This is a genomic window from Streptomyces sp. NBC_00259 (assembly GCF_036181745.1).
Lineage (GTDB): Bacteria > Actinomycetota > Actinomycetes > Streptomycetales > Streptomycetaceae > Streptomyces > Streptomyces pratisoli.
Genome location: NZ_CP108080.1, coordinates 6817462 through 7048147 on the forward strand (window position 1 = coordinate 6817462; position 230686 = coordinate 7048147).

The window sequence follows — 230686 nt, forward strand, 5'->3', positions numbered from 1 at the left end:
CTGTGCCCATACGGGCATCGGGAAATGACAGAAAGGCTGTAATCGCCATGAGACGCATCCGCCTGTGGGCGGTGATATCGATGTCGGTGGTGATGGCGACGGGTGCGATGACGCCCGTTTCCGCCCAGTCCCCGCAAGGGGCCGAGGCACGCACGCCGGCACCGCAGGACCCCACCAGGACCGTGCGGTTGATCACGGGTGACCTGGTCACCGTCAGCGACGCACCGAACGGGAAGAAGACGGCTTCGGTGCAGCGCGCACCGGGCCGCGAGAACGTCTTCTTCCAGGTCTCGGAAGAGGACGGCGCCCTGACCGTCATGCCGTCCGACGCCGCGCCGCTGGTCCGCACGGAGCGGCTGGACGCGGGGCTGTTCGACGTCGCGGGACTGATCGCCCAGGGGTACGACGCGGCACACACCGACGCCCTGCCTCTGATCGTGTCCGCGCCCAAGGGCTCGGCGCGTGCGGCGGTCGAACGGGTGGACGCGCTCGCCGAGTTCCACGACGACGACTCCGCAGGGCCGCGGCGACTGCCGAGCATCGACGCCCAGGCGCTGCGCGTCGCCGACGAGGACCTGGCCGCCTTCTGGAAGCGGCTCGCACCCGCGGCGAAGGCGTCCATGGCGAGCGCGGTGGCGGCGACCCCGAAGATCTGGCTGGACCACAAGGTGCGTCCCACGCTGGACCGCAGCACCGCGCAGATCAACGCGCCGGCCGCATGGGCGGCCGGTCACCTCGGCGACGGCGTCAAGGTCGCGGTCCTCGACACCGGCGCCGACCAGACGCACCCCGACCTCGCGGGCCGCGTGTCCGAGGCCAAGGACTTCTCCGGCAGCGGCTCGACCCTGGACCGCTTCGGTCACGGCACGCATGTCGCCGCCACCGCCGCCGGCAGCGGCGCCGCCTCGGACGGCCTGCGCAAGGGCGTCGCGCCCGGCGCCGACCTGCTGGTCGGCAAGGTCCTCGGGGACGACGGCTACGGCAGCGAGTCCCAGGTCGTCGCGGGCATGGAGTGGGCCGCGGCCCAGGGCGCCAGGGTCATCAACATGAGCCTGGGCGCGGACATGCAGACCGACGGCACCGACCCCATGAGCCTCGCGGTCAACGAGCTCTCCCGCAGCAGCGGCGCGCTCTTCGTCGTCGCCGCCGGCAACAGCGGCGGGCGGGGCGAGATGACGGTCGGGTCGCCCGGCGCCGCCGATGCCGCCCTCACCGTCGGCGCCGTCGACCGCGACGACTCGCTGGCCGGGTTCTCCAGCCGTGGCCCGCGCTTCGGCGACAAGGCGGCCAAGCCGGACATCACCGCTCCTGGCGTCGGCATCGTCGCCGCGCGCGCCGCCGGTACGACCATGGGCGCCCCGGTCGACGAGCACTACGTCGCGGCGGACGGTACGTCCATGGCCACGCCCCACGTGGCCGGTGCCGCGGCGCTGCTGGCCGGGCAGCACCCCGACTGGAGTGCGCAGCAGCTCAAGGATGCGCTGATCAGCACCTCCCGTACGGTGTCCGGCCAGGTGCCGACCCAGCAGGGCGGCGGCCGCGTCGACGTCAAGGCCGCCATCTCCGCCCCGGTCACGGCCACCGGCACGATCGCCATGGGCCCGTTCGGCAGGGACGCTTCTCCGGTGGAGCGGGCCGGCGTGATCCGCTACACGAACCACACCGACGACGAGGTCTCGCTGAGCCTGCGCGCCGCGCTGGCCACCAACGGCGGCAGGGCGCTCCCCGCGCAGGGACTGACGCTGGGCACGGGCTCGGGCGGTACGCTCCGGGTCGCCCCGGGCGCGACCGCTGAGGTCCCGGTCGGCGTGGACCCGGAGAAGGCGGGCCGCGGCTCCTACTACGGCTACGTCACCGCCACGTCCTCCGACGGGGTTTCGGTCCACACCACCGTCAGCCTGGTCGTCCGGGCCCCGATGCACAAGGTCACCATCGAGTCCCACGGCCCGGACGGTGAGCCCAGCGGCTGGAACATCGTGGATGTCTTCGGAGGAGACACGGACGTCCAGTTCGTCAGCTGGGACCCCCTGGTCTTCGAGGTCGAGGAGGGCACGTACCAGTTCGGCGGCACGCTGCTGCACCAGAGCGGTGGCACCTCGCGGCTCATCCACGTCGTGGAGCCCGAGGTGAAGGTCGCGGGGGACAGGAGCGTGACCCTGGACGCGCGCAAGGCCAAGCAGGTGCGCGTGCGCACGCCCATGCCCGCCGAGCGGCGCAACAACGCGACGTTCCAGGAGTACCGGAAGATCGACGGGGCGGCGACGGCCCGGACCACCTACTACGAGGACGGCGGCGGGTCGGTGGACCTGTACGTCAATCCCACGTCCAAGGTCACCGAGGGCGAGTTCGAGTTCAACACGCGCTGGGAGATGGCGGCTCCCGACATCAGGGCCGAGGTCCGCGGCGCGGACCTCGACCTGGACCCGTACTACGTACCGCGGTCCGCCCCGTTCGACCCGAAGGGTCAGCGGCTCTCCGCCGTGTACGCGGGGACCGTGGAGAACCCGGACCTGCGGCCCGGCACCGTGCGGGGCAAGCTCGCCGTGATCCGCGACGACACCGCCTCGGGCGAGTACGAGCTCGCGGAGAAGGCCGCGCGGGCGGGCGCCAAGGGCGTGATGGTCGTCCTTCCCGAAGGGCTGGTGGCCTGGACCCGCTGGCAGCCGGCGGACACGCGTTCCGCCGTTCCCGTGATCCGGGTGACCGCGGCCGACGGCGCGGAGCTGCTGTCGTACATGAAGAGGCACAAGACCGTCGTCGACATCTCCGGCACGGTCAAGAGCCCGTACCTGTACGACGTCAGGGCGATCTGGACGCACCAGATCCCGCAGGAAGTGACGTACACCGTCTCGGACCGCAACACCGCGCGGGTGAAGGCGTCCTACACGGACAACAGCGCGCTGGACTGGAGCGCCGAGCAGCGCTTCAGCTGGCGCCCCTACGCGAAGGTCACCATGGAGACCTCGCGCGCGGTGCCGACCGGTCTGACGCGCACCGAGTACGTCAGCTCCGGGGACACGGAGTGGATGCACCACGTCGACTTCATCACCAGCCCGTACGCGGACTTCGCCATGCGGTCGGGCCTGCACGACGCCCCCCGAAGCTTCACGGCGGGTGAGAACGTCAAGGAGGAGTGGTACAAGGCCGTGGTGCGGCCGTCCATCCCGCGCGGCTGGAGCAGTCCCTCCGTCCGCAACGGTGACGTCCTCAGCCTCGCGATCCCCGAGTACACCGACTCGATGGCCGGCCACTGGGCCCGCAAGCAGGCCCCCGGACTGTCGGGAGGCATCGGGAGGGCCGGTACGCCCGGGACGATGGACGAGCCGACCTACCCGAGCGGTGACACCGTGACGGCCGTCCTCCACCGCGACGGCAAGGAGGTGAGCAGGTCCAACGCCGCCTGGGGGAACTTCGCGGTCCCCGCAGGCAAGGCCGACTACCGGCTGGACCTGACGACGGAGCGCCTCTCCGACTACTGGCGGGCCGGTACGCGGACCGCCACCTCGTGGACGTTCCGTTCGGACACCACGACCGCGGACACCCTGCTCCCCCTCCTCCAGGTCGACTACGGCGTCCCGGCCGACCTGTGGAACACGGTCGGTGGAGGGAAGCGGCACGACCTCGACCTGACGGTCAGGAACCAGGACGGGCTCGCCGCCCCCGCCGGGGTCACGCTCAAGGTCGAGGCCTCGTTCGACGACGGCAGGACGTGGAAGGCGCGGGTCGGTGTCAAGGACCGCGGCCACAACCGGTTCACCGCCACCGTCGAGCGGCCGGACGGACAGCGGCAGGGCGGGTACGTGACCCTGCGGGTCACGGCCTCCGACAAGGCGGGCAACACGGTCCAGCAGACCGTGGAGCGGGCCTACCTGCTCGGCAAGTGAGCGAGCGCCTCCGCGGGAACCCCGCGGAGGCGCCCGCCGGACCTTCGCGGCGGGTGCCGGGGCTGACCCCCGGCACCCGCCGTTCCGTGTGACGGAGGCTCCGCGGGACCTCGGCCGAAGAGCATCCCTGGCGTTGCGCTCTGTCTGCCGTTGTGCTGTTGCGGGTGGCCGGACACCGGCGCCGGACGGCGACGGCGGCCGGTGGGCGCCGGACCGACGGCTCGGGACCTAGCGCGGCAGGAACGACGGCGTCGCCGGGGCGGGGCCCAGGGTTGTCGTGCCCGGTGCCGCCCGGTGGCCCAGGCCCGTGCGGTAGGCGTCCAGCGCGGCCTCGGTGCGGCCGCCGCGCCGCAGCAGGTCGCCCAGCAGGCGGCACAGATCGGCGAGGTCCCCGCTGGCCCCGCTGCGTTCGAGCAGCCCCAGGGCGAGGACGTAGTGTTCCTCGGCGGCATCGCTGTCGCCGCGTTCCTCGGAGATCAGGCCGAGCAGCCGGTGTGCTCCGCCCGCGTGCACCGCCCCGTGCCGGTCGCCCAGTTCCAGCAGCGCCGTGAGCAGCTCGGAGGCCTCGTCGAGCCGTCCGAGGCGGCGCAGCACGTCCGCCAGCTCGACCTCCACCTGGGCGGCGAAGAGCACGGCGCGCTTGGCGGTCAGCATGTCCCGCGCGGTGCGCAGCTCCTGCTCGGCGAGGGTGAGTTCGCCGTCCTGCGCCTGGACGTAGCCGCGCATCCAGTGGCAGTGCGCCAGATCGGTCCGCAGCCGCAGCTGCCGGTAGATGGCCTGTGCCTTGGCGAGTGAGGTGTCGGCATCGGCCGTGCGGCCCTCCGCGAGGAAGGTACGGGCCACCTGCCGGTGCATGCCCGCGACCAGCGCCGGATCGCTGACCTGCGGGGCCAGGGCCAGCGCGAGTTCGGCGGCGTGGGCCGCGCGGGCATGGGCGCCCATGTCGATGTACGGGCCGATGATGGCCGCGTACAGCAGGACCAGGGCCTCGGGATCGGCCAGGCCGCTCGCGTTCAGTTCGTCGATCGTGGCTTCGAGGAGGTAGCAGGCGTAGCGCAGTTCACCGGCCAGCAGGTGCGCGATGGCGCGGCCGCGGACCGCGCGTGCCCGCCGGGGCAGCGGTTCGTCGCCCAGGAGCCGCTCCGCCGCCTCGAAGTGCCTGCGGGCGTTGTCCAACTGCCCTGTCTCCAGGGAGCATTCGCCGAGTCCGAGCAGCACTTCGGCCTGCTCGGCGGTCAGCTCCAGGTGCTCCGCGTCGGTGAGGAGCCGCCGGTAGCTGACGGCGGCCTCCTCGGCGGAGCCGGTGGCCAGCTCGCGCTGGGCGTCGGTGAGGGCGAGCCGGAGCTCGGTGGCGAGATGGGCGGGGCGGCCGGTGGACAGCTCCTCGAACGAGGTGCCGAGCCGGTCGGCGAGGAAGCGCAACGCCGCCTCGGACGGCCGGACCTTGCCGGCCTCGAGGGTCGAGATGTAGGCGGGAGTGTACGAGGGCTCGGCCAGCTGCCGCTGGGTCAGGCCGAGGTGTGCGCGCAGCTGCTGCACGCGGCGACCGATCTCGGCCGGTTCGTCCATCAGACCCCCTGGGTCGTTCGAAGTCCCCATTATTCAGGGGTAGTAGACCATTGCGCAGCCACCCCGCCACGCCTAGTTTAAGCACTCCGTTAAATACGGTTGTTCAGAGACTTAACTTCCGTCTCAGGGGGAGGCTTACATGCGCTCAGCATGGCGCAGGGGCATGGCGACCGCCGGCGCTGCCGCTGTTCTCACCGCGGTCCTGACCGCGCCCGGCGCCGCCGCCGATCCGGCGGTGTCCACCGGCCCGGGGGTCGAGGTGGAGATCCCGGGCCCGGAGCGCGGCGACGCCGCCGGGTCGGGCCACACGCGGGTCCCGCGGGACGGGCGGGACCGGCCCTCCCCGAGACTCTCGGCGGCCGAACAGTCCGCGGACGGCGCCGTCACCAAACTGCTGGACAACGGCTCCACCGGCGACCGTCTGGACATCGTGGTCGTCGGCGACGGCTACACGGCCGGCGAACTCGACCGGTTCCACATCGACGCGAAGGAGATGTGGGCCGAACTGGCCGGCGTCGAGCCGTACACGACGTACCAGAGCCTCTTCAACGTCTGGACGGTCGACGCCGTGTCGAACCAGACCGGTGTTTCGGGCGATCCGGGACCCGACGCCGTACGGGACACGGCCCTGGGCTCCTACTTCTGGTGCGACGACATCGAACGGCTGCTGTGCGTCGACCAGGCGAAGGTCGACGGCTACGTCGCGAAGGCGCCGGAGGCCGACCTGGTGGTCGTGCTCGCCAACAGCGCCAAGTACGGCGGCGCGGGGTACAACGAGCCGAGCGAGACCCTGGGCTACGAGGGCATCTCGACCGCCTCGGCGGGCAACGAGAAGTCCGGTCAGGTCGCCATCCACGAGACCGGCCACTCGCTGGGCAAACTGGCCGACGAGTACTTCTACCCCGACTACCCGGGATACGAGCAGTACACCGGGCCCGAGCCCGGCGACTCCAACATCTCCGTGCTGACCGCCGGGGACATGGCCGCGCAGCGCGCCAAGTGGCACCGCTGGCTGGGGGAGGCGTCGCCCGACGGCGGGGTGGTGGGCGCGTACGAGGGCGGGGGCTACTACGTCACCGGGCTGCACCGGCCCACCGACAACTCCCTGATGCGCTCCCTGGACAAACCGTTCAACCTGCCCGGCGTCGAGGCGATGATCGCCGGCTTCCACCGCCACGCGCGGCTCGCCACCGCGGTCACGCCCACCGAGCGCCTGCTGCGTCTGCGGGACACGGCGCGGGTGTCCGTGCCGCGGCTCACGGGCTCGGAGCGCCACCGGCTGAAGGTCCGCTGGTACCTGGACGGCAGGGAGCTGAAGCCGCTCGCGGGCCACACCCGGGTGCGGGTCACGGACCTGGTCCTGTTGCTGCTCGACCGGCGCACGCACAAGCTGTCGGTCACCGTCGAGAACCGTACGGCCGCGGTACGCGACCCGGAGATCGCGAAGGCGCTGAAGTCCACGGTCGGCTGGAACGTCCGGCTCTGACACGGAGCGGAGGCCGGCCCCGTGCCGTAGTCGGGGCGGGTGCGGCGGTCGGGCGACGAGCCCGACCGCCGCACCACCGGCTCTGCCGACAGCGGGCTCTGCCGACAGCGGGCTCTGCCGATACCTGGCTCTGCCGACATCGGGTGCGGCCGACGTCAACCGGCGGACAGGGCGTCGCGGCTGCCCGGTGAGTCGTCCCGACGGCCGGACCGGGTCCCGGCAGCCGTGTTCAGGTGCGACTGCGAGTCGCGCTCGGCAGGCAACGGTCCCGAGACGGTGAAGTAGCGCCGGCCGGCGACGAGCAGCTCCTCCGCGGGGAACTTGGTGATCACCTCGCACCCGTCCGCGGTCACCACGAGCTCCTCCTCGATCCTGGCCGCGCCCCAGCCGTCCTGTGACGGCCAGTAGGTCTCCAGCGCGAAGACCATGCCTTCCTCGATCACCTCGGGGTGATCCAGGGACACGAGCCTGGAGAACACCGGCTTCTCCCAGATCGACAACCCGACACCATGGCCGTACTGAAGCGCGAAGGCCGCTTCCTCGTCGGGGAACCCGAACTCCTGCGCCGTCGGCCACACCGACACGATGTCGGCCGTCGTGGCTCCGGGCCGGACCAGGCTGATCGCTTCGTCCATGTACTCACGGCAGCGCGTGTACGCGTCGCGTTGAGCGGAAGAGGCGCTGCCGACGGCGAACGTACGGTAGTAGCAGGTGCGGTAGCCGTTGTAGCTGTGCAGGATGTCGAAGAACGCCGGATCCCCGGGCCGCACGATGCGGTCCGAGAAGACGTGGGGGTGCGGTGCGCACCGCTCCCCGGAGATCGCGTTGACGCCTTCGACGAACTCCGAGCCGAGGTCGTAGAGCGTCTTGGCCACCACACCGACACACTCGTTCTCGCGCACACCCGGCCGGAGGAACTCGTAGAGGTTCTCGTAGGCGGCATCGACCATCGAGCACGCGTGAGTGAGCAGACTGATCTCGTCACGCGTCTTGATGCGCCGGGCCTCCAGGAACACCTGCTGGCCGTCGACCACGGTGATGCCCGCGTTCTGCAGCGCCATCAGGACCGGGAGCTCGATGACGTCGACGCCGAGCGGTTCGCCCAGGAGACCGTGGATCTCGAGCTCGTGCTTGATCTTCCGGGCGACGGAGTCGCCCATGCCGACCAGAGGGTTGATCGCGCCGCGCAGCGTGGATATACCGGCGCGGGCGCCGCTCGGGTTGCGGGCATCGGCCCCGTGGTGGGCCCCGTGCGGATCACCGTCGGAGTGGGCCTTCGAGTAGTCCAGCCACGGGTTGTACAGCTGGTGGTGCTTGGCGGCGGAACCGAAGTCCCAGACGATCGGCTCGCCTCCCCTGACGAGCAGCGAGAACCGGATCATCTTGTCGATCGCCCAGGTGCCGATATGGGTCGACGTCATGTAGCGGATGTTGGAGAAGTCGAAGGCCAGGACGGCGCCGACGTCGGACTGTTCCAACGACGCGCGCAGACGAGCCAGCCGCTCTTCGCGGAGCCTGCTCATGTCGACACGGGTCTCCCAGTCAACCGCGTTCGGCCCAAACGTAGGAATCGCCATCACAAGTCCTTTGCCAAGCGGACAGTTACAGGTGGTGGAACCGCGCGCGCCGCCTTGTACTCGGCAGGGCGCGCGACGAGTGTGAAGTGCTACTGCACATCCGTGAGTGGAGTGGGGAAGCGGAACGCCGGTTCTGCCCAGGAGGCCCGCTTCACGAACGTCACGTCGACTTCGGCGCCGGTCCGCACCGTGCCCAGGACGGCGGCCGTGCCCAGGACGGCGACCGTGCGGTCCCGGCACACGCGAAGCCGGCACGGGTGACCGTCCACGCACCCGAGATAGAAACCGGGTGCGGGGCGCACGAACGGGGCCGGGATCAGTAACCGGCCCTCGTCGCCGACGGCTGCCGGAAGGGTGAGGAAGGCTCCGAGCAGGTCGGCGGCAGCTTCGAGGTCTCCGTCGAGGATCAGCCTGCGGATCCGCGTCGATGAGACCGGCTCATCTTCCGGGCCCCGTGTGACAAGCGGGACGACCCGGGTGCTCAGCTCGGGAAACCGATCGAACGTGCTGGTCGTCCCCACGCCCCGGGCACCGAACCGAAAGCCCTGGCCGACACTGACGAACCCGGCACCGAGCCGGTCGACAACGACACCTTCGACGAAGTCCTCGGCGGAGACGCGCGACCAGGCCCGGTCGAACGGGACGATCGCCACGCGCCGCACCCCCAGGGCGGCGAGCTTGTGCAGCTTTCGCCGGCGATCGCTGAGCAGGCTCGGCACCCGGCGTGGTTCGAGCACCTGCAGCGGGTGCGGGTCGAAGGTGAGCACGGTGTCGCACCCGTGGAGGACCTGACGGTGACCGACGTGAACGCCGTCGAACGTGCCGATCGCCACTCTGGCGCGCGAGCGCGTCCCACCGGTGTGGCGGCGGCCACCGCCGGCCCGTCCCTCAGGGGGAGCCTCGAGACTGAAGACCTCCATCGCCCGTCCCTCCTTCACCCGGTGAGCAGGCTGAGCGAAGGCCAGTGTGCGACGCGCACCGTTAGTCGCCGCGAAAGCGAGAGGTGGCCGGGCGGTCCGCCTGTGAATCCCGCGTCAACCACGCGTGCCCTCGGCGCCGGCAAGGCTCGGCCACCGTGGCGCCCATGGCGCACGGGCTCCTGGTGGCTCGTGCCCTGCACCCGGCCGGGAGAGGCCGGGTGCGGCGCCGCTTCGCGGGATCGCGGCTCTCCTCACAGCAGGATGCGCAGCGGGTGCTCGAGCACCTCCACCAACGCCGTCATCCACTGGGCCGCGGTGGCGCCGTCCACCGACCGGTGATCGACGGCGAGGGTCAGACGCAGAACGGACGCGATGCCGATCGCACCGTCGTCGACGACCGCCTCTTGCCGCACCGCGCCGACGGCCAGGATCGCTGCCTGTGGCGGGTTGATGATCGCCGCGAAGTCCTCGGTGCCGTACATCCCGAGGTTGGTGATCGAGATCGTGCCGCCTTCCAGTTCGTCCTGCCGGAGCCGGCGCTCCTTCGCACGGGCGATCAGGTCCTTCGTCGCCGTGGCGACGGCGCTCATCGACAGCGAGCCCACGTCGCGGACCACCGGGGTGACCAGCCCGCCGTCGGTGGCGACGGCCACGGCGATGTCGACGCCCGAGAAGTGCCGGATCGAGGTGTCGTTCCACTGCACGTTCATCGCGGGAACGCTGACGTGCGCCGAGGCGATCGCCTTGACGAGCAGGTCGTTGATCGACACCTTCACGCCCTGCCCGGCGTTGATCTGCTGACGCAGCTCCAGCAAGGCGTCGACGCGTGCGCCGGCGCGCAGATAGAAGTGCGGTGTGTTCTGCTTGCTCTCCGTCAGCCGGCGGGCGATGGCCCCCCGCATCCGCGAGTTGGGTACGTCCACGAATCGCGCCCCGGCCGCCGGAGCCCCTGCTGACGGGACCCCTGTTGACGGCACCCCTGTTGATGCCACACCTGTTGAGGGGATCGCCGGCGTGGTGCCCTCCGGCAGTGTTTCCCCCGGCCCCGCCGACCTGACGACGGCCGCTTCGACGTCGGACCGCCGGATGCGTCCGTGGGGGCCGGTCCCCACCACAGCACGGAGATCGATTCCCGACGCTCGCGCGAGACGACGTGCCAGCGGGCTCGCGAAGACGCGCTCGCTCCCGTCCCGCGCGGCCTCGGTGGGCGCCGGAGCGTTCGTGCCCGCCGGCGTCGCGCGTTCCTGCGGCGCCGACGCGGAGGCGGTGACGGAGGCGGAGGAGGCCGTGGCCGGCGCCGCTCCCGTACCCAGCGACGCCACCAGGGCGTCCACCTCGGACGCCGGCTCGTCCGCCGCCCCCCAGACGGCGATCGGTGTACCCACCGTCACGGTCGTGCCCGCTTCCACCAGGAGGCGCAGGAGGACGCCGTCCTTCTCGGCCTCCACCTCGACCACGGCTTTCTCGGTCTCCACCGTGACGATCGGATCTCCGGCCGCGTAAGGGGTGTTCAAGCCGACGTTCCAGGACGCCAGGAGCGCCTCCGCGGTGTTGGCGGCGACCTCGGGCATGCGCAGGGTCTCAGCCATTGGTGCGCTCCTCAAAGAGCTCGCGGAGCTTCACGACGACTTCCTCCGTGGAGGCGAACGCGGCGCGCTCCAGCACCTTGCTGATGCTCGGCGACGCCTCGCCACCCGTGACGCGCTCGATCGGGGCGTCGAGCCAGTCGAACAGCCGGCGCTGGATCTCGTCCGCGAGCCAGCCGCCGTAGGAGGTGCCGATGGCGCCCTGTTCGGCGATGAGCACGTTGTTGGTCTTCCTCACCGACCGGGTGATCGTGTCCCAGTCCAGGCTGGCCCGGTCCAGCCAGCGCAGGTCGATGACCTCGACGTCCACTCCCGTCTGCTCCACGGCGGCCAGAACGGCCGGCGTCATCGCCAGATAGGTGAGGATCGTCAGGGCCGATCCCTCACGGCGTACGGCGGCCTTGCCGACGGGAAGGTAGTGGTCGTAGTTCTCCGGCAGCCCGGGGCCGGTCGAGTTGTACAGGTCCACGTGCTCGAGAACCACGACCGGGTCGTCACAGGCCAGGGCCGTGTTCATCAGGCCGACGTAGTCGAACGGCGTCGACGGTGCGACTATTCGCCACCCGGGGGCCGTCGCGAAGATGCCCGCGGGGTCCATCGAGTGTTGTGATCCGTAGCCGGTACCGGTGGCGACCTTGCTGCGCAGGACGAACGGCACTCTGCCCTCACCTCCGAACATGTGGCGGGCCTTTCCGATCTGGTTGAACAACTGGTCTGCCGCCACCCACATGAAGTCGGCGTACATGAACTCGACGATCGGGCGGAAGCGGCCGTCCAGAGCCAGTCCGCCGCCGAGGCCGGCGAACGCGTTCTCCGAGATCGGGGTCCCGATCACACGGTCGGGGAACGCCTCACTCAGGCCGCGGGTGGCGCCATTGGTACCGCCGTTGAGTTTGTGCACGTCCTCGCCCATCACCACGACGCGGGGATCGGACTCCAGACGGCGCCCCATCACGCCGGCGACGGCGCCGATGAACGTCACGTCGGTCAGGGCTTCGGCGAAGTCCCCGGCGTCGGTGAACTCGATCCCGGTCAGCTCCGACAGGTCGCCCCGTACGCCTTCGTCGACGAATGCCGGGTCCGGCCACTCCGAGGGGACGATGCGGCGCTCACCGGGCTTGCCGCCGGGCCGCGGTTCCAGGAGGACGTCGCCGAGCCCGGACACCAGGGCCCCCGCGCGCTTGATCGTCTCCGCGGCCGCCTTCTTGGTGAGGATTCTGCGTCGCACCAGATGTCCCACCATGGTGTCGATCGGGTCGCGGGCGCGCCACTGCGCTTCCTCCTCCTTGGTGCGGTACCGGAACGCCGAGCCGGGAAAGGGGCCGTTCTGGTGGAAGTAGCGGTACACATCGGCTTCGATCACCGTCGGACCGCTGCCGCCGCGCATGTGCGCGAGAGCCTGTTGTGTCACGAGGTGCACGGCCAGTGGATCCATGCCGTCGACCTTCCAGCTCCGGATGCCGAAGCCCGGGCCGCGGCCGGACAGCCGTGGTTCCGCGGTGGCTTCGCTGACGTGGGTGGAGACGGCGTACAGGTTGTTCTCGACGAAGAAACACAAGGGAAGCGACCACGCCGCCGCGAGATTGAGGCTCTCCAGCGTGGATCCGATGTTGATCGCACCGTCGCCGAAGAACGTAAAGGTCACCGCGTCGGTGCCGGCCCCCTTGTGCGCCCATGCGGATCCGGCCGCGAGCGGTACACCGCCACCGACGATCGCGTTGGTTCCGATGGCGCCGGCCTCGTGCCACTGAAGGTGCATGCTGCCGCCCCGGCCGTGGCTGAAGCCCCGGTCCAGTCCGCAGATCTCGCGCAGGCTGCGCAGGAGCACGGCCCGCACGTCCTCGGGGAACGGCTGCGTCGGGTCGATGCCCTTCGGATGCAGATGGGCGAGGACCTTGGCGAGGAACTGGTGATGGCCACGGTGCGATCCGTTCACGGTGTCCTGCGACGTCAGGGCGAAGCACGCACCGACCGCGCCGCCCTCCTGGCCGATGCTGGAATGCGCGGGGCCGTGGATGAGGCCGTCCGCGGCGAGCTCCAGGACGTACTCCTCGAAGGCCCGGATCAGCACCAGTTGGCTGAACATTCCCGTCAGGAGGTCCGGAGCCGCGGCGTCCCAGTCCTCCTGGGTGACGACGAACTCCGACCACGCGGCATGTGCGTGGAGTGGGTTTTCGGCAGGCATCGGGTGCCCCCTTCAGTCGACCGGAGGACACCGACCCTGCCATGCGATTGGATCCAATCACAAGACTCTGCTCGACATCGGGCGCGGGAAGTGCCACGATGGCGCTACTTTGGATCCAAAGGAGGAAGATCGTGACTCTGCCCGGCCTGATGCGCCTCGATCACATCGGATTCACGGTGCCGGACCTGGACCAGGCTCATGCGTGGCTCGTGGACGTCCTGGGCTGTGAGTACCTGTACTCGCTCGGCCCGTTCGGCTCGGCGGGCGACTGGATGCCGGAGCACTTGAACGTGGACGCGCGCACCGTCATGCGTCAACTGCGCTTCTACCGGTGCGGTGAGCAGGCGGTGTTCGAGGTCTTCGAGTACCAGGCGGTTGAGCAGCGGACGGTGGTCCCGCGCAACAGTGACGTCGGCGGTCACCATGTCGCGCTGTATGTCGAGGACCTGGACGAGGCCGTGTCGTTCCTGAGGGCGAGGGGCGTTCCGGTGCTGGGGGAGCCGACCGTCAGTGCCGGGCCGTCGCAGGGGCAGCGGTGGGTCTACTTCCTCTCACCTTGGGGAATGCAGTTCGAGCTGGTGTCCTATCCTGGCGGTAAGGCCTACGACCGCGACCCGTCAGAGTTCAGAGGTGACCGCTCTTGAGTCCTGCGCACGCTCGCGATCCGCGCGGGTCGGACAGTGTCAGGAGTCAGCGCATCGCCGGCATCCTCCGTGACGAGATCCTCGCCGGCGATCTGTCGCCCGGCACCTGGCTGCGCCAGGACGAACTCGCGGCGCGCCTCGGCGCGAGCCGCATTCCGGTCCGTGAAGCGCTGCGGATTCTGGAGTCCGAGGGTCTCACCGAGTCGTTCCCCAACCGAGGGGCGCGGATTCCCGTGCTCAGTCTCGACGACGTGAACACGTACTACCGGATGCGCGAGCGGCTCGAGCCGCTGACGCTGACCGAGAGCCTCTCCCGTCTCACCGATGATCACCTCACCCGTCTGGAGCGCATCCAGGAGGAGATCGAGAGCCAGAGCGACGTCAATCGGTTCCTTCTCCTGGACCGCGACTTCCACATGACGACCTATTCGGGTTGCCCCAGCGGCCACCTGCTGGCCACGACGGAGCGGCTCTGGAACGCCACGCAGCACTATCGCCGTGCGTTCATGGTTCTCGCGGACCCCGACCGGGCGACGATCGTCAACGCCGAACACCGGCTGATCCTCGACGCCGTGCGGCGCCGCGACCCTGAGGACTGCGAGCGGTATCTCGCGGGGCACATCCGCCGCACCAGGGTCGAACTCACGGCCCACCCCGAGCTTTTCGTCGACGGCGATGACGCGGGCGGGAAGCCGGGAACCGTCTGAGCAGTCCGGATCTCGCACGCGTCGCGCACGGTTCTCTGATGGCCTGCAACGCGCGGCATGTATCCAACTCTGTTTCCACGTATGGCAGTTGCCTCACACTTCCCTGGTGTACCCCTCTTGGGAAGCCTACGATGGATCCAATCGTGGTTCATTGAATGTCCGTGTCAGGAGGAGAGCTCCGTGCCCATCGCTACCGTCAACCCCGCCACCGGTGAACTCGTCGAAGAGTTCCCCTCACTCACGAAGGAACAGGTCGACCAGCGCCTGACGCGAGCGGAGGCCGCGGCCGCCTCGCTCCGTGCCACCGACTTCGACACGCGCGCCCGGTGGATGCGGGCGGCGGCGAACCTGGTCGAGGCCGAGGCAGCCTCGACGGCGCGCATGCTCACGACCGAGATGGGCAAGCCGATCGCCCAGGCCCGCACCGAGGTCCTCAAGTGCGCGCACGCGATGCGGTTCTACGCCGACAACGCCGAAACCCTGTTGGCCGACCAGCCGCTCGCCGACCCGAGCGCGGTCAATGCCTCGGCCGCCTACACCTCGTACGAGCCGCTCGGCGTCGTTCTGGCCGTGATGCCGTGGAACTACCCGATGTGGCAGGTGATCCGCTTCGCCGCGCCCGCGCTGATGGCCGGCAACGTCGGCCTGCTCAAGCACGCGTCGAACGTGCCGCAGTCCGCGCTGTACCTCGACACGCTCTTCGAACGGGCGGGCTTCCCCGCCGGGTCGTTCCAGTCGCTCCTCATCGGAGCAACCGACGTCGAAGCAGTCCTGCGGGACCGGCGCGTCGCCGCCGTGACACTGACCGGTTCCGAGCCGGCCGGGCGGTCGATCGCCGCCGTCGCGGGCTCCGAGGTGAAGAAGGTCGTGCTGGAGCTGGGCGGCTCCGACCCGTTCGTCGTGCTGCCTTCCGCCGATGTTCGCGCGGCCGCCCGCACCGCCGTGACCGCTCGTACGATCAACAACGGCCAGTCATGCATCGCGGCCAAGCGGTTCATCGTCCACGCGGAGGTGTACGAGGAGTTCGTCGAGGCCTTTGTCGCGGGCACGAAGGCGCTGACCATCGGCGACCCGCTCGACGAGGCAACCGAGATCGGGCCGATCGCCACGGAGTCCGGTTGGCGCGAGCTGGGCGAACTGGTCGACGACGCCGTCGCGAAAGGTGCCGTCCTGCGGTGCGGTGGCTCCGCGGTCGGTACCGAGGGGTGGTTCTTCGAGCCGGCGGTGCTGGAGGAGGTCACCACCGAGATGCGGGTGTACCGGGAGGAGGCTTTCGGTCCGCTGGCCGTGGTTCACCGGGTCGACGACATCGAGCAGGCCGCGGCGCTCGCCAATGACACGCCCTTCGGCCTCAGCTCGTCGGTGTGGACCACCGACCCGGTCGAGGAGCGGTTCCTGATCACCCGCCTTCAGGCCGGTGCCGTCTTCGTCAACGGCATGAGCGTCTCCTACCCCGAGCTGCCTTTCGGCGGCGTGAAGGACTCCGGTATCGGGCGCGAGCTCGCCGCGGAAGGCATCCGGGAGTTCTGCAACCTCAAGACGATCTGGAAGAGCTGACGCGAACCGTCGGTTTCCTCGGACAGGCGTGACGGGCTCCGCCGTCGCCCGTCGCCCGTCGCCCGTCGCGCACGGTCCCGACGGCGCGGGCACGTTCGTCGGTGTCGTCCGACCAGGCCGCACTCGCCGGGCCGGCCCAGTGCCAGGGTGCTGCGGCAACAGTGTGGCACCGGCCATGGCCAGGGGGTGTCGACGACGGGGCCGGGCGGGTGGCGCTTACGGTGCCCGTCAGCCCCAGCCTCTGGAGACACCGTGAAACTCGTACCGAGCGCCGGCGATGCCTGCGCCGCCCTGGCCCTGGGCCTGGTCATCCTGACCGTCACCCCCGCTCAGGCCGACCCCACCGGACCCGACCGTGCCATCGCCTGCGACACCGAGGCCCTCAAGAACGCCATCCACGCCGCCAACACCGCCGGAGGCGGCACCGTCCAGCTGGCCCGCAGATGCACCTACACACTCACCACAGTGGACAACACCGGGCTCCACGGCGCGAACGGCCTCCCCCTCATCACCGCCCCCATCACCCTCAGGGCCGGCAAGAACACGGTCATCGAACGCTCCGCCGCCGCACCCGCGTTCCGCATCTTCGAGGTCACCGGCCCCGCGGGCGCCCTCACCCTCGACGGCACGAACCAAGGCCGCCGCCCCGGCGACCACCGTGACCCCTGGAACACCGCCGACGCGCTCCTCACCGGCGCCGACCGCGACGACCGTGACCGGGCCTGCCGGAACGGCTCGGGCCTGACCGTCCGGGGCGGCAGCACCGCCGACCGTGGAGGCGCCGTCTTCGTCGACGACGACCGCAGCCTCACCCTGCACTGCGTCAGCCTCACCAACAACACCGCCGCGAACGGCGGCGCCGTCCAGAACCTGGGCACCGCCGACGTCCGCGCCAGCACTCTCAGCGAGAACTCCGCCGCAGCCGGCAGCGGCGGCGCCATCAGCAGCCAGAACGGCGAGCTGAACCTCACCGCATCCAAGCTGAGCCACAACACCGCGGCCGGGGGCGGCGGCCTCTTCGTCGAGGGAGTATCCGCGACGGTCAGCGCGAGCGTGATCGAGCACAACACCGCCACCTCGGACGTCGGCGGCATCTATGTCGCAGGCGGGGTGGTGGACATCGTCAAGAGCACCATCCGGCACAACACCGCCACCAACATCGCCGGCGGCCTGGCCTCTACCGGCGGTTCCGTACATCTTCGGCACAGCTCCGTCAGCGAGAACACCGCCAGGCAGGCAGGCGGGATTCAGGCCCAGAGCCAGGTGGTGGTCGACGACAGCAAGGTCAACAAGAACACCGCCGATCTCGGTGGCGGCATTGTGGTGATCCAGGGCAACATCACCATGAGCCGCAGTCAGGTCAACGAGAACCGGGCACGCATTACCCGCGGCGCCGGCATCATCAACGTCAACACCCTGACGCTCACCGACGTCGAGGTGGCCCGCAACGTCGCCAACGCACCCGCAGGCGGCATCCACAACAGCGGCACCGTCACGGTCAACGGCCAGACCCGCATCACCGACAACACCCCCACCAACTGCACGGGGAGCGCCACTCCCGTACCCGGCTGCGTCGGCTGACGACCACACCGGAAAGCCCACGCCCACATCTGTGGGGCCCTCCCCATGGCGGGGCAGGAGTCCGCCCATGCCCTGGGGGAGGTGCGGCGCATCCGCACCGCCTACAGGGCATGGGCCTCAGGGGCGATGTTCTTGTTGAAGCGGAGCAGGTTGTGAGGGTCCCAGGCGGCCTTGACCGAACGCAGCCGCCGGTGCTTGGCCTCACTGCCGTGCACTCCGCGTCGCCACTCCTCGCCCAGGTCGTCGGTGAGGTTGGCGTAGCCGTTCGTCAGGGCGTGCGGCCGCATCGCCTCGGTGAGGGCCGTCGCCCACTGGTCGTACTGTGCGTCGTACGCGGGCGCGTCCCACTTGCTGATGGCTTCCCACAGCCAGGCGGCTCCCTCACGGGAGAAGGCCATGGCGTCCTCGTCGACATCCTCGGAGATCGCGCCGCCCATGAACGAGAGGTTGATCGTGCAGAAGGCGCCCGGGTTCGAGGGCGCGGCGGCAACGCTCGCCAGCAGCACGTCGACGGCGTCGGCGGACAGGGCCGGCAGATACCCACCCCGCAGGTTCATGCGCATGCCGTAGGGGGCGACGGCGTCGAGCATGCTGTTCGCCCGGACCCACGTGGTCTTCCCCACCAGGTCGGCAAGCGGTCGGCCGAGCGCGGCGAGCGGCTCGACGACCTCATGGGCCGAGGCGGGCTCACCGGTGTGGACCACGACGAGAACGAGCACGGGCCTCCCGTGCACCTCCTCGGGCAGCGTCGGCAGCGGGGGAGCGGGAGCGATCGCGACGAGCAGGCCCAGTTCCCGCGGGGCTGTGGCCAGGTGCGCCGGAAGCCTGCGGAGGATGTCGGCGGCCTGGTCGAACGGGAAGATCAGCTGCCCTGCGACGACGTCGGGGCCGACCCGGTGCGCGCGGTACTCGAACGAGGTGACGACCCCGAAGTTGCCGCCCCCGCCGCGCAGCGCCCAGAACAGCTCGGGGTTCTCGCTCTCGTCGGCGCGGACCTTGCGGCCGTCCACGGTGATCATGTCGCAGGCCAGCAGGTTGTCGACGGTGGCGCCGTGGCGGCGCATCAGAAAGCCGATGCCGCCGCCCAGGGTCAGCCCGGCGACGCCGGTGTTGCTGACCGTACCGGCGGGGACGGCCAGGCCGTGCCGCTGTGCGGCGGCGTCCATCTCGCCCAGCCTGACGCCGGGTTGGGCCCGTACCACCCGGGTCTCCGGGTCGACGGTGACCGCCCGCATCGCCGAGAGATCGACGACCAGCGCGCCACCGGGCATCGCATAGCCGTCGGAACCGTGTCCGCCGCTGCGTACGGCCACCGGGACGGCGTGCGCGGAGGCGTAACGCAGGGCGGTCGCGACGTCCTTCTCGTCGACGCACTGCGCGATCAGCGCGGGGCCCTCGTCGGCGGCACGGCCCTGGTAGAGCGCGCGCGTGGCGTCGTACCGCAGGTCGCCGGGCCGCAACACCGCGCCGCGGAAGCCGGTGGGGAAGCCGGAGTGGGTGCGGGGTTCTGTGGACACGCCCATGGGGGCCTCCAGTGTCAGGAACGGACAAGGCGAACGGGAAACCACGGCCTGTCGGGAAACCACTGCCTGTCGCCGGTGCCTTCGGCACGGCTCGTGTCAGAGGACCCGGAGGATGTCTTCGACGCGGTCCTTGGCGTCGCCGAAGAGCATGGCGGAGTTCTCGCGGTAGAAGAGCGGGTTCTGCACGCCGGCGTATCCGGAGGCCATGGAGCGTTTGAAGACGATGACGTTCTCGGCGTTCCAGACCTGGAGGACGGGCATGCCGGCGATCGGTGAGTCCGGGTCCTCGGTGGCGGCGGGGTTGACGGTGTCGTTGGCGCCGATGACGAGGACGACGGTGGTGCGGTCGAAGTCGTCGTTGATCTCGTCCATCTCCAGCACGATGTCGTAGGGGACCCTGGCCTCGGCGAGCAGGACGTTCATGTGGCCCGGCAGCCGGCCCGCGACCGGGTGGATGCCGAAGCGCACGTCGACGTCCCGGTCCCTGAGCGTGCGGGTCAGCTCGGCGACGCCGTACTGGGCCTGGGCCACGGCCATGCCGTATCCGGGGGTGATGATCACCGAGTCGGCCGACCCGAGGAGCTCGGCGACGCCCTCGGCGGTGATCTCGCGGTGCTCGCCGTAGTCCTTGTCGTCGGCCGGGCCGGCCTCGATGCCGAACCCGCCGGCGATCACGGAGATGAAGGAACGGTTCATCGCCTTGCACATGACGGAGGACAGATAGGCGCCCGAGGAGCCGACCAGGGCGCCGGTGATGATCAGCAGGTCGTTCTCCAGCAGGAATCCCGACGCCGCGGCCGCCCAGCCGGAGTACGAGTTCAGCATCGAGACCACGACCGGCATGTCACCGCCGCCGATCGAGGCGACCAGGTGCGCACCCAGGACCAGCGCCGTGATCGTGACCGCGACCAGCAGCCACAGCGCCGGGGCGATCACGAACCACGTCGTCAGCACCGTGAACGCGGCCAGGGCACCGAGGTTGAGGTGGTTCCTGCCGGGGAGCATCAGCGGCGACGACGAGATCCGTCCCGAGAGCTTGAGGAACGCCACGATCGAACCGGTGAAGGTGACCGCGCCGATGAAGACGCCGATGAACACCTCGGCGGAATGGATCCCGAGCAGTTCCTGGACCTCGAGCACCTTGGCCTCGGCACTGACCGTGCCGTTCAGGGTGGCCTCGACGTGGAGGTAGCCGTTCCAGCCCACGAGCACCGCGGCCAGCCCCACGAAGGAGTGCAGCAACGCGATCAGCTCGGGCATCCCGGTCATCTCCACCACGCGCGCCCGCCACAGCCCGGCCGCGGCTCCGATCGCCATGGCGCCGATCATCAGCGCCAGACCGACTCCGGAGATGTCATGGTGGATCGCCAGCGCACTCGTCGCGGCCAGGGCCACCACCATGCCGCCGATGCCGAAGGACTTGCCGGCCTTGGCGGTCTCGTGACGGGAAAGTCCGGCCAGCGCCAGGATGAAGAGCAGCGCGGCGACGATGTAGGCAGCCGCCGCTGCTGTCTCGACAGTCATCAGTTCAGACATGACCGGGCCCCTCAGCTTCTCGAGAACATGGAGAGCATCCGGCGGGTCACGGCGAAGCCACCGAAGATGTTGACGGAGGCCAGCAGGATCGCGATCGTCGACAGCACCGTGACCACGTCGCCGTTCGGGGTCTCGCCGTGCCCGATCTGCAGCAGGGCGCCGACCACGATGATTCCCGAGATCGCGTTGGTCACGCTCATCAGAGGCGTGTGCAGGGCGTGATGCACCTGACCGATCACGTAGTAGCCGATCACGATCGCCAGCGCGAACACCGTCAAGTGTCCTTGCAGGGCGGACGGGGAGAGGGCCGCGAGCAGGAACAACACCGTGGCGCCGACTCCGGCCATGGCGAACGGCCGCCGGGCCGACACCGGTGGCTCGGCCCGGGAGCCGACCGGCCGCGCCTCGGAGGGTGCGGGGGAGGAAGCGGCCGCCGGGGCGGCGGACACCTGGACCGGCGGCGGCGGCCAGGTCAACTCGCCGTCGTGTACGACGGTCATCGACCGCTGCACGACGTCGTCGAAGTCCAGCACCAGCCGGCCGTCCTTGTCCGGGGTCATCAGCTTCATCAGGTTGACCAGGTTGGTGCCGTACAACTGGGACGCCTGCGTGGGCAAGCGTCCGGGCAGGTCGGTGTAGCCGATGATCGTCACACCGTTGGCCGTGACCACGGCCTCGTCCCTGACCGTGCCCTCGACGTTGCCGCCGTTCGCGGCGGCCAGGTCCACGATCACGCTGCCCGATCTCATCGACGCCACCATCTCGGCGGTGATCAGTGTCGGCGCCGGCCTGCCCGGGATCAGCGCGGTCGTGATCACGATGTCCGTCTCCGGCATCCGGTCCATGTACAACCGGGCCGCGCGGGCGTTGTAGTCCTGCGACATCTCCTTGGCGTAACCCGTCGCCGACACCGCCACCTCGTCGGCATCGCCGGCCTCGACCGAGAGGTACTCGCCGCCCAGCGACCTGACCTGGTCGGCGACTTCCGGCCGCGGATCCGTGGCGTACACGACGGCACCCAGGCTTCCTGCCGCACCGATCGCGGCCAGACCCGCCACCCCCGCACCACAGACCAGCACCTTGGCCGGCGGCACCTTGCCCGCGGCGGTCACCTGACCGGTGAAGAACCGGCCGAAGGCATGAGCGGCCTCCACCACCGCGCGGTAGCCCGCGATGTTCGCCATCGACGACAGCACGTCCAACGACTGCGCCCGCGAGATACGTGGCACCGCGTCCATCGCCAGCGCCGTGATCGGCCGCTTCGCCAGGTCCTCCACCAGCGCGGGGTTCCACGCCGGGCTCATGAGGCCCAGGACCGTCGCACCCGGCTTCAGCCCGTCCAACTGCTCCTGCGAGAGGGCGTTCACCCCGAACACGATGTCCGCCGCAAGCGGGTCACCGGCCCTCGCGCCGGCCCCGACGTACGCCTCGTCCGGGAAGCTCGACAACTCTCCGGCACCCGGCTCCACCACGACGTCGTACCCCAGCTTCACCAGCTGGACCACCGTGGTGGGAGTCGCGGCAACGCGCGTCTCGCCACGGCGGGCTTCGCTCACGATTCCGATCAGCATTCCCCACACTCCAGGGTGTCGATGTTCCCGGGCATTCGGCGGATGCCCACGTGGGCACACCGGGAGCGCCATCCAAGGCGACTGCGGCATTGGATGGCGCCTGCCCGGGAGTCCGCGATCAGGCGACGGGCTTCGACAGCCCGCCGTCGACGCGCAGCACCTGACCGGTCACGTAGGAGGCGTCGTCGGACGCCAGGAACGCCGCGGCGGCGGCGACCTCGGCGGGCTCGGCCCAGCGGCCGAGGCGGATGCCGAGCCCCTGAACCATGCCGGCCCGGACCTCCTCAGCGCTCTTGCCCTGCTGCTTGCCCATGGCCTCGGTCTTGGTGAGCCAGCCCTCGGTCGTCGTCATTCCGGGGGAGATCGCGTTGACCCGGATGTTGCGGGGAGCCGCCTCGGCCGCCAGGTAGCTCGTGAGCGCGACCGCGCCCGCGTTCACGATGGCCGTGGCACCGGTGTTGGGAATCAACGCGTGTGCGGTCGCGCCGACGACGTTGACGATGCTGCCGCTGCCGGTCCGGCTCAGGAGGGGCAGCGCGGCCTGCGAGACGCGAAGGTAGCCGATCAGCTTCGTGTCGAAGGCGGAAGCGATGTTCTTCTCGTCGACGTTCTCGAGCGGGGAGGGCGTGAGCTGCGGCCCCGCGTTGTTCACGAGGATGTCGAGGGCGCCGTGCCAGGCGTGCACCTCTGCCAGAGCGCCGTTGACGGAATCCGCGTCGGTGACGTCCGCGACGACGGGGAGCACGTTCTCCGCCCCGGATCCCTCGGTGAGACGACCGGCCGCGGCCTTGACCGCCGCCTCGTCCCGGGCCGCGATCGCCACCTTGGCACCACGCTCGAGCAGCGCCTGTGCGATGGCGAAACCCATGCCTCGACTACCACCGGTCACGAAGGCCGTGCGGCCCTCCAAGTTCCAACCTGCAGCCATGTTCGGCCCCTCCAGTCAGCGGTCAATTGCTTGCTGCCGAGTGGATCCGACGAGCCGAGGCCCTGCAAGCGCGGTTAACGGAGCGTTCACACCTGGGCAGTCGGGCCACCTCACACCTTCCCGAGGGTTAACGGTGGGAGGCGCACACTGGCCTGCGCTCAGCCTGTTCCGAGGGTGAAGGAGGGGTGGGTGATGGAGGTCTGCTGCCTCGAGGCACCCCACGGGCGACGTGGCACGAACGATGGTGGTGTGAGGCCGGAGCGTTGAGGGACACCAGGAGCCGGCTCGAGCAGGACCCGCGAACGGAGGCTCCTCCCGTCGCCTGGAGCGTGGCGCTGCGCGGTGCCGTACGGGGCAGGTCACTGACGCAGACGATCGTGGCCGCTCTGGCGGTCGGGTCGATTCTGTTCATGGTCAACCTGTACGCGCAGGTCCGGGACGGCCCGTTCACCTGGGCGCTCGCCTCGCGCGTCGCCCTGACCTTCCTGGTGCCGTGGCTCAACGCGACGATGGGGATCGCGATCGGCCTGCGGAGATCCGGTGCTTCACCGCGCCGCCGGACCTCGCCCGCAGACGCGGCCACTCCCTGAGGTCTCCGGCGGACCGTGCCGGGCTCACGCGGCCCCGCGGCCCTCTGAGCGTGCCGTCTCCTCCTCAACCCGAGCTCTGCCGCTTCCAGGCAGGATCCGTCGAAAGGTGATTCTCATGTCGCTGGTGCCGATCCTCACGTCCGATCAGTTCTCATCGGCCGACCAACCCGCTGTCGCGCAGGGGGTGAAGGCCTACGGCGAAGTCCTGAACACCTGGGGGGCCATCGGCAACAGTCCCGGCCTGCTCGCCACGTACCTCCCCTTCCTCGGGCGGCTCAACGGCCCGGGCGCGTTGGACGGGCGCCTGAAGGACCTGGTCGCCGTACGCGTCGCCGTGCTCAACCACTGCCGCTACACCGCGAGTCACCGCTGCACGTCGGCGATGGCCAAGGGGGTGGAGGTCGACGAGCTCGCGGCCGTTGCCACCGGGGCGCTCGCAGGCTTCACCGAGCAGGAGCAGCTGGCACTTCGGCTGGCCGAGGAGATGACGGTCGCCCTTCCGGCCGTCCCCGCGGACAAGGGCCTCACCGGTGTCTCGGCGAGCGTCCGCGACGACGTGCAGCGGGTGTTCGACGCGGCACAGCTGACCGAGCTGGTCATGTGCATCAGCATGTGGAACGCCTTGTCACGCTTCCACCGGGTCATGGCCTTCGAGCTGGACATGCCGGCGCCGCCCGCACCGGTGGATGCCCAGCTCTGAAACCGCGCAGCGCGCCGAGGCCGGCCGGACAGGAGTCCGGCCGGCCTCACGCCGTGCCCGGACGAGAAAAGCCACGATTAACACCCCACTAACATCTCGTGGCTAACGTCGAAGGAACCAACGGCTGAACGAGTCCCCCACTTCTGGGCAGGATGCGCTTTCGAGCATTCCGATCGAGCATTCCGAATGGTCAGTGGATCGCGACGCTGATTTCCCGGCTTCTAACGCCTCGAGAGTAAGTTCATGAACGGATTCGCGGCAGCTTCCCAGCGAGGTTCTATCGATGGGGAATTGACCGACGATCCGGACTGGAAAAGTGCGTGCACGACGGTACCTGGGTGAAGTGGAGAGGTGGCACTTGATGCGAACTGGCGAGCAGTACCTGGAGTCTCTCAGGGACGGGCGCGTTGTCTGGGTCGGAGGTGAACGGATCGACGACGTCACGACCCACCCGCTGACCAGGGCGCAGGCCAAGCGTATGGCGAAGTTCTACGACCTGCACCACGAGCCCGAGTTGCAGGACGTCATGACCTTCGTCGATGACGACGGGGTGCGTCGTTCGATGATGTGGTTCAAGCACGGGGACGCCGAGGGGCTGCGGCGCAAGCGTGTGTACCTGGAGACCGTGGTCAGGGAGCTCGACGGCGGATCGTCCGGCCGGACCCCGTGCGCGAACAACTACGGTCTGGTCACCTACGAAGAGGACCCGCAGCCCTGGAGCGACCAGTCCGTGGGAACGGGCGGGCGTGACCTGACCGTGGGCATCCGGAAGTTCCTGGATCTGGTGAAGGAGGGCGACCTCAACTGCGCCTTCGCCTTCATCGACCCTCAGATCGACCGGTCCAGGCAGCACGCGGCCAAGACCGCGCTGCGTGTCGTGGAGACGCGCGACGACGGCATCGTGGTCAACGGTGTCAAAGCCGTGAGCACCGGAACGCCGTTCGCCGACTACATTCACATCGGCGTCTTCTACCGCCCGGGAATCGAGAGCGAACAGGTCCTCTACGGCGCCTGTCCGGCCAACGATCCGGGCGTCACGATGGTTTCCCGTGAGGCGACGGTGCGTGACGACGTCGATAACCACCCGATCGCTTCGGCCGGTGACGAGCTCGAATGCACCGTCATCTTCGACAACGTGTTCATTCCGTGGGGAGCGCGTATTCCACGTCGGAAGTCCCGAGCACGCTTCGCTGTACCCGCAGCGCATCTTCGACTGGGTGCACTACGAGGCGCTCATCCGGACGATGGTCCGGGCCGAGCTCATGGCCGGCGTCGCGATGCTGATGACCGAGCACCTCGGCACGTACCAGCTTCCGCCGGTCCAGGCGCGCCTTGCGCGTCTCGTCGAGTTCTACCAGACGCTACGAGCCCACGTGATCGCGTCCGAGGCGGAAGGATTCATCTCGCCGTCGGGGCTCTACAAGCCGAACGTCCTGCTCTTCGACTTCGGCCGGTCGTACTACCTGGAGAGGTACGCGGAGATGAGGCACGAGGTGATCGACCTCGCCGGTCGTGCCTCGCTGCTGTTCCCCACCGAGGAGCAGTGGAACAACCCCGAGCTCCACGACTGGCTCGCACCGCTGCAGGCCGGTGCGGTCGGCGAGCCCTACGACCGCCTGCGCATCTCGCGCGTCATCCGTGACCTCTTCCTGTCCGACTTCGGCGACCGGATCAGCACCTTCGAGCAGTTCAACGGGACTCCGATGCTCGCCACCCGGATGCTCACGATGAAGCGCTCGGAGCTGTCACCCACCGGCCCGCTCACCGAACTCGCCCGGAAGATCTGCGGCCTTGAGAAGCCCGAGGCTCCCGAGGTGACGGCCTACACCGAGCAGGCCGAATACGCCCGCCGCCTCGACGGCGTGCGGCTCGAGGGCTCACGGGTCCGCTGAGCCGGCGACCGAGCACGGGCGGTTCGCGGCCGGTGCCGGCCGCGAACCGCCGTCCTCGGCATCCCCTGGGCAGGGGCCCGATGAGGGAAACAGCGACTGGGCGAGGGACGCCGGCCCGGCTCCTTCGCGTATGGACGGAGAGGTTGACATGGCTTACTACATCGCACGTGCGGCGGATCGGAAGTTCTTCGACGTCGAGGGCGTGCCCGGTCTTCGGCAGGCGCTCCTGGTCGGGCACGAGCAGGGTGCCGCGCACCTGGAGGTGAGCTTGTACGAGCTGGCTCCCGGGGCGACGACGGGCTGGGCCCGCTGCCCGTTCGAGGAGTCGTGGTTCATCACGGGCGGAAACGGCGAAGCCTCCCTTGCCGGTCTGCGCTACGAACTGGGTTCCGGCGACTACGGTGTGGCGCCCGTGGGCCTCGCCCATGCGCTGTCTGCGGGCGATGAGGGACTGACGTGGCTCGGCGTGCGCGCACCGAAGCCGCCGACGTTCGACGGTGCCCGTAACAGCATCGCCGCCAAGCCCGCTGCGGGTGAGAACCTCGGCCGTCCGTCGGAGACGGACCCCCGGCACCGCTTCGTCGGGCACTTCGAGGACTCGGACATGGCCCCGTACGCGCAGCTGTCGATGCCCGGTTACCACGGCCCCAACGTCAAGAACATCAGCCTCAGGATGATGGTCGACCAGCTCCTGGGGGCACAGCATCACACGGTCTTCGTGTGCGAGATCGCGCCGAAGTCCGGCCCGGGCCAGGCGGCGAAGGTCCACTACCACCCGTTCGAGGAGATCTACTACTTCACATCCGGCGGGATGCGAGGAACACTCGACGGCAACGACGAGGTCGTCGAGACGGGTGACCTGGTGTGGGCGGGCACCAACGGCACACACGGGTTCGTCAACGAGCGAAACGAGCCCGCGCGCTGGATCGAGGTGCAGTCGCCGATTCCTCCCACTTCGGACGGGTTCTTCTTCCCGGACGACTGGCGTAAGCTCCCCGAGGAGCACTGAGGATCACGGAGGCGTGACGATCGATGGGTGACTCCGAACCCGATCGACCAAGCGGCTCGAAGGCGCCGGGTCGACAGCATCGCGTCATCATCAGGCGGAAGCTGGCCATGCCGGAGCCGGCGAAGGACATCGTCGTTCGCGAGAGGCTCAGTCAACGGTTGAGGGGGTTGCTCGACCGTCACACCGTGGTGAATGTCTTCGCGACAGCCGGGGCCGGCAAGACAACGGCGGTGGCCCTGGCTGTGCGCGACCTCGACAGGCCTGTCGCCTGGCTGTCACTCGACGGTACGGAGCAGGCGGCGGGGCGCCTGCTCGTCTACCTCGAGGCGGCTGTCGAGGGCGTTGTCCCCAGCGCGGCCGACGTGGCGTCCGATGCCCTGAGCAGCAGTCTTCACATCGGTGAGGCGGCCGGACTGCTGGCGGAGAGCCTCCAGGGGAGCCGGCTCGTCCTCGTGTGCGACAACGTGGAACGGATCGCCCCCGACGAGGCCTGCATCTCGGTGCTGTCGTCCTTCGCCCGCTACCTGCCGTCCGGTGTGAACCTGGTGCTCGTCTCACGCGATGACATCCGCCTCGACACGGGCTCGACGAGCGAGCGTGACCGGGTGGGTGAACTGGTCGAGAGCGACCTCTCCTTCGACGCACAGGAAGCCGCCGCCGCGCTGCGAACCGTCGGTCACGTCGACGTGCACCCCGCTCAGGCGGTGGCGGCGACGGGGGGCTGGGTCACCGGAGTCCTGTTCGAGGGCTGGCGCCATACACAGTCTCGCGGGCTGGATCCCGACCTGCTGCGGTCCTATGTCGCGGCGAACGTCTTCAACTCGCTCACCCTGACCGAGAGAACGTTCCTCCTGCACACCAGTCTGCTGGGAGAGGTCTCGGTCGAAGGTGCCCGGGCCCTGGGCCAGGAGAACGCCGCGCAGGTCATGGCGGGCCTGCGTGCGCGGCATCTTCCGGTGACGTGGTCCCCGGGCGGTTCTCGCATGACGCCGCACCCGGTGTTCCGCGACTTTCTGCTCGAGGCCCTGGAACGGGAAGACGTCACGACGCTCGCCGCGCTTCGTCGCAGGCACGCAGAGGTCCTGATCGCCGGCGGCGCGCACGAGGAAGCCGTCGACGAGTTGCTCCGGCTCGGGGACCTGGAGGCGGCAGGGCGGCTGGCTGCCGCGGCCCTCCCCAGCCTCGTCGCGCGGATGGACTTCGCGCCGGCGGCACGGTGGCTCGACGCACTGGGAGCCTCGGTGCGGACTCTGACCCCGGAGATGGGCGCGGTCATCCTGCGCGTCGCCTTCGCACTCGAGCAGTGTGATCGCGGAGTGACACTCGTCGATCGCCATGGACTCGACTGGCTTCCGGCGCCGAGTACCCCCGACTTCGAGGAGGCCCGCGTCCTGGCCTGCTGGTGCCTTTGGCACCACGGGAGGATCGAGGAGGCGCGATCCATCGCCGATCAGCTGCCTCCGGGCCGCAACCGGCTCATCGCACACACGTTGATCGCGCTGGCCACAGGCGAGGAGCCACCACCGATCCCCGAGTTCTCGGCCACGCCGTCCGGCCCGCTCGACGGGTTGCTGATGCGGCTCGCCTTCCTGCGCGGCCGCCTCGACGGACTCGACGACCCGGGGTCGTTCGATCCGTGGCGCACGATACTCGGCGGCCCGTGGGTCGTTGCCGCGCTGCGCGTCACCGGGCGGCTCGACGCCGCGATGTCGATGTTCGAGCCTCGCCGTGGCTCGTCGCAGCCGGTCTGGCTGCATGCCGTCGACGCCGTCGATCTCATGCTCGACCTCGGCCGCGGAGAGGAGGCCCGTGCGTCCATCGAGCGCGGGAGGGAGCTCATCGCGTCGACCGGCTCGAAGGTGTACCGGAACCTGAGCCTGCTCGTCGAGGCCAAACTGTGCCTGCGCCTCGAGTGCGACGCACAACGGGCCGACCGGGTACTGGTGGAGGCGGCCGCCAACGGGGCCTCGGAGTACATGCTGACACGGGAGATGTGGCAGATGTGGTCGGGTCTGTCGATGCTCCTGCAGAACCGGGACGCCGAGGGCCACGAGCATCTCGCGGAATGCCTCCGGAGCATGCAGAAGGGAGACCGCCATCTCGAACTCCCGACGGCTGCCGTGTACCTTTCCGAGGCGCAATGGCGGCTCGGCCTCGAAGAGGAGTCCGACGCCACCGCCGAACTCGCGCTGGCCGCTGCCTCGACCCATGGAACACAGCACCTGCTGCTGACGGCCCTGGCGGACGTGCCCTCGGTCGCCGCCAGAGCCGCGGACACCAAGTCCAGCCGCATGTCACCCTGGCACGAGATCCTCGCCGCCCTCTCGGGCCAGCATCCGATACGCGTGAACGTGAGTACGCCCCGACTCGTGCTCGAGGAGTTCGGCGAGCCGGTCCTCACGGTCGACGGACACGTGACTCAGCCACGGCTGACGAAGAGTCTCGAACTCCTCAGCTACCTGCTGTGGACACCCGACCGCAGAGCCACCCGCGAGGAGCTTCTCGGGGCGCTCTTCGGCGGCCGCAACGACGCCGCCGGCCGCAGCTATCTGCGGCAGGCGCTGTACCGGCTGCGCGAGGCACTTCCCGAGGGACTGGGCCCGGCACAGGACGGCGATGTCTTCCACATGGCCGGCCCCGCGTTGGCCATGGGGTCGGCACAACGGGCGGTCGATCTCGTCGCCCAGGCCGGGAGACAGGACGGAGAGATCCGTCTCCAGACCCTGTCGCGCGCCCTCAGCAGTGCTGAGAGGGGGCCCTATCTCGCGACGATCTCGGGTGAGTGGGTCACCGAGCGCCGCGTCGTCCTGACCGAGACCTTCGTGTCGGCGCGGGTCGACGCGGCCAAGCTCGCCTATCGGATGAACCGCTATCGCGAGGCGAAGGGGCTGGTCGACAGCGTGCTTCGTGAGGATCCGTACCGCGAGCAGGCCTGGCAGCTCGCCATCAGGCTTGCGCATGCCAGCGGCAGCGACGACGGCGTGCTGGCGCTCTACCAGCAGTACGTCGCGCGGATGCGGGACCTCGGGGTGCCGCCGTCCGACGAGGTCCGCCGGCTCGTCATGCAGCTGCGCCGATAAGGCCGGCCGATTTCGCCTCGGTAAACACGCGGTGAGTCACACTCGAGCACCGGGTTGCAGGAAATGCTCAGCCGTCTCGTTACAGGCAACGGAGGGCAAGATGGGTGCGTCGACCGCGCAGGAGATGCGCGCTACTTTTCGCGGAGCTATGGCACGGTTCACGACCGGCGTGACGATCGTGACCACCAGGACTCCGAACGGGCCGGCGGGGATGACGGCCAGCGCTGTCACGTCCGTTTCGCTGGATCCGCTCATGCTGCTGGTGTGCGTCGGAAACACCCTGGCGACCAGGGACGCGATCTCCGGCTCCGGCGTCTTCGCCGTCAGCGTTCTCTCACAGGGCCAGGAACGGCACGCGCTGCGGTTCGCGAGCCGGTGCGACGACAAGTTCGCCGGCATGGGGCTGCGCGCGGACCACGACCTCCCCGTCGTGGAAGGCGCCGTCGCTCACTTCGCCTGCAATGTGAAGGAAGAGTTCGCCGGGGGAGATCACACCATCTTCGTCGGCGAGGTCGTCAGTTGCGGCTACTCCGTCGACTCGAACCCGCTTGTCTACTTCGGTGGGAAGTTCGGCAGCCTCTGCGATCTCGACTCCCATGCGCAGTTGGCGTTCGACTGGCAGTTGGCGGCATCGCTGTAGCGAGACCCGCCGAGGCACCCGGGCCGCTCACGCGCGTCAGCGCGCCTCGGGCCGGGTGCGTTCAACCACCCCTTGCGCATGCCGCGCTCACCCCTTGCGCGCAGGTGGCGCACCTCATTCCCAGGAGATGAACGTGGACGTATCCGTGCTGGGTCTCGGTCAGATGGGATCCGCCATTGCCGAACGACTCGTCGGCGCGGGCCACAAGGTCAGCGTCTGGAACCGCTCGAAGGGCAAGGCGGACGACTTGGTGGCCAGGGGCGCGTTCGAGCTGGACGCGTCCTTTGAGGCGTGGGCCCGGTCGGACGTCTGTATCACGATGGTCGCGGACTCCCAGGCCCTGGCCGATGTCGCGCTCGCACCCCACAGCGGGCTCGCGCACGCTGCGACCGGCAGGGGTAAGACCCTCATCGACATGAGCACCGTCTCGGCGGAGGTCTCCGGTCATGTGGCCGCCGCGGCTTCGGCCGGCGGCGTCCGGTACCTCCGCGCTCCGGTCAGCGGAAACCCGGGCGTCGTACGTGCCGGGAACCTCACGATCCTCGCCTCGGGCGAAGAGGCCGTCTTCACGTCCGTCGAAGGCCTCCTGCGCGACATCGGTCCCCACGTGTTCCACGTCGGCGAGGGGGACGCTGCCCGCATCATCAAGCTGGCACTCAACCTCATGGTCGCCGGGACGGCCGAACTTCTCGCCGAGTGCGTCGCGTTGGCCGAGGCCCACGGCGTACGACGGGACAAGCTCCTGGAGGTGGTCGGAGCCTCGGCGCTCGCGTCACCGTTGGTGAAGTACAAGATCGGGCCGCTCCTGGCGGACGACTACACACCGACGTTCAGCTCGCGCCTCATGCGCAAGGACGTGGACCTGGCCCTCGACGCGGCGGCTGCCGGCGGAGTTCCCCTGCCGGTCACCAGTGTCGTGCAGCAACTGCTTCAGGCCTGCATATCGACCGGCCTGGGCGAGCTGGACTTCATGGCCCTGCTCCTGCGTCTCCAGCGGGAGGCGGGCCAGACCTCCGGCTGACCGGACACCAGCCGGATGCGGGGGGAGGTATCGGCCGAGCCGACTACGTCTTTGGTGCCGGTCCACCCGGGCCTGTGGTCCGATGTACGGGGCGGCGACGACGGCTAGCGTCGCACCCATGCGTATCGGACTACTTGGCACCGGCAATGTCGCCCGCGCACTGGCCCACGGCTGGAGCGCCGCAGGACACGACGTACTCCTCGGTTCCCGTCGACCTGAGGAACGGACGGACGTCGGTCTCCCGGTGGCGGGCCTGAGCGAGACCGCCGCCCACGCAGAGGCCTTGGTCAATGCCACCCCGGGAACCATCTCCGTGGAACTGCTGCACTCCATCGGGGCACAGGCACTGGCCGGAACCCTGCTGATCGATGTCGGGGTCGGCCTCTCGGACGACTTCACCGAGCTCTCGCACCCCAACAGCAGTCTGGGTGAACAGATCCAGGAAGCCTTCCCCCTCACCCGCGTCGTCAAGACGCTGTGCACCATGGATTCCACCGTGATGACCGCCCCGGACGATCTCGACGGCCCGAGCACCGTCTTCCTCTCCGGCGACGACGCCGACGCCAAACGCATCACCGGCCGACTCCTCACCGACCTCGGCTGGCGCCCATCGTCCCAGCTGGACATGGGCGGCATCACCACCGCACGCGGACAGGAGCACTTCGCCCTGCTCTTCATGGGCATCGCGGGCGGTCTCGGTGCCCACACCTTCAACATCAAGGTGGTCACCCGTCCTTCGGCCGGATGACCGTGGACTGTGCGACGCGGAGTCCCACATCGTCGATCCGGAAGGTGGGGTGGCCGCGGCGCCGCACCGACGCTCGGCAGCTCCAGTGCTCGTCGGCCCATCCGCCACCACGGAGCACCCGATAGGTGCCGTACGCCTCGGCGTCATAGACGTCCCAGCACCAGTTCCACACGTTGCCCAGCATGTCGTACAAGCCCCAGGCGTTGGGTTGCTTGCCGCCGACAGCGTGGATCCGCCCATCCGAGTTGCTCCGGTACCAGGCGATCTCGTCGAGCGGGCCGTACCGCGGGCCGGTGGTGCCCGCTCGACAGGCGTGCTCCCATTCGGCTTCGGTCGGCAGCCGGTACCCGTCTGCGGAGGTGTCCCATTCGGCCGTCTCATCGTCGGCATCGACCTGATAGGCGGGCTTCAGCCCTTCACGCTCGGACAACGCGTTGCAGAACCGGACTGCGTCCCACCATGAAACGCCCTCGACGGGAAACAGGTCGCCTTGGGCGCTGCTCGGCCGCTGACCGGTGACCTGTGCGTACCAGGACTGCGTGACCGGGTACGCCGACATCCGGAACGCCGCCACATCCACCGGCCAACTGCTCTGCGTCCGCCGGTCCGACAGTGTCACCCTTCCTGGCGGGACGGTGACCATGCTGTCCGGCTCTCCGATGACGAGCTTGCTCTCGTTGACGCCCTTCATGGTCATTCTCCGAGTCTCTGAGCCTCTGAGTGACACTCAGGGTCCGCCGGCGGCATCCCCGTGCTTCAGTTGCGGCGCGTCGTGGCGCTGAGGACCTGCTCGCGGAGGATGTCGGCGTGGCCGCAGTGCTGGGCCAGTTCGCGCAGTGTGTGGAGGTAGACCCAACGCAGCGGCAGTGGGCCGCGACGGTTGCCCTGTACGAGGTCGTCCAGTGTCAGCTCGGCCGTGGCTCGACGGGATGCCGCGCACGTCTGCTCGTAGGCACCCTGGACCAGGGCGATCGTGTCGCTGTCGTCGAGATCGAAGGATTCGTCGGGAGTGTCGGGAATGTCGATCTCGGTACGGGACCGGCAGGTGATCGCCTCGTCGAACCAGACCTTCTCGACGAACGTGGCGTGCTTGACCAGGCCGAGCAGCGTGGTCTTGGACGTGACCAGCGACCGGCGGGCCTGCTCTTCGGTCAGCCCGTTCAGGCTGTCGTGCAGTAGGGATCGATGCTCGTCGAGGAGCGCCTCGAACTGATCCCGGAGCGGTGCGTGAAAGACGGCGGGTTCCGCCGGCGGCTGGAAGTCCATGACCGCAACCATAGGTTGCTCGGTCCCTCGCCCGAATCCCCGCCCATGTCGGGCGTACCCGGGATGTGTCGCGGTGTGCAGGGAGAGGGCCGTGCAGACGTACAGCGATTTGTATCTACCGATACAGTATCGAATGAGCGGATGGCTGATAATGTGCCCTCATGACCGCCGACCGTGCTCCCCGGAACACCGCCTCCCGTGCGACCGACCGCCCCGGTGACGCCTCGCCGTTCGCTCTCGGCCTGCTGCTGCGTCGGGCGCACTGGCGCGCGGCCGGGGTGATGTCGGAGGCGCTTCGGCCGCTCGGCATCGAGTTGCGGCATTTCGCCGTGCTGATCGTGCTGGTCGACCGCGGACCCACGATGCAGCGGGATCTGGCGGCGGCGACGGGGTCGGACAAGGCGGGAATCATGCGGGTCGTGGACGACCTGGAGCGCAGGGGGCTGGCCGTACGCAAGGCCGTTCCGGGGGACCGGCGGGTGCGGGCGGTGGAGATCACGCCGCAGGGTGTCGAGCTCTTCGACGCGGTTCATGTGGCGGCGGTGCCGCTGGCCGAGCGCCTGGTGGCCGAACTGGAGCCCGGCGAACCCGAGAAGCTGACCGAATTGCTGACCCGGTTCGCCTACGGAGAAGACAGCGAGGCGTAAGCGCGCGGCACACCGTTGCCTACCGCGTGGGCTGTCTACCGCGTGGGCGCGCCCTGTCTCCCGCCCCTGTCGCGGCGAATCCACCGCCGCCGCGGCCGAGGCCGCCGGCACGCGCACCGTGTGACGTCCCGGGCCGAGGCGTCACACGGTGCCCATGACCCGGAGTTACGCGCCGAGGCGCTGCGCGAGCTCCTTGGCCTTGGTGTTCGCCTCCTCGAAGGCGCGCCGGCGGGATGCCTCGTAGAGGGGGATCAGATCCGACATGGCTTCCTTGCGGGGAGCCATGGTGAGTTCCGGAACGATGAAGTCGACGTCCAGGCCGAGGGTGCCCTTGAGGACGGCTTCCAGGTAGTTGAGGACGAACTCGCAGTCCTCGCGCGGAGTCCCCGGCCGGTAGGAGCCGCCGCGGCTCGCGACCACGGTGACCGGAGTGCCCTGCGCGGAGGGCATCTCGCCCGCGGTGCGGCCGGGAAGGATCACGTTGTCCAGCCATGCCTTGAGGGTCGACGGGACCGTGAAGTTGTACATGGGGGCGCCGATCAGGATGGCGTCCGCCTGCTCCAGCTCCTCGATGAGCTCCACGCGCGCCGCGAACGCGGCGGCCTGCTCCGGGGTGCGCTCGGACGGGGTGGTGAACGCGGCGGTGTGGGCGTCGGCGGTGATGTGCGGGACAGGGGCCGTGGCGAAGTCGCGGTAGATCACCGTGCCCTCCGGGTGCTGTTCCTCCCAGGCGCTGCGGAAGGCCCCTGCGACGGAACGGGACGAGGACACCCCGGTGGGGAACACGGACGAGTCGATGTGCAGCAGCGTGGCCATGGAGTTTCTCCCAGGAGCGGCGCCCGAGGCGTGGAGCCGGGGCAGCGGATTCGCAGTCGAAGATAGTTAAGCACGTGATGGTATTGAGTGATACTATCGCGAGTGTGACGAAGGGGGGTGCAGTGAGTGGATGAAGGAGGTCGGTGATCTTGGACGTCTATGAGGCGGTCACGACCCGACGCGCAGTACGGGGATTCACGGACCGGCACGTGCCGAGGGAAGTGCTGGAGCACGTACTGTCCGCAGCGGCTTGGTCACCGTCCGCATCGAATCTCCAGCCGTGGCACGTCTACGTGCTGACCGGCGCACCGCTGGCCGAGCTCAAGAAACGCGCCGGCGAACGCCTGACCATGGGTGACGACTGGGACGAGCCTGAGTACCAGCAGTACCCGCCCACACTGAAGTCCCCGTACCGGGAACGCCGGTCCGCCTTCGGCGAGCAGCGTTACGGCGCACTCGGCATTCCGCGCGACGATCTGGAAGCGCGCCAGAGGGCCGCTGCCGCGAACTGGGAGTGCTTCGGCGCGCCCGCCGCCCTGTTCTGCTACATCGACCGCGTAATGGGCCCGCCCCAATGGTCCGACGTCGGGATGTATCTGCAGACCGTCATGCTGCTGCTCCGTGCCGAAGGACTGCACAGTTGCGCGCAGATGGCCTGGGCGAAGTTTCACCGGACCGTCACGGAGGTCGTGTCGCCCCCGGACGAACTCCTCCTCTTCTGTGGCATGTCGATCGGGTTCGAGGACGTCACGGTGGATGGCACCCGTACAGGGCGGGCGCCGCTCGACGAGACGGTCACGTTCGTCGAGGGGTTAGCCGGGACCGCTCGCCGGAGCCGCCCGCTTCCGTTCGGCAGTGGCGCGCCCCCGCCCTGGACAGCCGTAACCGGAGTTTCGGAGACCGCGGAATCATGCATCTCGAGCCCTGCCCTGTGACAAGTACCCTTGAAGAGGCCGTTTCTGTCTTTGAGCAGCACCGGCCGCGTCTCTTCGGAATCGCCTACCGCGTGCTCGGCAACGCGGCCGACGCCGAAGACGTGGTCCAGGAAGTATGGCTGCGATGGCAGAAGACCGACCGCTCCCCGGTGTTGAGCCCGGTGGCCTATCTTTCGAGTGCGACGGCCCGCTTGGCCATCAACGTCGCGCAATCCGCGCGTGTACGCCGGGAAACCCCCATCGAACCGTGGTTGCCCGATGCCGTCGACACGACCTCGGACCCGGCGGCGGGCGCGCAGCTCACCGAAGATCTGGAACGGGCCCTGCTGCTGGTGCTGGAGAGGCTGAGTCCCACAGAATGCGCCGCGTACGTACTGCGCGAGGCGTTCGACTACGCCTACTCCGAGATCGCCGAGATCCTTCGGCTCAGCCCCGTCAACGTGCGGAAGATCGTGAGCCGTGCCCGCAAGCACCTGTCGGCCGAGCGACGGGAAAGCGTGGACAGGGCCGAGCACCGACGACTCGTCGACACCTTCGTCTCGGCGTCTCGAAGGGGCGATGTGGCTTCGCTGGAAGCCCTTCTCGCTCCGGACGCGTCAAGTCCGCCCGACGGCAACGGAATCCGGGACACCGCTCGGACACCTGTCCCGGACCGTGGGTATGCGGCCGACCTGACGACGGCCTGTTCGTGGTTACGGCGGGGCGCGTACCCCAGGTTTGTACGAGGCCGGCGGCCGTACAGAGTTGACGCTCTGCCGCAACGGCCGACCCTGCGCCCTCTCGGCGGTGGCCGCCTCGACCTCGACGCTTCACGGTCCGGGGACCAGAACCACAGGGCCGGCGAGCCGTCGTGCATCCCGCGGCCGACCGACGCGGCGCGTTGTCACACGTCTGAATGACGCCTTCACCGATGTGCCCGGCCGTTGGTGTCACAGAACAGGTGGCCGCCGGGTCATAGAGGCGAAACCAATCCACTTGGGTGTCGTGGCGAGAAGGGTGGATCATGAGAATCAGAGGTGGCCGGATACCGGTCCCATGGCCACGCCTGGGCCTCGGCGGGTACGACCCGGCACGTGGTCGTGGCCGCGAGAGGCGTCGGACCGTCACCGGCGACAAGGGGACGCACCCCTTGTCGTCGAGCCAGTCGGCCGAGGACGCCACCTCGGAGGGCTTGCGAGCCCTTCCCCGTCCCGTGGCCGTGGTGGTCGGCGCCGGGGGCGTGCTCGGAGCGGCACATGTCGGTGTCGGGTACGCGCTGGACGAGCGTGGCTTCGTCCCGGACATGATCATCGGGACCTCGGTGGGTGCCCTCGTCGGGGCCATCGCGGCCGCCCACCCCGACGGGTCCGCGTCGCCGTTGCTGGACCGTGTGTGGACCCGGCTGCGTCGCCGTGAGGTGTATCCGCTCGGTTACCTGTCCTCCCGGGCCAGTATCTTCACCGATCGCGGCCTGCGGCGGCTGATCGCACGGTCCGGGCTCCCGTCCCGGATCGAGGAGCTGGCCATCCCGTTCACCGCGGTGGCCATGGACCTGGGCACCGGCGCTCCGGTGCTGCTCGACCACGGGGACCTCGAGTCCGCACTGCTGGCCAGCGCGGCCGTGCCCGGGATGCTGCCCCCGGTGGACCGCGAGGGCAGGACGCTCGTCGACGGCGGGGTGATCGCCTACGTCCCGGCGATGGCGGCCCTGCAGGCCGGGGCGGCCAGCGTGGTGGTGCTGTCGACCGGGCCGGAGAGTTCGTCGCCCGGCCAGGCCGTCCCGCGCCGGCGGGCCGGCGCGATCGCCGCCAGGGCCGGGCTGTTGCTGATGCGCCATCAGATCGAGCGTGATCTGCAGGAGGTGGCCCGGCACGTGCCGACCGTCGTGCTGCCGACAGGCATCGACGTCTGGCCCTCCCCGTGGGACTTCGGCCACTCCGAGCGGCTGATCAGCACCGCGTCCCGTACGGCGGGAGGCTTCATCGACGGGCTGCACGTCAGCGGCCCGGGCCTGTACCGGGCCGGCGCCGCTACGACGTCGTCGGCTGGCCAGGACGAGGCATCGACCTTCTCGGCATCGGGGGTCCCCCTGTGAGTACCATCGCGTTCCTCAACATCGCCATGCACGGCCGCGTCAACCCGACGCTGCCGACGGTGGCCGAGCTCGTCCGGCGCGGCCACACCGTCACGTACCACACCTCGCCCGCGTTCCGTCAGGAGATCGAGGCCGCCGGTGCGAAGGTGTACCTCTACCCCGGGGTCGACCGGCCGCTGCCCGACCCACCGACGCCGGTCACGCTGCTGGAGGGACTCGCGAGGGATGCCCTGCGCATGACGCCCGCGGTGCTCAACGAACTGCACCGCATTCGGCCCGACCTGATCGTGCACGACAACGCCTGTCCGTGGGGCGCGATCGCCGCCCGTGAACTCAAGGTGCCGGCGGCGTCGTCGTTCACCACGTTCGCGTTCAACCGGCACGTGCCCAGCCCCACCGGCGGCTCGTGGGACCTGCTGGCCGCGGCGGCGTCTCGGCCGAGCAGCGTCCGGGGCTACCTGCGGTCGCGCTGGGGCCTGCACCGCCGCTTCGACACGCGTGGAGTGCCCCTGGTCGACCTGGGGAACATCCGCCAGCCGCTCAATCTGGTCTATACCTCGCGGGCGTTCCAGCCCGGCGCCGACGATTTCGACCCGTCCTACCGGTTCATCGGCCCCAGCATCGGCCACCGTCCGGCCGACCCGTCGTTCCCGGTCGACCGGCTGCGGGACCCGGTGCTGTACGCGTCGATGGGCACGGTGTTCAACGCGGACCCGAAGCTGCTGCGCACTTTCGCCACCGCGCTCGCCTCACTGGGCGGCACGGTCGTCGTCTCCACAGGGAACACGGATCCCGCCGCGCTGGGGCCGTTGCCGGCCCATGTGATCGCCCGGCGCTTCGTCCCGCAGCCCGAGGTGCTGGCCCGCGCGGCACTGTTCATCACCCACGGCGGGATGAACAGCGCCAACGAGGCCATGGACGCCGGGGTGCCGATGCTGGTGGTGCCGCAGGGCGCCGATCAGCCGTTGGTGGCCCGACGCGTCGTGGAACTCGGCGCCGGCCTGTCGATCCCCACCCAGGACGTGACCGAGGACTCCGTGCGCGCCCTCGCCGGGCGTCTGCTCCACGACCCCCGGTTCCGGACGGCCGTGACCACCCTGCAGGCCGCTCAGCGGGAGGCGGGCGGATACCGGCGCGCCGCCGACGAACTCGAGCGGTACCTGCATACGGCCGACCCGGCCGGTCGCTCCGCTCCCGTCGATCCGTCGCAGCGAGGCTGAACCATGTCACTCGTCATCGTCCTGCTGCTGGTCGCCGGAGTATCGGAGGCCGCCGGGCGCATCCTGCCGCTGGCGGTGCGCCGGCCCGGCATGCCGCGGCGTCTGGTGGCCTGGTTGCTGCTGGCCGGTGGTCTCGTCGAGGCCGCCGTGTTCGCGTTGTGGCCACTGACCGCCTGGACCCTCACCGAGCTGGTGGTGCCCTCGGCACCGCCGGACACCGGCCTGGCGTGGACACCGGACCTGCTCGCCCCGCTCGTGCTTTCCGCCGTCCTCGCGTTCCCCATGCTCGGGCCCTTCCTCCACCTTCTGCTGTTCGTAGGCGTCGGGGCCGGTCTGGCCGGCCCGCTCGCCGCGGCGACCGAGCTGGGCTATTGGGGCGCCGCCGGATGCGTGGCGGTCGCCGGAGTCGGTCTCGGTGTCGCTGTCGAGGTCGTACGGCGTCTGGTCGTGTGGATCAGCGCCACGGAGAGACGGAAGGCGATCGCATGAACGCGTTCCTGCTCTGGGTCTTCGCCATCGGGCCGGCCCTGCTCGCCGAGGCTCTGCTCGCGCGGTACGAGGTGCTGGCCTACGGTGCGGGCTGGCGAGACCCCATCACCGAACTGCCGACGGGCATGCCCTACGCCCGGGGCGCGGCCCCTGACAGTCCTCCGGGCGCGTACCTGGTCTATCTGGACGGCATCGGCAAACGCCGCGTCCGTGACAGCCGGGACGGCGGCCAGCTGGTCAAGGCCCTGATAGACGGAGCGCCGGAGCTGCGGGTGCTGGGGCAGGTGCAGCCGTACTCGCCACTGGCCGACCCGCTTGCCGACCGGCCGGTGTGGGCGAGGCTGCGCCGCCGCATCGGGCTGCTGCTCTTCCTGCACAACGTCATACAGATCTTCGTCGCCGCCGACCACCGGTACCGCCCGCTGTACAACCGGGCCGTGGGCTGCCAGATCGCCACTCAGCTCATGCTCGCCGGCTACCAGCCCGGCAGTGGTATCCCCGTGGTGCTCCTCAGCTACAGCGGAGGCGCCCAGGTCGCCACCGGTGCGGTCGACGAACTGCACAGCCAGCTGCGCTCCCCGCTCCTGCTGATCACACTGGGCGGGTTTCACAACGGCGCCAACAACCTCACCCGTGCCGAGCATCTGCACCGGCTGACCAGCGCGGGCGACCGGATCGAACGGCTCGGGACCTGGATCTTCCCGCAGCGCTGGCCCCTGATCCGCGGGAGCGGATGGAACCGGGCCCGCCGCGCCGGGAAGATCACCGCGCATCGGCTCGACCCGGCCACCCACGTCGGGCCGGGCAGTTACATCAGCCGGACCGCTCAGTTGCCCGACGGCCGCAGCCACCTCGACCGCACCGCCGACACCGTGATCGAACTCATCCGCGCCCGGCGCGGCGCGAGCGTGGCGACGGATGACCTGTCGCCCTGACACGCTCACTGTGCGCCCACCACGTGCCCACCGCGCGCCCGGAAAACCAGGTGCGTGGGGTCGTGGCCGTCACCTAGCGTTGCCGGTCATGCGCGTTGTTTTCACCAAAGGCCCCGGTACGAGCTACGACATCGCCGTGCACCGCGAGACCGGTGCCGCGCTCGCCCCGCGCAACGGCCCGGGCGGGCATCCGTATCTGCCGCACGACCTGGTGCACTTCCTCGTCGAGGCGGAGGCGGGCATCGAGCTCGGGGTCTACGGACGCCTGGCCGCAGGTGACAACGGCCTGTTCTGGCCCGCCGACCCGGCGGAACGCGCCAAGGCCGCCCGGCGGCGCAGGTCGAAGCGAGCGAAGTCGTCCCCTCGGGCGAAGGCCGACATGGCCAGGTCGGAGGAGCTGGCGGGCATCGCCGTACCCGTGTGGGAGGTGCGGCACGGCCACGCGCGGGAGCTGCCGGCGTATGTGACGGCGCGGGAGATCCCCCCGGTGGTCGAGCGGATCGTGACCCGCTTCGACGACTACGCCGACCGCTGGCACGCGACTCCGGTCGGAGGTTCGCTGACCCTGACGTGGTGACGCCCGCTCAGTTCGCGTGATCCAGGTGCCCCTCGACGGAGGGGGAGCCCGTCCGAGCGGGATCGCCCCGTCCCCGAGCGGCAGGCGGGGGATAATGGTGTGCGCACAGTGCAGTGGTCAACGGCCGTCGCGGACCGTCGTCGAGGGAACACCGTGTGAAGTGTGCGGTGCGGGAACGGCCACCACACGAGCGCGGAGGACCGAGATGAGCGGACAGACGCAGAAGGCCGTGCTGGCGGGCGGATGCTTCTGGGGGATGCAGGACCTGATACGCCGCCTCCCGGGAGTGATCTCGACCCGGGTCGGCTACACCGGCGGTGACGTGCCCAACGCCACGTACCGTCACCACGGCACACACGCCGAGGCGATCGAGATCACCTTCGACCCCGACAAGACCGACTTCCGCACGCTCCTGGAGTTCTTCTTCCAGATCCATGATCCGACCACGAAGAACCGTCAGGGCAACGACGTCGGTCTCAGCTACCGCTCGGCGATCTACTACGTGGACGACGAGCAGAAGCGGGTCGCCGAGGACACGATCGCCGATGTCGAGGCCTCCGGACTGTGGCCGGGGAAGGTGGTGACGGAGGTCGAGCCGGTCGGTCCCTTCTGGGAGGCCGAGCCCGAGCACCAGGACTACCTGGAGCGCTATCCCGACGGGTACACCTGCCACTTCGTCCGGCCGGGGTGGCGGCTGCCCACCCGCGCGAAGGGCTGAACAGGGGCGCCCGTGCCGCCGGGCCGCCACCGTCCGGCGGTGTGGGTCAGTGGACGAGTTCGGCGACGGCCGTGGCTTCCAGGCGGGCCTCCTCGCAGGTGGCGCAGTCGTCGAGCGCCGCGAGGTAACGCTCGGCGTCCAGCGCCGCCGCGCAGCCTGTCCCGGCGGCCGTGACGGCCTGCCGGTACTCGTGGTCGACGACGTCGCCGCAGGCGAACACGCCGTCCAGATTGGTGCGCGTGGACCGGCCCTCGACGGCGACGTAACCGGCGTGGTCGAGGGAGAGCTGTCCTTTGACCAGCTCGATCCGCGGATCGAGCCCGATGGCGACGAAGACACCGGTCACCGGCTGGTCGGTCTCCTCTCCGTTGGTCACATCACGCAGGCGGACACCCGTGACCTTCTCCTCCCCCAGAATGTCGACCACCTCGCGGTTCCAGAGAAAGCTGATCCTGTCGTTGCGGCGCGCGCGTTCCTGCATGATCTTCGAGGCGCGCAGGGTGTCACGGCGGTGCACCACGGTGACCGAGCGGGCGAACTTCGTCAGGAACGTGGCCTCTTCCATGGCGGAGTCACCGCCGCCGACGACCATGATGTCCTGGTCGCGGTAGAAGAAGCCGTCGCAGGTGGCGCACCAGCTCACGCCGCGGCCGGACAGCCGCTTCTCGTTGGACAGCCCCAACTCGCGGTAGTGGGAGCCGGTGGAGAGGATGACGGTCTTGGTGCTGTGGGTCTTCCCGGCGCTGTCGACGACTTCCTTCACCCTGCTCGCGAGACGCGCCTCCACGATGTCGTCGGGGATCAACTCCGCCCCGAAATGCTCCGCTTGGGCCCTCATCCTGCCCATCAGGTCCGGGCCCAGCACCGGGTCGGGGAACCCCGGATAGTTCTCCACGTCGGTGGTGTTCATCAACGCACCGCCGGCGGAGACGGACCCCTCGAACACGACCGGGTGCAGCTGTGCGCGAGCGGCGTAGAGCGCGGCGGTGTACCCGGCCGGACCGGAGCCGATGATGATCACTTCCCTGACCGTGTCATTCATGCTGATCACCTACTGACCTCAGGAAAGAAACGAGACTCCACCATGCACACGCGAGGAGCCGCGTCGCATCCCGTCGTCCCGCGGATCGGGCCTGGGTGTGCTTCAAGCCGACCCATGTGCCCGGTCGGCTTGAAGCGCTGCGTCCCACTGTCCGTGAGGTCAGACGGCGGTGGCGTTGATGGTGACGGGGACGTTGCCGCGTATGGCCTTCGAGTAGGGGCACATCTGGTGGGCGGCGTGGGCGAGCTCGGTGGCCCCGTCCTGGTCGACACCGCCGAGCTCGACGTTGAGGACCGCGGCGAGGGAGTAGCCGTCGTCGCCGTGGGCGAGTGTGATCTCGGCGTCGATCTCCGTGCTGGTCAGCCGGACCTTGCGGTCGGCGGCGGCGATACGGACGGCGCCGAGGAAGCACGCGCCCCAGCCGGCTGCGAAGAGCTGCTCGGGGTTGGTGGCATCGCCGGCCCCGCCGAGCTCCTTGGGGTGGGCAAGGCTGATGTCGAGCATGCGGTCGGCGGACCGGACACGGCCGCCGTTGCGGCCCTCTCCGGCGACGTTCACCACGGCGGTGTAGCTGTTCGGCATTGCATGTCCTCTAACGGTTGGGGCGTTACGGGTCTCGTAAGCCAAGAGACCTTCCTGGCGGTGACACCCCTTGTGCGTCACCTGCTCAGGCGGTGACTCGATAGTCACAGGTGGAGCATCACCTGTCAAGGCGGTGACGAAACGAGCGGAGGGTGAGGGCGGAGGGCTCCCGTTTCCGGCGTCCTGTGATCTGCGAGACGCCGCAGCGCGCAGCGTGCCTCGGCGAGCCCCGGCGCGTGTGGCCCGGATCGCTCCGAGGGCGCCACGCCGTCATCCTGGAGCGTAGGAAGGTCTCCCACGAGCGGGTTCTCCCGCGGCCGGAAGGAGCGCCGATGAAGGCCGTACGGACGCACGACCGTGACGCGGCCGCGGACGGCCTGGTCCTGGAGGAGGCTCCGTACCCGTACGCGGCCGAGGGCGACGTGATCGTCAGGGTGCGCGCGGCCTCCTTCACCCCGGACGAGTTGACCTGGCCCGGCAGCTGGGTCGACCGGGGCGGCAGGGACCGAGCGCCCGTCATCCCGGGGCACGAGGTGTCGGGCGAGGTCGCCGAGGTCGCGGTCGGCACCACCGGGCTGTCGGTCGGACAACGTGTCGTCGGCCTGACCGACTGGAGCCGGAACGGCGCTCTCGCGGAGTACGTGGCGGTGGAGGCCCGCAATCTGGCGCCGCTGCCCGCGGGAATCGACCATGTGCAGGCGGCGGCTCTGCCGATGCCGGGCCTCACCGCCTGGCAGGGCCTCTTCGTCCACGCACGGCTGGAGGCCGGGCAGAGCGTTCTGGTGCACGGCGCGGGAGGGGGCGTGGGATCGGCCGCCACGCAGCTCGCCCGCGCAGCCGGGGCACGCGTCATCGGGGCGGGGCGCGGGGCGAGCCGGGACCGGGTGCTGGAACTCGGCGCGGAGGACTTCCTCGACCTGGAGCAGCCGGCGTGGGAGGAGGCGGCGGGCCGCGTCGACATCGTCTTCGACGCCCTCGGCGGGGACGTACTCGACCGCTCGGCCGCCTTGGTCGGCCCCGGCGGCATCCTCGTGAGCATCGCGCGCCCACCGACCGTGCGGCCCGAGGACGGCCGGGCGATGTACTTCATCGTCGAACCCGACCGCGGTCATCTCCTGGAGGTCGTTCGCAGGCACCAGGACGGCGCGCTGCGCCCGTTGGTGGGTGCCGTCCACCCTCTGGAGCGTGCGCCGGAGGCGTTCCGCGCGAAGAAGGGAACGGTCGGCAAGACGGTCATCCACGTTGCGTGAGCGCTGCGCCGCCATGCGATGAGATCGCGTAGCCATGCGATGAGGCCGCGCGGCCATGCGATGAGCGTGCAGGGACGCGCTATTGCCCGGATCCCTCGCTGGTGGGGTTCTCGTGGCGCAGACTCTCGGCGTAGGCCGCCTCGTCCTGTGCGACGCGGTTGGCTTCTTCGAACACCCTGAGGACGTGTGCGGCGGGGATGACGGCAGCGCCGGACGCATCCGCGAACACGTAGTCACCAGGGCGGACGGCCACGCCCGAGACGACGACCGGCCGGTTGGTCTCGAACGGTGTCACCACGTCGCCGCCCCATTTGGACGTCTGCCCCCAGCAGTAGACGGCGAGGTCGTAACGCGCGATCTCGGGGAAGTCCCGGAGACGACCGTCGGCCAGGACGCCCGCGAGACCGCGTGCTGCGACCAGCGAGAGCTTTGTCCCGCCGCCGAGGGAGATGTCTCTGTGCCCGTTGCCGGCCAGCACCAGCACGTGCCCCTGCGCGCCCTCTCCGATGGCCTCATCGAACAGTCGGGTGAAGGTGAACTGCTCGGGTGGGAGTGCTTCCTCGCATGAAGGGAGATACGAGATCGTCACCGCGGGAGCCAGCAGGACGCGACCCGGAGTCGGGCTCACCAGGTCGTCGAGGTGACACCGGTGGCGGTGCATCCGTCCCATGGCGTCGACGACGTCGGGGGTGCGTACCCCGGAGGCCAGATCTTGCAGACGGTCCTTCATGTCCGCCATGGGCACTCCCGGGCCGACGTGCGGCCTTGTCGTAGGCGGGTCATTGCGGTGCCGGGATCCTGAGGTAGTCCAGTCCGCCGGTGTCGAGCCACATCTGGTCGGCGGAGCGGACCAGTCGAAGCAGAACGCTTTCGCACCCGGGGCAGCGCAGCACGATGCCCGGACCACGGAGGTAGGCACGCGTCTGGGCGAGCGACATCCGTTGACCGCAGCCACGGCATCGTCCGGTGGCCACGGTCATGTCCGTCCCGAACACGGACTCGAGGTCCCCGGCGGCGGCGTTGCCGTCAAGGAAGTCGGGTGTCAGGGTCATGGTTTCAGCACCTCCTCATCCGCTGGGTCCGAAGCGCTCGGTGCGGATACGGCCGGGATGGTGGCCGAGGGCCACCAGCAGGCCGGCGGCCTTCTCGACGAAGCCGGTGGATCCGCAGACGTAGCACGTCGGTTCGAAGTCCGGTGGCCACCCGGCGCTCGACAGATCCGAAGCGGTGACGCGTCCGGGAGGCCGCGGCGACTCCGGTGGGGCGGAGCGGGTGTAGACGTACGTCTTGTCGAGGCCCGGGTCGCCCCGTCTCAACTCGGATGCGAAGAGCTGGTACTCGGGGCTGCGTACGGAATACACCAACCGGAAAGGCGTACGGCTGCCGACCGCGCGGCGCGTACGGACCATCGCCATCAAGGGCACCAGGCCGGAGCCGCCGCCCACCAGCAGGACCGGTTCCGTCTGCTCCGGCCGCCACACGAACCAGCCGCCGACCGGTCCGCGCAGTTCCACCAGATCGCCCAGCGCGAGGTCGTCCAGCAGGTACGGGGAGACCTCACCGTCACTGACACGCTGAACGGTCAGCTCGACGTTCTCGTCCTCGGCTGCCGACGCCACCGAGTAGCTGCGCTGTGTGCTGTAGCCGTCCTCCGCCGTGAGACGCACGTCCAGGTGCTGCCCCGCGACATGGCCCGGCCAGCCCGGCACCTCGAAGACGAGGGTGCGCGCCGCCTCGGACTCGATGCGCCGGTCGGTCAGGCGGGCCGCCCTCCAGCGCAGCGGGCCACCGCCTAGTCGCCTCGATACCGCTGTTCGCGCCATGGGTCCCCGTAATCGTGGTAGCCGATGGTCTCCCAGAAGCCCAGTTCCTCCTCGGCGAGCAGTTGGATTCCGTGTACCCACTTGGCGGACTTCCAGAAGTACAGGTGCGGAACCAGCAGCCTGGCGGGGCCGCCGTGCTCCGGCGCGATGTCCTCGCCGTCGTAGCGGTACGCGATCCACGCCTGTCCGTCGAGAAGGTCCTCCAGGGGAACATTGGAGGTGTAATCGCCGTAGGACTGAATGAGCGCGTATTCGGCGCTGGTCTCCACGTCCTCCAGAAGGACGTCCAAGGAGACTCCCTGCCACTCCGTGTCGAACTTCGACCACTTGGTGACGCAGTGCAGGTCAACGGTCGGCGTCTCGCTGGGCAACGCCGTCATCTGTGCCCAGTTCCAGCTGGCCCGTTCACCCGTCTCCGTACGGATGGTGAACTCCCACTCGTCGCGGTCCACGATGGGGGTCGGTCCTGCGGACAGAACGGGGAAGTCCGTGGTCTCATACTGCCCGGGAGGCAGTTTGTGCCGCGTATCCCGCGCTCGTCCGTGGAATCCCCGCGAAACGATGGGCATGTCGTGCCCCCATTCTCCGATGTCCGCGGTTTCCATTCTCCAGGACATCGCGCGGCACAGCATCCGGGTAGGGAGGCGGCCTCCCTCATCACCCCGTGCGGTGCACTCTCCCTGCGGATCTCGGTGAACGGTTCAGCAAGGGCAGCGCCGTCAGGGGAAACACGACCACGGACACGAGGCCCGCAGCCACCAGCGCGGCCGCGTTGGCCGGGCTGATCGCGTCCAGCCTCAACCCGATCGTGGTCGCCGCCACGATCACGGGAAGAGAGGTGGCCTGCAGGAGTCCGCTGGCCACGGTCTCGGCACGCGAGAGGCCCGCCCTGCGGTAGACCAGTGCGGGCAGTCCGCGTACGAGAAGGAGTGCGGCAAGGAACATCGGTACGCGCAGCGCCGTCCCGACGTCCGCGAACAGCGCTCCGAGATCGAACTGGATACCGCTGGTCACGAAGAAGACCGGGACGAGGAATCCATAACCGAGGCCCTCCAGTTTGATGTGGAACTGCGGATGCGTCCGTTCCGCGTCGGGGTCGACCAGCCGCAGCACGGCCCCTGCGATGAAGGCACCCAGAATGGCCTCGAATCCGAGATGCAGGGCGATCGCGGAAAGGCCGACGATCAGAATCATGGTCAAGCGGACCCGGACCTGGGCACTCGTGTCGGCCAGATTCACCACGGCCCGGGACAGCCACATGGAGCGCCCCGCACGTACCGATGTCACCACGATGAGCGCCACCAGGAGAGCGAGGCCGAGCAGCAGGAGCACCCCGGAGGCCGGGCTCGACGCATGCTCGGAGAAGAACAACGACAGCAGCACCACCGCGCTGATCTCACCTGCGGAGGCTCCACCGATGGTCAGTTGGCCGACCGGCCGGTCGACCGCGTCGGCGTCCTTGAGGATCGGGACCAGAAGGCCCAAGGACGTGGCCACCAGCGCGGTGCCGATCAGCAGTGGGCTCTCGACCAGCCCGGCGATGTCCAGCACCCAGCCGACGATCCCGGCCAGCGCGAGCGTCCCCGCCAGACCGATGCCGACGAGCCGTGCCCGTGGCCCGCGCAGTTGCCGGAAGTCGATCTCGAGCCCGGCAAGGAACAGCAGGAAGCTCAGTCCGATGATCGACAACGCTTCGACGGTGGCGTCCGGCTGCACCAGATTCAGCACCGCCGGACCAAGGACGACGCCGGCCACGATCTCGAGGACCGGGCCCGGGAGGGGCACTCGGGGCACCATGGCGAGGACGAAGGGGACGGCCGCGGCCACCGCGAGAACGATGACCAAGTTGTCGTACGACATCGTGACTCCGGTGGCCGGTCGGCGGGGCACTCAGGTCCCACCGACGTTGCCTCATCCCGCGGTGCGATCAGCCGCCAAGCCTTTTAGGCTCATGGGGTAGTGTCCGGGATCTACCCATCCACGGTATATGCCGCTCCCGTCCAGGGCCCGGGTCCCCGGCTCGGTGGAACCGCGCGCTCGGAAGACGCCAGAGGCAGAGTGATCACACCCCACTGCGCAAGGGAGACCGACCGATGGCCGCCGGCAACCTCGTTCTCCTCGGCAACGCCGGGGACGTGGGCCACATGGTCCTGGAGCAACTGCGTGCGCAGAACGTACCTGTACGCGTCATGGTCCGCCGCGACGACGACCGTGCGGCCGGGCTGCGCGGACTCGGCGCGGAGGTCGTCGTCGGCGATCTGACCCGGCCCGAGACCGTCGCGGCCGCGCTGCGGGGCGTCGGCAGGATGTACTTCGCGATGCCCGTGTCCCCGGACCACCTGCTGGCGGCGACGGTGACGGCCACCGTGGCGCGCGAGCACGGGCAACTGGACGCCCTGGTGGGCATGTCCCAGATGACGGTGTCTCAGATGACCGCCACCAGCACCGGGGAGTCGCACCAGCAGCGGCTGCACTGGCTGGCCGAGCAGGTACTGAACTGGTCGGGCCTGCCGGTGGTGCACATCCGCCCGACGTCGTTCCTCGACAACCCGCTGTTCACCACGCTGGCAGCCCGTTCGATCCGGGAGAACGGCACGATCGCGCTGCCGTTCGGCACGGGGCGCACCTCACCCGTCGCCGTGGCCGACGTCGCCCGCGTGGTCGCCACCGTGCTCCGCGACCCGGCCCCGCACATCGGTCATGTCTACGAGCTGACCGGCCCGCGTTCGGTCGGCATGGACGAGGTGGCCGAGGAGTTCGCACGAGCACTGGGGCGTCCGGTGTCCTATACGGACGTGCCGCTGGACCGTTGGCACACCGAGGTGCTCGCCGAGGCGGGCCTGCCTCCGCACACCGAACAGCACATCGTCACGATGGCCCGACTGCACCGCGAGAACCGCTACGACCGCGCGACGGACGACGTCGAGCACGTCACGGGCGAACCTGCCCGATCGGTCGAGGCGTTCGTGTCCGCCCGCAAGGACTTCTACCTGGGCTGAACCGCTTCAGCGCTCGACTCCGGCTCAAGGAGCGTGCGTTGCTCCGGCACGGACTCGGTCAGCGGTGTTCGGGGTTGGGGGAGTCGGAGCGGCAGCCCGCGTCCCACGCGGAGCGCTGGTTGCCGTGGGCGGGGATGCCGCCGGCCTGCTTGAGCATGGCCGCGAGGTGCATGAGATTCCAGGTCATGAACGTGGTGTTGCGGTTGGTGAAGTCGTTCTCCGGGCCGCCGGACCCGGGGTCGAGGTACGAGGGTCCTGGCCCGGCCTCGCCGATCCAGCCCGCGTCGGCCTGGGGTGGGATGGTGTAGCCGAGGTGCTGCAGGCTGTAGAGGACGTTCATGGCGCAGTGCTTCACACCGTCCTCGTTGCCGGTGATCAGACAGCCGCCCACGCGCCCGTAGTACGCGTACTGTCCGCGGTCGTTGAGGAGCGACGAACCCGCGTAGAGCCGCTCGATGACCTGCTTCATGACGGAGCTGTTGTCCCCGAGCCAGATGGGCCCCGCGAGCACCAGGATGTCGGCCGCCATCACGCGCTCGTACAGCGCGGGCCATGCGTCGGTGGACCAGCCGTGCTCCGTCATGTCCGGCCACACGCCGGTCGCGATGTCGTGGTCGACGGCCCGTACGACCTCGGTGGCGACCCCGTTCGACTCCATCACCGAGCGGCTCTTGTCGATCAGCCCTTGGGTGTTGCTGACGTCGGGAGACCGCTTGAGCGTGCAGTTGACGAACATTGCACGGAGACCGTCGTGGGAAAGGGGCGGCTGGGTGTTCACGGAGTGCTCCTGGAGCCTGCCGCTGTGACGTTCACAGCGGTGCGACGCCCTCCATCGTGCGGGCTGAGCCCGTCGCCGTCGCCGTACGGGCGCAGGAGGACGACGACGATCACTCCGACGGCCGACCCGTCACGGCGCCGGGCTGCCCGGGACCCGTCACGGTGCGGGCTGCCCGGCCGTGGCCTGCCGGATCGGCGCAGGGTGAACACGGCTCCCGCGCCGGGTGTGCGGATGGCTCAGCCGCCGGCGACGGTGTACCGGCTGGTGATCGCGACCCGGTTGAAGGCGTTCATCACGGTGCTCAGCCAGGCGACCGCCGAGACCTGCTCCTCGGGGAGCACGGCAGCGGCTGCGGCGTAGTCCGCGTCACTGACGTGCCCGTCGGCCACGAGCGTGATCGACTCCGCCAGGCGCAGGGCCGCACGCTCGGTGTCGGAGAAGTAGCCGGTCTCCCCCCAGCTGGGCAGTACGGCGAGCCGGTCGGGGTTCTCGCCCTTCTTCAGGGCGTCGCGGGTGTGCATGCGCAGGCAGAAGCTGCAGCCGTTGATCTGTGAGATGCGGATCTTCAGCAGTTCCAGCAGGAGCGGGTCGAGGCCCGCCTCGGTGGTGCTCTTCTCGACCGCTGCCGACAGGGCGATGAGGGCCTTGTAGCTGGTCGGGTCCTGCTTGCCGATGTTGACGCGCTGCGTGTCGGTCGTGTCGGTCATGGGGGAATCCTCTTGTCTACCGGCGCCGGCGGTGGGGGAGGCGGTGCCTGTCGTCCTGCATCAACAAGCCTAGGGTCGAGGTGCCCCACTCTCCTGGTGCAATCGCATGTGATTCGAGTGGGCCAATTCGCGAAGCGCCCATCCCGCCCGCAACGGAGTGTGACGCCATGCTTTCGAGCTGAGCGTTGCATGTCATATCGTCACCTGTCAGAATGGTGACATGGAACATGCGTATCCCGCCGGAAGCCCGGCGCTCGACTTCGCGGGAACACTGCGCCTGCGACGCGAAGCCAGCCCCCGGGAGATGCTCCACTCGCCCGAGAGCCTCAGCTCGTGGTTCCGTGGATGCGGAATCACGGACAGTGACCTTCCGTGTGAGAGCGCCGATGTCCGCGAGGCGGTGGCGTTGAGGGAGGCGATCTATCAGGTGATCGTCGCGAGGATCGCCGGCGAAAGCTATGACCAGGAGGCGCTGGGCCTGGTGAATGCCGCGGCACGCCACCCGGCTCCCGTGCCGCAGCTGACCGCCGCCGGACGCAGCGTTGAAGCCACTGTTCAGCAGGCACTTTCCCATGTCGCGCGGGATGCCGTCGCAGTCCTCAGCGGGCCGGAGGTTCCGCTGCTCAAGGAATGCGCGAATCCCGAATGCACCCAGTTCTACATCGATCACTCCCGGGGGGCGCGCCGGGAGTGGTGCAAGATGGATCCGTGCGGCAACAAGATCAAGGCCGCGGCGTACCGGGCGCGCAGGCGCGCGAGTGCGAAGACGACGGCCTCCTCGAGCTCGCGGTCGTAAGGTCGCCGAACGCCGAACGCCGAACGCCGAACGCCGAACGCCGAACGCCGAACGCCGAACGCCGAACGCCGAACGCCGAACGCGGTCATCCTCCGAACACGAACAGGCCCTGCGCATGCCGGCCGGCCGGCGGCCGTGGTGCCCGGGCTCTCAGAGGACGTAGAGATAGGTGAGCGGTGCGCTGTCCGAGCCGCCGGTCGTGGTGACCGTGACCGGAACCGCGCCCAGTGCGTGGGGTGGCGTGACCGCCGTGACCCGGTCGTCTGACAGAGCGGCGAATGACGTGGCCGAGACGCCGCCGAAGGTCACGTCGGTGGTCGTCGCGAGGTCGGTGCCCGTGATGTCGACGAGGGTGCCGCCCAGCGTCGTGCCGGTGATCGGGGTGAAGACGGTGACGGTCGGCGGGTCCACGAAGGTGAAGGCCAGATCGTCGAAGACCCCGCCCTGGGTGTGGACGACCAGGGACACCTCGCCCGCCGCGGTGGCCGGGGTGGCCACGGTGATCTCGGTGTCGCTCACGACCGTCGGCACGACCGGCGTGGCGCCGAAGTCCACGGACGTGGCGGTGGCCAGGTTGCGCCCGGTGATGGTGACGGTGTCCCCGCCCGCCGCGGCTCCCGACGCCGGCGAGACGGTCAGGACGACGGGCGGCTGGACGTAGTAGAACCCCAACGGGCCGCTGGTGCCCCCCCGCCGTGGTCACCCTGGCGCCGACCGCGCCCGTTCCCGCGGGGGAGAGTGCGGACACCGAGGTGGGCGTATTGCCGGTGATCGTGGCGGACTTGCCGTCGAAGTGGACGGCGGTGGCACCCGCGAGGTTGACGCCGGTGATGGTGACGGGGGTGCCTCCGCCGGTGGAGCCCTGGCTGGGACTGATCGGCATGATCGTCCTACATGGCGTGTGTGCATCGGGAACGACTTGGCGACCTGGGCAGTGAACAACACTGCGTCACCGGTGAGTTGATGGGCAAATACCCGAACACGATGCGGTTACATGACAGACGGGGGGCGTGACGGGAGCGCGAGTCGCGATACCTGCCGGCAGCTCGACCTTCGCGGTTGAGAACGTCCTTACGGAGACGTGAACAAACGCACCCGAGCAAGAGCCCGTTCATCGGGCTGCCCTAGGCTGACCCTCCCAGTGGACAAGCGGTAGGGGGAGAGACGAATGGCGGGCGCACGCGAATTGCCGCCGGACGAGGTCCTGGTTCAGCGGCTGCGTGACGGTGACGAGCAGACGTTCACCCAGGTGCTGGACACCTGGTCGAGTGGCATGCTCCGGCTCGCCATGTCGTTCGTGTCGACCAAGGCGTCCGCGGAGGAGGCCGTCCAGGACACATGGCTGGCGGTCATCAAGGGGATCTCCGACTTCGAGGGCCGTTCATCCCTGAAGACATGGGTGTACCGGATCCTGGTCAACACGGCCAAGGCGCGCGGCACCAAGGAGAGCAGGACGGTTCCCTTCGCCAGCCTGCTGCCGGAGGAGGAGGGGCCGACGGTGGACACCTCCCGGTTCCGCGCCTCCGGCGAGCAGTACGCCGGACACTGGGCCGTCGGGCAGGAGCCGCGTCCCTGGCACGTTCCCGAGGACTACGTGCTGCGCGGCGAGGTCCGCGAAGTGATCGCCGAGGCGCTCGACGAACTGCCGCCCCGCCTCCGCACGGTGGTCACACTTCGCGATGTCGCGGGATACGGCTCGGAGGAAGTATGTTCCCTGCTGGAGATCTCACCGGGAAACCAACGTGTCCTCCTCCACCGGGCCAGGGCCTTCTTGCGCCGTAAGCTGGAGGAGTACGTGTCCGGTGCCCATGACGTCGCCGGCGGGAGGGGACGACCGTGAACTGCGTTGACTTCGTCGAGTTGGTGACCGAGTTCCTCGAGGGCGCCTTGCCCGAAGCGGACGAGCGGCGCTTCATCGAGCACCTCGCGGAGTGCTCCGGGTGCGAGAGCTACCTCGATCAGTTCCGTCAGACGATCGCCACGACGGGCGAACTGACCCCGGACAACATCTCACCGGACGCCCGGCAGCAGCTGCTCTCCGCTTTCCGGGGCTGGCACCGGCAGTGATCCCTCGCGCCTCCGGCGCACGCCGGGCGGCCACCGTGACCGGCGCGTAGTGGTCACGACCGCCGCCCGGTCCCCGCGCTCCATGGTGTGAGCCGCGGCATCCGGTCGGCTGCGAGCTGGCGGCAACGCACGGGGTACGGGGCGAGTGGGCCCCGAGCCGTAACCACCAGGCGCCGGCCGACCCTTCGCGAGCTGCGCCGCCCGGCCGGTCGACTCGCCACGCTCGTCCAGGTTCCTGCCGCGCCGGCGGGGCCTGCAGCCCGGCTTCGTCACCTCGGCCATCCAGCGCCGTCCTCTTCTCGCCGAACGTCCCGGGCCTGTCCCGCCGCTGACATGCGGGCGGGACGGGGCGCTCTGCACGCCGTCTCCGGCCGACTCCCGTCCTCGCGCCGCGTTCCCCGCCCGGTGGACTTGTAACGCTCAAGAGGCGCGCCCGCTCTGAACGTGCGAAGCGGGGGCTGGGATCCCCCCACACCTCGCATGGCCTTCGCCCCCGTACCCCCTGGGCGGAGGCCGTGCGACGACCGGAGACATCCATGACTCTGCTCAGAAGAATCTTGTTCGGCATCATCGCCGGACTACCCGGTGGCGCGATCGTGGCCGTCGTGACGAACCCGCCTTGGATGCCATGGGCGGCACACACGGTGGTACTGGGAGCCGTGCTCGGCCTCCTCATCGGCGACCACAGGCAGAGCAACGGCTCGGCCTTCTCCGTCGGCCTGCTCATCGGCCTGCTCGACTGGGTGACCTGGACACTCAGCCTTGCTCCCGCGCTGGAGGGAAGGACGCCGTCATGGACGATCGAGACGGCCGTGTCGCGCTTCCCCGAGCTCGTCGGTGCCGCCCTGTTCGGCGCGATCGCCGGGCTCACCTACCACGCCCTGTCGGCCTGGCTCCCGCCTCGGCCGGCGCCCCAGCGCGCCAAACCTCACGTGGTGATCGTCGGCGGCGGTTTCGGCGGGGTGGGTGCGGTGCGCGAACTGGACCGACGCGTCGGCCGCGGGCTCGATGCCCACGTGACGCTGATCAGCGACTCGAACTCCCTGCTGTTCACGCCCCTGCTGGTCGGCGTCGCCTCGAGCACGGTGGAGGCCAGGCACGTGAGCGCACCGGTGCGGGTCGGGCTCAACCACGCCTCCTTCCTGCACGGCCGGGTGGTCTCGATCGACACGCAGACACGTCACGCGTACGTCTCCGCCGGCAAGGAGGGCATGGTCCGTGTGCCGTACGACGAGCTGGTCCTGGCGGTCGGCGCGGTGCCGCACTTCTTCGACCTGCCGGGAGTGGGCGAGCACGCCTACCCGATGAAGTCCCTCGATGACGCCACCAGGCTGCGCAATCAGGTGCTGAGCGCGCTGGAGCGGGCCGACCTCGAGCCGGACCCGGCCGAGCAGAGGCGGCTGTTGACGTTCGTGGTGGCGGGCGGCGGCTTCGCCGGTACGGAACTGGTGGCCGAGCTGTTCGACCTGGTGCACGACGTGCTCCACTTCTATCCGCGGCTGCACGGACTTCGGCCCAGGTTCGTGATCGTGCACGCGGGGGAGCGGCTGCTGCCGGAGCTGTCGCCGAAGCTCGGCTCCTACGCACAGCGCAAGCTCGCCCATCGCGGCATCGAGCTGCGCCTCGGCCGGCGCGTGGCCAAGGCCACCGCCGAGGACATCACGCTCGACTCCGGCGAGACCATCACCACCCGCACCCTCGCCTGGACGGCGGGCAACCGGCCGAACCCGCTGGTGCAGCAGGTCATGCAGGGGCCGCTGGCCGTGGATCCCACGATGCAGGTCCCGGGTATGCCCGGCCTGTGGGCGCTGGGCGACTGCGCGAGGATTCCCGACCCGGCGGGCGGTGTCTACCCTCCGACCGCGCAGCACGCGATCCGCGAAGGCAAGGCGGCGGCGCGGAACATCGCCGCGGTCCTCGGTGGACGTCGTCCCGTCCCGTTCCGCTTCGGCGGGCTCGGCGTGCTGGTCTCGCTCGGGCACCGCACGGCGGCCGGAGAGATCGGCGGGCGGCAGGTCTCCGGCTTCCTCGCCTGGGTCCTGTGGCGCTCGGTCTACCTGAGCAAACTGCCCAGCGTGGAGAAACGGCTGCGCGTGCTCGCCGACTGGACCCTCGACCTGGTCTTCCCCAGGGACATCGCCCTCTCGACCAAGGATGACCGTCATGCGTAACGCCGGATTCGGAGCCCTCGCCGGCCTCGTGGGAGGTCTGGTCTTCGGCGGGGTGATGGTGCTGATCGGGTTCCTGCCCACCGTCGCGGCGATCGTCAGAACCGACTCGCCCGTCGTGGGCTTCACCGTCCACATGCTGCTCGCGGCGATCATCGGGAGCGTCTTCGGCGTGCTCGTGGCGCGGCAGCGCGAGCTGTTGTTCTGGGGGCTCGCGTACGGCGTGCTGTGGTGGTTCCTCGGGCCGCTGACGCTGCTGCCGATCCTGCTGGGCAGGCCCGTGGCCTGGGACGTGGCAACGGCGCAGGCGCTGATCCCCAGTCTGCTCGGCCATCTGGCCTACGGGGCCGTCACGGCCGCCGTCCTCGCCCTGCTGTCGCCCGGAGAGCGGCGGTTCGAGCCCGGTCTCGTGGTGCGCGCGACGGCCGCCGGGCTGCTCACCGCGCCGGTCCTCGGGCTCGGCTGGCGCGGGCTGATCGTGGGCGCGCTGGTCGGCGCCTCGTACGCGGTGATCTTCGGCGAACGCGGCGAGGGCAGCGGCCCCGCCCTGATCCGCGGCGCCGCCTTCGGCTTCGCGTGGTGGGCGCTCGCGGCGGTGACGATCTCGCCGCTGCTGGACGGCCGCGGCCTGCAGTGGACGCCGGCAGCCGTGCGCGTCGCCGTGGCATCGCTGCCCGGCCATCTGCTGCTCGGCGCCGGCACGGCCCTGCTCACCTGCTGGCTGGGCGGCCTGGCGCGAGCGGTGTTCTCCGACGACGTGCGGCACGCCCTGGAGGGACGCCTCGTCGGTGGGCGGGTCATCTCGATCTGGCACGGCGTCATCGCCGGACTGGCCGGCGGCGTGATCTTCACCGGCGTCATGGTCGCCGTGGGATTCCTGCCGGCCGTCGCCGCCCTGGTCGGCTCGGGGTCCGCCATCGTCGGCCTCGTGATCCACCTGCTGATCTCCCAGGTCGTCGGCGTCACCTACGCGGTCCTCTTCCGCCGTCGCAGCTTCGACCCGGCGTCGGGGATCGGCTGGGGTGTGTCCTACGGCTTCCTCTGGTGGGTCCTGGGGAACCTGACGCTGCTTCCCGTGCTGCTCGGCGCCACACCGCGGTGGAGCGGCGCCGCGCTGGCCCTGGCCTTCCCCTCCCTCATCGGCCACCTCGCCTATGGCGCGGTGGTCGGCCTGGTGTACCAGCGGCTGGAGGAGCGGGTCAGCCCCTGGCACCTGACCCGCAGCGAGGCCGCCACGGCGCGGGCGGCCGCGCGCCACGAGCAAACGCTGAGCGCGGCCCCCGCGTTGTGGAGCCTGGTCACGTGCGTGGCCTTGCTCATCCCCATCCTGGTGTCCTGAGTCCGGTCCGGGCTGGGCATGTCCGGTCGGGTCCGGGCCGGTCGGGACCGGTCATGTCCGGTCTGGTCATGTCCGGCCCGGGCCCGGAAAGCGGTGGAGCGGGTGGCGACGGCCACCCGCTCCACTTCCTCCCGCGCGACGCGGGCCGGTCAGGTGAGCTGCTTCAGCTCGGCAGCGCCGAACGACACGCTGAAGCGTTCGCACCAGATCGTCACCGTGGAGAACGTGTTCAGGTCGGTGCCCTGAGGGATCGCGTAGTTCTGGTTGCCCTCGTTGCCCTTGAGGTCGCCGAGGTCGACGTACTTGCCGTCGTCGAGGTTGCCGCCTCCGTCCTGCTTGACCGGCTGGTCGCTGAGCCACACGTGCAGGGCCGGGCCGTCGGAGGTACGCAGGTTCGTCAGGCGCAGCGTCGCCGTCCCGTCCGCGAGCCGCTGGATCTCCACCGAGCCGCTGGTCTCGTGCTCGTGGGAGATGAAGCTGCCGTTCGCCACCTGCTTGGCCTGCGCGGCCCCCTGCCCGTCGGTGGCCACCGGAGCCGCCTCATCGACGCGTTCCGTGGTGAGCAGCCGCCAGGGCTGGAAGAGATAGAGCCCGATGGCCGCCGCGAGGACGACCACGACGGTGCTGATCCAGAGGACAGGGCTTTTGGTCCGGGACATCAGGTTTCCGTTTCCGTTTCTGTTGGGTGTTCAGGCCCACCCGGTGGCCGGGCGTGGCGCCGAAGCAACCGTCGGCGGTGGCCTCGGCGTTGTGGCCACATCGCCCTCAGAGACGGCAGGACCGGGAAACGTTACACGCAGGGCCGTCGCACGTGGCGTTGCCGCACATATGCCGCTGCACGTGGCGCCGTTGTACGTGGCGCCGTTGCACGTAGTGCCGTTGCACGTAACGCCTGGCGCCCTTCGTCGCACTGAGCCGTATGAACACCAGAGAGGTTTCCTTCCCGGGCTCCTGCGGGGAGCCGCTGTCCGGCCGCCTGGAGTTGCCCACCGGCCCCGTGGTGGCGACGGCCCTGTTCGCCCACTGCTTCACCTGCGGCAAGGACTCGGTCGCCGCCACCAGGATCTCGCGTGAGCTGGCGGCACGCGGCGTAGCCGTCCTGCGCTTCGACTTCACCGGTCTCGGCCGGTCGGGGGGCGACTTCGCCGACACCACCTTCACCTCCAACGTCGACGACCTGGTGCGCGCCGCCGGCCATCTGCGCGACACGATCGGAGCGCCGAGCATCCTCATCGGCCATTCCCTTGGTGGCGCCGCCGTCCTGGCGGCGGCGAACTCGATCGTCGAGGCCAAGGCCGTCGTCACCATCGGCGCACCGGCCGACACCGCTCACGTCGAGCATCTGCTCGGCTCCTCGCGGGCCGAGATCGAGGCGAGCGGGGTGGCCGAGGTGGTGCTGGCCGGCCGGTCCTTCCGGATCGGCAAGCAGTTCCTCACCGACATCGGGCGGCAGAACCAGCGGGAGCGCATCGCCGGACTGCGCCGTGCCCTGCTGGTCATGCACGCGCCGCAGGATGATCTGGTGGGCGTGGAGAACGCCAGGCTCATCCACGACGCGGCACGCCACCCCAAGTCCTTCGTCTCGCTGGACGGCGCCGACCACCTGCTCACCGATCGCACGGACGCCGCCTACGTGGCGGAGGTCCTCGCGGCGTGGGTCGGCCGCTACCTCGACGGTCCGCGGGACGCGGGCGGCGAGCCGGGAGTGGTCACGGTTGCGGAGACCGGCAAGGGGGAGTTCCAGCAGACGGTCACCTCGGGTCGGCACCGCCTGATCGCCGACGAACCCCGCTCCTTCGGCGGCGCCGACACCGGCCCGGGCCCCTTCGACCTGCTGCTGGCCGGCCTCGGCGCCTGCACGTCGATGACGGTCCGTATGTACGCCGACTCCCAGCAGCTCCCGCTCGAACAGGTCGCGGTGTCGCTGCGGATGAAGGACAAGGACACGATCCTCAAGGAACTCGTGCTCAGCGGCGAACTCACCACGGAGCAGCGGGAGAAGCTGCACGAGATCGCCGACAGATGCCCGGTCCACCGGACGTTGACCGGTGACCTCACGATCGAGACGACGATCCCATGAAGCCCCTTTCGAGCGGCTGTCGATGACCGGCGCCTGCTCAGGCACCTGCGGGCGACCGCCCAACGACAGGGCCGACTCGAGGGACCAGCCCCGAGTCGGCCCCGGACTCTCCTCAACGCCGGCTACAGGATCGCGGCGGCCGTTGTGACGTCGACGGGAGTTCTCGACCGGAACCCCAGAACGCCGGAACCCCAGAACGCCGGAACCCCAGAACGCCGGAACCCCAGAACGCCGGAACCCCGGAACCCCGGAACCCCGGAACCCCGGAGCGCCGGAACGGGCGGAATGCCGGAACCAGCCGGGACGTCGACCCTCAGTCGTTCTGAGCGGGGTGCGGCTGCTCGGGTCCGACGGAGAGCCCGGCCCTCGCACGGCGCAGCTCATCGGCCTCGTCGCGGACGCTGTCGAGCCTGACTTCGAGCATGCTGACACGCTCGCGGTAGCGCTCCAGCTCGGCCCGGACGAATTCGGCGTCCGCCACCTGGCGGGCCGTCTCCTCGCGGATCGCGGCGGTCTCCTCGGCGAACTTCCGCTCACCGGCCTCGAGCTGGGCGATGGCCATGTCGCCCGCCTCCTCGGCCAGCGTGGCGCGCTGCTCGGCGGCCAGGATGCGCTGCGCGGCGGCCCGCGTGACGGTCTCGATCCGCGCCTCGGCTGCCGCGGAGTCCGTGATGATCGCCAGCTCCTCGATGTAGCCGGGCAGATCGGTGGAGAGCTGGTTGACGTGGCCGGCGAGCTGGTTGATGAGTGCGACGAGGGCGTCGCGCGACTGGGCGGCCGGGGCGTCGGCGGCGGCCGGCATGTCCATCATCGCCATCATCTCGTCGTCAAGTGCCTCCGGCGACGCCTCCTCGATTCCCTCGGCGGCGGGAGCCTGTACGAGCTCCTGGGGCACCACCTCAGCTCCGGGGACCTGCCCGAACGCCTGGGGCGCCGCGTCCGTGGCGGGCGTCCGCCCGACCGCACCGGGCGCCGCACCAGCGGGGGAGGCCTGCCCGAAGGCGGCGGACGACGACTGCTCGGCGACCGGTGCCTGGGTCCCCTGCGCGCCCTCCTTGGCCGCCTTCTTGGCTTCGGCTGCCGCGCGCCTGTCCTCCTTGCGCTGCAGCCGCTTGGCGCGGAACTTCCTGAACGCGCCGAGCGCGTTGTGGTCGGGGTGCGGGCAGTAGCGGGGCGCCGGACCCTGCGCGCCGGCCGTGGGCGGCTCGGGCGGATTGGTGCAACCCGGGTAGGCGCAGTTGGGGATGGTCTCTATGGTCTCGACGGTCATTTTCCTTCGGCCTTTCGTTGCTGGCTTAGCGATATTCCGGATTCTCGAAGTCGAAACGGCATCCTGCGTCCCACTGCGACCGCTGGTTCCCGTGCGCCGGAACGCCACCGGCGTTCTTGAGCAGCCGGGCCAGATGCAACAGGTTCCACGTCATGAACGTGGTGTTCCTGTTGGTGAAGTCGTTGGCGGGACCGCCGGAGTCGGGATCGAGATAGGAGGGGCCTGGCCCGGCTTCGCCGATCCAGCCCGCGTCCGCCTGCGGCGGGATGGTGTAGCCCAGGTGCTGCAGGCTGTACAGGACGTTCATGGCGCAGTGCTTGGCGCCGTCTTCGTTGCCGGTGATCAGGCAGCCGCCCACGCGCCCGTAATAGGCGTACTGACCGGCATCGTTGAGCAGGCCCGAGCAGGCGTAGAGCCGCTCGATGACCAGCTTGGCGACCGAGCTGTTGTCACCCAGCCAGATCGGCCCGGCGATGACGAGGATGTCGGCGGCCATCACCCGCTGGTAGATCGACGGCCACGCGTCGCGCTCCCAGCCGTGCTCCGTCATGTCCGGCCACACCCCGGTGGCGATGTCATGGTCGATCGCCCGCAGATGCTCGACCTGAACGCCCTGCTTCTCCATGATCCGCGAGCTGAGGTCGATCAGGCCCTGCGTGTGGCTGCGCTCCGGGCTCCTCTTCAGCGTGCAGTTGAGGAACAGCGCACTCAGGTCGTCATGGCTCATACCCCTCAGTGCGGCGGGAGCGTCGAACGTTACAAGGACCACGTACGCGTACTTGGGGCTCGGCGGATACCGGCGGCGAGGGGGTGGGGACAGACCCGACGACCGGAGTGAATCGCGCACATGCCCCGCAGGAGCTCCGCGCGGCGTCCCGCCAAGTGGCGCACGACTTCCGGATGCGCGATATCGCCGAGCGGGCCCACCATCGGTGGTCGGCCCGCCGCCACGACGGCGGCCTGCTTCACGCCGACGGTCACCACTCGGCGTGCAGGTCCCACCGCCGTAAGCGGGTGAGAACCGGGCGTGGCAACACGGTCGACGGCGCGAAAGTGCCTAGCTTTCCGTCAGAAGCACGGAAAGGGGCAAGGGTTGATCAGCACGTCCGAAGCGTCTCCGCCCGGTCGTACGTTCTTCGGTCATCCTTGGGGTCTTTCCACCCTCTTCATGACCGAGATGTGGGAGCGGTTCAGCTATTACGGCATGCGTGCCCTGCTCGCCGTCTATCTCGCCGCACCGGTGAGCGAGGGGGGCCTCGGATTTCCGACCAGCACGGCCATCGCCATCTTCAGTGTGTACCTCTCGATGGTCTATCTGCTGACGCTCCCGGGCGGCTGGGTCTCGGACCGCTTCCTCGGGCCGCGGAAATCGGTGACGGTCGCCTGCGTCATCATCATGATCGGGCACTTCCTTCTCGCGGTGCCCACCGAAGGGTTCTTCTTCGCCGGTCTGTTCTTCGTGGCCGTCGGCTCCGGCCTGGTGAAGGCGAACATCTCGACGATGGTGGGCCATCTCTACCAGGGCGCGCTGGAATGGCGCCGGGACAGTGCGTTCACCATCTTCTACATGGGCATCAATCTCGGTGCCTTCTTCGCCCCGCTGGTGATCGGGACCATCGGGCAGAAGGTGGGATACCACCTGGGGTTCGCGGTGGCCGGCGTGGGGATGGCGCTCGGCCTGGTCCAGTACCTCCTCGGGCGCCGCTCCCTGAGCCCGCACAGCGATCTCGTCCCCGCACCGCTGGACGCCGCACAACGAGCCGCGTTGGTGAAGAAAGGCCTTCTGTGGCTGCTGGTGCCCGTCGTCTTCTACGCCGTCGTCGTGCTCTCCGGGCACTACACCCTCAACTGGGTGGTGGTTCCCCTGACCATCATCGGCCTGGTGTTCCCGGCGTGGACGCTGTTCAGGATCAGGCGGGATCCCGAGCTCACCGTTCCGGAGCGGCAGCGGATGACGGCCTACGTATGGCTGTTCGTCGCCGCAGCGATCTTCTGGATGATCTACGACCAGGGCGGCTCGACCCTCAACATCTTCGCCGCCAAGAACACCGACACCACGTTCGCCGGGATCGACTTCCCCTCGAGTTGGTTCCAGTCGCTGAACCCGTTGTTCATCATGGCCCTCGGCCCGGTGTTCGCATGGCTCTGGCAGTGGCTCGCCGCCCGGCACAAAGAACCGTCCACGCCCGCCAAGTTCGCCGTCGGTCTCATTCTGGTCGGCCTGTCCTTCGTCGTCTTCCTGCCGGCGCTGGCGGCGGCCGCGAACGGCAACCTGGTCTCCCCGCTGTGGCTGTGCGCCATCTACCTCGTGCAGACGGTCGGCGAGTTGTGCCTGTCGCCGGTGGGCCTGTCCGTCACCACCAAGCTCGCGCCGGAGAAGTACGGCAGCCAGATGATGGGCGTGTGGTTCCTGGCCGTGACGGCGGGCGACTGCGTGACCTCGCTCGCCTCCCTCGCCGGAGCCAACCTCGACGGACGCCCGTTCGTCGTCGCGGAGGTGACGGTCGCGGTGGTGGTCGGCCTGGTCATCCTGCTCTTCCGCAAACAGATCAGCAGCCGCTTCGTCGGCCACCACTGAGCCTCCCGGACCCCGTACCGGCTGGGCCGGAACGCCGGCCCGAACGTGGGTGGTGGCCCGCCCGGTGACGTAGCGGCAGTCCGCGTCGTGGTCGACCGGCGGGAGCGCGGATACGGTGACCCGCGTGGACAGGGACGAACGGCTGCTGCACGCCTCGTCGTTCGGCGCAGCGGCGGTCGCCTACGACGAGCACCGTCCGGACTACGCGCAGGCGGCGGTGCGCTGGGCGCTCGAGTCTGCGCCCGGTCCGCGTGTGCTCGACCTCGGCGCCGGAACCGGGAAGCTGACCGCCACGCTGGTCGCGCTGGGTGCCGACGTCATCGCGGTCGAGCCCGACCCGGCGATGCTGACCGAGCTGCGCCGCTCGCTGCCGGCCGTCCGTGCCCTGCCGGGCAGCGCCGAGGTGATCCCGCTGCCGGACGCCTCCGTCGACGCCGTGCTGGCCGGCAACGCCATGCACTGGTTCGACATGGCCGTCGCGGGACCCGAGATCGCCAGGGTCCTCGCACACGGTGGCGTCCTGGCCGGCCTGTGGAACGTCATGGACGACCGCGTCGAGTGGGTGGCCGGGCTCGCACGGATCAGCGGGAGCGCGGCCATCGGCCCGCGTGACACGCCCACCAGTTGGCGCGCCGAGACGGCCGACGCACACCTTCCGAAGACCGGCGAGGCCGCCCGGTTCGGCTCGCCGGAGCAGGTCGAGTTCCCGCACGGGCAGGTGCGCACCGCCGCCTCCCTCGTCGCGACCTTCCCGCCCAAGGGGGCCACCTGGCTTGCCGGGCTTGTCGATTCCCCCGGCGCGGGCACCTGGTACGTGGGCGGCGCCCTCCTGACCGGAGTCGCCTGCCTGACGGCCCTCGGTGCACGAGGGCGCAGGAGGTCCCGCGCGTCGACGTAGGCGGGCGGGTCCAGCCGGTGGCCGCGCCGCCGCAGGGCCGCTGCCGCGCTGCGCCCCCGCCTACGGGCGAAGGCGCTGCGGCCCCCCTGCGGGCGAAGGCGCGTGACCGTCGGGCCGACCGTTCGTCGTGCCCGGGATACCGTTCATCGCATACGGTCGACGCGGAGGCTTCTCAACCGCTTGTGTGCTTCCTACCGTTCGGATCATGAGTCCACCTGTTGCACCCCCGGGATGGAGTCGCTGGCTCGTCCCGCCCGCCGCGCTCTCGGTCCACCTCTCCATCGGCCAGGCCTACGCCTGGAGCGTGTTCAAGCCTTCGCTCGAATCGGCCCTCGGGCTCAGTGGCACGCAAAGCGCGCTGCCCTTCCAGGTCGCCATCGTGATGCTCGGGCTGTCGGCCGCGTTCGGCGGCACCCTCGTGGAGCGCAACGGGCCACGCTGGGCGATGACCGTCGCGCTCGTCTGCTTCTCGTCCGGCTTTCTGATCTCCGCGCTGGGCGCCGCCACGGAGCAGTACTGGCTGATCGTCCTCGGATACGGGTTCGTCGGCGGCATCGGCCTCGGCATCGGCTACATCTCGCCGGTCTCCACGCTCATCAAGTGGTTCCCCGATCGGCCCGGCATGGCCACCGGCATCGCCATCATGGGCTTCGGCGGCGGTGCGTTGATCGCCTCGCCCCTGTCGGCGCAGATGCTGGAGTCGTTCGGGTCCGACAGCTCCGGGATCGCGCTCGCGTTCCTCGTCCACGGGTTGTCCTACGCCGCGTTCATGTCGCTCGGCGTGCTGCTGGTGAGGGTGCCGCGCAGCGAGAAACCCGTGGAGAGCGGGCCGAGCGCCGTCGACGGAGTGCAGGTCTCGGCCCGCGACGCCGTGCGCACGCCGCAGTTCTGGTGTCTGTGGATCGTGCTCTGCATGAACGTGACCGCCGGGATCGGCATCCTGGAGAAGGCCGCCCCGATGATCACGGACTTCTTCGCGGACACGTCCACACCGGTGTCGGTGTCGGCGGCCGCCGGCTTCGTGGCACTGCTGTCCGCGGCCAACATGGCGGGCCGCATCGGCTGGTCGTCGACCTCCGACCTGATCGGCCGCAGGAACATGTACCGCGTGTACCTGGGTGCCGGCGCCGTGATGTACGCGCTCATCGCGCTGTTCGGGGACTCGTCGAAGCCGCTGTTCATCCTGTGCGCACTGGTGATCCTCTCCTTCTACGGAGGCGGCTTCGCGACGATCCCCGCGTATCTGAAGGACCTCTTCGGGACCTACCAGGTCGGCGCGATCCACGGCCGGCTGCTCACCGCGTGGTCCACGGCCGGCGTCCTCGGGCCGCTGATCGTGAACTGGATCGCCGACCGGCAGGAGGAGGCCGGCAAGCACGGCTCGTCCCTGTACGGCCTGTCGTTCGTCATCATGATCGGGCTGCTCGTCGTCGGCTTCGTCGCCAACGAACTCGTCCGTCCCGTACACCCGAGCCGCCACATCCCCGCACCGAGGGAGGAAACCGCCGATGTCGAACGACAGCGCTCAGAGTCCGCCTGACCGGCGCGGGCTGATCGCCTTCGCCTGGTTGTGGGTGGGCGTTCCGCTGGCGTACGGGCTGTACGAACTCGTACGGAAGGCGACGCAGCTGTTCACGGGATGACGTCAAGGGCCGACGAGACGCCGGGAGGCGGCCGTTGACGGACGGCGACGCCGAAGTGTGATGGACCTACCCATAGGGTGATCCCATGTCCGCCAGGTTGAGTTCCACCAGGGTCCGCGCCGCGCTCGGCGTATCGGCCCGCGTGTCCGTCGAGTTGTTGCTGGTCCTCGTGACGGGCGCGGTCGCCCTGTGGCTGCTCGGCCGGATGTGGTCGGTCGTCTGGCCGCTCATCGTCGGCCTGCTCCTCACCACGCTGACCTGGCCCCTGACGCGTTTCCTGCGCAGGCGCGGGTGGCGTCCCGCGCTTGCCGCGTCGGCCGTGACCGTACTGTTCCTGCTGGTCACCGCGGGCGTCGTGGCGCTGATCGCGGTGCCGGTGGCCTCCCAGTCCGGCGAGTTGTCGGACGGCGTGGTCCAGGGCATCCAGCAGCTGCGCGAATGGGCTGCCGGACCGCCGCTGAACATCGGGGACGACCAGATCACCGGCGCCTTCGACGCCGCTGTCGCCCGGATCCAGGACAGCGCCGGCAGCATGGTCACCGCTCTCGTCAGCGGGGTGGGCACCGTGGTCAACGGTGTCGTCACCGCCGTGCTGGCGCTGTTCCTGATGTTCTTCTTCCTCAAGGACGGCCCCCGGTTCCTGCCCTGGCTCACACGTCAGCTGCCCGGTTCGCTCGCCACCCACGTCCCGGTCGTGGTCGCGCGCAGCTGGAACACGCTCGGCGCGTTCGTACGCTCCCAGGCATTCGTCGGCCTGATCGACGCCGTCCTCATCGGCATCGGCCTGTGGGTCCTGGGGGTGCCACTGGTGCTCCCTCTGGCCGTGCTGACCTTCGTCTCCGCGTTCGTACCGATCGTGGGTGCCCTGTTCGCCGGCCTGGTCGCGGTGCTCATCGCGTTGGTGTCGAACGGGCCGACGGACGCGCTGATCGTGCTGGCGATCATCGTCGCGGTGCAGCAGCTCGAGGGCAATGTGCTGCAGCCGATGATCCAGAGCCGCGGCCTCGGCCTGCATGCGGCGGTGGTCCTGCTGGCGGTGACACTGGGCGGCAGTCTGGCCGGCATCGTGGGCAGCCTGCTCGCGGTGCCGGTGGCCGCGATGATCGCGGTGGTCTGGAACTATCTGCGCGAGCAGTTCACGGACCCGCCGCAGGAGCCGGAGACGGACGAGCCCCACACCGCCGGTGCCGCTGTCGTCGCCTAGCGTGCCGCGTCGTGGACCGAGGGACTCGCCTCACCGTTCCCGTCTCGTCCTCCGGCGGTTCGCCAGGGGCCGTATGCCGACCGGGCGGACTCCTGGCGCCCGCGCGCTAGTGGAGGGAGAGGCGGCCGCGGGCCGTACGCCGTGGGCCGTTACGCGAAGGGAGCCGGTCATGTCGTACCCCGTGTATCCCGAGCCGCGGTATCTCGGGGAAGGGGGCGAGATCACCGCGCGGTTCCGGGCAGCGGACACTCCTGCGGACCTGGCCGACGAATCGGGGAACCGGACGAGTCATCTCGCCACGGGCGCCTCGACGGGCGGGGAGTTCGGGCTGTACAGGGTCGAGTTGGCAGCGCGCTCGCCCGGGCCCAGTACGCACTTCCACCGGGCGATCTCGGAGTCGTTCTTCATTCGCGCCGGGGAGGTGAACCTGTTCGACGGCGAGCGGTGGACGACCGCGCGCGCCGGGGACTTCGTCTACGTCCCGGTCGGCGGGCTGCACGCGTTCAAGAACGACTCGGACGCTCTCGCTTCCATGCTGCTGCTGTTCGCGCCGGGTGCGCCGCGCGAGCAGTACTTCGAGCAGGTCGCGGAGATGGCGAGCAAGGGCGGCGAGGAGTTCGCGGAGTTCCTCGTGCGGCGCGACTCGTTCTTCGTCGACACGAAGGGCGGGCCCGGCAGGGCCTGACACGGGTTTCACGCCCGTTGCGGACCGCGTCAGGCTGCCCGGGCAACCACACTTCACCGTCGGGCGCTGCCCGTCAGATCGTGTCGACCAACTCCCCGAGGGCGGCGGCGAGTCGGGCCAGCCCGGGGCCCGCGGGTCCGCCGGGCTCCTCCATGTAGACGTCCCGCCGGATCTCGATCATCAGGGCGCTGACCCGCGGGTCCTTCCCGTAGAACTCCAGCGGTACGTAGGTGCCGGTGAAGGGGCTGTCGAGCCCGGTGCCGCCGAAGCCCGCGAACGCCCGCTCGGCGGCGGTGAGAAGCCCGGGCGGGGTGTGGAAGGCGTCGGTCCCCAGGCAGATCGGCGGCCGGGGTCCGTCGCCGTGCAGCTCGTACGGGAGCGGCCGCGTGGGGTATGAGTGGACGTCGATGACGACGGCCCGTCCCACCGCGTCGAGGCGGCCGGAGACGGCGGCCGTCATCGCGTCCGCGTACGGGTGGAAGTAGCGGTCGATCAGCGGCTGTGGGTCGGTGTCCGCCGGGCGGAGCGCTTCGCGGTGTGTGGTCCGGGTGTACACCGCGCCCATGCCGACGGCCAGCATCTCCTCCCGCTCGTCGGGGAACCGCTCGGGATCGACCACCAGGCGCGAGAGCGAGTTGACGAACCGCCACGGCCTGGCATCGGCCACATCGGCAGCGTCGGCGGCCAGTTCGGCGGTGTGCGCGTCGGTGATGTGGTCGAGCTCGCGCCGCAACTCCTGGTCGTCCAACCGGATGCCGCGGCGCACCGGCTCGGGGATCACCCGCGAGGAGTGCGGGACGTGCAGGATCACGGGGGATTCAACGGCACCGGGGATGAGGTGGAACGAGTGGCTCATGTCGGCCATCCTCCCTCCCTCTCTTCCGCTCGGGAGCGCGGGCCGGTCCCGAGCCGGTCGGCAGTGACCATGGGGACGCTCCTGCTGATCGCGTGGCTGTCCGCGCTCGGCCGGGCCGCGCTCGGCCGGGGCGAGCTCGGGCAACAGCGCGGGTTACGCCCTGGCATGGGCGGCTGCCCGCATGTGGGGCTCGTGGCTGCGGTCATGGTGGCGCGCCGCCCACCCCGGGTCGGGGCAACCCGGAGTGAGCGGCGCGTCGTGACGAGGTCAGGCCCCCGGCGGTGCGTGCACGGGGCGGCCGTTGCCGCGGGTGAGGCGGTAGCCCCAGATACCGGCCAGTGAGGCGAGCACCGCACCGGCCGCCGTCCACAGCACGCGGGACGACCACCACCCGGAGGCCCAGCCGTCCTCGGGCTCGACCTCGCGTCCGGACGCGGGCACCAGTGGTGCGGAGAGCGTGCCGTCCACGGCGGCGGCGCCCCCGGAGTCGGCGGACGCGATCTCCAGTGCGGCGTCGACGGGCTCGCCCAGGTCCTCGGCGGGAGCGTCGACGACCGTCAGACGGACGTAGTACACGCCGGGCAGCGGGTCGTTGGCCCACTCCTCCGACCACGCGCGGACGGTGCGCAGCGCACAGGACAGCTCGACGGACGCCGCCTGCGCCTGGGCGGTCCTCACGTCGCTGCCGTAGCGACAGGCCTGGTGGCGCCGCAGCCCGTCGTACACGTCGAGCCGCCAGGTGTGGGCGCCGTGCCGGGCCTCGGATCCCGGGAGCTTCACCGTGGCCCGTACCGTGGCCCGCTGTCCGGCATCGGCCGGGAACTGCCAGTACAGGTAGTCACCGGTCGAGGCCTGTGCCGTGGCCCGTTGTCCGGGTCGTACGACGGTGGCGGTACGGAACGACGTGCCGGCCTCGGTCGGAGCGGAGGCCTCCTCCGAAGCCGATCCCGAGGCCGATTCCGAAGCCGTTCCCGGGCTGGGAGTGGACGTCTCGGCGGCCGCGACGCCCGGGAACGTGAACAGCGCGGCGGCGGCGAGCAGCGCTCCGGTGAACGTGCGTACGGTACGCATCAGTTGGTCCTCCAGACGGCGACGCGCCAGCGCGAGATCCAGCCCCACAGCAGACCGGCCGCGAAGCCCGCGACCGTGAGCAGACCGATCAGCCACCAGCCCTGGCCGAGGCCGAGGAAGGCCACGTCGCCGGCGTCGCGGGGGCCGTCCACCACGTCGAGGGTGAGCTCGACGGGCAGACCGGGAGCGGTCTTGTCGGCCGCGGATGCCGGGGAGGAGAAGGAGTTGCTCACGCGCAGGCAGACCGTCTCGGCGGCGGGCTCGGCGTCGCCGACGTCATCGGCGTCCGCTTCCTCGATCTCGGGCTTGGAATGGCGCAGCCCTGTGGAGATGACGTCCGTACGCCCGTCTCCCGCCGCCTCGCCGCGTACGATCTCCCGTCCGCTCAGGGTCGAGGCGCGGAGCAGCACACCGTAGTCGCGGTTGACGGCACGGTCGGCGGCGATGCTCACCGAGGCCCGCAGTTCCTGCCCGGGCAGCAGGTCCACCCGGTACCAGCGGTGCTGGCCGATGGCCTCGCGGTCGGCGTAGAGGCCGGGCTTGAGGCGCGGGGCGGCCTCGCAGCGGTCGGTGCCCTGCGTGGCGACCGGAGTGACGACGGGTTCGGCCGCGCGGTCGACCAACTGGCTGACACGGTCCGACAGTTCGTCCTTGTGCTGCACGGAGGTGTACGTACCGCCCGTGGCCTCGGCGATGCACATCAGCTGGGCGCGCATCTTGGCGTTCGGGACCAGGCCGAGCGTGTCGATGGTGATGTTGATGCCCTTGGCCGCGATCTCACGCGCCACTTCGCACGGGTCGAGCGGGGCGCAGGTGTCCTCGCCGTCCGTGATGAGCACGATCCTGCGGGTGGCGCTGCCGCCGCCCTCCAGATCGTCCGCGGCACCCAGCAGCGCCGGTCCGATCGGGGTCCAGCCGGTCGGGGTCAGGGTGGCGACGGCCGTCTTCGCCTCGGTCCGGTCGAGTTCGCCGACCGGGTAGAGCTGCCGGGTGTCCTTGCAGCCCTGCTTGCGGTCCTTGCCGGGGTAGTCGGCGCCGAGCGTGCGGATGCCGAGCCTGACCTCTTCCGGCACCGCGTCCAGCACCTCGTTGAACGCCTGCTTGGCCGCGGACATCCGCGACTGGCCGTCGATGTCGCGGGCCCGCATCGAACCGCTGACGTCCAGGACGAGTTGAACCTTGGGTGGTTGCTTCGCGGCCTGCCCGTCGGCCGGGTCGTCGCCCGAGTCGGCGAAGGCGGCGGCGGGTACGAGACCGCCGGTCAAGGTGACCAGCAGCGCGCCGCAGAGCGCGGCTGCCAGTCGCTTTCTTATGATCATCGCCGGATCATAGTGAGGGTGGGGAGCCCGGCCCAATTCGGCGGCGACGTACGGCCGGACGTACGGCCGGGACGGCGGCGAGGTACGGCCGGACGTACGGCCGCGACGGCGGCGGGGACGTACGGCCGGGGCGGACGGAAGGTGCCGTCTGTCTCGATCCGGACGTTCTGAGCGTGCCGTCTCTCGGCCGGGCTGTGCGGGGCCTCCCGCCTCCTCCGGGGCCTCAGCCGGCGGCGGCCGGATCGACGAGCACGCCCGGGTTGAGGATGCCGGCGGGGTCGAGTGCCTGCTTCACTGCTCGGAGTGCGTGTGCGAACGGCTCCGGACGCTGGCGGTCGTACCCCGGCCGGTGATCGCGCCCGACGGCGTGATGATGGGTGACGGTCGCGCCGTGATCGGTGAGGATCCGCATGGCCTCGGACTTGATCTCGTCCCACATCGCGACCTCGTCGCCGCGCCGCCCCGGGGCGATGACGGTGAAGTACGGCGCGGGCCCGTCCGGATAGACGTGGGTGAAGCGGCAGTTGACGGTGCCCATGGTGCCCGTCACCTCCCGTACGACGTCCCCCAGCCGGCGGCGCACCGTCTCGTACAGATCGGGCGCACGGTCCCAGGTGCAGGCCGTCTCGAAGGTCTCGGTGACCACGCTCATCCGGGCGAGCGCATCGCGGAGGTAGGGCATCCGCAGGAACGCCGAGCGCCAGGTGCCGGCTGCGGCGTCCTCGGTGCCCGGGCCGGTCGGCGTGGGTGAGCCGCCGTGGTCACGGGCGAGGGTGACGAGTTCGGCGAGGCGCTCGCCGACGGGGGAGTGGGCCGACTCCACACCGAGGACGAGCACGCTCTCGCCGTCCCGCGCCACCCCTGCCAGAGCGGCCTCGCCGGGGTCCAGCAGCCGGCAGTTGGCCGGGTGCAGACCCGACTGTGCGATGGCGCGTACGGCGTCCATCGCGGCGTGGATGTCGCCGAACAGCACCGTGGCCGACGCCTTGTGGCGCGGGCGGTCCTGCAGCCGCATCCACGCCTCGGTGATCACGCCGAGCGTGCCCTCGGACCCCAGGAACAGCCGGTCGGGGGACGGGCCCGCGCCCGAACCGGGCAGCCGCAGCGACTCGTTGATCCCGACCGGCGTCACCACGCGCAGCGATTCCACAAGGTCGTCGATGTGCGTGTACAGCGTGGCGTAGTGTCCGCCGGCCCGGGTGGCCAGCCATCCGCCGAGGGTGGAGAACTCGAAGCTCTGGGGGAAGTGGCGCAGGGTGAGTCCGTGCGGGCGCAGTTGTGCTTCGAGCGCGGGGCCCAGGGCGCCGGCCTGGATCCGGGCGGCCCGGCTGACCCGGTCGATCTCCAGCACCCGGTCCAGCCGGGAGAGATCCAGCGACACCACGCCACGGTGCCGGTCCTCGCGGTACTCGACCCCGCCGACGACCGAACTGCCCGCACCGTACGGCACGACGGCGACGTCCTCGTCCGCCGCCCAGCCGAGGATGTCGACCACATCCTGTTCGGTACGAGGATGGGCGACCTGGTCGGGCGCCGCCGAGAGGTCGCCGTTCAGGGCGCGGACCACGTCGCGGTACGCCTTGCCGTAGGTGTGCGCGGCCCGGTCCTCCGGAGCAGCGGACATCAGTGGGGCGAGGGCCGGGGGCGGCTCGACGCGCACCCTGGGCAGTTCGAGGTGGGCGATGTCGGGCACCGGCAGGGGGGTGGACGCCGAGCCCGGTACCAGGGCGCCGAGCGCCGTGCATTCGGCATCGGGCAGTGCCTGCGCCGCGGCGCCCCAGCCCCACCAGGAGCGGGAGGCGAGGGAGGCGGGCGGAGTGCTGGTGCTGTCGGTCACGCGATTCGACCCCTCGGTAATTTACCTCTTGGTAAGTTACCGCAACGTATAGTCTTCTCCATGACCACTGCAAGAGCTTCGGCGGCACCGGATCCGGCCGCCGTGGCACCGGCCGACGGCGACGAGCGGACCGGCGACGAGCGGATCGACGACGAGCGGACCGTCGCCCGGCAGCCCGGCGGCGGGTACGCCGGTGCCCGGCAGACCGTTGCCCCGCAGGCCGGCGCCCCGCAGGGAGCTTCGTCGCGGAGCCGTGGCGCCGGCACCAAGGGCGTCCCGCGTGCCCGCCGCGAGGAGCAGATCGTGGCCGCGGCCCTGGAGGAGTTCGGCCGGCGCGGCCACGCCGCCGCGTCGATGGCCGCGATCGCCCGGCGCGTCGGCGTCACCAAGCCGATGCTGTACACGTACTTCGGCTCCAAGGACGGCCTCTACGCCGCCTGTCTGGAGCACATCGGCCCCCGCCTCCTTGCGGCGATCGAGACGGCCATGGCGACGAGTCCGTCCAGGGACCGGCTTCCCCAGGCCGTCCTCGCCGCGATCTTCGACACGCTGGAGGCCCAGCGGTACGCCTGGTTCGTGCTGTACGACCGGACCCTGCCGCCCGGCTCCGAACCGTGGCGCGCCGCACACCGCCACCGTGAGGCCATCGACGATCTCGCGGCCGCCGGTACCGGCGCGCTGCTGCGCGGTCAGGGCAATGACGACGCACTCGACGCGGACGCGCTCAAGCAGGTGTGGACGGGCACGGTCAGCGCCCTGGTCGGCTGGTGGGTGTCCCAACCGGAACTGTCCGCGCATGACATGAGCGAACGGTGCACCCGGCTGCTTTCGGCGATTCGAGACGGGGCCTGAGGGTCGCGCCGGGGGCATTGACAAGCTGACGCATCGTCAGGAACGTGGGGCGCATGCCGACGATGCGCAAGCGTCTCATGGGTGTCCTGTTCCTCATCACCGTGTCCCTGGCCGTGGCGGGTGTGCCCACGGCCGCCGCTCCCGTGGCGGCCGGAACCGGGCCCGGGCACAGGAGCGGGCCCGCGCCCGGATCGCACTGGTTCGACGAACAGGCGGCCGCCTCCTTCACCGTCCAGGACGGCCGGTTCGTGGACGGACTCGGCCGCGAGGTCGTCCTGCGCGGATACAACGTCTCGGGCGAGACCAAGCTGGAGGAGAACGGCGGCCTGCCCTTCGCCTCCGTCGCCGACGCCGAGAAGTCCGCGCAGGCGCTGCGCACGCTCGGAGGCGGCAATGCCGTGCGCTTTCTGCTGTCATGGGCGCACGCCGAGCCCGTACGCGGCCAGGTCGACCACGCCTACCTGGCTGCCGCCACCGCGCAGATGAGGGCGTTCCTCACGGCCGGGATCCGCGTCTATCCGGACTTCCACCAGGACCTGTTCTCCCGGCACCTGTTCCACGAGGACAGCTGGTACACGGGGGACGGAGCCCCCAAGTGGGTCGTCGACGCCGGGGGTTACCCTCGGGAATCGTGCGGGATCTGCCTCTTCTGGGGACAGAACATCACCCAGAACCAGGCCGTGACGAGAGCGACGTACGACTTCTGGCACAACAAGGGCGGCATCCAGGACGCGTTCCTCACGACCGCGCAGACCACCATGGCCCACCTCGCCGGACATCTCACCGCCGCCGAGTTCGCCGGCGTCGTCGGCTTCGACCCGTACAACGAGCCGCACGCGGGCTCCTACGACCCCGGTCAGACCAGCCGCGCCTGGGAGCGCGACATCCTCTGGCCCTTCTACGAGAGGTTCCGTGCCCGCATGGACGCGGCGGGCTGGCGCGACAAACCCGCCTTCGTGGAGCCGAATCTCTTCTGGAACGCCAACCTGGACTTCCAGAAGCAGGAGGGCGGCCTCCTCGACGCGGGCCGCCTCGGTCCGAGGTACGTCTTCAACACGCACTTCTACGACCAGAAGGCGATCTCGGGCGTCTTCATGTGGGGCAAGGCGAAGGACGGCCAGTACGCGGGCGACTTCGGCACCGTCCGCGACCGGGCGTCCGCGACGGAAACGGCGGCCGTCGTCAGCGAGTTCGGTCATCCCCTCGGCGGAACGGTCGCCGACAAGGCCCCGACCGTCCTCAAGGCGATGTACCAGGCCCTCGACTCCCGTCTCCCCGGCGCCACGTGGTGGTCGCGCCCGGAGGACTCGGGCCCCGTCCTGTCCGGCACCCAGTGGCAGTGGGACATCTACCACGGCCGCCACCACGAACCCATGAACGGCAACCCCGACAAGGTCCTGACCGCCGCCGACGCCTGGAACGACGAGGACCTGTCGTCCGTACGCCTCGACGACACGGGCACACCGGTCCTCCGCCAGGACACCCGCCTCCTGGACCGCCTCTACCCGAGTGCCACGGCCGGCCGCGTCCTGGCCTTCACCTACGAGGACCGCTCCCGCGACGGCTCCACCACTCTCACATGGAACCCGGTTCCGCCGTCCCTGCCGCGGGTCCGTGAACTCGTCGGCAGCGGTCAGTACGGACTGCTGCTGTGGCGCTCGGACGGCACTTTGGCCCCGACCGAACTCCACCTCCCCGCCTCGTTCGACCCGGCGCGGACCACCGTGGTCTCGGACCTCGGCACGGTCCACGCGCCTCCGTCGTACGGCAACGGGACCCCGATCGCCGTGGCCCCCGAGCCCGGAGGAACGGGCAGCCGCCGCCTGCTCCTCACGGCACCGCGGACCGGCGGCCTGCACTACGCCCTGATCACCAACGGGTCGACGGCCCCGTCCGAGGACCTTCTGCGCGGTGCGCGTGACGAACTGTCGGCTTGGGCCGCGACCAGGCGCTGAGCCGCATCGGCCGGGGCTGCGGGCGTCCCGTGTGGGTGGGAGCGCCTTGAGCGCCCGGCCGATGCCGGATGGGGAAGCCGGGGTCAGGACACCAGGGACCACTTCTGGTTCGCGCTGCCCGTGCAGGTCCAGAGCTGGGTCGGGGTGCCGTCCGCCGGGTTGTTGTCGAGGACGTCGAGGCACTTGTTCGCCGGGATGTTGACCAGGTCGTCGGTCGCGGCGTTGTACGACCAGCGCTGGGCGCCCGTGCCGTTGCAGTCCCACAGCTGGACGCGGGTGCCGTCCGCCGTGCCCGCGGAGGCGGCGTCGAGGCACTTGCCGAGGGCGCGGACCGTGCCGTCGGTTCCCACGGTCCAGCGTTGTGCCGCCGAGCCGTTGCAGCCGTAGAGCTGGACGGGTGTGCCGTTGGCGGTGTTGGCGGCCGCGACGTCCAGGCATTTGCCCGAGAGGCCCCGGAGTGTGCCGCCGGAGCCGCCGGTGTCGGAGGTGGTGACGCGGACGTGGTCGACGACGAGCTGTTGCGGGAAGACGGTCGAACCGTCCGGGTCGCCGGGCCAGTAGCCGCCGACCGCGAGGTTGAGGATGAGGAAGAAGGGCTTGTTGAAGACCCACTGGCGGCCGCCGAGGTCCGCGGGTGTGCGGCGCTGGTACACGTTGCCGTCGACGGACCAGGTGATGGAGTCGGGCGACCAGTCGACGGCGAAGGTGTGGAAGGCGTCGGCGAACGCCTGGCCGCCGGGCAGGGAGTACGCGGCGCCGATGCCGCCGCTGCCGGAGTAGCCGGGGCCGTGGAGGGTGCCGTGCACGGTGCTCGGCTCGAAGCCGACGTTCTCCATGACGTCGATCTCGCCGCTGGCCGGCCAGCCGACGTCGCCGATGTCGTTGCCGAGCATCCAGAACGCGGGCCACATGCCCTGGCCGCGCGGCACCTTCATCCGGGCCTCTACGTGCCCGTACGTCTGGGTGAAGCGGCCCGCGGTGTTCAGGCGCGCGGAGGTGTACTCGCACCGGCCGTACCAGCACTGGTAGTTGCCCGGGTTCTCGCGTCGGGCCGTGATGACCAGTTGGCCCTGGCCGTTCAGCGAGGCGTTGGCGTTGCCCGCGGTGTAGTACTGACGCTCGTGGTTGGCAACGTTGTCGCCGGTTTCGATCTGCCACTTGCCGCCGTCGACGGCGGATCCGGCGGGGCCGTCGAAGTTGTCCTCGAAGTTCACTGCCTGAATCGCGGCGGCGGATGCGGCAGGAATGGCGGATGCGGCTGCGGGGCGCGGCGCGGCCGCGGAGCCGGGTGCCCAGCTCAGCGCGGCGGTCAGGGCCGCGACCGCCAGGGCGACGCCGCGGAAGGAGTGTGGGCGTATCCGAAGGGGCATGTGACTCGCCTCGGTCTCTGCGGGAGGGGGTGCCGACCGCACGGTGACGCCGGCCGGGAAAGGGACCGTGGAACGCGGTGGGGCGTGGGGGGTGTTTGGTCCAGACCTGTCTCGGGCAGTGAAGCGCCGTTGATGCGTCCCTGTCAATGCCAAGGCTGAGAGCGCTCTCGCACCCCGTGAAGGGCGTCGCCGCGCCGCCCTTTCGCGGCCGTGTGAGCTCCGGTCGGGTGGGTCGGCTGTCGAGGTGCGTCAAGTCCGCATGGATCCTGCAAGTGGTTTCGCGAAGTCGGGGCCGTGATCTGTGCCACTACTGGGCTGCGGGGTGGTCGATGCCGAGGCGTCGAAGTGTCCGTGTGACGCGCATTGATGATCACTCAACTCGCGGGTAGGGCAGCGCGCGGTAAGCGGTTGTGTGCTCGTGCTTCACATATGGAGCTTCCTCCAAAGTTCTGTGCAGAAGTGGAGTGTTAGCGTCCACGGCCTTGAAGTTGAACCTCGAACGGAGGGACTCGTGGCGCATCTGCACCACTTCAGCGCCGGATGGCTGTCGCCTGTCCTTGCGTACGCCATGGCCTGCACAGGAGCCGCGCTCGGACTGCGCTGCACCGTACGGGCCTTGGCGGCGGAAGGACGGTCCCGGCGCAACTGGCTCGTGACGGCATCGGTCGCGATCGGCTCGGGCATCTGGACGATGCACTTCATCGCCATGCTGGGGTTCGGAGTCGAGGGAACGGCGATCCGCTACGACGTTCCGCTCACCCTGCTCAGCCTGCTGGTGGCCATGGCCGTCGTCGGAGCGGGCGTCTTCACCGTCGGCTACGGACGGCACCGCGGGCGCTCGCTGCTCCTCGGCGGACTCGGTGCGGGCCTCGGTGTCGGGGCCATGCACTACCTCGGGATGGCCGCGTTGCGGCTGCACGGCAGCGTCGGCTACGACCTGCCGATGGTCGCCGCCTCGCTGGGCATCGCCGTCGCCGCGGCGACGGCCGCGCTCTGGGCCGCCCTGGTGGTCCGCGGCGCCGCGGGCGCGGTGGTCGCGGCCCTCGTCATGGGAGCCGCGGTGTGCAGCATGCACTACACCGGCATGGCCGCCGTACGCATCCAACTCGGACCGGGGCAGGGTGTGCTGGACGGAGCGACCGCCATGGAGTTCGTCTTCCCGCTCGCCGTGCTTCTCGGCTCGTTCCTCTTCCTCGCGTCCGCCTACGTGGCCCTGTCTCCCACGGCACGCGAGGACGCAGAGAGCGCCGAGGCCGCCGCGGCCTCACTGCTCGCCGACGCCGACGCCGACGTCGACGCGGACGCGGATGCCCGGGCGGACACCCGGGCCGACACCGACGCCGGTGCCGACCCCCGCGCCGCCGCCGGTGCGCACGCCGGCTGAGCCCCCGCCCACCCGAATCCCCGCACCCCCCGAATCCCCCTGCCCCCGACTGCTCGAGGAAGTGATGAGCACACTCCTGGTGCCACGGTCCATCCGGGCGAAGATCGTCTGCCTGCTGATGGTGCCGGCGGTCTCCCTGATGGCGCTGTGGGCCTTCGCGACCGTCACGACGGCGCGCAGCGTCTCGGAACTCAACCAGTACGAACAAGCCAACTCCACCCTCCTCGAACCCGTGGACTCGCTCGTCGCAGCCGTGCAGTCCGAGCGCTCGGCGGCCCTGCGCCGGATCGCCGCTCCCAGCCGTGAACGGGCCGAGTCCCTCACGGACCGCGAGAGGGCCACCGACGCCGCCGTCGCGGCGCTCGGCCGCGGCATCCGGGCGAGCAGTCTGGACGCCGGTGCCGTGGGGGCGGACTTCACCGGACGCGCCGACCGTCTGGTGGCCGGCCTCGAAGGTCTGCGCGGGCTGCGCACCAAGCTGCGCGGGGACGACGCGGGGTGGCGTGAGGCGTACGACGCCTACAACGGCACCGTCGCCCAGGCCTTCGCCCTGAAGGCGACTCTGGCCGGAATGCGCGGTCCGGACACGCCTTCCGCGGCACGGGTCGTCCTCGAACTGGCCCGCGCCCGCGAGATGATCGCCCGCGAGGACGCCCTGATGGGTGCCGCGCAGGTGGCCGGGCGTATGACCCGCGCACAGTTCCAGGAGTTCATCGGGACCGCCCACACCCAACGGCAGCTCCTCGCCGCCTCCGTGGACGATCTGCGGCCCGCCGACGCGGCCGCGTACCGCAAGGTCCTCGCCGGGCCCGGGCTGCGCGACCTGCGGGCGATCGAGGACGGGATACGCGATGCCGGTGAGGCCGAGGCCGCCGGGCCCGTCGCGACGGCCGCCCGCTGGAGCACTCCCGCCCGGAACGTGCTGCAGGACCTCGCGCAGGCACAGCGCAACGCGACCACCGTGGCCGCCGACGCCGCCGATCCCCTGTCGTTCGCCGTCCTCGGCGGCTCGGGCGTCGCGGTCGTCCTCGGACTCGCCGGTGTGGTGCTGTCGCTCGTGATCTCGGTCAGGATCGGGCGGGGCCTGGTCGTCGAGCTCGTCGGTCTGCGCAACTCCGCCCTCAGGCTGGCCGGCCGTGAACTGCCGGAGACCATCGCGAGACTGCACGCCGGCAAACCCGTCGACATCGACGCGGTGGCACCCATGCGGGCCCACCGCGACGACGAGGTCGGTCAGGTGGGTGCCGCGCTGGTCGCCGTCCACCGCGCCGCGGTCACGGCCGCGGCGGAGCGGGCCGAGGTCCTGCACGGCATCTCCGGTGTCTATGTGAACCTCGCCCGCCGCAGCCAGGCCCTGCTGCACCGTCAGCTGGCCCTGCTGGACACGATGGAACGACGCAACGAGGACCCGGTCGAGCTGGAGGACCTGTTCCGGCTCGACCACCTGACCACCCGCATGCGCCGTCACGCGGAGAGCCTCATCATCCTGTCCGGTGCCGTGCCGGGACGTGCCTGGCGCCGGCCCGTGCCCCTCATGGACGTCGTACGGGCGGCCGTGGCCGAGGTCGAGGACTACGACCGGGTGCAGATCCTGGACCTCCCGACCGTCCTGCTGCCCGGCGCGGCGGTCGCGGACCTGACGCACCTCCTCGCCGAACTCATCGAGAACGCCACGGCGTTCTCACCCCCGCACACCAAGGTGGGGGTGTCGGCGGAACGCGTCGGATCGGGCATCGCCCTGGAGATCGAGGACCGCGGGCTCGGCCTGGACCGGGCCGCGCTCGCCGAGGCCAACCGGCGTATCGAGGACACCGAACGGGTCGACCTGCTCGACAGCGGCCAGCTGGGACTGTTCGTCGTCAACCGGATCGCGCACCGCCTGGACGTACGTGTGGCACTGCGCCGCTCGGTGTACGGAGGTGTCGTCGCCGTGGTCCTGCTGCCGGGCCGGCTGGCCGGCGAACAGATCGAGGAGGCCGTCCCCGGTGAACCGGAACCGGCCGTGGAGACCACCTCGGGTCTGCCCCGCCGTGCCGCCGCACGCCCCCGAGCGGTCCTGCCGCCCGAGGACGCCCCGGCGGCCCGCGCCACCGGCCCGGCCGCTCAGGCTCCCGCCGCCGCTCCGGATCACGGTGCTGCCGCTCCCGCTCCCGCTCCCGCCGCCGCCGCTCCGGTGCACGCGGCTCCCGCCGCTCCGGCGCCGCTCCGCGCGGCGCAGGACCCGGCTCGCACGGGGACCACGCAGGAGACGTCGGCGCCCGGCGCCCTGCCGGCCACGGCTCCCGCCCCGGAGCCGCCGCACCCGGGTGACCACACCCGGGCGGCCGACCGTGCGCCCGTCGGCGAAGACCACCTGGCGTCCGCCGGACGGGCCGAGCTGCCCCGCCGGGTGCGCCAGGCGGGACCGATGCCCGAACACGCCGACGAGGAAGTCCCGTACGACCTGCACGACCCGCACGGCCCGCACGACCCGCACCGCCCGTACGCCGCGTCCGACCGCAGCGCGCCGGTGCGGGAGCGTCGCGCCGGGAGGACCCCCGAGCAGGCCCGCGCCGCCATGGCGTCGTTCCGCTCGGGATGGAGCCGCGGCCAGGCCGCCGGGACGGCGCCGCAGCAGGGGGAGAGCAAGAAAGACACCGCAGGCGAAGGAGAGAGCCGATGAACGGCAACCCGCAGCGTTCCGGTGACCTCAGCTGGCTTCTGGAAGAGCTGGTCACCCAGGTCACCGAGATCAGGCACGCGATCGTGCTGTCCGGCGACGGACTGCCGGTCGGCACGTCGAAGGCGCTGAGCCGGGACGACGGGGAGCGGTTCGCCGCGATCGCCTCCGGCTTCCACAGTCTCGCCAAGGGCACGGGGAGGCACTTCCGCGCGGGCCGGGTCATCCAGACCCTCGTCGAGCTTGAGGAGGGCTTCCTGTTCGTCGTCGCGGCGGGCGACGGTTCCTGTCTCGCCGTGTTCAGCGACGCCGACGCCGATGTCGGCCTGGTCGCCTACGAGATGGCGCGACTGGTCAAGCGGGTCGGAGCCCATCTCGGCACCCCGGCCCGTGATGTGGCCGGAGTGATGTCACGCATCGATGACTGACCCCGACCGCCGCTGGTACGACGAGGAGGCGGGCCCGCTGGTGCGCCTCTACGCGGTGACCACCGGCCGGGCGCGCCCCAGCGGCGAACGCCTCGATCTGATGACCGTCATCCATGCCCTGCCGGGGACCGGCCCCGACCCCGTGCTCCCGCCCGAGCAGACGGCGATCCTCCGGCTGTGCCGCCCCAGGCCGCACCCGGTGGCCGACATCGCGTCCGACTCAGGACTGCCGTTGGCCGTCGTACGGGTACTTCTCGGCGATCTGCTGGAGGCGGGCCTGATCCGGGCCACTCCTCCGGTACCGCCGGCCCAACTCCCCGACGCACGCATCCTCAGGAGAGTGATTGATGGACTCCGAGCCCTCTGACGCGCACGCGCCCTTCCTCGCCCTCAAGATCCTCGTGGCGGGGGGTTTCGGGGTCGGCAAGACGACGTTCGTCGGCGCGGTCAGCGAGATCCGGCCGCTGAACACGGAGGAACTCCTGACGGAGGCGGGCCGGTCGGACGACAGCCTGGACGGGGTCGCCGACAAGCGCACCACGACCGTGGCGCTGGACTTCGGCCGGATCACGATCGGCGACGACCTCGCGCTGTACGTCTTCGGCACTCCGGGCCAGGACCGGTTCTGGTTCCTGTGGGACGAGCTCGCCCGGGGCGCCCTGGGCGCGGTGGTGCTCGCGGACACCCGGCGGCTGCGGGACTGTTTCCCGGCCGTCGACTACTTCGAACGGCGCCGGCTTCCGTTCGTCGTGGCCGTCAACTGCTTCGACGGCGACCGCGAGTACACCGCGCGGGAAGTGGCGTCGGCCCTCGATCTGGACCCGGGAACGCCGGTGGTGCTGTGCGACGCGCGGGAGCGTGAGTCGGGGAAGGAGGTCCTGATCACGCTGATCGAGCTGGCGGGCGGCTTCGCCGTCCCCGACGCTCCGGTGGAACCGGTGTGACGGACCGCAGGTGACCGGGCCGTCCCTGACCGAGCGCAGGGCGGCCCCGGCCTGACCTCGTCCGAGCGCGGGTGACCGGGCCGTCCCCGACCGACCGCCGGGGCCGGCCGGCCCGCCTGTGACCGCGCGTCACAGCATCTGTCGCCGCACCAGTTCGTGCAGTCGCCCGCCCGTGTCCGCCAGCAACTGCGCGGGCGGGCCCTGCTGTACGACACGCCCCTCCGCCATGACGATCACGCGGTCGGCGTCCATCACCGTCGACAGCCGGTGTGCGATGACCACGCGGGTCGCCCTCAGCGCGCGGGTGCTCTCGGTCACGATCCGCTGGGTCGCGTTGTCGAGGGCACTCGTCGCCTCGTCGAAGAACAGCACCCGCGGCCGGCGGACCAGCGCCTGGGCGATCATCAGTCGCTGCCGCTGGCCGCCGGAGATCGCCCCGCCGCCGGAGATCATGGTCTGCATGCCCATGGGCATACGACGGATGTCCTCAGCGAGACCGGCCATCTCGGCGGCCTCCCAGGCCTCTTCCTGGGTGAACGGTTCCGCACCGCAGATGCAGTCCAGGATCGATCCGGTGAACGGCTGGGCGTTCTGCAGGACGACACCGCACTGGCGGCGCACGGCCGCCTGGTCGAGGGCGGCGAGGTCCTGGCCGTCGTACAGGACACTGCCCGAGCCGGGCTTGTCGAAGCCGATGAGCATCCGCAGCAGGGTCGACTTGCCGCAGCCGCTGGGCCCGACGACCGCGACGAACTCGCCGGGCCGCACCGCCAGGGACACGTCGTCGAGGACCAGCGGACCGTCGTCGGTGTACCGGAAGGACACCTTGCGTGCCTCGATCGCCCCCGACAGCTCGCCCGGCTGCGTGCTGGCCCCCCGTACCTCGGGAGCCTCGTCCAGCACCGGCTTGATCTGTTCGAACATCGGCAGGACGGCGGCGGCCGAGACCAGGGCGCCGGTCAGCTGTGTCACCGACGCCAGCATCATCGTCACCGCGGTGTGGAAGGTCAGGAACTCACCCGCCGTCAGACTCCCGCGGGCCGGACCCGCCAGCAGCATGAACATGATGAGCGCGCAGAGCGGCAGATAGACCGCGTCGAGGACCGTCGTCAGATTGCGGATCCGGCCCGCCCGCCGGTGCAGCTCCCGGCTGCGCGCGAACTGCTTCGCCCACGCCGCGTACGCGAAGCTCTCCGCCGCCGCCACCCGTAGCTTCGGCAGGCCCCGAAGGGTCTGGAACGCCTGGTTGTTGAGCTTGTTCCCGAGTTCCACGAGCCGACGCTGCCAGCGCAGCTGCCACAGCCCCATGCCGAGGAAGACGGTACCGATGACGGTGAGCATCCCGATCGCCGCCAGGGCGAGGGGGACGCTGTAGGCGAGCAGCAGGAGCAGGTTCATCGTCCCGACCGTGCTCGCCTGGACGACCACCGGTCCCACGCCGGACAGCAGCCGCCGGATCGAGCTGATGCCCATCGCCGCGCTCGCCAGCTCTCCGGTGGAGCGCTCGGCGAAGAACTTCGTGGGCAGCCTCAGCAGCCGGTCCCACACGGCGGGCTGCAGCGTGCTCTCGATCCGGCCCTCCATCCGCAGGATGGTGAGGTTCTGCAGCAGCATGAAGGCGGCCGAGACGACGCCGGCGACCATCACGGCCACCGACACCTGCACGATCAGGCTGGTCTCGGCGTTCGGTACGAACACGCCGAGCACCTTGCCGGTGGCGATCGGCACCAGCGCGCCGAGGGCGACCGTGACGAGGCCGGCGATCGCGAGACTGCGCAGATCCGGACGGCTGCCGTGGAGGCTGAAGCGCATCAGCCGCCACAGGCTCATCGGCCGTTCCGGCAGCGGCCGGTAGAACATGACGGCCCGCGGTTCGAACTCCTCCGCGTTGTCGTCGTCGACGGCGATCCGGCTGCCGGTGGCGGGATTGACCGCCTGGTAGCCGCCGCGCCGCCACAACAGCGCCACCGGGGCACCGGACTTGGCACGGTGGCCCACCAGCGGGCCGGTGTTCTCCCGCCACCAGGTGCCGTCGAGCCGGACCGCGCGGCTACGGACACGGGAGGCGAGCGTGATGCGCTCGACCGGGCCGACCCGTTCGTCGACCGGTCCGCCCTGCGCGGGTTCCGCGAGCGTGATCCCGGCGGCGGAGGCGACGAGCCGGCACACGGCGTAGGCGGCGTCGTCGGAGACCACACCCGCCGTACGGGCCGCGGGAGCCCGGCGCGAGCGGCCGATGGAGGCCAGCAGCGCCTGGTCGGCGCCCGCGCGCACCGCCTCGCCGGCCTTGATCCCGGCGGCCGCCCGGTCCTCGTGGGCCCGCTCCAGCCGCTCGATCCATCGGTCGAGCCCCGAGAGCAGCCGGTACTGCTGGTTGACCATCTGCTGCCACAGCGCACCGTCGACCAGCAGGTCGGCCGCGGCGTCCGCGCTGAACGCGGCGCCGTACTGGACACTGCCGGGGAAGACGGGCAGCCACAGGATGTCGTCGTCGGTGACCGTCTCCTCGTCGGTCGTCCGGCCGTCCAGCGGCGCCTCGAACAGCACGCGCTGGCCGCGTCCGACGCCGAGCGCGAAGGCGTGCTCCAGCAGGCTGAGGGTGCCGTCCTGGCTGTCGTACTGGCTCTGGTAGGGCGTCTGGTACGACCACGGGTCGCCGTACGCGGCCGGCTGGTGCAGCTCCCGCAGCGGGATGCGGCGCAGCACACAGCCCTGCAACGGCCTGCCGACCAGCGTGTGCTGAGGACCTTCGACCGGGCCGAGCAGCAGGGTGCCCGTCTCCAGCCGGCCGAGGAAGTGCCAGTGACCCTGCTGGACGGCGTCGACCGCGAAGAGGTCGAGCGCGCCGCCCACGACCAGCCACAGCACCTGCGGCCCCTCCAGCGACAGACTGCGCAGCCCGGAGCAGTCGACGTACTGTCCCAGGCCGCCGAGCGCGGCGAGGACCGTGTCGTCGGGGTGCGCGGCCGTCCCCGGACCGGGTCCGCTGTCGCCGGCCTGCTGAGCGGCCTGCTGAGCGGCCTGCTGAGCGGCCTGCTGAGCGGGCTGCTGAGCGGGGTGATGTCCGGGGTGCTGACCGGGCTGGTGGCCCGGGTGGCCGGGCTGCTGACCGGACGGCTGTCCCGGAAGGTGGCCGGGCTGATGACCGGGCTGTACGGGGATCACCTCAGTGCTCCTTGACCAGTTCGGCGTACGCGCCCCCGCGCGCGACCAGTTCCTCGTGCCGCCCACGCTCCACGACCGTGCCGTGGTCGAGGACCACGATCTCGTCGCTGTCGCGCACGGTGCTCAGCCGGTGGGCGATCACCACACAGGCGCAGCCGCGCCGCCGCAGATTGTCGATGATGAGCTGCTCGGTCTCCGCGTCCAGCGCGCTGGTCACCTCGTCGAGCACCAGCACGCTGGGCCGGCGCACCAGCGCCCGAGCGATCTCCAGCCGCTGCCGCTGCCCGCCGGAGAAGTTGCGGCCGTCCTGCTCCACGCGGCCGTGGATGCCCCCGGGACGCCGGGCGATCGCCTCGTACAGCGCCGCGTCCTTGAGCGCGTCGACGACGGCGTCGTCCGGGATCGAGGGGTCCCACAGCGCCACGTTGTCCCGCACGGTGCCCTCGAAGAGGAACAGGTCCTGGTCCACGAAGGAGACCGAGGCGGCGAGCGCGCCGCGCGGGATCTCCTCGAGGCGCTGCCCGTCGATGCGGATCGTGCCCTCCCAGGGGCTGTAGAGGCCCGCGATCAGCCGGGAGACGGTGGACTTGCCGCTGCCCGAGCCGCCGACGAGCGCGACCTGGCGGCCCGGGCCGACCGACAGCGAGAAGCCGGTGAGCAGCGGCTTGTCGAGCGGGCTGTACCCGAAGGTGATGTCCTCCAGGGTGATGTGGCCCATGAGCCTGCGGGTGCTGGCCGGCGGTTCGGTGCGCGTGTACAGCCCGTCCGCGGGGAAGTTCTCGACGTCCTTGAGCCGTGCCACGTCGGCGGCGAAGTCCTGGATACGGGACGCCATGCCGTTGAGCCGGGTGATGGGTGCGGTGAAGCGGGTCACCAGGGCCTGGAAGGCGACGAGCAGACCGATCGAGATATGGCCCTCGACGGCCCGCAGCCCGCCGATCCACAGAATCAGCGCGCTGTTGAGCGTGGCCAGCGTGGGCGCCACGACGGCGAGCGCCGCGCTCGGCACCCCGAGGCGCTGCTGCTCCTCCAGCGTGGTGGCGTGCTGTCCGGCCCAGCGGCGGAAGTAGCCGTTCTCCCCGCCGGTGGCCTTCATCGTCTCGATCAGCTGGATACCGGTGTACGAGGTGTTCGTCAGCCGGGCGTTGTCGGCGCGCAGCTTCTGCGTACGGGTCGCCCGCAGCCGCACCACGACCCGCATCGCGACCACGTTCAGCAGCGCGATCAGCACCCCGATCACGGTGAGCTGGGGATCGTACGTCCACAGCAGCAGCGCGTAGAGGAGGACGACGATCCCGTCCACCCCGAAGGCGGTGAGATCGCGGGCGAGGGTCTCGGCCACGGCGTCGTTCGACTGCAGCCGCTGGACGAGGTCGGCAGGGCTGCGCTGGGCGAAGAAGGTCACCGGCAGTCTGAGCAGGTGCCGGAAGAAGCGGGCGCTGCTCAGCGTGGACGAAATGATCCGGCCGCGCAGCAGGTTCGCCTGTTGCAGCCCGGTCAGCACGGCCGTCAGCGCCACCATCGCGGCCATCGACGCGAAGAGGACCCCGAGCAGGGAGGTCTGACGGCCGACCAGGAACATGTCGATGTACGTACGGCTCAGCGCCGGCAGCGCCGCGCCGACCGCGACGAGCAGCAGGCTCGCGAGCAGCGCGGCGAGCATCGTCCCGGTGGTGCCGCGCAGCCGGGCGGGCACGGAGCGCAGGACGCCGGGCCTGCGGCCGCCGGTGGTGAACCCGTCGCCGGGCTCGAAGACCAGGACCACACCGGTGAAGCTCGTGTCGAAGTCCTCCGCCGACACGAAACGGCGGCCCTTGTCGGGGTCGTTGATGTGCACGCCGCGGCGGCCGAGGCGGCGCCCCATGCCGTCGTAGACGACGTAGTGGTTGAACTCCCAGAACAGGATGGCCGGCGCCTGGACCCCGGCGAGCGCTGCCGGTTCCATCTGCATGCCCTTGGCCTGCAGACCGTAGCTCCGGGCCGCCTTGAGGATGTTGCTGGCCCGGGAGCCGTCACGGGAGACGCCGCAGGCGATGCGCAGCTCTTCGAGGGGCACGTGCCTGCCGTGGTGGGCGAGGACCATGGCGAGCGCGGCGGCGCCGCACTCCACGGCCTCCATCTGGAGCACGGTGGGGGTGCGGACGCTCTTCCGCTTCGCGGGCTTGTGCGGCTTCGGCGCGCGCCTCGGGTTCGACTGGGGCGCGCGGGCGCGGTGCCGGGTGGGGGACGGGGCGCTCACGGCAGCAGCCAATCGATCGGACGCTGGTCGGCGAGATGGACGGCACCGGTGGCCAGGGTCATGGAGCCGACCGCGTACGGCGGCCCCTCCGAAGACGACCACGCGTAACCCGACTTCGTACCCGACGAGCGCTCCAGCTCGACCAGGACCGGCAGCGGCCGGCCCTGCCGGGAGAACTGCTCGGCGAGCTGGCCGTCACCGAGGAAACCGGTGATCTGCTGCCGGGTCTGGGAGGTGCGGCCGACGGCCTTCACACGGCCGCGCAGCACTCCGTACTGCTGCGACGGCACGGACTGCACGGTGAGGTCGACGCGGGCGCCGACGGGGACGGCCGAGCCGTTGTCGGCCGGAAGGTAGAGCATCGCCATCAGCGGTGCGCGGGCGTCGTCGACGCGTTCCAGGACGGCGACGTTCGCTCCGGTGGTGACGACGGCGCCGATGGTGGCGACGAGGGCGGTGACACGGCCCGGGGCGATGGTGCGGACGACGGTGGCGTCCTTGTCGGCGCTGCGGCTCCCGCTCTCCCCCTCGCTGTCGCCGCCGCTGCCGCCGCCTGTGTCCGTACCGGCGTCGGCGTCGGTGTCGGACTCGGTGCCGGAGTCCGCGCCGCTCCCGCCCTGTGCCCCGGCGGTACGCACCTTCAGCAGCGGAGCACCCGCCGGGAGGCGTTTGCCCTCTTCCGCGAGCACTTCGGTCACCTGCCCCGCGACCGGACTCTGCAGGACATAACTGCCCTGTGCGTGCGTAAGAATGCCGGGTGCGCGAACAGTGGACGAAACGGATCCATTGACCGCCCACAAAGTAGCCGCTGCCATCGCGACCACGGTGACCGTGAGGACGAGCCAGCCCTGCGGGCGGGCGAATCGCACCGGCAGATCTATTTCTTCGGGCGATTGCAGCTTGGAAAGGGCCTTCTGGCGGAACTGCACGTAACTCTTCCCTCGACTGCATATGTCCGGGTCAGGGGGTGAAAAGAGCGATGAGCCCCGGAACGGGGAAGGTTCCGGGGCTCACACGGGTGGTGCTCAGAGACCGGCGACGAGACCGGTGACCGCGCCGGTGTTCAGGCCGGTGGCGCCCTCGACGGTGCCGACGGCCGTGCCGACGATGCCGGAGACCGGGACGATGCCGTCAACGGTGGAGGTCAGGCCGGACACCGCACCGGCGGCAATGGCGCTGCTCAGGCCGCCGGAGACGTTGTCGAGGTCGGCGTCGGAGATCTCAGCGGTCTCGACCTGGGGGGTGAAGTTCATGATGAAGCTTCCCTTCATGTGGATATATCTCAAAGGTCACGGCCGGCCCCGCCGGAAAACGATCCGGCCGCGTCGGCGGGAGTGCGGATCCCCAATAAATCGAGGACCCTCGGCGCAACTCCCGCAGTGCGCAGGATCAAAGCACGCCGACGCACCGCTCAGCCAATCCACGGACGCCCGGTCCGCGCCTGCTCCGTCATGTAACTAAGTTCAGGTGCAGGCGCGTCCACGTATAGGTGCCGACTCCTTCACAAACTTCACCTGCTCAGTTCCGTTCGGGTGGAACGGCCCGGCGGAGCGGAATCGGACACTCCGGCCCCAATGGACTGCCAAGCCGCCAACCCCGCGGTGCGCACTGAGTCCCGGTCAGCCGCTGTGCATCGGTTGAGTGTTCGGTGTGCAGGTTTGCGGAAGACTCTGTTCCGGTCAGGGTCACGGTCGCCCCGGCCGGCCCTGCGACCGCGCGCAGGCCGTCACATCGCCGTACCGAACGCCTGCGTCCACCACGGCCCGCCGGAGGCGTCGTGGATGCCCACGCCGAGCTCCTTGAAGGAGCAGTTGAGGATGTTCGCGCGGTGGCCCGGGCTGTTCATCCACGAGTCCATCACCGACGCCGGGCTCTGCTGGCCCCTCGCGATGTTCTCCCCGTACGTGCTCCACCGGTAGCCGGCCGCGGTGATCCGGTCGCCCGGATCGGTCCCGTCAGGGCTGGTGTGGTCGAAGAAGCCGCGGGCCGCCATGTCCGCCGAGTGGCGCTGCGCCGCCGCCGCGAGTTGGTCGTTGCCGCGCAACGGGCCGCATCCCGCCTTGGAACGCTCGGCGTTGACCAGGGCGAGCACCTGCTCGGCGTCGCCGCTCGGCAGCACCGGCTCCGGATCGGGCTGCTCGGGAGTCGGCTTCGGCCTGGGCTTCGCCGTGCTCGGCTTGGGCTTCGGCTTGGCCGTCTTGCTCGCGCTCGGTGTGGGGCTGGGGGAGGGCGAGGGGGAGGCGGAGAGCGACGGGGAAGGGGACGTCGACCCCGAGGGCGACGGGAGCAGCGGGGAGGCCGGGGCCGCGGCGGTGGAGGGCGCCTCCTCGGACTCCGAGGGGCCGATGACGAGATGGGCCGCGCCACCGCCGGTGACGAGCACGGCGACCGCGGCCGCCACGGCCGCGGTTCGGCGGCGCCGGCGCGCCCGGTCCAGCCGGGCCTGGGTACGTGAGCCGGCTCCCGGCGCGTGACCGGCTCCGGGAGCGTGACCGGCTCCCGGCGCGTGGCCCGGCCCCGAGCCGTGACCGGACCGAGGGGCGCCGCCGGATCCCGGGGCGTGGCCGTGGGCCGTGGTGACCATGTCCGGTGCCGTGCCGAACGCGCTGAGCGACGCCGCCAGCGGCACGAGGGCGAGGCCCACGAGAAGACCCTCGGCGGGCACCAGCCCCGACCAGTGCCCCGCGCACACCGTGCAGCCGCGGGCGTGGCGGGCCAGGCGCTTGCGCCACAGGGCCGAGGGCATGCCGTCCCATCCGGCGACGATCGGCTCCAGCAGTACACAGCGAGGGTCGGCGGAGAGGGCACGGACCACCACACGGGCCGTCTCCAGTTGAGCCTTCATCCGCTGCACCCGTACCGCCGTGTGCTGCGGGGACAGTTCCAGCGCGGTGGCGACCTCCGCCCGTGACAGCTGCCCGGCGGCCTCCAGCCACCACAGGGACAGCAGCGCGCGGTCGTCCTCGTCCAGCCAGCGGGTGGCCTCGGCGGTCTCGCGGCGCTGGCCGGAGAGCCCGAGGCGGGTGATGGTGAGGTCCACGAAGTCCGCGCCGGGATCGACGACGTCGTACGCGTCGTCCAGGGCGCCGCCGCCGGGTATCGCGCCCGTGCGGCGCTCTCTCCAGTGGCCGCGTATCTGATTCATCGTGATGGCGACCAGCCAGCTGCGGAAGTTCTCCGGGCTGCGCAGCCCGTCCAGGCCGCCGAGGACGCGCAGCATGGTCTCCTGCACCACGTCGTCCACATCGGCGTGGCCGTTCAGGGCGCGGCCCACGATGTTGTAGACCAGCGGAAGGTACTCGGCGACGAGCCGGTCCTGCGCCTGCTGGTCACCGGCCTGTGCCGCCATGATCACCGCGGCTTCGCGTTCGCTGCTCACGCTGTGTCCACTCTCTTCCTGGGCTGGGGCGTGTCTCCTCCGACAGAGGGGAGACGCCCTTCCTCCGCCCCGATAACAGAAATCGGATAGGAGTACGCACGGACGGCCGGAAGTGTTAGATCGGACCGCCAGGCGCGCAGGACCGCGGCGGACGGCTCGAACAGTTCGGCCGGCACGGTTTCGGGCCGGTGCCACTGCCAGCGCAGGATCTTGTCCGGTTCGGTGACCTCCGGCTCACCTTCCACACCCGTGACCAGACCCGCGGCCGAGATCCGGCTCACGCCGCGCTCGCCGTCGACGACCACGGCGACGATCGTCACGTCCTCCGCCCGGACCCGCAGCGACGTCTCCTCGGCCAGCTCCCTGGCCCCCGCCCGCTCGAAGCTCTCACCCGGGTCGACCTTGCCGCCGGGCAACTCCCAGCGGCCGCCCGGCGCGAGCCCGAGGAGGATCCGGCCACCCGGGTCGACGACGATCATGCCGACGCCGACCACGCCGTTGGGGACGGGGAACGCGCGTGCGGGGCGCTCGGCGGGAGCGGGGTTCGCGGAGGGAGTCACCATGGGTGGGATCGTATGGGGTTTCGAATAGCCGCAGTGAAGTACCCGGCACGGTCTGCCGACGGGGCGCATGCGGCAGGGCCGCGACGTCGCCGCTGCGGAGCTGTTCGGCGAAGAGGGCGACGGTCAACGTGAGCTGGGGTCCGTAGGTGGCGGACCGGGCGATGCGTCACACTCCCGGCACATCGCACCCGACCTGGACGCGTGGGTACGCGGCGTCCTCTCCCGCACACGGCTGCGCATCCGCGTCCGGCCCGGGGCGGCTCTGTCAGGTGGTGTCAGTGCGTCCGTCCCGTGGACCGAAGGCTGCGAGAGCATCGGCATCGGTTGCCTGCGCTCGGAGGAAGTAGTCGGCCCACTGGGTGATTTCGGGATAGGAGGAGTCCTGGGTCACGTGGGTGATCGCGGTCTCGATGTCGAAGTCCGTGGTCCGCAGTTCGACGCCGGGACCCAGGAGCGCCCAGTGGGCTCCGGTGCGCCCGTAGGGCATGCCGACGCTGCCGGGGTTGATGACGAGCCGGCCGTGGACGAGGCGGACGAACGGCATGTGGGTGTGGCCGAGGACCACCGTGCGGACGTCGGCGTCGAGCTCGCTGAGGACTTCTTGCCAGCGGTCGAGGCGGGAGTCGACCAGGACGACTTCCGCGTCGTCCCGAGGGGTGGCGTGGCAGAACAGGACTTCCCCCAGGCCTCGCAGGGGCAGGGAGAGCGATCGTGGCAAGCGGGCGAGGAGTTCGAGATGGTCCGCGCGTAGTCGCTCGGCAGCCCAGGGAGCGATCGGGTCCGGGATGGTGTCGCGCAGGCCGCGGCGGTACTCGAGGAGCTCGCGGTCGGCGTTCCCGCTGACCCAGGCGATACGGTCGCCAAGGGCGGTCAGCAGGTCCAGTACCTGGGCCGGTTGCGGGCCGGCGGTGATGTCGCCGGTGAGCACGATGCGGTCCGCGGCGCGCACCTCCGGTTCGTCGAGCACTGCCTCCAGAGCGGGCAGGACTCCGCGAATGTCGGACAGGACGGCTACTCGCTCGAGCATGGTCACTACTGTGGAACGACGCCCGCCCGGTGGGGAATCATTCCGCTCCCCGCGTAGCCCGAGGTGTCTCGCGGCACCGGACCGTCGTCCCGGAGAGCGGTGGCGGGTGGCCGGACGGAGTCCACGGTCTTCCTTACCGTCCTCGACGAGCCGCCGGCTCAGCGCAGGATCAGCGTCGGCTGTGCGGGCGCACCGCTCCGCGGCTGCCACTCGCGCGGGTAGCCGACGGACACCTCGTGGAACGGGACCCCGTCGTGCCGCGTCGTACGGGGGATGTGCAGGTGCCCGTACACCATCGCCCGGGCCCGGTGGCGGATGTGCCAGTCCGCGGTGTGCTCGGTGCCGCACCACAGGGCGAACTCGGGGTAGCGCAGCACCCGCGTCGGCTCACGCACCAGCGGATAGTGGTTCACGAGAACCGTCTGCAGGTCCTCGGGGACGGCGGCGAGCCGGGACTCGGTGAGTTCCAGACGGGCCCGGCACCAGGCCTCGCGGCTCGGGTACGGGTCCGGGTGCAGCAGATGCTCGTCGGTGCAGACGACGTGCGCGCGGTGGGCCTGGGCGAGCGCCTCCTCCTGGGTGGCGGTGCCCTCCGGGCGGAAGGTGTAGTCGTACAGCAGGAACAGCGGTGCGACCGCGACGGATCGTCCGTCCTCACCGGTCCACACCGGGTACGGGTCCTCCGGCGTGATCACGCCGAGGCTTCGGCACAGCTCCACCAGCAGCTCGTAGCGCCGTACACCCCGTGCCTGGACGGCGTCGGCGGAGACGGTCCACAGCTCGTGGTTCCCGGGCGCCCACACGACCGTGGCGAAGCGTTCACTCAGCAGCGACAGCGTCCACTCGATGTCGGACACCTGGTCCCCGACGTCGCCCGCGACCAGCAGCCAGTCGTCGTCGGAGGCCGGCCGCAGACCGTCCGCGTGCTTGCCGTTCTCCGGATGGTTGACGTGCAGATCACTGATCGCGAGCAGAGACATCACAACCCCCGTGGACGGACCGCCTGCCGAGACATCCGGACGATCCTCCCACCACGGCGGGCGGCTGTCCGCCTCCGCCACCCCGTCTCCGCCGCCCCGTGGCTCAGACCGCCGGTGCGCCCCTGAGTCCGTAGCGTGCCCAGGCGGGTGCGATGCCGGTGATCTGGCAGACCATGAGGTACAGCGGGATCGGCGGGGTGTACGGGCTGGAGTCCTTGGGCCAGTGGACCAGCCGGGGAGCCGACTCCGGTACGTACGCACCACGGGAGTAGTAGGAGGGAAGCGGCCAGGTCAGCTCCTGGTCGGAGCCGGCCGGGACGATCCACCACATCCAGTCCGTGTCCGCGTAGACACAGCCCGTGTGCGGCAGCCTGGACAGCATCCGGAACCCGTGCCGTGCGGGCACGCCGACCGCGTCGTAACCCAGCGTGGCCGTGAGTCCCGGGGGGACGTCGAGACGCAGCTGTGCGGGGGAACGGTCCCGCCCGCGGGAGAGCAGACCGGCCATCGTCCTCAGCATGGCCGCCCCGTGCCCGGGTCTCCACCGGCCGATCGGACGGGGCCGAGCGCCAGCTCGGCCCAGACGACGCGGCCCGGTCCCGGATGGGCGTCATGCGCTCCCCAGGCGCTGCTCACGGCGTCCACCAGCAGCAGTCCCCGCCCGCGCTCCTCCGCGGAGACCTGGCGCAGCCGGGGCTCGCCGGGCGGGCAGCCCTGGTCCTGCACCGCTATGCGCAACTGCCCCGGTACGTCGTGCAGTTCGCACAGGACGCGCTCGCTCGCGGTGTGCACGACGGCGTTGGTGAACAGTTCGGAGGCGACCAGCGCCACCGTGTCGAAAAGGTCCTCCCCGAGGCCCCAGCGCTGCATCCGCTCCCGGATCAGACGCCTGGCCCGCGCCACCGAATCGGTCCGGCCGGGCAGCTCGAACCCGAAGCGCCGTATCGCCGGCACGGACGCCGGCTGGTACTGGCCGACGAGAAGGGGTCTGAGCGCGTTGCCAGGAGCCACGACCAATCCTTAACGGTGGGGGTAGCGGTGCCGAACGTGCCTCTCCCCGGGCAGAGTGCGGCAGCCTCGTGAACTGGTTCACCGAGTCACTCTCCACCCGGAGGCGACACTTGGCAAGAGGCACTCTGAAAAATGCAGAGTGCCGGGTTCTCGGTGGTGGTGGCATGGCACACTCGTCCCGGCACCGAGTCGTGACATCCCGTCGTGACGCCGTGTGTCACCACGTCGTGACACCGAGTCGTCGTGACACCGAGTCGTGAATCCGTGAACAGGGCGCTGGGGAGGTCTGTAGTGAGCGAGCCGCGGTCCGCCCCCACTGTGGGGCAGGTCGTCCTGGGCAAGCGACTGCAGGATCTGCGGGAGCGAGCCGGCCTGAAACGCGAGGAGGCCGCCAAGGTCCTCCACGTGGCGCCCGCCACCATCCGCCGGATGGAAACGGCCGAGGTCGCGCTGAAGATCCCCTACGTGCAGCTGCTGCTGCGGGCGTACGGAGTCGCCGACGACGAGGCCGACGGCTTCGCCCAGCTCGCCGAGGACGCCAACAAGCCCGGCTGGTGGCAGCGCTTCCACGACGTCCTGCCCGGCTGGTTCAGCATGTACGTCAGCCTGGAGGGCGCGGCCGCCCTCATCCGCGCCTACGAGCCCCACTTCGTCCCCGGCCTCCTCCAGACCGAGGACTACGCCCGCGGCGTGATGCGCAGCGGAGCCCTCGGCGCCACCAGCACCGAGGACATCGAGCGCCATGTCGCGTTGCGGATGGAGCGCCAGGGCCTGCTCTCGCGGCCCGACGCGCCGAGATTCTGGGTGATCATGGAGGAGACGGCGCTGCGCCGTCCGGTGGGCGGCCCGAAGGTGATGCGGGCCCAGCTCGACCGCCTGCTCGAAGCGGCCGAGATGCCCGGCATCACGCTCCAGGTCGCCGAGTTCGCGAAAGGACCCCATCCCGGCACCTACGGGCCGTTCGTCATCTTCCGGTTCGCGGTGCCCGAACTCCCCGACATGGTCTACAGCGAGTACCTGACCGGCGCGGTCTACCTCGACGCGCGCCCCGAGGTGGCCTCGCACCTGGAGGTCATGGACCGCATGGCGGCCCAGGCCGCCACCGCACAACGCACGAAGGACCTCCTCCGGGGCGTCCGCAAGGAGCTGTGAATGGATCGCATATACAACGGCATGCCTGCCCGGGAGCTCGGCACCGAGGGCTGGCACAAGCCGTGGAGCGGCGGCAACGGCGGCAACTGCATCGAGGCCATGAAGCTGGCCGACGGCAGGGTCGCGGTGCGCCAGTCCGCCGACCCCGACGGTCCCGCGCTCATCTACACCCACGGCGAGATCGCCGCCTTCATCCAGGGCGCCAAGTCGGGTAAGGCAGACTTTCTCCTGACCTGAACCGGCCCCGAGGCACGGGCAGTTCCGTTCGTCCATCCGTCGTCGCACACCCACAGACCCCTGGAGAGGCCAGATGACCGGGCAAGACTCCGCCGCCGTACGCATCGACACCAGCAAGCCCCACCCGGCCCGCATGTACGACTGGTTCCTCGGCGGCAAGGACAACTACCCGGTCGACGAGGAGATGGCCAAGCAGCTCCTCACCCTCGACGCGCGCGGACGGGACATGGCCCGGGTCAACCGGGCCTACATGCACCGCGCCACCCGCTGGCTCGGCGGCAACGGGATCCGCCAGTACCTCGACATCGGCACCGGCATCCCCACCGAGCCCAATCTCCACCAGATAGCCCAGCAGGTCGCCCCCGAGTCCCGCGTCGTCTACTGCGACAACGACCCGATCGTCCTCGCGCACGCCGAGGCACTGCTGCGCAGCACGCCCGAGGGCGCCACCGAGTACATCCAGGCCGACGCCCGCGACCCCGAGGCGATCCTGGACGCGGCCGGCAAGGTCCTCGACTTCACCCGGCCCATCGCCCTGTCGCTGCTCGCGCTGCTGCACTTCGTGGACGACGAGGACGGCGCGTACGAGCTGGTGGACCGGCTGGTCGGGCAGCTCGCACCCGGCAGCTACCTCGTGCTGTCGCACACCACCGGCGACTTCGACCCGGAGAAGGCCGCGGAGGCCCGCGCCATGTACAAGGCACGCGGGCTCACGCTGCGCCCGCGCTCCCGCGAGGAGTTCACCCGTTTCTTCGACGGCCTCGAACTCGTCGAGCCCGGAGTGTCACTGACCGCCGAGTGGCACCCCGAGCTCGGTGAGGTCATCGACGTGCTCGGCGACCGCCCCATTCCCGGCTACGCGGGCGTCGCCCGCGTCGGCTGACGGCTCAGCTCCCCGGCAGCAGGGTGACGTGGAAGCCCGTCGCCCTGCTGACGTTCCCCGCCGCGTCGATCGTCCGGTGCTCGACGGTGTGGGTGCCGTACTCGGGCGTGGCGTCGTCCCACGGCACGGCGCGCGGTGTGCCGAGCTTGCCGTACACGAGGTCGTCGATGACGGTGCCGCCCGGGGTGAAGCGGAACGGCGCCTCGGCGTCCGTCGGCCAGCCGTAGTACGTGTACCAGCCGTCGCCGTCCACCCGGAACTGGGAGACGACCGTGCCCGGCCGGTCGTCGCGTGCGGTCAGCCGCATGGTGAACGGGCCGTCGTACACGTACTCCGTCGGCCGGCCGGGCCGGCTCACCGTCCGCAGCGGCTCTGACAGCTCGTACGAGCCGGCCGCCGGGGCCGCGTCCACCGTCCAGCGCAGCACCGTGCCCGTACCGGCGATCCGGGCGATGAGCGTGTGCGTCCCCGCACGCAGCCGCAGCGCGCCGAGGTCCAGGTCCCGGTCGTTGCCCGGGTTCGTCAGCGGACGGCCGTCGAGGGACCAGCGGACGGCGTACGTACGGTCCGTGGGATGCGTGGTGTCGGCGTACACGACGGAGTCCGCCCCCACCGGGCCGTCGGTGGTGGTGTGGCCCGTGAAGGCCGGTGCCACGGGCGGGTGGGGCGTCCGTACGGAGGTGTCGACCGTCCAGCCGACCGTACGCGTCAGTGCGGCCGAGGCACGCAGGGCCGGGTCGCGGACGAAGGGCGTCGGGTCGGTGACCGTCGCGGTGAGCGTGTGGGTACCGCGGCCGAGACCCAGCCGGCGCAGATCGAGCGCCCGGGCGCCGTCGGTGTGCCGCAGCGGGCGGCCGTCGAGCCGCCAGGCGACGTCGAGTTCCCCGCCGACCGGATGCAGCGTCTCGACCCACACCGTCCGGTCGTCCCCGATCGGGGCGGCGTTGGGCGTGTGTCCCTGGACGAGGTTCACCTTGGCCGAGATGGCGCCGACCATCACCTCGCGCTCCACCTGGTCGAAGGCGTAACCGAGCGTCTTCATGATCGAGTGCTTGCTGGGCCGCCAGACGCCCTTGGTGCTGTACATCCCGCCCTCGTGGCGGGCGATCGTCCCGCCGGACTCGCTCTTCTCGCCCAGCCAGCGCCACCACTTCGCCCGCTGCTCCCGCATCTCCCGCTCGGTCAGCAGCGTGTGATGCGCGGAGGCCGGCTCGCCCCCGGTGTACGTACCGCCGGGCACTCCGCGCCCGTAGTAGTCGTACTCGTCCTGGAGCTTGCCGAGCGAGTGGCCGATCTCGTGCGGGGTGATGAGGGAGGACAGGGCGTTCTTGCCGGAGGCGGTGGCGTACGTGCCGCCCGCGCCGCCGTAGGTCTCGCTGTTCGCGAGCGCCACGATCTGGCGGTTGGCGCTCGTCGTGCCGCCGACGAGATCGGCGAGCGCCGTCGCCGCCGCGCTGTCGACCGTCAGCAGCCGCTGCACACTGGCCGGATTGCAGCCGCCCCAGAAGCCCATGTTCAGCGGGGTGTCGCGGCGCGGGGCGTCCAGCGAGGGATCGCAGTCGACGCCCGATTCCGGTGACGGCACCTCGACCGCCCACACATTGACGTAGGAGCGGTACGACGCGAACGGCTCGATGCTCCACAGCACATTGAGGTGCTTGTCCACGTCCGCCCGGAACTCGTCCATGCCGGCGGCGGTGTAGCCGTCGCCGAGCACGACGAGATTGAACCGCTTGTCCGCCGGGCCCGTGGTCTGCACGGGCACGACGGTGGCGCTCTCGGTCAGCTGCCGCTGCGACGCCGGAGATCTCGGCGGATCCTGCGCGGGCACGGCCGACGCGGACGACGCCGTGCCGAGGAGACCGGTGAGGAGCAGGGCGCCCGCGGTGGCGAGCGCCAGGGCTGCTCTGGGAAGGCGTATGCCGGAGGTGTCCATGGGGCGGGAGCGTAGGTCCGGGCCCAACGGGCCGTAAAGACAGCAGAGTTGGCCGCGAGACCTGCTGCCCCGGCCGCCGTGCCCCCGTGGCTGTCCCCGTGGCTGTCCCCGGGGCAGTGCATCTAGGGGCGCCGGTCCCTGGTCGCAGCGTCCGCGACCGGATCGGCCGGGCCGCTCGCGTGCGCGGCTGCCCCCTCATGGCCGGGGGAGCGCCGCACTCGCCGCAGGGCACAGCCCGCGAGCACCGCACCCGCCGCGATGGCGTACGCCGTCGCCGTGATGACGTACGGATCGCCACCGGATTGGCCGGTGACGTACTTCGCGGCCCCCGCCATGGCCACCCCCAGCCACTCCCAGCGGCCGTCCAGGGCCACGAGCGCGACGAGCAGCAGCGCGTACCAGGAGTAGCCGGGCGTCAGCAGCAGGAAGGCCGTACCCGTCACCAGCAGCGCGCCGCGCCACGGCCGTCGGGGGTCGCCGCGGAGCAGGACGTACGCGACGGCGCACAGCATCAGGACGGCGACCGCCGGGGCCGCCCACCCGTCGGGAAGCACCAGCCGCAGCAGGGCGTAACGGCTGCGGGCCGAGGCGTCGCCGTACCCCTCCTCCTCCACGTAACCGGTCAGATAGCCGAGCACCGAGCCCTCGGACACCAGCACATACGGTAGGTACGCCAGCACGACGACGGCCACGGCGGGCAGCACCACGGCGGCCGCGTCGCGCCATCTGCGGACCCCCGACAGGGCGCCGGGCAGCAGGACCGCGGGCAGCAGCTTGGTGGCGGTGGCGGCTCCGAGGAGCGCGCCGCCCGCCGCGCGGTGCCGGACGACGAGACCGAGACCGGCCACCCCCAGCAGCACACCGAGGACGTCGGCGTGGGCGTTGTTGACCGCTTCCAGCGGGACGGCAGGACACCAGGCCCAGTACGCGGCCCCGCGCACCCCGTCGCTTCCTTCTCCGGTTCCGTCTCCGCGTACGTCTCCGCCGGTGTCGCAGCTCCCGCCTCCGCGGCGGCGCAGCACCAGCAGCAGCGCGCCCGTCACCCCGACCGACAGCAGCGCACCGCCGGCCTGGAGCGGCTTGTGCCGGGAGCCGTCCGGGGAGAGCGAGTGGACCAGCAGGAAATAGCCCTCCGCGACCGGCGGGTAGATGGTGTGGACCGCGGGCCGGTTGAGCCGGGTGCAGTGGACCACGCCCTCGGGTCCGGGGATCCGTGCGCGCTCCGGACCCCGGCAGCCCGCGCCCGCCGGGAACAGCCAGGGATCGCGCAGCGCCACGAGCGCGGGATCGGCGGGCGCGTGGTCGTACGGAGAGATCCCGGCCGCCTGCACCCGCCCGTCCCAGGCGTAGCGGTACGCGTCGCTGCTCGTACGCGGAGGAGCGAGCAGCCCTGTCGCCGCGACCACGACGCTGCCGCCGAGGACCAGCGCCACGGCGTGACGCACCGGGACCTTCCGCAGACACCACACCGCCGCGGCGAACAGCACCCAGCACGCCCCGTACCACCAGGCCAGGCCGACGGGGTCCGAGTAGTAGCCGTCCTTGCGGACGGTGAGCGCGAGCGCGGTGGTGAGGGCGCAGAGAAGGAGTCCGGTGCTGAGGGTGCGGGGTGCGATCACGCGTTCAGCCTGGCAGCCCCGCCCGCCGTGGACGGCGCACCGCCCGGCGACGTCAGAGATCCGTAAGGTGCCGGAGCCGCGCCTGACGGCACCTCAGGGGGTCTGATGGAGACATGAGGTTCCGATCACCGGCCCCGCGACGGCCCGCCCTGCGACTGTCCGCCCTGCGACGGGCTGCCCCACGGCTGCCGAAGCGGCCGCCCCTGCCGTCCTTCAAGGGCCGGCTGCACGACCCGGTGACCGCCACGGCCATCGGCCGCTGGCTCGGCGTCATGATCGCCGTCTGCTTCCTGACCGGACTGATCAGCCACTTCCTCCAGAAGCCGCCGGGCTGGCTGGTGCCCCTGCTGCCGCCCCGGCCCGTCTGGGGGTACCGGCTGACCCAGGGACTGCACGTGGCGAGCGGAATCGCCGCGATCCCGCTGCTCATGGCGAAGCTGTGGACGGTGTACCCGCGGCTGTTCGTGTGGCCACCGGTCCGGTCCCTGCGACACGCCCTGGAGCGCCTGTCGGTGGCGGTGCTGGTGGCGGCGGCCGTCTTCCAGCTCTTCAGCGGACTGCTCAACATCGTGCAGTGGTACCCGTGGCCGTTCTCCTTCGTACCCGTGCACTACGCCGTGGCCTGGGTGCTGGTGGGCGCGCTGCTGCTGCATCTGGCGGTCAAGGCGCCCGAGATCAGGGCGCACTGGACCCGCCGTTCATCCGGGACGCTGGAGCTCCCGGCCGAGGACGCGGCGGACCGGCGGTCGTTCCTCGCGGGCGTCGCGGCGGCCGTCGGCGCGGTCACACTGGTCACCGTCGGCCAGTCGGCCACCCCGCTCAAACGCCTCGACCTGCTGGCGCCCCGCCACCCCGACCACGGCCTGCAGGGCCTGCCCGTCAACCGCACCGCGGCCGCGGCACGCGTCACCGGGCTGTCCGCGGGCCGCTGGCGGCTGACGGTGGCAGGGCCGCGCCCGTACGAGCTCTCGCTCGCCGAGCTGCGGGCCATGCGCCAGCACACCGTCACCCTGCCGATCGCCTGCGTCGAGGGCTGGAGCAAGTCGGCCGAGTGGACCGGCGTACGGATCCGGGACCTGCTCGACCGGGCGGGCGCCCCGCCCGGCGCGGTCCTGCGGGTGGTGTCACTGGAGCGGCGTGGCGCGTACCGGGTGATGGAGATGGGCCAGGGGTACGCGCGTGACCCGCTGACCCTGCTCGCGCTGCGGCTGAACGGCGAGGTGCTGGCCATCGACCACGGGTTCCCCGCGCGCATCATCGCCCCCAACCGGCCCGGTGTGCTGCAGACCAAATGGGTCAGCCGGCTGGAGGTGCTGTGATGCGGTTCGCGGCAGGTGCGGCCGGCGTCGGCCTGATGGGCTACGGGGCGTGGCTGCTGTTCGGCGACGGCGGGGTACGGGACCCGTGGGACGTCGTGATCTGGCTCGCCGGAGCCGTCCTCCTGCACGACGGCCTCATCGCCCCCGCCGTCCTCGCCGTGGGGCTCCTGCTGGCAGCCCTGCCCGCCCGGGGCGTACTCCGGGCGGCCCTCGTCGTGTGCGGTGCGCTGACCCTGATCGCCCTGCCGCCCCTGCTGCGGCCCGGAGCCCCGACGAACCCGACGGCCCTGCCGCTGGACTATCTGCGCAACTGGCTGCTGACGCTGGCCGTCGTCGTCGCGCTCGCCGCCGCGGCGCTGCTGCTGCCGAGGGCGGGGCGGACACTCTCGGACCGGCGGGCCAGACGCCGGGCGCGTCGCGACGCGAAGGCCCGCGAGGACGCGGACGGGGCGGACACGGATGCGGGGGCGTAGCGCGTGGCCACAGGTCCGCCCGGCACGCAAGTCCCCGGGGCCGCGGGTCCGTTGGGCTGCTCGGCACCCGAGCCCGAGTCGTCACCGGCGGCCGCGGCGGACGGGAGGGTGCGCACTCACTCCCCGACGGTGAGATCCGCCTCCCCGACGGTGAGTTCGGCCTCCGCGGCGGTGAGTTCGGCCTCCGCGGCGGCGAGGGCCGCCGGGTGGCCGAAGAGCCCCGGCAGACCGCCCGTGTGCAGGAAGACCGTCCGCTGCCCCGGAACGATGTCGCCGTCCTCGACGGCCGCGATCAGACCGGCCATGGCGCGGCCGGTGTACACCGGGTCGAGCACGATGCCCTCCGTGCGGGCCGTACGCGTCAGCGCGGCCATGACCGGTTCGGTCAGCGCGCCGTAGCCCTCGCCCACCTGGTCGAGCCGCAGCCTCAGCGACCCGGGCTCGACGGCGGTGTCCGACAGGCCGGAGGCGAGCGCGGACACGGTCCCCGCGGGGTCGGCGACGGCGCCGCAGTGCACGCCGAGGACACGCGCGGGGCCGAGCGTGTCGACGAGGCCCGCCATGGTTCCGCCGGAGCCGGCCGCGACGACGACGGTGGCCAGGCCGGGTGCCTGGGCGAGCAGTTCGCGCCCGCACTGCGCGTAGCCGCGCGCGCCGAGCACGCTGGAACCGCCGAACGGGACCAGTGCCGGGACGGCGCCGCGGTCCCGCAGCCGCCCGGCCACCTGCTCCGCCACGGTGCCGAGCGCCGCGCCGCGGACGTCGCCCGCCCAGACGACGGTGGCGCCGAACAGCCCGTCCAGCGCGAGGTTTCCGGCCGCCGACGATCCGGGTGTGCCCGCGAGGACGAGCACGACGCCGAGCCCCAGGCGGGCGCCCGCGGCCGCGGTCAGCCGGGCGTGGTTGCTCTGTGCGGCGCCGGTCGTCACCAGATGCGTGGCGCCGTCGGCGAGCGCCGTGCCGCAGATCCACTCGAGTTTGCGGATCTTGTTTCCGCCGCCGCCCAGGCCGGTGAGGTCGTCGCGCTTGATCCACAGGTCGTCCGCGCCGAGGCCGAGGGACCGGGCGAGCCGTGGCATGGCTTCGAGCGGGGTCGGCCAGTTGCCGAGGGGCGCGGGCTGCGGGGTGCGGCTGTGTGACGTCATGACCACCATCTTCGTCCTTGTGGCCCGCGCCCCGATCGGTGGCCGCCCGGGAAACGTCCGCGTCCGCCGCCCAGCCCCCCGCGTCCGCCGCCCGACCACCCGCGTCCGCCGCCCGACCACCCGCGTCCGCCGAGGATCAGCGGCGTTCCAGCACGCCCCGGACGAACGCGGCCTGGCCGGCGTGCTGGAGATCGTCGGCGATCACGCTGACCAGCCGGACGCCGAGACTCACCGGCGGGTCCCACGAGTCGTCCACGATCCGGTTCAGCGCCGTGCTCTTCAGACCCCGGACGAAGGACAGCGTCTCCTCGTGGACCGCGTCGTAGTAGCCGAGCAGCACCTCGTCGGAGTCCACCCGGACCTTCGCGACCTGCGCGCGGGACTGGCCGTAGCCGGTCGCGTCCTCGGGGAACGGCAGCCCGAAGCGGCCCGCCCAGTCCTGGGACAGCCACACCTGCTCACGGCCCGCCGCGTCCGCCACATGGTCGTCCTGGATCCGGGTGAGGTGCCACACCAGCCAGGCGATGGAGTTGGCGCCGGGGTCGAGACGGGCGTGGAGATCCTCCACGGAGAGGCCCTCGACCGCCTCGTGCACGACCTCCTGGATGCGCCCGAAGGCATCGGCCAGTACTTCTGCGGAGTTCATACGGCGAGTGAACCCCGCGCCTTCCGCGCGTCGGGGTCCGACACACGCGCCCCGTCGCGGGACAGGCACACGAAGCTCCGCCCGGCGGACGTCCACGCAACCGCATGGCTCCAGCCGGTCGCGCTCGCGTGGGCCAGCAGGGCCCGCACACCCACCCGGGCCCACGGGAACGGCGGGCCCAGCGTGCCGTCGTGGCCGGCCACCCGCACGTCGGTGCGCTCGTCCACGTCCACCGGGGCCGCCTCGGCGATGAGCAGACCGTCCGTGGCGACGAGTTCGGCGACCCGGGCGAGCAGGGCCCGTGGATCGCCCCCTATGCCGATGTTGCCGTCGATCAGCAGCGCCGTGCCCCAACGGCCCTCCCTCGGCAGCCGGTCGAACACGGAACGGCACAGCGCGCTGCCGCCCGAGCCGACCGTGCGGGCGACCGCCACCGGGCTGACGTCGACGCCCAACGTCGGCCGGCCCAGCCGGGCCAGCGCGGCCACCAGCCGGCCGGGGCCGCAGCCGATGTCCAGGACCGGCCCCCGGCAGCGGTCCAGCACGGTCCGATCGGCCACGTCCGGATCCGCGCACCAGCGTTCCACCTCCAGCGGCAGCAGCCAGCCGTCCGGCCGGCGCAGGAACAGCGGGCCGCGCCCGGTGCGCAGGGCGACGGTGTACGGATCGGCCCGCCACGCCGCGGCCGTCGTCATCGGGCCCCGGCGCGCGCCAGCCGCGCCATCGCCGAGGCGAACCGGCTGCCCGGGGCGGCGGCCGCGACCAGCCGTGCGTCCTCGGGCGTGTCGACGTCGCACAGCAGCGGAAGGTCACACACCGTCAGCCCGGCGTCGACCAGCCGCTGCCGCTGCACCGCGCCGGTCTCCGGTACGGACATGGGTACCCCGTAGAGCAGCGCCGGATCGGGCTCCGCGAGCCCCAGCGCCCAGAATCCGCCGTCCTCGGCGGGCCCGAACGACGCCTCGCCCGTGGCGAGTTCCAGGCCCTGGGCGAGGAGCGCGGGGGTCACCTGCGGGGTGTCCATCCCGATCAGCAGCGCAGGTCCGGAGCAGCCCGCGAACGCGGCGGCGAGCCGCTCGTCCAGTCCGCCCCGTGCCTGCGGCACGACCTCGACACCGGGCGGCAGCCAGGCCCCCGGCGTCCCGTCGAGCACGAGGACCCGCCGGTCCGCGGGTGTGTCCCGCACGGCCTGGAGCGTGTCGGCCAGCGCCGCCTCGGCGAGCACGGCCGCCTCCGTGGGGGTGTACCGCGTGGTGAGCCGGGTCTTGACCCTCCCTGGCACGGGTTCCTTCGCGATGACGAGCAGGGTGGTCATGTCGCCCTTCTTCGGCGGGTGTCGTGTGTGGCGTGCTGCTGGTGTCCTGCGGGTGTGCGTGGGGTCCGGGGCCCGCCGCACACGCGGCGGGGACCCGGACCGGCCGGGGCCATTCACGGACCGGTCGGGGTCATTCACGGACCGGCCGGGGTCGTTCACGGAGTACCGCCCGCATGTCCCGTACCGCCTGCCACGTCCCCCGCCAGGTGCCCGTGACCTTGGACCTGCCTGCCCGGGGCAGATACGGCACGTCCAGTTCGGTCACCCGCCAGCCCGCGTCCGACGCGCGGACGACCATCTGGAGGGGATAGCCGCTGCGGCGGTCGGTCAGGGCGAGGCCGAGGAGGTCCTTGCGGCGGGCCGCGCGCAGCGGGCCGAGGTCGTGCAGCGGCAGGCCGGTGCGGCTGCGGATCATCCGGGCGAGGGCGAGATTCCCGGCGCGGGCGTGCAGTGGCCAGGCGTCGCGGGTCCGTGGGCGGCGCCGGCCGAGGACCAGGTCGGCCTCGCCGTCCGCGACGCGGCGCACGAAGTCCGGCAGCAGCCCCGGGTCGAGCGAGGCGTCGCAGTCGCAGAAGCAGACGTAGTCCGCCTCGGCGGCCAGCAGTCCCGCGTGACAGGCCGCGCCGAAGCCGCGTCGTGGCTCGTGGACCACGGTCGCGCCGAGTGAGCGGGCGAGTTCCGGAGAGCCGTCGGTCGAGCCGTTGTCGACGACGACGGCCCGCCAGCCGGCCGGGATCCGCTCCAGGACCCAGGGGAGTGCCTCGGCCTCGTCGAGGCAGGGCAGGACCACGTCCACGGTGGCGTTCACGCGCCGGCACCCCGCAGCCCCGCCGCGGCGAACTCCGCCATGCCCTCGGCGAAGCCGACCTCCGGTTTCCAGCCCAGTTCGGCCTTCAGCCGGCCCGAGTCGGCGGTGACATGGCGGACGTCGCCGAGCCGGAACTCACCGGTCACCACAGGGGCGGGGCCGCCGTGTGCCGCGGCCAGTTCCCCGGCCATCTCGCCGACGGTGTGCGGAGTGCCGCTGCCGGTGTTGTACGGGGTGAGCACGCCCGGCGCCCGGTCCCGTACCGCCTCCAGAGCCAGGGCGTTGGCGTGCGCGACGTCCCGGACGTGCACGAAGTCCCGTCGCTGGCGCCCGTCCTCGAAGACCCGTGGTGCCTCGCCGCGTTCCAGTGCCGAGCGGAAGAAGGAGGCCACTCCCGCGTAAGGGGTGTCGCGCGGCATCCCGGGCCCGTACACGTTGTGGTAGCGCAGCGCCACGGCCCGGCCGCCCGTGGCGCGGGCCCAGGAGGCCGCGAGGTGCTCCTGCGCGAGCTTGGTCGTGGCGTACACGTTGCGCGGGTCGGCGGGCGCGTCCTCGCTCACCAGGCCGGGGGTGAGTTCGCGGCCGCAGCGGGGGCATTCGGGTTCGAAGCGGCCCGCCTCGAGCGCCGCGACCGGCCGGGGCCCGGGCCGGACCCCGCCGTGGACGGGGCAGTCGTAGCGGCCCTCGCCGTACACGACCATCGATCCGGCCAGCACCAGATCGCGGATCCCGGCGTCCGCCATCGCCGCGAGCAGCACGGCCGTGCCGAGGTCGTTGCAGGAGACGTACGCGGGGGCGTCGGCGAAGTCCGTGCCGAGGCCGACCATGGCCGCCTGGTGGCAGACCGCGTCCACGCCGCGCAGGGCCGCGGCGACCGTCTCGCGGTCGCGGACGTCCCCGGCGACCGACTCGCGGGAGGACTCCCGGACGTCGAGGACGACCGTCTCGTGGCCGCGCGCGACGAGCGCGGCCACGACCTCGGACCCGATGAAACCCGCGCCTCCGGTGACAAGTACTCGCATGACGACGACGCTACGGCGCGGATCACGATCCGCCCTCGCCACACGCCATCGCGTCACAGGTCCGTAAGGACTACCCCCGGGTCAGCCGCAGCGTCACGATCTGGAACGGCCGCAGCGACAACGTCACCCCCGTTTCGTCCACGGCGGGCGCCGGCCCCGCCAGCGGTCGCTCCAGCAGATCCGTCAGGACCGCCCCGGCCGGCCGGAAGCCCGTGCGGACCACGGTCGTCGCCCGGCCGCCGAGCGATTCGTAGAGCCGTACGACCACATCGCCCGAGCCGTCGTCGGCGAGCTTCACCGCCTCCACCAGGACGGCCGGACCGTCCGTCGTCACCACCGGCGGCAGGTCCGAGCCGCCGGGGCCGACCCGCAGCGGCAGATTCAGCGCGTAGCCCTCCGCCACCGCGTCCTCGACCGTCGCGCCCGGCAGCAGCGCGTAGGTGAGGCGGTGCATGCCCTGGTCGGCCTCGGGGTCGGGGATGCGGGGCGCGCGGACCAGGCTGAGCCGGACGGTCGTCGTCGTCCCGCCGTCGTCCTCGCGGGTGGTGCGGGACACGTCGTGGCCGTACGTCGAGTCGTTGATCACCGCGACGCCGTAGCCGGGCTCGCCGATGTGCACCCAGCGGTGTCCGTACACCTCGAACCGGGCCGCCTCCCAACTGGTGTTGGTGTGGGTGGGGCGGTGGACGTGACCGAACTGGATCTCGGCGGTGGACCGGTCCGCGTGGACGTCGAGCGGGAAGCCGGCCTTGAGGATCTTCTCCGCCTCGTGCCAGTCGATCTCGGTGTCGACGTCGACGCGGCGGCTCCCGGCCCGCACGCTCACGGTCTGCACGATCCGCGACCCGCGGCCGAAGCTCCGCTCCACGCGCAGGGCGCCCAGCAGGTGCCCGTCCTCGGCGATCCTGATGGTCGCGCCCTCCAGCAGGTCGGTGTAGCGGGCGAGATAGTGCTTGTCGATGTCCCAGGCGTCCCAGTAGTTGGGCAGATCGCTGTGCAGCCGCAGCAGGTTGCCCTTGCCGCCGGGCGCCAGGACCTCGCGGCCGGCGACCAGGTCGCGTACGGACGTGAAGGTGCCGTCGTCGGCGAGTTCGACGCGTACGAGACCGTTGTCGAGGGCGCGGTTGGTGACGGTGACCGGCGGGTGCGCCCGGGCGGGGGACGGTGCGCGGGACGTGACGCGCGCGCTGCCGGACGCCGGGACCTCCACGAACACGGCGGCCGATCCGTCCGAGAGCCTCGGCAGCCCCGGGTCGAGGACGTCGGCGAGGGTCGCCGGGACCCGTACGACCTCCGCCCGGTCCCGAGGCCCCGCGTTGTACACCCACGGCTCGACCGGACCGGCCCCGCTGACCGCCTCCAGGGCCTGCGCGGTCAGCGCTTCCAGTTCCTTCGCGACCCGCGCGTACTCCGCCTCCGCCTCCCGGTGGACCCATGCGATCGACGAGCCCGGCAGGATGTCGTGGAACTGGTGCAGCAGCACCGTCTTCCACAACTGGTCCAGCTCCGCGTACGGATAGGCGTATCCCGGTACGTGCAGTGCCGCTGCCGTCGCCCACAACTCGGTCTCGCGCAGGGCGTGTTCACTGCGCCGGTTGCCCTGCTTGGTGCGGGCCTGCGAGGTGTAGGTGGCCCGGTGCAGCTCCAGGTAGAGCTCGCCGGACCACACCGGGGCGTCCGGGTGCCGCGCGTACTCCGCCCGCGCGGCCGCGAAGAACGCGTCGGGGTGTTCGACGACGACCTTCGCCGATCCCTCCAGGTCGGCCAGCCGCCGCGCCCGCTCCAGCATCTCCCGGTTGGGCCCGCCTCCGCCGTCGCCGTGCCCGAACGGCGCCAGCGACCGCGTGCCGCGCCCCTTGTCCTGGTAGTTGCGCACCGCGTGCGCCATCTCCCGCCCGGAGAAGACGACGTTGTACGTGTCGACGGGCGGGAAGTGGGTGAAGACCCGGGAGCCGTCGATGCCCTCCCACCAGAAGGTGTGGTGGGGCAGCTTGTTGGTCTGGTTCCAGGACAGCTTCTGGGTGAGGAACCACGTCATTCCCGCGAGCTTCGCCAGCTGCGGATAGGCCGCCGTGTACCCGAACGAGTCCGGCAGCCACACCCCTTGTGTCTCGATGCCGAACTCGTCGAGGAAGAAGCGCTTTCCGTGGACGAGCTGGCGGGCCAGCGCCTCACCTCCCGGGAGGTTGCCGTCGGCCTCCACCCACATGCCGCCGACCGGCGCCCACTGCCCGTTCCGGACGGCCTCCTTGATCCCGGCCCACACCTGCGGGTGGTTGTCCCGCACCCACGCGTACTGCTGCGCCTGGGAGCAGGCGAAGACGAACTCGGGGTACTCCTTCGCCAGGGCGGTGACGTTGGAGAACGTGCGGGCCGTCTTGCGCTTGGTCTCACGGATGGGCCACAGCCAGGCGCTGTCGATGTGCGCGTGGCCGACCGCCGACAGGGTGTGGGCGCTGGCGTGCGCGGGCCGCGCGAGGGCGTCGGCGAGGACGGTACGGGCCCGGGCGGCGGTCCCCGGCACGTCGTCGAGGTCGAGCGCGTCCAGCGCCCGGTCCAGGGTGTGGAGGATCTCGTGGCGGCGCGGTTCCTGCTCGCCGAGCTCCAGCATCAGTTCCTTGAGCACCTGCATGTCGAGGGACAGATGCCAGACGTCCTCGTCGAGCACGGCGAGATCGGCCCGGGTGAAGGTGTACAGCGGGGCGCGGCCGGCGGTGCGTTTGTCACCCATCGGGGTGGGGGAGCGGAAGCGGTCCTTGAGGATGTCGGGGTTGGACGCGGCCTCGATGAGGAACGCGACCTGTTCGCCGCCCGCGGCCGGGGAGGCGATGGGCACGTACTGGTTCTGCGGGTTGACCGCCTTGACCGGGGTGCCGTCCGGCAGATGGACGAGCGCCTCGGCCTGGTTGCCCGGCCAGCTGCTGACGAAGCCCAGGTCGAACCAGGCCTCCACGCGCAGGCCCGCCCACCGGGCGGGCACCTCGCCGCGCACCCGGAACCAGGTGGTGCCCCACGGCGGTCCCCACGGGGTGCCCATCGCGAAGGGCCCGTAGTCGGCGGCCTGCGCCTCGGCGAACGGCACGGGCTCGTCCGGCACCTGCCAGGCCTCCACCGTCAGCGGCACGGAATCCGCGTGGATCACCGGCCGGATGCGCTGCTCCAGTACGCGCTCGACGCGCTGCTCGATCCTGTGCCGTTCGTCGTGCATCTCGTTGCACCTACTTCCGGTTGAGATAGGCGAGAGCGGGGTGTACGGCGGTGTACCCGTCGAGGAGCCGGCGGGCGACGGTGACGGAGTCGACCAGGGGATGCAGGGCGAAGGCCTTGACGGCGGCGGCCCGCGAACCGCTGTCCGCCGCGGTCAGGACCTCCCGTTCGACGGCCTTCACCGCGGTGACCAACGCGGTCGCGTGGTACGGCAGCGGGTCGACGGCGTACGGACGGGCGCCGTTGGCGCCGACGAGGCACGGCACCTCGATCACGGCGTCCGCGTCGAGCGAGGAAAGGGTCGTGCGGTTGCGGACGTTGAGGATGAGCGTGGTGCGCTCGTCGCGGGCGACGGCCCGCATCAGGGCGAGCGCGACCTGCTCGTAGCCGCCCGGTTCGAGGTCGTCGGCGGCCCGCTCGCCCGCCCCCGAGGCCTCGCGGTTGTCCGCCATGTACGTGGCCTCCCGCTCGGCGCGGGTCAGCTCCCAGCGCTTCAGCGACGGGTCCGCGTAGAAGCCCGCCTGCTGGTCGAGCAGGAAGGCGCCGCGGGTCCTCGCGGCGCTCCGGTACGCCCGGACGGTCTCACGGTTGAAGTAGTAGTAGTGCAGGTACTCGTTGGGGATCGCGCCGAGCGAGCGCAGCCAGTCGGCGCCGAAGAGCCTGCCCTCCTCCAGGGAGCCGAGCGCGCCGGGGTCCTGGAGCAGCCGCGGCAGTTCGTCCCGGCCCGCCACGTGCAGTCCCCGCAGCCAGCCGAGGTGGTTGAGCCCGACGTAGTCGAGCCACGCCGTGTCCGGGTCGGCGCCGAGGGCCCGGGCGACGCGCCGGCCGAGCCCGACCGGCGAGTCGCAGATCCCGATGACGCGGTCGCCGAGCACCCGGGACATGGCCTCGGTGACCAGCCCGGCCGGATTGGTGAAGTTGATGACCCAGGCGCCGGGCGCGAGCGCGGCGATCCGCCGGGCGATGTCCATGGCGACCGGTACGGTCCGCAGTCCGTAGGCGATGCCGCCCGCGCCGACCGTCTCCTGACCCAGCACGCCCTCGGCGAGGGCGACCCGCTCGTCGGCGGCGCGGCCCTCAAGCCCGCCGACGCGGATCGCGGAGAAGACGAAGTCGGCCCCGCGCAGCGCCTCGTCGAGGTCGGTGGTGACGCCGACCTCCGGCGCGTCCGGGATGCCGGCGGCCTGCTCGGCGAGCACGGTGGCGACGGCGCCGAGGCGGGCCGGGTCCAGGTCGTGGAGGGTGACGCGGGTGACCCGGCCCTCGGCGTGGTCGCCGAGCAGCGCGCCGTACACCAGCGGCACACGGAAGCCTCCGCCGCCGAGAATCGTCAGCCTCATTCCGCCCGTGCCCTCCTCGTGCCGTGGGCCCACCCTGTTTCTCCTGCCCCACGCTGTCACCTTCGTGGCGTTCCCGCGAGAACCCGGGCCCGAGGAGATCGGACCACTCACCCGTTGGAAAGTGTCGGAATCTGTTGAATACTGTCGGCGTCCATGAACGACGCCGGCCCTGGGGGACCCCTGTGAGCTTCCGCAACGCCGTACGACCCTGGGAATCGCCCGAACTCACCAGCTGGCGACGGCTGCCGATGAGCGCCGTGGACCGCCGCGAAGGCAGCGTCGTCCTCGACGGCACCTGGCGCTTCCAACTGCTGCCCGCGCCCGGCGCACCCCTCGGCGAGCAGTGGGGCGAGGCACCCGTGCCCGGCTGCTGGACCATGCACGACCCGCGCGACCTGCCTCACTACACCAATGTGCAGATGCCGTTCCCGCACCACCCGCCGTTCGTCCCCGACGACAATCCGACCGGTGTGTACGAGCGGGACATCGAGATCCCCGCCGAGTGGGCCGGGCGTCGCACCGTCCTCCTCGTCGGCGCCGCGGAGAGCGTCCTCATCGCCGAGATCGACGGAGAGCAGATCGGCATCGGCAAGGACTCCCACCTGGCGAGCGAGTTCGACATCACGGGCGCCGTCACCCCGGGGCGGCGCCACACCCTGCGCCTCACGGTCGTCAAATGGTCCGACGCCTCGCACATCGAGGACCAGGACCAGTGGTGGCACGGCGGCATCACCCGTTCCGTACGGCTCCACTCGACCGATCCGCTGCACCTCGACGACGTCGCCGTCCGCGCGGAGCAGGACGGGACGCTGCGCGTCGACTGCCGGGTGCGCGGACCGCTCACCGACGGCTGGACCGTCAGCGCGGAGCTGGAAGGGTACGGAAGGCTCGCCCAGGACACCGCCCACGACGCCGCGAACCGCGCGCTCGGCCGGGTCTCGGACTTCCTCGGCGAGGCCCGGCTGTCCACCACGGTGGCCGACGTACGGCCCTGGTCGGCCGAGTCGCCCGTGCTGTACGCACTGACCGTGCGGCTGCACCGGGCGGACGGCTCCGTCGCCGACACCTCGCACCACCGCATCGGCTTCCGCACGGTCGAGATCCGAGGCCGGGACCTGCTGATCAACGGCGACCGCGTGTTCATCCGCGGCGTCAACCGGCACGACTTCCACCCGCTCACCGGCCGGGTCGTCACCGAGGACGACCTGCGCGCCGACCTGGTGACCGTGAAGCGCTTCGGCTTCAACGCCGTACGCACCTCGCACTATCCGAACGACCCGGCGCTGCTCGACCTCGCCGACGAACTCGGCCTGTACGTCGTCGACGAGGCCGACATCGAGAGCCACGACCACGCCCACGAGATCGCCGACGACCCCCGCTATCTGCCCGCCTTCGTCGAGCGCGTCTCCCGCATGGTGCTGCGCGACAAGAACCATCCGTCCGTCATCGTCTGGTCGCTCGGCAACGAGAGCGACTACGGCGCCCACCACGACGCCGCAGCCGCCTGGGTGCGCCGCCACGACCCGACCCGGCCCGTCCAGTACGAGGGCGCCGCCAAGACCGACTGGTCCTCCACCGACATCGCGAGCGACATCGTCTGCCCCATGTACGCCTCGCTGGAGGAGATCACCGCGCACGCCCGCTCCGGTGAACAGACCAAGCCGCTGATCCTGTGCGAGTACTCGCACGCCATGGGCAACAGCAACGGCACCCTCGCCGACCACTGGGCCGAGATCGAGACGACGCCCGGCCTCCAGGGCGGCTTCATCTGGGAGTTCTGGGACCACGGCATCCTCCAGCGCACCGCCGACGGCCTCCCGGCCGGCCCCGGCGCCACCGGCGGGTACACGAACGGCACCACCGCGCCCGGCTACCGCTGGGCCTACGGCGGCGACTTCGGCGACACCCCGAACGACGGCGCCTTCTGCGCGGACGGCATGGTCTTCCCCGACCGCACCCCGAAGCCCGCGATGTACGAGCACCGCGAACTCGCCGCACCCCTACGGCTGTCGTACGACGGCACCGGCGTCACCGTGCACAACCGGCAGCACGTGACCGGCCTGGCCCGGCTGCGCGCCGCATGGCTGATCGGCGCCGAGGAGTCCGGGACCCGCGTCGTGCCCGTGCCCCTGCCCGACGTACCCCCGGGCGCCTGTGCGCCGCTCGCGCTGCCGCCGGAACTGCCCCAGGGCACGGACGAACTGTGGCTGACCCTGCGCGTGACCACGGCGGACGACCTGCCCTGGGCCCCCGCGGACACCGAGATCTGCACCCCGCGGATCCGGCTGCGCGAACGCCCCGCCGTGTTCACCGGTGCCCCGGCCGGCGGAGCTGTCGAGACCGACTCCGAAGGCCTGCTCGTCCACCCGCTGCTCACCGCCCCGCCGGTGCTGAGCCTGTGGCGCGCCCCCACCGACAACGACCTGCTCGGCGGCGCGGCCGGACGCTGGCGCGACTGGGGACTGGACGCCCTCGTACGCAAGCCCGTGTCCGTGACCCGTGACGGGAACGGCCGGGTCACCGCCGTCGCCGAATACCCCACCGCCGCCGGCACCGTGGTCCATGAGCAGATCCTCACCGCGCTCGCCGACGGCTCGGTGCTCGTCGAGGAGAGCGCCACCCTCCCGGCCGGGCTCCACGACGTCGCCCGTGTCGGCTCCGTACTGGAGACCGCCGCCGGACCGGACACGTTCGAGTGGTACGGGCTCGGCCCCTGGGAGAGCTACCCGGACCGCTGCGCCGGCGGCGCCGTGGCCCACCACAGGGCAAGGGTGGACGACCTGTTCACGCCCTATCTGCGGCCGCAGGAGAGCGGCGGGCGCAACGGCGTACGGGCCTTCTCCCTCACCCGCCCCGACGGGACCGGACTCGCCGTACGGCTGGACGTGCCCCGCCAGGTCTCCGTCACCCGCCATCGGGCCGCCGATCTCGCCGCCGCCGCCCACCATGACGAACTCACCCCGCGCGCCGGGTGCGTGGTCCACATCGACGCGGCCCACCGGGGCCTCGGCACCGCCTCCTGCGGGCCGGACACCCTGCCGCCGTACCTGATCGCCCCGGGGACGCACCGCTGGACGTGGAGCATCCGGACCCTGTAGCGCCTCGGGGGCCGGCCTCCCGGGCCACTCGGCCGGGAGAGTCGGAAGTTCGTCGCCCCTCGGCCGTGTCCCGGTCCCGGTCCGGGACGCCGTCAACCGAGGTCGAACACGTTCCGCAGCCCCAGCCGGTAGCGCGTGCGGTCGTGTCGCTTGAGGTGGTCCAGCTCCGGCGCCCGGAACAGCGGCTCGATCGTGCAGCGCGTCGCCGGCGAACCGATGCGGTCCAGCAGGGCGTTGACCGCGGCACGCGCGGACGCGTTGGCGCCCTCCATCGTCGCCAGGTCGATGTCGACGGCGACGTAATCACCGGAGAGGAAGAGGTTCGGGACCCTGGACGCCGCGGACGGGCGGTTGTGGAAGGTACCCACCGGGTGGATGAGCAGTTCGTCCTCGTTCGTGGGGTGCGGGGTGCCGAGGCCGTCCACGCCCGGGTCCAGGAACCAGGAGTGCAGGGCGCTGTCCTTGAGGACCGGGCGCCCCGTGTCGTTGAGCGCGGCCTTGAGCTGCGCCCACACCTCGCGGGCGACCTGTTCGCGCGTGCACTGCTTGGCCGTCCTCCCGTAGAGGATTCCCGGCCTGTCCCACTCGGAGATGTCCACCGAAAGGCAGTCGACCGCGATCCCGTCGCCGTAGTCCCGCGGGAAGTCGCGGTGCGGCCAGTGCCCGGCCTGCTGGATCGCCGTCAGGGACCAAGGTGAGTCGATGCAGTTGAGGTGTCCGTGCAGCAGCGGCGCCTTCTCCGTGAGATAGAACTGGATGCCCGTCATCCAGTCCGTCTCCAGCCGGTCGCAGCGAGCGAGCTGGGGGTCGGCCGCCCGCAGTGCCGCGCTCCAGGTGCGCCGGGCGTGCTCCACCGGAACGGCCGAGACGTAGTGGTCGGCGGTGACGGTGCGGCGGGCGCCGTCCGGGTCCTCCATGAGCGCCCCGGTGATGCGGCCGGAACCGTACACCAGCTCCCGCAGCGTCCAGCCGATTCTGAACTCCACGCCCAGCGAGCGCAGATGAGCCGCCCAGGGATCGATCCAGGCCTCGTTGGTGGGGGCGTTGAGGATGCGGTCGAGGGGACCGTCTGCGCCACGGCCCAGCGCGTTGAAGACGAACGCCTCCAGCAGGGTGGCGACCGTCCTGGTGCTGGCCTCCTCGGCCTTGGTCGCCACGATGTTGCGGGTCAGGCCGACGGCGAGGATGCGCTGGTAGTCGTAGCTCATCTCCTCGGCCCGGATGAAGTCCCACCAGGGGGTGCGCTCCCAGGCCTCGTCGCGCCGTTCGTCGCAGCTGGTGAGGAAGACCAGTCCGCGGTTCACGAAGTACGCGCTCTCGTGCAGCGGGATGCCGAGGGCCGTGTCGATGAACGCGGTCAGCGCCCGGCGGATCTCGTCGAGCGTGAGCTCGGGCGGCCGGTGACCGGGCCAGGGGAGCGGGATGCGCAGATCCTCCGCCCCGGTGCGGGCGAAGGACATCTCCGGCGGGGCGACGAGGTTGTCCCAGACGCCGTTGGGGTTGCCGGGGAAGGGGATGCGCCGCATCGTGTCCGGCAGATTGTGGTAGATGCCCGGGATGAAGCGGAAGCCGTGCTCGGCGGGCAGCGGTCTGCGGCCGCCCTTCCCGCTGTCGGGTACGTCCATGCTGCGGGCCTTGCCGCCGAGCGCTCTGCGTTCGTAGACGGTCACGCGTAAGCCGCGCTCGGCGAGTTCATGAGCGGCGGTGAGGCCGGCGACGCCCCCGCCCAGGACCGCGACCGAAGGCCCGGCGGCTTCATGTGCCGCGGCCGAGGCCGGTCCGCTCGCCGTGGTGGTGAGTGCCGCGGCGGAGCCGGCCGCCGCGGCTCCCGCGAGGAAAGTGCGCCGTGTCGCTCCCTGCCGGTCCGTGTCCAGGCGATCCATGCCCAACCCCTACTCGACGGTAACTGTCAGGTCCGGCGCAGGAGCCTAACGACGGCTCCCCCGACCCGGAAGGCGTGCGCGGGCCCAGTCACCCAGCGCGACGCCGCGGGCGACACAATGGCCCCATGGCCCGACGTACCACCCGCCCCCCACAGCCCGCCGTCACCGACGGATCCCCCTGTCCCTGTGGACTCCCCGCCGCCTACGGCGCCTGCTGCGGCAGGTTCCACACCGGACAGGCCGCCGCCCCGACCGCGGAGTTGCTGATGCGCTCCCGCTACAGCGCCTTCGTGGTCCGCGACGAGACCTATCTCCTGCGCACCTGGCATCCGGACAACCGGCCGAGCTCCGTCGACTTCGACCCCGGGATGCGCTGGACCGGTCTGGAGATCGCCGGAACGACCGAGGGCAGCATGTTCCACTCCACCGGCACGGTCACCTTCGTCGCCCGCTACACCCGGGCGGGGGAGCCCGGACGGCTCCACGAGCGCAGCCATTTCGAGCGGCACGACGGTGCCTGGGTGTACGTGAGCGGCACGTTCATGGAGTGAGCGGGAGGCTGCGGGAACGGACCGGGCCGACGGGGTCGGCAACGGGCCGGTTCAGACGCTCGTCGTCGATCCCGGGCGCACGATCATCAGTACGGTGACTATCGCCCACAGCAGGTTGAAGATCCCCGTGTACATCGCGAGCCGCTTGGTGTCCGCGATCTCGGCGGGGCCTTCCAGGACCGCGCTCTGGCGAGGCAGCACCAGCGCGGCGAGGACGGCGGCCGCGATCGCGGTGAGGACCATCGAGACGATGAGCCAGGTGTCGCCGAGGGCATGGAGGCTGTTGGCGGTCGCGATGCCGAAGACGGGGACGGTGACGCCGACGAGCGCGTACACCCGGCAGACGCGGTGGAGGTTGCGGAGCACGGCGCGTGCCCGTTCGTCGGCCGGATCGGCGAGCACCTGGCGGGCAGCCGCGGGGAACATGCTGGCCGCCACGGTCACCGGACCGACGGCGATGATCGCGGCCAGGACATGGACGATGAGGAGGATCTTGGTCACGGGCCGACGCTAACGGTGCCCGCCGGGCCAGGGACAGTGGCGGTAATGCCACGTTCCCACGGATTCTCGCCAGAGCCTCGGCAGCGGCTCCGCGCCGTGGCCGGGCAGCTCACCGGCGTCGGCCGAAAGGAGTCGACGGCGTACGTTATGGCCATGCACACGGTGGCCGTACTCGCCCTCGACGGAGTCATCCCCTTCGATCTGTCGACACCCGTCGACGCCTTCGGCCGCGCCCGGCTGCCCGACGGGCGGGATGCCTACCGGGTCAAGGTCTGCGCCCCGGCCGCCGAGATCGACGCGGGCTACTTCACCCTGCGGGCGCCCTGGGGCCTCGACGTGCTCGACGACGCGGACACGATCATCCTGCCCGGCTGCGCCGATCCCGCGGCGGCGGTGTCCCCCGAGGTGATCGACATCCTGCGGCGGGCGGCCGCGGACGGCACCAGGATCGCCTCCATCTGCGTGGGCTCCTTCATCCTCGCCGCGACCGGGCTGCTCGACGGGCTCCGGGCCACCACGCACTGGCTCGGCACCGAGGACCTCGCCCGTATGTACCCGCGGATCGACGTGGATCCGGACGTGCTCTACGTCGACAACGGTCAGTTCCTCACCTCGGCGGGTTCGGCCGCCGGACTCGACCTGTGTCTGCACATGATCCGCCGCGACTACGGTTCGGCCGTCGCCGCCGACGCGGCCCGGCTCTCGGTGATGCCGCTCGAACGCGAGGGCGGCCAGGCGCAGTTCATCGTCCACGACCATCCGCCGGCGCCGGCAGGTGCGACCCTGGAGCCCCTGCTGCGCTGGATGGAGGAGAACGCCCGGCGGGAGCTGACCCTGGCCGACATCGCGGGCCGGGCCGGCATGAGCCCCCGTACGGTGAACCGCCGTTTCCGCGAGCAGACCGGTACGACCCCGCTGCAGTGGCTCCATCGCGCCCGTATCCGCCAGGCGCAGCATCTGCTGGAGACCACCGCCCATCCGGTCGACAGGATCGCCGCGCAGGTCGGCTTCGGTTCGCCGACGGCCTTCCGTGACCGCTTCAAGCGCCAGGTGGGCACGAGCCCGCACGCCTACCGCCGGGCCTTCCGCGGCACCCGGCCGTAGGGGGTCTCCGGTCGAGGTCGTCTCCGGCCGGGGTGATCCCCGCTCTTCGTGATCTAGCGCCGTGCGCCCGGCCGTACCACCAGTCCCGGGTTGTACGCGGCCAGCACCTTGTTCGCCCTGGCCAGCGTCGCGAGGGCGTGCTCGCGGTCCGCCTGGTCCTCGCTACAGAAGGGCGCCCGGAACCGCAGTGCGTCGCGCGCCGCGCACTCGGCGTCGATCTCCGCCTGCAGGACGCCGAGCGGCATGCAGGACCCGATCAGGGCGGCGACGCCGTCGGGAATCGGGACGGGGACGAGGTTCGACGCGGTCACGGTGAGTCCTTTGCTGATGTTGCTCCGGGGACGCCGGGCATGGGCGGTGTTCTCCTCTATACGTACCTGATGCGCTTCACGGTTCGTCGGCCGGGACGTCTCTATGGGGAAACCGTTAGGTCGCGGCCGTTGATTTCTCCTTACGCGGGAGTAAGTTGGCCTGCCTGTAACCCCCGGTAAGTCCGCTGTCGCACCGTGAAGGGGAGCCGGCCATGGGCGTACGCAAGGATCTCGGGCGGGCCAGGCGCCGCGCCGACCTGGCCGGGCGGGCCGCCGTCGAACTGATCAGGGAGGACGGCGCCGTACGCGAGGTGCGCGCCGCGCCGCTCGTCGCGCCCGCCGCCGGATCCGCCGCCGACATCCCCTTCGTCAACGCCGGCGAAGCACCCGACGCGGTGGTTCTCAGGCGCCGGGACGCCACCGGCTGGCGGTCCGTCACCGCGGCCGCGTTCGCCCGGGAGGTGACCGCCGTCGCCAAGGGACTCGTCGCCGCGGGCCTGGAGCCCGGCGGGCGGGTCGCGCTGATGTCCCGCACCCGCTACGAATGGACCGTCCTCGACTTCGCGGTGTGGGCCGCGGGCGGACAGTCCGTGCCCGTCTACGCCACCTCGTCGGCCGAACAGATCGCCTGGATCCTGCGCGACTCCGGCGCCCGGTTCGTCGTCGTGGAGAGCGACGAGAACGCCGCGACCGTGACGGAGGCCGCACGGTCCCTGCCCGAGCCGCCCCGCAGCTGGGTGATCGACGGCGGCGCGCTGGACGAACTGGACGTGCTCGGCCGTGGCATACCCGAGAAGGAGATCACCGAGCGGCGGGCCGCACTCACCCCCGACACCATCGCCACCCTCTGCTACACCTCGGGGACCACCGGCCGCCCCAAGGGCTGTGTGCTCACCCACGGCAATCTGCACGCCGAGGCCGCCAACACCGTGGAACTGCTCCACCCCGTGTTCAAGGAGGTCACCGGCCAGACCGCGTCGACCCTCCTCTTCCTGCCGCTCGCGCACATCCTCGGGCGTACGATCCAGCTCGCCTGCCTGCTGGCGCGTATCGAGCTCGGCCACTGCCCCGGCATCAAGCCGGACGAACTCCGCCCCGAACTCCGGTCGTTCAGGCCCACCTTCGTCGTCGGTGTGCCGTATCTCTTCGAGAAGATCCATGACACGGGACGGGCCACCGCGGAGAAGATCGGACGCGGCGCGTCCTTCGAGCGGGCCGACCGGATCGCCGTACGGTTCGCCGAGGCCTACCTCGCGAAGTTCCTCGGCCGGGCGAAGGGCCCGGGGCCGGGCCTGTACCTCGCCTGGGCGCTGTACGACCTGCTCGTCTACCGGCGTATCCGCAAGGAACTCGGCGGCAGACTGCGCTACGCCATCAGCGGCGGCTCCCCGCTGGACCGCCGGCTCAACCTCTTCTTCTACGCCGCCGGGATCATCGTCTACGAGGGCTACGGCCTCACCGAGACCACCGCGGCCGCCACGATCACCCCGCCGCTCAGCCCCCGGCCCGGCACCGTCGGCCTCCCGGTGCCCGGTACGGCCGTCCGGATCGCCGACGACGGCGAGGTCCTCGTCAAGGGCGGCATCGTCTTCGGCTCGTACTGGAACAACCCGGCGGCCACCGCGGAGGTGCTGCACGACGACTGGTTCGCCACCGGTGACCTCGGCAGTCTCGACGAGGAGGGCCATCTCACCATCACCGGCCGGAAGAAGGACATCCTCGTCACCTCCGGCGGCAAGAACGTCTCACCCGCGGTCCTGGAGGACCGCCTGCGCAGCCGCCCGCCCGTCGGCCAGTGCATCGTCGTCGGCGACAACCGGCCGTTCGTCGCCGCGCTCGTGACACTCGATCCGGAGGCGCTCCCGCACTGGCTCGCGGTCCGGGGACGCCCCGCCGGTACACCGCTCACCGAGCTGTGCGAGGACCCGGAGATGACCGCCGACATCCAGCGGGCGGTCGACCACGCCAACCGGGCCGTCTCCCGGGCCGAGTCCATCCGCGCGTTCCGCATCGTCCCGGGCGGGTTCACCGAGGAGAACGGCATGCTCACGCCGTCGCTGAAGGTCAGACGCCATGCGGTGGCGGCCGCGTACGCCGCTGAGATCGACGCGCTGTACGGCTGAGAGAGCCGGCGGAGCGGAAGTTGGAGCGGGGCGGCAGTGGACGGGACCGGGGCCGGCTGTCAGTTCGTCGCGGTCTCACGGGACCCGGACCGTCCCGGCGCCCCGCGCCGGACCCGGGCCGCGCGTGCGCGCAGATGCCCGGCGCGCAGCACGATCTCGGTGGCGAACCGGCTTTCCGGGTCGGTGAGCCGGCCACCGAAGATGGACTCCAGACTGCGCAGCCGGTAGCGCACGGTCTGCGGGTGGACGTCGAGGAGTTCGCCCATCTGCGCGGCCGTGCCGCGGGTGTCCAGCCAGATGCGCAGGGTCTCGATGAGGCGGTCGCGGCGGGTCGGGGTGAGCGTGGAGACGGGAGCCAACTCCCGTTCCGTGAGCTGGTCGAGGAGCGCCGGGTCGGACAGCAGCCACAGCGTGACCAGATGGTCGTCGCACAGGACCAGCGGGCCGTCCTCGACGATGTCGGTGTCGACGAGGTCCAGGAGCCTGCGCGCCCAGCGCAGGGAGTCGGCCGCGGTGGCGAGCGGGACGGTGAGCCCCGCGGCCGCGTTGGTGCCGGCGAGCGCGGCCTGGAGCATCCGTCTTCGGGCCTCGTCGAGAGGCCCCGGGATCAGCAGATGCGGCTGCGGTTCGCCGAGGTCGGTGAGGACATCGTTGTCCAGTTCGGCCAGGTCCGGCGTGGCGGGGGCCCGTAGCGCCACCATGGTCACCCGCTCCGGCAGGGACCAGCCGGTCTGCTCGGCGAGCTCGGCGACCGCGGTACGGGGCACGGAGGGCCCGGCCAGCACGAGATGGAGCAGTCGCCGGCGCAGCGTCTCCGTCCGCTGGACGCTCTGTGCCCGCACGTTCACGTGGCCAAGCGGCTCACCCGCGTCCGAAGGCTGAGTGGTTCTCGGCATGTGTGTGCTTCTCCCCTCGCGCTCCGGGCGTCCGGTGGGGGGTGGTGATGTGCGGGACGGAAAGCGCTCCCACTGCCCGACAGCTGTGACCACGGTGTGGATGCCTCGTGGATGCCGAACATAGACCAGGTGTGGTGGTGGGCGCACCGGTCGGGACACGGGAAACTGCGGGCCGCGGCGCCGGAGCGCTCACTTCCGGACAAGATGCCGAAGTGACCTGCTGGGCGGACGACAAGGAAACAACCGACTGGTAAGGGGTTTCGCGAAATCTGCGCGACGCGTATCGCCCCGCCGTACGACTCGCTCGACGCGGCCGTGAAGCGACAGTTCGCGCACAGGCGGCCGCCAAGAAGCTCGTGCTGACCACGACCGTCACGGAGAGCGGTGTGGAACTGATCGAGGACGACCGGGCTCGTGTCCAGATCTTTGCCGATCAGAGCAACGCAAGTACCGCGTCGTTGGGCGGAACGACATACGCCGCCGCGATGTTCGCCGTGGACCTGACACGGAAGGGTGCGACGTGGCGGATCGCCGGTATCGAGACGTCTGGGGCGGGTACATGAGGCCGATCGGCGCACGGTTCGGCAGCCGCCGGATGCGGCGGGGTCTCGGCGGCACCGCCGCGGCCGTGGCCGCGATGGCGGCGCTCACCGCCTCGCAGGCCCCGGGCCTCACGGGCGAGGAGCCGGTGAAGGGCGAGAAGCCGCCCACGGAGCCCACGAGTTGGGCCGGACCACCGCCCGACGACGACTCCTACCACACCGAACTCCCCCCGCTGGCCACACCCGTGCCGCCCGGCGGCCCCACCGGCCCGTCGACCGGCGCCGGTCCCGGCAGGCAGGCGGTATGGGGCCAGTCGGGCATCCCGGCGTCCGTCCTCGCCGCCTACCGGGCGGCGGAGCGGAGCGTCGCACGGACCGACCCCGGCTGCCGGCTGCCCTGGCAACTGCTCGCCGCGATCGGCAAGGTCGAGTCGGGCCAGGCGCGCGGCGGCCGTGTCGATGCCAAGGGCACCACGCTCTCCCCGATCCTGGGCCCCGTCCTCGACGGCGCCGGCTTCGCCCGGATCACCGACACCGACAACGGCGCGTACGACGGCGACACGACCTATGACCGGGCCGTCGGCCCCATGCAGTTCATCCCCTCCACCTGGGCCAACTGGGGAGCGGACGGCAACGCCGACGGCAGGGCCGACCCCAACAACATCCATGACGCCGCCCTCGCCGCCGGTCGCTACCTGTGCGCGGGGAACCGGAACCTGTCGGTGCGGGCGGATCTGGACCGGGCGGTGCTCAGCTACAACTACTCGCAGGAGTACCTGCGGACCGTGCTGGCCTGGCTGGAGTTCTACCGCAAGGGCGTGCACGAGGTTCCCGACGGCACCGGCGTGCTGCCCGCCAGCCCCGGAGCGGGCGGCAAGACCCCGGCGAAGCGTCCGGTCGGCGGGCGCGGCACCCCCGAACCCGGCTCGGGAGGCGACATCGTCATCGGTCCGCAGCCGTCGAGCCCCACCGGCACGAAGCCGCTGCCCGGCCGGCCGCCGGTCCCGCCCGCTCCCACGCCCGGCGTACCCCCGGTGCCGACGCCGACGCCGACCCCGACCGCGTCCCCCACCCCCACACGGACACCGTCACCCGATCCGAGCCCCACTCCGTCCGATCCCGGCCCGACCCCGTCGGATCCCGCCCCCACCCCCTCGGACACGGCCTGCCCGAGCCCGAGTCCCACCCCGTCGCCCGACCCCTCGTCAGGCGAGTCGCCGTCGCCCGCGCCGACGCCGGGGGAGACCCCGGCGGACCCCTGCCCCTCGCCCACGGGCTGACCCGCCGCGGCCCGCCCGGATCTCACCCGGAAGGCCGCTCCGAGAGCACCTCCGACAGGTCGTAGCGCACCGGCTCCTCCAGCTGGGTGTACGTGCAGCTGTCGGGGGTGCGGTCGGGCCGCCACCGCCGGAACTGGGCGGTGTGCCGGAACCGGTCACCCTCCATGTGGTCGTACGCGACCTCCACCACGCGCTCGGGCCGCAGCGCCACCCACGACAGGTCCTTCTTGCCGGACCAGCGGCTCGGCGCCCCCGGCAGCCGGGCCGACTCGTGCGCCTCCTCCTCGGCCCAGCGCGCCCAGGGATGCTCCGACACATCCGCGAGGCGCAGCGGCTCCAGCTCCGCCACCAGCTCCTCGCGGCGCTTCATCGAGAACGCGGCGCAGACGCCGACGTGCTGCAGGGCGCCCCCGGCGTCGTACAGACCGAGCAGCAGCGAACCGACGACCGGCCCGCTCTTGTGGAAGCGGAAGCCGGCGACGACGACATCCGCGGTCCGCTCGTGCTTGATCTTGTACATCAGCCGGGCATCGGGCCGGTACGGCAGATCCAGCGGCTTGGCGATCACTCCGTCGAGCCCGGCACCCTCGTACCGCTCGAACCACTCCTGGGCCACGGCGGTGTCCGTCGTGGCCGGTGCCAGGTGCACCGGCGCGCGGGCCCCGCTCAGCGCCTCGGCCAGCACCGCGCGCCGCTCGGCCAGCGGCGTCTGAAGCAGAGCCTCGTCCCCGAGGGCCAGCAGGTCGAACGCGACGAAACTCGCCGGGGTCCGCTCGGCCAGCATCCGCACCCGTGAGTCCGCCGGATGGATGCGTTCGGTGAGCCGGTCGAAGTCCAGCCGTCCCTCATGGGCGATCACGATCTCGCCGTCGACGACACAGCGCTCCGGCAGATTGTCGCGGAGGGAGACCACCAGCTCGGGGAAGTAGCGGGTGAGCGGCTTGCCGGTGCGGCTGCCGATCACCACCTCGTCACCGTCCCGGTGGACGATGGCGCGAAAGCCGTCCCACTTGGCCTCGTACTGCATCCCGGGCGGGATCTTCGCCACGGACTTGGCGAGCATCGGTTTCACGGGCGGCATCACCGGCAGATCCATACGGCGATTGTCCGGTATGCGGGGAGTCCTGGCACGGCCTACGCTGACGGGCATGGCCGCAGCGGTGGAACTCGAAGTGGGCGAGCGGACCGTACGCGTGTCCAATCCCGACAAGGTGTACTTCCCCGAACGCGGCTACACCAAGATGGACATGGTCCAGTACTACCTCGCCGTCGGCGACGGCATCACCCGCGCCCTGCGCGACCGGCCCACCACCCTGGAGCGCTACCCCGACGGGGTGACCGGGGAGTCCTTCTTCCAGAAGCGCGCCCCCAAGTACCTTCCCGACTGGATTCCCACCGCCCACATCACCTTCCCCAGCGGCCGGTCCGCGGACGAGATGTGCCCGACGGAACCCGCCGCCGTGCTGTGGGCCGCCAACCTCGGAGCCGTCACCTTCCACCCGTGGCCGGTCCGCCGCGACGACACCGACCACCCCGACGAACTGCGCATCGACCTCGACCCGCAGCCCGGCACCGACTACGCCGACGCCGTCCGGGCCGCCCACGAACTGCGCGCGGTCCTCGACGAGGCCGGTCTGCGCGGCTGGCCGAAGACCTCCGGCGGACGCGGCATCCACGTCTTCGTCCCCATCGAGCCGCGCTGGACCTTCACCCAGGTCCGGCGCGCCGCGATCGCCTGCGGACGGCAGCTGGAGCGCCGGATGCCGGACCACGTCACCATCAAGTGGTGGAAGGAGGAGCGCGGCGAGCGGATCTTCGTCGACTACAACCAGACGGCCCGCGACCGCACGATCGCCTCCGCCTACTCCGTCCGGCCGCGCCCGCACGCACCGGTCTCCGCGCCGCTGCGCTGGGAAGAGGTCGACGACGCCGTTCCGGAGGACTTCGACATCAAGTCGATGCCGGCCAGGTACGCCGAGGCCGGTGACGTCCACGCCGACATGGACGAGCACCGGTTCAGCCTGGAGAGCCTGCTGGAGCTCGCCCGCCGCGACGAGGCGGAGCACGGGCTCGGCGACCTTCCGTACCCGCCGGAGTACCCGAAGATGCCGGGCGAGCCGAAGCGGGTCCAGCCGAGCCGCGCGAAGAAGCCGAAGGACGAGTCCGCCTGACCGCTGTTCAGGGCCGCTGCTCAGGGCCGCTGTCCAGCGCGCCCTTCAGGACCGCATGCGTCCTCGGGAACGCCCCGGGCCGCGCACGTCCGCGAGATGGTCGGCCAGTGTACGGCGAGGAACCCACCCCTGAGCCAGCGCCCGGGTCACATCGAGGACGACCGTGTGCGCCAGCTGGTCCACCGCGTAGCGGCTCAGGACGGGCTCGCCCCGCCCGAGCCGGGCGACGGCCTCGGCCATGCGCGCCGCGGCGCGTGCGGCCCCCGGCGGCAGATGCCGGATCCGGGCGGTGACGCCGTGGGCGCGCAGGACCTCGCGTACGGCGGTGTCACGCGAATAGGGCGCGGGGTCGGCGATGTTGTACGCGCCCGGGGGCCAATGCGCCGCCGCCAGACAGGCGTCGGCGAGGTTCTCCACGGCGGTCAGGCTGAGCCGCACATCCGGTCCCGGCAGCAGGAGCGTGCCTGCCCGGACCCGGGACAGCAGCCGGGGGAGCAACTGGGTGTCACCGGGGCCGTAGACGGCACGCGGGCGCAGCACCACGGCACCGGCGTCCAGGGCGAGTGCCTCCCCCGCCGCCTTGCTGCGTCCGTAGGCGTTGAGGTGCCCGGCGCGCGGATGGTCCTCGCGGACCAGGTCACGGACCGGGCGCGGATCGTAGACGCTGGCGCTGCTCACCCAGACCACGGGACGGGAGCCCGCCGCCCGGAGCAGCCGCGCGGTGCCCTCGACGTGGACCGCGTGCATCAGGGCCTCGGCCCGCGAACCGGGGGAGGGGTCGCCGACGGCGGCCGCGCAGTGCACGACGACGTCGGTGCCCGTCAGATCAGGGACCTCCCGGGCGGCGTCCCAGTACCGCGACTCCCCGCGCGGACCCGGCCTGCGGCCCACACACACGACCTGTGCGCCGAGGGCCGCGGCGGTCCGGGCGACCTGCCCGCCGCAGAAGCCCGAGGCGCCGGTGACGGCGATCCGCGGAGGTGCGGTCATCGGGAGGCCTCCGAGGGGGAGTGAGCGGCCGGGCCGCGGCGTACGGTCAGGGTCCGCCAGCCGGGCAGGGCCGCCCCGCGGTCGACGACGGCCCGGACGACGACGGGCCGGTACGGCGCCAGGGCCTCCAGCACGTCGGCCAGCAGGGTCCGTGCGAGCCGGGCCCCCGGACAGGTGTGCGGCCCGGCGCCGAAGACGAGACGGGCCAGTTCGGGCGCGGCAGGACGCAGGGCGTCGGGGGCGCCGTGATGGGCGTCGACGGCATGGCGGGCGATGAGCAGCAGCCGGTCACCCGCCCGAACGGGGCAGCCGCCGACCGTGCCGTCCGCCGCGGCGACCCGGGGCAGCAGCGGCGAGGCGACCGTGACGCGCAGCAACTCGTCGGTCAGCGGACCGCGCAGCACGTCGTCCGCGGCCTGTTCCCACAGTCCGGCGTCCGCGCACCAGGCGACGGCCCGCGGCACCGCCGCCACCGTCGTGTTCACGGCGGCGACCGCCACCATCGCCGGGAGTGCGTCGTCCCCGGTGCCGAGCAGTTCCCGCAGCCGGGCCGTGGACCGCGCCACCGCCGCCCGGGCTCCCCGGCGGCGCAGTCCCGGCAGCTCGCCGCGGACCGAGGCGGCGGCGACATGCGCGGCGGCCTCGGCCACGGCGGCGGCCTCGGCCACGGCGGCGGGGGAGGCGGACGCAGCGGTGCCGAGCAGGGCGCGGACGACCGTGCCCGACAGCTCCCGGGTGAGCCCGACGAGGTCCACCTCGCCACCCGCGGCCAGCGGTTCGAGCCGCCGGGCGAGCAACGGCCGCCACGTCGTGCGCAGATGCTCCACCCCGTCCGTGCCGAGGCTCCCGGCCAGGTCCCGCCGTCCCGCACGGTGCCCGGTTCCTTCCTGGTCGAACAGGACGCCGCCGTCGCGGTGCCCCGTGGCATCCAGCGCCGAGCGGGCCGCACCTCCCGTGGTTCCGGGCGCCGTCCGGTCCAGTGGCAGACGGGTGAGCACCTCTCGGTACGCCCCGGCGTCGTTGACCAGCAGCGTCCGTCCGATCCTCAGCACGGGCCGCCGCCGGGCGGCGGCGAGGAGGACGAACAGGACGGGGTGGCTGCGCACATAGACCCGGCGGTCCCGGCGCCGGGCCCGTGCGACGGACCCGCTCACGCGTGCGCCCCGAGCCGTGCGCCGGTCAGCCGTGCGTCCGCGAGCCGCGCCGTCGCGGCCCGGTCCGGCTTGCGCGAGCGGCCGGACAGCGGCACGTCCGCGAACAGCAACGCGTCGGGCCGCGCCGAGCCCATCCGGCGCAGCGGCCCGGCGAGCGCGGCACGCAGCTGGCCCTCCGTGGCGCCCGCCGCCTTCTGCACCACGGCGACGAGCCGTTCGTCGCCGTCGCCCGCGGGAACGCCCACGAGTACGGCGAGTTCCACGCCCCGCACCTGCAACAGCGGCTCGTACAGGCCGGGGTAGATGTTCTCGGCCCGGCGCAGCACCATGTCCTTGCAGCGGCCCTCCAGGACGATACGGCCCTGCGCGTCCAGGTGCGCCCGGTCTCCGGTGCGCACCCACGGGTCGGGCTCCTCGCCGAGATAGCGGTGCCTGGCCGCGGGGCCGGTGAGCAGCAGTTCACCACCGGCGTCCCGCCTGGTGCCGACGCCCGGCAGCGGGGCGCCGACGAGATCGCCCTCGCCGTCGTACGCCGCCTTGGCGCGCGATTCGACCGCGGCGGCGGGGAAGAGTTCGGTGAGCGCGTACACGCCCCAGGCCTCGGCCGCGCCCGCGTCCCGTACGCGGCCCAGCAGCCCGCCGCTCGCGGGCGCCGACCCGGTCCACACCCGGCCCGTGAAGCGGGCGCCGGCCCGCAGCGCGTCCCGTAGCTGGGGTGGCGTCAGATAGGTGTCGCGGGGCCGCAGCCGGTGCAGCTGCCGGGCCAAGGCCCGCGGTGTACGCGCCGGGAGCGCGACCGGGGCGCCCTGCGCGAGCGAAGGAACGAGCACGAAGAACGTCCCCCCGAGCACGGGTTCGTCCGGGCGTGCGCGGAACAGGGCCGAGACGTTGTCCATTCCGGCGGACAGGCTGGAGCGGCTGTGCACCACGGCCTTCGGGCTCGACGTGGTGCCGGACGTGAAGACGATGACGGCGTCGCCGTCGCCGTGGTCCACCGCCGGCACCCGGGCCCCGGCCGCCCCGAGCGCGGGCGCGCAGCCGGGGAGCCTGCGTCCGACGGTCACGACGGGACCGAGCGCGGCCAGGTCGGGCAGCGCCAGGCGGACCCGTCCGGCCAGGGGCCGGGCCCAGCCGGCGACGGCCTGTGCCGTGGCGTCCGCCAGCACGAGCGCGGGGCGCGCGAGGGCGAGCCGGGCGCGCAGCACGTCGGGTCCCGCGCCCGGATCGAGAACGGCGCCGCGCACCCCGAGCCGCCACAGGGCGAGCATGACGGCCAGCGCCCGCGGCCCGGGGCGTACGGCGACGCCCACGGTGTCCCCCGGGCGGAGCCCGCGCGCGTACAGCGAGGAGGCGTACGCGTCGGCGAGCCCCGCGAGTTCGCCCCGGGTGGCCCTCACCCGCAGCCGCCCGGTGGCGGTGGCACCGAGCACGGCAGGGCGCTCCGGCGTGGAACGCAGCGCATGGTCGAGTCGGTCGAGCATCAGAGGCCCCTTCGGATGGGAGGTGTACGACGGAAAAACGCACCCGCGCCCCGGTCCGGTCGGGTCCGGTCGGGACCGGGCCGAGCCCGAGCCGGCTTCCGGCCCGGTCCGGGCGGGACGCCGAGCGCCGGTGGCGAGTCGGGAAGAGACGGGGTCGTCCGGCGCCGAGCCGGCCTCGGAGCGGACCGGACCGGGCCGAATGGCGAGCCTCGGATCGCCGTGTCGGCAGGCGCCTGTGTGCGTGGGGCGGGAGTGCGGGGCGGGCCACGCCGGAGCCGGACCCGGCGGCGAACCAGACCCCCCGCACTGGTCAGCGTGGGTCGTCGCCGCGGCCGGCGCTGCCGCGGTCCAGATACCAGCGGGCCGTGCCCCTGATGCCGTACGCCCTCAGGCGTCGAGTGGAGTTCTCCACGACCATGGCGCGTGAGTGGACGATCCGGTCCGTCCGCCTGCGCACCCGGTTGAGGAACAGCCGGTCGGTCGGCGAAGGACGGCGAGGCATGCCGCCGCAGGCCAGATACAGCTCGGCGGTGATGGCCATGTTGTTCCCGGCGTGCATGCGGTACGGCGCCAGGTAGCCGTTCCTGCGGGCATGGGCGGGCCGGAGCCGGCCGAACAGGGCGGCGAGCCGCACCAGCACCGCGAAACCGGTCCGGCCCAGCGGACCGTGCTCGTCGCGCCGGGCCACGATCCGGCCGCACACCATCCGCGAACCGGGCCCCGGGGCCGGCGACGTCAGCGCGGCGCGGGCGGCGGCCGTCCAGCCGGCCCGCGGCAGACAGTCGGCGTCCGTGCGCGCCAGCAGTGCCGCGCCCCGCCCGATCGCGTACCGGAAGCCGGTGTCCACGGCGCAGCCCACGCCCTTCTCCGGCTCGACCAGCACCTCGACGGCGAAGGGCGCGCCTTCGGCGAAGTCCCGGGCGATGGCGCCGGTGCGGTCGGAGGAGCCGTTGTCCACCACGAGCAGGGTGAAGTCGCGGTCCCGCTGGGCGGCCAGGGCCCGTAGCGTTCCGGCGAGCCGCCTCTCCTCCTGGTGGGCGGGCACCACCACCCACATCGGACCGCCCCCGCCGCCACCGCCACCGCCACCGCCCCCGGCATCGCTCGTCATGACTTCTCCCAGATCATCGTCATGATGCTGATGCCGCCGCCGAGCCCCACGAACAGCACGCGGTCGCCCGGCACCAGTTCCCCGAACACCCGGTGCAGCTGCACGCCGATGCTCGCGCTGGCGACGTTGCCCAGCTCGGGGACGGTGACGACCAGCTTCTCCTGCGGTACCCCGGTCAGTTCGGCGAACCGCTCCAGGTACGGCACCGTCACCTGGTGCACCAGCACCCGGGCGAAGTCGTCCCAGCCGAGGCCTGCGCGGTCCAGCGTCCGCTCGACGACCGACGTGCCCGTCTTCTCGAAGACACCGCGCAGTTCGTGTCCGTCGCCGCGGAAGTAGGTGTGCTCGTCGCCGCGCGGGTGCCGGGAGCCGCCGCCGGGTATCCCGCCGACGTCCCAGTGCTCCGAGCGCGTCTCGGTGTCCACGTCGACGATGCCGCCGTGCGTCACCTCCTCCAGGACGACCGCCGCCCCCGCGTCGCCGAAGGTGTAGCCCGCGAACCCGTCCCGGAACGCGGCGAAGTCGGCGGGTGCGCGGCGGACCGCGCGGGACGGGGTCTCACCGGTGACGACCAGGGCGCGCCGGGCCCGGCCGGCCTGGATCATGGTCCGGGCGAGGTCGATGCCGTTGACGAAGCTGTTGCAGGCGTTGGTGACATCGAGCGCATGGGCCCGGGTGCCGAGTTCGGCCTGCACCATGTGGGCCGTGGCGGGCTCGACCATGTCGCGCGACGCGGAGGCGAAGAGCAGCAGGTCGATGTCGTACGGATCGAGTGAGGCGGCCGCGAGCGCCTGGCGCGCGGCGCGCACGGCGAGGGTCGACGCGTACTCGTCGTCGGCGGCCACGCGGCGCGTACGGATCCCGGTGGCCTGGGCGAGCAGCGTCCCGGGCAGGGCCTTGCCGATGCCGCGCGTCGCCTCGCGCTGGAGGCTCCCCGATGTCACGACCGCGTCCGGCAGCGCACTTCCGACGGCGGTGATTCCGACCCGCGGTCGCGGATCGCTCATCTGTCTGACCATGCGGCGATGCTTTCAGCGCGATGATCCGACGGCCTGAGTACACCGGCTCAATTCCCCTGGCCACGGGGTGAGTAGCCGCGCGGATGGCCCTGTGGACATGCCGGTGCCCCACCGCCCGGGGAGGCGGTGGGGCACCGGCGGGACCCTGGAGGTCTACAGCTCCTTGATCCGGATGTCGCGGTAGGAGATCACATCCGTCGTGCCGTGCACCTGGAGGCCGACGTAGCCCTGTGCGTAGCGCCGTCCGTCCGTGCCCGGGTCGTCGCCACGCGGCGGAACGAACTCCTGGCCGCCGGTGTTGTCGAACTCGTTGATCAGGACACCGTTGCGGAAGACCGAGTAGTGCTGGCCCTCCACCCGGATCTCGTAGTCGTTCCAGGTGCCCTTCGGGGTGACCCCGGCGCCGCCGAGGCCGACGCGGTCGAAGCCGTAGACCGAGCCGGTCTTGTACATGTCGCCGTCGGGCCGGTCCAGGACCTGCACCTCATGGCCGTACTTGATGGCGACCCACTCGGGCCGCGGCTCCTCCGGGTTGTCGTGGACGTACGGGAAGCGCACGAAGACCCCGCTGTTGGCGTTGCCGGTGCCGGGCGCGTCGTCCCGCCACCGGAGCTTCAGCGAGAAGTCGCCGTACTGCCGCTGGGGGAACCACAGCATGCCCAGGCCGCCCTTGGTGGTGCCGCTCGTCATCGACCCGTCGGCGTTGAGCCCGAACGAACCGCCGCCCACGTGCTGCCACTTGGCGAACGAGGCGGCCGTGCCGTCGAACAGATCGCGGTAGCCGCTGGTCTGGCCGGGCTTGCCGATGCCGGACTGCTTGGCCGCCTGGTAGATCTTCTTGTGCTCGCGCTGGTCGATGACCCCGTCCGTCAGGAGCTGGTCGAGCACCTTGTCGACGTGCTTGAGGAAGAGCGCGTGGGACGCCCAGTCCTTCTCGTCCTCGATCAGCTCGTTGACGGTGCAGCGGGAGCGGGTGACCCGGTTGGGTACGCCCGTGTCGACCGTGCCGACGATCACGGTCAGCCGCTCGTCGAACTCGGGGCAGTTCGGGGCGGGCACCCCGCCGCTCTCGGCGACGGTGAAGGACACCTTCTTCGCCTCCGAGGTGTTGCCGGCCTTGTCGGTCGCCCGGTGCTGCACGGAATGGAAGCCGACCCGGTCGACGATCACCGGTGTGGTGTAGGCGAGGTAGGGGCCGCCGTCGAGCGAGTACTCGGCCTTCTCCACGCCGGATCCGGCGTCGGTCGCCGTCACCGTCACCGTGGCGCTGGTGATGAACGCGCCGTCCGAGTTCTTGGTCCCGGTCACCGTCGCCGAGGTCTCCGGCGGGGTCTTGTCCTCGGTCGGCGGGGCGACGACGGTGAAGTCCACGGCCTTCTCCGCGGCCGCGTTGCCAGCCTTGTCGGTGGCGCGGTAGCGGATCTTGTGGGTGCCGGTCTCATGGACCATCACCGGCGCGGTGTAGGGCTGCCAGGCGCCGTCGGCCCCCACCGCGTACTCGATGGTGTTGACCCCGGAGCCGGTGTCCGAGGCGGTGACCGTGATCGTGGCCATGCCCAGGTACCGGCCCTGCGCGTCCTTCTCCCCGCTCACCGTCGCCGAGGTCTCCGGCGGGGTCTTGTCGTCCGTCGGCGGGGCGACGACGGTGAAGTCCACGGCCTTCTCCGCGGCGGCGTTGCCAGCCTTGTCGGTGGCGCGGTAGCGGATCTTGTGGGTGCCGGTCTCATGGACCATCACCGGCGCGGTGTAGGGCTGCCAGGGACCGTCGGCCCCCACCGCGTACTCCACCTTGTCCACGCCCGCGCCGGCGTCGGTCGCCGACACGGTCACCGTGGCATGGCCGATGAAGGCGCCGTCGGCGTTCTTCTCGCCCTCCACCTTCGCCGAGGTCTCCGGCGCGGTCGTGTCCTCGCCGCCCGGGTCGGTCACCGTCAGGATGCCCTGCATCTGACCGTGACCGGGGATCGTGCAGTGGAAGCGGTAGCGGCCGGGCGTCAGGGTGACCTCGACCGAATGCTTCCCGCCCTGGTCGTCGTTGGGGTTGGCCAGGATGTTCAGCGGGACGTCGTGGTTGTACTCCGGGTCGGAGACGTCGAAGGTCAGCGTGTGCGGCATCCCGGTCGTGTTGCCGGTCGCCGTGCTGTTCTCGAAGACGATCGTCGTCGCGCCCGCGACCGCGGTCGTCGGGAAGGACGCGTAGCGGTCGATGGCGTCGCCCGCGGTCCAGGTCAGGACCTGGGCGGCGGCCGGGACGTCGGCCTCCCGCTCGGCGGCCCGCCCGTACGCGACGGTCGACGTCAGCCCGAGTACCATGGTCAGCGCGCCCAGCAGGGCCGTCCACAGGCGCAGTTGTCGGTGTCGTACGTGTCTCACTGGGCAGCCGCCTTCCTCGCGAGCTGACCGGCGGCCGGGGTCGGCTCGCCGCCCTTGTAGGTCACGCGCCACAGCGCGGACCGGGAATCGGAGGTGAAGAAGCCGCGCCCGTAGTCGAGGACGTACAGCGAACCGTCCGGCGCGAACTTCCAGTCCATGAGATTGCGGATGCCGTCCGTCCCGACCGGGATGATCTTCTTCAGGGTCTCGGCGTGGACGGGGACACCGCCCTTGCCGACGGTCTTCGGGTCGGTCAGCACCGCGTGCCTCGGCTGGTCGCCGTCGTAGAAGTCACCGACGAACCACTTGCCGTCCCAGTACGACGGCCAGCGCACGGCCGGGTCGCTCTTCTCGGCGTCGTAGCGGTACACCGGGCCGTTCATCGTCGCCTGGCCGCCGCCCTTGAGCCACGGCAGCAGCAGCTTCTGCTCCTCCACCTTGTAGCTGGGGATGCCGGCGGCGTCGCGCGGGTAGTCGGGGCCGCCGCCCTGGGGCGAGTACCAGATGGTGTTGGCCGTGATCGGCGGCAGATTCACCAGACCGTCGTTGTTCGGCGACTCGTTCTTCGGCGCGTCGCAGTCGTACCAGCCCAGCGGCGTGTTCGGGTCGGGGAGGTTGCGGTCGCGGTAGGGCTGCTTGTTGCCCATGCAGTACGGCCAGCCGTGGTTGCCCGCCGTGGTGATCGCGGCGAACGTGTCGTACTTCGCCGGGCCCCAGGTGGTCGACGGCGAACCGGCGTCCGGGCCGACCCAGCCCGCGTAGAGGATGTCCGTCGTCCGGTCGACGAAGATGCGCGCGGGGTTGCGCACGCCCATCACGTAGATCTCGCCGCGGGTCTTGCCGCCGCCCTCGTCCGGCTCCTCGCCGGTGAAGAGGTTCCCCTCGGGGAGCGTGTAGGTGCCGTCGTCCTCCGGGTGGATCCGGAGGATCTTGCCGTTGAGGTTGTTGGTGTTGCCGGCGGTGCGCCGCGCGTCGGCGAACGAGACGCCCTTGAAGTTCGGCTGCGGGTTGTTGCCGGAGTAACCACCGCTGAAGCCGGACGAGTTGTTGTCACCCGTCGCGATGTACAGGTTGCCCTTGGAGTCGAAGGCCATCCCGCCGCCCGCGTGGCAGCAGCTGTGGATCTGCACGGGCCACTTCAGCAGGACCTTCTCGCTCGCGAGATCGAGCTTGTCGGTGGCGAGGTCGAGGGTGAAGCGCGAGACGTACCGCTCGGCCATGTGCGTGTCGCGGTTGATCCGCGAGTGCGGTGTGTAGTGCAGATACACCCAGCCGTTGGTCATGAAGTCCGGGTCCAGCTCGATGCCGAGCAGCCCCTCCTCGACCTTGGTGAGTTCGTCGCCGCCGCCCTTGTTGCCGAAGACGGTCAGCGCGCCCGCGAGGGTCACCTTCTTCGTCTTCGGGTCGTAGACGTGGATCTCGCCCCGGCCCTTGCCGATGTCGGGGTTGTTCCAGTCGGTGACCACGGGCTGGGAGGAGTCGGCGCCGCCGCGCCCGATGTAGAGGATCCGCCCGTCGGGGGCCGTGACCAGGCCGTGCGGCTCGCCGATCTGGTCGTTCTGCCCGGGCTGGTTGGGCTGGGTGACGCGCTCCGCCGTGTAGTTGGCGGTGATGGTGGCCTTGCAGTCGGCGCGGGACGTCCGGGAGGTCCACGCCAGCGCGCCGCGCAGATGATCGCGGAAGTCGGTCTCGGCGTAGGAGTCGGCCGTACCGCCCATGCCGGTGTAGAAGGAGCGGCCGCCGTCGTAGTCACGGCACCAGGAGACGGGGTGGTCCCAGCCGTTCGCGCCCTGGCCCGGCTGGTACGAGCTCTCCTTCAGCCGGGCGACCGTGTGGACGGAACCGGACGGGTTGACGGCCCAGTTGAACCACTTGTCGGGGCGCTTCCAGTTCAGCGGCAGGCCCTTGGTGGCCGGGTGCTGCCGGTCGCCGACCTCGACGACCGCGCGCTGGACGGTGGCCGGGGAGGTGGTCGGCCGGGCGCCCACCAGACCGGTGAACCAGTCCGAGTAGGGCTCGGTGCGTGCGGCGTCATGGACGCCGACGAAGCCGCCGCCCGCCTCCATATAGGCCTCGAGACCGGCCTCCTGCTCCGGGTCGAGGACATCGCCGCCGCCGGTCAGGAAGACGACGGCGTTGTATCTGCCGAGCTTCTTGGCGTTGGTGAAGACGGAGGCGTCATCGGTGGCCTCGGTACGGAACCGCCCCGCGGCAGGACCGGTCAGCCCGATCTGCTCGATGGCCGCGATCCCGGCGTCGACGGTCGGCGACTCCTCGGTGGCCGAGGCGTGGAAGACGAGCACCCGGACGTTCGCCCCGCCCGGCGGCGACGGCAGGGACAACGTTGTCGCCCTGGGCGACGACGGATCGGGAGCGGGCCGGGCCGTGGCCGCGGTCCCGCCGAGCAGCGACGCGGCCATCGAAGCGGCCAGCAGCGCCGCCGCCGCCCCGCGCCGGGATCTCGACCGGTGATGTGGTGCACGGTGCATGTGGTCACCCACCCCTCATTGGTCACAGCAACAGCCGTGAAACTAGACCTCTTTGGGCGACCCGCCAATAGGTATGGCCGCAATCCGACGAACTTTGTCCTGGGTGTGGAGAAACGAAGATCACCCGACTAGCGTGTGCCCGGCCCAACCCGATTTCCCGACGGCACTGGGGAGTTCGTATGGACAGAAGGAGCTTCAACCGGCGCCTGCTGGCGGGCGGAGCGGTCGCTGCGACAGGCGTGACATCGTTGTCTCTCGCCACCGCTCCCGCCGCGACCTCCGCGGAGGGTGCACCGAAGACTGCCCCGGCCGGCGGCCGCGTACGCCATCTCAAGCTGTACGCCGAGAAGTTGCCGGACGGGCAGATGGGCTACGGCCTGGAGAAGGGCAAGGCGACGGTCCCGGGACCATTGATCGAGATCGTCGAAGGGGACACGCTGCACATCGAGTTCGAGAACACGATGGACGTGGCGGCCAGTCTCCATGTCCACGGGGTCGACTACGACATCGCCAGTGACGGCACCCGGATGAGCAAGAGCCATGTCGAACCCGGCGGCACCCGGACGTACACCTGGCGCACCCACACCCCGGGCAAGCGCGCGGACGGCACCTGGCGTCCCGGCAGCGCGGGCTACTGGCACTACCACGACCACGTGGTGGGCACCGACCACGGCACGGGCGGTATCAGGAAGGGCCTCTACGGCCCGGTGGTGGTGCGCAGGAAGGGCGACATCCTCCCCGACAAACAGTTCACGATCGTCTTCAACGACATGACGATCAACAACAAGCCCGCACACCAGAGCCCGGACTTCCAGGCCACGGTGGGTGACCGGGTCGAGATCGTGATGATCACGCACGGCGAGTACTACCACACGTTCCATATGCACGGTCATCGCTGGGCGGACAACAGGACCGGCCTGCTGACCGGCCCGGACGACCCGTCACGCGTCATCGACAACAAGATCACCGGGCCGGCGGACTCCTTCGGCTTCCAGATCATCGCGGGTGAACACGTGGGCGCGGGCGCGTGGATGTACCACTGCCATGTGCAGAGCCATTCGGACATGGGAATGGCGGGCCTGTTCCTGGTGGCGAAGCCGGACGGGACGATCCCCGGCTACGAGCCGCACCACCCGGCGGCGGCCCGGGAGTCCGGGGAGTCCGGGGCGCCGGGCTCGTCCGCGGAGCACAAGCACTGAGCGGTCCGGCGGCCTCAACGGCCGTAGTTCGCCCGGCACAGCGCGACGAAGGACGGATCGGCGACACCGTTCGACGCACGGCACAGGTCGTCCATGTCGTAGTGGGTCCGCGGCCGGGGCGGGTGCACACCGGAACGCGACTTGCGCGGCTGCCGCGACCGGGCCTGCTCCGCGCGGTCCGGCTGAATCGCCGGCGCCGCGTCGGGCCGCTCGTCCCGGGGCCGCTTCGCCGGGGTCCGCGCCGGGGCCTCGCGCTGCGGGGAGACCTCGGCCTTCTTCTCGTCCGCGATCCGCGGCAGCGGCGGCTTCTGCGGCCCGGTCGAGGCGAGTTCGCCGTCCGCCGTCGGCTCCGCGGGCCGCTCCGGCCCGGCCGGTGCCGCCGACCGGTCGCCCGCCGGGGCGAGTCCGGCCGCCGGCGGTTGTGGAGGCACGGCGGACACCGAGACACAGCCGGTCGTCGCGGTGAGAAGGACGGCAAGGGCGAGAGGCCTGATCCGGGGGTGCATCCGCCCACCCTGCCGCAGCGCGGCCCCGCGGGGCGACGGCACACGGGCGGACCCACCATGACGAGTGATCGGGCGGGACCCAGGGCGACGTCGGTCGTTGATAGGGCCGACATCGTCATGCCGCGATCACCTCGGCCGGCGCCTCGTACGCTGTACGGCATCGGGCCACCACACCCGGCACGGGGTCCACGAGATGTGCGTGCACCACGCGGCACGGGCGGCACTGCGTGCGGCGGGGCGGGATCGGTAGCAGACTCGTCAAGGGGGCGAGCCACGACCACGGGGCCGATCCCGGCCGCCCACGAAGGAGCGACGCGCCATGCTCACCCCCCGCTATCTCACCGGCTCCCCGAACTGGCTCGACCTCGGCACCCCCGACCTCCAGGGCGCGGCGGCGTTCTACGGCGGCCTGTTCGGATGGGCCTTCCAGTCGGCGGGGCCCGAGGCCGGCGGTTACGGAATGTTCCAGCTGGACGGCAAGACCGCCGCCGGAGGCATGACGGTCCCCGCGGAGCGGAGCGGCACCGCCTGGACCCTCTACTTCCAGTCCACCAGCGCCGATGACACGGCCAAACGGGTGAGGGACGGCGGCGGAGCGGTCGAGCACGAGCCGTCGGACGTCTGGGACCTGGGCCGTATGGCGCACTTCACCGACCCGGCGGGGGCCGGCTTCGCCACCTGGCAGCCGGGCACCAACAAGGGCCTGGACCTGGTGAACGAGACGGGCGCGCTGTGCTGGGCCGAGCTCTACACGCCGGAGACGGACGCGGCGATGCGCTTCTACCGGTCGGTCTTCGGCTGGGACGAGTTCGCCGTGCCCCTCCCGGGCGGCGACAGCTATACGACGGTCAACCCCGCGGGCGCGGGCGAGGACGCGATGTTCGCCGGCCTCGTCCCCCTGGAGGCCGACCCGGCCGAGGCGGCGGAAGGACCGTACTGGCTCCCGTACTTCGAGGTCACGGACACGGACGCGGTGGCGGCGAGCGCGGCACGCCTCGGCGGCACGGTCCGTACGGAGCCGATCGACCTGGAGGACGTGGGGCGCATCGCGAAGCTCGCGGACCCGTACGGAGCGCGCTTCGCCGTGATCACGAGCGTGGCGCAGGAGGCGTGACGCGGGAGGCGTGACGCGGGAGGCGTGACGCGGGAGGCGTGACGCGGGAGGCGTGACGCGGGAGGCGTGACGCGGGAGGCGTGACGCGGCCAGGCCGAGCGGACCGTTGAGCGTTCATTGACACGGTGTTTATCGCCGCCGGGCAGCCTGTCCATCATGCCGATCAACACCACGCCCGAGCACGAACTCTCCTGGCAGGAAACGGCCCTGTGCGCCCAGGCCGGCCCCGAATTCTTCTTCCCGGCGCCCGGTTCCTCCACCCGCGAGGCGAAGCAACTGTGCGGCGCGTGCGAGGGGCGGGTGGCGTGCCTGGAGTACGCGCTCGCGAACGACGAGCGGTTCGGTGTGTGGGGCGGGATGTCGGAGAAGGAACGGGGCAGGCTGCGACGTTCCCAGCTCCGGCGGCGGGGCTAGGGTCCGTCCGCGCGACTGGAGTCCGTCAGCCCGTCAGCCCGTCAGCCCGTCAGTCCGTCCGTCAGGCCGCCGGGATGCGGAACGTCTCCCCGTACACCTGCCACTCCAGCGGGGCCGTCAGGTCCAGGTTGCCGTCCCGCAGGAACACCCGTTGCGCGGTGTCGATGCGGGAGGTGTCGCGCTGGGCCGTGCTGAGCCTGGTCTTCATGACCGAACGGCTCGCGTCGAGGACGGCGTTCAGGTACACCTTTTCGTCACCGCCCTCGGCCGCCGTCCTCGCCTGCTGCATGGCCGCTCGCCGGATGCCGTAGAAGCCGTGCTCGTCCAGGCCGGGGCCGTGGAGCAGCATCGCATCGTAGTAGATGAACTGGCCGAGCGTGCCGAGGCCGTCCATCTTCGCCAGCCGGACGGCCGGGTCGAAGTAGATCCGGTCGCGCGCCGCGTCCTGGGCGTCGCGGAAGGCCTGCTTCTTGGCCTCGGCGACCCAGGCCGCGGCGAAGCCGGGGTCCAGACCCTCGTGGGTATCGGTGCCGTCGACCTGCCGGAGGGCGGGGAGGTACCGGGCGAGGCCGTTGTCCGGGTGGGTCGCGGTGTACGCCTCGACGAGCTGGAGCATGTCGTTGGTGCCGGAACAGAAGCCGATGATCCCCGCGGTGTAGCCGTTGCCGTCGCCGAGGTCCTCGATGGCGCCGTACCGGCCGCGCCAGTTGAGCGTGGAGTGCTCGGCGCTGGCCACGAGCCGCGCGGCGATCTCCTTCTTCGCGGGGTCGGCGAGCCCCGGCGGCAAGGTGTCGATCCGCTCGTCCAGCGCTCGCTGCTCCGCCGCCGAGCCCGCCTTGAGCGGATTCGGCGCGGGAGTGGCCGCCTGCCGCACCGCCTGCGGCCGGTCGGCGAGGGGCACCTCGTCCTCCCCGCCGAGGCCGACGCCGAGGACGAGCGACACGGCGGCGGCGGCCGGTGCGCCGATGAGAACGATGCGGGTCACGGGTTTCACGCCGCACAGAGTACGGTCCGCGCCACCGGCACAGAACGCCCGGGCGCAAACCTGTGACCCGCAGGTAGCCCACGACGCCCGCTGACGGCCACCGGGCGCCATCTGGCTGCCCACCGGCCCGGCCCGAGAGCCTTGTGCCCGAGTCCCGGGGCCTGCCTGGGCGCCCGGGCGCGGCGCTGGCAGGTCGCGGCCCAGGACGGTCATGCGCGGTCCGGGGGGTCACGGCCCAGTGCCGGCGCCGTCGGGCGCGGTCCCGGGCCGGCCTGGGTGCTCCCGGCGTAGACCCGGGATTGCCCGGGCGTCCAGGCGCGGCGCCGGCAGGTCGCGGCCCAGGACGGTCAGGCGCAGTCCGGGCCGGTCACGGCCCAGGGTTGACGCCATCGGACGCAGTCACGGGCGGACCGGGTGCTTTCCGGCTCAGTCCCGGGGATTGCCCGGGCGCCTAGGCGCGGACCGGCCGGTCACGGCCCAGTGGCCGCGCCGTCGGACGCGGTCCCGGGCGGACCCGGGTGCTTCCCGGCGCAGACCCGGGCAGGCCCATCCGCCTTCCGGCTCGGTCCCGGTCAGCCCGGGCGTCCTCCGGCTCGGTACCGGCTCAGCGCCGACCAACCCGGGTCAGCCCGTCCAGCCCTGCTCCGCCTCGCTCAGCCCGCCGCGCGGGCCGCCAGGCGGGCCTTGCGGGCCGCGAGCTTCTCGTCGAACTTCCGGGCCTCCGAGTCCAGCCCGTCCATGTACAGACCAAGCTCCTCCTGCGCCTTGAGCCCCTCCGGGCCGAGGCCGTCGATCTCCATGACCTTCAGGAAGCGCAGCACCGGCTGCAGCACGTCGTCGTGGTGGATCCGCATGTTGTAGATCTCACCGATCGCCATCTGCGCCGCCGCGCGCTCGAATCCCGGTATTCCGTGCCCGGGCATCCGGAAGTTCACCACGACGTCGCGCACGGCCTGCATGGTCAGGTCCGGTGCGATCTCGAAGGCCGCACCGAGGAGGTTGCGGTAGAAGACCATGTGCAGGTTCTCGTCGGTGGCGATGCGCGCCAGCATCCGGTCGCAGACCGGGTCGCCCGACTGGTGGCCGGTGTTGCGGTGGGAGATACGGGTCGCGAGCTCCTGGAACGAGACGTACGCGACCGAGTGCAGCATCGAGTGGCGGTTGTCGGACTCGAAGCCCTCCGACATGTGCGACATACGGAACTGCTCCAGCTTGTCCGGGTCGACGGCGCGCGAGGTGAGCAGGTAGTCGCGCATCACGATGCCGTGCCGGCCCTCCTCGGCGGTCCAGCGGTGCACCCAGGTGCCCCAGGCTCCGTCGCGGCCGAAGAGAGACGCGATCTCGTGGTGGTAGCTGGGCAGGTTGTCCTCGGTCAGCAGGTTGACGATGAGGGCCGTCCTGCCGATGTCCGTGACCTTGGACTGGCCGGACTCCCACGCCTCGCCGTCCTCGAACAGCCCCGGGAAGTTCCGCCCGTCCGACCAGGGCACGTACTCGTGCGGCATCCAGTCCTTGGCGACCTTCATGTGCCGGTTGAGTTCCTTCTCGACCACTTCCTCCAGCGCGTACAGCAGCCGGGCGTCGGTCCACGCTTCCGAACTGCCGAGGTGGGGAGAGGTGATCGTCACGGGTGCTCCTGGGGGCGGGGATGAGGACGGGGGACGGAACGGGGAAACGAGCGGAACGAACGTCGCCGGGGCAGCGCGCCGGCCGGATGAGGGCATGCGACTACCTACGGCTTCGTAGGTTACGAGACCGTAGGTTAAAGGCGGGGTAAGCCATCGTCCAAGCCCGTGAGCGTGATGTCTGCCTACGCGTCGTTATGCGTGCAGGTTTCGTAGGCGTACCGAGAGACAGGTCACGCAGCCTTCGAGCTTCTCGAACTCGCTGATATCGACCGGAACGGGCGTATATCCAAGATCCATGAACAGCTCCGCTGTCTTGGGCGCACTCGTCGCCATCAGCAGTTTTCCGCCGCCGAGCAGCACCACGTGCGCCCCGGCCTCCTCGGGCACGGCGAGGAAGCGCGGGAACAGCGAAGGCTGCTCGACGAGCGGCTCGTAGCCGATCACGGTCCCGTCGGGCAGGGCGGTCACCGCCGACTTCAGATGGAGTACACGCGACAGCGGTACGGGGACGACGCGCGCCCCCAGCGGCGCGAAGACCGCCCGCAGCTGCTGCACACCGGCCGCGTTGGTCCGGCCGCCCCGCCCCACGTAGATCGTGTCGCCGATCTTGAGGACATCGCCGCCGTCGAGCGTGCCCGGCTCCCAGACCCAGTTCACCGAGCAGCCGAGCCGGGCCAGGGCCTCCTCGACCCCATCCGTCTCGGGACGGCGCGACGCGGCCCCGGACCGGGCGATGAGGGCCACGTTCCGGAACATCACGACGGTGTCCTCGACGAAGACGCCGTCCGGACAGTCGTCGGCCGGGTCGGCCTCCACCGTGTCCCAGCCGTGCGCGCGCAGGGCGTCGCCGTACGCCTCCCACTGGGCGAGCGCCGCCCCCACGTCGACGGGACGGCGCTCCACATGGGTGACCAGGCCCTCCGCCAGGCGTGGGCTCGGGCGTCGGATCAGGGCTCTTCTGCTCGGCACGGGCTCTCCAGGGGCCGATCGGGGGGTGACGGGGCCATCACTAGCCCCATCTGCCCCGTTCCGTAAAGACCACACGGGCTCTTGAGCGCCGCACCGGGCGGCTCACCGGCTCAGCCCCGTGTCACCGCCTCAGCCCCGTGTCACCGCCTCAGCCCCGTGGATACGCCTCCCGCACCTCCTCCGCCGTCGTGGGCCGCAGCTCGCCGTCGAGGAGCAGCCAGCGGGTGATCCCGAGGGACTCCAGGAACGTCACGTCATGGCTCGCCACGATCAGTGCTCCCTCGTACGCATCGAGCGCCTCGGTCAGCCCCCGCACGCTCGCCATGTCCAGGTTGTTCGTCGGCTCGTCCAGCATGAGCAGCTGCGGCGCCGGTTCGGCGAGCAGCAGCGCCGCCAGCGCGGCCCGGAACCGCTCGCCGCCGGAGAGCGTGCCGGCCAGCTGCTCCGCCCGCGCTCCCCGGAAGAGGAAGCGGGCCAGCCGTGCCCGGATCGTGTTGTTCGTCGCCTCGGGCGCGAACCGCGCGACGTTCTCGACCACGCTCAGCCCGTCGTCGAGAACGTCCAGCCGCTGGGGAAGGAAACGCAGCGGCACCTCTGCCCCCACCTCGCCCGCGACCGGCTCCAGTTCGCCGGCGATCGTGCGCAACAGCGTGGTCTTGCCTGCCCCGTTGCGCCCGACGAGCGCGATCCGCTCCGGGCCGCGAAGTTCGAACTCGCCCTCGACACGGGCCCCGTAACGCAGCTCGACCCCGGAGAGCCGCAGGACACCACGGCCCGGATGCACCTTGGTGTACGGAAGCTCGACCCGGATCTCGTCGTCGTCCCGCACCGCCTCCACGGCCTCCGCCAGCCGTTCCTTCGCCTCGCTCAGCTTCTCCGTGTGCATGATGCGGTGCTTGCCCGCCGACACCTGCGCCTGACGTTTGCGCGCTCCCATCACGATCTTGGGCTCGCGCTTCTGCTCGAACATCTTCTGCCCGTAGCGCCTGCGGCGGGCCAGTTTGACCTGGGCCTCCGTCAGTTCGCGCTTCTGCCGCTGCACATCGGCCTCGGCGACACGGACCATGCGTTCCGCGGCCTCCTGCTCGACGGCCAGCGCCTCCTCGTACGCCGAGAACGCGCCGCCGTACCAGGTCACCTCGCCGTCGCGGAGATCGGCCATCTGGTCGACCCGCTCCAGCAGTTCGCGGTCGTGGCTGACCACGATCATCACTCCGGACCAGGCCTCCACCGCGTCGTACAGCCTGCCGCGCGCGTACAGATCGAGATTGTTGGTCGGCTCGTCGAGCAGGAGGACGTCTGGGCGGGCCAGCAGCAGCGCCGCGAGCCTCAGCAGCACGCATTCGCCGCCCGACATCTCGCCGATGGTCCGGTCGAGGCCGATGTGTGCGAGGCCGAGCTGATCGAGCGTGGCGCGTGCCCGTTCCTCCACGTCCCAGTCGTCGCCGACCGCGGTGAAGTTCTCCTCGCGTACGTCACCGGCCTCGATCGCGTGCAGCCCGGCACGGGCGTCGGCGATACCGAGCGCCGCGTCGACGCGCACCGACGTGTCGAGCACGACGTTCTGCGGCAGATAGCCGACGTCGCCGGCCACCCGCACGCCGCCGTCGACGGGCGTGAGTTCGCCGGCGATCAGCCGCAGCAGTGTCGACTTCCCGGAGCCGTTGAGGCCGATCAGACCGGTCCTGCCGGGTCCGACGGCGAGCTGGAAGTCCTCCAGTACCGGGGTGCCGTCCGGCCAGGAGAAGGACAGCGAGGAGCAGGTGACGTAGGTGGGGAAGGTAGACATACGGGTCTCCCTGTTGCGTGAGAAGTAAAGGGGGGCAACGGGTGAGACACCGGTCGGACAGCACAAAGGCCCTGGTCCGGGAAACGGGACGGCTCGTACGCCGAGGTCGCACACGGGCACGCGGGCGGAAAGCCGCGTGACACGGTGTCTCAGGACCTCAGACGAGCAACGTCCTTCTCCGATCGACGACAACAGGGCCAGATACGAAGGTACGCCCGGCTCTGGCGGCCGGGCAATCGATTTACCGCGTTCCCGGACGGCAGGCGGCAGGCGGCACACGGCATTCACGACGGCAGGCGCCGGGTGCGGACGTCGATGTCGGAAACTCGCCGGACACGTCCGCCGCGGGGCTGGTTGAGTGATCGCCATGACGAGCCTCCACGACCGCGCCCGCCACTTCCACTCCCTGCACGTTCCCGGCCACCCGCTGGTCCTGCCCAACGCCTGGGACGTCGCCAGCGCCCGGATCATCGCCGCCGCCGGGGCGTCGGCCATGGCCACCACCAGCGCCGGGGTCGCCTGGGCCCTCGGCGCCGCGGACGGCGACCGGCTCGACCGCGCCTCCGCCGTCGGCCAGGTCGCCGCCATCGCCGCCGCCGTGGACCTGCCCGTCACCGCCGATGTCGAAGGCGGATTCGAGAGCGACGAGGACGGTGTCGCCGGCACGGTTCGCGCGGTACTCGCCGCCGGTGCCGTCGGCATCAACATCGAGGACGGGACGCGCTCGCCCGCCGAGCACGTCCGGCGTATCGGCGCCGCCCGCGCCGCCGCCGACGCCGAAGGGGTGCCGCTCTTCATCAACGCCCGGATCGACACCTATCTCGCCGGTCTGGGCGACCGGGCGGGCCGCCTTGAGGAGACGCTGAAGCGCGCGGCCGACTGCCTGGCGGCGGGCGCGGACGGCGTGTTCGTCCCCGGCGTCGTGGCCCCGGAGATCGTGAGCGCCCTGGTCAAGGGCGTGGACGCACCACTGAACGTGCTGGTGGGCCATGGCGCGCCGGCCGTGGCGGAACTGGCGGGGCTCGGGGTCGCGCGGATCAGCGCGGGGTCCTCGATCGCGCAGGCCGCCCACGGCCTGGTGCGCGACGCGGCCCGGGAACTGCTCACCGAGGGGACCTGCGAAAGGCTCGCGGACGGCTCCACGTACGGGGAGATGAACGCGCTGATGAGCGTGCCTCGGTAGGCGTCGCGGATCAGTAGGCGTCGCGGATCAGCTCGGCCAGATCCGCGTCCAGATCGAGAAAGAGGTGCTCGCGGCCGGCCGGGACGAGCCCCTGCACCCGCTTGAGGAAGCGGCGCAGCTCGGAGGTGCGGATGTGCACCATCGCGATGCCCTCGGGCGCGTGGAACTCCAGGACGGTGCGGTCGTACCCGTACGGCCGCACCCGTACGTCACCCACTCCGGCCGGCTCCTCCATGCCCTGCGCGAGCAGCTCCCGCGAGAATGCCCAGGACACCTCGGTGCCCTCCAGCGTCGCCGGCGGCGGGAACGCCATGCTGACCGCGAACGGATCATGGCGGTCGTAGCGCAGGGTCGCCGGCACGGATTCCATCTGTGGCGCCGAGGCGACCAGACGGGCCTGCACGGCCTGCTCGATAACGCTGGACAAGGCCCGCTCCCTCACTTCGCTGCGGCTCGGCCGACATGTTTCTGGCACAGAAGTAGACGGGGGAACGACGGAATCCGTGCATCGGTGGGGAGCGTGACATGCGTCACCGCGGGAGGCGCTCTGGACCGCGTGCCGGGGGTCGGCTACGTTCGCGCGCCATGAGACCCAAGGGGAAGTCGAGACGGACGGTGTCGGCGGGGCTGTGCGGGGTGGCGCTGGCCGCGGTGCTGGGAGCGACCCTGGCGGTGCCCGCGCAGGCGGACACACGGAACGCGGCGGGTGGGACACCGCACTGGGAGCTCAAGCAGACCGGTACGGACGTACGGTTCCGCGGCCTCGCCGCCGTCAGCCGTAAGACCGCGTGGGTCGCGGGCTCCAAGGGCACGGTGCTCCGCACCACGGACGGCGGCCGCGGCTGGCGGAACGTCTCGCCGCCCGGAGCGGGCGAGCTGGAGTTCCGCGACGTCGAGGCCTTCGACGCCCGCACAGCGGTCGTGCTGGCCATCGGTGAGGGCGAGGCGTCGCGCGTGCTGCGCACCGAGGACGGGGGAGCGACCTGGACCGAGGCGTTCCGCAACACCGATCCCCGGGCCTTCTACGACTGCATCACCTTCTTCGACCCGCGTCACGGCCTCGCCATGAGCGACCCGGTCGACGGCAAGTACCGCATCCTGTCGACGGGAGACGGCGGGAGGTCGTGGAAGGTGCTGCCGGACGCCGGAATGCCGGACGCCCAGCCGGGCGAGGCGGGTTTCGCGGCGAGCGGCCAGTGCCTGGTGAGTTCCGGCCCGAAGGACGTCTGGCTGGCCACCGGGGGTGGCGCCACCGCGCGTGTCCTGCACTCCGCCGACCGCGGGCTGCACTGGACCGCCGCCGAGTCGACGATCCCGGCGGGAGATCCGGCCCGGGGCGTCTTCGCGCTCGCCTTCCGGGACCGCGCGCACGGTCTCGCGGTCGGCGGCGACTACCGGACCGGGGAGGCCTCCCCGCAGGCGGGCGCGGTCACCCGGGACGGCGGCCGCGGCTGGCGGCAGTCGGCGACCCCGCCGCCCGCCTACCGCTCGGGCGTCGCCTGGCTGCCCCACAGCCGGTCGGCCGCGCTCGCCGTCGGACCCACCGGCACGGACCTGACGACCGACGCCGGCCGCACCTGGCGCACCGTGGACACCGGCTCGTACGACACCGTCGATTGCACACCGGACTTCGGCTGCTGGGCGGCGGGCGAGAAGGGGCGCGTGGCACGACTGGAGCGGTGACGCGCGCTCAGCACGGTGACGCGTGCTGAGCACGGTGACGCGTGCTGAGCACGGTGGCGCGCGCTGAGCACGGTGGCGAGGGCGGGTGCCCTCGCCACCGGGCGCGCGCGGAGGGCGCCTGCCCTACGCGAGGGGCTGCTGCTTGTACCGCTCCAGCGCGGGCGCCGTCTTCGTCGCCACGAACTCCGTGATCCGGTACTCGCACACCCCGCCCACCGCGTACGGGTCGGTCGCCGCGATCGCCTCGATGCGTGCGCGGTCGTCGCCGACGGCGATCAGCACACCGCCGTCGCGCGGGTTCTTGCGGCCCGAGGCGAGGACGACGCCCTCCTCGTACAGGGCGTCCAGCCAGGCCACATGAGCTTCGGACAGTTCGTCGACACGCTCGATCGGTGCGGTGTAGGTCAATTCCATTACGAACATGATCGTCAGGTTAGGCGCTGTCCGGCGGATCATGTGGCCGTGATGGCACCAAGTCAGTTCTCGCGGGCCGGACTGCGCCGGGTTGCGGAGCGTTTCTGTTTCTGCCCCTCGGGCATGGGCAGGACCGCCAGTGCGGTGTCTGCAATGTTCCGCAGCGTCTCCGGGTCCAGGCCGGCCTTGCCTACCGCCTCGATACCGCGAACCACCGTCAGCAGCAGTGCCGCCAGCCGCTCCGGATCCGCAGCGCTATCGATGTCGCCGTGGCGCTGGGCGGCGCTGATCTCCGCCCGCAGCAGGGTCAGCAGTGCCGTCATGGTCTCGGCCGACCGTCCGGCGACCGTCGGATCGTGCTGGGCCAGTTCCGCCGCGCCCTTGGCCAACAGGCACCCGCGACGCTCGGTGTCTGAGGCGGTGTTCTCCGCCATCAGGTGCACGTATCCCGACAGCCGGGCCAAGGCCTCTGCGTCCGGGCCACCTGCCAGCCGCCCTTCGGCCACCTCAACGACTGCGGCGCACCAGTCGCCAAATACACGGTGGAACAGCTTGCCCTTGTCGCCGAATGCGCCGTACAGGCTGCCCTTGCCCAGGCCGGTCGCCTGGGCAATGTCGTCCATCCGGGTTCCTGCATAGCCGGTCGCCCAGAACTGTTCCCGGGCCCGCTCCAGGACTTGACGTTCGTCGAATGCGCGTGGTCTCGGCATGGTCGCACTCTAGCCATTCTTGACTCGATCGTCCATTACTGCCTACGTTATGGACGATACGTTCCAGAACTGAAGGGGTTCGACATGCCAGGCGTACTGCAGGAGAAGGTGGCCGTGATCACCGGAGGGACCAGCGGGATCGGGCTGGCCATCGCCCACCGCTTCGTCCGGGAGGGCGCACGGGTCTTCGTGACCGGCCGGGACATCGGCCGCCTCGAGGCAGCAGTCAAGGAGATGGGCCCCGCGGCCACCGGCGTACGATCCGACGTCTCGAACCTGGCCGACCTGGACGCGCTCTACGCGCGAGTCCGCGAGGAGGCCGGACGCATCGACGTGCTGGTGGCCAACGCGGGAATCGCTGCGGACGCCGCGCTCGGAGCCCACACCGAGGCGAACGTCGACCTGACGCTCGCCGTCAACGTCAAGGGCACACTCTTCACCGTTCAGAAGGCGCTCCCGCTGCTGGCGGAGAACGCCTCCATCGTGGTCGTCGGCTCGAGCAACAGCGTGCGGCCCAATGAGCAGCTCGAGGTCTACAGCGCCTCGAAGGCGGCAGTGAGCAACCTCGTGCACAACTGGGCCCGGCAGTCACGGGAGCGCCGATTCCGGGTCAACGTGCTCAGCCCGGGGCCCACGCGGACCCCTGGCCTGCTGGGCGCCGCAGGGCCGGCAGCCGATCAGTTCGCCGAGGCCACCGTGCCACTGGGGCGGCTGGCCGACGCCGAGGAAATCGCCGAGGCCGCCCTCTTCCTGGCTTCGGACGCCTCGTCGTTCGTCACCGGCGCCGAACTCTTCGCCGACGGCGGCTACACCCGGGCCTGAACGACGGCCGGTGGCGCGCATCCGGTTCCCGCGAAGCGACGGGGCGCACTCCCGGCCGCACGTGTGCGTCGCACGAGGTCACAGTGCGTCCGAGGGAACGAGATCGTGGCCGCAGCCTCTTTGGACGACGTCGGCCACCACCCTGACTACCCTCCGGCACCGCCAACCTCCGCTGGATGCTCATCCATCTCTTGAGGAGACCGGACGGCACGCGGGGCACGCGGACATCACGAGAGAGCTGCTTGACGGGGCGAAGGGGTACTACCAGGTCTCTCCGGTGGGTCGCGACCGGAGCCAAAGTCGGATCGAGGCAACGGTGACGGTGCCGTAGAAGACGTAGGCGCGTTTGTCGAATCTCGTCGCCACAGCCCGGAAGCTCTTGAGGGCATTGATCGTCCGCTCCACCTCGTTCCTGCGTTTGTAGATCGTCTTGTCGAAACCGGCGGGCCGACCGCCCCCTGCTGCCTTTGTGCTGTCGGTTGGCCCGCTGGTTCTTCGGTTCGGGGATCGTGTGCTTGATCTGGCGTCGCCGCAGGTAGCGGCGGTTGCGACGGGATGAGCACGCCTAATGGGATCGGAAGGTCGGTACGCGAGCCCTGATCTTGGCTGGGTTACACCGGCTTTCCGGGCGCGGAGCGAGCCTTTGAGTATGCCCGGACCCTCGAGTCCTGTTGACAGGATGAGGTCCGCTCCGCGCCCAGCGGGGAGGACATCCGCGAAGAGCCTGTCCCATGTGCCGTCCGCTGACCAACGCCTATGCCGCTCGTACACGGTCTTCCACCGACCGTAACGCGCAGGCAGATCCCGCCACGGTACCCCGGTGCGCTGCCGGAAAAGAATCCCGTTGATCACCTTGCGATGACTCTCCCAACGGCCCCCGCGCTGACCGGACCTCGGTAGATGCGGCTTCAGCCGGGCCCATTCTTCATTTGTGAGATCTCCCCGCCCCATGAGCATGCCAACGAACCAAGGCTGGGCGGTCACAAGATCCGCCGGACACGGCCCAGTGTCTAGGGTGGGGCTCATCATGACCATCATCAGGACACCCGCCGACGAGGCCGAGGCCCGTGCCGTACAGGACGAACTGCGCGCCCGCGTCGTGCTGGACGAGCCCGGCCCCCCGCCCGGCACCGGCCTGGTCACCGGGGTCGACGTGGCCTACGACGACGAGCGCGACGTCGTCGTCGCGGCCGCCGTCGTCCTCGACGCCGCGACGCTCGCGGTCGTCGAGGAGACCACCGCGACCGGCCGGGTCACCTTCCCCTACATACCGGGCCTGCTCGCCTTCCGTGAGATCCCGACCGTGCTGAGCGCGCTGGAGTCGCTGGAGAACGACCCCGGGCTCGTCGTCTGCGACGGCTACGGCCGCGCCCATCCACGCCGCTTCGGACTCGCCGGCCACCTCGGGGTGCTCACGGGTCTCCCGGTGCTCGGCGTCGCGAAGAACCCGTTCACGTTCTCCTACGATCCGCCGGGCGATCGGCGCGGGGACTCCTCACCGCTCGTCGCGGACGACGGCGAGGAGGTCGGCCGGGCGCTGCGCACCCGGCACGGGGTCAAACCGGTCTTCGTCTCCGTCGGCCACCGGATCTCCCTCGACAACGCCTGCGCCCACACGCTCGCGCTCGCCCGGGACTTCCGCCTCCCCGAGTCCACCCGCCGGGCGGACGCGCTCTGCCGCCGGGCGCTGCGCGAGGCGACCGCCTGACCCGGCCGGGAGACGGCGGCCGGCAGGCATCCGGCAGGCGACGGCTGCGGCATCGCGCGGTGACGCCGATCGACGTGGGCGGCACGCCTCGTGGCTTCCGGCAGGGCCCGCACGCCGGCCCCCGGTGGGCGGCTGCCCAGGCCGTGCGCCGATCGGCGCACGCCGACCTGCGGCTGGAGGCTGACCGGGCCGTGCGTCGTTCGGCGCACGCGGCCCTGCGGCTGGAGGCTGACCGGGCCGTGCGTCGTTCAGCGCACGTCGGCGACCCTGAAGGTGATCCCCGCGGCGCGCAGGCGCCCCAGCAGCGCGTCGCCCATCGCGACGGCCGTGGTGACCTGGCCCGCGGTGTCCGGCAGTTCGTCCAGCGCGAGACCGAGCACCGACTCGGCGAGCATCTTCGCCGTCTCGCCGTAGCCGGGGTCGCCGCCCGAGACCTCGGTGAAGACCCGCCGGCCACCGCCCTCACCAACGAAGCGGATCCGGAACCAGCTGCGTTCGCGCTGCTCGGCGCTCGGGCCACGGCCCGGTTCGTAACGGTCCATCAGCCACTTGCGGGCGGGCGGAAGCTGCGCCAGCGCGGCCAGCGCCCCGAGCGCGGCGGGGCCGCCGAGCGCCATCGGGAGCGTCTTGACCGAGGCGTAGTGCCGGTACTGGAAGTCGGGGCCGTAGCGCTTCAGGCCCGCGGCCGAGCGCGCCACGATCCGCGGGTCCAGCGTGGGCAGCGGCAGCGCCCAGGCGCCGGTCTCGCTGCTGAAGCGGGGCGCCCCGAGCTGCGACCTGGCGCGGCGGCCCACCAGCCGCGGCTCGTGGAGCTTGCGCTCCCGCGCCACGCGGACGGTCTGCCGCTGCCGCCCCATCGCCGTGATCGCCGAGGCGAACGTGCCGCCGGAGAAGATCCCGCCGGCGCGCACGAAGCCGTCGACGCGCAGCGGTACGTCCTCGGGCAGCTGCTGGACCGTGAAGTACGCGCCCAGGTCGTGCGGCACCGAGTCGAAGCCGCACGCGTGGACCAGCCGGGCGCCGGTCTCACGGGCCCGCGCGTCGTGCCGCAGGAAGACCGTGTCCACGAACTCGGGCTCACCGGTGAGGTCGGCGTAGTCCGTACCGGCCTCCGCGCACGCCGCCACCAGCGGCTCGCCGTACCAGACGTACGGTCCGACCGTCGTCGCCACGACGCGCGTGGACTCGGCGAGCGCGCGCAGCGAGTCCGGGTCCGCGGCGTCGGCGACGACCAGGGGCAGCCCGGCACACGCGGGGTTGATCGCGGTGAGCCGTTCGCGCAGCCGCTCCAGCCGTGCCGCGCTGCGTCCGGCGACGGCCCACCGGCACCCCTCGGGCGCATGTGCGGCGAGATACTCGGCGGTGAGCGTGCCGACGAAGCCCGTCGCCCCGAAGAGCACGATGTCGTACGGCCGCTCCGGTCCGTGCTGCCTGTTCACTGGCCCCTCCGCCCGCTGTGGGTCATGCTCCGTGCCGATGCTGCCGGCCGAGGCTAGCGTGAGCCGCGACAGTACGTACGACCGGGAGGGACGGGATGGCTGCTCCACCGAAAGGCGCCCTGGCGAAATGGGAGAAGGTGCGGTCCTTTGCCCTGGGTCTGCCGGGCGCGACCGAGGAGTTCCCCTGGGGGGAGACCGTCGTCAAGGTCAACAAGAAGATCTTCGTCTTCCTAGGTGTCGACGACGGCAGCCACCCTCTGGGCATCGGCGTCAAGCTCAAGGACGAGGCGATGCACGCGCACGCCCTGTCCTGCCCGGGCGCGGAGCCGTCGGGCTACGGCCTCGGCAAGGCGGGCTGGGTGCAGATCCCGCTGGCCGTCAGGGGCGCCCCGACGGCGGACGTGCTCTGCGACTGGGTCGAGGAGAGCTACCGGACGATCGCCACGAAGAAGCTGATCGCCGAACTCGAGGCCCGCTGACGCCCTGCCCTCCGCCGACAGCCCGCAGGCCGACCCGCACCCGCGGTCGGCCTGCGGCTGCCGGCGTCCGCACCCGCCGGCGTCCGCACCCGCAGGTCGGCCTGCACCTGCCCGCGTCCGCCCCGCCGTCAGCGGTAGTCGTCCGGATGGTCCTGCATCCACACGTTGATCCGGTCACGGGTCCCCACGAGTTCCTTCTGGTGCGTCTTGAGGTTCTCGTACGACATGTCCTGGCCGAGGGTCTTGCGCAGTTCCGCGATCCACGCGATCGGCTCGGGGAAATGCCCGGGGCCCTTGGGGTCGGCCTTCATGGCCTCGTCCAGCCGCTCCAGCTCGTCGTGGACCCGCCCGAGGAAGTACGCGCACTGGCCGTCGCCGCCCGTGCAGCCGTCGTTGAAGGTGGCCTGGAGTCCGGCGAAGGCGTCGCGGACCAGCTCGGGCCCGGGTGAGGGCTGCACGCTCGACCGTGTCCCGGCAGCGGGCTGCGCTTCGCCGGCGGCGGGCTCTGTCCCGGCGGCGGCCGTCGTGGGCGTGCCCCCGGTGTCCGGCGCGCCGCCGTCCGTGGCGGAGCAGGAGATCAGCAGTGCCGCCGGAAGTGCGACGAGCGCTGCGACGCGGACGGGGCGGGGTATACGCATGGAGTCTCCGTTTCCTGGATCCGGCTGCAGGACCCTACCGTCACGGAGTGAGAAACCAAGCGCTTGCTCGCCTCAAGGGCTTGTGCGAAGTGGAACGCGTTCTTAACATCACTGATGTTACATCAGTTGTGTCACAGTGCTGGGGGCTTGATGGCAGCGACAGGGAACGGCCCGCCGGGCGGTCCGCTGGCCGGGGTGCGCGTGGTCGAACTGGCGGGCATCGGGCCCGGCCCGTTCGCCGCCATGCTGCTCGCCGACCTCGGCGCCGATGTCGTACGGATCGACCGCCCCGGCGGCTCCGGGCTCGCGATCGACCCGGCGTACGACCTGACCAACCGCAACAAAAGGTCCGTACTGATCGACCTGAAGGCCGACGGCGGCGCCGAGCAGGTCCTCGACCTCGTCGAACGCGCCGATGTGCTCATCGAGGGCTACCGCCCCGGGGTGGCCGAGCGGCTCGGTGTCGGACCCAAGGAGTGCCACGCCCGGAACGCCCGGCTGGTCTACGGCCGGATGACCGGCTGGGGCCAGGAGGGCCCGCTCGCCCAGCGCGCCGGCCATGACATCGCGTACATCGCGATCACCGGCACCCTCGGCATGATCGGCAAACCGGACGAACCGCCCGCCGTGCCCGCCAACCTCGTCGGCGACTACGCGGGCGGCTCGCTCTACCTCGTCATCGGCGTGCTGGCCGCACTGCAGCACGCCCGTACCACCGGCGGCGCCGGCCAGGTCGTGGACGCGGCCATCGTCGACGGCGCCGCGCACCTCGCCACGATGATCCACGGAATGATGGCCGCGGGCGGCTGGCGGGACAGCCGAGGCGCGAACCTCCTCGACGGCGGCTGCCCGTTCTACGGGAACTACGAGACCGCCGACGGGCAGTACATGGCGGTCGGCGCCCTCGAGCAGCAGTTCTACAACGAGTTCATCGAGCTGCTCGGCCTCGGGGACGAGGCGCCGGCCCGCAAGGACTTCGCCCGCTGGGACGACCTGCGCGCCGCCGTGGCCGACCGCTTCCGTACGAGGACGCGGGACGAGTGGACGGCGGTCTTCGAAGGCTCCGACGCGTGTGTGGCCCCCGTACTGTCGCTGCGGGAGGCCCCGGCCCATCCGCATCTGGCCGCCCGCGGAACCTTCACCGACCACGGCGGGATCACCCAGCCCGCCCCCGCGCCCCGGTTCTCCGCGACCCCCGGGGCCGTGTACCGCCCGCCGGCCCAGCCGGGTGCGGACACCGAGGAGGTCGCACGCGACTGGGACGTACCGAGCATCCGGATCAGGCAGCAGGGCGGGGAGCGGTAATGGCGATGAAACGGCAGATCTTCGGACCGGACCACGAGGCGTTCCGCGAGAGCGTCCGCACCTTCCTCACCAAGGAGGTGCTCCCGCACTACGAGGACTGGGAGCGGGACGGCATCGTCTCGCGCGACGCCTGGCTGGCGGCGGGCAGGCAGGGGCTGCTCGGACTCGCCGTCCCCGAGGAGTACGGGGGCGGCGGGAACACCGACTTCCGTTACAGCGCCGTCCTGGCCGAGGAGTTCACCCGGGCCGGCGCCGCCGGCCTCGCGGTCGGCCTGCACAACGACATCATCGGGCCGTATCTCACCTCGCTCGCGACCGAGGAGCAGAAGCGGCGCTGGCTGCCCGGCTTCTGCAGCGGCGAGATCATCACGGCCATCGCCATGACCGAGCCGGGCGCGGGCTCCGACCTCCAGGGCATCCGCACCACGGCCGAGGACCGCGGCGACCACTGGCTGCTCAACGGCTCCAAGACGTTCATCTCCAACGGCATCCTGGCCGACCTGGTGATCGTCGTCGCGAAGACCACTCCCGAGGGCGGCGCGAAGGGGCTGTCCCTGCTGGTCGTCGAGCGCGGCACGGAGGGCTTCGAGCGGGGCCGCAACCTCGACAAGATCGGCCAGAAGGCGCAGGACACGGCCGAGCTGTTCTTCAACGACGTACACGTCCCGAAGGAGAACCTGCTCGGCGAGCTGAACGGCGCGTTCATCCATCTGATGACCAATCTCGCCCAGGAGCGGCTGAACATAGCCGTCGCCGGGATCGCCGCGGCCGAGTATCTGCTGGAGATCACGACCCAGTACGTGAAGGAACGCGAGGCGTTCGGGCGCCCGCTGGCGAAGCTGCAGCACATCCGCTTCGAGATCGCCGAGATGGCCACCGAGTGCGCCGTCACCCGCACCTTCCTCGACCGCTGCATCGTCGACCACTCCGACGGCGAGCTGGACGCCGTGCACGCCTCGATGGCCAAGTGGTGGGCCACGGAACTGCAGAAGCGGGTCGCCGACCGCTGTCTGCAGCTGCACGGCGGCTACGGCTACATGACGGAGTACCGGGTCGCCAAGGCGTTCACGGACGGCCGTATCCAGACGATCTACGGCGGCACGACCGAGATCATGAAGGAGATCATCGGCCGCTCCCTGCTCTCCTGACCCTCAACACCGAAGCTGCTGTGATGCGAAAGGTTCTGTTGTGAGTACCGAAGCGTTTGTGTACGACGCGATCCGCACCCCGCGCGGCCGCGGCAAGGCCAACGGCGCCCTGCACGGCACCAAGCCCATCGACCTCGTCGTCGGTCTGATCCACGAGATCCGCTCCCGCTACCCCGGCCTCGACCCGGCCGCGATCGACGACATCGTGCTCGGCGTCGTCGGCCCCGTCGGCGACCAGGGCTCCGACATCGCCCGGATCTCCGCCATCGCGGCCGGACTGCCCGACACCGTCGCCGGCGTCCAGGAGAACCGCTTCTGTGCCTCGGGCCTGGAGGCGGTCAACATGGCGGCGATGAAGGTCCGCTCCGGCTGGGAGGACCTCGTCCTCGCGGGCGGCGTCGAGTCGATGTCGCGGGTGCCGATGGCCTCCGACGGCGGCGCCTGGTTCGCCGACCCGATGACGAACTTCGACACCCGCTTCGTGCCGCAGGGCATCGGCGCCGACCTGATCGCCACCATCGAGGGCTTCTCGCGCCGTGACGTCGACGAGTACGCCGCACTGTCCCAGGAGCGGGCGGCCGCGGCCTGGAAGGACGGCCGCTTCGACCGTTCCGTCGTCCCGGTGAAGGACCGCAACGGACTCGTCGTCCTCGACCACGACGAGCACCTGCGCCCCGGCACGACCGCGGACTCGCTGGCCGCCCTCAAGCCGTCGTTCGCGGGCATCGGCGACATGGGCGGCTTCGACGCCGTCGCCCTGCAGACCTACCACTGGGTGGAGCAGATCGACCACGTCCACCACGCCGGCAACTCCTCCGGCATCGTCGACGGAGCCTCGCTCGTCGCCGTCGGCTCCAAGGAGATCGGCGAGCGGTACGGACTCAGGCCCCGCGCCAGGATCGTCTCCGCGGCGGTCTCCGGCTCCGAGCCCACCATCATGCTCACCGGCCCCGCGCCCGCCACCCGCAAGGCGCTCGCCAAGGCCGGACTGACCATCGACGACATCGACCTCGTCGAGATCAACGAGGCGTTCGCCGCCGTCGTCCTGCGCTTCGTGCGGGACATGGGGCTCTCCCTCGACAAGGTCAACGTCAACGGCGGCGCCATCGCGCTCGGCCACCCGCTCGGCGCCACCGGCGCCATGATCCTCGGCACGCTCATCGACGAGCTGGAGCGCCAGGACAAGCGGTACGGCCTCGCCACGCTCTGCGTCGGCGGCGGCATGGGCATCGCCACCATCGTCGAGCGTCTCTGACCCTCCCGTCCCTCCCTCCCCTTCCCCCGTACGGAGAAGCAGCAATGACCGCAACGCCGGCGAGTTCCACCATCCGCTGGGAGCAGGACGAGACCGGGATCGTCACCCTCGTCCTCGACGACCCCGACCAGTCCGCCAACACCATGAACCAGGCCTTCCGGGAGTCGATCGCGGCGATCGCCGACCGCGCCGAGGCCGAGAAGGACTCCATCCGCGGCATCATCGTCACCTCCGCCAAGAAGACCTTCTTCGCGGGCGGCGACCTCAAGGACATGATCAAGGTCGGTCCCGAGCACGCCCAGCAGGCCTTCGACATGGGCATGGGCATCAAGCGCGCACTGCGCCGCATCGAGACCCTCGGCAAGCCCGTCGTCGCCGCCGTCAACGGCGCGGCCCTCGGCGGCGGTTACGAGATCGCCCTCGCCTGCCACCACCGCATCGCCCTCGACGCGCCCGGCTCCAAGATCGGCCTGCCCGAGGTCACTCTCGGCCTGCTGCCGGCCGGCGGCGGCGTGACCCGCACCGTACGCCTCATGGGCATCGCCGACGCGCTGCTCAAGGTGCTCCTGCAGGGCACCCAGTACTCCCCGCAGCGGGCCCTGGAGAACGGCCTGATCCACGAAGTGGCCGCCACCCGTGAGGAGATGCTCGCCAAGGCACGCGCCTTCATCGAGGCGCACCCCGAGTCGCAGCAGCCCTGGGACGTCAAGGGCTACAAGATCCCCGGTGGCACGCCGTCCAACCCGAAGTTCGCCGCCAACCTGCCCGCCTTCCCGGCGAACCTGAAGAAGCAGCTGAACGGCGCCCCGTACCCGGCCCCGCGCAACATCCTCGCGGCCGCCGTCGAGGGCTCCCAGGTCGACTTCGAGACCGCGCAGATCATCGAGGCGCGGTACTTCACCGAGCTGCTCACCGGCCAGACCGCCAAGAACATGATCCAGGCGTTCTTCTTCGACCTCCAGGCGGTCAACTCCGGGGCGAACCGGCCCAAGGGCATCGAGCCGCGCGCGGTGCGCAAGGTGGCCGTCCTCGGCGCCGGAATGATGGGTGCGGGCATCGCGTACTCCTGCGCGAAGGCCGGTATCGAGGTCGTCCTCAAGGACGTCAACGCCGACGCCGCCGAGCGCGGCAAGGCGTACTCGGAGAAGCTGCTGGACAAGGCGCTCAGCCGGGGCCGTACGACCGAGGCCAAGCGCGCCGAGCTGCTCGCCCGGATCACCCCGACCGCCGACCCGGCCGATCTTGCGGGCTGCGACGCCGTCATCGAAGCGGTCTTCGAGGACCCGGCGCTCAAGCACAAGGTGTTCCAGGAGATCCAGGGCGTCGTCGAGCCGGACGCTCTGCTGTGCTCCAACACCTCGACCCTGCCGATCACCCTGCTCGCCGAGGGCGTCGACCGGCCCGTCGACTTCATCGGGCTGCACTTCTTCTCGCCCGTCGACAAGATGCCGCTCGTCGAGATCATCAAGGGCGAGCAGACCGGCGAGGAGGCGCTGGCGCGCGCCTTCGACCTGGTCCGGCGGATCAACAAGACGCCGATCGTGGTCAACGACTCGCGCGGCTTCTTCACCTCGCGCGTCATCGGCCAGTTCATCAACGAGGGCGTGGCGATGGTCGGCGAGGGCGTCGAGCCCACCTCCGTCGAGCAGGCCGCGGCCCAGGCCGGCTACCCCGCGAAGGTCCTCTCCCTGATGGACGAGCTGACCCTCACCCTCCCGCGGAAGATCCGCGGCGAGACGAGGCGGGCCGTGGAGGAGGCCGGCGGTACCTGGACCCCGCACCCGGCGGACGCCGTCATCGACCGCCTGGTCGACGACTTCGGGCGCACGGGCCGCAGCGGCGGCGCCGGCTTCTACGACTACGTGGACGGCAAGCGGGCCGGGCTGTGGCCGGGCCTGCGCGAGCACTTCGGCAAGCCCGACGTGCACGTCCCGTTCGAGGACATGAAGGAGCGGATGCTCTTCTCCGAGGCCCTGGACACCGTCCGCTGCCTGGAGGAGGGCGTGCTGACGTCGGTCGCCGACGCCAACATCGGCTCCATCATGGGCATCGGCTTCCCGGCGTGGACGGGCGGCGTGCTGCAGTACATCAACGGGTACGACGGCGGCCTGCCCGGCTTCGTCGCCCGGGCGCGCGAGCTGGCGGAGGCATACGGCGAACGTTTCGCACCGCCGGCGCTGCTGGTGACGAAGGCCGAGCGCGGCGAGGTCTTCACGGACGCCTGACCGCGGCCGCTCGACGTGGTGGAGGACGGGCCCTTCCCGGTGGAGGACGGGCCCGTCACGGGTGTGGGCCTGTCACGGGTGTGGGCCTGTCACGGGTGCGGGCCCGTCACGGCCGCGGTCCCGTCCTCACGGCGCCGGTCAGCCGGCTTCCGGTCCCGGCTGACCGTCCGGCTCGGGTATCCGCTCCAGCAGCTCGGCGAGGACGTCGAGCCGCAGCGAGACGCGATGGACGTCGGCGGCCGTGACCCGGTCCGGGGGCGGTGCCTCGAACACCGGCTGCGGGGCCGCACCGAGCGCCGTCATCCGGCGGAGTATGCGCTCCTGGAGCTCCTGCGGCGACGTGTAGGCGCGCACGACGTCCTTCGGCTCGAAGATCGTCCAGGACAGCCGATGGTCCTCCTCCCTCGCGGGAACGGCGTGCCAGGGCAGTCGCTGCACCGAGGGGTCCGGCAGGGGAGTGGGCAGCGCGGCCATCGGCCTCGCCCATCGTTGGATGCCGCGCCGCAGTGAGCCGCCGATGCCCTCGGTCTCGGGCCAGGCCGCCGGCGGCACCACGGCGAGATAGCCGATGCCGTGCTTCACGGACGCACGCCGCACGTCCTCGGCCACTTCGTAGGACCAGCGCTTCTGGTTCCACCGCCACAGGCGCCGGGACTGGCTGACCCGGATCAGGGTCAGCTCCCAGCCCGGTCGCCCGTGGACGCGCTTGACGTAGAGCCCGCCGGGTCTCAGCTCCGCGAATCTCATGGTTCCCCCCAGGCCGGTGTGGTCGTCGGCCGTCGATCCCGCACGTGTTCCCCGAGACTAGGTGTCGCCACCGACAGTCGGTTCCCCACCGGTCCGCCGCGCGTCGGGCGCCTCGCCGTCCGTGCCGAACGCCGCGCGCAACTCCTCTCGCAGCGACCGCTGGAAGGCCGTCACGAGCGCCTGGATGACCATCGGCTGCATATGGGCCGACAGGGACTTCATCGCGGCGACATGATCCGGGTCCGACTCGCGCTCCCGGTACGGGCCCCAGACCTCGTCCCGGAACAGCCGGGTCAGCTCGTGCGCGGCGGCGCGGGCGTGCTCCAGCAGGACCGTCCGGGAGGCGAGGATCGTCTCGTGCGCGATCGGTACGTCGAGCAGCTCGACGCCGAGCCGCAGCAGTCCGCCGTCGAGCCGGAACACGTCCGGGACTCCGGTGCGGTCCAGCACGCCCATCGCCGCGAGCCGGCCGATGTCCTCGTCCGACAGCGGCCGCCCGGCCCGGCGCTCCAGCTCCTGACGTCCTGTCTCCTCGGCCGACTCGGGCGCCCAGGAAGCCACCAGGGCCCGGTGGATCGCCAGATCGTGGGCGCTGAGACCGGGCGGCAGCTGCTCCAGGTAGCGTTCGATCGCCGCGAGCGTCATGCCCTGGTGCTGCAGCTCCTCGATCAGCGCCAGCCGGGAGAGATGGTCCGCACCGTAGTGCCCGACCCGGCGCGGGCCGATCACCGGCGGCGGCAGCAGCCCGCGGGTGCTGTAGAACCGGATCGTCCGCACGGTGACACCCGCACGCGCGGCCAGCTCGTCGACGGTCAGCGTCAGCTCCTCGGTCTCGGTCGCCATGGTCTCCCTCGCTCCGTGCGTGCTCCCGTCGAGTGCAACAGTATTGCTGTCTCATCAGTGTTGTGAAAGCGCGGGGAATCCCTGACCGAGGGCTCGACCGGTCGCCCGCGGCCCGAAGGTACGGCCGCATGTGCCGGGTCGGAGCCCGTACACACCCCTGTGACAGGGTGGACGAATGACGGCGCACCACGAGTACTCCTCCGCTTCGCACTCGACCGGACCCGAATCGTGGTCGGACACCACCCCGGCACACAGCGACCTCCTGGCCGCGAAGGCGCTCGTCTACGACCCGTGCGGATTCATCTGCTCGCAGCCGGTTCCCGAACCGGAGAGCGCCGAGTACGCCGCCCACGCGTTCACCCTCGACGGTCGCTCCGTCCGGTTCCGCGCAGCCAGGACGACCCCCACCAAGGTCGGTCAGTTCGTCACCGTGTGGAAGAGGTCACCCGGCGGACCCATCCAGCCCTTCGACGCCGCGGACCCCGTCGACCTCTTCGTCATCAGCAGCCGTGACGATCAGCACTTCGGCCAGTTCGTCTTTCCCGTGGACGCGCTCCGCCGACGCGGGGTCGTATCAGTGAACGGTTCCGGGGGGAAACGGGCCTTCCGCGTCTACCCGCCCTGGGTGACGACCACCAACCGTCAGGCCGGCAGTACGCAGGCATGGCAGCTGGACCACTTCCTGCGGCTGGACCAGGTCGGGCCCGTCGACTCCGCTCGCGCCCGAGCGCTCTACCACCCGTAGGGCGGCGGCGGCCCGATCACGAGGTCGCCGCCCTGCCCCGTCGAGGTCCGTACCGGTACGTGCCCGAGGCCGCAGGTCGCCGTGACCGCCCTCGACAGGTCCGAGGTGAACCAGAAGAGGCGACCTACTCCACGACGGTGCCGGAGCCTTCGGCCCAGATGCCGCGGACATGGCGGATATGGCGGTGCATCAGCGCCTCGGCGCCGTCGGCGTCGCCTGCCGCCACCAGGTCCACAAGCGCGGCGTGCTCCCGGGCGGAGTCGATCAGCTCGTGCCGGTCGGCGAGTGCCCGCAGGCCGTAGATGCGCGAGCGGGTACGCAGCGAGCGCACCGTCTCCACCAGGTTCGCGTTGCCGGCGAGCGCGAGGAGCGTGAGGTGGAAGTCCATGTCGTGCGTGACATGCGCGATGAGGTCACCCCGGACGGCGGCGTCCTCGATGGCGGCCGCCAGGGGGCGCAACCGCTCGATCACGTCGGGGGAGGGGCCGGACGCGGCGATGCGGCGGACCGTCGGCACCTCGATGAGCGCCCGTAGCTCGGCGATCTCGTCGAGCTCCTCGTCGGACAGTTCGACGACGCGGAAGCCCTTGTTGCGCAGGGGCTCGATGAGCCCTTCCTTGGCGAGTTCGAGCATCGCCTCGCGCACAGGTGTCGCGGACGCGCCGAGCCGGGCCGCCAGGCTGGGTGCCGAGTAGACGACGCCGGGCCTGAGTTCGCCCGAGATGACCGCGCCGCGCAGCGTCTCGGTGATCTCTCCGCGCAGGCTGCGCCGGGCGGAGAACGAGGGCAACGCCGGGAGGACACCGTCGTCCGTCGTCATATGGGTCATCCCCTCCTGGTCGCCTCGTAGGCGGCGCCCGCGAGGACAAGATCCTCCCATGCCATGCCGACGCTCTTGAAAAGGCGGGGGCGGTCCCGGTCGGCCGGAACGCAGCCGCGCACGAGTTCGGCGAGCGTGAATAGCTCTTCGGGGCTCAACTGCCCCGCCAGCACGGGCTGGATGATGTCGCCCGCCTCGCGCAGGGCGGCGGATCGCGCCTCCACCACGACCGTCGAGCGGCGCACGGTCACCTCGTCGACCTCGCGGGCGTCGGGCTCGTGCGAGCCGACGGCGACCACCGTGGCGTGGTCGGCGAGGAGGGAGCCGTCGAAGAGCGGGGTGCGGGCGGTGGTGCAGCAGGCGACCAGGTCGGCGCCGGACACCGCGCCGGGGTCCCCGGCCTCGACGACGAGGCCGGAGTCCTCGTAGCGCAGGAGGAACTCCTCCCGCCGCTGTTCGTCGCGCGCGATCACCGCGACATGGCGGAGCGGGCGGACGGATCGCAGCGCCTCGACATGGCTGTGCGCCTGCGGGCCGGTTCCGAAGACGACGAGGCGTGCCGCGTCCGGCTCGGCGAGGAGGTCGGCGGCGGCGGCGGAGACGGCCGCGGTGCGGATCGCGGTCAGTTCGACGGCGTCGAGGATGGCCAGCGGCGTGAGGGTGTCCGCGTCGAGGAGCAGGTAGGCGCCCTGGATGCGGGGGAGTCCCCGGGCGGGGTTGTCCGGTGCGACCGAGGCGATCTTCACCCCGGCGTACCGGCTCGACCGGGCCGGCATGAGCAGGAGTTGGCCGGCGTCGACCGGCACCGCGGCACGCACCGGGTCGGTCTCGGGGTCGAGTCCGCCCCGCAGCGCCTCCTGCACCGCGGCGACGGCGACGCGCATCGGGAGGGCGGAGCGCACCTCACCGGCTGCGATGACGGGGGTGGTGCGGTCGGTCATGGCGACCTCCATCGGCGACGGTGAACCCTTCATCTGTGCAATGTTACATGGTACGTTGCGGAACCCTCGCCCCCGACTCCACGCCATGGGAGGCCCCATGACCAGCGCAGCGTCCGAACAGCACGACCGCCGAGTGGCCCGCAAAGTCCTGCTGTCGAGCCTGATCGGCAGCACCGTCGAGTGGTACGAGTTCTTCATCTACGGCACGGCGGCCTCGCTCGTCTTCGGTGATCTGTTCTTCCCGGAGTTCGACCCGCTGGTGGGCACGCTGCTCTCGCTGTCCACCTTCGCGATCGCGTTCGTCGCCCGGCCGGTCGGCGGTGTGCTCTTCGGCCACTTCGGCGACCGGCTCGGCCGCAAGTCGATGCTGGTGCTCACGCTGACGCTCATGGGCGGCGCGACGTTCGCGCTCGGCCTGCTGCCCACCTACGACCAGGTCGGCGTGGCCGCACCCGTCCTGCTCGTCCTGGTCCGCCTGGTGCAGGGGCTCTCGCTCGGCGGCGAATACGGCGGGGCGGTGCTGATGAGCGTCGAACACGCCGACCAGCGGCGGAAGGGACTGTACGGAGCCGTCGTCAACACCGGCGTGGGCTGGGGGCTCCTCCTGGCCAACCTGCTGTTCCTGATCGTCACTCAACTCCCCGACGCCGCCTTCCGCACCTGGGGCTGGCGCATTCCGTTCCTGCTCAGCGCCGTCCTGGTCGGCCTCGGCCTGTTCATCCGGCTCAAGGTCACGGAGAGCCCGGACTTCCAGGCGGTGAAGGAGTCCGGAGAGGTGCGCAGGCTCCCGGTGGTCGAGGTGATGCGCAAGAGCCCCGGCCTCGTCGTGCTCATGTGCCTGGCCTACGTCTCCACGGGCGCCACTTTCTACGTGCTCTCCGTCTTCTCGCTGGCCTATGGAGAGGACCAGGTCGGCGTGGACAAGAGCACGATGCTCGGCCTCGTCCTCGGCGGCACGGCACTCACCATCGTCGCCGTCCCGTACTTCGGTCTGCTCTCCGACCGCCTCGACCGCCGGAGGATCCTGCTCGCGGGCATCACCGCGATGGCCGTCCTCCCTTCGCCTGGTTCACTCTGCTCCACAGCGGCAACACGCTGCTGATGCTCGCCGGGTTCCTGCTGCTGTTCCTGGCCTTCTCCGTGACCTACGGGGCGATGCCGACCTTCTTCGCCCACGTCTTCCCCGTCGACGTGCGCTACACCGGCATGTCCGCCGGCTACACGCTGGGCACGGTCCTGGGCGGCGGGTTCGCGCCCATCATCGCCGCGTACCTGCTCGACCGGACCGGCGACTGGCCCGCGATCGCGTGGTACATGACCGCGGCCGGCGCGGTCTCCTTCGTCGCCGCGCTGTTCCTGCGCGAACGTCCGGACGACGTCCCCGGCCGGAGCGACAGGTCGTCACCGTCGAGTCTCCAGCGCGTCCCGACCAAGGGCTGATACGAGGCCTCCCGGGCCCGCCGTCCTGCCGCGGACGGTGGCGGGGGGCTTCCCGATCGGGAGGCCGTCGCGGCACCTTCGGGCCACACGCACCGGACGCCGTGGGACGCGATCCTCGGTGGGCCTGGGTGCCGCGGTCGGCGCATCTCGTCGACTCGGCGCTCGGTCATGGACTGTCGGAGGCGCCCCGTACGGTGGGCGCATGACGGGGACGACGGGGATCACGTACGTACGGGGGGACGCCACCGCGCCGCAGGGCAAGGGGGTCAAGGTGATCGCGCATGTCTGCAACGACCTGGGCGGTTGGGGCAAGGGCTTCGTGGTCGCGATATCCCGACGGTGGCCGGAGCCGGAGGCGGCGTACCGGCGCTGGCACCGCGAGCGGGCGCGCAACGACTTCGGGCTGGGCGCGGTCCAGTTCGTCCAGGTCGGCCGGTATGTGTGGGTGGCGAACATGGTGGGGCAGCGGGGGATGCGCACCGGCGGCAAAGGTGTGCCGCCCGTGCGGTACGAGGCGATCGACGTGGCGCTGGGCGCGGTCGCCGACAAGGCCGTGGAGCTCGGTGGGTCGGTCCATATGCCGCGCATCGGCTGCGGGCTGGCGGGTGGCACATGGTCGCGGGTGGAGCCGCTGATAGAGGCGAGGCTGGCTGCGCGTGGAGTGCCCGTGACGGTGTACGACCACGGGGCGTAGCCCCGGTGCGGTTTGGTGTGTACCTGACGCTAGAGTGCGGTGCTTGTTCGAATTAGGGCATCGGGGGACGGGGAGGGGCATGAGCGCGCAACTGAGGGAAACTGCCACGGGGTTGGCGGAAGTACTGTGGCGCGAGCACACCGTGTACCGGGACCGCGCGGGGGGCGTGGTCATCCGGGGAGAGCATGTGCAGCGGTGGATCAGCCTGGCGCCGGGTGGCGGCAGGGACGAGATCCTGGTTCGCGCGGGCCGTATCCTCGACGGCGGCACCACCGCCCCGGCGCGTGCGGAGGCGGTCGTGAGCCTCGCCGGCACGAGCGAACTCGCCGCGGTCTGCCGCCGGCTGCTGGCCGAAGCGGCCGCGGATGCCATGGCCGGTGCGATGCCGAAGGGTGGCGCGTCGCGGTCCGGTCGTACGGCCAAGCGGTCCAAGCAGCCCAAGAGACCGAGGAGTTCCGGGAGACCCAGCAGACCCAGCAGACCCGGGCGGTACGGACGCACCGGACGGCACACGAGCTTCGGGTCCTGGATGGTCATCGTCTGCGTGGTCGCACTCGTCGCCCTCTACGCGTACAGCATGTCCGCGGCGTACCGCTAGCCGGCCCCGGACCGGATCCGCAGTCCCGAAGTCCCGCTTCACTCCTGGAAGTCAGGCGAGCCAGCCGTACGGCAGGCGCAGTATCGCGGCAACCTCCGTGGCCACCACCGGAGCGTGCGGCGGAACGCCTCCGTCGGCGAGGCCGCGGGTCAGATGGAGATGAAGGGACTGCAGCGTCGCGAAGGTGTTGAAGGCCCATGGTGGGACCGGGCCGGGCCCGCCGCCTTCGAGGGCGTCCGTGACGACGCTCAACCATGCGGTGGCCTGCTCGGCCGTCAGACCGGGAGCGAGCAGGACCACGCTGAGCGCATGGGCGAGGCGTGCGTCCTCCAACTGCTCATAGCGGCGCTCGGCGTGTGCGGCCGTCATCCGTCGGGCGCACAGTTCGAGCAGTTCGGTGCGGCGGGCAGGCAGGGCCCGGGCGAACGCCGCGGCCGCGTCGGCGCCGTGGGCGACAGCGTGCAGCCAGCCGAGGGAGTCGTCCCAGCCGCGGGTGTCGCGCTCCGCCGGGAACCAGGAGGCGAAACCGGCGTACCAGCGCTCCGCTGCCCCCTCCGCCACGGTGCAGGGCGCGGCGTCGGCGCGCGTCAGAACGCAGCGGAGAACGAGCGGGGCGAAGGCCCGGGCCTGGATCTCGGGGTGGGTGAAGCGCCCCGCGGCGGTGTCGCCGAGCTCTTCGAGGACCTCGTCCAGGTGCCCTTGCCGTATCCAGCGCGCGGCGGCGGTGTAAGCGTGCCCGTCACGGACCTCGGGGTCGGGGGACACGAGCATCGCCGACAGCTCCTCGCAGAGCCGGGACGCCGGTACGGCGCCGGGGAAAGGGAAGTCCGCAGCGGCGATCGACGACCAGTCGACAGGATCCGTACTCATCGCGGCCAGCCTTCCACCCGCCACCGGACCCGGCAAGACCCGGCAAGACCCGGCAAGACCCGGCAAGTCCGGGAAGTTCCGGGAAGATCCAGGGCCCACGGGACCGGCCCGCTCCGGCAGGCAGGCTCCGGCACACCTGATCGACGCGCTACGCGAAGTGATGGGCCAGTGCGGCATGCGGGTCCTGGCCCGTCGCGTGCCCGTGGTCGATGTGGACGGTCGCGCCCGCCAGCCGTGGCACCGCGTGCAGCAGCGCGTGTTCGGCGGCGACCGCCACCGAATGGGCCTGGACGACCGTCAGTTCGGGGTCCACCTCGACGGACGTCTCGGCGCGCAGGGCGTGCCCGAGCCAGCGCATGCGTACGGCGCCCACCGCCCGTACGCCGTCGACATGGGACAGCGCGTGCTCGGCCTCGTCGACCAGGTGCGGGTCCACGGCGTCCATCAGCCGGTGCCAGATCTCGCGCGCCGCACCGCGCAGTACGAGGAGGATCGCCCCGGTGATGACGAGACCGATCAGCGGGTCCGCGTAGCGCCAGCCGAGCGCAGAACCGGCAGCGCCGAGCAGCACGGCGAGTGAGGTGAATCCGTCGGTGCGGGCGTGCAGTCCGTCGGCGACGAGCGCGGCCGAGCCGATGCGACGGCCGGTACGGAGACGGGCCCTGGCCACCCACTCGTTGCCGGCGAAGCCGACGAGCCCGGCCGCGGCGACGGCCGGGAGGTGCGTGACGTCCTGCGGGTCCAGCAGCCGCCGGACCGCCTCGTACCCGGCGAAGGCGGCGGACGAGGCGATCACCAGCACCACGAAGACCCCGGCCAGGTCCTCGGCCCGGCCGAAGCCGTAGGTGTAGCGGCGGGTGGCGGCCCGCCTGCCCAGCACGAACGCGAGGGCGAGCGGCAGGGCGGTCAGCGCGTCGGTCGCGTTGTGGACGGTGTCGCCCAGCAGCGCGACCGACCCCGACAGCGCGGCGATGACCGCCTGCACCACGGTCGTCGCGGTCAGGATCCCGAACGAGAACCAGAGCGTACGCAGTCCCTCGGCCGAGCCTTCGAGAGCGGCGTCGATGCGCTCGCCGTGATGGTGATGGTGGTGTCCACGACCGTGCTCGTGCCCGTGCCCGTGTCCATGACCCGTCATGGACACCACCATGGCAGCCGGAGAGCATTGCAGCCACTGCCGAAAAGCGGCCCCCGACCAGCTGCGAAACGCTCGCGACTACGACCCGGCGGCTACTGCCCGGACGCGGCGACCGGGTAGTGGTCCGACAGGTTGGTGTACGTGTAGTCCGTGCCCCAGCTGCTCACGGTCCACGGCGCGCTCTGCTCCTTGATGACCTCGTTCTTCCAGCCCGCCGGCTTGGCGTGGCCCGACCGGTGGAGGACGTAGTCGAGGTCCTCGCGCGGGTCGCCCGGGTAGCGGTCGGCCGCGATCGAGTTGTCCTGGGTGTCGAAGGAGTACGGGTGGCCGGTGCGGGTGTCGGCTCCGGTCAGCCCGCCGTCGGCGAGCATCGTCGCGTACTCGGGCGTGTCCGAGTCCACGTTGAAGTCGCCCGCGACCAGGACCTGCTCGGACGCCGGGATGTTCTTGGCGTCCAGGAAGGCGTCGATCGCCTTGAACTGGCGGCTGCGCATCTGTGCCGCCTCACCCGCGGAACAGCCCGGGTCGGTCGACTGCGCGTGGGTGCCCACCACATGCACCCTGGCACCGTTGACGTCCAGCACGACGTACGCGAAGCCCTTGTTGGACCACCAGTCGGAGCCGCACGCGTCCTTGTAGACGTGCTGCTCCTTGCGCACGATCGGCCACTTGCTGAGGATCGTGACGCCGCCGTCCTCCGGGGTCGTCGCCGAGTAGGCCCCGCTGGTCGCGTCCCAGCCGCTCTTGCTGCGGCCCACCACCGGGGTCTGGTACGGGTACTGGGCCCGGGCGTTCTGCTGCAGCGCGTCGGAGGAGGAGTTGTCGAACGCCTCCTGGAGCACGACGACGTCATTGCCCTGGAAGAAGGACGTCCTGGGGATCTCGGTGGCGCGGTGGTCCTGGCCCCAGTTGGGGTACAGGGTCTTGCTGAAGAGGAAGACGTTGTACGTCAGCACCTTCAGCGACGGCGTCGCTGCGGCGGGCGCGGCGGTGGCCGACGGCGCGGCGGCCGCCAGGGTGGCGGCGGCGAGAGCCGTGGAGAGGGCTGCGCCGGAGAGACGGCGGAGCGCGGAGTGCGGCACTGGAACTCCCGTTTCTGATGGGGGGTGATGCCCGGCGCGCACATCAAAGCAGCGGGAGTTACCTTGGGGTAACCGCCAGGTGCCCAGTTTCTGTCCAGGGGTCCACCATCCCCGGAACTTGTACGGACAACTCGCCAACTCGCACGGACAACTCGCCAACGCGCCGACTCGCACGGACACCTCGCACGGGCACCTCGCACGGGCACCTCGCACGGACACCTCGCACGGACACCTCGCACGGACACCTCGCACGGACACCTCGCACGGACACCTCGCACGGACACCTCGCACGGACACCTCGCACGGACACGCGCACCCTCACACGGGCCCGCCCCGCCACACCGGCAACGGCCGCCTGCCGACCGCCGCCTCGAACGCCGCGTGCGCCAGCAGCCGCGTCGAGTCCAGCGTGGGCAGCGGCGAGTCGTCCGGCGCCACCAGCAGCGGGATCTCGGTGCAGACGAGCGCGACCGCGTCGCAGCCGCGCTCCGCCAGCCGCTCGATGACGCGGACGTACGCCGCACGCGAAGCCGTCGTGAACTCCCCGTTCACCAGCTCCTCGAAGATGATGCGGTCGACGACGGCACGCTCCGCCGGCTCCGGCACCTCGGCGCCGATCCCGCGGCTGCCGAAGGCCCGCCGGTAGACCGGACCGTCCATCAGAAAGCGGGTGCCGAGCACCCCGACGCGCTCCCGCCCCTCACACGCCGCACGGTCCGCGACCACCTCGGCGATGTGCAGCCCGGGCAGCGCGAACGGCTCACCGGGAACCTCGAGCGCCTCATGGGCGGTGTTGTCCGGGCAGACGAAGAAGTCCGCACCGGCCGCGGCGAGCCGCCGTACGCTCTCGGCGAGCGTGGCCCGGATCGCGGCGAGGTCCCCGGCGTCCCACGCGGGCATGCTGCGCGCCAGCGGAATGCAGTCCAGCGTCACCTCCGGATGATCGTGCGGCCCCAGCTCACGGAAGCCCTCCCGGCAGAACTCACGGAAGCAGAGCGCCGCGCCCTCCACGCTGTGGGCGAGCACGCCGAGGTGTGTCATGGGCCCTCCGGAGCAGGTCACGGGTACCGCCGCACGCCGGCCGCGGTCGTGATCGCATACTGGACCACATGGAGACCGGGCGCACCGTCCCGCGCCCGCCCGCCGCCGGGAGTGCACACATGAGCAGGCCGCAGGAAGCCGGATCCGCGCCGCAGGACCCCGTACCGCCTCCGCCGGGCGGTGTGCTGTGGAGCCTCGCGGGCGACATCCGGGGGCTGCTGATGCTGCCCGCCGCCCTCACGATGCAGGTCGCGCATCCCGCCGTCGGCGCCGGGGTCGACGAGCACTCCGTCTTCCGCACCGACCCCTGGGGCCGTGGCGAACGCTCCCTGCGCTCGCTGCAGCTGTGGGTGTACGGCGGGGAGGCCGCGGCCGAGGAGGGCCGCCGGCTGCGCAGGCTGCACCGAACGATCCAGGGCACCGACACCCGGGGCCGCCGCTACCACGCGCTCACCCCCGAGTACTACGCGTGGGTCCACGCCACCGGCTTTCCCGTCTACCGGCACGCCGCCCGCTATCTGTACCGCCCGTTCACCGAGGCGCAGGAGCGCAGGCTGTACGCGGAGTGGCTGCGGGTCGGCCGGGTCCTCGGCATCCACGACCGCGACATGCCAGGGACCGTCGAGGAGTTCTGGCCGTACTACCGCAAGGTCCTCGCCGACGAGCTGGAGCCCACGGCCGTCGTCCAGGACCTCACCGCGACCGACCGCGACGTCCCGCCGCCGGACCGAGGACCCCTGCCGCTCAGGCTGCTGCTCCGTGTCCTCTGGCCGGTGATCCTGCCGAGGTTCCTCCGCATCCGGCGCTTCCTCACCATCGGCCTGATGCCGCCCGAGGCGCGCGAGGCCATCGGGCTGCCCTGGACGGCCGGGCAGGAACGACGGCTCAGGCGCCTCGGCCGCGTCGTACGGGTCGTGGTCCCCGTCCTCCCCGAACGCCTGCGCTACCTGCCCCTGGCCCGTGCGGCCCGGCGGGCCCGCCGAGCCGCACCGGTCATGCCGAAGCCCGGCGCACCAGGGTCGTCGGAGTGATCACCGAGGCCGGCGTCCCGGCCTCCGGGTCGCTCCCGTTCAGCAGGCGCATCAACAGACGCACCATCAGCCGTCCGTTGCCCTCGATGTCCTGACGGACCGTCGTGAGCGGTGGGTCCGTGGCCTCGGCGATCGACGTCATGTCGTCGAAGCCGACCAGGGCGATGTCGTGCGGCACCCGCAGACCGCGCCCGTGCAGGACCCGCAGCGCCCCCGTGGCCATCAGATCGTTCGAGACGAACACCGCGTCGGGGGCGGCCGGGCCCCGGTCGAGCAGTTCGGCCATCGCCCGCGCCCCGCTCTCCACCGTGAAGTCGCCCTGGGCCGTCAACTCCGGCCCCGCCCCGGGCAGTACGTCCCGGTAGCCGTCGAGCCGGTCCAGCGCCGAGGTCTGGTCGCGCGGCCCCGCTATGTGGGCGATCCGGGTACGGCCGAGGCCGACGAGATGACGTACCGCCTCGCGGGCGCCGCCGCGGTTGTCGCAGTCGACGTACGGCACCGCGTACTCGGAGCCGGCACCCGGCCCGCCGGGCCTGCCTCCGAACACCACGGGCACCCCCGACTCCGTCACCACGGACGGCAGTTCGTCGCTGTCGTGGAGGGAGAAGGCGAGCGCGCCGTCGACATGGCCGCCGCCGAGGTAGCGGGCGATCCGGTCGTGGTCGTCGGGGCCCTCGACCCACAGCAGCACCAACTGGGAGTCGTGGACGACCAGCTCACGGCTGATGCCGCGCACCTGACGCTCGAAGAACGGGTCGGAGAAGACCCGGAACTCCGGCTCGGCGATGATCACGGCCACCGCGCCGCTGCGCCGGGTGACCAGGCTCCGCGCCGCCTGGTTGGGTACGTATCCCAGCTCCGCCACCGCCGCCCGCACCCGGTCCGCCAGCGGGGCGCGGACCCCGGCCCCGCCGTTGACGACCCGGGACACCGTGGCCCGGGAGACCCCGGCCCGTGCGGCGACGGCTTCCAGGGTCGGCCTGGGGGATGTCGCCCTGGGGGATGTGGCCCTGGCCCCACTGCTCCGATCGGGCACGGGATGCTCCTCACCGGCGGTGTCCGTACGGGGGACACGGGTCATGAGGGGCCAGGGTAACCGCAGGCGCCGCCGCCCAGGAGTGGCGCGGCGGCGCCGGGAGCCACAGGTCAGTGACCGTGCGAGCGGTGGTGGTCGTGACCGTGGTCGTGCACGGAGTTCGTCGCGGCGATCTTCCGGTACGACGTGGGCTGCGCGGGCCGGACACCGGTGCGCGCGGCCGCGGCCGCTCCGGCCGGTGCCGCTGCCGCCCCGGCCGGCTTCGAGGGCTCGTACAACCAGGTGTCGAAGAGCTCCGCGAGCGGCTTGCCGGAGACCTTCTCCGCGTACGTCACGAAGTCCCCGACGTTCGCGTTGCCGTGGGCGTGCACGGTCGGCCAGCCCTTGAGGATCGCGAAGAAGTCCTCGTCGCCGACCTCGTTGCGCAGCGCCTGGAGGGCGAGCGCACCACGGTCGTACACGGCGATGTCGAACTGCTTGTCCGGGCCCGGGTCGCCCGGCTTCACCGTCCAGAACGGATCGTCGGCCGGGTGCAGGGCGTAGATGTAGTCGGCCAGCTCCTGTGCCGTGCCCTCGCCCTCCTTCTCCGACCACAGCCACTGGCTGTAGCGGGCGAAGCCCTCGTTGACCCAGATGTCCTTCCAGCCCTTCACGGAGACGCTGTCCCCGTACCACTGGTGGGCCAGCTCATGGACGACCACCGAGACGTTCGCCCCGTTCGCGAACTGCCGCGGGCTGTAGAACGGGCGGGTCTGCGTCTCCAGGGCGTAGCCGCTGGTGACATTCGGGACGTAGCCGCCGAGCGCGTTGAACGGGTACGGGCCGAACACCTCCTCCAGCCACTCGGCGACCTCGGTCGTCCGCTCGACGCTCGCGCGCGCCGCGCCCGCGTGGTCGCCGAGATCCCTGCTGTACGCGTTGAGGACGGGCAGGCCCTTCGCGGTCTTGTCGGTCGTGATGTCGAACTTGCCGACCGCGAGCGTGGTGAGGTACGACGCCTGCGGCTTGTTCGACCGCCAGTTGAAGCGGGTCCAGCCGAGCCGTGACGACTGCGACTGCAGCACACCGTTGCTGATGGCCTGGGTGCCGTCCGGCACGGACACGGAGACGTCGTACGTCGCCTTGTCCAGCGGATGGTCGTTGGAGGGGAACCACCACACGGCCGAGTCCGGTTCCTGCGCGGCGACACCGCCGTCCGGGGTGCGGTGCCAGGCGGTCCAGCCGCCGATCTTCAGCTCGGAGGGCTTCCCGGCGTACCGGACGACCACCGAGACCGACCGGCCCTTCTCCAGCGGCGTCGCCGGGGTGATCTCCAGTTCCCGGTCGCCGCTCTTCGCGAACGCCGCCTTCCTGCCGTTGACCCGCACCTCACCGACCGCCAGGCCGAAATCGAGGTTGAAACGGGAGAGGTTCTGCTTGGTGGTGGCGACGATCGTCGCCGTGCCCTCCAGCAGATCGGTCGCCGGCTGGTATTTCAGTCTGAGGTCGTAATGCGCAACGTCATAGCCGCCGTTTCCGCTGGCCGGGTAGTAGGGGTCGCCAATTCCCGGGGCCCCGGCGGCGAAGTCCGCGGCCGATGCCGGGATCGCCAGCACGAGCGAAGCCGCAAGCGCACTCGGAACGAGGATTCTGCGGTGCACGAATGCTCCAAGAAGTCGGGGAGGATGATCTCTTCGGACCCTATTCACGCGTCCGGCGCTCCGTCATGTCCATGGCCCCTGCTGTCATGCGATCGCCATTCGGCCGACATGATGCACGCCGTCCCATCCGTCGCTCCTGTCCTCACGTGGCCCACTACTGCCCTCTGTTGCACCGGAGTTGACCGGAGTACCGTCCGCCCATGCCGATACGTGTGCAACGCATCCGACTTGCCGGCAGAACGATCGCCGTCGCGGCCACGACCGCCCTGATCACCCTTCTCGTCCCGCCGGGCAGCGCACAGAGCGCCGCGCCCCGGGAGAGCAGACCCGTCTACTCCTACGACGACGCGATCCGTGAATCCGTATGGGTCGACACCACGCTCGACGGTGACGGGGACGGCAGAACGGACCGTGTCGCCGTCGACATCGTCCGACCGCGAGAACCTGGGCAACATGGCCGGAAAATACCGGTCATCATGGATGCCAGCCCGTATTACTCCTGCTGCGGGCGCGGCAACGAAAGCCAGAAGAAGACGTACGACGCGAACGGGAACCCGGTGCAGTTCCCGCTCTACTACGACAACTACTTCGTTCCGCGCGGCTATGCCTTCGTCGCCGTCGACCTCGCCGGGACCAATCGCTCCGACGGCTGTGTCGACGTCGGCGGACGCTCCGACATCCATTCCGCCAAGGCCGTCGTCGACTGGCTGAACGGCCGTGCCCGCGCCTACACCACGCGCACCGGCACCGAGCGCGCCGCGGCCCGCTGGACCACCGGCGACGTCGGCATGATCGGCAAGAGCTGGGACGGCACCATCGCCAACGGTGTCGCCGCAACCGGGGTCGAGGGACTGAAGACCGTCGTCCCGATCGCGGCGATCTCCTCCTGGTACGACTACTACTTCGCCGAGGGGGCCCCGCTCTACGGCTCCGGTCCCGACTGGCTGTCCGACTACGTCAACAGCCCCGAGGCCCGCGCCCGCTGCCAGGCCGTGCAGCAGCGGCTCGTCGACGGGGCCCCGCGCACCGGGGACTGGACCCGGCTGTGGAGCGAACGCGACTACGTCCCCGACGCGTCCCGCGTTCGGGCCAGCGTCTTCGCCGTCCACGGCATGCAGGATCTCAACGTACGCACGAAGCACCTCGGCCAGTGGTGGGACGCCCTCGCCGCGAACGGTGTGGAACGCAAGGTCTGGCTGTCAGGGACCGGGCACGTCGACCCCTTCGACTTCCGCCGCGCGGACTGGGTCGCCACCCTGCACCGCTGGTTCGACCACTACCTCCTCGGCTACGACAACGGCGTCGACCGCGAACCCATGGCCGACATCGAACGCGCCCCGGGACGGTGGTCCACCGACCGGGTCTGGCCGCCCCGCTCCACCGCCACCACCACCGTCCGCCCCGCGGGCGGCGCCGTCCCCGGCGTCGGCACGCTCGGCCTGAAGCCGGCCAGGCCCGGCGCCACGGAGACCTTCACCGACGACCCGTCACTCGGCGAGAGCGACTGGGCCGCCGACATCGACCGCGCCACGCCGGCCAAGGCCGGGTTCTCCACCCGGCCGCTCAGCCGCGCGCTGCGGCTGTCGGGCTCCTCCACGGTCACCGTCACCGCCACCCCGACGACCACGAGCGCGCACTTGACGGCGGTCCTCGTCGACCTCGGACCCGACACCATCCGCGACTACGCCGCCGCCGGCGAAGGCATCACCACCCTCCCCGAACGCACCTGCTGGGGCGCGAGCACCAGCGGTGACAGCTCCTGCTTCAAGGAGACCGCGGCACGCACCACCGCCGTCGAGTACACCGTGGTCAGCCGCGGCTGGGCCGATCTCGGCAACCACGCATCGGCGGGCAGCGGCCGCCCGCTCACGCCCGGCAGGCCGTACACCATCACCCTCGATCTGCACGCCACCGACCACGTCGTCCCGGCCGGGCATCGCCTCGCCCTCGTCATCGGCGGCACCGACAAGGACCTCATCGACCCGCCGGCCACCAGGCCGGGACTGAACCTCGATCTGTCCCGCACCGCCGCGCGGCTGCCCCTCGACGGCGGCGCCGGGGCGTTCCTGCGGGCCACCACGGGCACCGCCCCGTCGGTCGCGGCCCCGCGAGGTGCCCGGCTCGACGGCGTCGACGGACCACGTACCCTCCGACCCCTCCCGGGAGGCGGCAACTGATGCAACGCCGTATCCGCACCATCGTCGTGGCGGCCTGCGCGCTCGCGGCCGCCGCCGTGACCGCACCCGCCGGTCCGGCCGCCGCCGACGCCGGTCCTCCACGCACCGGATTCGAGACGTCCGGCGGGGCACGCTGGACCAGTCAGCCCGAGGAACAGTCGTTCCTCGCCGCCGTCGACCGGGCGAGCGACCGGACGTCGCTGCGCACCATCGGCACGACCGGGCAGGGCCGCCCGCTCCAGCTCGTCCGCATCGGCGGCGACCGGCCCACCGCGAACACCATGCTGCTGATCTGCAGTCAGCACGGCGACGAGCCGTCCGGCCGCGAGGCCTGCCTCACCACGGTCCGCGACCTCGCCCACGCCAGGGACGCCGCGACCCGCCGCTTCCTGGACCGTACGACCGTCCTGGTCATCCCGACCGCCAACCCCGACGGCCGCGCGGCCGACACCCGGGGCAACGCCGACGGCATCGACATCAACCGGGACCACATCGCCCTCAAGACCGCCGAGGGCCGCGCGACGGCCGCCGTCATCCGTGATCAACGCCCCGACGTGATCTACGACTTGCACGAGTACGGCGCCACGCCCGGCTACTACGACAAGGAACTGCTCTCCCTCTGGCCGCGCAACCTCAACACCGACCCGAAGGTCCACGAGGAGGCGCACACCCTCTCCGAGACCTATGTGCGTCCTGCCGCCCACGAGGCCGGGTTCAGCAGCGGCATCTACGGCATCTGGACCGACCCCGTCACCGGTGAACCCGTCAAGCAGGTCGCGGGCGACGGCCAGGAGCGCATCCTGCGCAACACCGCGGGCCTCAAGCACTCCGTAGGCCTGCTGGTCGAGACCCGCGTCGATCCCCTCACGGACGAGGAGAAGGCCGACCCGGCTCTCAACAACCGTCGCAGGGTCGCCACCCAACTCGCCTCTCTCGACGGCGCTTTCGACTTCGTCGACGAACGCAGGAGCAGGATCGAGGCCGCGACCACGCTCGCCCGTCTCAAGGGGTTCGCCGACCGCGGCCCGGTCTGGACCGGCGGCGCCGACAACGACCCGGCCACCCCCGAGGACACCCTCCAGGACCCGCCGTGCGGCTACCGCCTCACGGCCGCCCAGTACGCCGACGTGAAGGACGAACTCACCCTGCACGGCATCGTCTCGAAGCCACTGGGCGGCGGGGCGTACGTACCGCTGCGACAGTCCGGGCGGGCGCTCGTACCCCTGCTGCTCGACGAGCGTGCCGATTACCACCTCACATCGGGACGGCCCGTGACCGCTTGTTGATACGAGTGGACCTGCGGCACCTGTGGTAGGAGGGCTTACGGAGAGCGAATCCGGGCTCCGCAAGCCTGCGAAAGGTGGCTTCCGTGCCGCACGACGAGTCGCGTGACGAGTCGCATGACGAACAGCGAGAGGGCGACCGGGGAGGTCCGCCGGCGACGGCGGACCTCCCCGGCCCGTCCCGTGACACCCGGCACCGCGCCACCGACCGCGTGGTCTTCGGGGTCACCGCCGGCCTCACGGTCGCCTTCGTGGTCTGGGGCTCCCTCGCCACGGACTCCCTGGAGCGCATCTCCGGCAGCATGCTGTCCGGCCTCATCCACAACGGCGGCTGGGCGTTCGTCCTGGCCGCCTCCGGCTTCGTGATCTTCGCGCTGTGGCTCGCCATCAGCCGCTACGGCAGGATCCCGCTGGGCGGCGAGGACGAGGAACCCGAGTTCCGCACCGTCTCCTGGGTCGCGATGATGTTCAGCGCGGGCATGGGCATCGGCCTGATGTTCTACGGCGTCAGCGAACCCCTCGCGCACTTCACCAAGCCGCCGCCCGGCACCGACCCGGCCGACGCCGCGCAGGCCATGGAGACCGCCATGGCCACGACCCTCTTCCACTGGACCCTGCACCCGTGGGCGATCTACGCCGTGGTCGGACTGGCCATCGCGTACAGCACCTTCCGGCGGCGACGCCGCCAGACCATCAGCGCCGTCTTCGAACCCCTCATCGGCAAGAAGCACGCGTACGGCACCGGCGGCCGGATCATCGACATCCTCGCCATCTTCGCCACCCTGTTCGGGTCGGCCGCCTCCCTCGGACTCGGCGCCCTCCAGATCGGCAGCGGCGTCCGGGAACTGGGCTGGATGACCGGTGTCAGCACGGGACTCCTGGTCGCCATCATCGCCGTGCTGACGCTCGCGTTCGTCCTCTCGGCCGTCTCCGGCATCGAGAAGGGCATCCAGTGGCTGTCCAACACCAACATGGTGCTGGCGCTGATCCTCGTCCTGTTCGTCTTCATCGCCGGACCGACCATCATCGTGCTCGACCTGCTGCCGACCTCGATCGCGGGCTACTTCGGCGATCTGCCGCAGCTCGCCGGGCGCACCGAGGCCTCGAGCGGCGCGGGGGTCGCCGACTGGCTGGGCACCTGGACGGTCTTCTACTGGGCCTGGTGGATCTCCTGGACGCCGTTCGTCGGCATGTTCATCGCCCGGATCAGCCGGGGACGGACGATCCGTCAGTTCGTCGGCGGAGTGATCCTCGTGCCGAGCACGGTCAGCCTCTGCTGGTTCGCCGTCTTCGGCGGTACGGCGATGACCCTGCAGGACCGCGGCCGGCTCGGCGAGGAAGCGACGCCGGAGGGCCAGCTCTTCGCCGTGCTCCAGCAGTTCCCCCTCGCCACGGTGATGAGCCTCCTCGTCATGATCCTCGTCGGGATCTTCTTCGTCTCGGGCGCGGACGCCGCGTCCCTCGTCATGGGAACGCTCTCCCAGAAGGGCGCCCTGGAGCCCGGCCGGTTCGTCGTCGTCTTCTGGGGCGCCGTCACCGGCGCCGTCGCGGCGGTGATGCTCCTCATCGGCGGCGGCCAGGGCGACGCCCTCGCCGGCCTCCAGAACCTGACGATCCTGGTCGCCGCGCCGTTCGTCGTCGTGATGATCGGCATGTGCTTCGCCCTCATGCGCGACCTCCGCCACGACCCGATCATCGTCCGCGGCGAACGCGGCGAGGAGGCCGTCGAATCCGCCGTCATCGCCGGCCACGAGAAGTACGACGGCGAGTTCGAACTCCGCATCGGGCCGACACCACCGGAGAAGTGAGGCAGGGGGTTCCGGCCCGGACGGGCCTCAGCGGGCGAGGGCCGCGGCGGGCGACGGCTTCAGCGGGTGAGGGCTTCAGCGGGCGAGGGCCGCGGCGGCGTGGGCGCAGCCCCAGGCCACCGTGACCCCGGCGCCGCCGTGGCCGTAGTTGTGGATGAGGCGGGAGGCGTGCGGGCCGGGGGCGGCGGAGAGACGGACGCCGCCCGGCCGGGAGGGGCGCAGGCCGACCCGGTGGCCGAGGACCCTGGCGCCGGCGATCTCCGGGCGGATGCGGGCGCAGCGCTCCACGATGGCCGTGGCGGTCGCCGGATCCGGTTCCAGGGACCAGGAATGCTCACCCGCCGTGCCGCCGAGGACCAGCCGTCCCGGCTGCGGGAAGAAGTACGTCAGCTCGCTCGACGCCTCGTCCGCGGCCGTGAACCAGGTGTCGATCCCGGGGTTCTCCACCAGCACCAACTGCCCCCGGACCGGAGTCATCCCCGGGTCGGGCACGAGGTCGCGCGCCCCGAGCCCCGTGCAGTTGACGACGGCCTTCGCCTCGGCGGCCGCTTCGTCGAGCGAGCCGACTCCTCTGGTCTCCACCGTCCCGCCCGCCGTCTCGAACCGGGTCCGGAGCCAGTCCAGATGGACGGGCATGTCGATCAGCGGCAACCGGGCCCACAGCCCGGACGTCACACCGTCCGGCAGCTCGTCCGCCGGGAGTTCCCGCACCGAACCCGCCAACTGCCGCGCCCACGGGCCCAGAGCGGCCTGCCGCACACCGGAGTGCACCCCGGCCACGAGCCGCACCCCGGTCTCCTGCGGACGCTTCGCCAGCTCCTCGTACACCCGCAGCGAGGCCAGTGACCACTCGCCCGCCAGCGCCGCAGGCTCGATCCGGTACGGCCACCACAGCGCCCCCGCGACCGCGGACGTGGACGCCTGCGCCGGCTCACGGGTCCACACCCGCACCCGGCGGCCCTCCTCCGCGAGCACGACAGCCGTCGTCAGCCCGATGACCCCGCTCCCCACCACGATCACGTCGCCGCTCATGGCGGGACCGTAGCCGAATCCGTGATGACGTGCTCACATCGCGTGGCGGCTGGGGATACTCCAGACATGTCTGCCGAGTACGCGACCTTCGCACTGGCGCCGGCGATACGGGCCGGGGGAGTCCTCGCCGATGGCGGGTACAGCGTCCACCGGGACTTCATGGACTTCATCGTCGACGGCCGCCCGCTGCTGTTCCAGCTCTCCGACCTCGACGCGGTCTCCCCGCTCGCCTCCGACATCCCGCCCGCGATCTTCACCCGCCAGGTGCGCGCCCTGCTCCTGGACGCCGAGGCCCCGCTGCCCGGCGGACGCTACGTCATCTACGGCTGCCCCGAGTGCGAGGGCCTCGGCTGCGGTGCCGTCACCGCCGTCATCGAGCGGGACGGCGACGACATCGTCTGGCGGGACTTCGCCTGGCAGACGGACGAGACCGCCGATCTCGAGCTCAACGGCTACCACGGGACAGGCCCGTTCCGTTTCCGCGCCGACGAGTACCGCACGGAGCTGGAACGGCTCCTCGACGGCGAGGACGGCCGGCCGCGCCGCCGCGTCCTGCTCATCGGCGCCCGTGTCGCCGTCCTCGCCAGACTCGCCGCCGCGCTGCGCACCATCGGCATCGGCGCCGACATCACCCACGACGCCTCCACGGTCCCGGCCGAGGAGCTCCGTGCGTACGGGGCCGTCGCCTTCGGCCCCGCGATCGGCGCGCCCGAACGCGCCGCGGTCCGGGCGGCCTTCGCCTCGGCCGGAGTGGACGTCGCGTACGTCGACGGCCTCGCCCCGGTCATCCCGCTCCTGGTCGCCCAGGTCGAGCACGCCCTCGACCGCGGCCCCCTGGAACGCCGCCGCCTGACCGGACTGACGGCGACGGGGGACGAGGCGTCGGTCACCGTCACCTCCGCATGCCGCGTCCAGCTCCTCGCGTACCGCCTGGACAGACTCCACCGCACCCACACCCAGCATCTGTTCGACGGGATGCTGGAGCCCGGCACGCACCGAATTCCGCTGGACGGGCGGGCGGTGAAGGGGCAATCCTTCGTGGTGGCACGCGCCACCGGGGGCGTGCTGGTCGCACCCGTGGTGCGATGACCGGCAGAGAGGCCCGGGCGAGCCGTCGAATCGCCGAGACGCCATGCAGCGCCAAGACCAGATGCAGCGCCGACACCGCACGCAGCGCCGACACCACAAGCAGAGCCACGTCGCCCCGCACCGCCGAGACGCCGTGCGGCGACCGAGCCGGAGGTCCGCCTCCCCGCGCCGATGAGCGCCCGGAGGAACGGACCCGCGATCCGTACCCGCACCCCCGCCGAACTCCGCCGCACACGAAGACCACGGGCCCACTCCTGCTGGGACCACCTCTACGCCGCGCCGCTGTGGCCACTCCACGGCGCCAACCTCGGGACCCTCGCCCGCACCTGTGACGCGGTCGGTGCGTGTCTGACCGTGCCCCGCTTCCCCTGGGTCCCCGAGGCCCTCGCCCGCGGCAACACCCTGCGTCAACCGCTCTGCACGCACTGGACGGGTGATCCCCTCGGCTGGCTGGCGAAGCAGCGCGGACGCGGTGCCCGGATCGTGGGCGTGGAGCTCGCCGACGAGGCGGTGCGTCTCGCCGATCTCCCGCCCGCGCGGGAGCCCACGGTCATGGTCCTCGGCCACGAGCAGACGGGCATCCCGCCCGAGGCCCTCGACCTCCTCGACGCGTGCGTGGAGATCCCGATGATCGGCACGGGCGCCAGTCTGAACGTGGCCGTCGCCGGATCGCTCGCCCTGTACAAACTCGCCGGCCTGCTCTGACCTAGGATCGTCCCCCTGATGACTGCAACCCTCGTCGCCAAGGACCTCGCCGCCGGACACGGCGACCGCTCGCTCTTCTCCGGGCTCGACCTCGTCGTCGCGCCCGGCGACGTCATCGGCCTCGTGGGCGTGAACGGAGCCGGGAAGTCCACCCTGCTCCGGCTGCTCGCGGGGCTGGACACCCCGGAACACGGTGAGCTGCGGATCTCGCCGCCCAGCGCCGCCGTGGGCCACCTCCCGCAGGAGCCGGAGCGGCGCGAGGGCGAGACCGTACGACAGTTCCTCGCCCGCCGTACCGGGGTCGCCGCCGCGCAGGCCGCGATGGACGAGGCCACCCAGGGGCTCGTCGACGGGACGCCCGGGGCCGACGACGCGTACGCGGTGAGCCTGGAGCGCTGGCTGGCCCTCGGCGGCGCCGACCTGGACGAGCGTGCCGAGGAGGTCGCCGGCACGCTCGGCCTGACCATCGGCCTCGACCAGCCCATGACCTCGCTGTCCGGCGGCCAGGCCGCCCGCGCCGGGCTCGCGTCCCTGCTGCTGTCCCGCTACGACGTCTTCCTCCTCGACGAGCCCACCAACGACCTCGACCTGGACGGGCTGGAGCGGCTGGAGACCTTCGTCCAGGGCCTGCGCGCCGGCACGCTCGTCGTCAGCCACGACCGCGAGTTCCTGGCCCGTACGGTCACCAAGGTGCTCGAACTCGATCTCGCCCAGCAGCAGATCACCCTGTACGGCGGCGGCTACGAGGCCTACCTGGAGGAGCGGGCGACCGCCCGGCGGCACGCGCGCGAGGAGTACGAGGAGTACGCCGACAAGAAGGCGGCACTGGAGGGCCGCGCCCAGATGCAGCGCTCCTGGATGGACAAGGGCGTCAAGAACGCCCGGCGCAAGGCCACCGACAGCGACAAGATCGGCCGCAAGTTCCGCAGCGAGGCGAGCGAGAAGCAGGCGGCGAAGGCCCGCCAGACCCAGCGGATGATCGAACGGCTGGACACCGTCGACGAGCCCCGCAAGGAGTGGGAGCTGCACATGGAGATCGCCTCCGCGCCGCGCTCCGGCTCGGTGGTGGCGACCCTGCGCGACGCGGAGGTGCGGCGGGGCGACTTCCGCTTCGGGCCGGTGTCGCTGCAGATCGACTGGGCCGACCGCGTCGCGATCACCGGCGCCAACGGCGCCGGAAAGTCGACGCTCCTCGCCGCTCTCCTCGGCCGCCTGCCGCTGGACGGGGGCCACGCCGCGCTCGGCTCCGGTGTCGTCGTCGGCGAGGTCGACCAGGCCCGCAAGCTCTTCCACGGCACCGACTCGCTGCTGGACGCCTTCTGTGCGGCCGTCCCCGACACCGAGCCCGCCGAGGTCCGCACCCTCCTCGCCAAGTTCGGCCTCAAGGCCGGCCATGTGCTGCGCCCCGCCGTCACCCTCTCCCCGGGCGAACGGACCCGCGCCGCACTCGCACTGCTGCAGGGCCGGGGCGTCAACCTGCTCGTCCTCGACGAGCCGACGAACCATCTCGACCTGCCGGCCATCGAACAGCTGGAGTCCGCGCTCGGCTCGTACGACGGCACGCTGCTCCTCGTCACGCACGACCGGCGGATGCTGGAGGCGGTCCGTACGACCCGGCGCATCGAGGTCGCGGACGGCAAGGTGACCGAGCTGTGACGGCCGACGACCCCACGACCCGGCTGTTCGCCCTCCTCGACGACCTGGACGCCGACGTCGACGAGACGATCGACCTGGCCGACGAGATCGCGGCATCCGGTGACCGCGCTCTGCTGCCGCGCCTGGAGGCCGGGCTGGAGCGCTCCATCGCCGAACGGAACTTCTACGCCCGCGAACTGCTCGGCGGAGTGATCGCGGCGATCGGCGGCACCGGCGCACTGCCGGTGCTGCTGCGCGCCTCGGCCGTCGACCTCGGCGACGACCAGGACGCCCTCGCGACGGAGATCGTCGACCTCGTCCACACCGACCCGCCGACCGCCCGCGCCCTTCTGACGCCCCTGGCCCACTCCGAAGACCCGGCGGTCCGGGCCCGCGCCGAGTGGGCGCTCCACTTCCTCCCGGACTGAGCGGCCCCCTCCGCCCGCAGGGCCCGGCCACCCGGCCCGGAGCGCGTGGCCGGCTCTCGGGCCCGTCCGGCGTTCGAGGACCGGTACACCGCTTCCCACCCGGAGCCGGGGAGCCCCGGCCCGCACGGCGGGACGGGGCTCCAGGGGCGAACAGGGGCCGTGAGCCCCGGGTGGGTCAGCCGCGGGTGGGTCAGCCGCGGCGGCCGCCCTGCTTCGGGTCCAGCAGGCCCGCCTTGCGCAGGGCGTCCGCCATCGCGCTGTTCGCCGGGGGCGGGGCCTGGCGGCCCGTGCCCGCGCCGCCGCTGCCGCCGCGAGGGGCACCGCCGCGTCGCTGCTGGGGCGGGCGCCCGCCCTGCTCGCGTTCGCGGCGACCGCCCTGAGCGCCGCCGCCGGACGCCTGCGGCGCCGCCTCGTCGTCAAGCCGCAGCGTCAGCGAGATCCGCTTGCGCGGGATGTCGATGTCGAGGACCTTCACCTTGACCACGTCGCCCGGCTTCACCACGTCCCGCGGGTCCTTGACGAACGTCCGGGACATCGCGGAGACGTGGACGAGCCCGTCCTGGTGGACGCCGACGTCGACGAACGCGCCGAACGCCGCCACGTTCGTGACGACACCCTCGAGCACCATGCCCGACACCAGGTCGGAGAGCTTCTCGACGCCGTCCTTGAAGGTCGCCGTCTTGAACGCGGGCCGCGGGTCGCGCCCGGGCTTCTCCAGCTCCCGCAGGATGTCCGTGACCGTCGGCAGACCGAAGGTCTCGTCGACGAAGTCGTCCGCACGCAGCGACCGCAGCACCCCGGTGTTGCCGATGAGCGACGCCACCTCGCTGCCGCTGGTCTTCACCATCCGCCGCACCACCGGATACGCCTCGGGGTGCACGCTGGACGAGTCGAGGGGGTCGTCGCCGCCGCGGATGCGCAGGAAGCCCGCGCACTGCTCGTACGCCTTCGGCCCGAGCCGCGCCACGCCCTTGAGTTCCTTCCGGGACCGGAACGGACCGTTCGCGTCGCGGTGCGCCACGATGTTCTCGGCGAGCCCCGAGCCGATGCCCGACACCCGCGACAGCAGCGGCGCGGACGCCGTGTTGACGTCGACGCCGACACCGTTCACACAGTCCTCGACGACCGCGTCCAGCGAGCGCGACAGCTTCACCTCGGACAGGTCGTGCTGGTACTGGCCGACGCCGATCGACTTCGGATCGATCTTGACCAGCTCGGCGAGCGGGTCCTGGAGCCGGCGCGCGATCGACACCGCACCGCGCAGCGACACGTCGAGACCCGGCAGCTCCTGCGAGGCGAACGCGGAGGCCGAATACACCGACGCCCCCGCCTCCGACACCATCACCTTGGTGAGCTTCAGCTCCGGGTGCCTGGTGATGAGATCGCCGGCCAGCTTGTCCGTCTCGCGCGACGCCGTGCCGTTGCCGATGGCGACGAGCTCGACCGCGTGCTCCTTCGCGATGCGCGCGAGCTTCGCCAGCGACTCGTCCCACTTGTTCGCCGGTACGTGCGGATAGATCGTGTCGGTGGCGACGACCTTGCCGGTCGCGTCGACGACGGCCACCTTCACGCCCGTACGGAAGCCGGGGTCGAGGCCCAGCGTCGCCCGGGTACCGGCCGGCGCGGCGAGCAGCAGATCGCGCAGGTTGGCCGCGAAGACGCGTACCGCCTCGTCCTCCGCCGCCGTCCGCAGCCGCAGCCGCAGATCGATCCCGAGGTGGACGAGGATCCGGGTCCGCCAGGCCCAGCGCACCGTGTCCGCCAGCCACTTGTCGCCCGGGCGGCCCCGGTCGGCGATGTCGAAGCGGCGGGCGACGAGGCCCTCGTACGTGGACGGGCCGTCCGTGGCCTCCTCGGGCTCCAGGTCCAGCGCGAGGACGTCCTCCTTCTCGCCGCGCAGCATCGCGAGGACGCGGTGCGAGGGCAGCTCGGTGAACGGCTCGGCGAAGTCGAAGTAGTCGGCGAACTTCGCGCCGGCCTCCTCCTTGCCCTCCCGCACCTTCGCGGCGAGCCGGCCGCGCGTCCACATCCGCTCGCGCAGCTCGCCGATGAGGTCGGCGTCCTCCGAGAACTGCTCGGTCAGGATCGCCCGCGCGCCCTCCAGCGCGGCCGTCGGGTCCGCGACGCCCTTGTCGGCGTCGACGAACGCCGCCGCCGCCGCGAGCGGTTCGACGGACGGGTCGCCGAGCAGGCCCTGGGCGAGCGGTTCCAGCCCGGCCTCGCGCGCGATCTGCGCCTTGGTGCGCCGCTTGGGCTTGAAGGGCAGATAGATGTCCTCCAGGCGGGCCTTGGTGTCGGCCGCCCGGATCTGCGCCTCGAGCTCGTCGGAAAGCTTGCCCTGCTCCCGGACGGATTCCAGGATCGCGGTCCGCCGCTCCTCCAGCTCCCGCAGATACCGCAGCCGCTCCTCGAGCGTGCGCAGCTGCGCGTCGTCGAGCATCTCGGTCGCTTCCTTGCGGTAGCGAGCGATGAACGGCACGGTCGACCCGCCGTCGAGCAGCTCGACGGCCGCCTTCACCTGCCGCTCGCGTACGCCGAGCTCCTCGGCGATCCTGCCTTCGATGGACGTCGTCACGGTTCCCCGACTCGCCTTCTGATGCTGGCTGTGCTGTGGAGGCCGCGCGGACGGGTGCCCGCGAGGTCCCTTCGCCTGCATTCTGCCGGGTGGCCGGGGGCCGTGTCGCGCGTCCCCCCTGTGCGCGGCGCGTACGTCGTCCGCCGCCGGGGGAAGCCGGGGGGCCTCCTGACCGGCTACGTCGCCGGCTGTGTCACCGGATATGCCGTACGCCCACCGCCGGTCGCCGCGCGGCGGGTCGCCGGACGTCAGCCCTTGCCGGTCAGGTCCGCGGGGAACGCCCCGGCCGCGGCGGCCGTCATGAGGAAACCACGGGCCAGTTCGGTGAGGCGTTCGACGGCCGCCGCGCCGAGGTGCTCGTACGGCGCGAGGTCGAGCCGGTCGGTGTGCTCCTCCAGCTCCGCGCGCAGGGCCGTGCCCGCCTCCGTCAACTCGCCGTCCGCGGTCAGCAGCCCGCGCTCGCGCAGCCGGCCGGAGGCGGCCTCCCAGTCGGTGCGCCGCCAGCCGCGGCTGGCGAGGATCCAGCGCGGCGACATGCCCTTGCCGGTCGCGGTGTGGCTGACCAGGGCCTCCAGCGGGTCGAGCCCGGCGGACAGCAGCGCGGCGAGATGGCCGTCGCCGCGGTGCTCCCGCAGCAGCGTGGCGGCGTGCCAGTAGGCGAGGTGCGGCTCCTCGGGGACGGGCAGGTCCGCATGGGCCGCGTACAGCGGACGGGCGTGCCGGGTGCAGGCCTCCGTGGCGCGCAGCGCCAGCCGGGCCGCCTCCGCCATCTCGTCCGAGGCGACGGCGTCGTCACCGAGCAGCCGTCGCAGTGTCGCGTCCACGCCCCGCAGCCGGGCCGCCAGCACCGTGGTGGGCGGCGCGGTCTCCCACACCGCGGGGAGATGACGGGCGATCAGCTCGTGGTTGAAGTTGTAGAAGGTCGCCGCGACCGTGCCGGGACCGACGGCGCCCATCGCGGCGGCCCGCCCGGCGAAGTAGGCGGCGCTCGCGTCCTCGACGCCGATCCCGGCGAGCTCCTTCGCGTAGTCGGGCGAGAAGTACACGGTGGAGTGGAGCGGGTTGACGGCGTTGTGGCAGCGGCGTCCCGCGCGCGGGGGCAGAGAGGTCATGCCAGCAGGTTACCGACTGGTCGGTACGACCGTAAGGGGAGGGGCGGGACACCGGGGGGAGCCCATGGCAGGAAAGGTGGGGATCTCGTCATTGCGGTCGTACGGCCGTGGCGCCGACCATGGAGGCATGCCAGAGCGAACCGTGCTTGTCGTGCTCTTCGACGGGGTGCAGAGCCTTGATGTGACCGGCCCGCTCGAGGTCTTCTCGGGCGCCGGCGAGGTCCCGTCCGCGGCGTTCGGGTACCGCATCCGCACCGCCTCGCTCGACGGCGGGCCGGTCCGCACCTCCAGCGGGCTGACCCTCGTCCCGGACGGCCGACTGGGTGACGGCGCCCCGCCGCACACGCTGATCGTCCCGGGCGGCGAGGGCACCCGACGCCCCGATCCCGCGCTGATCGACTGGCTGCGCGCGCACGCCACCGGGGCCGAGCGCCTCGTCTCCGTGTGCACCGGCGCGCTGCTGCTGGCGGAGGCAGGGCTGCTCGACGGCCACCGCGCGACCACACACTGGTCCGTCTGCGACCATCTCGCACGCACCTACCCGGGGGTCGACGTCGACCCCGAGCCGATCTTCGTCAGGGACGGGCGGCTCTCCACCTCGGCCGGGGTCACCGCGGGCATCGACCTGGCCCTCGCGCTGGTCGAGGAGGACCTGGGGCGTACGACGGCGCTGACCATCGCCCGCCATCTGGTGGTCTTCCTGCGCCGTCCCGGCAACCAGGCACAGTTCAGCGTCCAGCTCGCCGCCCAGACCGCCCGGCGCGAACCGCTGCGGGAGGTCCAGCAGTACATCACCGACCACCCCGACGGCGATCTCGGCGTCGAGGCCCTGGCCGGCCGGGCCCGGCTGTCGCCCCGTCAGTTCGCCCGTGCCTTCCTCGCCGAGACGGGGACCACTCCGGGCAAGTACGTCGACCGGGTCCGTCTGGAGCACGCCCGGCGGCTCCTGGAGGACACCGGCGACGGCATCGAGGAGATATCCCGGGCCTGCGGATACGGCACGCCCGAGGCGATGCGCCGCGCCTTCGTGAAGGCCCTCGGCGCGGCCCCGGCCGAGTACCGCCGCCGCTTCCACGCACCCGTCCGCTGACACCCGCGTACAGGAGGACCCTCAACAAGGCCGAGGTCAACCCGCCCCCTCCCGAACCCGCCTCCACCGGAACCCGCGTACACCGCAACCGAAAGGGACCGCCATGCAGATCGCCATCCTGCTCTACGACCGCTTCACCAGCCTGGACGCCGTCGGCCCGTTCGAACTGCTCAGCCGGCTGCCGGGCGCCGAGACCGTGTTCGTCTCGAAGCAGCCGGGTCCGGTGCGCAACGACCAGGGCAACCTCGCGCTGGTCGCCGACCGCGCCATCACCGAGGTGACGGCTCCCGACATCGTCCTCGTGCCCGGCGGCCCCGGCTCACGCCAGGCCATGCACGACGAGACGCTCCTCGACTGGCTCCGCGCGGCCGACGCCACCAGCACCTGGACCACCTCCGTGTGCACCGGCTCGCTGGTGCTGGCCGGCGCGGGTCTGCTCGACGGCCGGCGTGCCACCTCCCACTGGCTCGCCCTGGACGACCTGGTGCCGTACGGCGCCGAACCGACGGGGGAGCGCGTGGTCTTCGACGGCAAGTACGTCACGGCCGCCGGGGTCTCGTCCGGGATCGACATGGCCCTGCATCTGCTCGGCCGGATCGCGGGCGACGACGTCGCCCGCACGGTTCAGCTGATGACCGAGTACGACCCGCAGCCGCCGTACGACGCGGGCTCGCCGGAGAAGGCGCCGGAGCCGGTCGTCGCGTTCTCGCGCACGCTCGCGGACGAGGTCTCCACGGCGAAGGGCTGACCCTCACACGGTCCAGGTGAAGCGCGGCTGCCTCCGCTCCAGGAACGCGGCGACGCCCTCCGCGGTGTCGCCGCTGCCGCGCGCCTGCTCGGCCCAGTGCTCGTCCCGGTCGGTACGGCCCGAGGCGAACTCCTTCGCCGCGGCCTGGGTCAGCTGCGAGCGGGAGGTCAGCACCCGGGCGAACTCGGCGACGCGCTTGCCCAGTTCGCCCTCGGGCAGCACCTCGTCGACCAGACCGGTGCGCAGCGCTCGTTGCGTATCGATCAACTCGCCGGAGAACAGCAGGTACTTCGCGGCCGCGGGCCCCACCAGCGACACCAGCCGCCGGGTCGAGGACGACGGATACACGATGCCCAGCTTGGCCGGGGTGATCCCGAAGGAGGCGCCGTCCTCGGCGAACCGCAGATCGCAGGCCGTCGCGAGCTGGCAGCCACCGCCCACGCAGTAGCCGCGGACCGCGGCCAGGGTCGGCTTGGGGAAGGCCGCGAGAGCCTCCTCGGCCCGTACGGCCAGGTCCTGGGGCGTCTCGCCGGGTACGGGCGGCTCGCTCAGCGAGGAGATGTCGGCGCCCGCGCAGAAGGTGCCGCCCTCGCCGGTCAGCACCAGCACCCGCACCCCGGGGTCGTGCGCGAGGCCGTCCAGCAGGCCGGGCAGCGCGCGCCACATCGCGGCCGTCATCGCGTTGCGCTTGGCGGCGTGGCTGATGACGACGGTCGCGACCCCGTCCGAGACGGAGTGCCGCAGCTCCGGCTCCGTGCGGTTCATCCGGTCCATGCGCCGGATGCTATCCGCCGGGCTCGTACCTATGATCAAGAAGGGGGCGCGACGAGGAGGCACCGATGGCCGGTCCCGCCCACGAGGGCAGAAGGCTCCGCCGCAGCTTCGGCTGGCTCGCGGCGCTCGGGGTGCTTCTCGTCATCGCAGGTCTCGTCGGGCTCGTCTACGTCGGCGTCGCCACGCTGACCTCGATGCTGCTCTTCGGCTGGCTGCTGCTGATCGGCGGCCTCGTCGGACTGCTCCAGGCGATCGAGTCGCGCGGCAGCAACCACTTCTGGCTCGGGGTGGTCGTCGCCGCGCTCAACATCGCGGCCGGTGTGGTCGTCATCCGCCACCCGGAGGGCAGCGCGGAGGCGCTGACCATGTTCGCCGCGTTGCTGTTCCTGACCGGTGGGCTGTTCCGTCTGCTGGGGAGCCTCGTCGTGCGCGGGCCGCAGTTCGGCTGGACGCTGCTCCAGGGCGCGTTCGGGCTGCTGCTGGGCATCCTGGTGCTCGTGAACTGGCCCGAGAGCAGCCGCTACGTGATTGGGACGTTCTTCTCGCTGGCACTGCTCTTCGACGGGCTGGGACTGATCGCGATCGGGTTCGGCGGCCGCCGGATCGTGGACATGGTCGCGGACACCGACGACACCGCCGGTATCACCGCGTCCGAGAAGCCGACAGAAGAAGATCAGGATCGATCGAAAAGCTGACCCTGGCGTACTTACCTGGTCAGATGCCGTCGATAGCAGCTGATTTCTGTTCAGCGGCCCGGTATGGACCAGTGCATTCCCAACACTCGGTACTCAACAGTTCCCAGCAACGTTTCACGAGGGTGGGTGCGGGAGTATGGAGAGCCCGGGGAGCGTCCCGGCCCGGCCGCTGTCGTACGAAGGTGTCTGGCGGTTCACCGCCCCCGCGCTCGACGTGTCCGTACCGCAGGCGCGGCACGCCGTCCGCGATCTGATCCACCGCCAGGGCGTCCCGGTCCACGACGACGTGCTCCAGGGACTGCTGCTGATCGTGTCCGAACTGGTCACCAACGCCGTACGGCATGCGGCCCTGCTCTCGCCCCAGGTCGCCGTCGAGGTCGCGGTCGGCCCGGAGTGGATCCGGGTGGCCGTCGAGGACAATCACCCCTACCGGCCCAAGGCCCTGGAGACCGACTCCGCGAAGACCGGCGGGCGCGGCCTGCTCCTGGTCAAGGAGATCACCAGGGAGGCGGGCGGTGAATGCGACGTGGAGCACACGGCGAGCGGCGGGAAGATCGTCTGGGCCGCACTGCCGCTCGTTCCGCTGAGCGGCGCGGCGCCCCTGTAGGGCGCCTCACCACAGCGCGGCCGGAGCCGTCACCAGCCGCCGGCCGGACCCGTCAGTTCCTTGATCGCCGGGCGCGCCGTGTCCAGGACCGTCATGAACCATGCGGAGAACGTGTCCCGTGCGTGGCGCTCCGCCAGCTCCGCGGCCGTCACGAACGCCGTCTCGCCGACCTCCTCCGGGTCCGGGCGCAGCGAGGACTGCACCATGCCCACGAAGAGGTGGTTGAACTCCTGCTCGACCAGGCCCGAGGCCGGGTCCGGATGGTTGTAGCGCACGGTGCCCGCCTCCGCCATCAGCGACGGCGAGACCCCCAGCTCCTCGTGCGTACGACGGGCCGCCGCCGTGAAGGGGGCCTCACCCGGATACGGGTGGCCGCAGCAGGTGTTCGACCAGACACCGGGGGAGTGGTACTTCCCGAGCGCCCGGCGCTGCAGCAGCAGCCGCCCCTGCTCGTCGAAGAGGAATACGGAGAACGCCCGGTGCAACTGCCCGGGTGCCTGATGGGCGGAGAGCTTCTCCGCGGTGCCGATGGTATGGCCGCTCTCGTCGACAAGTTCGAGCAAGATCGGCTGCATGGTGCCGTTCGGCGAGCTGTTCGCCGCGGTGGCGGGTGTGGTCGGCATGGCCATCCTTCGCATCGGTCCTCGGCCCAGCGGGGCTCCCTCAGTCTGCCGTACAAAAGCGGCTTGTCCGCACTTCGTCACCCTGGGCATGTCCGTGCCCGCCGCGCGTGGAGCGCGACAGGCACGGACGGCAGATCAGACCCCGAAGGCCTCCGGGTAGATGATCGTTCCCTGCGGGAACACCGGGGAACCGTCGGGGACCAGCGCCTTCACCGCCTTGCCCGGCGCTTCGGGGCCCGGCCGGATGCCGAGCCGCGAAGCGGGCCCGGAACCGGACCGGTGGCAGTACTCCGGATGAACCAGCACCACGGCGGACCGCTCACCTCGCACCCACGCCCCGGCGGCCGGGCGAACGGTGCGTCAGCCGCCGTCGGCATGCCGCAGCACATAGCCCGTGTAGCCGTACTCCGAGCCGTGGTCGCGGCGCATGGCGATCTCGGCCCGTGTCGCGTCGAGCACGGCGGCCATCCCCGGAGCGGTGGGGTCGGCGGCATCGGCCCGCGCTCCGAGCGGCCCGTAGTACTCCTGCCAGTCGCTCTCGGGCTGCCGGTGGACGCCGAGCACGCGGTAGCCGGCCGCGGTCGCCGCCGCCGCGTTCTCCGCCGCGGTACGCAGGGGGTAGTGCTCGTCCCAGAAGGCACGGGCCTCCGGGCTCGGCTCGTCGTGGGTCCACTCGCATTCGGTGACGACGAGCGTGCCGCCCGGCGCGAGCAGCCGGCGCCAGTCGCGCAGCGCCGTGTCGAATCCGATCGAGTACGCCGAGCCCTCGGCCCAGACCAGATCGAACGACCCGTCCGGGAAGTCCGGGGACGGCAGTGCGCCCATGTCGGCGTTGACGGTACGGATACGGCCGTTGAGCCCACGCGCGGCGGCGGTTCGCCGCAGCTCGCCGAGGAACGGCTCGTGCAGATCGACGGCCGTGACGTCGGCGCCGGCCTCGGTGGCCAGCAGCAGCGCGGCACGGCCGGGGCCACAGCCCAGATCGAGCACCCGCGGACGGGACGGCAGCACGCCCGCGAGGGAGAGCAGCCGGCGCGTGCTGGCGTCGGAGCCGGGACTCTGCCGGGGCAGGCCGTGGTGGAGGGAGAAGAAGGCTTCGTACAGATCAGCGTTGTCGGACAACGTGGGAACCCCTTGGAAGGAGCGGGCCCCGGCCGGCGTACGCGGTCGGTCGGCGTACGGAATCAGGCAGGCCGGTCAGCCCGGAGATCGATGAAGGACCGGGCGGTGCTGCGCTCGGCAGCTCGTACGACGGTCATCGACCTCAGCTCCCCTCAAGATCACGGCTTCGCGCCAATGTAGCAGCCGCGGGTGACGTGCCGGCCCTCAGAGGCAGTACCCGGGCTCGTGCTCGGCATGGCCGCTGGGCTCCAGCTGGAACGTGCAGTGCTCGACGTCGAAGTGGGACCCGAGACAGCCCTGCAGATCGTGCAGCAACTTCTCGTGGCCGACCGCGTCCAGGACGTCCTGGGCGACCACCACGTGCGCGGAGAGCACCGGCATCCCGGACGTGATGGTCCAGGCATGCAGATCGTGGACGTCCTCGACGCCCGGCAGAGCCCGTATGTGCTCGCGCACCTCGGCCATGTCGACGCCCTTCGGTGCCGCCTCCAGCAGCACGTTCAGCGTCTCCCGCAGCAGCTTGACCGTGCGGGGCACGATCATCACGCCGATGGCGAGCGAGGCGATCGGGTCGGCCGCCTGCCAGCCGGTGGCCAGGATCACGGCCGCCGAGATCAGCACCATCACCGAGCCCAGCGCGTCCGCGAGGACCTCCAGATAGGCGCCGCGTACGTTGAGGCTCTCCTTCTGCCCGCGCACGAGCAGGGACAGCGACACCATGTTGGCGGCCAGACCGACCAGGGCGAAGACGATCGCCACCCCGCCCCTGGTCTCGGCCGGGGTGATGAAGCGCTGCACCGCCTCGTACAGCAGGAAGCCGCCGACGCCGAGCAGCAGCACACAGTTCGCGAGCGCGGCGAGGATCTCGGCCCGGGCGAATCCGAAGGTGCGGTTCGTGTCGGCGGGACGGCCCGCGAAGTGGATCGCCAGCAGCGCCATGGCGAGGCCGAGAGCGTCCGTCGCCATGTGCGCGGCATCCGCGATCAGGGCCAGCGAGTCCGCCAGGATGCCGCCGACGATCTCCAGGACCATCACGCCCAGCGTGATCCCCAGGGCGATCCGCAGCCGTCCGCGATAGGCGGCGGCCGCGGTACCCGTCGGCGGCGGGCCGCCGTGCGTATGCCCGTGGTCGTGCCCAGCCCCCATGCGAGACGCCTCCCGGCTCGTGCGAATGATCCGTCCGAGTGGCCAGTGAACTACGGGCCGGGGGTATGGGGCAACACGACGCTGAACACCGTTGTCATATGCTCTGACCTGCGGTTACGACCGCAGGTCAGAGCCTCGGCGGGTGGTGGCGTAGCTCAGCGGGGACGGGCCTCGGGATGGTGCAGCAGCCAGCCCTCCCAGGCCGACTCGACCATCTCGCGCACCCCGAGCGAGGCGCTCCAGCCCAGCTCCTTGCCGATCCGGTCGACCGACGCCACGGCCCGTGCCGCGTCCCCGGGCCGGCGCGGCTCGACGACCGCGGGGGTGCCGTGACCGGTCACCTCGGCGACGAGACGGGCGAGCGTGCGCACCGAGACGCCCTCGCCGCGGCCGACGTTCACCGTGAGATCCCCGGCGCCGTCCTGGCCGGCCAGCCGGCGGGCCGCGGTCAGATGGGCGTCGGCGAGATCGGCGACGTGGATGTAGTCGCGCACGCAGGTGCCGTCGGGCGTCGGGTAGTCGTCCCCGAAGATCCGCGGCGCGTCACCGCGGGTGATCCGGTCGAAGAACATCGGGATGACGTTGAACACTCCGGTGTCCGCGAGCTCCGGCCGGGCCGCGCCCGCGACGTTGAAGTAGCGCAGGCAGGCGGTGGCGATGCCGTGCGCCCGGCCCGCCGCCCGCACCAGCCACTCGCCGGTGAGCTTGGTCTCGCCGTAGGGATTGATCGGCACGGCGGGGGTGTCCTCCGTGATCAGGTCCGCGTCGGCCATTCCGTACACGGCCGCCGACGACGAGAAGAGGAACCGCTTGACGTCCGCCGCGACGACGGCCTCCAGCAGCACCGTCAGCCCGTGCACGTTCTCCCGGTAGTAGCGCAGGGGCTGCTCCACGGACTCGCCGACCTGCTTCTTCGCCGCGAGATGCACCACACCCGTGACCGAGTGGTCGGTGAGCGTGCGATCCAGCAGCTCCCGGTCCAGCAGCGAGCCCCGCACCAGCGGCATGCCTTCTGGCAGCCGCCCCGGACGCCCCGTCGAGGCGTCGTCGAGTACGACGACCCGCTCCCCGGCCTCCGTCATCGCACGGGCCACATGCGCCCCGATGTACCCCGCCCCGCCAGTGATCAGCCATGTCATGCCCGCCACCCTAGGGGGTGTCCTGCGGATCCTGCCGGGCCCGCGACGCTGATCCAGCCTGACCCACCGGGCACCCCCTGAGCCGTCCCCGGCGCGGTTTGTGGCGTGAGCCGCCGATCGACGATGATGATCTCGGCCGCGGCACCGCCGGCCGGCCGTGGCCGCGGCAGGGACGCCCGGCCCGGGCAGAAGACCGGCGGGGTGAGCGGGAGTGTCCTCACCGGGAAACCTCGGTGAACTCGCGCTTCCATTCATCCGATAGCCTCAGCCGACATGCCGCCGCCCGGTCCCGGGCCGAGTCGTCGTGCCCACCCATGATCAGCGCCAAGGAGTGAGTCCGTCTGTCGACCGCAATCCTCACCGGTCCGCCGGTACCCGGATCGCCGCTCGAAGGCGATCTCCGGTCGCTGGGCTTCGACGTACGGGTCGCCTCGGGCGCCGACGAGGCCGCCGGCCTGCTCACGGCGGTGCCCGCCGCCGAGCGCGTCGCCCTCGTCGACCCCCGCTTCGTCGGACACGTCCACGCCCTCCGCCTCGGACTGACGGACCCGCGCTTCCCCGCGGCCACGGTCCCGGGCGCCGTCACGGCACAGCCCGAGGCCCGTACGGCGCTGCTCGCCGCGCTGCGCGCGAGCACGGACGCCGCACCGTCCGCCGCAGGCGCCCCGGTGGCCGCCGGGGTACTCGCCGACCGCGTCGCCGACGCCCTCGAAGCCGAGGGCGCCACCGCCCACCGCCCCGAGCTCGGGACGCTCGTCGCGACGGTGCCCGACGACCCGCAGGGCCGGAACGAGGCCCGCCAGGCCGTCGCCGCCGTCGACGACGAGGCCGTACGGCTCCGCTCCGCCGTGAAGGCGCGCGACGGGTTCTTCACGACCTTCTGCATCAGCCCGTACTCGCGCCACCTCGCCCGCTGGTGCGCGAACCGCGGACTGACCCCGAACCAGGTCACCACCGCCTCGCTGATCACCGCGCTCATAGCGGCCGGCGCCGCCGCCACCGGCACCCGCGGCGGCTTCGTCGCCGCCGGAGTGCTGCTCCTCGTCTCCTTCGTGCTGGACTGCACCGACGGACAGCTCGCCCGCTACTCCCTGCAGTACTCGACGATGGGCGCCTGGCTCGACGCCACCTTCGACCGCGCCAAGGAGTACGCCTACTACGCGGGCCTCGCCCTCGGCGCCGCGCGCGGCGGGGACGACGTCTGGGCCCTCGCCCTCGGCGCCATGGTGCTGCAGACCTGCCGGCACGTCGTGGACTTCTCCTTCAACGAGGCGAACCACGACGCCACCGCCAACACCTCGCCCACCGCCGCCCTCTCCGACCGCCTCGACAGCGTCGGCTGGACGGTCTGGGTACGCCGCATGATCGTGCTGCCGATCGGCGAGCGCTGGGCCATGATCGCCGTGCTGACCGCCGTGGCCACCCCGCGCATCGTCTTCTACGCGCTGCTCATCGGCTGTGGCTTCGCCGCCACGTACACCACCGCGGGCCGGGTGCTGCGCTCCCTCACGCGCCGGGCGCACAGGACCGACCGCGCCGCCCGGGCCCTCGCGGATCTCGCCGACTCCGGCCCGCTCGCCGAGAGCGTCGCGCGCGCCGCCAAGGGCCTCGCCTCCCGGCTCCCCGCCATGGCACCCCTGGCGATCGCGGTGCTGGGCGCCGCCGCCGTCACGGCCACCGCGTGGCTCACGCCGTACGGCAGCCCCTGGCCGGTCGTCGCCGCCGTCGGCTACGCCCTGACCTCCGGCATCGCCGTCGCCCGCCCCCTCAAGGGGGCCCTCGACTGGCTCGTCCCCCCGGTCTTCCGGTCCGCGGAGTACGGCACGATCCTGCTGCTCGCCGCCAAGGCGGACGTGAACGGAGCCCTTCCCGCGGCTTTCGGCCTGGTGGCCGCCGTCGCCTACCATCACTACGACACGGTGTACCGCATCCGCGGCGGCACCGGCGCGCCCCCGCACTGGCTCGTCCGTGCGGTCGGCGGGCACGAGGGGCGCACCCTGGCGGTCGCTCTCCTGGCCACCCTGCTCGGTGCCCCGCAGTTCACGATCGCGCTGACGGTCCTCGCGGTCGCCGTGGCGGTCGTGGTGGTCGCGGAGTCCATCCGCTTCTGGGTCTCCTCCGGAGCACCCGCCGTACACGACGAAGGAGAACCCGCATGATCGGCCTCGTACTGGCAGCCGGTGCCGGACGGCGTCTGCGTCCTTACACCGACACGCTTCCGAAGGCCCTCGTGCCGGTCGACGGGGACCTCTCGGTCCTCGACCTCACGCTGAAGAACTTCAGTGAGATCGGCCTCACCGAGGTCGCCGTCGTCGTCGGCTACCGCAAGGAGGCCGTGTACGCGCGCAAGGAGGAGTTCGAGGCCACGTACGGCCTGAAGCTCACCCTGATCGACAACGACAAGGCCGAGGAGTGGAACAACGCCTACTCCCTGTGGTGCGCCCGTGACGTCCTGAAGCAGGGCGTGATCCTCGCCAACGGCGACACCGTGCACCCGGTCTCCGTCGAGCGGACCCTCCTCGCCGCCCGCGGCAACGGCCAGAAGATCATCCTCGCCCTCGACACGGTGAAGCAGCTCGCCGACGAGGAGATGAAGGTGATCACCGCCGACGGCCAGGGCGTACGGAGGATCACCAAGCTGATGGACCCCGCCACCGCCACCGGTGAGTACATCGGCGTCACCCTCATCGAGCCCGAGGCCGCCGAGGAGCTCGCCGACGCGCTGAAGGCCACCTTCGAGCGCGACCCCGACCTCTACTACGAGGACGGCTACCAGGAGCTGGTGAACCGCGGCTTCCAGATCGACGTGGCACCGATCGGCGACGTCAAGTGGGTCGAGATCGACAACCACGACGACCTCGCCAAGGGACGGGAGATCGCGTGCCTGTACTGACCCGCCTCATCCCCTCCCCGGTCGTCGTCGACATCCGCCCGGGCGCCCTGGACGATCTGCCCGGCCTCCTCGCCGACCAGCGGATCTCCGCCTCCGGCAAGCTGGCGTTCGCCATAAGCAACGGCTCCGGACAGGCCCTGCGCGAGAAGCTGGCGCCGGTGCTGCCCGACGCCGACTGGTACGAGGTCGCGGACGGCACGATCGACTCCGCCGTCAGGCTCGCCGACGACATCAAGGGCAAGCGGTACGACGCGGTCGTCGGCCTCGGCGGCGGCAAGATCATCGACGTGGCCAAGTACGCCGCCGCCCGGGTCGGGCTGCCGCTGGTCGCCGTCGCCACCAACCTCGCGCACGACGGACTCTGCTCCCCGGTCGCGACGCTCGACAACGACAACGGGCGCGGCTCGTACGGCGTCCCCACCCCGATCGCCGTGGTCATCGACCTCGACGTGATCCGTGACGCCCCCGTCCGGTTCGTCCGGGCGGGCATCGGCGACGCGATCTCCAACATCTCCGCGATCGCCGACTGGGAGCTGTCCCACCGGATCACCGGCGAGCCGGTCGACGGACTGGCCGCCGCCATGGCCCGTACCGCCGGCGAGTCCGTCCTGCGCCACCCCGGTGGCGTCGGCGACGACGGCTTTCTCACCGTGCTGGCCGAGGGACTGGTCCTGACCGGCATCTCCATGTCGATCAGCGGCGACACCCGGCCCTCGTCCGGCGCCTGCCACGAGATCAGCCACGCCTTCGACCTGCTCTACCCCAAGCGCTGCGCGCTCCACGGCGAGCAGGTCGGACTGGGTGCCGCCTTCGCGATGCATCTGCGCGGCGCCCACGAGGAGTCCGGGCTCTTCGCCGGAGTCCTCCGCAAGCACGGTCTGCCGGTCCTCCCCGAGGAGATCGGCTTCTCCGTGGACGAGTTCGTCAGGGCCGTGGAGTACGCACCGCAGACCCGCCCCGGACGTTTCACGATCCTCGAGCACCTCGACCTGTCCACCGACCAGATCAGGGACGCGTACGCCGACTATGCCAAGACCATCCGTAGCTGAACTCCGTCCGGTCGTTCACCCGGCGGGAGTCAAGGACCGGCGCAGTGGCGAGCACTGGGGCGGCCGCCTCTACATGCGCGAGATCTCCCTGCGCATCACCCGCGTCCTGGTCACCACCAAGGTCACGCCGAACCAGCTGACCTATCTGATGACCCTGGCCGGTGTCCTGGCCCTGCCGGCCCTGCTGGTGCCGGGCATCTGGGGCGCCGTCCTCGCCGTGGTGATGGTCCAGCTCTATCTGCTGCTCGACTGCGTCGACGGCGAGGTCGCCCGCTGGAAGAAGCAGTACTCCCTCTCCGGCGTGTACCTGGACCGGGTCGGCGCCTATCTGTGCGACGCGGCGGTCCTGGTCGGCTTCGGCCTGCGCGCCTCGGACCTGTGGGGCGGCGGCCGGATCGACTGGCTGTGGGCGTTCCTGGGCACTCTCGCGGCGCTCGGCGCGATCCTGATCAAGGCCGAGACCGACCTGGTCGGCGTCGCCCGGCACCAGGCCGGGATGGAGCCGGTCAAGGACGCGGCGGCCGAGCCGCGCTCGTCCGGCATGGCGCTCGCCCGCCGGGCCGCCGCCGCGTTCAAGTTCCACCGGCTGGTCCTCGGCATCGAGGCGTCCCTGCTCATCCTGGTGCTGGCGGTCCTCGACCAGGTCCAGGGCGACCTCTTCTTCTCCCGCCTGGGCGTCGCCGTGCTGGCCGGTATCGCGATGCTGCAGACCGTGCTGCACCTGGTGTCCATCCTCGTCTCCAGCAGGCTGAGGTGAGCACCGTGAAGCTCGGCGCCGTCATCATCACCATGGGCAACCGGCCCGACGATCTGCGGGCACTGCTCGACTCGGTCGCCAAGCAGCAGGGCGACCCGGTCGAGGTGGTCGTCGTCGGCAACGGCGCCCCCGTCACCGGAGTGCCCGACGGCGTCCGCACCGTCGACCTTCCGGAGAACCTGGGCATCCCGGGCGGCCGCAACGTCGGCATCGAGGCCTTCGGCCCCGCCGGCGGCGACGTCGACGTCCTGCTCTTCCTCGACGACGACGGCCTGCTGCCCAACACGGACACCGCCGAGCTGGTCCGCCGGGCCTTCTCGGAGGACCCCGGCCTCGGGATCGTCAGCTTCCGGATCGCCGACCCGGAGACCGGGCTCACCCAGCGCAGGCACGTCCCGCGGCTGCGCGCCTCCGACCCGATGCGCTCCTCACGCGTGACGACCTTCCTCGGCGGCGCAAACGCCGTCCGTACGAAGGTCCTGGCCCAGGTCGGCGCGCTGCCGGACGAGTTCTTCTACGCGCACGAGGAGACCGACCTCGCCTGGCGGGCCCTCGACGCGGGCTGGATGATCGACTACCGCTCCGACATGGTGCTGTTCCATCCGACGATGCCGCCGTCCCGGCACGCGGTCTACCACCGCATGGTGGCCCGTAACCGGGTGTGGCTGGCACGTCGCAATCTGCCCGCGCCCCTGGTGCCCGTCTATCTCGGGGTGTGGATCGTGCTCACACTCCTCAGGCGGCCCACCGTTGTGGCGCTCAAGGCATGGTTCGCCGGTTTCAGGGAGGGATGGACGACCCCGTGCGGGCCGCGCCGTCCCATGAAGTGGCGTACCGTGTGGCGACTGACGCGACTGGGCCGACCGCCTGTCGTGTGACCGGCCGGGATCTGAGAGCATCGGGCGTACTCCGGGACCTGGCCGCCACCTGAGGCCCGATTGACGCGCATCTTGAACACGAAAGTTTCAACTTGTGAGTGACACAACCCATGACGGTGCGATCGCCATGAGCGCTCGGCCGTCTCCCGACGACGGTCTGACGCCGGCGGAGCTGGCCGCCAAGTACGGCCTGTCGGTGAGCGGTGCCCGACCGGGGCTCATCGAGTACGTCAGGCAGCTCTGGGGCCGCCGGCACTTCATCCTGGCGTTCTCCTCCGCGAAGCTCACGGCCCAGTACAGCCAGGCCAAGCTCGGCCAGCTGTGGCAGGTCGCGACGCCGCTGCTGAACGCGCTGGTCTACTACCTGATCTTCGGGCTCATCCTCGGCGCCGGACGCGGGATGTCGAAGGAGGTCTACATCCCGTTCCTGGTGGCGGGCGTGTTCGTCTTCACGTTCACGCAGACCTCGGTGATGGCCGGCGTGCGGGCGATCTCGGGCAATCTGGGCCTGGTACGGGCGCTGCACTTCCCGCGCGCGTCGCTGCCCATCTCCTTCGCGCTGCAGCAGCTCCAGCAGCTGCTGTTCTCGATGATCGTGCTCGTGCTGATCGTGGTGGCGTTCGGCAGCTATCCGTCGCTCAGCTGGCTGCTGGTGGTCCCCGCGCTGGCGCTGCAGTTCGTCTTCAACATCGGCCTCGCGCTGATCATGGCCCGCATGGGCAGCAAGACGCCCGACCTCGCCCAGCTGATGCCGTTCATCATGCGGACGTGGATGTACGGCTCCGGCGTCATGTTCTCGATCAAGGTGATGCTCGCGGACAAGCCGGCCTGGATCGCCGAGGTCCTGATGTACAACCCCGCGGCGATCTACATGGACCTGATCCGCTTCGCCCTGATCGACGGGTACGACTCGTCGAACCTGCCCTCGCACGTGTGGCTGGCCGGAGTGATCTGGGCGGTGCTCCTCGGTGTCGCCGGGTTCGTGTACTTCTGGAAGGCGGAGGAGCGCTATGGCCGTGGCTGAGCACCTCGAAGACCCGCGCGACGCCCGGGTGCCCACCGTCATCGCCGACGAGGTGCACATCGTGTACCGCGTCAACGGCGGCAGCGGCGGCAAGGGCAGTGCGACCGCCGCGCTGAGCCGCATACTCCGGCGCGACCGCGGCGAGTCCCGCGGTGTCCGCAAGGTCCACGCCGTGCGCGGTGTCTCCTTCACCGCCTACCGCGGCGAGGCCATCGGCCTGATCGGTACCAACGGCTCCGGGAAGTCGACCCTGCTGCGGGCCATCGCCGGCCTGCTGCCGACCGAGAGCGGCAAGGTCTACACCGACGGCCAGCCGTCGCTGCTGGGCGTCAACGCGGCCCTCATGGGCGATCTGACCGGTGAGCGGAACGTCATCCTCGGCGGTCTGGCCATGGGCATGTCGCGCGAGGAGATCCGCTCGCGCTACCAGGGCATCGTCGACTTCTCCGGCATCAACGAGAAGGGCGACTTCATCACCCTGCCGATGCGCACGTACTCGTCCGGTATGGGCGCCAGGCTCCGCTTCGCGATCGCCGCGGCGAAGAACCACGACGTGCTGATGATCGACGAGGCGCTGGCCACCGGTGACCGGAGGTTCCAGATCCGCTCCGAGGAGCGCATCCGGGAGCTGCGCAAGGAGGCCGGTACGGTCTTCCTGGTCAGTCACAGCAACAAGTCGATCCGTGACACCTGCGATCGCGTCCTGTGGCTGGAGAAGGGCGAGCTGCTCATGGACGGCCCGACCGACGAGGTCATCAGGGCGTACGAGAAGGAGACCGGGAAGTAGGTCCCGCTCGCGAGGCATGCCACGCGGAAGGGCCCCCGCCGGAGTGCTCCGGCGGGGGCCCTCTCGCACGCGGGCCGGTCTCACCGGCCCGTGCGCGAGGCGCGGATTCCGGGTCGAGCGGTGGTCCGCGCGCCGTCAAGCATCCGTCAAGTCCTGTGTTCCTCGGGAATGTTGGCCCCGGATCGCATGGTTCTCGTCACGCACGCAGCACCCCGGAGGGGTCCGGGACGTTGTACAACGTAAGCTGTACCGGTGCTGATTCATGGCAAGTGGGGCGATACACCCTGAAGAATCCCGCTGGCCGGGCGGCGAAACCCCTCGTGGGGACCGGCGGCGTGTCCGAAATAGGATGTATTAGGTCAGCAGTGTAGAACGGGAGATGTGACGGCCATGACGGAAAATCTCCAGCTCCGCGAGGGCAGTGCCGTCCCCGCACCGGGCAGTCCGCAGTGACAGGTACCCGGCAGGTGCGCCCCGACGCCTCCACGCTCGACAAGGCCGCGGACGAGAACTTCCCCGTGGCCCCCTTCTTCCTGCCCCGCGCCTGGCGCAACGACCTCATGGCCGTCTACGGCTACGCCCGCCTGGTCGACGACATCGGGGACGGCGACCTCGCCCCCGGCGGCGCCGACGCGCGGCACCTCGGCCTCGACCCCGCGCAGAGCGACGACCGCCTCGCGATGCTCGACGCCTTCGAGGCCGACCTGCGGCGCGTCTTCGCCGCCGGCGAGGACCCGCGCCATCCGCTGCTGCGCGCCCTGGTGCCCACCGTGCGCCGCTGCTCGCTCACCCCCGAGCCGTTCCTCGGTCTCATCGAGGCCAACCGCCGGGACCAGCTCGTGCACCGCTACGGGACGTCCGACGACCTCGCCGCCTACTGCGAGCTCTCCGCCAACCCCGTCGGCCGTCTCGTCCTGGGCATCACCGGCACCGCCACCTCCGAGCGGATCCGCCACTCCGACGCCATCTGCACCGCCCTGCAGATCGTCGAGCACCTCCAGGACATCGCCGAGGACCTGGCCGCCGACCGCGTCTACCTCCCGGCCGAGGACATGAAGCGGTTCCATGTCACCGAGGCGGACCTGGCGGCGCCGACGGCGGGCGCCCCGGTGCGCGCCCTGATCGCGTACGAGGCCGAGCGCGCGGGGCGGCTGCTGGACGAGGGCACCCCGCTGGTGGGCAGCGTCCACGGCAGGCTCAGACTGCTGCTCGCCGGATTCGTGGCCGGGGGACGCGCCACCCTCGCCGCGATCGAGGCCGTCGGCCACGACGTGCTCCCCGGACCGCCCAGAGCCACCAAGCCCCGACTGATGCGTGAAGTGGGAACTGTCTTGCGTAGAGCGCGTAGAGAGGGGTGAGCCGGAGCATGGAGGAGTACACACACATGTCCGCGCCGGTCCAGGCCGCGTACAGCTACTGCGAGGCCGTCACGGGGACGCAGGCGCGCAACTTCGCCTACGGCATCAGGCTTCTGCCCGCCGACAAGCGGCAGGCCATGTCCGCGCTGTACGCCTTCTCCCGGCGGGTCGACGACATCGGTGACGGATCGCTCGGCGAGAGCGCCAAGCGGGACCGGCTCGAGGCGACCCGCGAGCTGCTCGGCAGGATCCGCGACGGCAAGGTGGGCGAGGACGACACCGACCCGGTCGCGGTGGCCCTCGCGGACGCCGCGCACCGCTTCCCGATCCCGCTCGACGGGCTCGACGAGCTCATCGACGGCGTCCTCATGGACGTCCGGGGCGAGACGTACGAGACCTGGGACGACCTCAAGGTCTACTGCCGGTGTGTCGCGGGCGCCATCGGCCGGCTCTCGCTCGGCGTGTTCGGCACCCTGCCCGGCGCGCGCGGCGCCGAGCGCGCCCCCGAGTACGCCGACACGCTCGGGCTCGCACTCCAGCTCACCAACATCCTCCGCGACGTCCGCGAGGACGCCGCCAACGGCCGGACGTATCTGCCCACCGACGACCTCGCCAAGTTCGGCTGCTCCGCGGGCTTCCACGGCACCACCCCGCCGCCCGGCGCCGACTTCAGCGGCCTGGTCCACTTCGAAGTGCGGCGCGCCCGGGGCCTGTTCGCCGAGGGCTACCGGCTCCTGCCCATGCTCGACCGGCGCAGCGGCGCCTGTGTCGCCGCCATGGCCGGGATCTACCGCCGCCTCCTCGACCGCATCGAGCGCGACCCGGAGGCCGTCCTGCGCGGCCGCGTCTCGCTCCCCGGCCATGAGAAGGCGTACGTCGCCGTCCGCGGGCTCTCCGGCCTCGACGCCCGGCACATCTCGCGCCAGGCCGTCAGGAGGCGCGCGTGACGCCCCGCCCGACGCCTCACCCGACGCCCCTTCAGGACCTCCCGCCGGCGACGTCCCCTTCTACGCAGCCCGCCGTGCGTACGGCGGCCGGACCCGTCAGCGCGGTGGCCCGGTCCCTGCCGGCCGCCTCGTCCCGGTCCCGCCTGTCCGGACGAGCCGCTCGGCCCTCCCGCCGTTCGCGGGCAACCCCCCACGTCGCCGCCGCGTCCCTGACTGCGACGGCGGCCCGAGGGGAGGGGGCATGACGGACGAGGACGCGACCTCCCCGCGGCACGCCGTCGTCGTCGGAGGCGGACTCGCCGGGGTCACCGCCGCGCTGCGGCTGGCCGATGCCGGCCTGCGCGTCACGCTCCTGGAGAACCGGCCGCGCCTCGGCGGTCTCGCGTTCTCCTTCCGGCGCGGCGAGCTGACCGTGGACAACGGCCAGCACGTCTATCTGCGCTGCTGCACCGCCTACCGCTGGTTCCTCGACCGGGTCGACGGCGCCCGCCTCGCCCCGCTCCAGCACCGCCTCGACGTACCCGTCCTCGACGTCGCCCACCCCAGCGGCCCGAGGCTCGGACGGCTGCGCCGCACCGCTCTGCCCGTGCCGCTGCATCTCGCCGCGAGCCTTGCCACGTACCCCCACCTCTCCCTCGCCGAGCGCGCCGCCGTCGGGCGGGCCGCGCTCGCCCTCAAGGGACTCGACCCCGCCGATCCCGCCCTGGACGGCATCGACTTCGCCACCTGGCTCGGCCGCCACGGCCAGTCGGGCCGCACGATCGAGGCCCTCTGGGACCTCGTCGGCGTCGCCACCCTCAACGCCGTCGCGCCGAACGCCTCGATGGGCCTGGCCGCGATGGTGTTCAAGACCGGACTGCTCTCCGAGCCCGGCGCGGCCGACATCGGGTGGGCGCACGTCCCGCTCGGCGAACTCCACGACACCCTCGCCCGCAAGGCCCTCGACTCCGCCGGAGTCCGCACCGAACTGCGCACCCGCGTCAGCGCCCTCGCCCGCACCGCCGACGGCCGCTGGAACGTCACGGCAGGTGCCGAGCGGCTCGACGCGGACGCCGTCGTCCTCGCCGTACCGCAGCGCGAGACACACGCCCTGCTGCCCGAAGGCGCCCTCGACAACCCCGACCGGCTGCTCGACATCGGCACCGCGCCGATCCTCAACATCCATGTGATCTACGACCGCACGGTCCTGCGCCGGCCCTTCTTCGCCGCGCTCGGCACCCCCGTCCAGTGGGTCTTCGACCGCACCCACGCCTCCGGTCTGCGCGACGGACAGTATCTGGCGCTGTCCCAGTCCGCCGCCGAGGACGAGATCGACACCCCCGTCTCCGCACTTCGTGAGCGCTATCTCCCCGAGCTGGAGCGGCTGCTGCCCGCGACCCGCGGCGCGGAGGTACGGGACTTCTTCGTCACCCGGGAGCGCACCGCCACATTCGCCCCCACCCCCGGCGTCGGCAGGCTCAGGCCTGCCGCGCGCACCCGAGCTCCCGGCCTGTATCTGGCCGGATCGTGGACCGCCACCGGCTGGCCCGCCACCATGGAGGGCGCCGTGCGCAGCGGGTTCAGCGCCGCAGCCGCCGCGCTCACCACCCTCGGCCGCCCCCATGAACATCCGCTCAAGGAGGCGGCATGAGACCCAGGTCTGGAACCAGAGGAGAGAAAGTGCCGACTGCGCCTTCGGCGAACCCGGCTGTCGACACCGCGGCCGTCACCGCGCTGCTCGAGCGCGGGCGGACCCTGTCCACCCCGGTGCTGCGTGCTGCCGTGGACCGGCTCGCGCCGCCCATGGACACCGTCGCCGCCTACCACTTCGGCTGGATCGACGCCCACGGCCGCCCCGCGGACGGTGACGGCGGCAAGGCCGTGCGCCCGGCGCTGGCTCTGCTGTCCGCCGAGGTGGCCGGAGCCGCGCCCGAGGTCGGCATCCCCGGCGCCGTCGCGGTCGAGCTGGTCCACAACTTCTCGCTGCTCCACGACGATCTGATGGACGGTGACGAACAGCGACGGCACCGCGACACCGTATGGAAGGTGCACGGCCCCGCGCAGGCCATCCTCGTCGGCGACGCCCTCTTCGCGCTCGCCAACGAGATCCTGCTGGAGCTCGGCACCGTGGAGGCCGGCCGCGCGACGCGCCGGCTGACCACCGCCACCCGCAAGCTCATCGACGGCCAGGCACAGGACATCTCCTACGAGCACCGCGAGCGGGTCACCGTCGAGGAGTGCCTGGAGATGGAGGGCAACAAGACCGGCGCGCTGCTGGCCTGCGCCGTCTCCATCGGTGCGGTCCTCGGCGGCGCCGACGACCGCACCGCCGACACGCTGGAGGCGTACGGCTACCACCTCGGTCTCGCCTTCCAGGCCGTCGACGACCTCCTCGGCATCTGGGGCGACCCCGAGTCGACGGGCAAGCAGACCTGGAGCGATCTGCGCCAGCGCAAGAAGTCCCTGCCCGTCGTCGCGGCGCTCGCCGCGGGCGGCCCGGCCTCGCAGCGGCTCGGGGAACTGCTCGCGGCCGACGCGAAGAGCAATGACTTCGACAGCTTCTCCGAGGAGGAGTTCGCCACCCGGGCGGCCCTCATCGAGGAGGCCGGCGGCCGGGAATGGACCTCGCAGGAGGCCCGCAGGCAGCATGGAACGGCGGTCGAGGCACTGGACCGCGTCGACATGCCCGAGCGCGTACGCGCCCAGCTCGTCGCGCTCGCCGACTTCGTCGTCGTACGCAAGAGATGATCACCGGTCCCCGGACGGATCACGCGACGGAGATGATCACGATCAACCGCATATGAGTTCGCAGTCGCCGGCCGGTGCCGCTCCAGGCACCGGCCGACGGCAGACCCGAAAAGCAGCACATCCGACTGCACGAAGGGGAAGCCATGACAGCGACGACCGACGGAAGCCCAGGGGCCCCGGGCCCCCGCGCAACCGCGGCCAGCGAAACGACCGACGACCGTACCGTTCCGGGTGACACGCACGTGGCCGCCGGGCTGGCGGCGCAGCGATCCGTCGAGTACCTGCTCGGCAGGCAGGACGCCCAGGGCTGGTGGAAGGGCGACCTGGAGACCAACGTCACCATGGACGCCGAGGACCTGCTGCTCCGTCAGTTCCTCGGCGTCCAGGACGAGAAGACCACCCAGGCCGCCGCTCTGTTCATCCGCGGCGAGCAGCGCGACGACGGCACCTGGGCCACCTTCCACGGCGGCCCCGGAGAGCTCTCCACCACCGTCGAGGCCTATGTCGCCCTGCGCCTCGCCGGCGACCGGCCCGACGACCCGCACATGGACCGCGCCGCCGCCTGGATCCGGGCGCAGGGAGGCATCGCCGCGAGCCGCGTCTTCACCCGCATCTGGCTCGCGCTGTTCGGCTGGTGGAAGTGGGAGGACCTGCCCGAACTGCCGCCCGAACTCATCTGTCTGCCCTCCTGGTTCCCGCTCAACATCTACGACTTCGGCTGCTGGGCGCGGCAGACCATCGTGCCGCTCACGATCGTCTCCGCGAAGCGGCCGGTCCGACCCGCCCCGTTCCCGCTCGACGAGCTGCACACGGACCGCCACAACCCCAACCCGCCCAGGCCCCTTGCCCCGGCGGCCAGTTGGGACGGCGTCTTCCAGCGCCTCGACAAGCTGCTGCACCGCTACCACGGGGTCGCCCTGCGCCCGCTGCGCCGCGCGGCCATGAACAGCGCGGCCCGCTGGATCATCGAGCGGCAGGAGAACGACGGCTGCTGGGGCGGGATCCAGCCACCGGCCGTGTACTCGGTGATCGCCCTGCATCTGCTCGGCTACGACCTCCAGCACCCCGTGATGCGCGCCGGCCTGGACTCGCTGGACCGGTACACCGTCTGGCGCGACGACGGCGCCCGGATGATCGAGGCGTGCCAGTCACCGGTGTGGGACACCTGCCTCGCCACCATCGCGCTCGCCGACGCCGGAGTGCCCGCGGACCACTCGGCCCTGGTCAGGGCCGCCGACTGGATGCTCGGCGAGGAGATCGTCAAGCCCGGTGACTGGGCCGTGCGCAGGCCGCGGCTCGCCCCCGGCGGCTGGGCCTTCGAGTTCCACAACGACAACTACCCCGACATCGACGACACGGCCGAGGTGATCCTGGCCCTGCGCCGGGTGAAGCACCCGGACCCGTCCCGGATCGAGGCGGCGATCGCCAGGGCCGGCAACTGGACCCTGGGGATGCAGTCGAGGAACGGCGCCTGGGGCGCCTTCGACGCCGACAACACCAGCGCCTTCCCCAACCGGCTGCCGTTCTGCGACTTCGGTGAGGTCATCGACCCGCCGTCGGCCGATGTCACCGCGCACGTCGTCGAGATGCTGGCCCACGAAGGCCGGGCCCACCACCCCCGCGCCCGCCGCGGTGTCGAGTGGCTGCTCGGCGAACAGGAGCCGAACGGCGCCTGGTTCGGGCGCTGGGGAGTCAACTACGTCTACGGCACGGGCTCGGTGGTCCCGGCGCTGACCGCGGCCGGACTGCCCGGGTCGCACCCCGCGATCCGGCGTGCCGTCGGCTGGCTGGAGTCCGTCCAGAACGACGACGGCGGCTGGGGCGAGGACCTGCGCTCGTACCGTGAGGAGTCGTGGATCGGGCGCGGCGCCTCCACCGCCTCCCAGACCGCGTGGGCGCTGCTGGCGCTGCTGGCCGCGGGGGAGCGGGACGGCAAGGCCGTCGAGCGGGGCATCGCCTTCCTCGCCGGGAGCCAGCGCGAGGACGGTTCGTGGGACGAACCGCACTTCACCGGCACCGGATTCCCGTGGGACTTCTCCATCAACTACCACCTGTACCGGCAGGTGTTCCCGCTCACGGCACTCGGCCGCTACGTGCACGGGGAACCGTTCGCCGGCCGGAACGGAGGCTGAGTGGACGCTTCCACGGAGCCGCCCCCGGCGAGCGGGACGCCCGGCTCCACGGCGCCGCCGCTGCTGATCGCCTGCGCGCTCGGCATCGAGCGTCTCGCCCTGCGCGCGGCCGGCCGTGGCGGCGCGCCGGGCCCGGTGACCGTCCTCCGTACGGGCATGGGGCCGAGGAACGCCCAGCGTGCCGTCGTCCGCGCGCTCCGCGACGAGAGGGCCGCGGGCGTCACCGCGGTCATCGCCTCCGGCTTCTGCGCGGGACTCGCCCCCGACATGCACCCCGGTGATGTGGTCGTGGCCGACGAGACCCGGGGGCCCTGGGGCGTCACGCCCTGCACGGCGGCGGACCTGCTGACTCAGGCGCTGGCCCGGGCGGTGCCGGGGCGGACCGTCCACACCGGCCCGCTGATCGGCTCTGACCACGTCGTACGCGGCCAGGAGCGGGCCGAGCTGGCGGCGACCGGGGCGATCGCGGTGGACATGGAGTCCGCCGCGACGCTCCACAGCGCGCTGAGCGCGGGATCGCGCCCGGTTGCGGCCGTCCGGGTGGTCGTGGACGCTCCTGAGCATGAACTGGTCCGCCTCGGCACGGTACGCGGTGGAATATCGGCTTTCCGCGTCCTGCGTGCCGTCCTACCGGCCTACTACGAATGGCACCGTTCTTCGCTGCTCCCCAGGAGGTGAGCCAGATGGCCATGCCGCTCCGCCAGACCATCAGGGTCGGGACCTATCTCTTCGAACAGAAGCTCCGCAAGCGTGAGAAGTTTCCGCTGATCGTGGAGCTGGAGCCGTTGTTCGCCTGCAATCTGAAGTGCGAGGGCTGCGGAAAGATCCAGCACCCGGCCGGGATCCTCAAGCAGCGGATGCCGGTCGCCCAGGCGGTGGGCGCCGTTCTGGAGTCCGGCGCCCCGATGGTCTCCATCGCCGGCGGCGAGCCGCTGATGCACCCCCAGATCGCCGACATCGTCGGGCAGTTGGTGAAGCGGAAGAAGTACGTGTTCCTCTGCACCAACGCCATGCTGCTGCGCAAGAAGATGGACGAGTTCACCCCGTCGCGGTACTTCGCCTTCGCCGTCCACATCGACGGACTGCGCGAGCGCCACGACGAGTCGGTGGCCAAGGAAGGCGTCTTCGACGAGGCCGTCGAGGCGATCAAGGAGGCGAAGCGGCGCGGCTTCCGGGTCACCACCAATTCCACCTTCTTCAACACCGACACCCCGCAGACCGTCATCGAGGTGCTGAACTTCCTCAACGACGACCTCAAGGTCGACGAGATGATGATCTCGCCCGCGTACGCCTACGAGAAGGCGCCCGACCAGGAGCACTTCCTCGGTGTCGAGCAGACCCGCGAGCTGTTCCGGAAGGCCTTCTCCGGCGGCAACCGGCGGCGCTGGCGGCTGAACCACTCGCCGCTCTTCCTGGACTTCCTGGAGGGCAAGGTCGACTTCCCGTGCACCGCCTGGGCCATCCCCAACTACTCGCTCTTCGGCTGGCAGCGACCGTGCTATCTGATGAGCGACGGGTACGTGCCCACGTACAAGGAACTCGTCGAGGACACCGACTGGAGCAAGTACGGCCGCGGGAAGGACCCGCGGTGCGCGAACTGCATGGCGCACTGCGGATACGAGCCGACCGCCGTCCTGGCCACCATGGGCTCGCTCAAGGAGTCTCTGCGGGCCGCGCGGGAGACCGTCTCCGGAAGCCGCGGATGACCGCCGGGCAGCGGGTGGCGGGACCGTCCGCTGCCGACCGGAGTTCAACGGAACAGAGAGGGGGCACGAGCGTGACGGTGCTGGAGAACATCCGGGGGCCGCGCGACCTCAAGGCGCTGCCGGAGGCGGAACTGGAGGAACTGGCCGAGGACGTCAGGGAGTTCCTGATCCATGCCGTGGCCAGGACCGGGGGCCATCTGGGACCCAATCTCGGGGTGGTGGAGCTGTCCATCGCCCTGCACCGGGTCTTCGACTCGCCCGTCGACCGCATCCTCTGGGACACCGGACACCAGAGCTACGTCCACAAGCTCCTCACCGGCCGCCAGGACTTCTCCAAGCTGCGCGGCAAGGGGGGGCTGTCCGGCTATCCGTCCCGGGAGGAGTCCGAGCACGACGTCATCGAGAACTCGCACGCCTCCACCGTCCTCGGCTGGGCGGACGGCCTGGCCAAGGCCGGCCAGGTCCTCGGCCGCACCGGTCATGTCGTCGCCGTCACCGGCGACGGCGCGCTCACCGGCGGCATGGCCTGGGAGGCGCTGAACAACATCGCCGCCGCCAAGGACCGGCCACTGATCATCGTCGTCAACGACAACGAGCGCTCCTACGCCCCGACGATAGGGGGCCTCGCCAACCACCTCGCCACGCTGCGCACCACCGACGGCTACGAGCGCTTCCTCGCCTGGGGCAAGGACGTCCTCCAGCACACGCCCGTCGTCGGCAGGCCGCTGTACGAGTCGCTGCACGGCGCCAAGAAGGGCTTCAAGGACGCCTTCGCCCCGCAGGGCATGTTCGAGGACCTGGGGCTCAAGTACGTCGGCCCCGTCGACGGCCACGACATCGCCGCCGTCGAATCGGCGCTGAGCCGCGCCAAACGCTTCCACGGGCCGGTGCTGGTGCACTGCCTGACCGAGAAGGGCCGTGGCTACCCGCCGGCGCTGGAGGACGAGGCCGACCGCTTCCACACCGTCGGGGTGATGAACCCGTCGACCTGCGAGCCGCTGGCGCCCTCGGGCGGCCCGTCGTGGACCTCGGTGTTCGGTGACGAGATCGCCGCCATCGGCGCCGAACGGCCCGATGTCGTGGCGATCACCGCCGCCATGCTCCACCCGGTGGGACTGGCGAAGTTCGCCGAGCGCTTCCCCGAGCGGGTCTGGGACGTCGGGATCGCCGAGCAGCACGCCGCCGTGTCCGCGGCCGGGCTCGCCACCGGCGGTCTCCACCCCGTCGTCGCCGTGTACGCGACCTTCCTCAACCGTGCCTTCGACCAGCTGCTGATGGACGTGGCCCTGCACCGGTGCGGTGTCACCTTCGTCCTGGACCGGGCCGGTGTCACCGGCGCCGACGGCCCTTCCCACAACGGGATGTGGGACATGTCGGTGCTTCAGGTCGTACCCGGGCTCAGGATCGCCGCTCCGCGCGACGCGGACCAGTTGCGGGCCCAGCTGCGCGAGGCCGTCGAGGTGAGCGACGCGCCGACGGTGGTGCGCTTCCCCAAGGAGGCGGTAGCGGAGCCGCTGCCCGCGCTCGACCGGGTCGGCGGGATGGACGTGCTGCACCGCACCGAGGACGCGGAGGTGCTGATCGTCTCGGTCGGGGCGATGGGCGCGGTGTGTCTGCAGGCCGCCGATCTGCTGGAGGCCCGGGGACTGCGCTGCACCGTCGTCGACCCGCGCTGGGTCAAGCCCGTCGACGCGCAGCTCGCGCCGCTCGCCGAGCGGCACCGGATCGTCGCGGTCGTCGAGGACAACAGCCGGGCGGGCGGCGTCGGTTCGGCCGTGGGACAGGCTCTGCGGGACGCCGACGTGGACGTACCGCTGCGGACCTTCGGCATCCCCGAGCAGTTCCTCGACCATGCCAAACGCGGCGAGGTACTGGCCGACATCGGACTGACGCCGGTGGAGATCGCGGGGCGGATCAGTGCCGCGCTCGCGCGCCGCGAGGAGAGGGAGGAGCACGGGCGATGACCAAGGAGTTCGACCTCGGCCGGCTGCTCGCCGAGCGCGGTGGCGAACGGTACGGGCTGCACGCCAAGCATCTCAACCACCAGCTGCCGCGCATGCTCCACACCATCGGCTTCGACAAGGTGTACGAGCGGGGCGAGGGCGCGTACTTCTGGGACGACGAAGGCAACGACTACCTGGACATGCTCGCCGGCTTCGGGGTGATGGGCCTCGGCCGGCACCATCCGGTCGTCCGCAAGGCGCTCCACGACGTCCTCGACGCCTCGCTCGCCGACCTCACCCGCTTCGACTGCCCGCCCCTGCCCGGGCTGCTCGCCGAGAGGCTGCTGGCCCACAGCCCCCATCTGGACCGGGTCTTCTTCGGCAACAGCGGTACGGAAGCGGTCGAGACGGCCCTGAAGTTCGCCCGGTACGCGACCGGCAGACCGCGGATCCTGTACTGCACGCACGCCTTCCACGGGCTGACGACCGGTTCGCTCTCCGTCAACGGCGAGGCGGGCTTCCGGGACGGGTTCGCCCCGCTCCTCCCGGACACCGCGCTGGAACTCGGCGACCTGGCGGCGCTGGAGCGGGAGCTGAAGCGCGGCGATGTGGCGGGGTTCGTCGTGGAGCCCGTCCAGGGCAAGGGTGTGCACGAGGCGCCGCCCGGTTTCCTGCGCGCTGCGCAGGATCTGCTGCACCGGCACAAGGCGCTGCTGATCGCCGACGAGGTGCAGACCGGCCTCGGCAGGACCGGTGACTTCTACGCGTACCAGCACGAGGACGGCGTGGAACCGGACCTGGTGTGCGTCGCCAAGGCGCTCTCGGGCGGCTATGTTCCGGTCGGCGCGACCCTCGGCAAGGAGTGGATCTTCAAGAAGGTCTACTCGTCGATGGACCGGGTACTGGTGCACTCGGCGAGCTTCGGTTCCAACGCCCAGGCGATGGCGGCCGGGCTCGCCGTCCTCTCGGTGATCGAGGACGAGCAGATCGTCGCGAACGCGCGGGTGACCGGGGACCTGCTGAGGACGCGGCTCACGGCGCTCGTGGACCGTTACGAACTGCTGCACGAGGTACGCGGGCGCGGGCTGATGATCGGGATCGAGTTCGGCAGGCCGTCGTCGCTTAAGCTGCGCAGCCGCTGGACCATGCTGCAGGCCGCCCGCAAGGGACTCTTCGCGCAGATGGTGGTGGTCCCCCTGCTGCAGCGCCACCGTATCCTCACCCAGGTCTCGGGCGACCGGCTGGAAGTGATCAAGCTGATTCCGCCGCTGATCATCGGTGAGCGGGAGGTCGACCGTTTCGTGGAGGCCTTCACCGCCGTGATGGACGACGCGCACGGTGGCGGCGGGCTGATGTGGGACTTCGGCAAGACCCTGGTCAAGCAGGCCGTGGCCGAGCGCTGAGCCTCCGGGGCTGGTCGGTCGGCTTCCGCGGCTGCGCGGCCGCCCGGCCCGGATCGGTTCGGCCCGGCTCGGCTCGGATCGGCTCGGATCGGCTCGGTGAGCCTGTTCGACGGTGCCGGACCCGCGTGCTTTTGCCTCCGGGGCAATAAGTTTGCCTCGGAGGAAAACTCCTGGCCCAATGGGGGTATGAGCCATCCCTCAGGACAGCCTCCCGGCCCGTCCGCCGGCGAGGCGGCGGACGATCTGCCGGACGTCGCACCCCGGCTGCGCGCGCTGCGCCGCCGTCGCGGTCTCACGCTGGAGGCCGCCGCCCAGCGGGCGGGCCTCTCGCCCGCCCATCTCTCCCGGCTGGAGACGGGCAACCGGCAGCCGTCGCTGCCGATGCTCCTCACCCTCGCCCGTACCTACGGTACGACGGTCTCGGAGCTTCTCGGCGAGCAGGCGCCGGAGCGTGACGCGATCATCCGCGGCGGCCGGATGGGACCCGCGGAGGCCGACGGCTGGACGTACCGGCAGGCCGGGGGCCGCGGGCGGGCCATGCAGGCCCTGCGGGTGCACGTCCCGTACGGCGCCCAGGGCGATCTGGTGCGGGTCCATCCGGGCGAGGAGTGGCTCCACGTACTCGAAGGGCGGCTGCGGCTCGGCCTCGGCGACACCGTCCACGAGCTGGAGCCGGGGGACAGCGCCCACTTCGACTCCCTCACCCCGCACCGCATCGCCGCCGCCACCCATGAGGGGGCCGAGCTGCTCTTCGTCCACACGCTGCTGCAGAGCCCCGACCCGCATGCCCACCCGCACGCCTAGAGGAGACGCGTCATGTCCGAGAAGACCTCATCGAACCAGGAGACGAAGTTCCCGGTCGGACTGGTCGTCCGACTCTTCGCCTACCTCGTGGCGGGCCATCTGTTCGCGGCCTTCCTCTATCTGCTGTTCACCGTCGGCGGCGAGTGACCCGGACCGACACCGGGCGGGCCTCAGACCGAGCCGTCGAGCAGCCGCTCACGCAGCCGCTCACGCGTCTCGGGTGCGAGCTTCAGTCCCTCGGAGAGGTAGCGCTCGGTACCGCCCCAGACCTCGTCCATGGTCGCGAACGCCGCCGCCAGATACTCGGCCCGGGCGTCGAACAGCGGGCTGAGCAGCTCCATCACCTCCGGCGACATCCCGGCCGGTGAGGTGTCGCTGCGGCGCACCTTGTAGCGCCGGTGCGGGTCGTTCGACTTGAGGTAGTCGGCCTCGATCGCCTCACGCTCGACACCCACGGCCAGCAGCGAGATCGCGATCGACAGGCCCGCCCGGTCCTTGCCCGCCGCACAGTGCATCAGCGCCGGCACGCTGTCCTGCGCCAGCGCGTGCAGCACGCGGCTGTGCTCGGCGGTGCGCTCCTTGATGATCGTGCGGTAGGAGGCGGTCATCCGGCCGGCGGCCTTGCCGTCGGCGAGGATCGTCTTCAGCTGGTCGAGATCACCGTCGCGGACCATCCGCCAGAACTCGGCGCCGTCAGCCGGGTCGGACAGCGGGATGTTCACGTTGCGCACCCCCGGCAGCTCGACGTCGGGGCCCTCCAGCCTGTGGTCCGCCGCATTGCGGAAGTCGAAGACCGTGTGGAGCCCGAGCGAGCCGAGGAAGGCGGCGTCGCTGCCGGTCGCGTGCGCGAGATGGCCGCTGCGGAAGAGCCGTCCGTAGCGCGTCCGGTGCCCGTCGACGGTCGGCAGTCCGCCCACGTCCCGGAAGTTGCGAACCCCGGACAGCTCGGGCTCGGTCGGCGGGGTCTGGGGCAGCTGCTGCGTCACGGGGGCTCCTCCGTGTCTGCGGTCGGCGCTGCTCGCCGACAAAGGGGCGCGGTGCTGACCCTACGACATCGATTCCTCAGGCAAGTATTTCGGCCCATGGCCGCAAGGCCGTTGCCCTGCTGATGAATTGCGCCCGATGATGTGCGGACGTGTGCGAATTTGAGGGGTCTGGATGATCGAGACGGTTGGTGACGGTCGCATCTGGGTTCTGTCCGGGCTGACGAGCAGCTATGCGCTGCTCGTCACCGACCGGGACGAGCTGCTGCATCTGCACTGGGGACCGCGGATCGGCCCGGCCGACGCCGAGGCGCTCGCCGCCGACCCGCTTCCGCCCGAACGGGGCTTCGAGTCGCCGCTCGACGGGCACGAGGAGTATCCCGTCGAGGGCGGCCCCCGATTCGTCCGGCCCGCGCTGTCCGTCCGTACCCCTCAGATCCGTGGCACCGAATGGCGCTTCACCGCCGGCGGCGTCGAGGACGGTGACGAGCTGCGGCTGGGGTTCGCCGACCCCGTGCACGGCCTCGCGCTGACGCTGCACTACCGGATGCGGGACGACTCCGATGTGATCGAGCGCTGGGTCACGGTGACCCACGTCGGGGAGGGGCCCGCACTGGAGCTGCTGCGCGCCGACGCGGCCGTCTGGACGCTGCCGCCGCGCGAGCGCCGCCGGCTCTCCCAGCTGCACGGCCGATGGGCCGCCGAGTCCCGGCTCGTACGGACCGAGCTCACGTACGGGGAGACGCTGATCGGCTCGCGCCGGGGTCACACCGGGCATCAGCACCTGCCGTGGGTCGCCGTCGACGACGGCACGGCCACGGAGGAGTCCGGGGAGGTGTACGGCTGCGCCCTCGGCTGGTCGGGATCCTGGCGCATCGCCGTGCACCAGCTGCCCGACGGCCAGGTGCAGATCAGCGGCGGCGCCGGCCACGACGACTCCGGACTGCTGCGGCTCGCACCCGGTGAGTCGTACGTCTCACCCGTGTTCGCCGGGCTGTGGAGCGAGGGGGGATTCGGCGGCGCGAGCCGGTCCTGGCATGCCTGGCAGCTCGCCCACGTCCTTCCCGGGGCCGGGGACTCGCGCCCGGTCCTCTACAACTCCTGGGAGGCGACCGGCTTCGACATCTCCGAGGAGCAGCAGCGCGCGCTGGCGGCCCGGGCCGCCCGGATGGGGGTGGAGCTCTTCGTCGTGGACGACGCGTGGTTCGGGCGGCGGACGAGCGACCGGGCCGGGCTCGGGGACTGGACACCGAATCCCGACCGCTTCCCCCGGGGGCTGAAGCCGCTCGCCGACGAGGTGCACGCGCGGGGAATGGCGTTCGGGATCTGGGTCGAGCCGGAGATGGTGAACGCCGACAGCGATCTGTACCGGGCGCACCCGGACTGGGTGCAGCACCACCGGGGGCGGACCCGGACCGAGTTCCGTCATCAGCTGGTGCTGAACCTCGCCCGCGGGGACGTCCAGGAGTACCTCTGGGAGCGGCTGGACACGCTGCTGTCCTCGACGCCCGTCGACTATGTGAAGTGGGACTTCAACCGCTGCTTCACGGACGCGGGCTGGCCCGGGGAGCCGTACCCGCAGAAGCTGTGGGTCGAGCACGTCCACGCGCTCTACGCCCTGCTGGACCGGCTGCGGGCCGCGCACCCCGAGGTCGCCTTCGAGAGCTGCTCGGGCGGCGGGGGCCGGATCGACCTGGGGATCCTCTCCCGCACCGACCAGGTGTGGACCTCCGACAACACCGACCCGCTGGACCGGCTCGCCATCCAGCACGGCTTCGGGCAGCTGCACCCGGCGAGAGTGATGGCCGCATGGGTCACGGACAGCCCGAACGTCCAGCTCAACGGAAGGGTCAGCACCCTGCGCTTCCGGTTCGTGAGCGCCATGGCCGGGGTGCTCGGCATCGGCGGCGACCTCACCGCATGGAGCGAGGACGAGCTGACCGAGGCGCGTGACTGGGTGGAGCTCTACAAGAAGATCAGACCGGTCGTCCAGCACGGCGAGCTGTACCGGCTGCGGCCGCCGGCGGGCGGGCTGAGCGCGGTGCAGTATCTGCGCGGGGACGAGGCCGTCGTACTGGCCTGGCTGCAGTCCCAGCACCACGGAGAGCTTCCGCCGCGGCTCCGGCTGCGCGGGCTCGACCCGTCGGCGGAGTACGAGTGCCTGGACACCGGCCGCCTCCACCGGGGCGCCGTCCTCCTCCATCACGGCTTCTCCACCGGCCTGAGGGGTGACCTCGACGCGATGGTCCTCCGCCTGCGCCGCCGGGCCTGACCATCGCGCCGGGCCCGGCGGAACGCCGGGCCGTCTGACGGTGGCGCCGGGCCTGGCGGGACGCCGGGCGGAGGTCCTCGACCGGGTTCGAGGGCAACTCGGCCTGCGCCGTGGCGAGTTCCGGGGAGCGGCGGTCGAATTGCTGAATTCACCTGTTGTTCGGAATTGGTTCCGCACACGGAAAGGGCTCGCCTTTTCGCGGCCACTCGCGCCATTGGATGCATTCCGTCGCTAATGAGCGATGTGTCCGGATTGGGCGTTTTTGTATAACGCGCCCCGGTTGAATAGGGGATGGGGATCCGCCCGTGAGCGGGATCATATCCGTGACGTTCTGTGGTGGTGCACCGCGGCCGGACCCCCTTGTCCCCTGGGAAATCGAAGATCCGTAATCCACGCAGCGTGACCGGGAAATGTGCGCTGATATCCGGTAGGGGGATTCCCGGGGGGAATAGACGGCTTGTTCACTTCGACCCGGCTCGCTTACGGTCACCGCAATCCGGTCGGAACGCCCAATCCTGCCGCCGTCCGGAATATCGCACCCACCCACGTGTGGCAGGAGCGGGGGACCCAGGTAGTACGCCGTCCGGAGCCCCGGACGGCTTGGGGTGAAGTCGCGCGAGTCGCGCGGCCGGGCAGCTCCAGCCCGAACCCGACAGCTCACCTCGCAGGCGGCGGAGAGGAATTCGCCATGCCCGGTAAGGGTAAGCATCGCCGTCCGAGGACCAGCCCGTTCACGCGCGGATTCGTCGCCGCAGGAACGGGCGGGGCCGCCATCGCACTCCCGCTCATGGGTGCCGCCGGTGCGCACGCCGCCGAGAAGTCCGCGCCCGTCGCAGCCCCCGAGCGGGTCGCCTCGGTCGCTCACAAGGCCGTCACCCCGCAGGCGCCGCAGGCTCCCAAGGCGCCGAAGCCGTACACGGTCGTGGCCGGTGACTACCTCTCCAAGATCGCCGATGAGCACAACGTCAGCGGCGGCTGGAAGAAGCTGTACGCCGACAACCGCGCCGCCGTCGGTACGGACCCCTCGCTGATCCACCCGGGTCTGAAGCTCGTCCTCGGCGGCAAGGCGACGGCCCAGGGTGAGGCGAAGGCCCAGCCGAAGCCCGAGCGGAAGGCCGCGGCCCCGGCCAAGAAGGCGCCCGCCGACAAGGCCGCCGCCAAGGCCGAGAAGGCGGAGAAGGCCCAGAAGGCCGTGAAGGCCGAGAAGTCGTCCGCTTCCGTCGAGCGTGCCTCCCGCACCGCCGACCGCGCCGCCGGTGCCGCGGCCGCTCCGGCCGCTGCCCAGGCCCCCGCGCCCTCGGGCTTCTTCGCCCCGGTCACCAGTGGCATCGGCACCGCGTACAAGACCGCCGGTGCCATGTGGTCCAGCGGCTACCACACCGGTGTCGACTTCGTCGCCTCCACGGGGACGTCCGTGAAGTCGGTCGGCCCGGGCACCGTCGTCTCGGCCGGCTGGAGCGGTGCGTACGGCAACGAGGTCGTCATCAAGCACGGCGACGGAACGTACTCGCAGTACGCCCATCTCTCGCAGCTCTCCGTCGCGTCCGGCGACGGTGTCACCGGCGGCCAGCAGATCGGGCTGTCCGGCTCCACCGGCAACTCCTCCGGCCCGCACCTGCACTTCGAGATCCGGACGAGCCCGAGCTACGGCTCGGACATCGACCCGCTGGCCTACCTGCGCCAGCACGGTGTCTCGATCTGACGCACCTGACACGGCGTCCCGAACCTGACGCCGCGCGACTCCGTCCGTCGGCCCCGCGCAGGGGCCGGCGGACGCCCGCGTTTTCGCGGGTCTCCGCCTATTCCCGCTTTGCCGAAAACTGACCTGGTGGTCTATATCACGCCCCGTCAACCCCTCCCTACGGTGGCGTAGGTCACTTCTCACCGGGAAAGATGGCTCGACGTGGCAGACGATTCGCGATCAAGAACAAAGGGCTCATTCGGGTCGTACGCGGCGATCGGTGACAGCTTCACCGAGGGGGTCGGAGACGCGGGACCCGGCGGACAGTTCGTCGGATGGGCGGACCGCCTCGCGGTCCTGCTGGACGACCGCGTACCGGAACACACCTTCCGCTACGCCAATCTCGCCGTACGCGGCAGGCTCCTGGACCAGATCGTCGAGGAACAGGTCCCGCGCGCGAAGGAACTCGCCCCCGACCTGGTGACGTTCTGCGCGGGCGGCAACGACATCATCCGGCCCGGCACCGACCCCGACGACGTCGCGGAGCGCTTCGAACGGGCGGTCGCCGAACTCGCCACCTCCGTCGGCACCGTCATGGTGACGACCGGGTTCGACACCCGCGACGTGCCCGTCCTGCGCCATCTGCGCGGCAAGATCGCCACGTACACCGCGCACGTCCGCGCCATCGCCGACCGCTACGACTGCCCCGTCCTCGACCTCTGGTCGCTCAAGTCCGTCCAGGACAGACGTGCCTGGGACGACGACCGGCTGCATCTCTCGGCCGAGGGCCACACGCGTGTGGCACTGCGCGCCGCCCAGGTGCTCGGCGTGGACGTGCCCGCGGACCCGGACCAGCCGTGGCCGCCGCTGCCGCCGCGCGGCACGCTCGAAGTCCGCCGCGACGACATCCAATGGGCGCGCGAGTACCTCGTGCCGTGGATCGGCCGTCGGCTCCGGGGCGAATCGTCCGGCGACCATGTGGAGCCCAAGCGCCCGGACCTGCTTCCGCTCTGAGTTCCTTCGCTGCGGGCACGTCTCTACGCGGAGGCGGGGATCCTCTCCAGGACCCCGCCCGCGAACACGTCGTACAGCGGCAGCGACTCCAGATGGACATAGCCGATGTGGCAGTCGCACACCGCGAGCGGGCAGGCGCGCGGTCGCAGCGCCGCCCTGTACGAGCCGTCGTAGAGATTGCCCAGCTCGGCCGGGACGAAGTGGCAGCGCCGCACCGTCCCGTCACCGTCGACCGAGATCACCGACTCGCCCGTACGGCACGGCAGACCGGCCGAGCGGTGCGGATGGCGGCTGTACGGGAAGAGGGGGTCGAGGGCCGTCCAGCGGGCGGCCTCCTCGTCCGTGTAGTCACGCCCCTCCGCCGCGTTGACCCACAGATAGACGTGCTCCGGGAGATCGGCCCGCAGCCGGCGGGCGGCCTCCAGATGCTCCTCGAAGCCGACGATCCCGACACTGAACCTGATGCCGCGCGCCGACAGTTCACGGCACTTGCCGAGGAAGCGGTCGTACGGCGTCTGCCCCGGGTGGTACGTGCACCACAGCGCGAGGGTGTCCGGATCGGCCTCCGCCAGCCAGTCCGTACGGCAGCTCAGATTCGTCTGGATGGCCACGCGGCGGATGTGCGGCAGCCGGGACAGCTCGGCCAGCGTGCGCCGGTACCAGGAGCGCACCAGGCCCTCGCCCCAGGGCGTGAAGAGCACCGACAGCCGGTCCTCCGGCTGCCGCGCCGCCGCCCAGCCCGCGAACCGCTCCAGCGCGTCACGGTCGGCCCGCAGCTGCTCCCGGCTGTCACGGCGCTTGGCGAACGGGCAGTAGGGGCAGTCGTAGTCGCAGGAGGCCAGCGGCCCCCGGTACAGCACGGTCAGGTCCATGCGCGTCTCACTTCGCCTCGTACGCGGCCATCGCGGCCCGTACGGCGGGCGAGAACAGCGCGGGACCCAGGGCGTCGGAGTACGCCAGCCCCTCCGGAGTGAGGCGCAGCAGTCCGCCGTTCTCCTCCAGCCAGCCGCGATCGGCGAAGGCGGCCAGCTCGGCCGGGAAGTCGTCCGCCGGAGCGGTGCCGAACCGCGTCCGGTACTCGGCCACCTCCATACCTCGCGCCTGCAACAGCGACTGGAGCAGATGGCGGCGCCGCGCCTCGTCGGTGTCGATCCGCCGGCCGACCTCGGCACGCGTGAAGTCCTCCGTGGCCGTGTAGTCGTCGATGATCGTGCGTATCCGGCGCATGTCGACGGCGTAGTCGAAGGAGTAGTGCAGCCCCGACGTGTACGAACGCGCCCCGCAGCCGAGGCCGATCATGCCGTCGGTCTGGCAGGCGTGGTCGTCCGGGCCGCCGAGTGCCGCGTCCGGACCGCCGGTGCGGCGGAACATGCGCATCGACACCTGCTCGTACCCGTTCGCCAGCAGGTGCTCACGGCCGTACCGGTACAGACGCAGCCGCTGCTCGTCCCAGACGGTGTCGAGGTCCGTGCCGGTCCCCGGCTCCGTACCCGTGCCGTCGAGGCGGCCGAGCCCGGTCAACGGCCGCACATAGAGGGGGTAGAGATACAGCTCCTCGGGCCGCCAGGCGAGCGCCGCGTCGAGCGAACGGCGCCAGGTCGCCTCCGTCTGGCCGTCGATGCCGTAGATCAGGTCGATGTTGAGGACGGGGATCGCTGTGTCCCGGATGCGGGAGAGCGCGGCCTCGACATCGGCGCGCCGCTGCGGGCGGACGGCGGCCCTCGCCTCGTCGTCGACGAAGCTCTGGACGCCGATGCTCAGCCGGGTCGTCCCGCGCTCGGCGAGCACGGCGAGCCGGTCGGCGGTCGCGGTGGCCGGTGAGGTCTCCACCGAGAACGGCACCGCGCGCAGGTCGGCGCCCATTCGCCGCTCCGCGATGTCGCAGAGCCGCTCCAGCTCCCCGGCGGTGAGGAAGGTCGGTGTGCCGCCGCCGAACGCGGCGGCGGCGAAGCGGACCGGGCCGGTGCTCGTGCCCTTGCCCGTGCCCGCGATGCTGTCCGTGACCTTGTCCCTGCCCGCGTCGCCGAGGGCGTCACGGACGGCCAGGGCCTGTCGCTCCAGCGCGTCGAGATAGCGCGTGGTCAGTTCGTCCGGGGCGCCGATCCGCGTGAAGAGGTTGCAGAAGCCGCAGCGGACCTCGCAGAACGGGATGTGGAGGTAGAGGGAGAGCGCGTCCTTGGGCTCGGGTCTCCACAGCTCGCGCAGCACGGGCCGGTCCGGCAGTGGGCGGTAGGACGTCTTGTGCGGATAGGCGTAGACGTAACTCTGGTACGGGCGGATCACGTTCGTGTCGGTGCTCGTGCTCGTGCTCGTGCTCGTGCTCGTGTTCGTCATCGTGCTCGCGTTCATCGGGCGCCCTCCGCCGGGCCGGGGCCGGGCAGGAAGAACTGCGCGTACGGAACGGTCCAGACGACCTCGTGGCCGAGCCGGTGTCCGGTGTAGCCGCCGTCGCCGTACGCCGTGCCGTGGTCGGAACAGACGATGGCGAAGCAGCGACGCCGGCTGCTCGCGGCGGCGAAGAGCCGGCCGATGTGCCGGTCGACGTACTCCAGCGCGGCGGCATGGGTCTCGCGCGTGTCGCCGCTCTCGCGGGTCGCGCCGGGCAGATGGAACCAGTTGGGCTGGTGCAGCGCGGACACATTGACGAACAGGAACAGCCGCTGGTCGTGCGGGAGCGAGGCGACCACCTTCTCGGCCCGGTCGACCTGGGACTCGAAGGAGGTGGGGGAGACCACGCCGAACTCCGGCTCCCAGTGGCTGTCCTGGAACAGCCCGGGCAGCACGGAGCCCAGCGGGCCCTGCCGGTTGAAGAACCCGACGCCCCCGACGCACACCGTCCGGTACCCGGCCTGCGCGAGTCCGGAGACCAGGTCGGGTGTGTCGTACACGAACGTGCCCTCGGCGGTCGTCTCACTTCCCGCGAAGCGCGCGGCGAACAGTCGTGGATGGGGACCGGGGGCGGCCGGTGTCGGCAGGAAGCCGGCGAAGATCGCCTGGTGCGAGGCGTAGGTGAAGCTGCCCGGGGCGTGCCGCCGCTCCCAGACGCCGCCGGGCAGATGGCGCGCCAGATTCGGGATGCGGCCGGCCGCCGCGAGCTCCTCCGCGACGTCGAAGCGGAGGGTGTCGAGCGTGACGAGCAGCAGATCGTCCGTGCCGACGACGGACGACATGTCGACCGTCGTGCTCGTCCCGGCGGGGACGTCCGGCCCGTGCGTGGTGGTCATGCCGGACCGGCCGTGAGCGGCTGAGTGGTGCATGGCTGTTCCTCGTGGTGCGGTGGAAGGGCGGCGGCGACCTGGGCCGCATACGTGTCGAGGCCCTCGGCGCCGCTGCCGGGCAGCCCCGTGAGTCCGGGCAGCAGATCGCCGAACGCGTTGACCTCGCCGACGGCGAACCTGCGCCAGCCGGTGGCCGGCAGCAGATCGACGCCGACGCACAAGGTCTCCGGGAAGAGGGCGGCCGCCCTCTCGGCCAGGCCCAGCACGTCGTCGCGCCAGCTGCGGCCCGCGGCCCGAACGGCCGTCCCGGCCTCGGCCAGATCGCCCCGCAGGCCGCCCAGATGCAGATTGGTGAGCGGCGAGCGACTGGTCCGTACGACCGCGTGGGTCGCCCGGCCGGCGACGACCACGACGCGCAGATCGGCGGCCCTGCCGTGCTGGAGGGCCTTGGGCAGCCAGCGCTCGATGTGCAGACCGTCGGGCGCGAGCGTGTCCACGATCGCGGCGATCTCGGACTCCCCCGTGTAGCGGCGGAGCCGGAGCGAGTTGAACAGCCGCCCGTCCGGCGTCCGTTCGACCGAGGTGGTCGCCCGGATCCGGCCACCGCCGGCGACCTCCACCGCGAGGACACCCGAGGCGGAGGAACCATGGGCGAGCTTCACGAACACACGGTGGAAGCACGGCAGGCCGAGCACCGCACGCACGTCGTCCCAGCCCCGCACGACAGGAGCCGCGGCCCCCGAGGTGGGCGACGGCGGCACCGCCACCCCGGCCGACTCGAGCCGCTCGTGGCACAGCCGCTTGTCGAACAGCACGGCGACGTCGGCCGGATCGTCGAGCAGCGTGCCGCCCGCCGCCTCCACGGCCTGCGCCACGGCCCGGACGGCCTGTGTGAAGCGGGCGTACCAGCGGCCGGTGCCCTCGACCCTGGCCGGGTCGTCTGCGCCGCGCAGCAGCAGGTCCACCTCCGGGTCCTCACCGGGGGAGTCGATCCGTACGATCTCGCCCGGCAGGAACCGGGCCCTGCCGTGCAGAACGTCCAGCCAGGGGACGACACGCGCCTCGGGCAACCCCGCGGCGCGCACGGCCCGCCGGAAGAACGCCACCCGGCGGTTGTCCGGGATGCCGACGACCGCGAAGCGCGGTGGTGCGGCCGGTCTCACTCGGCCACCGCGGTGAAACGGCCGCCGTCCTCGTCGTCGTCCCAGGGCTTCTGCTCGTCGTCGAGGTCGACGGCGACTCCGGCCGGTTCCAGGGACCGGCGTATGCGCTCGGCCATCGCCTCGCTGATGAAGTGGTGATGCAGGTCGAGCTTCTTGAGGTGGGTGAGCGGCTGGCCTTCGAGCAGGGCCGCGGCGCCCCGGTCGCCGAGGGTGCCCATCGACAGGTCCAGGGTGTCGAGGCGCTCGACGACCGGGGCGGCGGCGAGCGCCGCGGCGATCTCGTCCTGGATCTCACTGTTGCGCAGGGCGAGCCGGCGCAGGCGGGGCAGCCGGGTGCCGGCGAGGAACGGCTCCAGATCGGCGATCTCGGCGTCGGCGCCGTACCAGGACGTGCCGAGCCAGAGGTCCAGGTGCTCCAGCGCGGGCAGTTCGCTCGCCGCGATGCCCCGCACCACCTGGACGGGCAGACCACCTGTCTCGACCCGGAGCGTCCGCAGGCTCTCGTGGCGCACGGCGTCGAAGACCAGGTCCTGGCCTCCGCGTACACCGAACTCCAGCAGGTCGGGGAAGCCGCCCAACAGCGGGGTGACATCGCCCTGGTGGATCCAGGAGATCTCACACTCCTCGAAGGTGATGTCACCGACGAACAGGGCGCGCAGCCGCGGCAGCCGCTCGCGCGCGGCGAGCAGCGCGGAGAAGACCTCGCTCGGACCGCTGTCGTACGCGTCGCTCCAGGAGCCGACGATCAGCGCCCGGACCTGCGTGGGGTCGACAGCGGCGGTGAAGCGGGCGAAGGCCTCCTCCCACTCCTCCTCGCTCTCGTACGAGTCGACGCCGACCCGCCAGGCGACGGACGCGGCGTCCGGCAGCCCGTCCGCCTTCGCGTCGGCGCCGGGGAAGTCGAACGCGGGCAGGCCGTGCAGCTCCTGCAGGTGGTCCCCAATGGTCATGACGATGCTCCAGACAGCGGACGGCGTGGATCGGCTGATGTGCGAGAAGTTGTACCAAGCGGCACTGACAACGTCTGCCGCGGGGGCGTGCGAAGTCCGGGCCCGGCCGGGCGCTCTTCTCCCGTGAACGCGGCTGTGTTCCGATGAGGACATGGACCGGGCAGCACGGCGGGGATACAGCGGCACGGGACCGGGAGCGATCACGCCCGACGGGTGTGCCGTCGAGGTGTACGAGCGTCTTCCGGTGCTCGACGAACCCGATGTCATCGAGGGCGCCGTGCCCGCCGGGGCGGCCGTCCTGGAGCTGGGCTCGGGAACCGGCCGCATCACGCATCCGCTGGTGCGGCGCGGGTTCTCGGTGACGGCCGTCGACGAATCACCCCAGATGCTGGAAAGGGTCACCGGCGCACGGACCGTGTGCAGTTCCATCGAGTCACTGGATCTCGGCAGTCGCTTCGACGTCGTGCTGCTGGCGTCCTTCCTCGTCCACGCGGCCGGTCCGCAGGTGCGCCGGCGGCTGCTGGAGACGTGCCGGCGGCATGTCGAGGACGACGGGTGCGTCCTGATCCAGCGGGAAGCGCAGGGGCGGCACGAGAATCTGCCGCAGGAGCGGTCGGTCCCCGGAGGCCTCGTGCGGGTGGTCTCGTCCGAGCCGGCCGGACCGGGGGTCCGTTCCGTCCATGTCGAGTACGTGTTTCCCGACGCCCGCTGGACGCAGACGTTCCTGTCCTGCCCGCTGAGCGACGAGGCGTTCGAGTCCGCACTGACACAGGCGGGGCTCGCCGTCGACACGTTCCTCACCGAGGACCGCACCTGGGTCCGGGCGCTGCCGGTCACGAGCTGACCTCTCGGCCGCCTCCGGTCGAGCCGACTCCCCGTCATTGTCAGACCCTGCCTCTAACTTCGGTTCCAGGTCCGGCGCACTCGGCGCCGGATGCCGAGGGGAGAGCCATGTACCGGCAGGGAGATGTGCTGATCGTGCCCGTCGCGGAGGACGCCGTCCCGGCGCACACCGAGGGCGCGCCGGGGGAGCCGAGGGACGGCCGCGGGCGCCTCGTGCTCGCGCTGGGCGAGGTCACGGGTCACGCCCATGCGCTGACGGGTCCCGGCCGGCTCTTCCGCGAACCGGGCTCGGCCGGACCGATGTTCCTCCACCTTCCCGAGGGCGGGCGTGTGGTGCACGAGGAGCATG

201 protein-coding genes, 7 pseudogenes and 1 riboswitch (1 of these 209 cut by a window edge) are annotated in these 230686 nt (G+C 71.3%); of the genes and pseudogenes, 110 read left to right on the forward strand and 98 right to left on the reverse strand.

Going from position 1 to position 230686, the window contains the following annotated elements; all coding sequences use genetic code 11:
- The first annotated feature begins 47 nt into the window (after positions 1-47).
- Positions 48-3884: a S8 family serine peptidase gene (locus tag OG766_RS30575; protein WP_328726681.1), complete on the forward strand. Its 3837-nt coding sequence runs from the start codon at positions 48-50 to the stop codon at positions 3882-3884.
- 228 nt (positions 3885-4112) lie between these two features.
- Here the strand turns inward: OG766_RS30575 and OG766_RS30580 are convergent, their stop codons facing one another.
- Positions 4113-5453, reverse strand: coding sequence for a helix-turn-helix domain-containing protein (locus tag OG766_RS30580; RefSeq protein WP_266386372.1), 1341 nt, complete (start codon positions 5451-5453; stop codon positions 4113-4115).
- A gap of 139 nt (positions 5454-5592) precedes the next feature.
- Here OG766_RS30580 and OG766_RS30585 point away from each other — a divergent pair, with 139 nt between their 5' ends.
- Positions 5593-6939, forward strand: a complete 1347-nt coding sequence (locus tag OG766_RS30585; RefSeq protein ID WP_328726683.1) for a M64 family metallopeptidase — start codon at positions 5593-5595, stop codon at positions 6937-6939.
- A gap of 155 nt (positions 6940-7094) precedes the next feature.
- On the opposite strand, the gene OG766_RS30590 is transcribed toward OG766_RS30585, so the two are convergent.
- The 4 genes from OG766_RS30590 to OG766_RS30605 form a co-directional block, all read right to left on the reverse strand.
- On the reverse strand, positions 7095-8516 hold the full coding sequence (locus tag OG766_RS30590; protein WP_266386366.1) for a M24 family metallopeptidase: 1422 nt from the start codon (positions 8514-8516) through the stop codon (positions 7095-7097).
- Positions 8517-8605: 89 nt separating this feature from the next.
- Entirely contained in the window at positions 8606-9436 is an 831-nt protein-coding gene (locus OG766_RS30595) for an FAD synthetase family protein (protein ID WP_328726684.1), read from the reverse strand.
- A 251-nt stretch (positions 9437-9687) separates the two neighbouring features.
- On the reverse strand, positions 9688-11025 hold the full coding sequence (locus OG766_RS30600; protein ID WP_328726685.1) for a dihydrolipoamide acetyltransferase family protein: 1338 nt from the start codon (positions 11023-11025) through the stop codon (positions 9688-9690).
- Positions 11018-13207, reverse strand: coding sequence for an alpha-ketoacid dehydrogenase subunit alpha/beta (locus tag OG766_RS30605; RefSeq protein ID WP_328726686.1), 2190 nt, complete (start codon positions 13205-13207; stop codon positions 11018-11020). The genes OG766_RS30600 and OG766_RS30605 overlap by 8 nt, the downstream gene beginning before the upstream one ends.
- A 131-nt stretch (positions 13208-13338) precedes the next feature.
- Here OG766_RS30605 and OG766_RS30610 point away from each other — a divergent pair, with 131 nt between their 5' ends.
- The 4 genes from OG766_RS30610 (at position 13339) to OG766_RS30625 (ending at position 17696) form a co-directional block, all read left to right on the forward strand.
- On the forward strand, positions 13339-13851 hold the full coding sequence (locus OG766_RS30610) for a VOC family protein (protein WP_328726687.1): 513 nt from the start codon (positions 13339-13341) through the stop codon (positions 13849-13851).
- Complete coding sequence (locus OG766_RS30615; RefSeq protein WP_328726688.1) at positions 13848-14558, forward strand: GntR family transcriptional regulator; 711 nt, start codon at positions 13848-13850, stop codon at positions 14556-14558. The genes OG766_RS30610 and OG766_RS30615 overlap by 4 nt, the downstream gene beginning before the upstream one ends.
- Before the next feature lie 180 nt (positions 14559-14738).
- Positions 14739-16115 (forward strand): NADP-dependent succinic semialdehyde dehydrogenase, encoded by a 1377-nt coding sequence (locus OG766_RS30620; protein ID WP_328726690.1) that lies wholly within the window; start codon positions 14739-14741, stop codon positions 16113-16115.
- A 252-nt stretch (positions 16116-16367) separates the two neighbouring features.
- Positions 16368-17696, forward strand: coding sequence for a hypothetical protein (locus tag OG766_RS30625; RefSeq protein ID WP_328726691.1), 1329 nt, complete (start codon positions 16368-16370; stop codon positions 17694-17696).
- A 101-nt stretch (positions 17697-17797) separates the two neighbouring features.
- On the opposite strand, the gene OG766_RS30630 is transcribed toward OG766_RS30625, so the two are convergent.
- The 4 genes from OG766_RS30630 to OG766_RS30645 form a co-directional block, all read right to left on the reverse strand.
- Positions 17798-19219, reverse strand: coding sequence for an FAD-binding oxidoreductase (locus OG766_RS30630; RefSeq protein ID WP_328726692.1), 1422 nt, complete (start codon positions 19217-19219; stop codon positions 17798-17800).
- A 96-nt stretch (positions 19220-19315) separates the two neighbouring features.
- Entirely contained in the window at positions 19316-20743 is a 1428-nt protein-coding gene (pntB, locus tag OG766_RS30635; protein ID WP_266388706.1) for a Re/Si-specific NAD(P)(+) transhydrogenase subunit beta, read from the reverse strand.
- 23 nt (positions 20744-20766) lie between these two features.
- Positions 20767-22326 (reverse strand): Re/Si-specific NAD(P)(+) transhydrogenase subunit alpha, encoded by a 1560-nt coding sequence (locus OG766_RS30640; protein WP_328726693.1) that lies wholly within the window; start codon positions 22324-22326, stop codon positions 20767-20769.
- A 118-nt stretch (positions 22327-22444) separates the two neighbouring features.
- Entirely contained in the window at positions 22445-23254 is an 810-nt protein-coding gene (locus tag OG766_RS30645) for an SDR family NAD(P)-dependent oxidoreductase (protein WP_328726694.1), read from the reverse strand.
- Positions 23255-23517: 263 nt separating this feature from the next.
- Between OG766_RS30645 and OG766_RS30650 the strand changes: the two genes are divergently transcribed.
- From OG766_RS30650 to OG766_RS30690, 9 genes and pseudogenes are all read left to right on the forward strand, one after another.
- On the forward strand, positions 23518-23844 hold the full coding sequence (locus tag OG766_RS30650) for a hypothetical protein (RefSeq protein WP_266386342.1): 327 nt from the start codon (positions 23518-23520) through the stop codon (positions 23842-23844).
- A 115-nt stretch (positions 23845-23959) separates the two neighbouring features.
- A complete protein-coding gene (locus OG766_RS30655; RefSeq protein WP_266386340.1) occupies positions 23960-24544 on the forward strand; it encodes a carboxymuconolactone decarboxylase family protein in 585 nt (194 codons plus the stop codon).
- Between the two features lie 361 nt (positions 24545-24905).
- Positions 24906-25634: pseudogene (locus OG766_RS30660) on the forward strand (4-hydroxyphenylacetate 3-hydroxylase N-terminal domain-containing protein); the annotation flags it as partial.
- A 127-nt stretch (positions 25635-25761) separates the two neighbouring features.
- Positions 25762-26436, forward strand: a complete 675-nt coding sequence (locus OG766_RS30665; protein WP_328726695.1) for a 4-hydroxyphenylacetate 3-hydroxylase C-terminal domain-containing protein — start codon at positions 25762-25764, stop codon at positions 26434-26436.
- A gap of 148 nt (positions 26437-26584) precedes the next feature.
- Positions 26585-27445 (forward strand): cupin domain-containing protein, encoded by an 861-nt coding sequence (locus tag OG766_RS30670; RefSeq protein WP_266386336.1) that lies wholly within the window; start codon positions 26585-26587, stop codon positions 27443-27445.
- A 185-nt stretch (positions 27446-27630) separates the two neighbouring features.
- Positions 27631-30525 (forward strand): BTAD domain-containing putative transcriptional regulator, encoded by a 2895-nt coding sequence (locus tag OG766_RS30675; RefSeq protein WP_266386334.1) that lies wholly within the window; start codon positions 27631-27633, stop codon positions 30523-30525.
- A gap of 100 nt (positions 30526-30625) precedes the next feature.
- Entirely contained in the window at positions 30626-31165 is a 540-nt protein-coding gene (locus tag OG766_RS30680) for a flavin reductase family protein (RefSeq protein WP_328726696.1), read from the forward strand.
- A gap of 133 nt (positions 31166-31298) precedes the next feature.
- Complete coding sequence (locus OG766_RS30685) at positions 31299-32186, forward strand: NAD(P)-dependent oxidoreductase (RefSeq protein WP_266386330.1); 888 nt, start codon at positions 31299-31301, stop codon at positions 32184-32186.
- 118 nt (positions 32187-32304) lie between these two features.
- A complete protein-coding gene (locus tag OG766_RS30690; protein WP_266386328.1) occupies positions 32305-32934 on the forward strand; it encodes an NADPH-dependent F420 reductase in 630 nt (209 codons plus the stop codon).
- Here the strand turns inward: OG766_RS30690 and OG766_RS30695 are convergent.
- Positions 32912-33577 carry a formylglycine-generating enzyme family protein gene (locus OG766_RS30695; RefSeq protein WP_328727549.1) on the reverse strand — a complete coding sequence of 222 codons (666 nt, stop codon included), beginning with the start codon at positions 33575-33577 and terminating at the stop codon, positions 32912-32914. The two genes, OG766_RS30690 and OG766_RS30695, sit on opposite strands and share 23 nt — an antisense overlap.
- 113 nt (positions 33578-33690) lie before the next feature.
- On the reverse strand, positions 33691-34200 hold the full coding sequence (locus OG766_RS30700) for a DinB family protein (RefSeq protein WP_266386326.1): 510 nt from the start codon (positions 34198-34200) through the stop codon (positions 33691-33693).
- Positions 34201-34361: 161 nt separating this feature from the next.
- On the opposite strand from OG766_RS30700, the gene OG766_RS30705 reads away from it, so the two are divergent.
- Positions 34362-34847, forward strand: coding sequence for a MarR family winged helix-turn-helix transcriptional regulator (locus OG766_RS30705; RefSeq protein ID WP_266386324.1), 486 nt, complete (start codon positions 34362-34364; stop codon positions 34845-34847).
- Positions 34848-35012: 165 nt separating this feature from the next.
- Here the strand turns inward: OG766_RS30705 and OG766_RS30710 are convergent, their stop codons facing one another.
- A complete protein-coding gene (locus tag OG766_RS30710; protein WP_266386322.1) occupies positions 35013-35663 on the reverse strand; it encodes an FMN-dependent NADH-azoreductase in 651 nt (216 codons plus the stop codon).
- Between the two features lie 149 nt (positions 35664-35812).
- Between OG766_RS30710 and OG766_RS30715 the strand changes: the two genes are divergently transcribed.
- From OG766_RS30715 to msrA, 8 genes are all read left to right on the forward strand, one after another.
- Positions 35813-36598 (forward strand): nitroreductase, encoded by a 786-nt coding sequence (locus OG766_RS30715; RefSeq protein WP_423247122.1) that lies wholly within the window; start codon positions 35813-35815, stop codon positions 36596-36598.
- Entirely contained in the window at positions 36574-37497 is a 924-nt protein-coding gene (locus tag OG766_RS30720) for a sigma-70 family RNA polymerase sigma factor (protein ID WP_328726697.1), read from the forward strand. The genes OG766_RS30715 and OG766_RS30720 overlap by 25 nt, the downstream gene beginning before the upstream one ends.
- 230 nt (positions 37498-37727) lie before the next feature.
- Positions 37728-38672 (forward strand): patatin-like phospholipase family protein, encoded by a 945-nt coding sequence (locus OG766_RS30725; RefSeq protein ID WP_328726698.1) that lies wholly within the window; start codon positions 37728-37730, stop codon positions 38670-38672.
- Complete coding sequence (locus tag OG766_RS30730) at positions 38669-39892, forward strand: macrolide family glycosyltransferase (protein ID WP_328726699.1); 1224 nt, start codon at positions 38669-38671, stop codon at positions 39890-39892. Before OG766_RS30725 ends, OG766_RS30730 begins: the two co-directional genes overlap by 4 nt.
- A gap of 3 nt (positions 39893-39895) precedes the next feature.
- Positions 39896-40381, forward strand: a complete 486-nt coding sequence (locus OG766_RS30735) for a hypothetical protein (RefSeq protein WP_266386309.1) — start codon at positions 39896-39898, stop codon at positions 40379-40381.
- Positions 40378-41316, forward strand: a complete 939-nt coding sequence (locus tag OG766_RS30740; RefSeq protein ID WP_266386307.1) for a hypothetical protein — start codon at positions 40378-40380, stop codon at positions 41314-41316. The genes OG766_RS30735 and OG766_RS30740 overlap by 4 nt, the downstream gene beginning before the upstream one ends.
- A gap of 88 nt (positions 41317-41404) precedes the next feature.
- Positions 41405-41893 (forward strand): hypothetical protein, encoded by a 489-nt coding sequence (locus OG766_RS30745; RefSeq protein ID WP_328726700.1) that lies wholly within the window; start codon positions 41405-41407, stop codon positions 41891-41893.
- Positions 41894-42098: 205 nt separating this feature from the next.
- Positions 42099-42611, forward strand: a complete 513-nt coding sequence (gene msrA / locus OG766_RS30750; protein ID WP_266386302.1) for a peptide-methionine (S)-S-oxide reductase MsrA — start codon at positions 42099-42101, stop codon at positions 42609-42611.
- Between the two features lie 46 nt (positions 42612-42657).
- Here the strand turns inward: msrA and trxB are convergent, their stop codons facing one another.
- A complete protein-coding gene (trxB, locus tag OG766_RS30755; RefSeq protein ID WP_266386300.1) occupies positions 42658-43653 on the reverse strand; it encodes a thioredoxin-disulfide reductase in 996 nt (331 codons plus the stop codon).
- 159 nt (positions 43654-43812) lie between these two features.
- Positions 43813-44235 carry an Ohr family peroxiredoxin gene (locus OG766_RS30760; RefSeq protein ID WP_266386298.1) on the reverse strand — a complete coding sequence of 141 codons (423 nt, stop codon included), beginning with the start codon at positions 44233-44235 and terminating at the stop codon, positions 43813-43815.
- A gap of 332 nt (positions 44236-44567) precedes the next feature.
- On the opposite strand from OG766_RS30760, the gene OG766_RS30765 reads away from it, so the two are divergent.
- Positions 44568-45485: an NADP-dependent oxidoreductase gene (locus OG766_RS30765; protein WP_328726702.1), complete on the forward strand. Its 918-nt coding sequence runs from the start codon at positions 44568-44570 to the stop codon at positions 45483-45485.
- Between the two features lie 79 nt (positions 45486-45564).
- Here the strand turns inward: OG766_RS30765 and OG766_RS30770 are convergent, their stop codons facing one another.
- From OG766_RS30770 to OG766_RS30790, 5 genes are all read right to left on the reverse strand, one after another.
- Positions 45565-46224: an RraA family protein gene (locus OG766_RS30770; protein WP_328726703.1), complete on the reverse strand. Its 660-nt coding sequence runs from the start codon at positions 46222-46224 to the stop codon at positions 45565-45567.
- Positions 46225-46264: 40 nt separating this feature from the next.
- A complete protein-coding gene (locus OG766_RS30775) occupies positions 46265-46537 on the reverse strand; it encodes a DUF6510 family protein (RefSeq protein ID WP_328726704.1) in 273 nt (90 codons plus the stop codon).
- 15 nt (positions 46538-46552) lie between these two features.
- Complete coding sequence (locus OG766_RS30780) at positions 46553-47308, reverse strand: ferredoxin reductase (RefSeq protein ID WP_328726705.1); 756 nt, start codon at positions 47306-47308, stop codon at positions 46553-46555.
- A complete protein-coding gene (locus OG766_RS30785) occupies positions 47278-47877 on the reverse strand; it encodes a sulfite oxidase-like oxidoreductase (RefSeq protein WP_266386283.1) in 600 nt (199 codons plus the stop codon). The genes OG766_RS30780 and OG766_RS30785 overlap by 31 nt, the downstream gene beginning before the upstream one ends.
- An 88-nt stretch (positions 47878-47965) precedes the next feature.
- Positions 47966-49168 (reverse strand): cation:proton antiporter, encoded by a 1203-nt coding sequence (locus OG766_RS30790; RefSeq protein ID WP_328726706.1) that lies wholly within the window; start codon positions 49166-49168, stop codon positions 47966-47968.
- A 233-nt stretch (positions 49169-49401) separates the two neighbouring features.
- Here OG766_RS30790 and OG766_RS30795 point away from each other — a divergent pair, with 233 nt between their 5' ends.
- Positions 49402-50307 carry an NAD(P)H-binding protein gene (locus tag OG766_RS30795; RefSeq protein ID WP_328726707.1) on the forward strand — a complete coding sequence of 302 codons (906 nt, stop codon included), beginning with the start codon at positions 49402-49404 and terminating at the stop codon, positions 50305-50307.
- Between the two features lie 58 nt (positions 50308-50365).
- On the opposite strand, the gene OG766_RS30800 is transcribed toward OG766_RS30795, so the two are convergent.
- Together OG766_RS30800 and OG766_RS30805 are read right to left on the reverse strand one after the other, a co-directional pair.
- Complete coding sequence (locus OG766_RS30800; protein ID WP_266388700.1) at positions 50366-51043, reverse strand: flavodoxin family protein; 678 nt, start codon at positions 51041-51043, stop codon at positions 50366-50368.
- Between the two features lie 278 nt (positions 51044-51321).
- A complete protein-coding gene (locus OG766_RS30805; protein ID WP_266386275.1) occupies positions 51322-51792 on the reverse strand; it encodes a carboxymuconolactone decarboxylase family protein in 471 nt (156 codons plus the stop codon).
- Positions 51793-52012: 220 nt separating this feature from the next.
- Between OG766_RS30805 and OG766_RS30810 the strand changes: the two genes are divergently transcribed.
- On the forward strand, positions 52013-52588 hold the full coding sequence (locus tag OG766_RS30810) for a CGNR zinc finger domain-containing protein (protein ID WP_266386272.1): 576 nt from the start codon (positions 52013-52015) through the stop codon (positions 52586-52588).
- A 150-nt stretch (positions 52589-52738) separates the two neighbouring features.
- On the opposite strand, the gene OG766_RS30815 is transcribed toward OG766_RS30810, so the two are convergent.
- Both OG766_RS30815 and OG766_RS30820 read right to left on the reverse strand, forming a co-directional pair.
- On the reverse strand, positions 52739-53260 hold the full coding sequence (locus tag OG766_RS30815) for an IPT/TIG domain-containing protein (protein WP_328726708.1): 522 nt from the start codon (positions 53258-53260) through the stop codon (positions 52739-52741).
- Positions 53261-53336: 76 nt separating this feature from the next.
- A pseudogene (locus OG766_RS30820) lies at positions 53337-53471 on the reverse strand (IPT/TIG domain-containing protein); the annotation flags it as partial.
- Between the two features lie 285 nt (positions 53472-53756).
- Between OG766_RS30820 and OG766_RS30825 the strand changes: the two are divergent.
- From OG766_RS30825 to OG766_RS30840, 4 genes are all read left to right on the forward strand, one after another.
- A complete protein-coding gene (locus tag OG766_RS30825; protein ID WP_266386266.1) occupies positions 53757-54428 on the forward strand; it encodes an RNA polymerase sigma factor in 672 nt (223 codons plus the stop codon).
- On the forward strand, positions 54425-54655 hold the full coding sequence (locus OG766_RS30830; RefSeq protein ID WP_266386263.1) for an anti-sigma factor family protein: 231 nt from the start codon (positions 54425-54427) through the stop codon (positions 54653-54655). Before OG766_RS30825 ends, OG766_RS30830 begins: the two co-directional genes overlap by 4 nt.
- Before the next feature lie 536 nt (positions 54656-55191).
- Positions 55192-56826 carry an NAD(P)/FAD-dependent oxidoreductase gene (locus OG766_RS30835; RefSeq protein ID WP_328726711.1) on the forward strand — a complete coding sequence of 545 codons (1635 nt, stop codon included), beginning with the start codon at positions 55192-55194 and terminating at the stop codon, positions 56824-56826.
- Positions 56819-58162 (forward strand): hypothetical protein, encoded by a 1344-nt coding sequence (locus tag OG766_RS30840; protein ID WP_328726713.1) that lies wholly within the window; start codon positions 56819-56821, stop codon positions 58160-58162. Before OG766_RS30835 ends, OG766_RS30840 begins: the two co-directional genes overlap by 8 nt.
- Before the next feature lie 149 nt (positions 58163-58311).
- On the opposite strand, the gene OG766_RS30845 is transcribed toward OG766_RS30840, so the two are convergent.
- Complete coding sequence (locus OG766_RS30845) at positions 58312-58821, reverse strand: DM13 domain-containing protein (RefSeq protein ID WP_266386254.1); 510 nt, start codon at positions 58819-58821, stop codon at positions 58312-58314.
- 260 nt (positions 58822-59081) lie between these two features.
- Here OG766_RS30845 and OG766_RS30850 point away from each other — a divergent pair, with 260 nt between their 5' ends.
- Positions 59082-60242, forward strand: a complete 1161-nt coding sequence (locus OG766_RS30850) for a bifunctional alpha/beta hydrolase/OsmC family protein (protein ID WP_266386252.1) — start codon at positions 59082-59084, stop codon at positions 60240-60242.
- A 313-nt stretch (positions 60243-60555) separates the two neighbouring features.
- On the opposite strand, the gene OG766_RS30855 is transcribed toward OG766_RS30850, so the two are convergent.
- Positions 60556-61512, reverse strand: coding sequence for a hypothetical protein (locus OG766_RS30855; RefSeq protein ID WP_328726716.1), 957 nt, complete (start codon positions 61510-61512; stop codon positions 60556-60558).
- A 25-nt stretch (positions 61513-61537) separates the two neighbouring features.
- Positions 61538-62239: a flavodoxin family protein gene (locus tag OG766_RS30860; RefSeq protein WP_266386246.1), complete on the reverse strand. Its 702-nt coding sequence runs from the start codon at positions 62237-62239 to the stop codon at positions 61538-61540.
- Between the two features lie 366 nt (positions 62240-62605).
- On the opposite strand from OG766_RS30860, the gene OG766_RS30865 reads away from it, so the two are divergent.
- The 6 genes from OG766_RS30865 (at position 62606) to OG766_RS30890 (ending at position 68520) form a co-directional block, all read left to right on the forward strand.
- Positions 62606-64090, forward strand: coding sequence for a peptide MFS transporter (locus OG766_RS30865; protein WP_328726718.1), 1485 nt, complete (start codon positions 62606-62608; stop codon positions 64088-64090).
- A 124-nt stretch (positions 64091-64214) separates the two neighbouring features.
- Positions 64215-64988, forward strand: coding sequence for a class I SAM-dependent methyltransferase (locus OG766_RS30870; RefSeq protein ID WP_266386240.1), 774 nt, complete (start codon positions 64215-64217; stop codon positions 64986-64988).
- Between the two features lie 205 nt (positions 64989-65193).
- Positions 65194-66528, forward strand: coding sequence for an OFA family MFS transporter (locus tag OG766_RS30875; protein WP_266386237.1), 1335 nt, complete (start codon positions 65194-65196; stop codon positions 66526-66528).
- Positions 66497-66631 carry an MFS transporter small subunit gene (locus OG766_RS30880; protein ID WP_266386235.1) on the forward strand — a complete coding sequence of 45 codons (135 nt, stop codon included), beginning with the start codon at positions 66497-66499 and terminating at the stop codon, positions 66629-66631. Before OG766_RS30875 ends, OG766_RS30880 begins: the two co-directional genes overlap by 32 nt.
- A gap of 85 nt (positions 66632-66716) precedes the next feature.
- Positions 66717-67835: an AI-2E family transporter gene (locus tag OG766_RS30885; protein ID WP_266386232.1), complete on the forward strand. Its 1119-nt coding sequence runs from the start codon at positions 66717-66719 to the stop codon at positions 67833-67835.
- A gap of 169 nt (positions 67836-68004) precedes the next feature.
- Entirely contained in the window at positions 68005-68520 is a 516-nt protein-coding gene (locus OG766_RS30890; protein ID WP_328726722.1) for a cupin domain-containing protein, read from the forward strand.
- A gap of 73 nt (positions 68521-68593) precedes the next feature.
- On the opposite strand, the gene OG766_RS30895 is transcribed toward OG766_RS30890, so the two are convergent.
- From OG766_RS30895 to OG766_RS30910, 4 genes are all read right to left on the reverse strand, one after another.
- Positions 68594-69385 carry an N-formylglutamate amidohydrolase gene (locus tag OG766_RS30895; protein WP_266386227.1) on the reverse strand — a complete coding sequence of 264 codons (792 nt, stop codon included), beginning with the start codon at positions 69383-69385 and terminating at the stop codon, positions 68594-68596.
- 258 nt (positions 69386-69643) lie between these two features.
- Positions 69644-70447 carry a hypothetical protein gene (locus OG766_RS30900; protein WP_328726724.1) on the reverse strand — a complete coding sequence of 268 codons (804 nt, stop codon included), beginning with the start codon at positions 70445-70447 and terminating at the stop codon, positions 69644-69646.
- Positions 70447-71766, reverse strand: a complete 1320-nt coding sequence (locus OG766_RS30905) for a VWA domain-containing protein (protein WP_266386222.1) — start codon at positions 71764-71766, stop codon at positions 70447-70449. Before OG766_RS30905 ends, OG766_RS30900 begins: the two co-directional genes overlap by 1 nt.
- Positions 71767-71989: 223 nt before the next feature.
- A complete protein-coding gene (locus tag OG766_RS30910) occupies positions 71990-73603 on the reverse strand; it encodes an FAD-binding oxidoreductase (RefSeq protein ID WP_266386219.1) in 1614 nt (537 codons plus the stop codon).
- Between the two features lie 315 nt (positions 73604-73918).
- Here OG766_RS30910 and OG766_RS30915 point away from each other — a divergent pair, with 315 nt between their 5' ends.
- Both OG766_RS30915 and OG766_RS30920 read left to right on the forward strand, forming a co-directional pair.
- The gene (locus OG766_RS30915; RefSeq protein WP_423247210.1) at positions 73919-74455 is read left to right on the forward strand and encodes a TetR/AcrR family transcriptional regulator; all 537 of its coding nucleotides are present in this window, start codon (positions 73919-73921) and stop codon (positions 74453-74455) included.
- A gap of 53 nt (positions 74456-74508) precedes the next feature.
- Positions 74509-76410, forward strand: coding sequence for a cellulase family glycosylhydrolase (locus tag OG766_RS30920; protein WP_328726729.1), 1902 nt, complete (start codon positions 74509-74511; stop codon positions 76408-76410).
- Positions 76411-76493: 83 nt separating this feature from the next.
- Here OG766_RS30920 and OG766_RS30925 read toward each other — a convergent pair whose 3' ends face one another.
- Positions 76494-77780, reverse strand: coding sequence for a ricin-type beta-trefoil lectin domain protein (locus OG766_RS30925; protein ID WP_328726731.1), 1287 nt, complete (start codon positions 77778-77780; stop codon positions 76494-76496).
- A 511-nt stretch (positions 77781-78291) separates the two neighbouring features.
- Between OG766_RS30925 and OG766_RS30930 the strand changes: the two genes are divergently transcribed.
- From OG766_RS30930 to OG766_RS30950, 5 genes are all read left to right on the forward strand, one after another.
- Positions 78292-79164, forward strand: a complete 873-nt coding sequence (locus OG766_RS30930; protein ID WP_328726733.1) for an MHYT domain-containing protein — start codon at positions 78292-78294, stop codon at positions 79162-79164.
- 64 nt (positions 79165-79228) lie between these two features.
- Positions 79229-81826: a sensor histidine kinase gene (locus OG766_RS30935; RefSeq protein WP_328726735.1), complete on the forward strand. Its 2598-nt coding sequence runs from the start codon at positions 79229-79231 to the stop codon at positions 81824-81826.
- Entirely contained in the window at positions 81823-82251 is a 429-nt protein-coding gene (locus tag OG766_RS30940; RefSeq protein ID WP_266386205.1) for a roadblock/LC7 domain-containing protein, read from the forward strand. Before OG766_RS30935 ends, OG766_RS30940 begins: the two co-directional genes overlap by 4 nt.
- The gene (locus tag OG766_RS30945) at positions 82244-82618 is read left to right on the forward strand and encodes a DUF742 domain-containing protein (protein ID WP_266386202.1); all 375 of its coding nucleotides are present in this window, start codon (positions 82244-82246) and stop codon (positions 82616-82618) included. Before OG766_RS30940 ends, OG766_RS30945 begins: the two co-directional genes overlap by 8 nt.
- Positions 82599-83195: a GTP-binding protein gene (locus OG766_RS30950; RefSeq protein ID WP_266386199.1), complete on the forward strand. Its 597-nt coding sequence runs from the start codon at positions 82599-82601 to the stop codon at positions 83193-83195. Before OG766_RS30945 ends, OG766_RS30950 begins: the two co-directional genes overlap by 20 nt.
- Positions 83196-83324: 129 nt before the next feature.
- Here OG766_RS30950 and OG766_RS30955 read toward each other — a convergent pair whose 3' ends face one another.
- The 10 genes from OG766_RS30955 to OG766_RS31000 all read right to left on the reverse strand — a co-directional run bounded on the left by OG766_RS30955 (position 83325) and on the right by OG766_RS31000 (position 95559).
- Positions 83325-86120: an NHLP bacteriocin export ABC transporter permease/ATPase subunit gene (locus OG766_RS30955; protein WP_266388695.1), complete on the reverse strand. Its 2796-nt coding sequence runs from the start codon at positions 86118-86120 to the stop codon at positions 83325-83327.
- A gap of 241 nt (positions 86121-86361) precedes the next feature.
- Complete coding sequence (locus OG766_RS30960) at positions 86362-88599, reverse strand: NHLP family bacteriocin export ABC transporter peptidase/permease/ATPase subunit (protein ID WP_443045568.1); 2238 nt, start codon at positions 88597-88599, stop codon at positions 86362-86364.
- Positions 88596-89528, reverse strand: coding sequence for an HlyD family efflux transporter periplasmic adaptor subunit (locus tag OG766_RS30965; protein WP_266386196.1), 933 nt, complete (start codon positions 89526-89528; stop codon positions 88596-88598). Before OG766_RS30965 ends, OG766_RS30960 begins: the two co-directional genes overlap by 4 nt.
- A 96-nt stretch (positions 89529-89624) precedes the next feature.
- A complete protein-coding gene (locus OG766_RS30970) occupies positions 89625-89852 on the reverse strand; it encodes a type A2 lantipeptide (RefSeq protein WP_266386193.1) in 228 nt (75 codons plus the stop codon).
- 473 nt (positions 89853-90325) lie between these two features.
- Positions 90326-91978, reverse strand: coding sequence for a sigma-70 family RNA polymerase sigma factor (locus tag OG766_RS30975; RefSeq protein WP_328726740.1), 1653 nt, complete (start codon positions 91976-91978; stop codon positions 90326-90328).
- Positions 91975-92541, reverse strand: coding sequence for a nucleotide triphosphate diphosphatase NUDT15 (locus OG766_RS30980; protein WP_328726742.1), 567 nt, complete (start codon positions 92539-92541; stop codon positions 91975-91977). Before OG766_RS30980 ends, OG766_RS30975 begins: the two co-directional genes overlap by 4 nt.
- Positions 92542-92806: 265 nt before the next feature.
- On the reverse strand, positions 92807-93568 hold the full coding sequence (locus tag OG766_RS30985) for a metallophosphoesterase family protein (RefSeq protein WP_328726744.1): 762 nt from the start codon (positions 93566-93568) through the stop codon (positions 92807-92809).
- A 158-nt stretch (positions 93569-93726) separates the two neighbouring features.
- Positions 93727-94548, reverse strand: coding sequence for a metallophosphoesterase family protein (locus OG766_RS30990; protein WP_328726746.1), 822 nt, complete (start codon positions 94546-94548; stop codon positions 93727-93729).
- Positions 94549-94651: 103 nt separating this feature from the next.
- Positions 94652-95068, reverse strand: coding sequence for a hypothetical protein (locus OG766_RS30995; RefSeq protein ID WP_423247124.1), 417 nt, complete (start codon positions 95066-95068; stop codon positions 94652-94654).
- Entirely contained in the window at positions 95062-95559 is a 498-nt protein-coding gene (locus tag OG766_RS31000; RefSeq protein WP_266386178.1) for an ATP-binding protein, read from the reverse strand. Before OG766_RS31000 ends, OG766_RS30995 begins: the two co-directional genes overlap by 7 nt.
- Before the next feature lie 291 nt (positions 95560-95850).
- Between OG766_RS31000 and OG766_RS31005 the strand changes: the two genes are divergently transcribed.
- From OG766_RS31005 to OG766_RS31015, 3 genes are all read left to right on the forward strand, one after another.
- Positions 95851-96711 (forward strand): helix-turn-helix domain-containing protein, encoded by an 861-nt coding sequence (locus tag OG766_RS31005; protein ID WP_266386175.1) that lies wholly within the window; start codon positions 95851-95853, stop codon positions 96709-96711.
- Entirely contained in the window at positions 96712-96948 is a 237-nt protein-coding gene (locus tag OG766_RS31010; RefSeq protein ID WP_266386172.1) for a DUF397 domain-containing protein, read from the forward strand.
- Positions 96949-97021: 73 nt separating this feature from the next.
- Entirely contained in the window at positions 97022-97831 is an 810-nt protein-coding gene (locus tag OG766_RS31015; protein WP_328726750.1) for an SAM-dependent methyltransferase, read from the forward strand.
- Positions 97832-97835: 4 nt separating this feature from the next.
- Here OG766_RS31015 and OG766_RS31020 read toward each other — a convergent pair whose 3' ends face one another.
- Both OG766_RS31020 and OG766_RS31025 read right to left on the reverse strand, forming a co-directional pair.
- Positions 97836-99767 (reverse strand): M64 family metallopeptidase, encoded by a 1932-nt coding sequence (locus tag OG766_RS31020; protein ID WP_328726752.1) that lies wholly within the window; start codon positions 99765-99767, stop codon positions 97836-97838.
- Positions 99768-99889: 122 nt separating this feature from the next.
- Positions 99890-101386, reverse strand: coding sequence for a glycosyltransferase 87 family protein (locus OG766_RS31025; RefSeq protein WP_328726754.1), 1497 nt, complete (start codon positions 101384-101386; stop codon positions 99890-99892).
- Positions 101387-101499: 113 nt separating this feature from the next.
- On the opposite strand from OG766_RS31025, the gene OG766_RS31030 reads away from it, so the two are divergent.
- Both OG766_RS31030 and OG766_RS31035 read left to right on the forward strand, forming a co-directional pair.
- Positions 101500-102705 carry a molybdopterin-dependent oxidoreductase gene (locus tag OG766_RS31030; RefSeq protein ID WP_266386162.1) on the forward strand — a complete coding sequence of 402 codons (1206 nt, stop codon included), beginning with the start codon at positions 101500-101502 and terminating at the stop codon, positions 102703-102705.
- A complete protein-coding gene (locus OG766_RS31035; RefSeq protein WP_328726756.1) occupies positions 102705-103178 on the forward strand; it encodes a hypothetical protein in 474 nt (157 codons plus the stop codon). Before OG766_RS31030 ends, OG766_RS31035 begins: the two co-directional genes overlap by 1 nt.
- 116 nt (positions 103179-103294) lie before the next feature.
- On the opposite strand, the gene OG766_RS31040 is transcribed toward OG766_RS31035, so the two are convergent.
- From OG766_RS31040 to OG766_RS31075, 8 genes are all read right to left on the reverse strand, one after another.
- Positions 103295-104323 carry a D-cysteine desulfhydrase family protein gene (locus tag OG766_RS31040; protein ID WP_328726758.1) on the reverse strand — a complete coding sequence of 343 codons (1029 nt, stop codon included), beginning with the start codon at positions 104321-104323 and terminating at the stop codon, positions 103295-103297.
- A 136-nt stretch (positions 104324-104459) separates the two neighbouring features.
- Positions 104460-104969 (reverse strand): mycothiol transferase, encoded by a 510-nt coding sequence (locus tag OG766_RS31045; RefSeq protein ID WP_328726760.1) that lies wholly within the window; start codon positions 104967-104969, stop codon positions 104460-104462.
- Positions 104966-105664 (reverse strand): methyltransferase domain-containing protein, encoded by a 699-nt coding sequence (locus tag OG766_RS31050; protein WP_328726762.1) that lies wholly within the window; start codon positions 105662-105664, stop codon positions 104966-104968. Before OG766_RS31050 ends, OG766_RS31045 begins: the two co-directional genes overlap by 4 nt.
- Positions 105661-106284, reverse strand: a complete 624-nt coding sequence (locus tag OG766_RS31055) for a TIGR04282 family arsenosugar biosynthesis glycosyltransferase (protein WP_328726764.1) — start codon at positions 106282-106284, stop codon at positions 105661-105663. The genes OG766_RS31050 and OG766_RS31055 overlap by 4 nt, the downstream gene beginning before the upstream one ends.
- Positions 106285-106414: 130 nt before the next feature.
- Complete coding sequence (locus tag OG766_RS31060) at positions 106415-107092, reverse strand: glycosyltransferase family 2 protein (RefSeq protein ID WP_266386141.1); 678 nt, start codon at positions 107090-107092, stop codon at positions 106415-106417.
- Positions 107089-108114 (reverse strand): NAD-dependent epimerase/dehydratase family protein, encoded by a 1026-nt coding sequence (locus OG766_RS31065; protein WP_266386138.1) that lies wholly within the window; start codon positions 108112-108114, stop codon positions 107089-107091. Before OG766_RS31065 ends, OG766_RS31060 begins: the two co-directional genes overlap by 4 nt.
- Positions 108115-108184: 70 nt before the next feature.
- Positions 108185-111322: an alpha-mannosidase gene (locus OG766_RS31070; RefSeq protein WP_328726767.1), complete on the reverse strand. Its 3138-nt coding sequence runs from the start codon at positions 111320-111322 to the stop codon at positions 108185-108187.
- Between the two features lie 10 nt (positions 111323-111332).
- Positions 111333-112661 (reverse strand): 6-phospho-beta-glucosidase, encoded by a 1329-nt coding sequence (locus OG766_RS31075; protein WP_328726769.1) that lies wholly within the window; start codon positions 112659-112661, stop codon positions 111333-111335.
- Positions 112662-112909: 248 nt separating this feature from the next.
- On the opposite strand from OG766_RS31075, the gene OG766_RS31080 reads away from it, so the two are divergent.
- Entirely contained in the window at positions 112910-115759 is a 2850-nt protein-coding gene (locus OG766_RS31080; protein ID WP_328727551.1) for a glycoside hydrolase family 2 TIM barrel-domain containing protein, read from the forward strand.
- A gap of 92 nt (positions 115760-115851) precedes the next feature.
- Here the strand turns inward: OG766_RS31080 and OG766_RS31085 are convergent, their stop codons facing one another.
- A complete protein-coding gene (locus OG766_RS31085) occupies positions 115852-117642 on the reverse strand; it encodes a hydroxysqualene dehydroxylase (protein WP_266386130.1) in 1791 nt (596 codons plus the stop codon).
- 125 nt (positions 117643-117767) lie between these two features.
- On the opposite strand from OG766_RS31085, the gene OG766_RS31090 reads away from it, so the two are divergent.
- Positions 117768-118193, forward strand: a complete 426-nt coding sequence (locus tag OG766_RS31090; RefSeq protein ID WP_328726772.1) for a YchJ family protein — start codon at positions 117768-117770, stop codon at positions 118191-118193.
- Between the two features lie 51 nt (positions 118194-118244).
- On the opposite strand, the gene OG766_RS31095 is transcribed toward OG766_RS31090, so the two are convergent.
- Positions 118245-118694 (reverse strand): hypothetical protein, encoded by a 450-nt coding sequence (locus tag OG766_RS31095; RefSeq protein ID WP_328726774.1) that lies wholly within the window; start codon positions 118692-118694, stop codon positions 118245-118247.
- 153 nt (positions 118695-118847) lie between these two features.
- On the opposite strand from OG766_RS31095, the gene OG766_RS31100 reads away from it, so the two are divergent.
- Complete coding sequence (locus tag OG766_RS31100; protein ID WP_266386121.1) at positions 118848-119798, forward strand: GlxA family transcriptional regulator; 951 nt, start codon at positions 118848-118850, stop codon at positions 119796-119798.
- A gap of 53 nt (positions 119799-119851) precedes the next feature.
- Here the strand turns inward: OG766_RS31100 and OG766_RS31105 are convergent, their stop codons facing one another.
- The gene (locus OG766_RS31105) at positions 119852-120109 is read right to left on the reverse strand and encodes a hypothetical protein (protein WP_266386118.1); all 258 of its coding nucleotides are present in this window, start codon (positions 120107-120109) and stop codon (positions 119852-119854) included.
- A gap of 212 nt (positions 120110-120321) precedes the next feature.
- On the opposite strand from OG766_RS31105, the gene OG766_RS31110 reads away from it, so the two are divergent.
- Positions 120322-122232: an AMP-dependent synthetase/ligase gene (locus tag OG766_RS31110; RefSeq protein ID WP_328726778.1), complete on the forward strand. Its 1911-nt coding sequence runs from the start codon at positions 120322-120324 to the stop codon at positions 122230-122232.
- A gap of 59 nt (positions 122233-122291) precedes the next feature.
- Here OG766_RS31110 and OG766_RS31115 read toward each other — a convergent pair.
- Positions 122292-123086 (reverse strand): annotated as a pseudogene (locus OG766_RS31115) (helix-turn-helix domain-containing protein); the annotation flags it as partial.
- 362 nt (positions 123087-123448) lie between these two features.
- Between OG766_RS31115 and OG766_RS31120 the strand changes: the two are divergent.
- Positions 123449-123691: pseudogene (locus OG766_RS31120) on the forward strand (hypothetical protein); the annotation flags it as partial.
- Positions 123688-124950, forward strand: a complete 1263-nt coding sequence (locus tag OG766_RS31125) for a lytic transglycosylase domain-containing protein (RefSeq protein WP_328726780.1) — start codon at positions 123688-123690, stop codon at positions 124948-124950. The pseudogene OG766_RS31120 and the gene OG766_RS31125, both read left to right, overlap by 4 nt.
- A gap of 22 nt (positions 124951-124972) precedes the next feature.
- Here OG766_RS31125 and OG766_RS31130 read toward each other — a convergent pair whose 3' ends face one another.
- On the reverse strand, positions 124973-126046 hold the full coding sequence (locus OG766_RS31130; protein ID WP_266386109.1) for an ATP-dependent DNA ligase: 1074 nt from the start codon (positions 126044-126046) through the stop codon (positions 124973-124975).
- A 52-nt stretch (positions 126047-126098) separates the two neighbouring features.
- On the opposite strand from OG766_RS31130, the gene ligD reads away from it, so the two are divergent.
- On the forward strand, positions 126099-127121 hold the full coding sequence (ligD, locus tag OG766_RS31135) for a non-homologous end-joining DNA ligase (RefSeq protein WP_266386106.1): 1023 nt from the start codon (positions 126099-126101) through the stop codon (positions 127119-127121).
- A gap of 45 nt (positions 127122-127166) precedes the next feature.
- Here ligD and OG766_RS31140 read toward each other — a convergent pair whose 3' ends face one another.
- The 7 genes from OG766_RS31140 to OG766_RS31170 form a co-directional block, all read right to left on the reverse strand.
- On the reverse strand, positions 127167-128111 hold the full coding sequence (locus tag OG766_RS31140; RefSeq protein WP_328726783.1) for an NAD-dependent epimerase/dehydratase family protein: 945 nt from the start codon (positions 128109-128111) through the stop codon (positions 127167-127169).
- Entirely contained in the window at positions 128108-129265 is a 1158-nt protein-coding gene (locus tag OG766_RS31145; RefSeq protein WP_328726785.1) for a cytochrome P450, read from the reverse strand. Before OG766_RS31145 ends, OG766_RS31140 begins: the two co-directional genes overlap by 4 nt.
- Entirely contained in the window at positions 129262-130746 is a 1485-nt protein-coding gene (locus OG766_RS31150) for a class I adenylate-forming enzyme family protein (protein ID WP_266386098.1), read from the reverse strand. The genes OG766_RS31145 and OG766_RS31150 overlap by 4 nt, the downstream gene beginning before the upstream one ends.
- 310 nt (positions 130747-131056) lie before the next feature.
- Complete coding sequence (locus OG766_RS31155; protein WP_328726787.1) at positions 131057-131857, reverse strand: glycosyltransferase; 801 nt, start codon at positions 131855-131857, stop codon at positions 131057-131059.
- Positions 131854-132864, reverse strand: a complete 1011-nt coding sequence (locus OG766_RS31160) for a 3-oxoacyl-ACP synthase III family protein (RefSeq protein WP_328726789.1) — start codon at positions 132862-132864, stop codon at positions 131854-131856. Before OG766_RS31160 ends, OG766_RS31155 begins: the two co-directional genes overlap by 4 nt.
- A 165-nt stretch (positions 132865-133029) precedes the next feature.
- Positions 133030-135189 (reverse strand): OmpL47-type beta-barrel domain-containing protein, encoded by a 2160-nt coding sequence (locus OG766_RS31165; RefSeq protein WP_328727552.1) that lies wholly within the window; start codon positions 135187-135189, stop codon positions 133030-133032.
- 56 nt (positions 135190-135245) lie between these two features.
- Positions 135246-137738 carry a ThuA domain-containing protein gene (locus OG766_RS31170; RefSeq protein WP_328726791.1) on the reverse strand — a complete coding sequence of 831 codons (2493 nt, stop codon included), beginning with the start codon at positions 137736-137738 and terminating at the stop codon, positions 135246-135248.
- A 179-nt stretch (positions 137739-137917) separates the two neighbouring features.
- On the opposite strand from OG766_RS31170, the gene OG766_RS31175 reads away from it, so the two are divergent.
- Positions 137918-138937: a multicopper oxidase domain-containing protein gene (locus OG766_RS31175; RefSeq protein ID WP_328726793.1), complete on the forward strand. Its 1020-nt coding sequence runs from the start codon at positions 137918-137920 to the stop codon at positions 138935-138937.
- A 14-nt stretch (positions 138938-138951) separates the two neighbouring features.
- Here OG766_RS31175 and OG766_RS31180 read toward each other — a convergent pair whose 3' ends face one another.
- Positions 138952-139443 (reverse strand): hypothetical protein, encoded by a 492-nt coding sequence (locus tag OG766_RS31180; protein ID WP_328726795.1) that lies wholly within the window; start codon positions 139441-139443, stop codon positions 138952-138954.
- A gap of 319 nt (positions 139444-139762) precedes the next feature.
- Here OG766_RS31180 and OG766_RS31185 point away from each other — a divergent pair, with 319 nt between their 5' ends.
- The gene (locus tag OG766_RS31185) at positions 139763-140557 is read left to right on the forward strand and encodes a VOC family protein (protein WP_266386084.1); all 795 of its coding nucleotides are present in this window, start codon (positions 139763-139765) and stop codon (positions 140555-140557) included.
- A 156-nt stretch (positions 140558-140713) separates the two neighbouring features.
- Positions 140714-140971: a WhiB family transcriptional regulator gene (locus tag OG766_RS31190; RefSeq protein ID WP_266386081.1), complete on the forward strand. Its 258-nt coding sequence runs from the start codon at positions 140714-140716 to the stop codon at positions 140969-140971.
- 61 nt (positions 140972-141032) lie between these two features.
- On the opposite strand, the gene OG766_RS31195 is transcribed toward OG766_RS31190, so the two are convergent.
- The 4 genes from OG766_RS31195 to OG766_RS31210 form a co-directional block, all read right to left on the reverse strand.
- The gene (locus tag OG766_RS31195) at positions 141033-141956 is read right to left on the reverse strand and encodes a chitosanase (protein ID WP_328727553.1); all 924 of its coding nucleotides are present in this window, start codon (positions 141954-141956) and stop codon (positions 141033-141035) included.
- Between the two features lie 653 nt (positions 141957-142609).
- The gene (locus tag OG766_RS31200) at positions 142610-143584 is read right to left on the reverse strand and encodes an acyl-ACP desaturase (RefSeq protein ID WP_328726798.1); all 975 of its coding nucleotides are present in this window, start codon (positions 143582-143584) and stop codon (positions 142610-142612) included.
- A gap of 192 nt (positions 143585-143776) precedes the next feature.
- The gene (gene ddaH / locus OG766_RS31205; protein ID WP_266386075.1) at positions 143777-144553 is read right to left on the reverse strand and encodes a dimethylargininase; all 777 of its coding nucleotides are present in this window, start codon (positions 144551-144553) and stop codon (positions 143777-143779) included.
- A gap of 148 nt (positions 144554-144701) precedes the next feature.
- Entirely contained in the window at positions 144702-146342 is a 1641-nt protein-coding gene (locus OG766_RS31210; RefSeq protein WP_328726801.1) for an ABC-F family ATP-binding cassette domain-containing protein, read from the reverse strand.
- A gap of 367 nt (positions 146343-146709) precedes the next feature.
- On the opposite strand from OG766_RS31210, the gene OG766_RS31215 reads away from it, so the two are divergent.
- Positions 146710-147525, forward strand: a complete 816-nt coding sequence (locus OG766_RS31215) for an isocitrate lyase/PEP mutase family protein (RefSeq protein ID WP_328726803.1) — start codon at positions 146710-146712, stop codon at positions 147523-147525.
- Positions 147526-147535: 10 nt separating this feature from the next.
- Here the strand turns inward: OG766_RS31215 and OG766_RS31220 are convergent, their stop codons facing one another.
- Positions 147536-147952, reverse strand: a complete 417-nt coding sequence (locus OG766_RS31220; RefSeq protein WP_266386066.1) for an SsgA family sporulation/cell division regulator — start codon at positions 147950-147952, stop codon at positions 147536-147538.
- 158 nt (positions 147953-148110) lie between these two features.
- On the opposite strand from OG766_RS31220, the gene OG766_RS31225 reads away from it, so the two are divergent.
- Positions 148111-149208 carry a WD40/YVTN/BNR-like repeat-containing protein gene (locus OG766_RS31225; RefSeq protein WP_266386063.1) on the forward strand — a complete coding sequence of 366 codons (1098 nt, stop codon included), beginning with the start codon at positions 148111-148113 and terminating at the stop codon, positions 149206-149208.
- Between the two features lie 123 nt (positions 149209-149331).
- Here OG766_RS31225 and OG766_RS31230 read toward each other — a convergent pair whose 3' ends face one another.
- Positions 149332-149631 carry a YciI family protein gene (locus OG766_RS31230; RefSeq protein WP_266386060.1) on the reverse strand — a complete coding sequence of 100 codons (300 nt, stop codon included), beginning with the start codon at positions 149629-149631 and terminating at the stop codon, positions 149332-149334.
- A gap of 53 nt (positions 149632-149684) precedes the next feature.
- Entirely contained in the window at positions 149685-150332 is a 648-nt protein-coding gene (locus OG766_RS31235) for a TetR/AcrR family transcriptional regulator (RefSeq protein WP_266386057.1), read from the reverse strand.
- 84 nt (positions 150333-150416) lie between these two features.
- Here OG766_RS31235 and OG766_RS31240 point away from each other — a divergent pair, with 84 nt between their 5' ends.
- Together OG766_RS31240 and OG766_RS31245 are read left to right on the forward strand one after the other, a co-directional pair.
- Positions 150417-151154, forward strand: a complete 738-nt coding sequence (locus tag OG766_RS31240) for an SDR family NAD(P)-dependent oxidoreductase (RefSeq protein WP_328726807.1) — start codon at positions 150417-150419, stop codon at positions 151152-151154.
- Positions 151155-151232: 78 nt separating this feature from the next.
- Positions 151233-151419 (forward strand): annotated as a pseudogene (locus tag OG766_RS31245) (mycothiol transferase); the annotation flags it as partial.
- Here the strand turns inward: OG766_RS31245 and OG766_RS36785 are convergent.
- A pseudogene (locus OG766_RS36785) lies at positions 151416-152111 on the reverse strand (hypothetical protein); the annotation flags it as partial. The pseudogenes OG766_RS31245 and OG766_RS36785 overlap by 4 nt on opposite strands.
- A 70-nt stretch (positions 152112-152181) precedes the next feature.
- On the opposite strand from OG766_RS36785, the gene OG766_RS31260 reads away from it, so the two are divergent.
- The gene (locus OG766_RS31260) at positions 152182-152862 is read left to right on the forward strand and encodes an endonuclease V (RefSeq protein WP_266386052.1); all 681 of its coding nucleotides are present in this window, start codon (positions 152182-152184) and stop codon (positions 152860-152862) included.
- Positions 152863-153110: 248 nt separating this feature from the next.
- On the opposite strand, the gene OG766_RS31265 is transcribed toward OG766_RS31260, so the two are convergent.
- Positions 153111-154301 carry a saccharopine dehydrogenase family protein gene (locus OG766_RS31265; protein WP_266386050.1) on the reverse strand — a complete coding sequence of 397 codons (1191 nt, stop codon included), beginning with the start codon at positions 154299-154301 and terminating at the stop codon, positions 153111-153113.
- Between the two features lie 95 nt (positions 154302-154396).
- On the opposite strand from OG766_RS31265, the gene OG766_RS31270 reads away from it, so the two are divergent.
- Positions 154397-154780: an MmcQ/YjbR family DNA-binding protein gene (locus OG766_RS31270; protein ID WP_266386048.1), complete on the forward strand. Its 384-nt coding sequence runs from the start codon at positions 154397-154399 to the stop codon at positions 154778-154780.
- 128 nt (positions 154781-154908) lie between these two features.
- On the opposite strand, the gene OG766_RS31275 is transcribed toward OG766_RS31270, so the two are convergent.
- The gene (locus tag OG766_RS31275) at positions 154909-155418 is read right to left on the reverse strand and encodes a hypothetical protein (protein ID WP_328726811.1); all 510 of its coding nucleotides are present in this window, start codon (positions 155416-155418) and stop codon (positions 154909-154911) included.
- A gap of 150 nt (positions 155419-155568) precedes the next feature.
- On the opposite strand from OG766_RS31275, the gene OG766_RS31280 reads away from it, so the two are divergent.
- The 4 genes from OG766_RS31280 to OG766_RS31295 are packed head-to-tail and all read left to right on the forward strand — an operon-like array spanning position 155569 to position 161351.
- On the forward strand, positions 155569-156723 hold the full coding sequence (locus tag OG766_RS31280) for a CaiB/BaiF CoA transferase family protein (protein ID WP_328726813.1): 1155 nt from the start codon (positions 155569-155571) through the stop codon (positions 156721-156723).
- Between the two features lie 5 nt (positions 156724-156728).
- Positions 156729-157871, forward strand: coding sequence for an acyl-CoA dehydrogenase family protein (locus OG766_RS31285; protein ID WP_328726815.1), 1143 nt, complete (start codon positions 156729-156731; stop codon positions 157869-157871).
- Positions 157872-157911: 40 nt separating this feature from the next.
- Positions 157912-159126 (forward strand): acetyl-CoA C-acetyltransferase, encoded by a 1215-nt coding sequence (locus OG766_RS31290; protein ID WP_266386037.1) that lies wholly within the window; start codon positions 157912-157914, stop codon positions 159124-159126.
- Positions 159127-159170: 44 nt separating this feature from the next.
- Positions 159171-161351: a 3-hydroxyacyl-CoA dehydrogenase NAD-binding domain-containing protein gene (locus OG766_RS31295; RefSeq protein ID WP_266386034.1), complete on the forward strand. Its 2181-nt coding sequence runs from the start codon at positions 159171-159173 to the stop codon at positions 161349-161351.
- Positions 161352-161489: 138 nt separating this feature from the next.
- Here OG766_RS31295 and OG766_RS31300 read toward each other — a convergent pair whose 3' ends face one another.
- Both OG766_RS31300 and OG766_RS31305 read right to left on the reverse strand, forming a co-directional pair.
- Positions 161490-162098 (reverse strand): hypothetical protein, encoded by a 609-nt coding sequence (locus OG766_RS31300; protein WP_328726819.1) that lies wholly within the window; start codon positions 162096-162098, stop codon positions 161490-161492.
- 57 nt (positions 162099-162155) lie between these two features.
- Positions 162156-162941 carry a MerR family transcriptional regulator gene (locus OG766_RS31305; RefSeq protein WP_266386028.1) on the reverse strand — a complete coding sequence of 262 codons (786 nt, stop codon included), beginning with the start codon at positions 162939-162941 and terminating at the stop codon, positions 162156-162158.
- Between the two features lie 175 nt (positions 162942-163116).
- On the opposite strand from OG766_RS31305, the gene OG766_RS31310 reads away from it, so the two are divergent.
- Positions 163117-163686 (forward strand): MepB family protein, encoded by a 570-nt coding sequence (locus tag OG766_RS31310; protein WP_266386025.1) that lies wholly within the window; start codon positions 163117-163119, stop codon positions 163684-163686.
- Between the two features lie 124 nt (positions 163687-163810).
- Here OG766_RS31310 and OG766_RS31315 read toward each other — a convergent pair whose 3' ends face one another.
- The gene (locus tag OG766_RS31315) at positions 163811-164506 is read right to left on the reverse strand and encodes a GntR family transcriptional regulator (RefSeq protein WP_328726822.1); all 696 of its coding nucleotides are present in this window, start codon (positions 164504-164506) and stop codon (positions 163811-163813) included.
- A 5-nt stretch (positions 164507-164511) separates the two neighbouring features.
- A complete protein-coding gene (locus tag OG766_RS31320) occupies positions 164512-165480 on the reverse strand; it encodes an ornithine cyclodeaminase family protein (protein ID WP_328726824.1) in 969 nt (322 codons plus the stop codon).
- 64 nt (positions 165481-165544) lie between these two features.
- Between OG766_RS31320 and OG766_RS31325 the strand changes: the two genes are divergently transcribed.
- The 4 genes from OG766_RS31325 (at position 165545) to OG766_RS31340 (ending at position 168179) form a co-directional block, all read left to right on the forward strand.
- Positions 165545-166549 (forward strand): MFS transporter, encoded by a 1005-nt coding sequence (locus tag OG766_RS31325; protein ID WP_328726826.1) that lies wholly within the window; start codon positions 165545-165547, stop codon positions 166547-166549.
- The gene (locus OG766_RS31330) at positions 166549-166887 is read left to right on the forward strand and encodes an MFS transporter (protein WP_328726828.1); all 339 of its coding nucleotides are present in this window, start codon (positions 166549-166551) and stop codon (positions 166885-166887) included. The genes OG766_RS31325 and OG766_RS31330 overlap by 1 nt, the downstream gene beginning before the upstream one ends.
- A gap of 202 nt (positions 166888-167089) precedes the next feature.
- The gene (locus OG766_RS31335) at positions 167090-167581 is read left to right on the forward strand and encodes a macro domain-containing protein (protein WP_328726830.1); all 492 of its coding nucleotides are present in this window, start codon (positions 167090-167092) and stop codon (positions 167579-167581) included.
- A 79-nt stretch (positions 167582-167660) separates the two neighbouring features.
- Positions 167661-168179 carry a hypothetical protein gene (locus OG766_RS31340; RefSeq protein WP_328726832.1) on the forward strand — a complete coding sequence of 173 codons (519 nt, stop codon included), beginning with the start codon at positions 167661-167663 and terminating at the stop codon, positions 168177-168179.
- Positions 168180-168230: 51 nt separating this feature from the next.
- Here OG766_RS31340 and OG766_RS31345 read toward each other — a convergent pair whose 3' ends face one another.
- From OG766_RS31345 to OG766_RS31360, 4 genes are all read right to left on the reverse strand, one after another.
- Positions 168231-169049, reverse strand: a complete 819-nt coding sequence (locus tag OG766_RS31345) for a DUF2785 domain-containing protein (RefSeq protein ID WP_328726834.1) — start codon at positions 169047-169049, stop codon at positions 168231-168233.
- Between the two features lie 148 nt (positions 169050-169197).
- Entirely contained in the window at positions 169198-170187 is a 990-nt protein-coding gene (locus OG766_RS31350) for a cation diffusion facilitator family transporter (RefSeq protein WP_266386007.1), read from the reverse strand.
- 92 nt (positions 170188-170279) lie between these two features.
- Positions 170280-171269 (reverse strand): sphingomyelin phosphodiesterase, encoded by a 990-nt coding sequence (sph, locus tag OG766_RS31355; RefSeq protein ID WP_266386004.1) that lies wholly within the window; start codon positions 171267-171269, stop codon positions 170280-170282.
- 318 nt (positions 171270-171587) lie between these two features.
- The gene (locus tag OG766_RS31360; protein WP_266386001.1) at positions 171588-172310 is read right to left on the reverse strand and encodes an aspartate/glutamate racemase family protein; all 723 of its coding nucleotides are present in this window, start codon (positions 172308-172310) and stop codon (positions 171588-171590) included.
- Between the two features lie 119 nt (positions 172311-172429).
- Here OG766_RS31360 and OG766_RS31365 point away from each other — a divergent pair, with 119 nt between their 5' ends.
- On the forward strand, positions 172430-173341 hold the full coding sequence (locus OG766_RS31365) for an oxygenase MpaB family protein (RefSeq protein WP_328726838.1): 912 nt from the start codon (positions 172430-172432) through the stop codon (positions 173339-173341).
- Here the strand turns inward: OG766_RS31365 and OG766_RS31370 are convergent.
- Together OG766_RS31370 and OG766_RS31375 are read right to left on the reverse strand one after the other, a co-directional pair.
- Positions 173304-174377, reverse strand: a complete 1074-nt coding sequence (locus tag OG766_RS31370; RefSeq protein ID WP_443045627.1) for a LacI family DNA-binding transcriptional regulator — start codon at positions 174375-174377, stop codon at positions 173304-173306. The genes OG766_RS31365 and OG766_RS31370 overlap by 38 nt on opposite strands.
- Positions 174378-174487: 110 nt before the next feature.
- Positions 174488-176017, reverse strand: a complete 1530-nt coding sequence (locus OG766_RS31375) for a M1 family metallopeptidase (protein ID WP_328726842.1) — start codon at positions 176015-176017, stop codon at positions 174488-174490.
- 200 nt (positions 176018-176217) lie between these two features.
- Here OG766_RS31375 and OG766_RS31380 point away from each other — a divergent pair, with 200 nt between their 5' ends.
- The 3 genes from OG766_RS31380 to OG766_RS31390 all read left to right on the forward strand — a co-directional run bounded on the left by OG766_RS31380 (position 176218) and on the right by OG766_RS31390 (position 181285).
- Complete coding sequence (locus tag OG766_RS31380) at positions 176218-178194, forward strand: Xaa-Pro dipeptidyl-peptidase (RefSeq protein ID WP_328726844.1); 1977 nt, start codon at positions 176218-176220, stop codon at positions 178192-178194.
- Entirely contained in the window at positions 178194-179480 is a 1287-nt protein-coding gene (locus OG766_RS31385; protein WP_328726846.1) for a M14 family metallopeptidase, read from the forward strand. Before OG766_RS31380 ends, OG766_RS31385 begins: the two co-directional genes overlap by 1 nt.
- Before the next feature lie 83 nt (positions 179481-179563).
- Entirely contained in the window at positions 179564-181285 is a 1722-nt protein-coding gene (locus tag OG766_RS31390) for a BCCT family transporter (RefSeq protein WP_423247125.1), read from the forward strand.
- A 75-nt stretch (positions 181286-181360) separates the two neighbouring features.
- On the opposite strand, the gene OG766_RS31395 is transcribed toward OG766_RS31390, so the two are convergent.
- Entirely contained in the window at positions 181361-182317 is a 957-nt protein-coding gene (locus tag OG766_RS31395; RefSeq protein ID WP_328726848.1) for an FAD-dependent oxidoreductase, read from the reverse strand.
- 66 nt (positions 182318-182383) lie between these two features.
- Here OG766_RS31395 and OG766_RS31400 point away from each other — a divergent pair, with 66 nt between their 5' ends.
- The 4 genes from OG766_RS31400 to OG766_RS31415 all read left to right on the forward strand — a co-directional run bounded on the left by OG766_RS31400 (position 182384) and on the right by OG766_RS31415 (position 186174).
- Positions 182384-183406, forward strand: a complete 1023-nt coding sequence (locus OG766_RS31400; RefSeq protein WP_266385986.1) for an oxidoreductase — start codon at positions 182384-182386, stop codon at positions 183404-183406.
- A 171-nt stretch (positions 183407-183577) separates the two neighbouring features.
- Positions 183578-184111, forward strand: a complete 534-nt coding sequence (locus OG766_RS31405; RefSeq protein WP_328726851.1) for a TrmH family RNA methyltransferase — start codon at positions 183578-183580, stop codon at positions 184109-184111.
- A gap of 18 nt (positions 184112-184129) precedes the next feature.
- Complete coding sequence (locus OG766_RS31410; protein WP_266385980.1) at positions 184130-185767, forward strand: ABC-F family ATP-binding cassette domain-containing protein; 1638 nt, start codon at positions 184130-184132, stop codon at positions 185765-185767.
- Positions 185764-186174 carry a hypothetical protein gene (locus tag OG766_RS31415; RefSeq protein ID WP_328726854.1) on the forward strand — a complete coding sequence of 137 codons (411 nt, stop codon included), beginning with the start codon at positions 185764-185766 and terminating at the stop codon, positions 186172-186174. The genes OG766_RS31410 and OG766_RS31415 overlap by 4 nt, the downstream gene beginning before the upstream one ends.
- 190 nt (positions 186175-186364) lie before the next feature.
- On the opposite strand, the gene OG766_RS31420 is transcribed toward OG766_RS31415, so the two are convergent.
- Both OG766_RS31420 and OG766_RS31425 read right to left on the reverse strand, forming a co-directional pair.
- Positions 186365-188749, reverse strand: coding sequence for a Tex family protein (locus OG766_RS31420; protein ID WP_266385974.1), 2385 nt, complete (start codon positions 188747-188749; stop codon positions 186365-186367).
- 248 nt (positions 188750-188997) lie between these two features.
- On the reverse strand, positions 188998-189861 hold the full coding sequence (locus tag OG766_RS31425; RefSeq protein ID WP_266385971.1) for an SCO6745 family protein: 864 nt from the start codon (positions 189859-189861) through the stop codon (positions 188998-189000).
- 127 nt (positions 189862-189988) lie between these two features.
- On the opposite strand from OG766_RS31425, the gene OG766_RS31430 reads away from it, so the two are divergent.
- Both OG766_RS31430 and OG766_RS31435 read left to right on the forward strand, forming a co-directional pair.
- Positions 189989-190951: a GlxA family transcriptional regulator gene (locus OG766_RS31430; RefSeq protein WP_328726857.1), complete on the forward strand. Its 963-nt coding sequence runs from the start codon at positions 189989-189991 to the stop codon at positions 190949-190951.
- Positions 190952-191054: 103 nt separating this feature from the next.
- Positions 191055-191699, forward strand: a complete 645-nt coding sequence (locus OG766_RS31435; RefSeq protein ID WP_266385965.1) for a DJ-1/PfpI family protein — start codon at positions 191055-191057, stop codon at positions 191697-191699.
- Between the two features lie 3 nt (positions 191700-191702).
- On the opposite strand, the gene OG766_RS31440 is transcribed toward OG766_RS31435, so the two are convergent.
- On the reverse strand, positions 191703-192464 hold the full coding sequence (locus OG766_RS31440; protein ID WP_266388679.1) for an enoyl-CoA hydratase/isomerase family protein: 762 nt from the start codon (positions 192462-192464) through the stop codon (positions 191703-191705).
- Between the two features lie 74 nt (positions 192465-192538).
- On the opposite strand from OG766_RS31440, the gene OG766_RS31445 reads away from it, so the two are divergent.
- Together OG766_RS31445 and OG766_RS31450 are read left to right on the forward strand one after the other, a co-directional pair.
- Positions 192539-193168 (forward strand): HdeD family acid-resistance protein, encoded by a 630-nt coding sequence (locus tag OG766_RS31445; protein WP_328726860.1) that lies wholly within the window; start codon positions 192539-192541, stop codon positions 193166-193168.
- Positions 193169-193304: 136 nt separating this feature from the next.
- Positions 193305-193775, forward strand: a complete 471-nt coding sequence (locus tag OG766_RS31450) for an ATP-binding protein (RefSeq protein ID WP_328726862.1) — start codon at positions 193305-193307, stop codon at positions 193773-193775.
- Between the two features lie 29 nt (positions 193776-193804).
- Here OG766_RS31450 and idi read toward each other — a convergent pair whose 3' ends face one another.
- From idi to galE, 4 genes and pseudogenes are all read right to left on the reverse strand, one after another.
- The gene (idi, locus tag OG766_RS31455; RefSeq protein ID WP_328726864.1) at positions 193805-194398 is read right to left on the reverse strand and encodes an isopentenyl-diphosphate Delta-isomerase; all 594 of its coding nucleotides are present in this window, start codon (positions 194396-194398) and stop codon (positions 193805-193807) included.
- 135 nt (positions 194399-194533) lie between these two features.
- Positions 194534-195520 (reverse strand): annotated as a pseudogene (locus tag OG766_RS31460) (class I SAM-dependent methyltransferase).
- 204 nt (positions 195521-195724) lie between these two features.
- Positions 195725-196666, reverse strand: coding sequence for a cation diffusion facilitator family transporter (locus tag OG766_RS31465; protein ID WP_266385954.1), 942 nt, complete (start codon positions 196664-196666; stop codon positions 195725-195727).
- A 155-nt stretch (positions 196667-196821) separates the two neighbouring features.
- Positions 196822-197805: a UDP-glucose 4-epimerase GalE gene (gene galE / locus OG766_RS31470; RefSeq protein ID WP_328726866.1), complete on the reverse strand. Its 984-nt coding sequence runs from the start codon at positions 197803-197805 to the stop codon at positions 196822-196824.
- A gap of 341 nt (positions 197806-198146) precedes the next feature.
- On the opposite strand from galE, the gene OG766_RS31475 reads away from it, so the two are divergent.
- The 18 genes from OG766_RS31475 (at position 198147) to OG766_RS31560 (ending at position 218360) form a co-directional block, all read left to right on the forward strand.
- On the forward strand, positions 198147-199964 hold the full coding sequence (locus OG766_RS31475) for a DUF5941 domain-containing protein (RefSeq protein ID WP_328727554.1): 1818 nt from the start codon (positions 198147-198149) through the stop codon (positions 199962-199964).
- Positions 199961-200698 (forward strand): phosphocholine cytidylyltransferase family protein, encoded by a 738-nt coding sequence (locus OG766_RS31480; RefSeq protein ID WP_266385948.1) that lies wholly within the window; start codon positions 199961-199963, stop codon positions 200696-200698. Before OG766_RS31475 ends, OG766_RS31480 begins: the two co-directional genes overlap by 4 nt.
- Positions 200686-201747, forward strand: coding sequence for an iron-containing alcohol dehydrogenase family protein (locus tag OG766_RS31485; protein WP_266385945.1), 1062 nt, complete (start codon positions 200686-200688; stop codon positions 201745-201747). Before OG766_RS31480 ends, OG766_RS31485 begins: the two co-directional genes overlap by 13 nt.
- A complete protein-coding gene (locus tag OG766_RS31490) occupies positions 201725-202504 on the forward strand; it encodes a CDP-alcohol phosphatidyltransferase family protein (protein WP_266385942.1) in 780 nt (259 codons plus the stop codon). The genes OG766_RS31485 and OG766_RS31490 overlap by 23 nt, the downstream gene beginning before the upstream one ends.
- Before the next feature lie 5 nt (positions 202505-202509).
- Positions 202510-203382, forward strand: a complete 873-nt coding sequence (locus OG766_RS31495) for a glycosyltransferase family 2 protein (protein WP_266388673.1) — start codon at positions 202510-202512, stop codon at positions 203380-203382.
- 94 nt (positions 203383-203476) lie between these two features.
- On the forward strand, positions 203477-204406 hold the full coding sequence (locus OG766_RS31500; protein ID WP_266385940.1) for an ABC transporter permease: 930 nt from the start codon (positions 203477-203479) through the stop codon (positions 204404-204406).
- Positions 204393-205193 carry an ABC transporter ATP-binding protein gene (locus tag OG766_RS31505; protein ID WP_266385937.1) on the forward strand — a complete coding sequence of 267 codons (801 nt, stop codon included), beginning with the start codon at positions 204393-204395 and terminating at the stop codon, positions 205191-205193. The genes OG766_RS31500 and OG766_RS31505 overlap by 14 nt, the downstream gene beginning before the upstream one ends.
- A 449-nt stretch (positions 205194-205642) precedes the next feature.
- Positions 205643-206551 (forward strand): squalene synthase HpnC, encoded by a 909-nt coding sequence (gene hpnC, locus OG766_RS31510; protein ID WP_328726871.1) that lies wholly within the window; start codon positions 205643-205645, stop codon positions 206549-206551.
- Positions 206552-206559: 8 nt separating this feature from the next.
- Positions 206560-207498, forward strand: a complete 939-nt coding sequence (gene hpnD / locus OG766_RS31515; protein WP_266385931.1) for a presqualene diphosphate synthase HpnD — start codon at positions 206560-206562, stop codon at positions 207496-207498.
- A gap of 241 nt (positions 207499-207739) precedes the next feature.
- Complete coding sequence (gene hpnE / locus OG766_RS31520; RefSeq protein WP_266385929.1) at positions 207740-209128, forward strand: hydroxysqualene dehydroxylase HpnE; 1389 nt, start codon at positions 207740-207742, stop codon at positions 209126-209128.
- On the forward strand, positions 209125-210225 hold the full coding sequence (locus OG766_RS31525) for a polyprenyl synthetase family protein (RefSeq protein ID WP_266385926.1): 1101 nt from the start codon (positions 209125-209127) through the stop codon (positions 210223-210225). Before hpnE ends, OG766_RS31525 begins: the two co-directional genes overlap by 4 nt.
- Positions 210226-210368: 143 nt before the next feature.
- Positions 210369-212357, forward strand: coding sequence for a squalene--hopene cyclase (shc, locus tag OG766_RS31530; RefSeq protein WP_328726874.1), 1989 nt, complete (start codon positions 210369-210371; stop codon positions 212355-212357).
- Positions 212358-213035 (forward strand): phosphorylase family protein, encoded by a 678-nt coding sequence (locus OG766_RS31535; RefSeq protein ID WP_266385921.1) that lies wholly within the window; start codon positions 212358-212360, stop codon positions 213033-213035.
- Between the two features lie 5 nt (positions 213036-213040).
- A complete protein-coding gene (gene hpnH / locus OG766_RS31540; RefSeq protein ID WP_266385918.1) occupies positions 213041-214063 on the forward strand; it encodes an adenosyl-hopene transferase HpnH in 1023 nt (340 codons plus the stop codon).
- Between the two features lie 71 nt (positions 214064-214134).
- Positions 214135-216027, forward strand: a complete 1893-nt coding sequence (gene dxs / locus OG766_RS31545) for a 1-deoxy-D-xylulose-5-phosphate synthase (RefSeq protein ID WP_328726877.1) — start codon at positions 214135-214137, stop codon at positions 216025-216027.
- Positions 216024-217409: an aspartate aminotransferase family protein gene (locus OG766_RS31550; RefSeq protein WP_328726879.1), complete on the forward strand. Its 1386-nt coding sequence runs from the start codon at positions 216024-216026 to the stop codon at positions 217407-217409. The genes dxs and OG766_RS31550 overlap by 4 nt, the downstream gene beginning before the upstream one ends.
- A gap of 186 nt (positions 217410-217595) precedes the next feature.
- Complete coding sequence (locus OG766_RS31555) at positions 217596-218213, forward strand: helix-turn-helix domain-containing protein (RefSeq protein ID WP_266385910.1); 618 nt, start codon at positions 217596-217598, stop codon at positions 218211-218213.
- 12 nt (positions 218214-218225) lie between these two features.
- Entirely contained in the window at positions 218226-218360 is a 135-nt protein-coding gene (locus OG766_RS31560; protein WP_266385907.1) for a DUF6126 family protein, read from the forward strand.
- A 23-nt stretch (positions 218361-218383) separates the two neighbouring features.
- Here OG766_RS31560 and OG766_RS31565 read toward each other — a convergent pair whose 3' ends face one another.
- Positions 218384-219199, reverse strand: coding sequence for a tyrosine-protein phosphatase (locus OG766_RS31565; RefSeq protein WP_328726882.1), 816 nt, complete (start codon positions 219197-219199; stop codon positions 218384-218386).
- A 172-nt stretch (positions 219200-219371) separates the two neighbouring features.
- Here OG766_RS31565 and OG766_RS31570 point away from each other — a divergent pair, with 172 nt between their 5' ends.
- The 3 genes from OG766_RS31570 to OG766_RS31580 all read left to right on the forward strand — a co-directional run bounded on the left by OG766_RS31570 (position 219372) and on the right by OG766_RS31580 (position 224163).
- Positions 219372-221468, forward strand: a complete 2097-nt coding sequence (locus OG766_RS31570) for an alpha-galactosidase (RefSeq protein ID WP_266385900.1) — start codon at positions 219372-219374, stop codon at positions 221466-221468.
- 530 nt (positions 221469-221998) lie between these two features.
- A riboswitch (cyclic di-AMP (ydaO/yuaA leader) is annotated at positions 221999-222152 on the forward strand.
- Between the two features lie 4 nt (positions 222153-222156).
- The gene (locus OG766_RS31575; RefSeq protein WP_328726884.1) at positions 222157-223170 is read left to right on the forward strand and encodes a M23 family metallopeptidase; all 1014 of its coding nucleotides are present in this window, start codon (positions 222157-222159) and stop codon (positions 223168-223170) included.
- A gap of 201 nt (positions 223171-223371) precedes the next feature.
- The gene (locus tag OG766_RS31580; RefSeq protein WP_328726886.1) at positions 223372-224163 is read left to right on the forward strand and encodes an SGNH/GDSL hydrolase family protein; all 792 of its coding nucleotides are present in this window, start codon (positions 223372-223374) and stop codon (positions 224161-224163) included.
- A 23-nt stretch (positions 224164-224186) separates the two neighbouring features.
- Here the strand turns inward: OG766_RS31580 and OG766_RS31585 are convergent, their stop codons facing one another.
- The 5 genes from OG766_RS31585 to OG766_RS31605 are packed head-to-tail and all read right to left on the reverse strand — an operon-like array spanning position 224187 to position 229494.
- Positions 224187-225035 (reverse strand): STM4011 family radical SAM protein, encoded by an 849-nt coding sequence (locus OG766_RS31585; protein ID WP_266385892.1) that lies wholly within the window; start codon positions 225033-225035, stop codon positions 224187-224189.
- A 7-nt stretch (positions 225036-225042) separates the two neighbouring features.
- Complete coding sequence (locus tag OG766_RS31590) at positions 225043-226497, reverse strand: STM4012 family radical SAM protein (protein ID WP_328727555.1); 1455 nt, start codon at positions 226495-226497, stop codon at positions 225043-225045.
- Between the two features lie 11 nt (positions 226498-226508).
- A complete protein-coding gene (locus OG766_RS31595; protein WP_266388670.1) occupies positions 226509-227333 on the reverse strand; it encodes an STM4013/SEN3800 family hydrolase in 825 nt (274 codons plus the stop codon).
- Between the two features lie 50 nt (positions 227334-227383).
- A complete protein-coding gene (locus OG766_RS31600) occupies positions 227384-228544 on the reverse strand; it encodes an STM4014 family protein (RefSeq protein ID WP_266385887.1) in 1161 nt (386 codons plus the stop codon).
- On the reverse strand, positions 228541-229494 hold the full coding sequence (locus tag OG766_RS31605; protein WP_328726889.1) for an STM4015 family protein: 954 nt from the start codon (positions 229492-229494) through the stop codon (positions 228541-228543). Before OG766_RS31605 ends, OG766_RS31600 begins: the two co-directional genes overlap by 4 nt.
- A 151-nt stretch (positions 229495-229645) precedes the next feature.
- Here OG766_RS31605 and OG766_RS31610 point away from each other — a divergent pair, with 151 nt between their 5' ends.
- Both OG766_RS31610 and OG766_RS31615 read left to right on the forward strand, forming a co-directional pair.
- Entirely contained in the window at positions 229646-230338 is a 693-nt protein-coding gene (locus OG766_RS31610) for a class I SAM-dependent methyltransferase (protein WP_266385882.1), read from the forward strand.
- 107 nt (positions 230339-230445) lie between these two features.
- Positions 230446-230686, forward strand: partial view of a hypothetical protein gene (locus OG766_RS31615; protein ID WP_266385880.1) — the 5' portion only. It continues 86 nt past the right edge of the window; only the first 241 of its 327 coding nucleotides appear in the window; the start codon lies at positions 230446-230448; its stop codon lies beyond the right edge, outside the window.

Coding starts and splice junctions, on each gene's coding strand:
- OG766_RS30575 (WP_328726681.1), top strand. CDS start 48: ATGAGACGCATCCGCCTGTGGGCGGTGATATCGATGTCGGTGGTGATG.
- OG766_RS30580 (WP_266386372.1), bottom strand. CDS start 5,453: ATGGACGAACCGGCCGAGATCGGTCGCCGCGTGCAGCAGCTGCGCGCA.
- OG766_RS30585 (WP_328726683.1), top strand. CDS start 5,593: ATGCGCTCAGCATGGCGCAGGGGCATGGCGACCGCCGGCGCTGCCGCT.
- OG766_RS30590 (WP_266386366.1), bottom strand. CDS start 8,516: ATGGCGATTCCTACGTTTGGGCCGAACGCGGTTGACTGGGAGACCCGT.
- OG766_RS30595 (WP_328726684.1), bottom strand. CDS start 9,436: ATGGAGGTCTTCAGTCTCGAGGCTCCCCCTGAGGGACGGGCCGGCGGT.
- OG766_RS30600 (WP_328726685.1), bottom strand. CDS start 11,025: ATGGCTGAGACCCTGCGCATGCCCGAGGTCGCCGCCAACACCGCGGAG.
- OG766_RS30605 (WP_328726686.1), bottom strand. CDS start 13,207: ATGCCTGCCGAAAACCCACTCCACGCACATGCCGCGTGGTCGGAGTTC.
- OG766_RS30630 (WP_328726692.1), bottom strand. CDS start 19,219: ATGGGCGTGTCCACAGAACCCCGCACCCACTCCGGCTTCCCCACCGGC.
- pntB (WP_266388706.1), bottom strand. CDS start 20,743: ATGACTGTCGAGACAGCAGCGGCGGCTGCCTACATCGTCGCCGCGCTG.
- OG766_RS30640 (WP_328726693.1), bottom strand. CDS start 22,326: ATGCTGATCGGAATCGTGAGCGAAGCCCGCCGTGGCGAGACGCGCGTT.
- OG766_RS30645 (WP_328726694.1), bottom strand. CDS start 23,254: ATGGCTGCAGGTTGGAACTTGGAGGGCCGCACGGCCTTCGTGACCGGT.
- OG766_RS30655 (WP_266386340.1), top strand. CDS start 23,960: ATGTCGCTGGTGCCGATCCTCACGTCCGATCAGTTCTCATCGGCCGAC.
- OG766_RS30670 (WP_266386336.1), top strand. CDS start 26,585: ATGGCTTACTACATCGCACGTGCGGCGGATCGGAAGTTCTTCGACGTC.
- OG766_RS30680 (WP_328726696.1), top strand. CDS start 30,626: ATGGGTGCGTCGACCGCGCAGGAGATGCGCGCTACTTTTCGCGGAGCT.
- OG766_RS30690 (WP_266386328.1), top strand. CDS start 32,305: ATGCGTATCGGACTACTTGGCACCGGCAATGTCGCCCGCGCACTGGCC.
- OG766_RS30695 (WP_328727549.1), bottom strand. CDS start 33,577: ATGGTCACCGTCCCGCCAGGAAGGGTGACACTGTCGGACCGGCGGACG.
- OG766_RS30700 (WP_266386326.1), bottom strand. CDS start 34,200: ATGGACTTCCAGCCGCCGGCGGAACCCGCCGTCTTTCACGCACCGCTC.
- OG766_RS30705 (WP_266386324.1), top strand. CDS start 34,362: ATGACCGCCGACCGTGCTCCCCGGAACACCGCCTCCCGTGCGACCGAC.
- OG766_RS30710 (WP_266386322.1), bottom strand. CDS start 35,663: ATGGCCACGCTGCTGCACATCGACTCGTCCGTGTTCCCCACCGGGGTG.
- OG766_RS30720 (WP_328726697.1), top strand. CDS start 36,574: ATGCATCTCGAGCCCTGCCCTGTGACAAGTACCCTTGAAGAGGCCGTT.
- OG766_RS30735 (WP_266386309.1), top strand. CDS start 39,896: ATGTCACTCGTCATCGTCCTGCTGCTGGTCGCCGGAGTATCGGAGGCC.
- OG766_RS30740 (WP_266386307.1), top strand. CDS start 40,378: ATGAACGCGTTCCTGCTCTGGGTCTTCGCCATCGGGCCGGCCCTGCTC.
- OG766_RS30745 (WP_328726700.1), top strand. CDS start 41,405: ATGCGCGTTGTTTTCACCAAAGGCCCCGGTACGAGCTACGACATCGCC.
- msrA (WP_266386302.1), top strand. CDS start 42,099: ATGAGCGGACAGACGCAGAAGGCCGTGCTGGCGGGCGGATGCTTCTGG.
- trxB (WP_266386300.1), bottom strand. CDS start 43,653: ATGAATGACACGGTCAGGGAAGTGATCATCATCGGCTCCGGTCCGGCC.
- OG766_RS30760 (WP_266386298.1), bottom strand. CDS start 44,235: ATGCCGAACAGCTACACCGCCGTGGTGAACGTCGCCGGAGAGGGCCGC.
- OG766_RS30765 (WP_328726702.1), top strand. CDS start 44,568: ATGAAGGCCGTACGGACGCACGACCGTGACGCGGCCGCGGACGGCCTG.
- OG766_RS30770 (WP_328726703.1), bottom strand. CDS start 46,224: ATGGCGGACATGAAGGACCGTCTGCAAGATCTGGCCTCCGGGGTACGC.
- OG766_RS30775 (WP_328726704.1), bottom strand. CDS start 46,537: ATGACCCTGACACCCGACTTCCTTGACGGCAACGCCGCCGCCGGGGAC.
- OG766_RS30780 (WP_328726705.1), bottom strand. CDS start 47,308: ATGGCGCGAACAGCGGTATCGAGGCGACTAGGCGGTGGCCCGCTGCGC.
- OG766_RS30785 (WP_266386283.1), bottom strand. CDS start 47,877: ATGCCCATCGTTTCGCGGGGATTCCACGGACGAGCGCGGGATACGCGG.
- OG766_RS30790 (WP_328726706.1), bottom strand. CDS start 49,168: ATGTCGTACGACAACTTGGTCATCGTTCTCGCGGTGGCCGCGGCCGTC.
- OG766_RS30795 (WP_328726707.1), top strand. CDS start 49,402: ATGGCCGCCGGCAACCTCGTTCTCCTCGGCAACGCCGGGGACGTGGGC.
- OG766_RS30800 (WP_266388700.1), bottom strand. CDS start 51,043: ATGTTCGTCAACTGCACGCTCAAGCGGTCTCCCGACGTCAGCAACACC.
- OG766_RS30805 (WP_266386275.1), bottom strand. CDS start 51,792: ATGACCGACACGACCGACACGCAGCGCGTCAACATCGGCAAGCAGGAC.
- OG766_RS30810 (WP_266386272.1), top strand. CDS start 52,013: ATGGAACATGCGTATCCCGCCGGAAGCCCGGCGCTCGACTTCGCGGGA.
- OG766_RS30825 (WP_266386266.1), top strand. CDS start 53,757: ATGGCGGGCGCACGCGAATTGCCGCCGGACGAGGTCCTGGTTCAGCGG.
- OG766_RS30835 (WP_328726711.1), top strand. CDS start 55,192: ATGACTCTGCTCAGAAGAATCTTGTTCGGCATCATCGCCGGACTACCC.
- OG766_RS30840 (WP_328726713.1), top strand. CDS start 56,819: ATGCGTAACGCCGGATTCGGAGCCCTCGCCGGCCTCGTGGGAGGTCTG.
- OG766_RS30845 (WP_266386254.1), bottom strand. CDS start 58,821: ATGTCCCGGACCAAAAGCCCTGTCCTCTGGATCAGCACCGTCGTGGTC.
- OG766_RS30850 (WP_266386252.1), top strand. CDS start 59,082: ATGAACACCAGAGAGGTTTCCTTCCCGGGCTCCTGCGGGGAGCCGCTG.
- OG766_RS30855 (WP_328726716.1), bottom strand. CDS start 61,512: ATGACCGTCGAGACCATAGAGACCATCCCCAACTGCGCCTACCCGGGT.
- OG766_RS30860 (WP_266386246.1), bottom strand. CDS start 62,239: ATGAGCCATGACGACCTGAGTGCGCTGTTCCTCAACTGCACGCTGAAG.
- OG766_RS30875 (WP_266386237.1), top strand. CDS start 65,194: ATGAGTCCACCTGTTGCACCCCCGGGATGGAGTCGCTGGCTCGTCCCG.
- OG766_RS30880 (WP_266386235.1), top strand. CDS start 66,497: ATGTCGAACGACAGCGCTCAGAGTCCGCCTGACCGGCGCGGGCTGATC.
- OG766_RS30885 (WP_266386232.1), top strand. CDS start 66,717: ATGTCCGCCAGGTTGAGTTCCACCAGGGTCCGCGCCGCGCTCGGCGTA.
- OG766_RS30890 (WP_328726722.1), top strand. CDS start 68,005: ATGTCGTACCCCGTGTATCCCGAGCCGCGGTATCTCGGGGAAGGGGGC.
- OG766_RS30895 (WP_266386227.1), bottom strand. CDS start 69,385: ATGGCCGACATGAGCCACTCGTTCCACCTCATCCCCGGTGCCGTTGAA.
- OG766_RS30900 (WP_328726724.1), bottom strand. CDS start 70,447: ATGCGTACCGTACGCACGTTCACCGGAGCGCTGCTCGCCGCCGCCGCG.
- OG766_RS30905 (WP_266386222.1), bottom strand. CDS start 71,766: ATGATCATAAGAAAGCGACTGGCAGCCGCGCTCTGCGGCGCGCTGCTG.
- OG766_RS30920 (WP_328726729.1), top strand. CDS start 74,509: ATGCCGACGATGCGCAAGCGTCTCATGGGTGTCCTGTTCCTCATCACC.
- OG766_RS30925 (WP_328726731.1), bottom strand. CDS start 77,780: ATGCCCCTTCGGATACGCCCACACTCCTTCCGCGGCGTCGCCCTGGCG.
- OG766_RS30935 (WP_328726735.1), top strand. CDS start 79,229: ATGAGCACACTCCTGGTGCCACGGTCCATCCGGGCGAAGATCGTCTGC.
- OG766_RS30940 (WP_266386205.1), top strand. CDS start 81,823: ATGAACGGCAACCCGCAGCGTTCCGGTGACCTCAGCTGGCTTCTGGAA.
- OG766_RS30945 (WP_266386202.1), top strand. CDS start 82,244: ATGACTGACCCCGACCGCCGCTGGTACGACGAGGAGGCGGGCCCGCTG.
- OG766_RS30950 (WP_266386199.1), top strand. CDS start 82,599: ATGGACTCCGAGCCCTCTGACGCGCACGCGCCCTTCCTCGCCCTCAAG.
- OG766_RS30970 (WP_266386193.1), bottom strand. CDS start 89,852: ATGAACTTCACCCCCCAGGTCGAGACCGCTGAGATCTCCGACGCCGAC.
- OG766_RS30980 (WP_328726742.1), bottom strand. CDS start 92,541: ATGGTGACTCCCTCCGCGAACCCCGCTCCCGCCGAGCGCCCCGCACGC.
- OG766_RS30985 (WP_328726744.1), bottom strand. CDS start 93,568: ATGCTCGAGCGAGTAGCCGTCCTGTCCGACATTCGCGGAGTCCTGCCC.
- OG766_RS30990 (WP_328726746.1), bottom strand. CDS start 94,548: ATGTCTCTGCTCGCGATCAGTGATCTGCACGTCAACCATCCGGAGAAC.
- OG766_RS30995 (WP_423247124.1), bottom strand. CDS start 95,068: ATGCTGAGGACGATGGCCGGTCTGCTCTCCCGCGGGCGGGACCGTTCC.
- OG766_RS31010 (WP_266386172.1), top strand. CDS start 96,712: ATGGATCGCATATACAACGGCATGCCTGCCCGGGAGCTCGGCACCGAG.
- OG766_RS31015 (WP_328726750.1), top strand. CDS start 97,022: ATGACCGGGCAAGACTCCGCCGCCGTACGCATCGACACCAGCAAGCCC.
- OG766_RS31020 (WP_328726752.1), bottom strand. CDS start 99,767: ATGGACACCTCCGGCATACGCCTTCCCAGAGCAGCCCTGGCGCTCGCC.
- OG766_RS31030 (WP_266386162.1), top strand. CDS start 101,500: ATGAGGTTCCGATCACCGGCCCCGCGACGGCCCGCCCTGCGACTGTCC.
- OG766_RS31035 (WP_328726756.1), top strand. CDS start 102,705: ATGCGGTTCGCGGCAGGTGCGGCCGGCGTCGGCCTGATGGGCTACGGG.
- OG766_RS31040 (WP_328726758.1), bottom strand. CDS start 104,323: ATGACGTCACACAGCCGCACCCCGCAGCCCGCGCCCCTCGGCAACTGG.
- OG766_RS31045 (WP_328726760.1), bottom strand. CDS start 104,969: ATGAACTCCGCAGAAGTACTGGCCGATGCCTTCGGGCGCATCCAGGAG.
- OG766_RS31050 (WP_328726762.1), bottom strand. CDS start 105,664: ATGACGACGGCCGCGGCGTGGCGGGCCGATCCGTACACCGTCGCCCTG.
- OG766_RS31055 (WP_328726764.1), bottom strand. CDS start 106,284: ATGACCACCCTGCTCGTCATCGCGAAGGAACCCGTGCCAGGGAGGGTC.
- OG766_RS31065 (WP_266386138.1), bottom strand. CDS start 108,114: ATGCGAGTACTTGTCACCGGAGGCGCGGGTTTCATCGGGTCCGAGGTC.
- OG766_RS31070 (WP_328726767.1), bottom strand. CDS start 111,322: ATGCACGACGAACGGCACAGGATCGAGCAGCGCGTCGAGCGCGTACTG.
- OG766_RS31075 (WP_328726769.1), bottom strand. CDS start 112,661: ATGAGGCTGACGATTCTCGGCGGCGGAGGCTTCCGTGTGCCGCTGGTG.
- OG766_RS31080 (WP_328727551.1), top strand. CDS start 112,910: ATGAGCGCCGTGGACCGCCGCGAAGGCAGCGTCGTCCTCGACGGCACC.
- OG766_RS31085 (WP_266386130.1), bottom strand. CDS start 117,642: ATGGATCGCCTGGACACGGACCGGCAGGGAGCGACACGGCGCACTTTC.
- OG766_RS31090 (WP_328726772.1), top strand. CDS start 117,768: ATGGCCCGACGTACCACCCGCCCCCCACAGCCCGCCGTCACCGACGGA.
- OG766_RS31100 (WP_266386121.1), top strand. CDS start 118,848: ATGCACACGGTGGCCGTACTCGCCCTCGACGGAGTCATCCCCTTCGAT.
- OG766_RS31110 (WP_328726778.1), top strand. CDS start 120,322: ATGGGCGTACGCAAGGATCTCGGGCGGGCCAGGCGCCGCGCCGACCTG.
- OG766_RS31125 (WP_328726780.1), top strand. CDS start 123,688: ATGAGGCCGATCGGCGCACGGTTCGGCAGCCGCCGGATGCGGCGGGGT.
- OG766_RS31130 (WP_266386109.1), bottom strand. CDS start 126,046: ATGGATCTGCCGGTGATGCCGCCCGTGAAACCGATGCTCGCCAAGTCC.
- ligD (WP_266386106.1), top strand. CDS start 126,099: ATGGCCGCAGCGGTGGAACTCGAAGTGGGCGAGCGGACCGTACGCGTG.
- OG766_RS31140 (WP_328726783.1), bottom strand. CDS start 128,111: ATGACCGCACCTCCGCGGATCGCCGTCACCGGCGCCTCGGGCTTCTGC.
- OG766_RS31150 (WP_266386098.1), bottom strand. CDS start 130,746: ATGCTCGACCGACTCGACCATGCGCTGCGTTCCACGCCGGAGCGCCCT.
- OG766_RS31155 (WP_328726787.1), bottom strand. CDS start 131,857: ATGACGAGCGATGCCGGGGGCGGTGGCGGTGGCGGTGGCGGCGGGGGC.
- OG766_RS31160 (WP_328726789.1), bottom strand. CDS start 132,864: ATGAGCGATCCGCGACCGCGGGTCGGAATCACCGCCGTCGGAAGTGCG.
- OG766_RS31165 (WP_328727552.1), bottom strand. CDS start 135,189: ATGGTACTCGGGCTGACGTCGACCGTCGCGTACGGGCGGGCCGCCGAG.
- OG766_RS31170 (WP_328726791.1), bottom strand. CDS start 137,738: ATGCACCGTGCACCACATCACCGGTCGAGATCCCGGCGCGGGGCGGCG.
- OG766_RS31175 (WP_328726793.1), top strand. CDS start 137,918: ATGGACAGAAGGAGCTTCAACCGGCGCCTGCTGGCGGGCGGAGCGGTC.
- OG766_RS31180 (WP_328726795.1), bottom strand. CDS start 139,443: ATGCACCCCCGGATCAGGCCTCTCGCCCTTGCCGTCCTTCTCACCGCG.
- OG766_RS31185 (WP_266386084.1), top strand. CDS start 139,763: ATGCTCACCCCCCGCTATCTCACCGGCTCCCCGAACTGGCTCGACCTC.
- OG766_RS31190 (WP_266386081.1), top strand. CDS start 140,714: ATGCCGATCAACACCACGCCCGAGCACGAACTCTCCTGGCAGGAAACG.
- OG766_RS31210 (WP_328726801.1), bottom strand. CDS start 146,342: ATGTCTACCTTCCCCACCTACGTCACCTGCTCCTCGCTGTCCTTCTCC.
- OG766_RS31215 (WP_328726803.1), top strand. CDS start 146,710: ATGACGAGCCTCCACGACCGCGCCCGCCACTTCCACTCCCTGCACGTT.
- OG766_RS31225 (WP_266386063.1), top strand. CDS start 148,111: ATGAGACCCAAGGGGAAGTCGAGACGGACGGTGTCGGCGGGGCTGTGC.
- OG766_RS31230 (WP_266386060.1), bottom strand. CDS start 149,631: ATGTTCGTAATGGAATTGACCTACACCGCACCGATCGAGCGTGTCGAC.
- OG766_RS31235 (WP_266386057.1), bottom strand. CDS start 150,332: ATGCCGAGACCACGCGCATTCGACGAACGTCAAGTCCTGGAGCGGGCC.
- OG766_RS31240 (WP_328726807.1), top strand. CDS start 150,417: ATGCCAGGCGTACTGCAGGAGAAGGTGGCCGTGATCACCGGAGGGACC.
- OG766_RS31260 (WP_266386052.1), top strand. CDS start 152,182: ATGACCATCATCAGGACACCCGCCGACGAGGCCGAGGCCCGTGCCGTA.
- OG766_RS31270 (WP_266386048.1), top strand. CDS start 154,397: ATGGCTGCTCCACCGAAAGGCGCCCTGGCGAAATGGGAGAAGGTGCGG.
- OG766_RS31275 (WP_328726811.1), bottom strand. CDS start 155,418: ATGCGTATACCCCGCCCCGTCCGCGTCGCAGCGCTCGTCGCACTTCCG.
- OG766_RS31280 (WP_328726813.1), top strand. CDS start 155,569: ATGGCAGCGACAGGGAACGGCCCGCCGGGCGGTCCGCTGGCCGGGGTG.
- OG766_RS31285 (WP_328726815.1), top strand. CDS start 156,729: ATGAAACGGCAGATCTTCGGACCGGACCACGAGGCGTTCCGCGAGAGC.
- OG766_RS31295 (WP_266386034.1), top strand. CDS start 159,171: ATGACCGCAACGCCGGCGAGTTCCACCATCCGCTGGGAGCAGGACGAG.
- OG766_RS31300 (WP_328726819.1), bottom strand. CDS start 162,098: ATGAGATTCGCGGAGCTGAGACCCGGCGGGCTCTACGTCAAGCGCGTC.
- OG766_RS31305 (WP_266386028.1), bottom strand. CDS start 162,941: ATGGCGACCGAGACCGAGGAGCTGACGCTGACCGTCGACGAGCTGGCC.
- OG766_RS31310 (WP_266386025.1), top strand. CDS start 163,117: ATGACGGCGCACCACGAGTACTCCTCCGCTTCGCACTCGACCGGACCC.
- OG766_RS31315 (WP_328726822.1), bottom strand. CDS start 164,506: ATGACGACGGACGACGGTGTCCTCCCGGCGTTGCCCTCGTTCTCCGCC.
- OG766_RS31320 (WP_328726824.1), bottom strand. CDS start 165,480: ATGAAGGGTTCACCGTCGCCGATGGAGGTCGCCATGACCGACCGCACC.
- OG766_RS31325 (WP_328726826.1), top strand. CDS start 165,545: ATGACCAGCGCAGCGTCCGAACAGCACGACCGCCGAGTGGCCCGCAAA.
- OG766_RS31330 (WP_328726828.1), top strand. CDS start 166,549: ATGCTCGCCGGGTTCCTGCTGCTGTTCCTGGCCTTCTCCGTGACCTAC.
- OG766_RS31335 (WP_328726830.1), top strand. CDS start 167,090: ATGACGGGGACGACGGGGATCACGTACGTACGGGGGGACGCCACCGCG.
- OG766_RS31340 (WP_328726832.1), top strand. CDS start 167,661: ATGAGCGCGCAACTGAGGGAAACTGCCACGGGGTTGGCGGAAGTACTG.
- OG766_RS31345 (WP_328726834.1), bottom strand. CDS start 169,049: ATGAGTACGGATCCTGTCGACTGGTCGTCGATCGCCGCTGCGGACTTC.
- OG766_RS31350 (WP_266386007.1), bottom strand. CDS start 170,187: ATGACGGGTCATGGACACGGGCACGGGCACGAGCACGGTCGTGGACAC.
- OG766_RS31360 (WP_266386001.1), bottom strand. CDS start 172,310: ATGACACACCTCGGCGTGCTCGCCCACAGCGTGGAGGGCGCGGCGCTC.
- OG766_RS31365 (WP_328726838.1), top strand. CDS start 172,430: ATGAGCAGGCCGCAGGAAGCCGGATCCGCGCCGCAGGACCCCGTACCG.
- OG766_RS31380 (WP_328726844.1), top strand. CDS start 176,218: ATGCCGATACGTGTGCAACGCATCCGACTTGCCGGCAGAACGATCGCC.
- OG766_RS31385 (WP_328726846.1), top strand. CDS start 178,194: ATGCAACGCCGTATCCGCACCATCGTCGTGGCGGCCTGCGCGCTCGCG.
- OG766_RS31395 (WP_328726848.1), bottom strand. CDS start 182,317: ATGAGCGGCGACGTGATCGTGGTGGGGAGCGGGGTCATCGGGCTGACG.
- OG766_RS31400 (WP_266385986.1), top strand. CDS start 182,384: ATGTCTGCCGAGTACGCGACCTTCGCACTGGCGCCGGCGATACGGGCC.
- OG766_RS31405 (WP_328726851.1), top strand. CDS start 183,578: ATGAGCGCCCGGAGGAACGGACCCGCGATCCGTACCCGCACCCCCGCC.
- OG766_RS31410 (WP_266385980.1), top strand. CDS start 184,130: ATGACTGCAACCCTCGTCGCCAAGGACCTCGCCGCCGGACACGGCGAC.
- OG766_RS31425 (WP_266385971.1), bottom strand. CDS start 189,861: ATGACCTCTCTGCCCCCGCGCGCGGGACGCCGCTGCCACAACGCCGTC.
- OG766_RS31430 (WP_328726857.1), top strand. CDS start 189,989: ATGCCAGAGCGAACCGTGCTTGTCGTGCTCTTCGACGGGGTGCAGAGC.
- OG766_RS31435 (WP_266385965.1), top strand. CDS start 191,055: ATGCAGATCGCCATCCTGCTCTACGACCGCTTCACCAGCCTGGACGCC.
- OG766_RS31440 (WP_266388679.1), bottom strand. CDS start 192,464: ATGAACCGCACGGAGCCGGAGCTGCGGCACTCCGTCTCGGACGGGGTC.
- OG766_RS31445 (WP_328726860.1), top strand. CDS start 192,539: ATGGCCGGTCCCGCCCACGAGGGCAGAAGGCTCCGCCGCAGCTTCGGC.
- OG766_RS31450 (WP_328726862.1), top strand. CDS start 193,305: ATGGAGAGCCCGGGGAGCGTCCCGGCCCGGCCGCTGTCGTACGAAGGT.
- idi (WP_328726864.1), bottom strand. CDS start 194,398: ATGCCGACCACACCCGCCACCGCGGCGAACAGCTCGCCGAACGGCACC.
- OG766_RS31465 (WP_266385954.1), bottom strand. CDS start 196,666: ATGGGGGCTGGGCACGACCACGGGCATACGCACGGCGGCCCGCCGCCG.
- galE (WP_328726866.1), bottom strand. CDS start 197,805: ATGACATGGCTGATCACTGGCGGGGCGGGGTACATCGGGGCGCATGTG.
- OG766_RS31480 (WP_266385948.1), top strand. CDS start 199,961: ATGATCGGCCTCGTACTGGCAGCCGGTGCCGGACGGCGTCTGCGTCCT.
- OG766_RS31490 (WP_266385942.1), top strand. CDS start 201,725: ATGCCAAGACCATCCGTAGCTGAACTCCGTCCGGTCGTTCACCCGGCG.
- OG766_RS31505 (WP_266385937.1), top strand. CDS start 204,393: ATGGCCGTGGCTGAGCACCTCGAAGACCCGCGCGACGCCCGGGTGCCC.
- hpnD (WP_266385931.1), top strand. CDS start 206,560: ATGGAGGAGTACACACACATGTCCGCGCCGGTCCAGGCCGCGTACAGC.
- hpnE (WP_266385929.1), top strand. CDS start 207,740: ATGACGGACGAGGACGCGACCTCCCCGCGGCACGCCGTCGTCGTCGGA.
- OG766_RS31525 (WP_266385926.1), top strand. CDS start 209,125: ATGAGACCCAGGTCTGGAACCAGAGGAGAGAAAGTGCCGACTGCGCCT.
- shc (WP_328726874.1), top strand. CDS start 210,369: ATGACAGCGACGACCGACGGAAGCCCAGGGGCCCCGGGCCCCCGCGCA.
- hpnH (WP_266385918.1), top strand. CDS start 213,041: ATGGCCATGCCGCTCCGCCAGACCATCAGGGTCGGGACCTATCTCTTC.
- OG766_RS31550 (WP_328726879.1), top strand. CDS start 216,024: ATGACCAAGGAGTTCGACCTCGGCCGGCTGCTCGCCGAGCGCGGTGGC.
- OG766_RS31555 (WP_266385910.1), top strand. CDS start 217,596: ATGAGCCATCCCTCAGGACAGCCTCCCGGCCCGTCCGCCGGCGAGGCG.
- OG766_RS31560 (WP_266385907.1), top strand. CDS start 218,226: ATGTCCGAGAAGACCTCATCGAACCAGGAGACGAAGTTCCCGGTCGGA.
- OG766_RS31570 (WP_266385900.1), top strand. CDS start 219,372: ATGATCGAGACGGTTGGTGACGGTCGCATCTGGGTTCTGTCCGGGCTG.
- OG766_RS31575 (WP_328726884.1), top strand. CDS start 222,157: ATGCCCGGTAAGGGTAAGCATCGCCGTCCGAGGACCAGCCCGTTCACG.
- OG766_RS31585 (WP_266385892.1), bottom strand. CDS start 225,035: ATGGACCTGACCGTGCTGTACCGGGGGCCGCTGGCCTCCTGCGACTAC.
- OG766_RS31590 (WP_328727555.1), bottom strand. CDS start 226,497: ATGACGAACACGAGCACGAGCACGAGCACGAGCACGAGCACCGACACG.
- OG766_RS31595 (WP_266388670.1), bottom strand. CDS start 227,333: ATGTCGTCCGTCGTCGGCACGGACGATCTGCTGCTCGTCACGCTCGAC.
- OG766_RS31605 (WP_328726889.1), bottom strand. CDS start 229,494: ATGACCATTGGGGACCACCTGCAGGAGCTGCACGGCCTGCCCGCGTTC.
- OG766_RS31610 (WP_266385882.1), top strand. CDS start 229,646: ATGGACCGGGCAGCACGGCGGGGATACAGCGGCACGGGACCGGGAGCG.